The following is a 180,049-nucleotide window of genomic DNA, read 5'->3' on the forward strand; positions in this document are numbered from 1 at the left end:
CCGCAATTCGCCGAACAGGTCGAGTTGCCAGCTGGCGTTGGTGCGGGCCGAATAGCTGCTCGACCAGTTGCCGCCGCCGCCGCCAATCGGATTGCCATTGGCGTCCAGACGGCCGCCGGCATCCTGGCTGCTGTAATTGCGCCCGCCCGTCGCGGAACCGCTCAATTGCGGCAGCAGACTGGCATTGGACTGGATCAGGCTTTCGCGCGCTTGCCGCAGCCGCGCCTGCGCTTGCACGACGTCCAGATTATTGGCCACCGCCTGGTCGATGAGCGCGCTCAACGTCGGGTCGTTGAGGCGCGTCCACCACTGGCCAAGCTCCGCTTCACTGAGCGCCGCGCCATCGCCCGCGCTATAGGCGGCCGGCACGCCCAGCGCGCCCGTCTGCGGCGCGCGATAATCCGGGCCGGCGGCGCAGGCGGACAGCGTCAGCGCCGTCCCGCTGATCCATGCTAGGCGATATCGCACCTTTTCCTTGCACTCCGTCGTCGTTAAAGGGGCCGCTTCATGCCGATCCTTTGAGGGATCGGCGACCATATATGTCCTGACTGCCGCAGGGGTGTGTATGGCTCAACGACATTTATGTCTCAAAGTGTAACGGCAGTGAGAAACGGCGCTTTTGCGAGCGCTTCGGGCTTCGAGGTGAATGATGCGGGCATTTCTATTTCCGGGACAGGGCAGCCAGTCGGTCGGCATGGGCAAGGCGTTGGCGGATGCCAGCGGCGCGGCGAAGGAGCTGTTTCAGGAGGTGGACGAGGCCCTGTCGCAGCATCTGTTCCGTATCATGGTGGAGGGACCGGACAGCGATTTGACCCTCACGGAAAATGCCCAGCCCGCGATCATGGCCAACGCCATCGCCACGCTGCGTGTCATGCAGAAGGAAGGCGGCTTTTCTCTGGCCGACAAGGGCGATTATGTCGCCGGGCACAGCCTGGGCGAATATAGCGCGCTGTGCGCGGCCGAGGCGTTCGATATCGGCACCACGGCGCGCTTGCTGAAATTGCGGGGCCAGGCGATGCAGGCCGCCGTGCCGGTGGGAGAGGGCGCGATGGCCGCGCTGCTGGGCGCGGATATCGACAAGGCGCAGGCGCTGGCGGACGCGGCCGCGCAGGGCGAGGTGTGCACCGTCGCGAATGACAATGATCCCACGCAGGTGGTGATTTCCGGCCATCGCGGCGCGATCGAGCGTGCGGTGGCGATGGTGAAGGACCATGGCATCAAGCGCGGCGTGCTGCTGCCTGTGTCGGCGCCTTTCCACTGCCCGTTGATGCAGCCGGCCGCCGAGGCAATGGAGACGGCGCTGGGCAAGGCAGCGATCAACGCGCCGCTGCTGCCGGTCTACGCCAATGTGCTGGCCGCGCCGATCGCCGACGGCGAAGAGATCAAGGCCCGCCTGGTCGAGCAGGTGACGGGCCGCGTGCGCTGGCGTGAATCCGTAGCGGCAATGTGGGACGCGGGCGTCACGGACTTCGTGGAGGTCGGCGGCAAGGTGCTCGGCCCGATGGTCAAGCGCATCGCCCCCGACGCGACCGTGCGCAGCATCGTGACGATGGACGACATCGAAGGCGCGCTGGCGGCGTTCTGATTCCTGTTCGCGCGGAGGCGCGAAGACGTTCTCTGCGCTTTTGCACGAACAAAATATAATGGAGTAGATGGATATGTTCGACCTGACAGGCATGACCGCGCTGGTGACTGGCGCATCAGGTGGGATCGGTTCTTCGATCGCCAAGGCGTTGGCGGCACAGGGCGCGACGCTGGCGCTGTCCGGCAGCAATGAGGACAAGCTCAAAGCCTTCGCCGCGGAATTGGGCGGCGACCACAAGACGGTCGTGTGCAACCTCTCCGACCCCGCATCCGTCGACGCGCTCGTGCCCCAGGCGGTCGAGGCGCTGGGCGGCAAGATCGACATTCTGGTCAACAATGCCGGCATCACGCGCGACAATCTGATCCTGCGGATGAAGGACGAGGAATGGAGCCAGGTGATCCAGGTCAATCTGGAGGCCGCCTTCCGCCTGTGCCGCGCGGCCGCCAAGCCGATGATGAAGGCGCGCTTTGGCCGCATCATTTCCATCACGTCGGTCGTGGGCGTCACCGGCAATCCGGGGCAGGCCAATTATTGCGCGTCCAAGGCGGGCATCATCGGCATGTCCAAGTCGCTGGGCCAGGAACTGGCGAGCCGTGGCGTGACCGTCAATTGCGTCGCGCCCGGCTTCATCCGGTCAGCCATGACCGATGCGCTTAATGACACGCAAAAGAGCGCGATCCTGGCCAAGATTCCGGCGGGCGACCTGGGCGGTGGGGATGACATCGGCGCGGCCGTCGTCTACCTCGCCAGCAGGGAAGCGGGCTATGTCACGGGGCAGACGCTGCACGTGAATGGCGGCATGGCGATGATCTGACCAAGGCGGGGGAGGGGCATCTTATTGGATGCCCCTTCTGCCGATCATTGGAAAAGGATCATGCCTCTATCCCCTCCAGCGCGGTAAAGCGCTGCGACCATAAAGCGCCATAGACCGCCATCCACTGCACCACAGGGGCAAGGCCCTTGGCGCGCGCGGCATAGAAGGTTTCCCGACCCGCCCGGCGGACGGTCACGAGTTCGGCGCGCTTGAGCTTGGCCATGTGGCGCGACACCATGGGTTGCGATACGCCCGATATGGCGGTCAGCGCGTGGACGCTCTGTTCGCCCTCGCGCACCAGATGTTCCAGCAACGCGCGGCGGGTGCCATCGGACAGGGCCTTGAACTGCGCGTCGATGGTAGCGCTGCGATCGTCCTGCAATATCTTCGTCATGGAAATGCCATAACCATAGGGTTATGAATGATGCAAGCTCGGTCGCGATCAGGCGCCCTTTGGCGGCGTTAACCAAAAAAAGTCGCGTCCATTCTGTGGGTGAGTCTTTTGAGTCACACCGCCCGATATGGAGTCTGGCGGGCCGCGAACGACTCAATATCTTGTGGGTCCCCGCTTCGTTCTCCCCATCATTAACCAATATGCCAAGTCCGTGGCTTAAGCTGCGGATCTTGACGCCGGACTCCGCAGGACTCATCGCATGGTCCTCAAGGAACATATGGGGGCAAGCAGCATGGGTGTCATGGAACGGGTCGCGGCGCCGCGACGAAAAAAGGCGGTTGCGCCGGTTGCGATCGAGGCGGCGCCGGTCCCGGTCGACACCTTGCTGCGTGGCGACTGCATCGCGCAGATGGCGTCGCTGCCCGACAAGTGCATCGACATGATCTTTGCCGACCCGCCTTATAATCTTCAACTGGGCGGCGACCTGTTCCGGCCGGAAGGCAGCCGGGTCGATGCGGTCGATAATGACTGGGACAAGTTCGACACGCTGGGGTCCTATGACCGCTTCACCAAGGCGTGGCTGCGCGAGGCGCGTCGCATCCTGAAGCCCAATGGCACCATCTGGGTGATCGGCAGCTACCACAATATCTTTCGCGTGGGCTCCGCGCTTCAGGATGAAGGCTTCTGGATCCTCAACGACATCATCTGGCGCAAGGCCAACCCCATGCCCAATTTCAAGGGCACCCGCTTTACGAACGCGCATGAAACGCTGATCTGGGCGAGCCAGGGCGAGGATGCGAAATATACGTTCAACTACAAGGCTATGAAGACGCTGAACGACGAATTGCAGATGCGGTCTGACTGGGTGCTGCCGATCTGCGGCGGGCAGGAGCGGTTGAAGCGCAACGGGACGAAGGCGCATCCGACGCAAAAACCCGAATCGCTGCTCTACCGCGTGCTGCTGTCCTGCACCAAGCCGGGCGACGTGGTGCTCGATCCCTTTTTTGGCACCGGCACCACCGGCGCGGTCGCCAAGCGCCTTGGCCGGCGCTGGATCGGCATTGAGCGCGAAGAGGATTATATCGAAGTAGCACTGGAGCGCATCGCCGATGCGCTGCCGCTTGATGAATCGGCGCTCACCATCATGCAAAGCGCGCGTAGCCAGCCCAAGGTCGCGTTCGGCACGCTGGTGGAAACCGGCTATCTGAAGCCCGGCGCGATCCTCACCGACGCCAAGCGCCGCTGGCAGGCGCAGGTGCGGGCCGACGGTTCGCTGGCGGTCGGGACCGACAGCGGCTCCATCCACAAGATGGGCGCCACGCTTCAAGGAGCGCCGAGCTGCAATGGCTGGACCTTCTGGCATTATGAGGCGGAGGGCGGCTTGAAGCCCATCGACGCGCTGCGCCAGACCTATTTGCTCGCCAACGAGCCGTAATCGGCGCGGAGACCATATGGTTGCCATGCATCCCATCCCCGCCGACGCGCGCCTCATCCTCAAGCCCATATGGTTCGTGCCGACGCCGATCGGACTGGCCGATGGTGCGGCCGTCCGCATGGGTAATGGGCTGATCTGGTTTCAGGGCTATGAGCTGAGCGCGTTCAGCGGCGCGCAGCGGATCGCGCGGAAGACCATCCCCGTCGCGGATTTCGATACAGCGGTGGCGTCGCTGCCTGAACCCTTGGCGGTGCGGGCGCGGTGCCTCGCCGCGAACATCTCCGCGCCGCGTCCGCCGCTTGCCCTGGGCGATCGCACGATCCGGTTCGATGCGCCGCAGGTGATGGCGATCCTCAACATCACGCCGGACAGTTTTTCCGATGGCGGCGCGCATATGGACGATCCGCAGGCGGCGGCCGACGCTGGCTTTGGCATGGCGGCGGCGGGGGCGGCGCTGATCGACGTGGGCGGGGAATCCACCCGGCCAAAGGCCGCGAAGGTCTGGGAAGGCGACGAGATCAAGCGGGTCGTACCGGTCATCGAAAGGCTGGCCGCGTCGGGCGTTCCGGTGTCGATCGACACGCGCAAGGCGGCGGTGATGGAAACCGCGCTCGCCGCCGGGGCCGGCATCGTCAACGATGTGAGCGCGCTGGCGCATGATCCGCGCAGCCTGGAGGTGGTCGCACGCGCGGGTTGCCCGGTCATATTGATGCATGCGCCATCGGCCGGCGATGACCCGCATCATAATCCCGCCGGCTATGGCGATGTGGTCGCCGATGTGTTCTATCATCTGGAGGCGCGCATCAAGGCGTGCCTCGATGCTGGGATCGCGCGCGAGCGCATCATGGTCGATCCGGGGCTGGGCTTCGGCAAGACCCTGTCGGACAATCTGGCGCTGGTGAACGGCCTTGCGACATTCCAGGGGCTGGGCGTGCCGCTGCTGTTCGCGGGCAGCCGCAAGCGGCTGATCGGCGCGCTGTCCAACGAGGCGCCCGCCGCCGATCGCCTTGGCGGATCGGTCGCGCTGGCGTTCCGCGCCGCGCAACTGGGCGCGCAGATGGTGCGGGTCCATGATGTGAAGGAAAGCGTCCAGGCGCTGCATCTGTGGCGCGGCCTGGCCGACGCGGGCCTGAGCGCTATTTAGCAGCGGGTATTATTTTACCCGTCAGCAAAGCCGCGCATTTGCTTGACTTGGGCGCGCAGACTCGTCATTAGCGCCCCACTTCCGGATGTCGGCTTCGATGTCCGGTTTCATTTTTTTGTTTGGAGATTGGCACCATGAAGGCGCTGATGAAGACCACCAAGCCGGCGACCCCGGCAACGGTCGAAAAGAAGTGGATCCTGATCGACGCGGAAGGTCTCGTCGTCGGCCGCCTCGCTTCGACCGTGGCGAATATCCTGCGCGGCAAGCACAAGCCGTCCTTTACCCCGCATGTCGATTGCGGTGACAATGTCATCATCATCAATGCGGGCAAGGTGAAATTCACCGGCCGCAAGATGACCGACAAGGTCTATTACAAGCACACCGGCTATGCCGGCGGCATCAAGGAAACCACGCCCGCCAAGATCCTGGAAGGCCGTTTCCCCGAGCGCGTGCTGGAAAAGGCCGTCGAGCGCATGATCCCCCGTGGCCCGCTGGGCCGCCAGCAGATGCGCAACCTGCGCATCTTCGCCGGCGCCGAGCACAACCACGAAGCCCAGAACCCCGAAGTGCTCGATTTCGCATCGCGCAACCGCAAGAACAAGGTGGGTGCATAATGTCCGATAACCGTCAGTCCCTGTCCGACCTCGCGTCGCTGGCCGCCAACGCGCCTGCCACGGCCGCGCCGGCCGCTGCTGAAGGCGAAGCGCCTGCCGCTGCGCCGGCCGCGCCCTCGGCTCCGCTGCGCCAGCAGGAAATCGACGCTCAGGGCCGCGCCTATGCGACCGGCCGCCGCAAGGATGCCGTCGCCCGCGTGTGGGTGAAGCCGGGCACCGGCAAGATCACGGTCAACGGCCGCGATCAGGAAATCTACTTCGCCCGTCCGACCCTGCGCCTGGTGATCAACCAGCCCTTCGGCGTGACCGATCGTGTTGGCCAGTATGACGTCGTCTGCACCGTCAAGGGCGGCGGCCTGTCGGGCCAGGCCGGCGCGGTCAAGCATGGCATCGCCCAGGCGCTCAGCAAATATGAACCGGCGCTGCGCAGCGCGGTCAAGGCCGAAGGCTTCCTGACCCGCGATAGCCGCGTCGTCGAGCGTAAGAAGTACGGCCGCGCCAAGGCACGCCGCAGCTTCCAGTTCTCGAAGCGCTAAGCGTCCAGAACAAATGGATTGGGGAAGGGGCTGGTTTTCCAGCCCCTTTTTCTGTGCCTGCGCCGCTTTCGCTTGAGTGGCCGATTGCGATGCCATAGCGATGGTGCAACGGGGTTGGGCAAGACGGGATAACGGGGGATATGAGATATTTCGGGTGGCTGGCGGCGTCTGCGGCCATGGGGATCGCTGCGCCTGCATGGGCGGGGGAAACGCCGCTATATCAACCCGCGCCGGCATGGATCACGCCGGCCGTCATGCCCAAGATAGCGGTTGGCGCCGATGCCCCCACGACGCTGATCCTGGACAATCAGTACAGGATCGAAAAGGGCCAGCTGTGGAGCTATGCCGATATCGCAACCCGCGCAGGCTCCGCAGAGGAACTCACCCGCCTGTCGTCGCTCACCCTGCCATGGGCGCCCGACAAGGGCGACCTCATCATCCATCAATTGTCCATCCTGCGCGGCGACGAGGTGATCGACGCCTTGGCGGGCGACAGGAAATTCACCGTGCTGCGCCGTGAAGAACGGCTGGAGGCGTTACAGATCAGCGGCATCCTGACCGCCACCATGGCGGTCGAGGGGGTTCGCGTCGGCGACATCGTTCGCCTGCGCTATTCTGTGGTGTCGAAGGACGATGCTTTGGCCGGCCATGTCCAGAATGTTACCGGCCTGCCAGCCGCACCGTTTCGGCTGGGCTATGGCCGCGTGCGGGCCTTATGGGCCGATGGCAGCGCCCCGCACTGGAAATTGCTGGCCAAGGATGTCGAGGCCGAACCGGTCAAGAAAGGGGGTGTGACGGAACTGACCTTCGCGCTGCCGCTCTCCAAGCAGCCGGAGATGCCGGCCGACGCGCCGAGCCGCTTTACCCATCCGCCCCTGTTTGAAATGTCGAGCTTTGGCAGTTGGGCCGATGTGTCGAAGACCATGGCGCCGCTCTATGCGACCGGCGGCCTGATCGCCGACGGATCACCGCTGGCGGTTGAACTGACCAGGCTGAAGGGCATGGCTGGCTCGGCCATGGACAAGGCCGCCGCGGCGTTGCAACTGGTTCAGGACAATGTCCGCTATCTGATGGTGGGCATGAACGGCGGCAATTACGTGCCGCAAAAGCCGGCCGACACCTGGGCGCTGCGCTATGGCGATTGCAAGGCCAAGACATTGCTGTTGCTGGCGATGTTGCGCGGGCTGGATATCGAGGCGGAACCGGTGCTCGCCAGTTCGGCGATGGGCGATTTCGTGCCCGAACGCCTGCCGAGCGTTGCCGCTTTCGATCATGTCTTGGTTCGTGCGGTAATAGACGGGAAGAGCTATTGGCTCGACGGGACGGGCCTGGGCACACGGCTGGAGGATATTGGCGACACCCCCCAATTTGGCTGGGTGCTGCCCGTGCGGGGTACAGGCGCCGATCTGATGGCGATCGCCACCCATGCCAATGCCCGTCCCGCCATCGACATAGAGGTCAACGCGGACGAAAGCGGGCATGAACGCCTGCCGAGCGTGTTCGATGCCAAGGCCGTGTTGCGGGGGCAGATCGCGACGATGATCAACGCCGGCCTGGGGCAGATGGACGCCAAGCGCCGCGATGAACTTATCCGCGGCTTTTTCAACGAACAGATCGGCACCGCCCAATATGCAGACGTGGGTATCGCCACCGATCCGGCTTCAGCGACGGTCAGCTTCACCGCGCGCGGCGTCACCACGTCGCCGTGGGAACTGACCGACCGCCGCTATCGCCGAAGCACAAGCAAGTTGATCGACGCGATCAGCTTCGCACCGGACCGCGCGCGACCGGCGTGGCTGGACATTCCGGCGGCAACCAGCGCGCCGATCGGCGTCCGCTATCATCTTCGCCTGCGCCTGCCCCATGGCGGGAAGGACTACAGGATCGAGGGCGAGCAAGATCTGAGCAGAAGCGTCGCGGGCTATGACCTGCGCCGGACCGTACGACTGGACGGCGGTGTGCTGGAGGTCGATGAACGCACCGACGCGACCGGCGTCGAGATCGCGGCGGATCGCCTGCCCGACGAGCGCGACGCTCTGGCGACGGTGCAAGCCGGCTCGCCGCGGGTGATTGGCACGGAAAAGCCGACCTATCTGTGGGATTACGACGCGGCGACCATCGCGTCCTGGCCACAGTCGAAAGCGGTCGAGGCGATTTTCGCCAAAGCGATCGCCGCCGATGCGGAAAATTCTGACGGCTATTCCAGTCGCGGTAATTTTCGCTGGGGCATTGGCGATTACAAAAATGGCCTGGCCGATCTCGACAAGGCCATCGCCATCGAACCGAGCGTCGCCCTCTATCTGCAAAGGGCCTATCGCCGGTTTCAGACCGGTGATGTCGCGGGCGCTCTGGCAGACGGGCGCTTGGCCCGCCAGCTTGACCCCGCTTCCGGTGGTGCGGTCGCTACTGTCGCGAGCTATCTTGCCGAAAGCGGGAAGCTGGATGACGCCCTGGCGATCGTCGACGCCAAGATCGCCATTGGCGGGGAGCAGCGCGACGGCTATCGCAATTACAAGGCCAATCTGCTCGGCACCTATGGCGATGCGACCAAGGCCTTGGAGATCATCAACGCGCAACTCGCTGAAAAGCCGGGTACGACCAGCCTCTACAACGACCTGTGCTGGATCAAGGGCACCCGCAACATCGATCTTGAAAGCGCGAAGCAGGATTGCACCCAGGCGGTGGAGCTGAGTTCGGGCAGCATGGCGGCGATCGACAGCCGGGCCATGCTCTGGTTCCGCATGGGGCGGTTCGAAGACGCTCTGAGCGATCTGGACGTGGTCGTCGCGCAGGAGCCGGAAAAGGCGCCCAGCCGCTTCATGCGCGGGATCGTGCTCAAACGGCTCGGCCGGAACAGTGATGGCGACGCCGAACTGGTCATCGCGCGGCGCATCGACCCGCACATCCCTGCGACTTATGCACGTTTCGGAATCACGCCCTGATTAAATCGTAACGGCTCCGTTCCAGTGGAAACTTTGCAGCCCTGCCAACAGTTGAAAGACTGTTATTGCAATGAAGTTCTTTTGAAGGAGAAGTCACATGGGCGAACTGACCGACAAGGCGAAGGCCGTGGCTAACAAGGCTGCCGGCGCGACGAAGGAAGCGATCGGCAAGGCTACCGACAACGAACGACTGGAAGCCGAGGGCAAGGTGCAGAAGACCAAGGGTACGGCGCAGGATGTGTCCGGATCGGTCAAGGGCGCGCTGGGCGACAAGGTCTGATCCACCGGCCTGAATGAACAAAGGCCCTGCTTCGAAAGAGGCGGGGTTTTTTGTGGTCTAGCTCTTCGACTTAACAAGATAATCTTTGACATCGCGCCGCAATTCACCTGCGCACAGGTAGAGCGCGATGACATTGGGGATCGCCATCAGGAAGAAACTGCTGTCGACGATACCGACGACACGGCCAAGGTCGATCGCGGCGGCGGGCGGCAGGGCGACGATGTAGAGGATCTTGTACGTCCATTGCGCTTTCGGCCCGTTGCCGAACAGATAGCCCCACGCCTGCAAGCCGTAAAAGCCCCAGGCGACGAGCGTGGAATAGGCGAAGAGGAACACCACCACCGCCAGCAGCCACGGAAACCAGGGTGACACCTGCGCGAAGGCGGCGGACGTGATGGCGATGCCTTCCAGTCCGCCATTCCAGGTGCCCGCAACCACCAGAGCCAGGCCGCCCAGCGCACATACGATCATTGTCCCCAGCAGCGGTTCCAGCAACGCGACCAGTCCTTCGGATACGGGGTGCTGGGTCCGGGCCAGGCTGTGCGCCATGACCGCGGAGCCCACGCCAGCCTCGCTGGCAAAGACGGCGCGCCGCATGCCCGCCACGAATGCACCCACCGCGCCGCCGGTCGCTGCGTCACCTGACCATGCGCCGTTCCAGATCAGCGCCAGCGCTGCGGGAATATCGGCCACATGCAGGATCAATATGGCAAAGACGCCGCCCAGATAGACGGCGACCTTGAGCGGGGTCAGACGCTTGGACACTTCGCCCAGCCAGGCCGCGCCGCCCAGCGTCACCAGGGCGACCGCGCCGGCGATGAAAACGCCATAGGCCCAGCCATTGGTCATCCCGGTGACGACCTGAACCTGCGCGAAGCTTTGATTGACCTGCACCATCGGGATCGCGCCGAACAGCGCGAAAAAGGCGTAAGCGCCGCCTAGCGCCAGCCCAAGCCGGGGCCATCCGCGCGCCGCGCCGACGGCCTTGAGCACATACATCGGCCCGCCATGCACATGGCCGCGATCGTCAAAGACGCGATATTTGAGGCCCAGCGTCACTTCGGCCATCTTCACCGTCATGGCGAACCACCCGATGATGAACATCCACAGGATCGCTCCGGGGCCGCCCATGGTCAGCGCGACCGCCACGCCGGCAATATTGCCCAGGCCGATCGTGCCCGACAGGGCAGTGGAAAGCGCGCCCCATTGGCTGACATCGCCTTTCGCCTCGTCCTCATGCGGCTGGGTCCGCAGGATATGGATGGCGCGGCCAACCTGCGTGACGTTGGGAAAGCCGAGCCACAGGGTGAAGAACAGCATCGGCAGGGCCAGATAGAGCACGATTAGTTCGATCTGCGTGCCCAGCAAAGGCAGCTTGAAAAAGACGGCGCCCGACAAACCGTCGACGAAGGCATTGAAATCTTCCATCGCGTCCGGATGCCGCCGGGCGGGTGGATTGTCGATCAAAGATTGCTATGGGCGGGTAAGGATGGACTCCTCACACGGAGACTCTTGCGGCCCCAAGCGACGAGGGACAAGTGAGCAGGCAATATTTCGGCACCGACGGCATACGCGGACGCACCAACCAATGGCCGATGACCCCGGATCTGGCGATGAAGGTCGGCATGGCAGCCGGCACTCATTTCCAGCGCGGCAGCCATCGCCACCGCGTGGTGATCGGCAAGGATACGCGCCTGTCGGGCTATATGGTGGAAAATGCGCTGGTTGCGGGTTTCACGGCGGTCGGCATGGATGTGGTGCAGTTCGGCCCGATCCCCACGCCCGCCGTCGCCCTGCTCGCCCATTCGATGCGCGCGGACCTGGGCGTGATGATCTCGGCCAGCCACAATCCCTTTTACGACAATGGCATCAAGCTGTTCGGGCCGGACGGCTACAAGCTGTCGGACGAAGATGAACTGAAGATCGAGGCGCTGCTGGACCAGACAATCGAGCTGGCAGCTTCGAAGGATATCGGTCGCGCCCGCCGCGTGGAGGATGCGCGGGGCCGCTATATCCATGCGGTCAAGTCCAGCTTCCCCGCCGACCTGCGGCTTGACGGGCTCAAGATCGTGGTCGATTGCGCCAATGGCGCCGCCTATCAGGTCGCGCCGTCGGCCTTGTGGGAATTGGGCGCGACTGTTGTCGCGATCGGTGTCTCACCCAATGGCACCAACATCAACGACAGCTGCGGTTCGACGTCGCCCATGCTGTTGCAGGAAACCGTGGTGTCATCGGGCGCGGACATCGGCATCGCGCTGGACGGCGACGCCGACCGGTTGATCGTCGTGGATGAAAAAGGCCGGCTGGTCGATGGCGATCAGATCATGGCATTGATCGCCGCCAATTTTGCTGCTGCGGGCACATTGCGCGGCGGCGGGCTGGTCGCGACGGTCATGTCGAACCTGGGCCTGGAGCGGTTCTTGGCGGACAAGGGTATCACGCTGGAGCGCACCAAGGTCGGCGACCGCTATGTGCTGGAACGGATGCGCGAGGGCGGCTTTAACGTCGGGGGCGAACAGTCGGGGCACATGATCCTGTCCGACTATGCGACCACGGGCGACGGGACGGTCGCGGCGCTTCAGGTGCTGGCGGCGCTGGTCCGATCGGGCAAGCCCGCAAGCGAGACGCTCCACAAATTCGATCCCGTGCCGCAACTGTTGAAAAATGTCCGCTTTGCCGGTGGCAAGCCGCTGGAGCATGAAGAGGTGCAGCGCGTCATCGCCCAGGCGGAAACCGAACTGGCCGGCGTGGGGCGTCTTGTCATCCGCCCGTCGGGAACCGAACCCGTCATCCGGGTGATGGCGGAGGGGGACAGCGAGGATCAGGTGCGCGATGTCGTCGACCGCGTCTGCGCCGCGGTCGAGAGGGCGGCGGCGTGACTGTTCCAGTTTCTGCCGCCGTTCGGTTCGAGCTTGTCGAGAACGAAGCGCAGGATTCTAGACAAGCTCGAACCGAACGGAAAGTAGTGTGCCATGCTTGAGATGCGGCCTGACTGCGAGCGATGCGGCGTGGATTTGCCGGCTGACGCGCCGGGCGCCTTCATCTGTTCGTTCGAATGCACATATTGCGCGTCCTGTGCCGAGGCGCTGGATGACCGATGCCCCAATTGCGGCGGCGAATTGATGGATCGCCCGACACGCACCGGCAAGGCGCTGGCCGATCATCCCGCCGCGCAGGAGCGGCGCCACAGGCCATGAAGCCCGCCCGCATCCTCATCATCGCCGGGTCGGACAGTGGCGGCGGCGCCGGCATTCAGGCCGACCTCAAGACCGTGACGCTGCTGGGCGGCTTTGGCATGACGGCCATCACCGCGATCACCGCGCAGAACACGCTGGGCGTGCAGGCCGTGCATCCAGTGCCGACCGACATGGTGTTGGCGCAGATGGAAAGCTGCATCAGCGACATTGGCGTCGATGCGGTGAAGATCGGCATGATCGGATCGGCCGAGACGGCCGCTGCGGTCGCGGATCGGCTGGCGCAATTGAGGGACGTTCCGATCATATTCGATCCAGTGATGGTGGCGACCAGCGGCTCGTTGCTGGCGGATGATGCAACCATTTCCGCGTTCGAGAAGCTGATGGCGATAGCTGCGCTCATCACGCCGAATATTCCGGAACTCGCGGCTCTGGGTGGAGAGGATATCGCCGCACGCTATGGCACCCACGTTCTTGCCAAAGGTGGTCACGGCGAAGGCCCTATGCTGACGGATCGACTGTTGGCGCCGGACAGGGTGCTCAAGGCCTGGAGCAACCGGAAGATCGAGACGGTACATACGCACGGTACCGGCTGCACGCTGGCCAGCGCGGTCGCGACGGGGCTGGGGCAGGGGATGAACTTGGTCGAAGCGGTCGAGCGCGCCCGCAAATATGTGCGTGAGGCTTTGGCGCTCGCACCCGGTTATGGCAGCGGCCACGGCCCGATGGGCGCACCGCTCGGGTTTCATGCCCATGCCTGATTTCTCGCATGAGCTGCGCCATCATCCCGGCTTGGTCGCGGGGGTGGACGAAGCGGGCAGGGGGCCATTGGCTGGCCCCGTCGTCGCCGCCGCCGTGATCCTCCGCGCGGAGGATTGCCCGGAAGGGTTGAACGATTCCAAGCAATTGACCGCCAAAAGGCGTGCCGAACTGGAAACGCAGGTGAAGGCGCGGGCGCTGTGCTGGGGCATCGGTGTGGCGAGCGTGGCCGAGATAGACGACCTCAACATTTTGTGGGCCACGATGCTTGCGATGACGCGCGCGGTCGAGGCGCTGAGCGCGGATTGCGCCCATGTGTTGGTCGATGGCAATCGCTGCCCCCAATGGCGCTGGGCATCGACGGCGGTGGTGGAGGGGGACGCCAAATGCCTGTCGATCGCTGCGGCCTCCATTCTCGCGAAGGAGGAGCGGGACCGCATGATGATCGCGGCGGCCGCCGACCACCCGCATTATGGGTGGGAGAGCAACAAGGGCTATGGAAGTGCGCATCATCTTGCCGCGTTGCGTGAACATGGCCCGACGCCGCTGCATCGCCGCAGCTTTTCGCCAGTGGCGCAATTGCTTCTGCTTTAGATTTCTGTGTCTTGCCGGGACGGATGAAATTGCCGGCCCCGGCGGGGTGGCATTGGGGCGGCATATGGTTAATAAAAGCTTATGCGCGCGCATCGGCTGCTCCCCCTTCTGTTTCTGTTGCTTACCGGCGTGCCTGCCACTGCGCCCGCGCAGGATCTGGCCCAGAATCTGGCCCAGAATCTGGCCCAGAATCTGGCGCTGTCACCGGGCGGCTATCGCTGGCTGGAGGACGGCGGAGACGGACCGCTCTACATGGTCATCAGCATCGAAAAGCAGCGCGTCCATGTCTATCGCGGGGATCGGCTGATCGGCGCTGCCAGCGTGTCGACGGGCATGAAGGGGCATCGAACGCCGACCGGAGACTATCCCATCCTGCAAAAGCGGCAATGGCATCGTTCCAACCTGTACAGTAACGCGCCCATGCCCTTCATGCAGCGGCTGACCTGGGACGGCATCGCGCTGCACGCCGGACATAATCCGGGCTATCCCGCAAGCCATGGCTGCATCCGCCTGCCCTATGCTTTCGCTCGTCAGCTGTTCGCCCTGACGCGGATTGGAACGCCGGTGGAGGTGACGCAGGCACGGTTGAACCCCGCGCTCCAGCTTGATCCGCTCGTCGTCGCCGATCCGGGCAGCACGGTGGTGAGCTTTGATACCGACATTGCGGTCGGCGCGCGGGCCTTTGCGCCGGCTTCCGTGACCGTGCCGCAACTGGAGGTCGATCCCGCCATATTCCTGCCGCGCCTGCGGAACTGACGCCGTTATTTGCCTTGGCGGGACTTTGTCCGCACAAGCGGGCGAACCCGAAGAGGAAGAAGTGCTGATGCAGGCCAGTCGCATGTCCACCCGATCTCTGGCCGTGGCGATCCTGTCGACCATTGTCGAATGGTATGATTTCACCCTGTATCTCTACATCGCCACGCTTCTGTCCCGCATTTTCTATGGCGGCGGGGCGAGCGGGCTGGGGGAGGCGCTGGCTGGCTTTGCCCTTGCCTATGCGATGCGGCCGCTGGGCGCGATCGTTTTCGGCCATGTCGGGGATCGCTATGGCCGGCGACTGACGATGCTACTGTCCATGAGCATGATGACTGTAGCAATGCTGGCGACGGCGCTGCTGCCCACTTATGCGCAGATCGGTCCGGCGGCGGGATGGATGCTGCTGGCGTTGCGCTGCCTCATGGCCTTCTCGGTCGGGGGCGAATATACCGGCGTCGTCGCCTATCTGCTGGAAGGGGCGCGAGCCGAGCGGCGCGGTTTTGTGACCTCTCTCGCATCGGCCGCCAGCGAGATCGGGGCGCTGCTGGCAGCGGGCATTGCGGCAGCGACGGTCGCGCTGCTGGACGACGCCGCGCTGATGGCGTGGGGCTGGCGCATTCCCTTCTTTGCCGGAGCGGCGATGGCCGGGGTGATCGTGCTCGCGCGCTCAACGATCGAGGAATCGCCCGACTTTCTGCGCCAGCAGCGCGAACGGAAAGTGCCCGGCAATCCCCTACGGGATAGCCTGACCCATCAGCGCCTGGCCATCATGCGCGGCTTTGCCATATCGGCGCTTGGGTCGATCACTTATTATGTCGGGATCACCTATGTGCCGAGCTTCCTGACCGGAACGGGCGTGATGCAGGAGGGGGCGGCGCTTTGGCTTTCGACGGCAGCGGCCCTGGTGGTGATCCTTGTGACGCCCTTTGTCGGGGCTTTGGCCGACCGGGTCGGGCGGCGGCCAGTGCTGTTGGCCCTAGGGATTGGAGGTGCTGTGCTGCCCATCCCGATGTTTTTCCTGATGGCGCAGGCGGGCGGCGGCGCGCTACTGGGAGCCGTGCTGCTCGCCGCGCTGGGCGGCGGGGTGAGCGCCGTCGGCGCGGTGACGACGGCCGAGCAATTTCCCGGCGAAGGGCGCCTGACCGGACTGGCGCTGGGTGCGACGAGCGCAACGGCGATCTTCGGAGGACTGGCGCCGTGGCTCGCGCACCTGCTGATCGAACGGACGGGCTGGATGCTGGCGCCGGGCGCGATGATCGCGCTCGTCGCGCTATGCGTACTGCCAGTGCTCATTCGGCTTCCTGAAACGGCGCCGGCGCGTTTGCAATGATTCGAGAAGTCCTGGCAAAACACGCGTCGGCCATCTTGCGCATCCGGCATCTTCGCCGCCTGAATGGTCCGTCGGGGTGGCCAGCCGGTTTACGCACCGTCTTGCGCTACCCCTTGGCTCAGGCGCATATTTTTTCCGCGGGGCGTCGAGGGTTTGCGCGCGCGAACGCGTAAGCAAGGCATGGATGGAGACAGGATGATGGCCGATCTGGATCATTGGCTGAACGCGATACGGTCGGAGCCCTCGGACGGGCGCCTTGCGCGGATGGACGCGGCGGTCATGCAGGGGCTTGTGCGTCATCGCGATCGCACGACCGCGCGGCGCAGCTTGATGCTGGCCGGGCTGCTGGCGATCGGGGTCGGATGGGCAGGCAGTCTGGTCCCCGGCGCGCCTGCGCAGGCGACTTCGCCTCCCATAGGCATGTCGGATTACGCGCCTTCAAGTCTGCTCGGCCAATGACGCCGGGCCGCTATGCTCTCGTGGCGGTGGTGGCTTTTGCCGCAGCCCTGGCGGCTGTGCTGTTGGCGCGCACCTGGCTTGCCCCGCAGCCCCGCGTCGAAAGCCAGGTGCATGCGCTGCTACACGAAAAGCTGGATCTCGATCCGGCGCAGCAGGCTCGCATCCAACAGCTTGAGGACAGCTTTGCCACGCGGCGCGAGGCGCTGGAGGCGGAAATGCGCGCCGACAATCAGCGGATGGCGCGGGCGATCCAAACCGAACATGGCTATGGACCGCAGGTCGCGGCCGCCGTTGACCGGACGCATCATGTGATGGGGCAGCTGCAGAAGGAGACGCTCCAGCATATTTTCGCGATGCGAGATGTCCTGCGGCCCGATCAGGCGGCGCAGTTCGATGCCGCCATCGTCAAGGCGCTGACACAGCCCGCCCGGTGACGCTGGCCGACGCCGATGACCGGGTGCTTGCGGCGCGTGCACAGGCGGGGGAGCAGGCGGCCTACGCGATGCTGATGCAGCGGCATCGCGATGCCATGTGGCGTCTTGCCAGGGGGCATGTGGGCGATGCGGACCAAGCGCTCGACATCACGCAGGATGCGTTCATCGCCGCCTTTGCCGCGATCGGCCGGTATGACGCATCCCGCCCGTTTCGGGCGTGGATGGCGCGCATCACGATCAACAAATGCCGGGACTGGGCAAGGCGCCGGGCCGTTCGGCGCTTCTTCACGCTGGCCAAGCCGCTCGACGAAGCGACGCATGTTGCAGACCTGTCGGCGTCGCCCGAAGAGGCGCTGGCGTCCGCCGACGCCGTTGCCCGCATCAATGCCGCCATCGCGGCGCTGCCGGCCAATCTCAAGGAAGTGCTGTTGCTCCGCACGATCGAGGTCATGAGCCAGGCGGATACCGCGCATCTGCTGGGGATCAGTGAAAAGGCGGTCGAAACACGGCTGTATCGCGCGCGGTCGAAATTGAGTGAAATGTTGAGGGATGGCAGCGGCGAGCGCGTATAGGGCGGCATGACCAGCCTTGCCCTAGACCGACGCACCCTCATCCGCAGTGCGGCCGCGCTTCCGCTGGCCCGCGCCTTTCCAGCCTGGGCGCAGAGCGGCACTGCCGGCCTTCGTCCCACTCCCGGCATCCTGTCGGGGGACAGGATCGAGCTGGCCGTAAGCGAAAGTCATTTCACGACCGGGGGACGTTCCGCCCACGCCGTCACCATCAACGGCACCTTGCCAGCGCCGCTCATCCGGTTGAAGGAAGGACAGAATGTCCAGTTGGTCGTGCACAACCTGCTGAAGGAGGACACGTCGATCCACTGGCACGGGTTGATCGTGCCGTTCCACATGGACGGCGTGCCGGGCATCAGCTTTCCCGGCATCCGCCCCGGCGAGACGTTCACTTATGAATTTCCGATCCGCCAGTCCGGCACCTACTGGTATCACAGCCATTCGGGGATGCAGGAGGCGATGGGCCATTATGGCCCGATCGTGATCGACCCGGCCGGCGCGGACCCGGTGCGGGCGGATCGCGAGCATGTGATCGTCCTGTCCGACTGGTCCCCGGTTCACCCGCACAAGCTGATGCAGCGGCTTAAGCAGATGGGCGGCTATTATAATATGCAGAAGCAGACGCTGGCCGGGCTGCTAAAGGGCCGGGACCAGAGCCTCAAGGACCGGATGGACTGGGGCAGGATGCGGATGGACCCCACCGACATTTCGGACGTCACCGGATCGACCTACAGCTATCTGGTGAATGGCCATGGCACAGCGGAAAACTGGATCGGCTTGTTCGCTCCGGGCGAGCGGGTGCGGCTGCGCATCGTCAACGCATCGGCCATGACCAATTTCAACCTGCGGCTGCCCGGCCTCGCCATGACGGTGGTCCAGTGTGACGGCCAGCATGTCCAGCCGGTCGAGACCGACGAGTTCCAGATCGCGATCGCCGAGACATATGACGTGATCGTCGAGCCAGCCGAAGCGAAGCCCTATGGCCTGATCGCCGAGGCGATCGATCGGTCCGGGCTGGTGCGCGCGACGCTGGCACCGCAGGTCGGGATGATCGCGCCGGTCCCGCCCCTGCGCCAGCGGCCGTTGCTGACCATGAAGGACATGGGCATGGACATGAGCGGCATGGATATGGGGCACAATGGCGTGATCGACCTCAGCCAACCCGCCAATGACGGCATGGCGGGCCATTCGATGAAGATGCTCGATCCATCGGTTGCGCCCCAAGTTCCGATGGGACCGGGCGTGGCTACCCTGTCGCCCATGCCTGCCGACCGGACCGCCGACCGCCCCACGGGCCTGGAGGATGTCGATCACCGCGTCCTCACCTATGCCGATCTGAAAGCGCTGAAGCCGAACGGCGACACGCGCGCGCCGACCCGATCGCTGGACATCCACCTTACCGCCAACATGGAACGCTATATGTGGTCGTTCGACGGGGTGAAGCTGTCCGACGGGGCGGAACCGATCGCCTTTCGCCATATGGAGCGGGTGCGCGTGACGCTCATCAACGATACGATGATGCCGCACCCCATTCACATCCACGGCCATTTCTTCCAGCTCGTGACGGGGGAGGATGCGGCAGCCAATCCGCGCAAGCACACCGTCAACGTCCTGCCGGGAGGCAAGGTGAGCTTCGACCTCACCGCCGATGCGATCGGCGACTGGGCGTTCCATTGCCATATGCTGATGCACATGCACGCAGGCATGATGCGGGTCGTGACCGTCCGTCACGATGGCGGTGCGGCATGATCCGGATGCCTGTATGGGCGCTGATCGGCGCGGCGCTGGCGCTGCCTGCGCAGGCGCAAATGATGGACCATGGAGTGCATTCCATGCCCGCGAAGGACGCCGCGACCGCCCCGGCGATGGATAGCGTGGCCCCGCCGGCGCCAACGGATCACGCCGCCGACGCGGTCTACGATCCTGTGGTCATGGCCCGTATCCGCGCTGAGATGATTCGGGAAAATGGCGGCATGACCTATTCCCAGTTGATGATCGACCGGCTGGAGTATCGCGCGCTGAGCGGCGGCGACGGCTATCATTGGGAGGGCGAAGGCTGGATCGGGGGCGACGTCAACCGCCTGGCGATCAAGTCGGAGGGCGAGGGGGAGACCGGCGGTCGGCTGGAAAGCGCCGAATTGCAGCTCCTCTACAGCCGCGCGATCGACCCGTGGTGGAACATCGTTGGTGGCATGCGCCAGGATTTTCGCCCCCGGCCCGAGCGGACTTACGCGACCATCGGGATCGAGGGGCTGGCCCCATATTGGTTCGAGGTGGAGGGGCAATTGTTCATGTCGACCAGGGGTGACGCCCATGCCCGGCTGGAGGCAAGCTATGACCAGCGCATCACCCAGCGGCTGATCCTGCAACCGGCGATGGAAGTGAATGTCGCAGCGCAGGACGTTCCCGAACTGGGGATCGGCTCGGGGCTTTCCGACATCGAACTGGGCCTGCGATTGCGCTATGAATTCGCGCGCGAGTTCGCCCCCTATGTCGGCGTGAACTGGGACCGTAAGCTGGGGGATACGGCCCGCTATGCTCGACGGGTGGGGGATGATCCGGCTGCGGCAAGTCTGATCATGGGGCTGCGGTTCTGGTTCTAGGGCAGCGCGCGGCATAAGTGCGGACTGGCAGCCCGCCGTCCGCCACCGCCAACACCCGATCGCGCAAATCCATTGAGTAACCTGCCTTGGTCGCCAACTTCTCGCCGCCTGCGGCGTGATGGCCCAGCTATGAATCATATGATCAGCGAAAAAGGGAATTCCTCATGATTCCACCCATCGTGAAACCGATCCAAACCGTCAAAAGAGTATAAAGTGGAAAAGCGCGAGAGTTCATCTCAGCCTCAAAGGGTAAACCCTTGAAATCTGGTGACCCCTACGGGAATCGAACCCGTGTTTCAGCCGTGAGAGGGCCGCGTCCTAACCGCTAGACGAAGGGGCCTTGGGGCCGCTTGGGCGGCCGGCAGGGGGAGCGCTTTACCAGTCCTGGGCGATGCGTCAAGAGAAAGCCGTGTCGCGGCGATCAGCGCTCCATAAAAAACCACCCCATGCAAGCATGGGGTGGCCTAGGTTCAGGGAGGAGACGCCTCCAAAGGGGGAGGCGCCCATACGGCACACCCGAAAGGGGGGCAGGTGCGCCGCATGTTTGAGAGATAGGATAGTGACGGTCGCCTTTCAAGAGGGAAGCGCCGTCCCACCTACCAAAGTCGTATGCCCCGGTGATTTCCGTCCGGTTCTCAGTTCTCGGCGGACACCGGCGCGACGGGCGCGGGCGCGTTGATCGGGCCCTTGCCCAGATTGATCTGCGCTTCGAAAATTTCGCGCATCAGCTGGAGCGAAAAGAGATGCGCGTAGATCAGCGGCAGCATGCCGCTCTGATTGATCTTGCGCAGCTGATCACCGCGCAGGTCGCGCAGCTTTTCCTCATTCACCATGCGGAAACCGCGATAGACGAAGGGCTGGTCGGCGATCGGGGTCTGGATCGACACTTCGCCGTCCATCAGCAGGTCCATATCCTGCAATTCCTTGACGAACTGCCCGGTACGAGCCGCAGCCTGCTCGAAATCCTCGCAGAATTTCAGCACGCCTTGCGTCAGCTCGCTGGGCTTGCCATCCTCGAAAAGCGGCGTGCCCTCTTCGAAAGCACCCAGCGCGGGGCTGGTGGGGTCGAAGCAAAGCGACAGTTCCTCGCTGTCCGGGCGCAGCTTGGCGAGCATCCAGGGGTAACGGCGAACATAGGCAGGGACATAGGCAGGGCCGCGCAACTTGCCTTCGTCATCTAGGAAGATGTTGACGCCTTCATTCAGGCCCATCAGCAGCAACGGAACGGAATCCGCTCCGGCCGAAAAGATGATGGGGGCAAAACGCTGTGCCGTCACGAATTCGTCGATCGTCAGCGGCACCGCGTGCTGGCTGGTCAGGAACGGCGCGGAATCGACGCTGCGGCTCTTATAATCGGCATGGTCCATCGTGCTGAGCGGCAGCAGGTCATTGTAGAAGATCGGCAGGTTGTTCGCGGGCGCTGTGGCCATGATCAGGTCCATTCTCTCAAATTGCGGCGTTCGGCGCCGCGGTCGGAAATATTGGGGCAGGGCGATAATGGGCTTGCCGCCCCGGTGCAATCGCTTTGTCGGCGCTAAGCCGGGCCGGTCGCGTGGTCATCTTCTTCCGGCAGGGGAATGAGCTTGCCGGGATTGAACAGCCCCTGGGGGTCGAAGGCGGTCTTGATCGCGCGTAAGGCGGCAATCCGCGCCGGGCTGGAAAGCCGAGCCAGTTCTGCGCGCTTCATCTGGCCGATGCCATGTTCGGCCGAGATGGAGCCGCCCGCAGCCACGACCGCGTCATGAACGAAGGCGTTGATCGCCTGACCCTGCGCCGCGATCCAGGCCGGACCATCGCTGGTTCCCTTTGGCGCGCGCACGTGGAAATGCACATTGCCATCGCCCAGATGCCCGAAGGAAGAGGCTGTGGTGCCGGGGAAGGCAGCCTCGGCCGCCGCGGCCGCTTCAATCATGAAGGCCGGCATCTTCGCGACGGGCACGCTGATGTCATATTGCAGCGCCGGCCCCTGCGCGCGCTCGGATTCCGAAAGCGATTCGCGGATCCGCCAGAAGGCTTCGGCCTGGGTTTCGTTGGTGGCGATGGCTGCATCGATGACGATTCCCTGCTCCATGGCCTGCGCCAGGGCGCCTTCCAGCCTTTCGCCAGGGCCCGGATCGGAAAGATCGGCATGATCGATTTCGATCAGAACGTGCCAGGGCGTGCGTGTCTCGATCGGCGATCGGGTACCGGGGATATGCCCCAACACAAATCCCAGGCTGTCGTCGGCAATGACCTCGAACCCTTCGATGCTGTCGCCCAGTGTTGCTTCGGCCAGACGAAGCAAGCGCAGCGCCTGTTCGGGGCTGTCGACGCCCGCCCAGCCCACCGCGCGCGTGACGATGGCGGGCACGAGGCGCAGCGACGCGGCGGTGACGATGCCAAGGGTCCCCTCCGCACCGATCAGCAATTGCTTGATGTCATAGCCGCGATTGTCCTTCTTGAGCGCGTCCAGCCCATCGAAGATACTGCCGTCGGGCAGCACCGCCTCCAGCCCATCGACCAGCGCGCGCATCGTGCCATGACGCAGCACCTGCGTCCCGCCAGCATTGGTGGACACGAGCCCCCCGATCGTTGCGGAGCCTTTTGCGCCCAGGCTTAAGGGAAAACGTCGTCCTTCCGCCCGTGCCGCATCATGCAGGACACTCAATATCACCCCGGCTTCGCAGACCGCGACATTGTCCTGCGCGGACAGGCTGCGGATGCGGTTCATCCGCCGGAGGGACAGGATGAGGGCGGAGCCGTCGGCCGGTGGGGTTGCGCCGCCCACCATCGATGTGTTGCCCCCTTGTGGCACCAGCGGCACGCCCAGTTCGGCCGCCAGCTTCACTGTCTCAGCGACAAGGTGCGTGGAATCGGGGGAAAGGATCGCGGCGGCGGCGCCATGATACCGGCCGCGCCAGTCGCTGACCCACGGCGCGATGTCGTCCATATTGGTCGTGACGCCCTTGGGGCCGAGCAGCGCGGTGAAGCGATCTATGATGTCTTGTCCAATCATGGGATAGGCTATGCCCCGGAATTCATCGACTGTTCAACCATCGTGCGTTAGCGTCCCCATCCCATAAAGGGGTCCGACTTGCTTCATTCCGTGCTGCTGCTACTCGCTGCGCCCGCCGCAGAGCCCGTGCAATGGGCGCAGATGACAATCGAGCGCCGCGTCATTATCCGGGTGCCGATGGCGCGCAAAGGCAAGGCGCCGCCCCGTGCTGATCCGCACGCGCGTGACGATTGGGACGAAAAAAAGGGTCCGCGCTGCATCGCCCTTCGTTCCATCCGCAGCGCAAGCATCATCGTGCGTGAGGGCGTGGACCTGCTGCTGGCGGATCAGCATCGTTACCGCGCTCGTTTGGAGCGAGGATGCGATTCGGCGGGCTTTTATTCTGGTTTTTACGTCGAGCCGCATGACGACGGGTCCATCTGTTCAGGGCGGGATGAATTGCAGGCGCGTAACGGCATGACCTGCCAGATAGATAATTTTCGACGGCTGGTACCCGCTGACGGTGACGATTAACGCATCATCTGGCCTCAATCTCTCTGTATTTCTTGACATGGGCGCGATATTTCCGCAATGGGCGGCCGATTTCCGTGCTGCGGACGCGTAGCGCGCATTTTCCTCCTGTCCCGGACCTTTGAATGACTTTTGCCGATCTCGGCCTTTCCGATGAATTATTGAGGGCCGTTACCGAATCCGGTTACGACACGCCTACACCCATTCAGGCGCAGGCGATTCCGTCGGTGTTGATGATGAAGGACATTATCGGCATCGCTCAGACTGGTACGGGCAAGACCGCCAGTTTCGTGCTGCCGATGATCGACATCTTGGCGCATGGCCGCGCCCGCGCACTGATGCCGCGCAGCCTGATATTGGAGCCGACCCGCGAGCTTGCCGCGCAGGTGGCCGAGAATTTCGAGAAATACGGAAAATATCACACGCTTTCGATGGCGTTGCTGATCGGTGGCGTGCAGATGGGCGATCAGGTCAAGGCGCTGGAAAAGGGCGTCGATGTACTGATCGCCACACCGGGCCGGCTGATGGATTTGTTCGAGCGGGGCAAGATCCTGCTCAACGGCTGCAACATGCTGGTGATCGACGAAGCGGACCGGATGCTCGACATGGGGTTCATTCCCGACATCGAGCATATCTGCACCAAATTGCCGGCGCAGCGGCAAACGCTGCTCTTCTCCGCGACCATGCCGCCGGTGATCAAGAAACTGGCCGACCGCTTCCTCAGCAATCCCAAGTCGATCGAGGTCGCCCGCCCGGCGACCGCGTCGACCAATATCGCGCAGCATTTGGTCAAGGTGGATGCGCGCAAGAAGCGCGAAGCGCTGCGGGCGTTGCTGGACGGACAGCAGGTGCAGAGCGCCGTCATCTTCTGCAACCGCAAGACGACCGTGCGCGAACTCAACAAGAGCCTGCAACGCGACGGATACAAGTCTGGCGAAATCCATGGCGACATCGATCAGGCGTCGCGTATCGCCGAGTTGGAGCGGTTCCGCGATGGCACGGTCAATATTCTGGTCGCATCGGACGTCGCAGCACGGGGCCTTGACATCAAGGGCGTGAGCCATGTGTTCAATTTCGATGCGCCCTGGCATCCGGACGATTATGTCCACCGCATCGGTCGCACCGGCCGCGCGGGCGCCAAGGGGGTGGCCTATACGTTCGTCACCAAGGACGACGCCGAAGCGATCGACAATATTCAAAAGCTGATCGGCACGAAGATCGACTATGCCGACTTTGCCGGCGAGACGAAGGACGCGGAACCCAAGGCTGAGGCCAAGCCGGCCCCAACCAGGGCGCGTCGGGCCGAACGTCTGGACGAACAGCGGAAGGATCAACGCCGCGAAGAGCGCAAAGTGCCCGCGAGCGGCCCGCGCCAGTCCAAGATGCCCGAAGATGGCCCGGACGAGGGTTGGAACGGCCCGGTTCCCGAATTCCTTTCGGTCGGGTTTGACCATTGATCGTTGCGTAAAGCCGGCCGAACAGTAGTATTTCCGTCATATTCGGTGCGGACTTGTAATAATATGGCGCTATGGATTCGCTCCCAAGGACAGAGTTTCCGGGGACCGTATCATGAACGCCATCACGCGCTTGCCCTTCCTTGGCGATCTGGAACAGGGGGCCGACGATCCATTCCACATCCCTGAACGGGAAGGGGAACGCCGCCGTTATCGCACCATCTGGATTTCCGATATCCACTTGGGCACGCGAGGCTGTAATGCGACGATGCTGATCGACTTCCTCGACAGCGTCGACAGCGAAACCATCTACCTGGTCGGCGATATCATCGACGGCTGGCGCCTCAAGAAGCGCTTTTATTGGCCGCAGGCGCATAATGACGTGGTCTGGCGCATTATGAAGCGCGCCAAGCGCGGTACGCGCGTCGTCTATATTCCCGGCAATCACGATGAAATGTTCCGTCAGTTTACGGGGATGAATTTCGGCGGCGTGGAAATCCGGCGCAAGGCGATCCACGTCACCGCTGATGGCCGCAAGCTGCTGGTGCTGCACGGCGATGAATTCGACACAATAATGCTGGCGCATCGCTGGCTCGCCTTCGTCGGGGACGCGGCCTATACCTTGATGATGCGGCTGAATGTCGTGGTGAACGCAGTGCGGCAGCGCATGGGGCTTCCCTACTGGTCGCTCAGCAAGATGGCCAAGCACAAGGTCAAGAATGCCGTCGAATTCATTTCCAAGTTCGAGGACGTCGTCGCGCACGAAGCAGCGACCCGCGGGGTGGATGGTGTGGTGTGCGGACATATCCACAACGCCGAAATGCGCGAGATTGCTGGCGTGGAATATTATAACGACGGCGATTGGGTCGAAGGCTGCACCGCGCTTGTCGAGCATTTTGACGGTCGAATGGAAGTGTTGCACTGGGCGGACGAGATTGCCGCCCGAACCGCCAAGGAGGTGGGGCGCCATTCCTCCCGGCTTGCCGCTTGACGGAGGAGCCGGTGCGGATCGCGATCGTCACGGATGCCTGGTCACCGCAAGTCAACGGCGTCGTGCGGACGCTTCAGACGATTGAGGGCGAACTGACGCGGATGGGGCATCCGGTCAAGGTGATCTCGCCTGACCTCTACGGCTCGATCCCGTGCCCGACCTATCCGGAGATTCGTCTGGCTCTGGTGCGCTCGGGCGTCGTCGGCCAGGATATCGCTGCGTTCCGCCCCGATGCGGTACATCTGGCGACCGAAGGCCCGTTGTGCGTGGCTGCGCGCCGTTGGTGCCTGCGCAGCGGCGTGCCCTTCACGACTGCCTATCATACGCATTTTCCCGATTATGTGTCGCAGCGCACGGGGCTGCCGGCAGCCTGGTTCTGGCGTTACATTCGCTGGTTTCACGGCCCCGCGCAGGCGGTCCTGGTATCGACGCGATCGGTCCGCGAGCAATTGCGTGCTCATGGCATCGCCAATGTGCGGCCATGGGGCAGGGGCGTCGACCTGACCGCCTTCACGCCGGACGCTGCGCCACTGGCGCAATTCGCTGATTTGCCACGGCCGATCATGCTCTATGTCGGTCGGGTCGCGGTGGAAAAGAATCTCGAGGCTTTCCTCGCCGCCGACCATCCGGGCACCAAGGTCGTGGTCGGCGACGGTCCCGCGCGCGCCGCCTTGGAACGAGCCTGGCCTCAAGCGCGCTTTCTGGGGTCCCTGTTCGGCGCGGATCTGGCGAGTGCTTATGGCGGCGCGGACGTGTTCGTCTTCCCCAGCCGTACCGACACATTCGGCCTGGTAATGATAGAAGCGCTGGCTTGCGGAACGCCCGTGGCGGCTTTTCCCGTGACAGGGCCTGTCGACATCGTAACGCCGGAAACCGGCGCCCTGTCAGACGATCTGAGCGAGGCCATCGCTGGTGCCTTGCAGCGGGATCGGGCGGCGTGTGCGGCCTATGGGCGCAGTTTCAGCTGGGATCGCAGTGCCCGCGAGTTTCTCTCAGGGCTCCACGCGATCGACCCGGACGTCATCGAAAGCGCCGCCTGACGCATCGCATGCCGGATTATCTTGCCGGAACCGGCGGGATGGACTATCCCTGCTCTGTCGTGGCCGCCCTGCTTGGGCGGCCCTTATCGTTTTTACGTGCCGGAGAAGTCCCGTGTCCCAGCCTCTCATGCCCCATGCGACCGCCAGCTGGCTGGTCGACAATACCGCGCTGAGCTTTGACCAGATCGCGGAATTTTGCGGGCTGCATATCCTTGAAGTGCAGGCGATCGCCGATGACACCGCCAGCATCAAATATACCGGGCGCGATCCCGTCCGCGCGCACGAAATCACCATGGACGAAATCCATAAGGGTGAAGCGAACCCGGACTATAAGCTCAAGATGCTGAAAGGGCCCGAACCCGTGCGCCGGACCAAGGGGCCGCGCTATACGCCGGTCAGCAAGCGGCAGGACAAGCCCGACGGCATCGCATGGATTTTGCGCAACCATCCCGAAATTTCGGATGGCGCGATCGGCAAGCTGATCGGCACGACCCGCACCACCATTGCCGCCATCCGCGACCGGACCCATTGGAACATCAGCAACATTACGCCGAAGGATCCAGTGACGCTGGGTCTGTGTTCGCAGCGCGAACTGGATGCGCTGGTGGTGCGGGCGGCGAAGAAGGCTGGTATCGAGGCGCCGACCGATTCGCGCCTGGACGGCGACCGCGAGGCGCTGATCGAGGAACTGCGGCGCGAGCGAGAAGATGCCGTGCGTCGTGCCGAAGATGCCCTCAAGAGCGAGTCCGGCTTCATTTCCAGCGCCGCGACGATCATCGATCCTTTCAGCAGCAACAAGGGCGAGGTCTGATGCCGTAGCGTCAGCGGCTCTCATGGGGCTGGCGCTGGAAATCAGACGTTTCTCAAGGGCTGCTTCCGCACGGGACGCAGCCCTTTTTCATTGGTTGACGCTTGCGTAAAGCGCGGGCGCGCCATACACTCCAGGGCATGGAGAGCATCGAAAAGATCCTGAAGGACAAGTATCGCCATCCCGCGCAGTGGGATCAGACCTTTCCGCCGATGTCGATGGGGCAGATGGTGACGGACAGCGCGCTGGCGCATCCCACCGCCCATATGGTCGATTTCATGGGGCGCAAATTCAGCTATGGCGAAATGTACGACCAGATCCGCCGCGTGGCCTGTGGGCTACAGGCCATGGGCGTGCAGAAGGGCGATCGGGTCGGCCTTTATCTGCCCAACACCCCCCATTATGTCGCGGCCTATTATGGCGCGCTGATGGCGGGCGCCATCGTCGTCAATTTCTCCCCCCTCTATACCGCCGCCGAACTGGAGCATCAGGTCGAAGACAGCGGCACGAAAATCCTCTTTACCCTGTCTGCCAAGGCGTTGCTGCCAACCGCGATGGAGGTGCTGGAACATAGCACGCTCGAAACGCTGATCGTGGGATCGGTGGCCGAGATGCTGCCGCCGGTCAAATCCTTGCTGTTTCGCTGGTTCAAGGCCAGCGAAAGCGTGGCGATCCCCGATGATCCGCGGATCATCCGCTATGACCGGTTCATGACCAACAAGGGCGATTGCGCGGTCGCCCAGATCGATCCCGTCAACGACGTCGCCCTGCTGCAATATACCGGCGGTACGACCGGCACGCCCAAGGGCGCGATGCTGACGCACCAGAATCTGACAGCCAATGCGCGTCAGGCACAGGCGATCGACCCGCACCAGCATGAACCCGATCGCATCATCGCGGTCCTGCCGTTTTTCCATGTGTTTGCTAACACCTGCACGCTCAACCGCACGGTGGTGAATGGCGGCGAAATGGTGATGTTGCCCCGCTTTGACGCGGCGCAGGTGCTGGCCGCCGTTCAGCGCGTTAAGGCAACGTCCCTGCCGGGCGTGCCGACGATGTTTCAGGCGCTGCTGGATCATCCCGCGATCCGCAATATCGATTTCTCGTCACTGCGCGCCTGTATTTCGGGCGGTGCGCCGCTGCCTCTGGAGCTCAAGCAGAAATTCGAGGCCGCGACTGGCGCGCATCTGATCGAAGGCTATGGGCTGACCGAAACCAGCCCGATCGTCTGCACCAACCCTTATGAGGGGCTCAACAAGAGCGGTACGGTGGGGCAGCCTGTTCCCGCAACCCGCGTGAAGCTGGTGGATCGCGAAGATCCCACGCGGCCGCCACCCGAAGGCGAGCCGGGCGAACTTCTGTTCGCGGGGCCGCAGATCATGAAGGGCTATTGGAACCGTCCGGACGCTGACGCGAAGGTCTTTGTCGGGGAATATATCCGCACGGGCGATGTCGGCATCATTGACGAAGATGGCTATGTGAAGATCGTCGACCGGTTGAAGGACATGATCGCTGTCGGCGGGTTCAAGGTGTTCCCCAGCCAGGTCGAATCCGTGCTCTACCATCATCCTGCGGTGAAGGAGGCGCTGGTGATCGGCGTTCCTGACCATTATCGCGGCGAGCAGCCCAAGGCGTTCGTGACCCTGAACGATGGGCATGAGATTGACGGTCCTGCGCTCAAGGATTGGGTGAACCCACAACTGGGCAAGCATGAGCGTGTCTGCGATGTTGAGGTCCGCTTGAACCTTCCCAAGACCCTGGTCGGCAAGCTGTCGCGCAAGGAACTGGTGGCCGAGGAGCGGGCAAAGGCGCAGGCCGCCGCGCTGGAGGCTGGAACCACGGCCTGATCCTTCCTATCTGATTGCCTCATAGAGATTTGAGGAATGACGAAATGGCGGAAGAAGTCGCAACGCTGGCCGGCGGATGCTTTTGGTGCACCGAAGCGGTGTACCAGAATTTGAAAGGCGTGAAGACGGTCGAAAGCGGCTATATCGGCGGCACGATGCCCAATCCGACTTATGAGCAGGTTTGTTCGGGCAACACGGGTCATGCCGAAGCCATCCGCATCACCTTCGATCCCGACGTCATTTCCTATGGCGATTTGCTCGACATCTTTTTCGCCACCCATGATCCCACGACGCTCAACCGTCAGGGCAATGACATCGGCACGCAATATCGGTCGGCGATCTTTCCGCATTCCGCCGAACAGGAGCAGGAAGCACGCGCCGGTATCGAGCGGGCGCAGGCAGATCAGTCCGCACCGGTCGTGACGGCCATAGAGCCGCAGGCGCCTTGGTATCCCGCCGAAGACTATCATCAGAAATATTGGGATAGGGTCGGGGACCAGAATCCTTATTGCATGGCGGTCATCCCGCCCAAGCTGGCCAAGTTGCGCAAAGGATTTGGGGAGCGTCTGGACGGCTGATCGTTCGCTTATTTGCTGTGTGTATATTCTGTCGTGACGACGGCGCCGCCCTTCCGGTGGCGTCTGTCGGGCATATCCTCTATGGACGACAGGCGCGCATCAGCAACTGGCGGGGACGGAACGATGAACAAGGCAATGATATTGGCGGGGCCATTGCTGCTACTGGGACTGACCGGATGCGTCCGCACGGTGGCCAGCGTCGTTACCGCGCCAGTCAGGGCGGGCTCGCAGGTTGCCGACTGGGCAACCACTAGCCAGGATGAGGCGGACCGCAATTATGGCCGCAAGATGCGCGAGAAGGAAGCGCGCGAAGGCCGGGAGGCGAAAAAGGCCGAAAAGGCGCGTCGCAAACAATGTCGCAAGGCGGGCTATGAACGCTGCGACTGACGCGGCGCGCTGATCGCAGGTCGATTATGCCGCCGCGCGTTTCAGCCGATCATTGATCGCCACGCCAATGCCTTCCGGGGGGATCGGTGCCACGGCGATCCGTGCAGCGGTGCTCGCGTCGGCGATATGTAATGCCGCAAACAAGTTCGCGCCCGCTTCGCGCAGATTGGCTTCGGGGCTGAGGTTGATGTGGCACGGCATCAGGCCAAATCCGATCAGATATTCGTCCGCCTCCGCCCGAAGGGCTTCCAGGCGGACGGCCTTGGCGGGCGCATAATGGCTTTCCAACTGGCCAGGCGCTTCGATTGCAGCATCCGCCAGTCCGACGACGACGGGAAGTCCGGTGGCCTTGCCCAGCATCGCGGCCGTGACGGGGCCGGGTCGCAATAATCGTATCCGGTCCGTTTCCGGGGCGGCGATGGTCGATTCCAGCCCCTCGCTGGTCGGCCCTTCGTCCAGCACCATGCGCACCTTGCCATTCAGGCTGGCCAGCACATGCTCGGCGCGCGTCGGGCTGATCGATCCGCTGCGATTGGCCGAAGGTGCGGCCAGGGGGCGGCCGCTTTCGCGGATCAGCGCACGCATCGCGGGATGGGCCGGCAGGCGCAACGCGACGGTCGGCAATCCGGCCGTCACCAGATGCGACAGCCCGCTATCTGCCCGTACCGGCAGCACCATGGTCAGCGGCCCAGGCCAGAATTGCGCGGCCAGCGTTTCCGCCGTGGTCGACAAATGAGCCAGTGAGCGCGCCATGTCCATATGCGCGACATGCACGATCAGCGGATTGAAACTCGGCCGGCCTTTGGCGCTGTAGATTGCGGCCACGGCGTTATTGTCGGTCGCGTCAGCCGCCAAGCCATATACTGTCTCGGTCGGCACCGCGACCGGCTCGCCCGCGCGGATCAACAGCGCCGCTTCCCTGAGCGATTCAGCGCCATAGCGGCAGGATCGTGTGGAATAGACTGGATTTGCGATGGTCACGGCCCCCACGCTATAGACCCCTGAATGACCGAGTAAAAGGCCATTGCGTCAGCACAATGACATGGGGCACCACATCGCTTTCCCTTCACTATGGAAATGATCTAAGGCCGCCCGATGAACGACGCTCTTTTAACCCGCATTGCTGAAGCACTGGAGCGACTGGCGCCGCCGACGGCCTCTTGCGCCGATCTGGCCGCCGCGCCGGCCTATATCTGGGATGGGCATGCCGTCCATCCGGTTCAGGATTTCGCACCTGTCGATTATGATCTGCTGACAGGGATCGATGCGCAGAAGGAAGCGCTCCTGGCCAACAGCGCTCGCCTGGCGGACGGCTATGCCGCGCATGACGTGCTGCTGTGGGGCGCGCGCGGCACGGGCAAGTCTGCGGCAGTGGCCGCCGTCGTCGGGAAGTTGCAGCAGGGCGGTCGGGATATCGCGCTGATACAATGCGCCATTGACCAGCTGGCCAGCCTGCCGTCGCTGTTCGCAATGCTGCGGGGCAGCGACCGTCCCTTCGTGCTGTTCCTTGATGACCTGGGTTTTGACGAGCAGGGCGCTGGCGACGCCCGCGCCCTGCGGTCGCTGCTGCAGGGCGGCACAGCGGCGCGTCCGGCCAATGTGCGACTTTACGTTACGTCTAATCGCCGTCACATCGTGCCGCGCCACCTGACCGAGCAGGATGATCCGATCAATCCGCGCGATGTGATCGATGACAAGATGGCGCTGTCGGATCGCTTCGGCCTCAGTCTCGGCTTTCACGCAATCGATCAGGACGCTTATGTCGCGATCGTCAACGGCTATGCGCAAACGCTAGGGCTGACCGTCGACCGGCTGGAGGCCATTCAATGGGCGACCCAGCGCGGCAGTCGGTCGGGCCGCGTCGCCTGGCAATATGTGGTCGAACTGGCGGGGCGGAACGGACTGGCGATCTGATCGCCAGCCCGATTACTCACTTGGCCTTCGCAACGCGCCAGACGATCCCGCCGACATCATCGCTGACCAATAGGGCGCCCTGCGCATCCGCCGTCACATCGACAGGGCGGCCATGGGCGTCGCCATCCTCGTCCAGGAACCCGGTCAGCACATCGACCGGCTTCGTCCTGCCGGCCTCCCCGTCATTGAAGCCGACGAACACCACCTTGTAGCCAGCGGCCGGCTTGCGGTTCCAGCTGCCATGCAGGCCGACGAACGCGCCGTCGGTAAAGGGCGCGCCGAGTTTCACCTTGTCGGCAAAAGCCAGACCGAGCGGCGCGACATGGTTGCCCAGCGCATAATCGGGGCGCTTGGTATATTCGCGAATTTCCGGGCGCTGCGGCTGGACACGGCGATCCTCATACCCGCCCCAATAATTCCAGGGCCAGCCGTAGAAGGCGCCAAATTCGATCCGCGTCAGATAATCGGGGACAAGGTCCGCGCCCAGCATGTCGCGCTCATTGACAACGCCCCATAGCGCCCCGCTCTTGGGTTCGAAGGCAAGGCCGACAGGATTGCGCAGACCGGACGCGAAGACGCGCTTATACCCGTTCCTGGGGTTCACTTCGAACACCACCGCGCGGTTGCGCTCGCGCTCCAGCCCATTTTCGCCGATATTGCTGTTCGACCCGACGCCGATGTACAGCAGCCCGTCGGGCGATGCGACCATGCTCTTGGTCCAATGCTGGTTGGGCGATTGGGCGGGCAGGTCGATGATCTTGCGCCCGGCGGCGCTGATCTTCGTGTCGCCTTCCTTGTACGGGAAGGCCATCAGCGCATCAGTATTGGCAACGTAAAGCGTGTCGCCGATCAAGGCCATTCCGTAGGGCGAGTTCAGGCCCGTCAGAAATGCCGTCTTGGTATCGGCCCTGCCGTCCTTGTCGGTGTCGCGCAGCAGGGTAATACGGTTGGCCGAAGGAACGCCAGCACCCGCCTTGTCCATCAGGTAGTTCATGACCCGCTGGACGATGCCGTCCTTGGGGCGCGGCGGGCTGTTGGTTTCGGCGACCAAGATGTCGCCATTGGGCAGCCGCAGCAGGGATCGCGGATGCGCCAGGCCCTCGGCAAACCGGTCGACCGCCAATCCCTTGGCGGCAACGGGTTTCTCGCCGGCCTTCCACGGCTTGACCTCGGCAATATTCACCGTCGGGATCATCTCGCTGCGAGGGCTGGTGAAAACCGGTTCCCGGCCCGTATCGGCGCCTGCCGGCAATCGGGCTGTGTCGCCCTGGGCCAGATAGAGAAATCCACCGCCGACGAGCGCGAGGGCGACGAGGGGGAGGGCAATGAGATGCTTGTTCATGCGCCACATCTATGCGCCGATCGGGTGTCGGGCAAGGTTATTGCCCCGTTGTAACGCCGCTTATTTGCCGCGTTCGCCCAGATAGATCAGCAAGGCGATAATGATACCTAGCGCCAAACCGCTTAACAACCCGATCGTCGGCTGACCCAACAGGCCGCCGCCGATCGTACCGGCGAGAATCAGCAGCGCGATGATCGCGCCGGAACCGGTCGGATTGGAACGACGATCCTTCATGGCGCTGTCCTTGCCATGCTAATCTGATTGAAGCCAGCGCCTTTGCGACCCTGTCCAAAATGGGTCGAACGATCCCGAAGCGGGATATTCGTCCCGAAACGGGATATGCCTAAACGCGTCTTCATCATAATCTCCCAGCGTTTTCGTTGATCCGCCTGGATGGCATGTTTCTTGGGTCGGCCGATGGATATCAAAAGGGGGAGCGGGGGCGCACCATGCAATTGCCATATCTGTCCGGCCGCAAAAGCGTTGACGACGCGGCCGATCTGATCAGCCGATTTGGCGCCAATGCCGGCTATGAAGCGGCCGCCCGTGCCGGTCGAAGCCTGGACCAGGGCAACCATATCCATTTCTGTCACTGGCGGCAGATAGAACGGCTCATCCTGTTGCTGGCAATTGATCAGCCGGCCGGTACCGTCCACTGACGATGGCTTAAAGGCGCAGCCCAGCGGTCTCGGGCAATCCGGCAAGGATATTGAGATTCTGCACGGCCGCGCCGGCCGCGCCCTTGCCCAGATTGTCAAGCGCGGCCACCAGCCGGGCCTGGCCGGTGTCCGGGTTGCCGCACAGGAACAATGCCAGTCGATCGGTCGCGCCCACATATTCCAGCGGCACGCCGGACATGGCCGCGCTGTCCTCCAGCGCGGCGACGGTGACGATCGACGACTGCGCATAGGCTGACGCCAGCGCGTCGTGAATGTCGGCCAGCGATGGCGTGCCCGGCATGGCGCGCAGTTGCAATGGCACTTCCACGATCATGCCGCGATAGGCATTGGCCACCGCAGGCGCGAAGAGCGGCGGGTGCGTCAATCCGGAATAGCGGGTCATTTCCGGCACATGCTTGTGCCCGAGGCTGAGGCCATAGGGGCGGAAGGCGCTGGGCTGCGCGGCGGCGCCCTCATAGTCCGCAATCATCGCCTTGCCGCCGCCCGAATAGCCCGATGCGCCGGACACTGTGACCGGCCAGTCAGCTGGAATGAGCCCGGCGAGCACCAGCGGGCGCACCAGCGCAAGGAAACCCGTGGGCCAGCAACCCGGGTTGGCGACGCGGCGGCTTGCGGCCAGGCGGTTCCGATGTCCCGGCTCCAGTTCCGGAAATCCATAGGTCCATCCGTCGGCCACGCGATGTGCGGTCGATGCGTCGATCACGCGCGTATGATCATTGTCGATCAGCGCCACCGCCTCGCGCGCGGCGTCGTCGGGCAGGCACAGGATCACGATGTCCGCAGCATTCAGCGCGTCGCGCCGGGCGGCCGCATTCCTGCGATCCTCCAGATCGAGCGTGATGAGCGAGAGTTCCTGCCGGCCCGCGAGCCTTTCGGCGATTTCGATCCCGGTCGTCCCATGCCCGCCGTCGATGAAGACATTCGTGGTCATAAACTTACCCTGCGCCGCGCGATGATCGGACTGGGATGGTCCGCCGCCAGCCGGGCGACGACGTCGACCAAAGGTTCCTTCACCACGGCCATCCAGTGCGCGTTCGCATGCAATAGGGTGGCGCCGTCCGTCATGATGCCGACATGGCCGGGAAAGAAGATGAGGTCCCCACGTTTCAGCCCTGCGTCGCTTTCGATGGGCGTGCCGATCCCTTCGCTTTGCAGGTCGGTATCGCGCGGCACGCTGAGTCCTGCTCGGCCGAGCGCCACTTGGACCAGGCCGGAGCAGTCGATGCCGCGATGCCCGCGTCCGCCCCAGACATAGGGCTTGCCCAGGTGCCGTTCGGCCAACGAAACCCAATCGGCGGTCGACTCGGTTAAAGGCGCGGCATGGCGCAGATGCACAAACCCATCCCCGCAGGCGATGAAGTCACCACAATGCTCGCCCGTAAACCTGGCCCCAAGCGGCCAATAGTCCGCGATCGGCGATTTGATGTCGGGCGCACTGAACAGGGGCGCGGTCAATGCCGTTACCCGATGGGTGGGCTGTTCCTCAACATCCAGCGCGTCGCGCCGGATATAGCCGACATAGCCGTCATGCCCGCAAAAACCCCATGCCCAGTCCGTGGTTACGTCCAGCGCGTGGAAGACTTCGCCACGCAGCAGTTCGCTGATCGCTTCGGCCGTCGGCGATGCCGCCGCCAATATGGGGGTGCCGGGCGCAACGCATGTCAGTGCAACCGCCCGCGCATAATGAGCGGAAAAGAGCGTTCCTGCTAGCGAAAGATCGGCCAGGTCGCCACGCGCTGCATGAACACGCCGGTCCAGCGCGGCCGAACGGCCTTGCAGTTTGAACCGGGTTCTTTCAGGCGGAGCGTTCCGCAGCGGGGTTGTCCATCCGTTCATCGCGCGCGGTTCCTGCGATGAAAAGGTGAAAGGCGTCAAGAAATTCCGCGCCTTTGGGCGTTCGGGTGATGAAAATATTGCGACGGTCTGCAACATCGCGCTCACGCCGCAGATAGCCGAGCGCCGATAATTTGTTGAGCGCGCGCGTGATCACCGGCTTTGAGACATGCAGCGTTTCGGCAAGGCCCCGCACGGTATGCGGCCCCGAGCTGATATACACCGTCATCATCAGGGCCATTTGGCGATTGGTAAGGTCGGGTTTGCCCGAGCGTACATAATCGACCAGCGTCGACATCCACTGACGCAGCAACGGGATGCCCGGGCGGTTGGTCTCGGCGGAGGACTGACTGGCTGAAAGGGCGTTCATGCCCGCTTAACGCGCGATGGCCAATCCGGTTGCGTAACGGATAGGCCTTTGTAAATGCGTCATCGTTCTGGGCGATAGCGATCCTGAAGCAATCTGAATATGGCGCGCATACCCAACGCTTCGCCACCCTTAGGGCGGCCGGGTTTGGCGGACGGACGCCAGGCGAATGTATCGAGATGCAGCCAGGGTGTGTTGTCCGGAACGAAGCGCTTCAGAAACAAAGCTGCGGTGATCGCGCCGGCAAAGCCGCCATCACCGGCATTGTTGATGTCGGCCACGTCGGATTTGAGCATATCGGCATAGGGATCCCACAGCGGCAACCGCCACAGCGGGTCGTCGACGTCGGTGCCATGGGCGATCGCTTGCCCCGCAAGATCATCGTTGTTGCAGAATAAGGCGGGCAGATCGGGGCCGACCGCGACACGCGCAGCGCCCGTCAGCGTGGCGAAATCGATCACCAGGTCCGGCCTGTCTTCGCCGGCGCGAGTTAGTGCGTCCCCCAGCACAAGGCGGCCTTCGGCATCGGTATTGCCGATTTCGACGGTCAGCCCCTTGCGGCTGCGTAGGATGTCGCCCGGGCGAAAGGCGTTCGCGCCAATGGCGTTTTCGGCTGCGGCGATCAGAAGATGCAGCCGAACAGGCAGACGGTTCGCCATGATCAATTGTGCAAGCGCAAGCGCGTGGGCCGCCCCGCCCATGTCCTTCTTCATCAGGCGCATGCCCGATGATGGCTTGATGTCGAGGCCGCCGCTGTCGAAACAGATGCCCTTGCCCACCAGGGCGAGGCGGGGGTCGGACGGCTCACCCCATTCCAATTCTATCAACCGCGGCGCAAAGCTGCGGTCGGCGGCCTTGCCCACGGCATGGATCATGGGAAAGCCCTGCTCCAGTGCGTCCCCGCGGGTGGTGGTGACGCGGGCGCCGAATGGTTGCGCGACGCGTTCCACCGCCTGCTCCAGATCAGGCGGCCCCATGTCGGCAGCCGGAACATTGACCATGTCCCGCACCAGCGCGGTTGCACGGGCCAGATGCAGGGTCGGTTCAATACGGGCGACGTCCTGGGTCAGAAGGACTTTGGGACCCGTTGAATTGTCGTCCTGCCGATAGCGGTCGAACCGATATTGCGCCATCAGCCAGCCAAGCGCCGCGTCACCCGCCCGACCATCGGCGAGCCGATACTGCCCCTCCGGCAAGGCCTCCGCCAATTTGGCGAGGCACCAGGGGCCCATTTTTCCCCGATCCGGCACGACCGTGACGACCGACCAGTCATGCTGATCCCCGCCCCACAACAGCGCATGATCGCCAATCTTGCCGCGAAACTTTTGCGCTGAGAGCATGTGCCGAGTCGAAGCGGATTGCCCGCTGTTCCACGCGTCGTAGCTGTCGGGATCCAGCAATTGGATCATGTGCGCGGGCTGTTGGTTATCTGTTTTGAGCAGGTCGGAAAAGTCGATCATGCCGCCGATGTAAGGGAAAGTTCAGGAGGAGGGGAAGAGGCAATTTCCCATCGCGCGCGTGGCACGGCCGACCCATTCCGTCTTTGCCTCCCTCGGCCAATCGGCCTAGAAGGAATGAAAGAAGAAACAAGGAGATGGACAATGACACACGGAGATGACCGCAGTTTGCAGGCGGCGCGCGCCAGGGCCTATGCGCTCGCTGAAACCGGCCGTTTTGACAATGGCAATGCGGTTCAGCAGGCGCTGATCGCCGAAGGCTGGTCGAATGCCGGTCGCGCGCTGGAAAGCGACTATGCACGCCAGGCAGTCGGCGAGCGCTGCCGGGCGGCCCAGGCGCAGGCGCACTGATGCGCGGCGGCGGGGTGATGGCGGTTGCGGTGTTCTTGGCAGCTTGCTCGCCAACAGCAGATGAAACCGCCGGCAATTCGGTTTCAAACGCAGGCGCCACGCAATTTGCCAATCATATGGCGGGTGTGAGCCGGCCGCCCTCATCCCCTGCCGCCCCCTTTTCGCAAAGCGACAAGACCGAATTTCTGGAATTCGCCTATGCCTATCCCGCTGAGGCAGCGGCGATTCCGGCGCTGGTCGACAAGTTTCGCAAAGCGATGGAGGCAGGCAAGGCCGACGCCCTCAAGATGGCGCGGGAAGATAGTGAATCGGCGAAAAAGGCGGGTTATCCGTTTCGGCCCCACAGTCTTGAAACAGAATGGACGGTCGCGGCCGATACGCCGCGATTCCTGTCGCTCCGCTCGCAGACCTATGTCTATACTGGTGGCGCCCATGGCATGACGGGATATGACACCGTTCTATGGGATAAAGAGCGCCAGCGGGAAACCAGCGTCAAGGCGCTGATGACGTCGCCCACTGCTTTTGCCGCCGCCATTCGCGATCGCTTTTGTGCCGAACTGGACAAGCAGCGCGCGGACAAACGGGGCGAACCGGTCGTTGCTGGCGACGATGATTTCACCAAATGCATCGATCCGCTGGATCAGGTTCTGGTGCCAGCCTCCAAGGACAGCAAGCTGATCGACAGCATGACCGTGATCATCGGTCCCTATAGCGCCGGTCCTTATGCCGAGGGGACGTATGAAGTGACGATTCCGGTGGATGCCGCGATGCGCAAGGCGATCAAGACCGAGTATCAGGACGCCTTTCTGACGCCCTGATCATCGGGTCCAAGGTTTCGGTGGAACCGTGGGTGTTTCAGGCGGGAACGCCGTAGAGATCATGGTCGTCGGCATCCTCCACCACGATATCGACAATGTCCCCGGCGCGATGTCCCTCGCCGACATCGCGTAGGAATACATTACCGTCGATTTCCGGCGCATCCGCCTGGCTGCGTGCCGTCGCGCCGATGCTGCCATCCTCGTCGGGTTCGCCGACTTCATCGATGATGACGGGCAGAATGCGGCCGACCTTAGCCTGCAATTTGGCGGCGCTGATGGCCGCTGTCCTTTCCATGATCCGCTGGTAGCGTTCTTCCTTGACCTCTTCGGTCACGGCATCGGGCAGAGCGTTGGCCGCCGCGCCCTCCACCGGTTCGAACCGGAACGCGCCGACACGGTCGAGTTGCGCTTCATCCAGCCAGTCGAGCAGATATTGGAAATCCGCCTCCGTCTCGCCGGGGAAACCGACCACGAACGAAGAGCGGATCGCGATGTCCGGGCAGATGGCGCGCCACTTGCGGATGCGATCAAGCACTTTGGCTTCGTTGGCCGGCCGCTTCATCGCCTTGAGCACATTGGGGGCGGCATGCTGGAAGGGGATGTCCAGATAGGGCGTCAGTAGGCCGTCCGCCATCAGGGGGATGACCTGATCGACATGCGGATAGGGGTAGACATAGTGGAGTCGCACCCATGGTGCGCGCCCCTCCGCCGTGCGCAACTGGCCCAGTTCTCGAGCAAGGTCGGTCATGTGCGCCCGGACATCGCGGCCCTTCCATTGCCGCACATCATGGCGGGTATCGACGCCATAGGCCGATGTGTCCTGGCTGATGACCAGCAATTCCTTCGTGCCCGCCGCCACCAGCTTTTCCGCTTCGCGCAGCACCGCATCGATACGGCGGCTTACCAGGTCGCCGCGAATTGAGGGAATGATGCAGAAGGAACAGCGGTGATTGCATCCTTCGCTGATCTTCAAATAGCTGTAGTGACGCGGTGTGAGCTTGAGGCCCCCTTCGGGCACCAGATCGACAAAGGCATTGGGGATGGGCGGAGAGGCGTCATGCACGGCATTGACGACCTGCTCATATTGATGCGCGCCCGTGACGGCCAGCACCTGCGGGAATTTCGCGCGGATGACCTCTGCTTCGTCACCCATGCAGCCGGTCACGATGACGCGGCCATTTTCCGCAATCGCTTCGCCGATGGCTTCGAGCGACTCTTCCTTGGCCGAGTCGAGAAAACCGCAAGTGTTGACGAGCACGACGTCCGCGCCCGCATAGTCAGCGGACATCTGATAGCCGTCGGATCGCAATTTGGTCAGGATACGCTCGGAATCGACCAGATTTTTGGGACAGCCGAGCGACACCATGCCGATCTTCGGCGCGTCTGGAATTTTGGTTGCCATGATCGGCGCGCACATAGGGATTTTTGGGGCCAATGTCACGGAAAACGACTCAGACCGGCGGCAGGGCGTTCCCATGTCCGTCGCCCTCGGCGATTTCAATGATGACATCGCCGGTCTGCAACCGCCGGGAATCCTCCTCCCAGAAACCGATGGGGCGCTTGCCCCGATAGACCCGCAGGCCAAGGCCGGTGCGAATGGCGGACAGCGGCTGGCCGATTTCCTCCGGCAGCACCGCCCGTTCGATCAATTTTACCCGGCCCCCGGACGCGGCCAGATCCGCCATATAATCGGCAATATGCTCGCCGGTTGTGCTGCCGGCCAGCAGCAGCCCGGCAAAGCTTACAGGGTTGATGACCGTCGTCGCGCCGGCCTGCCGCGCGGGCACTTCATTATCCTCGTTCCGCACGACGATGCTGATTGGCAGGCGAGGGGCCAGATGGCGGGCCGTCAGGGTGATCAGGATCGACGTATCATCGCGCCCCGCAGACACGATCATGCTGCGCGCCCGATGGATGGCGACATCCTTCAGCGTCTTGTCGCGGGTCGAATCGCCGCACAGCACGTTGCACCCATGGGCTTCGGCCAGTTCCAGCGCCTTTTCGCTGCCGTCGATGACGACGATTTCGCGGGGATCGGTGCCGCGCGCCAGCAGTTCATGCACCGCCTCCTGCCCGCTGGTGCCAAAGCCTGTGACGATAATGTGATTGTGCAGATCGGCCTGGATGCGTGCCATGCGCCACCTGTAAAAAATGTTGCGGAGAAAGAGATTATAGGCCGTGCCAAGGAAAATCAGCCAGACAAAGAGCCGGATTGGCGTAACAAACAGGGCTTCGAACAGGCGGGCTTCGGGTGTGATCGGGACAATGTCGCCATAGCCAACGGTCGTGACCGTGACCGTCGTGAAATACAGGACATCAATGAAGCTGATCTGATTGTCGAGATTATCCTTCAGCCCGTCTCGCCCGATCCAGTGGAGGAGCAGGACCAGCGAGATCAGCCCGAACAGCAACAGGACTCGCCAAGTCAGGTCCATCCACATCGGCATGGACGATCGGCGCCGCAGAAAGCCCGCCATGGCCGAGGGTGCGTTTGCCTTGTCGATCCTCATGCTGGGGGCAACTTGCCAAGGGGATCGACTGGCGCGCGGTCCTTGCGCAGTTCGAAATGCAATTTGGGCTTGCTGGCATAGCCGGTGTCGCCGGTCAGCCCAATCACCTGTCCCTTGGACACTTTCTGCCCGCGGACCACATCGACCCGGCTGGCATGGCCATAGGCGCTGACCCAGCCGCTACCGTGATTGATCAGGACGAGGCCGCCAAACACCGCGACCTTGTCGCCGGCATAGGCGACGACACCGTCGGCCGATGCGCGGATGGGCGTGCCAACAGGGGCAGCGATGTCGATACCATTATTCTTCGATCCGCTCTGGCCCGGCCCGAACCGGGAAAGGATGGTTCCGTGCAGGGGCCATGCAAAGCTGCCGGCAAAACCGGATGGCTGGGCAATCGGCGCATTGGATGGCAGCGGCCTGGGCTTGGTGGAAGCTGCCACCACTGGCGCATTGTCCCGCGCGGCCGGCTGGCCGCCGGTCAATACATCGTCAATGTCGATGCGGAACGCGGCTGCGCGCTGCTCGAGCGATCGGGCATCGCCCGTTGGAGCATCAGGCAGCAACAGACGTTGGCCGCGCCGCAGGACATAGGGCTCCTCCAGCCCGTTCGCTTCCACGATGCGGCGCCAGGGAACGGCGTAGGCGGCGGCGATCGCGATGCCTGTTTCGCCTTCAGCGACGAGGTGATAGCGGCCGCCGGGTATGCGGAGTGTCTGCCCGACCCGCAGGGCATAGGGCGGCGACAGCCCATTGGCCTTGGCGATGATTTCCGATCCAGCCCCGGTGCGATTGCCGACGCCACGCAACGTGTCCCCCGCGCGCACCACATAGTTGGAAGCGGGGACAGTCCGGGCATTGGCGACGACTTGCTGCGCGGTCCAGACCGGCTCTGGTTCAGCCAATCGCACCGTGGTCGCGTCGGCGCCAAGATCGGGCGGCGGCGTCGGCACAGCAATGGCCGCGGCATCCCGCTCGGCCCGCTGCGGGATGCAGCCTGTGAGCAACAGCGGGCCGATGGCGCAAAGGAGCGGACGGGAGGAAACAGGCATCTATGTCTGTGTATCGCATCAGAGCGCGCTTGCCAGCCCTCAAGCCGGGCAGATATTCACGCGGGAGGACAGGGAGTGCTGCTCTTACCGCGGCTCCAGCTTCGTGACCCCGCCCATATAGGGTGCCAGCGCGTCAGGGATGACGACGCTGCCGTCGGCTTGTTGACAATTTTCCAGTACCGCGACCAGTGTGCGCCCAACAGCAAGGCCCGAGCCGTTCAATGTATGCAGGAACACCGTCTGCTTGCCGCCGTCCGGCCGCATACGCGCGTTCATGCGCCGCGCCTGGAAGTCACCGCAATTGGAGACCGAACTGATTTCCCGATAAGTGTCCTGGCTGGGCAGCCAAACCTCAAGATCATAGGTCTTGCGTGCGCCAAACCCCATGTCCCCCGTGCACAGCAGCATCTTGCGATAGGGCAGGGCGAGCGCCTGGAGAATGCCCTCCGCGGCGGCGACCATGCGTTCATGTTCGGCCTCCGACTCTTCGGGCCGGCAAATCGTCACCAGTTCCACCTTTTCGAACTGGTGCTGGCGAATGAAACCGCGCGTATCCCGGCCGGCCGATCCGGCTTCGGACCGGAAGCAGGGCGTCAAAGCCGTCAGGCGCAGCGGCAGGCGCTCTTCCGGCACGATCTGGTCCGCAACCAGATTGGTGAGCGACACCTCGGCGGTGGGAATAAGCCACCGACCATCGGTGGTCTTGAACAGGTCTTCGGCAAATTTGGGCAACTGGCCCGTTCCGAACAGCGCCGCATCCTTGACGAGCAGCGGGACGATCGTTTCCTCATAGCCATTCGCCACCGTCTGCTGATCCAGCATGAACTGGGCGAGCGCGCGATGAAGCCGCGCCATCTGTCCGCGAAGCGCCGTGAAGCGCGCGCCCGACAAGGCGGCGCCTCCTTCGAAATCAAGGCCGAGTGCGGGACCAAAATCGGCATGATCCTGCGGCGGAAAGGCAAAGGCGCGCGGCGTTCCCCAACGGGCCACCTCGACATTATCGACCTCGTCTGTGCCATCGGGCACATCCTGCGCCGGCACATTGGGGATGGCGGAGAGTAGCGCCGTCAATTGCTCGCCAGCCGCCCGCTCCTCACCCTCCAGCGCAGGCATGCGATCCTTCAACTCTGCTACTTCGGCCTTTAGCGCATCGGCCGTTGCACTGTCCTTTGCGGCCATGGCTTGCCCGATCGCTTTGCTCGCTTCGTTGCGACGCGCCTGCGCCTGCTGCCATTCCGTCTTGAGCGCGCGGCTTTTCTCGTCGAGCGTGATGATGTCGGCGGACATGGGGGACAGGCCCCTACGGCCAAGCGCGGCGTCGAAAGCGGCGGGGTTTTCGCGGATGAAGCGGATGTCGTGCATGGCGCAAGCCTATGCCGCTGCCCAGCCCGTGGCGCAACCCCACGGCCCGTCATCCGTTAGCTTAGCGTCAGCCAAAAACAAAGGAGACAGGCGATGCAGATCGAACATGATACGATGGTGCTGGTGGCCGATGGTCGCAAGATGTTGTTCTTCCGGAACAAGGGCGATGCGGCCTATCCCAATCTGGAGGCGGAGACCGTCAAGGAGCAGGACAATCCCGCCGACCGCGATCAGGCAACCGATGCGCCGGGTCGATCGCACAATTCGGTCGGCAGCCATCGCAGCGCCATGGACGAAGTGAACTTCCATGATCTGGAGGAGGCGCGCTTCGCGGCCGATGCCGCCGATATGCTGAAGCGTCGCGCTCTTGCGCAGGAATTTGAGAAGCTGATCATCGTCGCCCCGCCAACGGCATTGGGCGAAATGCGCAAGCATTTGCATAAGGAGGTGCAGGACCGGATCGTCGGCGAAATTGCCAAGGATCTGACGAATCACCCCGTGCCGGAAATCGAAAAGGTCATCTCGGCAAGCTGAAGCCGCAAAAAAAGGGGTGGCCCCCCGGAGCCACCCCTTACATGCCCCTGAGGGAAACGGATCAGGCTGCCACCTGCGCCTTGCGTTCGGCGAAACGTCGGCGCGCCACCAGCGCCACGGCTGCTGCGCCGAAGAGCAGAACCATAGGCGGTGCGGGTACGTCCGTGCCGCCCGTGCTTGTGCTCGATCCGCCCGTCGAACTGCTCGTTGAAGAACTTGTCGATGACGAACTGCTGGTCGATGATGAAGTCGATGAACTGCCGGTGCTGCCGAAGCTGGACGAACTGCTCGACGACGAACCGGATGAGCCCGACGAGGACGACGAACTGCTGCCAGACGATCCTCCGGTCGAACCAGGGTGATCGGGCTTGTCGGGTTTACCCGGCTTGCCGCCGCTTGAACTGCTGGACGAAGAGCTTGAGGACGAAGATGACGAGGACGAACTGGAACTGGACGAGGAAGAACTGCTGGTGGCGCCCGATGACGTCGATGTGCTGATCCCCCCCGTTGAGCTGCTGGTCGAGGAAATGACGACGGACCCGCCGCCGCTGCCGCCACCGCCGAAGAATCCGCCAATAAAGCCGCCGCCGCCAAAACCGCCGCCGCCACCCATGACGATCGGCACGGCTCCACCGCCGCCCGACATCATCGGCATCTCAGCCGGCGGCAAGGGGGCGGGCAGGGGCACAGGCGCCGGCTGGCTGGTGACCGTCACCGTCTGCGGCGCGCAGGCCACGGCCGTCTTGACGACCTTCCTCTTCACGGTCCGAACGGCATAGCGCTTCTTGGGCGCGGCCTTCGTGCTCTTGCTGCTATGGACCACAGCAGGACGTGCGCTTTCAGCGACATGCACCGCGCCGCCGCCAATGATCGCGCCTCCGCAAGTGCAAGCGCATAATTTAGCCAAGGCCATCCGAACCGACATAGGAATCCACTCTTGTCTTGTCGCCCACCGATCCGGGTCGGAACGGGTCAGGCTGCCTTTTCATAAAAGCGCAGAAGAAAAGGTTAACCGCAAGGTCGTTAACTCTGAATCCTGTCGACAAGTCCACTGAATTCAGGGGGCAGCGTCAGCAATCATGGTTAACGTCCCACTATGATACGGCCACTGGCCCGCATATGAAGGGTGCCGCCGTCGGCATCAGCCTTCCGCCGGATGATGAGTCGCTCCCTTTCATCCCTGCGGGCGCATAGGGTTTTGAAGGAAAAGCCGTTTGGGCCAGTCGAATGTGCGCTTGTGTCGTCCCGCGCCGATGGCTATGAGGCGCCCTCAATGAAAAGTCATGGGTGCCCCGGAACTTCAAGCGCCGGGCCAACGAGTCGGAGAGCCAGATGGCGTCGGTGCTGAATTCCGATAAAGACGGCGTAAAGCCGCCCAAATCGTCCGTAACCCTCCCTGCAGAGTATCGCCCCTCGGCCGACGAGGAATTCATGAATCCGCTGCAACAGGAATATTTCCGTCAGCGGCTGTGGGACTGGAAGAAGCAGATTCTCGCCGAAGCGGAGGGGACGCTGGCCGTTCTTCAGAATGAGCCTCTACGCGAACCCGATCTCAACGACCGCGCGTCGAGCGAGACCGACTGGTCGATCGAGTTGCGCACGCGCGACCGCCAGCGCAAGCTCATCTCGAAAATCGATGCGGCCCTGCGGCGGATCGACGATGGCGAATATGGATATTGCGAAGTCACGGGCGAGCCCATTTCGCTTGGTCGCCTGGAAGCGCGTCCCATCGCCACCATGACGGTCGAGGCGCAGGAACGCCACGAACGGCAGGAAAAAATCTCACGCGACGATTAACGGTTTTTCCACTGCCTGTGCCTAGTGATCGTTACCGGAACACATTAGATTTTGCGGGTACGGAATGAACGAAGAACAGGGCATTTCTGATCGGGGACCGGCGCGATCGTCGCCGCGCGACAGCCTGTTCCTGATGGCAAGTTTCTTTGCCCCGGACGGTCGATCCTTGGGTCGTGCCCGCATTCGGAACCTGTCGGCGACTGGCTTGATGGCGGATTGCGAGATGCCGCTCGCGGCTGGGCAGAAGGTCGTACTGGATCTCCGCGGTGTGGGTCGCATCACCGGCAATATCGCCTGGTCGCGCGACAATAAGGTTGGCTTGGCATTTGACGATGTCATCGATCCGCAGCTGGCAAGAAAGCCGGTGTCGTCAGGGCCTGCGCAACAATTACCGGATTATCTGAGAAGCCAGCCAGCCGGTCGCCTGCGCTGATAGCGTAACCCTTGCGCCGAGGCATGACATCATAAAAAGCGGATTGCTACAGGACGGGCGGGACCGACTGTCTGCCGGTCCGCACCCTGTATGGACTAGTCTGCGCTTAATGCTGCGCAGCCATCTCTTCCTTCAGCCGCAATTTCTGCTTTTTAAGCGAGGCAACGAGGGTGGTGTCCGGCATGGGACGACTCGATTCCGCCTTGATCCGGGCGTCGAGTCCTGCGTGCTTGGCTGAAAGAGCTGAGATGTGGCTGTTTTCCATGACATTCTCCTTACGAGGGCGATGGATTTCCGATTAAATCACGAAACCTTCTGATTGTCTCGCGGCGTTTGCGCCTTTGCGATGGGCCGCCCGTAAATTTGCGGTGGCCCGCACCGGGATCGCACGCTACCACGGGTCGCACGATGCACTGGGGATGCGAGCAACGACGGTGAGCCGGGAAGATATCATGCGCCGTCTGGAGTTGCTTCGCGTCGAACATCGCGATCTCGATAGCGCGATCGCGGCTCTGGTCGATGCGGGCAGCAGCGATCAGATGCAGATCGCCCGGCTGAAGAAGCGTAAATTGCGCTTGAAGGACGAGATTTGCGCGCTGGAAGATGAACTGGTGCCTGACATTATCGCCTGAGCCTAAGGCTGTCGCCCCAGCCTGACGTTACCAGATCGGCCCCTAATGGGACAGGGAAGGCGCGGTGCTCTCGCCTTGGCCCGCTGACAAAGGCGTCAATCTGTGTCACTTAGCCGTGATGCGGAACGTTGCGACTTTGGATCCTGGCCTCCATCGCCGATTGGTTGACGGCCTTTATCTCGAAGCCATGATGATGGCGGATGAGGCGCGCGCCTATTTCGATGGGGACCCTCTTGGACGAGGTGAAACGGTCGACCCGCTGCGGCGTGTGTCCTTCGCATGCGAATCGCTGAAGGTGACGACGCGGCTGATGCATGTCATTGCCTGGCTCTTGAGCCAGCGCGCCTGGCAACGCGGAGAAATCAGCGATGCAGACCTCGTCGATGAAAAATATCGGCTTGGCCGCGCCAGTTTGACCGACCCGACACTGACGGAAGGCTTCCCCTTCGAAGCGCGCGCCCTGATCGAGGGCAGTCAGGACCTGTACGATCGGGTGGCGCGACTGGAGGATCGGCTTGGTCATATGAACGACGATCCGAAAGCCCAGGACGCTGGTCCCGCCCGCGCCCTGCTGGATCGCTTGAACACCGCTTTCTGACGCTTGGACGGATCGCAGCTGTTTGAGATGATGTTCGGCGCTGGTGTTTTCCGTCATTCTTGGTCTAGACCGGCGCCATGACCCATGGTTTGCGGATCCGACGCCGCGCTTCTGGCCGACCGCATTCCCGGCTCGCATTTGCGCCGTTGCTGCTGCTCGCTCCCTATCCGGCGCTAGCACAGGATACCGCCGCGCCTACGCTGCCTGATACCGACGCTCCGTTGGACGCTATGCCTGATATCGGTCTGGACTGGCCCGACATGGATCAACCTGACAGCGTCGCGCCCTTGGCCCCTGATCCGGCCGATCAGGCTGGCGCGCCGATCGAAGCGTTCGACGTCACGACGACCGAACCGGCCGAAGTCGCCGCGACGTTCGCCGACGCGGGCGAAGAGCGGCGCTATACGGTGGCATTAACGGGACTCGATGGCGTTGCCGACACGACATTTCGTCAGCGTTTCGATGAGCTGTCGGTGCTGCATCAGGGCGAGGACAAGGCCGCGAACCTTGCCCAGATCAACCGCCGTATCGCAGAGGATAGAGACCTGCTTGACCGGCTTTTGCGTGCAAAAGGCTATTATGCGGCGCGCGTACGGGGCAATGTCGCGGCCCCTGTGCCGGGCAGCGACCGGCTGCTGGTGAGCTTCACGATTACGCCTGGCACGCGCTATCTTCTGTCATCCGTGGACGTGACGGGTCTTGCCGAAACGGGCGAGCGAGAGGCGACGCTGCGCGCGGCCTTTCCGCCCAAGGTTGGCGATCCGGTGGATGCCGACGCGATCATCGCGGGTCAGGCCCAGTTGGAAACGGCATTGTCGGAAAATGGCTTTCCCTTCGCCAGGGTCGACGAGCCTGAAGTGCGAATCGACCATGAAGAGCGCAAGGGCGACCTGGACATCATTATCGCGCCGGGGGGATATCGGCGCTTTGGGGCCATCCGCATGGACGATGACCGTCTGTTCGATGCCCATCATGTGCAGGAAATCGCACGTTTCGATCCCGACGACACCTATATGGCGTCGGATGTCGAGGATCTCCGCCGGGCGATCGTGGCAACCGGTCTGGCGTCGTCCGTGTCGCTGACGCCGCGCGATGCGGGCGATGGCGAGCATGTCGACCTGGATGTCGATGTGCGCCCTGCGCCGCTGCGGACGATCGCCGGCGAACTGGGTTATGGCACCGGCGAAGGCTATCGCGCGGAAGTCAGCTGGCAACACCGCAATCTTTTTCCGCCCGAAGGTGCCGTTACCGTGCGCGGAGTGGTCGGCACGCAGGAGCAGACCGCGTCCTTCACCTATCGCCGCAACAATTTTCACCGGCGTGACAATGTGCTGACCGGGCTGGTGTCCGTCAGCAATATTCGCCGCGATGCCTATGACGCCCGCACCATCACCCTGGCCGGTGCGCTCGAGCGGCAGACCAACATCCTGTTTCAGAAAAACTGGGTCTGGCGCATTGGCGCGGAGCTGATCGCGTCGGATGAAGCGGACGCCTTTTCCGGGGGGGCGCGGCGCACCTTCCTGATTGGCGCCGTTCCGCTCAGCCTGACCTATGACGGAAGCGATGATCTGCTCAATCCGACCAAAGGCTTTCGCCTCGGCGGGCGGATCAGCCCGGAATTGTCATTCCAGAACAAGACATTCGGATACACCAAAGTGCAACTGGACGGCAGTGCCTACCAACCGGTGGGCGAGCGCGTCGTCGTGGCGGCGCGCGCGCGCTTTGGCACCATCCTTGGCTCCACGGTCGATCAGATCGCGCCGTCCCGCCGCTTCTATGCCGGTGGCGGCGCGTCGGTGCGCGGCTATGGCTATCAGGCGATCGGCCCGCGCTATGGCGAGGATGACGATCCCGTCGGCGGCAAGAGCCTGGCTGAATTTTCTCTGGAGGGTCGCATCCGCTTTGGCAATTTTGGCGTCGTGCCTTTTGTGGACGCGGGCAATATCTCCACCAGTTTCCTGCCCCGGTTCCGGGACTTGCGGGTCGGTGCGGGCTTGGGCGTGCGCTATTACAGCAATTTCGGGCCGATCCGCGTGGATGTCGGCACGCCAATCAACCCGCAATCTGATGACCCCAAGATTGCGGTCTATGTCTCGCTGGGGCAGGCCTTCTGATGGCCGAGGAAAGTCTGTCGCCACCTGTCATTCCGCCGCCTGCCGCGACCACGCCGCGCCGCGCCTGGGATGGGAGATGGCAACGGTGGGTGGCGGGCCTGCTCGCCGCGCTGTTCCTGATCATGGCCGGCGCACTGACGTGGCTTGATACCGATGGCGGGCACCGTTTCCTCGCCAGCCGGATCGCCGCGATACAAACCTCTTCGGGGCTGCGCATCCAGGTCGGCGCCATCGAAGGCAGCATCTATCGCAAGGCGGTGTTGCGCGACCTGACCTTGTCGGATCCGGCTGGACCCTTCTTCAAGGCACCCAGGGTGGAACTGGACTGGTGGCCCTTCGCCTGGCTGTCCAATCGTCTGGACATTGACCGTCTGTCCATTCCGCAAGCGTCCCTCAGCAAGCTGCCCAAGCTCAACCCCACGCAGCGGCGCGGCCCGATCCTTCCGGGGTTCGACATCCGCCTGATGCAATTTTCGGTTGGCCGCCTGTCAATCGCGCCGGCCATAACCGGGCGGGCGCAGATTGCGACGATGGCGGGGGACGCCGACATTCGCGGCGGACGCGCGATCATCGACCTGTCCGCCCGTACGCTTGATGGCAGCGATGTCCTGACCATCGCGCTGGACAGTCGACCAGACGATGATCGCTTCAAGCTCGACGTGACGGTCAACGCCCCGAACAAAGGACTTTTGGCGACGATGGCCGGATTGCGACAGGATGCCAATCTGCGCATCACCGGCAAGGGCAGCTGGAGCCAGTGGGATGGCCAACTGGACGCGACGCTGGACGGCGCACCCGCCGCCGATCTTGTTCTGGCGGCGCGCAGTGGCGCTTATTCGGCTCGCGGTTCGATCGAGGGTCGGGCGATCGCTGGCGGCGGCCTCGTCCGGCGCATGGCCGACCCGCGCCTGTCCGTGCGCGCCGATGGGCGGTTCGAGAACCGTATCATCGATGGCAAGTTGATGCTGCGCTCGGCGGCATTTGACCTTACAGCGGATGGCGCGATCGACCTGCGCAACAACGCGCTCGACAACATGCTTTTGCAAGTGACGCTGGCCCGTCCTCAGGCTTTGCTGCGCACCATGGGCGGGCGCGATATCCGGGCCAAGGTGCGGCTTGATGGGCCGCTCGACCGGTTGGGCTTCGATTATTTGCTGACAGCGCGCCAGCTCACATTCGACAAGACGGTGATCGCCGATGTCCGGGCGGAAGGCAGCGGACGGGGCGTGGGCGACGGTCCCTTGCTGATCCCGGTCAAATTGCGGGCAAAAAGGCTCGATGGTCATGGCGACCTTGTCGGTAATATCGTCCGTAATTTTGCGCTGGATGGCGTTCTCCAATTCAGGGGCCAGCAGCTCGTCAGCAATCCCATGGAGGTCAGGTCGGACAAACTTCAGGGCAAGCTGGTGATGCGGCTCGACCTGAAAAGCGGCCGCTATGATTTTGGCCTGGACGGCCAGATTCGCAGTCTGTTCATTCGGGGTCTGGGTATCGTTGACCTGACGTCCAAGCTCCGCGCGACGCCGCGTCCCGATGGCGGGTTCGGCCTTAGCGGCAATGCCATGGCGCAGATGCGGCGGCTGGATAATGCTTTCCTCAACGGGTTGGGAGGCGGACTGCCCATCGCGCGCAGCGCCCTGGCATTGCGGCCAGACGGACAATTGGCGTTCAACGGCCTGACCATCCAATCGCCCTTGCTCTCGCTCAGGGCGAACGGCATCAGGCGGCGCGACGGCAGTTTTCATTTCGAAGGCAGCGGCGACCATGACCGCTACGGCCCGTTGCAACTCGTCCTCGATGGCCGCATAGAACGGCCGACGATCGACCTGATATTGCAGCGGCCCCTCGATGCCCTGGGCCTGCGCGACGTCAAGGCGCATCTGGTTCCCGACAGCGAAGGCTACAGCTATACCGCGCAGGGTGGGTCGATATTGGGGCCGTTCGACGGGCGCGGTGTGATCCTCCTGCCGCAGGGCGGGCAAGCGGTGGTCCGCGTGGCGCAGCTGTCGGTTTCCGGCGTCAATGCCAGCGGCGACATCCGCCCCTTGCCCGGCGGCCTGGAGGGGCAGTTGAGCGTCACTGGGCCAGTCACCGGATATGTCGGCTTCAGGCCCGTCAACGCGATCCAGCAAGTGCAGGTCAAGCTGACCGCCAGTGGCGCAAGCTTTGCCGGGCCGACCGTGATCGAGGTCCGGCGGGGATCGCTGGACGCCACCGTCCTGCTTGATCCGGACGGCACCAATGTTACGGCCACGGCGCAGGCACGGGGCTTGCGGCTAGGCGGCATTCTAGTGGGGCGCATGGCGCTTACCGCCAATCTGGTGGATGGCCGGGGCAAGGTCAGCGGCAGCCTGTCCGGCCAGCGGGGACGCTTGTTCGACCTGCAAGGCGAAGCGCAGGTCGAACCCGACAGCATTCGTTTGTCCGCCAAGGGGACGATCGACAAACGTCCCATTCGGCTGACCCGCGCGGCGCTTGTGACGCGAACGGCCGAAGGCTGGCGGTTGTCGCCCGCAACGATCAGCTATGCCGGCGGTTCGTTGCAACTGGCGGGCGAACTGGGCGGGGAATCCACGCATGTAGAAGCGCGGATGCAGACCCTTCCCCTGTCGCTGCTGGACATCGCCTACGATAATCTGGGACTGGGCGGCATGGCGACGGGATCGCTCAGCTACGCGCAGCCGCAGGGCGGTCCGCCCACCGGCAAGGCGGAGTTGCGCATTCGCGGCCTGTCGCGATCGGGCCTGTCGCTTAGCTCGCGACCTGTCGATGTCGGTGTCAATGTTGCATTGACGCCCGATCGCCTGGCGACCCGGATGCTGTTTGTCGCCGACGGACGTACGATTGGTCGCGGGCAGGCCTTGCTGACGCCGTTGGGCAGGGAGGGCGGCCTTGTTTCACGCCTCAACGCGGCGCCGCTCTTTGCACAGTTGCGCTATGCAGGGACAGCCGACACGCTCTGGCGGCTGACGGGCGTGGAAATCGTGGATATTGGCGGGCCGGTCAGCGTGTCGGCGGATATGCGCGGCACGCTTGCCAATCCGCAGATCAGCGGACAGCTGGCGACTGACAACGCAACGATCAACAGCGCCGTGACTGGTATGCGTCTGCGCAACGTCAAAGCGCAGGGGCACTTTTCGGGTGCGCAACTGGTCATCAACAATTTTGCCGCCAGCGCGCAGAATGGCGGGTCCGTCACGGGCAGCGGGCGCTTTACCTTCAACGGTATCGCCGGCGTGGGCATGGATTTGGCGCTTCAGGCGGACAATGCCGCATTGCTGGAGCGGGATGACATCGCTGCCACGGTGACGGGGCCCCTGACGCTCAAATCCAACGGCGCGGGCGGCACGATCGGCGGCGACCTGATCCTGAACCGCAGCCGCTTCACCATGGGCCGCGCCGCGGCGGTGGCGCAAATCCCCGAACTGCGCGTGGTGGAAATCAACCGGCGCGGGGACGAGATCGAGCGGCCACGCACCAGCGTGCCCTGGGCCCTGGCGGTGCATGCCCGCGCGCGCAATCGGCTGATGGTGACGGGCCTGGGGCTCGACAGTGAATGGCGCGCGGACCTCGATATCGGCGGGACCGTGACCAACCCGACCATTGCCGGGCGGGCGGAACTGGTGCGCGGCGGCTATGAATTTGCCGGCCGCCGGTTCGACCTGCGCGAAGGCCGGATCCAGTTCGACGGCAAGACTCCCGTCAATCCCACGCTGGATATCGACGCCGAGGCGGATGTCAGCGACCTCAGCGCGACAATCCATGTCGGAGGAACCGGCTTGAAGCCCGACATCAGTTTCAACAGTGTGCCGGCATTGCCGCAGGATGAACTGCTTTCCCGAATCCTGTTCGGCACGTCGATCACCAACCTGTCCGCGCCCGAAGCATTGCAACTGGCGTCGGCCGTCGGATCCCTGCAGGGCGAAGGAGGGCTTGATCCCATCAACGCCGTGCGCAAGGCGGCAGGGCTGGACCGGTTGCGGATCATCGCAGCTGATCCGACGCAGGGGCAAGGCACGTCCATCGCCGCAGGCAAATATCTGACGCGCAAAACCTATGTCGAACTGATCACCGATGGTCAGGGCTATTCCGCCACCCGCATCGAATATCAGGTGACGCGCTGGCTGTCCCTGCTTGGCGCCATCTCCACGCTTGGCCGGCAGAGCGCCAACGTCCGTGTTTCCAGGGATTATTGATCGTGACCAACAGCCGTATCGATGCTGGCACCGCCATCAGCGTCACTGACCTGTTCACCATCGGCATTGGGCCGTCGAGTTCGCATACGGTGGGGCCGATGCGCGCGGCGTTGCAGTTCATGGATTGCCTGCCCACCGCGCCGCAGCGCGTCCGGTGCGAATTGTTCGGATCGCTGGCGCTTACTGGACGGGGGCATGCGACGGATACGGCCGTGCTTCTGGGCTTGTCGGGCCATAGCCCGGAAAGCGTCGATCCAGACGCGATACCCGACATTTTGGCTGCCATTCGCCGGGACGGCCGGATTCAGTCCGGCAGCGCGAAGGGCCAATGGCTGGATTTCGATGCCGAACGCGACCTCCTCTTCCACATGGGAGAGTTTCTGGAAGCGCACAGCAATGGTATGCGCTTTTCTGCCTGGTTTGCTGGCGATGACGCGCCGTTCGTGCGCGAATATTATTCGATCGGGGGCGGGGCCGTGTTGCCGGGCACCGTGCCGGTCAGCGATGATGTGGCGTTGGGCCATAATGTCGTGCAGCCCTATCCCTTCTCATCCGGCGTCGAGTTGCTGGAGCAGGGGGAGAGGCACGGTTTTTCCATCGCGACACTGGTCCTGCGCAATGAAGGCGCATGGCGATCGCAGGCTGAGACGGAAGCGTTTCTGGACCGGGTCGTCGACGCCATGTCGCAGTCCATCGAGCGCGGCCTTGCGCAGGAAGGGCTGCTGCCGGGCGGCCTTAAAGTGCGGCGCCGGGCGCGCGCCATTCACCAACGGCTACGGCTTCAGCAGGACGCGCTAGGTCCGGCGCAGATTTTCGAATGGGTCAGCCTGTTCGCTTTGGCGGTGAACGAGGAAAATGCTGCGGGCGGCCGCGTCGTCACCGCACCGACCAATGGCGCAGCTGGCGTCATCCCGGCGGTGCTGCATTATTATCGCCGCTTCGTTCCCGGTGCGGATCGGGAAGGGGAGCGCCGCTTTCTCCTGACCGCAGCTGCGATCGGATTTCTTTACAAGAAGCGCGCGTCCATATCCGCAGCGGAAATGGGCTGCCAAGGGGAAGTTGGGGTTGCCTGTTCCATGGCGGCCGCCGGGTTGGCCGCGGTATTGGGCGGCACCAACAGCCAGATCGAAAATGCTGCCGAAATCGGCATGGAGCATAATCTGGGCCTGACCTGCGATCCCATTGGCGGCCTTGTCCAGATTCCCTGTATCGAACGCAATACGATGGGTGCGGTCAAGGCGATCAATGCGGCCTACCTCGCCTTGCAAGGCGATGGCCGGCATATCGTGAGCCTGGACGCGGTGATCGAAACCATGCGCCAGACCGGCGAGGATATGGCGAGCCGCTATAAGGAAACGTCGCTGGGCGGGTTGGCGGTCAATGTCGTGGAATGCTGAACGAATTGACAGCCTGTCGCCTGTAGCGCTCATCTTAGCGCCCAATCGAGCCAGTTTCGTGTCAATAATGCAACAGAATCAGCTGTTTATCTGCCGTTCATGAAACTCTTGCCAGCCGCGATACTTGTGCGTCTCGTCCCCATCAGGGGAGAAGAATGACGAATGGAGTATCTGTTATGCGCAAGTTGATGGTCGCAACTCTTCTGGCAGGCGTTGGTGTCGCCACCCCCGCATTGGCGCAGGATGTAGGATCAACGTTCACCGGACCGCGCGTTGAGGCGATCCTGGGTTATGACCATGTCGGCGCCGGTAGCGACGTGGACAACAATAATGGCCGCGACGATCAGTCGATCGACGGTCTGCTCTACGGCATTGGTGCAGGCTATGACGTCAATCTGGGCAGCGCGGTCGTCGGTGTCGAAGGCGAATGGACGGATTCGACTGCCAAGAGTGATCGGTATGACCTGACCGACCAGTTCGGGTTCGGACGCGTCAGCCAGGGCCGCGACCTCTATATCGGCGCGCGTGCCGGTATTCTGGCTAACCCCGCCACGTTGGTTTACGTGAAGGGCGGCTACACCAATAGCAAACTGAACATCCTCGCCGGCAACACCGATGAGACGACCGATCGGTCGTTCAAGCTTGATGGCTGGCGCATCGGCGCAGGCGTCGAGCGCGCCATCAACACCAACACGTTCGCGAAGCTGGAATATCGTTATTCCAACTATACCGATGCTAACATCGATTACATGGATGGGGCGACCAGCGCCGACTTTGATGTCGATACGGATCGGCATCAGGTGGTCGCAAGCGTCGGCTGGCGGTTCTGACCATAAAGGAGGAAGGCTGGCCTTGCGGCCAGCCTTCCTCCCGGCATTGGCAAACATGATTCGCGGACGCGGTCTTCCGTCGGGTAGCCTTGCGCCCCTACGGTTCAGCGGTCCAGTTGCTGCACCGCAACCAGAAGCCGGTTGTAAATCGTAAGCACTTGTTCTTCGATAGGTTTGGACGGATCAGGCTTTTTCACGCCGGATCGAATTGCCCATGCTTGCGTCAATTGAGCGGCCACTTGAGCCGCGATTTCCTTGCTCATAGCCATGACAATCTCCGGCTTCGTTACGGATGCGGCACAGCATGGCGGATGTCCGGCCAGAGTCAATCGCATTCGAACCAAATTGCTGCATTGCGGCATGTTAGGCCGGGCATGGCAGCCATCCCGTGTCAGGTGAAGGCCAGGCTCAATCCAGATCTGCAATTTTCCACCAGCCCCCTATCTGTCGTCATGCGAAGATGGTATTTACAGCCTTGTGAGTAACGCGATTCCCCATAGCTATCCCGTAGGCATCGACCCGGACGACATTGATTTCATGGGCCATGTCAATAATGCCAGCTACCTTAAATGGGTGCAGAACGCCGTGCTCGACCATTGGCGCGCGCTGGCCCCGGCGGAGGCCGTGACGGAGCATCTGTGGGTCGCGCTCAAGCACGAAATCACCTATCGCAAGCCGACTTTTCTGGATGACGAGGTGATTGCGACCGTCCTGCTGGAAAAGGTTCAGGGCGCGCGCGCCTTTTACGAAACCGTTATTCGCCGTGGCGAAGAGGTTTTGGCTGAAGTCAGATCGAGCTGGTGCTGTGTCGATGCATCGACATTGCGACCGGTGCGGTTGGCGCGCGATGTCATCCAGCATTTCTTCGCAGCTGATGATGAAGGTGAAGACCAGCGCTGAACCATGGGAGAGGCGAACCTGTTTGTGGTTGGGCCTTGCCATTCGATCGGCAAACCGTCATATGCGCGATCGGGAGTCGGGCGGACGAGGCCGTCGCGAACCTGGTCAGGTCCTGACGGAAGCAGCCACAGTGATTCCGCCGCGGGTCGTCCCGGCTCCCACCCTCCAGCATCCGGCTTCGACAATCCCTGCCTGAACGGGTAGGACCCTATCATGTCCGATTCACCCCAGCCCTATCGCGTTCTGGCGCGCAAATATCGACCGCGCAGCTTCAGCGAATTGATTGGCCAGGACGCCATGGTCCAGACGCTGGGCAATGCGATCCGGCGCGGGCGGCTGGCCCATGCCTTCCTGATGACCGGCGTGCGCGGCGTGGGCAAGACGTCGACCGCGCGCCTGATCGCCAAGGCGCTTAATTGCGTCGGGCCCGATGGCCAGGGCGGTCCCACGATCGATCCATGCGGTCAATGTGAACCGTGCAAGGCGATCGCGGAGGGCCGCCACATCGATGTGGTGGAAATGGACGCCGCCAGCCATACCGGCGTCGATGATGTGCGCGAAATCATCGAGGCAGTGCGCTATGCGGCCGTTTCGGCCCGTTATAAAATCTACATCATCGACGAAGTGCACATGCTGTCGAAAAACGCCTTCAACGCCCTGTTGAAAACGTTGGAAGAGCCGCCGGCGCATGTGAAATTCCTGTTCGCGACGACGGAAGTCAACAAGGTTCCCGTCACCGTCCTGTCCCGGTGCCAGCGCTTCGACCTGCGGCGCATTCCTGCCGAATTGTTGGCGACCCATTTCACCCATGTCGTTGAAGCCGAAAGGGTCGCCGCCGAGCCGGAGGCCTTGGCGCTGATCGCCCAGGCCGCGGAAGGATCGGCTCGCGACGGGTTGTCCATTCTCGACCAGGCCATCGCGCATGCAGAAATGGACGACGGACCGTCCCTGGTGACGGCGGCGCAGGTGCGCGAGATGCTTGGGCTGTCCGATCGCGGGTCGGTGCGCCGGTTGCTGGCGCTGTTGCTCGAAGGGGAAACGGCCAGCCTCATTGCCGCCGTGCGGGAACAATATGCGCTGGGCGTCGAGCCGCTGGCGCTGATGCGTGGACTGATGGAACTGGTGCATGCCGTCACGCTGATGAAGGCCGGGCGTGACATTGCCAGTCCCGGTCAATCCACGGAGGAGCGAGAGATGCTGGCCGACTGGGCCGCGCAACTCGGCTTCGCGCCGCTGCATCGCCTCTGGCAGCTGTTGCTCAAGGGGCATGATGAAGTCGCCAATGCGGTCCTGCCGATCGAAAGCTGCGAGATGGCGCTGTTGCGTGTCATGCATGCGGCAACCATGCCCGACCCCGCCGAGGTCGCGCGCCTGTTGCGCGAAGGTGGCGCGTCGTCATCAGCCAGTACGGAGGGCTCCAGCGCTGGCGCCGCGTCTTCAGCGCCGGCGTCTGCGCGTTTGCCCGCGACCTACGCGGACCTGATCGAGGCTTTTTGGCAGGGTGGTAAGGGGCAACTGGCGCAGGAACTGCACGATTGCGTGGGCGTGATCCGTTATGCACCGCCGCAATTCGACTATCGCCCAACGCCACAATTGCCAGCGGACTTTCTTGCTCGCCTGCTTCCCGCATTGCGGGAGGTGACGGGGACGGCGTGGCAGGTTGCGGCGGGCGAGGGGCCGGCTGAACCAACCCTGCTGGAACAGGAACAACGACAGGCGGCGGATTCGCGCGCCCGGATTTTGGAAACCCCGGTGGTCAAGGCGGCGATGGCCGCTTTCCCCGATGCCGAGCTGGACGACAGGCTCGAACGATGGAGTGCAGAAGCATGAAGGACCTGAATGAAATTCTGGGCATGGCGAGCCGCGTCCAGGAAGAATTGCAGCGCGCCCAGGACAATCTGGACAAGTTGGAAGTCGAGGGCGCGGCAGGTGGCGGGCTGGTCAAGGTGCGCGCCTCGGCAAAAGGGCGCATATTGGGTGTCTCGATCGACGACAGCCTGCTGGCGCCGTCGGAAAAGCAGATGCTCGAAGACCTGATCACGGCTGCGTTCAACGACGCGCGTAGTAAGGCCGATGAGGTCAGCAATACTGAAATGGGCAAGATGACTGCCGGTCTGCCGCTGCCCCCGGGGTTCAAGCTGCCCTTCTGACCGGGGGACCTGGCCGGAATGATCACTTCTGGTTCATGACGGCCCTGTTATCACAGGGCCGATTGATTGACGTGCCGGGCATCCCCATAAAGGCGATGGACCGTTTGGATGGGTCGCGTTTCGGCCCCGGAGATTGAATGACTACGCATTATCCCCTGCTGCCGCTGCGTGACATCGTCGTGTTTCCGCAAATGATCGTTCCGCTCTTCGTCGGGCGCGACAAGAGCGTCGCTGCGCTCGAGGCTGCGATGGAAGGCGACAAGGAGATTTTCCTCGTGTCGCAGCTGGACCCGGCGGAGGATGAGCCGGGCCGCGAGTCGCTTTATGATACGGGCGTCGTCGCAGTCGTATTGCAGCTGTTGAAACTGCCCGATGGCACCGTTCGTGTTCTGGTGGAGGGCAAACACCGCGCGCAACTGTCGGCCATGGAAACCAAGGATAATTATCTGGTTGCGGAAATCGCGCCGGTCGAGGAGCTGGCTGCCGAAGGCCCCGAAGCTGCCGCGCTGATGCGGTCCGTGGCCGAGCAGTTCGAGAACTACGCCAAGCTTAACAAGAAGCTGCCGGCCGAAACGCCCGTTCAACTGCGCGAGATTGAGGATGCGGGCCGGCTGGCCGATGCCGTCGCCGCCAACATCAATGTCAAAGTGTCGGATAAGCAGTCGCTGCTGGTCGAGGCAGATCCGGTCAAGCGCCTTGAAATGGTCTTCGCCTTCATGGAGGGCGAACTTGGCGTGCTGCAGGTCGAAAAGAAAATTCGTGGTCGCGTGAAGCGGCAGATGGAAAAGACCCAGCGCGAATATTATCTGAACGAGCAGTTGAAGGCGATCCAGCGCGAGTTGGGCAATGGCGAGGGCGAGGAGGGCGACGAGCTCGCCGAACTCACCGAGAAGATCGCCAAGACCAAACTGAGCAAGGAAGCTCGGTCCAAGGCGACGGCGGAACTCAAGAAGCTCAAGGCGATGCAGCCCATGTCCGCCGAGGCGACCGTGGTCCGCAACTATCTAGACGTTCTGCTGGGCTTGCCCTGGGGCAAGAAGGGCAAGGTCAAGACCGACCTTAAAAAGGCGCAGGATATCCTGGACGAGGATCATTTCGCGCTCGAAAAGGTCAAGGACCGGATCATCGAATATCTCGCCGTCCAGGCGCGCACAAACAAGCTTAAGGGACCTATCTTGTGCCTTGTCGGGCCGCCCGGTGTCGGCAAGACATCGCTTGGCCGCTCGATCGCCAAGGCGACCGGCCGTGAATTCGTACGCCAGTCGCTGGGCGGGGTGCGCGACGAAGCCGAGATACGCGGCCATCGGCGCACCTATATCGGGTCGCTGCCCGGTAAGATCGTGTCGAACCTCAAAAAGGCGGGCACGATGAACCCGCTGTTCCTGCTCGATGAAATCGACAAGCTGGGCCAGGACTTCCGCGGCGACCCGGCGTCCGCTTTGCTCGAGGTGCTTGATCCGGAACAGAACAGCAAATTCCAGGACCATTATCTGGAAATCGACGTTGATCTGTCGGACGTGATGTTCGTCACGACCGCCAACTCGTTGAATCTGCCCCAGCCGTTGCTCGATCGCATGGAGATCATCCGGCTCGAAGGCTATACCGAGGACGAGAAGGTCGAGATTGCGGAGCGGCACCTGCTGCCCAAGCAGATTGACGCGCATGGATTGAAGGACGGCGAAGTCGTCGTCACCGAACCGGCGGTACGCGATCTGATCCGCTTTTATACCCGTGAGGCGGGGGTTCGCACGCTGGAGCGCGAAATGGCGCGTCTGGCGCGCAAGGCGCTGCGCAAGATATTGGAAGGCGAATATGACAAGATCGTCATCACGCCCGACAATCTGGCCGATTTTGCTGGCGTGCGGAAATTCCGCCACGGCGTAGGCGAAGAAGAAAACCAGATTGGAGCTGTGACGGGGCTTGCCTGGACAGAGGTTGGCGGCGAACTGCTCACGATCGAGGCCGTCACCGTGCCTGGAAAGGGACAGATCAAAACCACCGGCAAGCTGGGCGAAGTCATGAACGAATCGGTCCAGGCGGCCTTTTCCTATGTGAAGGCACGCTCACCGGGCTATGGCATCAAGCCGAGCGTGTTCAATCGCAAGGACATCCACATCCACCTGCCCGAAGGCGCCGTGCCCAAGGATGGACCTTCGGCGGGTATCGGCATGGTCACGACGATCGTGTCGACGCTGACCGGCATCCCGGTTCAGAAGGATGTCGCGATGACGGGCGAAGTGACGTTGCGCGGCCGGGTATTGCCGATCGGGGGCCTCAAGGAAAAGCTGCTCGCTGCGTTGCGCGGCGGGATAAAGACGGTGCTGATCCCCCAGGAAAATGAGAAGGACCTAGCGGAAATTCCCGCCAATATCCGGGAAGGACTGGAGATCATTCCCGTCTCTCATGTCGATGAGGTTCTGGCGCGGGCACTGGTTTCCATGCCCGATGCGATCACCTGGACAGAAGAGGACGACCTGGCTGCCCAGCCGTCGAATCTGGCGGGGCGTGATAGCGATCCCAGCCTGAGGCACTGAAAAGTCACTAAAGTGAAACAATGGGCAGAACTCCTAGATTTTACTCCATATTGCGGAACAGGATGCAATTTTGGAGCAAAGCCGGGGTCTTCGTCGCTTTCCCTTTGACAGAGGCTGGAATCCGCGCCTTATTGCCCCGCCTACGCCGCGATTCCTAACTAACCAACAGCACAAGGGGGTTCCCAAGGCATGAACAAGCAGGATCTGATCAGCACGGTTGCTGAAAGCAGCGGCCTCAGCAAGAATGACGCGACCAAGGCTGTCGAAGGCGTATTCGACGCCATCACTGGCGCGTTGAAGAAGGGCGATGAAGTCCGTCTCGTCGGTTTCGGCACCTTTTCGGTTTCGCAGCGCAAGGCGTCGACCGGTCGCAATCCGCGCACTGGCGAAACCATGACCATCAAGGCCTCGGCCCAGCCGAAATTCAAGGCCGGCAAGGGCCTGAAGGATTCGGTCAACTAAGGGCAAGGGCGTCCGTTTTGGCGGACGCCCGCTCTGGCTGACTTTGCCGGCGTCGCGGTCGGAAAGCCATTAGGAGAGAGAGGCGGATTGGCAGGGCATACCTGTCCTTCGCCCAGAGCCGAAAGCGCAAGGGGTAAAGGCGGAAACGCCTTTACCCCTTTTCCTTGTCGTGTGTCTCGACGCGGGCTGATGCGGACGTTAGGGATGCCGTCATGACGGTATGGACTAGGATGGTGTGGACCGCTCCTGCCCTGGCATTGGCAGCGTGCGGTGGAGGCAATTTCCGACCGGTCAGCGACCATCCGGTGCGGATCGGCCCGCCCTATAAGGTGCGAGGCGTCACTTATGTCCCCGCTGCCGATCCGCAGTATGACATGCTGGGCTATGCAAGCTGGTATGGGTCGGAATCGGGCAATCGCACTGCCAATGGCGAACGCTTCCACGCCAAGTGGATCACGGGCGCGCATGTCACCCTGCCGCTGCCCAGCTATGTTGAAGTCACGTCCCTCGATACCGGGCGCACCATTGTGGTGCGGGTCAACGATCGCGGGCCGTTCGCCGGTCGCGGCCGGATCATCGACCTGTCACGCGGCGCGGCCGATGAACTGGGTATTCGTGCCCGAGGACACGCGGCTGTGCGCGTGCGACTGGTGAACCCGTCCGAAAAGGACCGCGCGAAATTGCGCAAGGGAAAGCCGGCGCGTGAGCGGCCCCGTGTATCTGAAACCACGCTCGCAAATTTGCGGGCGCAGCTGGCAGCGGGAATGGGCCAATGAATTCTTCTGGCGGTGATTTGTCGGCTTGACGGGCAGGGGCGGGCCGCATATGTGCCCTGTCTCTCGGGGCCGCTGGCCCCTGTGGCGATCGTAGCTCAGTTGGTTAGAGCGCCGGTTTGTGGTACCGGAGGTCGCGGGTTCGGATCCCGTCGATCGCCCCATTTGGCTTCATTTCTACAGCCTTTGGGCTTCGCTTTCGCGCTGTTCCCGCCTATAGGGCGGCGATGACTGATGCGCGCGACACGGGCCTGACCCTTGATCCCAAATATGACCGCGATGGACTGATCACCGCCGTCGTGACGGATGCAAGGAGCGGCGAGGTGCTGATGGTCGCGCACATGAATGGGCAGGCTTTGGCGCTGACCGTGGAGACGCGCCTCGCCCATTTCTGGTCGCGCAGCCGGCAGTCGCTCTGGAAGAAGGGCGAGACATCCGGTCACATGCTGGAGGTATGCGATATCCGCATCGATTGCGATCAGGACGCTGTCTGGGTGAAGGCAATTCCAGCCGGGCCGACATGCCACACAGGCGCACGCTCCTGTTTTTTCCGTCGCGTCGGGTCCGAAGGCCTAAGCCCGGTCGATGCGGCGGATTAGCCTGACGCTCTTTCTCCTGTTGCTCGGTTGCCAGCGCAGTCCTGCCAATCAGGATGCTCCGCCCGTCGTGTCGGGCGGAGCGGCATCCCGGCTGGAACAGGCGGCGATAGCCAGCGGGACGATTGCCGACCCCGCCAAGATATCGCCTGTCGGCCTCTTCCAGCGCAATCACGAGGCTGGCCGAGACGCATTGTGCGTCATACCTGCACGCAATGGCGAGCTGCATTTTGGCCTGGAAGCGATTTTCGGTGAGGAACCTGCCTGTCGAGGGCAGGGAACGGCGCGGCGGGCTGGCGACAAGCTGATCCTCAGTTTCAAGGGTGGCGATCGCTGTATCATCGTCGCGCAATATGATGGCGACCAGGTGGCGCTCCCCGGCGTCGTCGATCTGGCTTGTGCTGATTTGTGCGAAGGGCGCGGTTCGCTGGAAGGGGTGAGCTTTCCGCGCATCGCCAGCGATGCGGCAAGCGCGCTCCGCGCGCGCGCGCGGTCGGGCGATCCGCTCTGTACCGCCTAGTGGCCGATATAGCGTCCAGGGCGATGATTGACGAACAGCACGGCGTTGATCGCTCCGGCGGATAATATGGACAGGGCGAACCGGTCGGCGCTCAGGATCGGCAGGGATGCGAGCAGGATCAGCACATCGCACCCCATTTGCGTGCGGCCGGCGTTCCAGCCGCGCGACTTTTGCAGGATCAGCGCCACCACTCCGATACCGCCGACGCCGGCGCCGTGCCGGGCGATCGCCAATATGCCAAAACCGATGATTGATCCGCCGAACAGGGCTGCAAAGACCGGGCTGATCTTCGCCACCTGCAACGCGTCGGGCATCGTCAGGCCCAGCGCCATGATGGCGATGTTGGCAAACAACGTCTTGAGCCCGAACGCAAGCCCCATCGCTCTGCCGCCAAACAGGAAGAAAGGAATATTGACCAGGATGAACAATGTCGCGGGCGACCAGGGGATCAGATAGGAAATGAGCAATGCGACGCCTGCCATGCCCCCCGTCACCAGACCTGCTTGCTTCAGCAGCATGAGCCCCATGGCGATGAAAGCGCAGCCAATCGCTATGGCATAGCCATCTTCCGCAAGATTATGGGGACGGGCCGGCGGGTGAAGAGCAGGCAGGGCGGGCGGCATGCAAGGGGTCCATTCATTGGAAAAAGCCCTCGTCATCCTCTCCCGCGATAGGATCCATGCTCTGGCCACCCAAGGGCGGCCGGAGCACGATCATTCCGCTGCTTATTGTGCGCGCCGCTGTGCCACGAAGCCGCCAGAGTGCGCAAGATGCCGCAGCTATTTGCAGCGGCATGCACGCCGACTGCGGCGAACGCTTTTGTGCGGCGCTACCGTTTCGGTCACATAGGTGGTCGTCGTCGTGGTTGTCGTTGCCGGCTGGACCGTGACGGTCGTCACGATGGGAGCAGGATAATAATAGCCGCCCGACACATAGCCACCCGCCATCGGTGCGCCACCCCAATGCGGCGCGCCTTCATAAGGCGGCGGCGGATAATCGACACCTGCGCCCCGTACATCGCCTTCGAATCGGCCATCATAGGTTCCTGAAACCGTCCGTCCGTCGTCAGTTGTCCAGGTACCGGTCCAGCGGCCTTCATATTCGTTGGAACTGGTCACGGCATCATCGGCATAGCCATAGCCGTCGTCATAGCTGACGCCGGGCCGAGGCGAGGGCGCATCCCGCCGATCGTCTTCGGCCTTGTCGATCGCCATACCAGCCACCGCCCCGACGCCAGCGCCGATCACCGTGCCGGCCGTGCGATTGCCGCGTCCCGCGATGCGGTTGCCCGCGACGCCGCCCACGACCGCGCCGATCGCTGCGCCGCCCACGCCATTATCGCGACGATCATCGGCATAGTCGCCATAACCGCCCTCGTAACGGTCCCAGTCGATATCTGACCGATAGTCATGGACCCGCCCGTACCGGTCGGTCATGACCGCATCATCATAATAACGCGACCAACCATAGCCGGGCGCGGGGGCAGGCAGCCCATAGGCGGGGTAATTGGCGATATAATAGTTGGGGCTGACCCAGTAGCGCGGCAGGATGTAGCCGCGCACGGGGCGCCGATAGCCGTTCCAGCCGCCCGGTGCGCCCCATCCAGCGTACCACCGGCCTTGCTGGCGCGGACCCCAGCGGTGCATGTTACTATGCGCAACGCCGGGACGGACGCCATGCGCCCCGCCACGACCGTTCGCCGATGCAGGCGCCGCTACCCCGGTCATCGCCAGGGCCGTGCCGATCAGGGCAAGGTTCAACATCCGCATGGATCAGTCTCCCGATGGTCTTGAGCGGGCACGAGGCGCGCCGCAGAAATGCTAACGCGCTGTTTAGCATGATGATCCGCCGCAATCCACGGATCATGGCGTTATACGCTGTCCTGAAACGGGGCAGATGTAGAGGGTCAGGCGATGCGCGCGGCAATCATCGTCGCCAATCCTTCAAGTCCTGCGGCGTCCTCGGCGTCGAAGCGGGCAGCGCGCGGGCTATCGAGATCAATCACCCCCACGAGCGCGCCATCATGGATGACCGGCACGACGACCTCCGACGCGCTGGCCGCATCGCAGGCGATATGTCCGGGAAAGGCGTGAACATCCTCGACCAGCTGGGTTTCGCGCGTGGCAGCCGCCGCGCCGCATACCCCGCGACCAACCGGGATGCGGATGCAGGCCGGCTTGCCCTGAAAAGGACCAAGCACCAGCTCATCCCCGATCAGCCGATAGAAGCCCGCCCAGTTGAGGTCGGGCAGGAACTGCCATAAGAGCGCGGATATATTGGCCATATTGGCCATAGCGTCCGGCTCGTCGCGCGTGAGCGCGTCTGCGGCGGAGACGAGATCGGCGTAGAGCGCGGCTTTGTCAGCCTGGGCGGTTGGGGCAAAATCGAACATGCGGCTTCTATAGGGACGCCTGGCTGCCGGTTCCAGAGGGGAGGGCCCGTCTGGCGCAGCCGGTCAAATCAAGATATGCCCTTATTCGCGCGATATGGCGCGCGTCCGGCCTGCTATCGTCGGCCAATATGCCCGCAGCGCGGTAATCTGTCCGATCGATAATGCCGATCCGATATTTCCGACAAAGGGTATCCACGCGCTGTTTGTCCAGCTTGGACAGATCCATGAATATGGGGCGGTGCACCATGTTGGGGGGGACGCGAACAATGTCCTGCGCAAAGACGCCGCCCCGCGGGTCCAGCAACAGGATGTCCACAGGCAGAGCAGCAGCATGGGCATGGAGGCGCGCGTAGGGGGTGACGAAGCGTGCGACCATCACGCCTTGCGCCGCGACTGTAGCCATCGACACCATGACCGCCAACCAGATCGGGCGCAGGCTGGCTGGCGACGGATAAAGTTTGTTCCAACCCAATCCGGCGAGCAGGCAAAAGGGGCCGATATAGCCATGCAGATAGCGATAGCCCCAGCCCAGTCCCTGATGCACGGTCAGCAGCATCCCAATGGCGCACCCGCCAGTCAGTCCGATAAATAGCAGCGCCCGTCGGTCTTGTGCGTCCTGACGGAGGCTTCGCCACGCACCTTTCATTCCGATGAGCGCGAGCGGGACGAGCAGCGCATTATTCCAGGCGAAAAACCGCGTGAGATAGAGGAGCGGCTGAAGGCTGGCCAATCGTGGGGACAAGGAGACGCCTTTGGCGGCGCCAGCGGTGATGGAAAGGTCTAGCCGATCGACCAGCAGCAGGGGGTATAGCTTCATCCAGACAATCAGGAAAATGGCGTAGCTCACCGCATAGAGGGCAGAAAGCGCCCACCGTCTGCGCCAAAGCAGTGTCGCCAATATGGGGCCAGCGAACAGGACGTGAAACTGCACCTTATGGAGGGACAGGGCAAAGAACCCAACCAAAAGCGCAGCGCCATGCGTGCAGGTCCTGTCACGAATGAACAGCGCGAGCCAGACCATGTTCAGCGCAAAATGCGCGGTCATTGCGTACGCGGTCATCGCCGTGAACAACAACTGGCAGGACGAGAAAGCGAGCAGCATGACGGCAGTGCGAATGTCAGGCCGATCGGGAAAAAGAATGCGCGACACGTCCCACAGCATCAGCAGCCCAAGCCCCAACAATAGCGGCTGGGTGAGGGCGGGGTCCGCAAATTGTGATACCAGCGCCTCAATCGCTGCTGAACCGGGTAGATATAGGGAAATCCAGTATCGGTCGCCGCCCATGGGGTTGAGGAAGTCGGGTGACATGGCGTCAGCATAAGCGCGCCATTCCGGCGGGATCGGCATGGCAAGCTGACCATGGGCCAGGGCTGCTGCGCTCATGCGCGCCAAGGCTTCGTCACGTGACAGGGAATAGCCGGACATCAGCCAGTGATGGCCCGCCCAGGCGATGGCCATGACGGCGACGATGGCGACGCCGATTTGCCAGTTCCTTATCTCGGGCGGCGATCCGGGATTGCCAGCCTGCCCCTTCAGTAAGGATAGGAAGCCGATCAGAAACGCCGCGACCGGAGCATCCTGAGTCAGGAAGACATACTGCTCAAACCGCAGACCATTGGCGAAGATCATCGTCGCCATGCCGGCAAGGAGCCAGACCGACGCACCGATGGCGAACCACCGTAGCATTGCTTGCGCAGCATATTGCTCGCCCGATTGGTGGCCTTTCACGATGCCGGCCCGCACGGTCATTGCGATCCCCCTTTCGCAGATGATGGCCTAATATGGTTAACAGCGCGTCAGTCCATTTGTATCTTACCGCGCCCTTGCTTGACGGAACTACGCGCTTTCTTTGCGTCGACGCGGCGGGCCTTGGCGGCCTTGCCGGGTTTGGTGGCGATGCGGCGGGCGTCGCGTTGATGGGCTTTGGCGATCAGGTCGGCGAGCCGGTCGCGGGCGTCCTGCCGGTTGGCTTCCTGGGTGCGGAAGCGGTTGGCCTGGATCAGGATTTCGTTGGCAGCGGTGAGGCGCGATCCAGCCAGTTCCTTGATTTTGCGATAGGCATGGGGGGGAAGGCCAAGGCGGAAGAGGTTGACGCGCAGTTGCACCGCCGTCGCGACCTTGTTCACATTCTGGCCGCCCGGTCCCCCGCCGGTGACGAAGCGCTCCTCCAGCGCCTCTTCGGGCACGTCAAAGTCCGGCATCGTCCAGATGTTCCGGGCCAAAGCCAGCGGCGGCAAAGGTTTGCGGCAGTGGCGCGGTCGCCTCGGCAGCAGGCTTGTCGCCGCGCGGGACGCTGAGGAATCGGCTGTGGAGCAGCATAGGCCCTTCGCCATTGCCATAGACCGGATCGCCCATGATGCCAAAGCCAAGCCCGTGCTGGGCATGAACGCGGATTTGGTGGGTGCGGCCGGTTTCCGGGGTGAAGGCAACCAGCGCGCGTCCGTCGCGCTCGGCAAGCTTGCGCCAATGGGTGACGGCGGCCTTGCCCGCCTTGGCCGCGATCATGCGCCAGCCCTGCGTCGGCGTGCTGACCTTCTTCAGCGAAAGGGCGATCGTCCCTTCGGTCTCCGCCGGGACGCCATCGAGCACGGCGATATAGCGTTTCGTCACGGTGCCTGCTTCGAACGCGGCGGCGAAGCGCTTGTGCGCCTTGGGATTGCGGGCGAGCAGCAGGCAGCCGCTGGTATCCCGGTCCAGCCGGTGGACGGCCAGCGGCCAGCGCTGGAAACCGAAGGTCAGGGACGCCAGATGATTTTCCAGACTCATCGACCCGTCGCGCGGCGCATCGACCGGCAGGCCGGCGGGCTTGTCGAGGATCAGCGCCTCGCCATCAAGGAACAGGACATGGTCGGTCAACAGGGGCAAGGGGTATCATCCTAACGGGAACAGGGGGCGATTGACGCGCGCGCGCCATCCTATAGGGCGGGGCGGCGATGGAAAACAGGGGGCATGACGCGGCGACAGCGCAATTTCGGCTGGACTGGGTCGATGTGGCGCGCGGCATCGGCATCATTGCGGTGGTGGCGGGGCATATATGGACGCGCGGCCCGGTGCGCGATGCGCTCTACAGCTTCCACATGCCGCTTTTCTTCCTGCTGTCGGGCCTGTTGTCGCGGCCACGCCCCATCGGTGCCTTCACCCGGCGGCAGATCGTCAGCCAGATGCGGCCCTATGCCGCCTTCCTGATAGTGCTGCTCTTCGCCGACCAGATCATTGAGCCGATGAAGGGCAATGTGCCCATCTATCGCGACTGGCCGCGGGATATGGGTCCCATATTGCTGGGCGGAACATGGCTGGGCGGGCCGTTCATCATCTTCTGGTTCGTGCCCTGCCTGATGACGGCGCGGATCGCATTCAACGTCGCCTTCAACCGCTGGCCCGATCCGCTCGACCGACGATGGGGGTTGTTGCTCGTGCCGCTGGCGCTGCTGGCCTATGGGCTGGGCTGGCTGTTCGATGTGTCTCCGTTGGGCCTGCTGACCGTGCCAATGGCCATATTGTTGCTCTGGGCCGGCGCGGCATGGCCGCATGTCCGCTGGCGCAATGGCCTGATCCTGCCCCTGGGGCTGCTGGCGACGGCGGGGCTGTCGGGCCTGTTCCCGACGCTCAACATGAAGGTCGCCGATTATGGTTGGCCGCTGCTGTCGATCGGCGCGGCGGTGGCGACATCCCTGCTGCTGTTCCGCCTGTCGGCGCGGATCGCGCGCCTTGCCTGGCCGCTGAGGCAGTTCGGCCGCGCCTCGCTGGTGATCATGTATCTGCATGGCGCGCTGATCCATTATTGCGGTCCTTCCCTGTCCAAGGCCTGGCTTTTCCTTCTCGCTCTCGTCCTGCCCCTTCTTGCCTGGCACCTGGTGCGGCTGACGCCGCTGCGGCGCGTTTTCCTCTAGCGCTTCAGTGAAGATGGCGCAGCTTGTCGGGGTTGCGCATGACATAGATGGTGCTGATCCGCCCATCCTCGATCGCGAGCGCGGTGGTCTGGATTTCGCCATCGGCCTCTCGCGTGACGAAGCCGGGCAGGCCGTTGATCCGGCAGGTGCGCAAAAGCGTCGACCCATATTTGCCGAACAGCACGCCCAGCGCCTTGTGCACCTGCATGACCTGCGCGAAGCCCAGCGCGGGGCGGATGGTCGCCGGGCGCTTGCCGCCGCCGTCGCTGTGCAGGCTGACGTCCTGCGCCAGCATTGCGCCGAGCGCTCCCATGTCGCCGCTGCGCGAAGCAGTAAAGAAGGCGTTGGCGATCTCCAGCCCGCGCGCCGCGTCCATGCGATAGCGGGGGCGGGCGGCGCGGACATGGCCTCGCGCCCGCGCGGCGAGTTGCCGGCAGGCGGCGGTATCCCGGCCAATCGTGGCGGCTACCTCCTCAAAGCCCAGGCCGAAAACGTCGTGCAGCAGGAAGGCGGCGCGCTCCAGTGGAGACAGTCGCTCGAGCGCCAGCATCAGCGGCAGGGTGATGTCATCGCGGTCCTCATCCCCGTCCTCCACCAGCGGTTCGGGGAGCCAGGGGCCGACATATGTTTCGCGCCGCACCCGCGCGGATTTGAGGTGATCGAGGCACAGGCGGGTGACGATGCGGCGGAGGAAGGCTTCGGGTTCGCGCACCGCGTCATGGTCCGCGCCCATCCAGCGCAGGAAGGCGTCCTGCACCACATCCTCGGCGTCCGCCACGGAACCGAGCATGCGATAGGCGATGCGGGTGAGGCGGGGACGCAGCGGGGCGAAGCGCGCCGCAGCGTCCGTCTGCGTCCCCTGCGCCATCAGGCCGCCGCCTTGACCTGCGCCGCGTCGCGTGCCTTGGTCGCGGGGGTTTCGATCCACATGCCAAAGCCGACCGCGAGCCGGTTCCAGCCGTTGATGACGTTGATCGCCAGCGTCAATTGCACCTGTTCCTCCTCGCTGAACTCCCATTTTAGCGCTTCATGGGCGGCCTGCACCTCGGGTGCTTCGGACAGGCGCGTCATCGCTTCCGTCCAGCCCAGCGCGGCGCGTTCCCGATCGGTATAGCAAGGGGCGTCGCGCCAGGCGGAGAGGAGAAAGAGCCGCTGTTCGCTTTCCCCCTGCGCGCGGGCGTCGGCGCTATGCATGTTGAGGCAGTTGGCGCACTGGTTGATCTGCGACGCGCGGATCTTGACCAGTTCGACAAGCGCGGGTTCCAGTGCTTCGGCAACGGCGGTGCTGGCGGCGTACCAGGCCTTCATTTGCTGGGGCGCGGCGGTGAAGGGATCGAGCTTGGCAGTCATGATGCAGTCCTTTCGCTTGGGGTGTGCAATCATGACGAGACGGCGGCGAGGGATGTGACATGCCGCTGTGTTTTTTGCACCCGATGGGCCATGTGGACAGCAAGGCGAAGTTCACACGGTTTCGCCTGTTTTGGGCCGGAAGCGACCACGAAGCGACACCGAAGCGACCGCGAAGCGACCACAAGGCGACACCTGAGCGACGGGGGGCTTTGCCCGCCCCGGGCCGCGCAGGCAGGCATGTGCGGGTGGTGAAGCGCGGCGTCATCAACCAGTGTAGATCAGACGAAATCCTATTTTGGAAGAGATATGTGAGCGGGCAAAGCTGGCCCGCTTTGCGCACCAAAAAGGGGCTGGCGCATGTCCGGTGCGCCAGCCCCTGTGGTTTTTCCTTCGCGAGATCCGAAGGCCATGCGGTCGCGACAAACGTTGCCGCGCGGTCAGCCGTGCAGTTTGATCGCGGTTTCGGCTATCCGGCGGCCCTGATAGCGCGCCCCATCCAGTTCTTCTTCGCTGGGCTGGCGGCTGCCGTCGCTGTCGGCCAGAGTGGTCGCGCCATAGGGCGATCCGCCGCGCACCTTGTCCACGCCCATCTGGCCCTGGAAACCATAGTCGAGGCCGACGATGGTCATGCCGAAATGCATGAGGTTGGTGATGATCGAGAAGAGTGTGACTTCCTGTCCGCCATGCTGGCTGGCCGTCGAAGTGAACGCGCCGCCGACTTTGCCATTGAGCGCGCCGCGCGCCCACAGGCCGCCGGCCTGGTCGAGGAAGGCCGCCATCTGGCTCGACATGCGGCCAAAGCGCGTGCCGGTGCCCACGATGATTGCGTCATAGTCAGCCAGTTCGTTGACCGTGGCGACCGGCGCGTCCTGATCCAGTTTGAAATGGGCGTTCTTCGCGACGTCGAGCGGCGCGGTTTCGGGCACGCGCTTGATATCGACCTGCGCGCCGGCGGATGCTGCGCCTTCGGCCACGGCCTTCGCCATGGTTTCGATATGGCCGTAGGATGAATAATAAAGGACCAGAACCTTTGCCATCGTCATGTCTCCTTAGCTGAAATGGTTTGCGTGAAGGGTGGCCGCCTGCGCGGGAGGGAGGAAGGCGCAGGCGGCCCGGCCCGTTCATGAGGGGGAGGGGAAAGAACGGGCCAAAGGGTTTCTAGATGCTGTCGACCAGCACGATTTCGGCATCTTCCAGTGCGGTGATGGTGATCGGACCGCCACTGGTGATTGCCGCGCCGTCGCGCGCCTCGAAAGGTTCGCCATCTATTTCGATCCGCCCGGTGGCGGGCACGAGATAGAGGTGACGACCGGGCGCGCTGTCATAGGTGATGCTGGTCCCCGCCTTGATCGTGCCGCCCAGCAGGCGGGCGTCGGCGCGGATGCGCAATGCTTCTGTGTCAGCATCATCGCCGCTCGCCAGCACGACCAGCTTGCCGGCGCGATCGCCCTTGGGGAAGGGCTTGGCGCCCCAGCTGGGCTGGCCGCCGCGGCTGCGCGGCATGATCCAGATCTGGAACAGGGTAGTGGTTTCATCCTCCAGATTATATTCGGCGTGACGGATGCCGGTGCCGGCCGACATCACCTGAACATCGCCGGCCGCCGTGCGGCCCTTGTTGCCCAGGCTGTCCTGGTGCGTGATCGCGCCGGTGCGGACATAGGTGATGATTTCCATGTCGTTGTGCGGATGAGGCGGAAAGCCGGAGCGCGGTCCGATCTCGTCATCATTCCAGACGCGGATCGCACCCCAGTGCATCCGTTCGTCGTCATAATAATCGGCGAAGGAAAAATGATGGCGCGCGTTGAGCCAGCCATGGTCGGCATGGCCCAGCGACGCGAAGGGGCGGCGTTCGATACGGCTCGCAGTGGTCGTGGTCATGGCAGATGCCTTTCATTTCAAAAGCCGGGGCTTCCGGCTTGCTTTCCGCCAATATAGCCATCAGGATCGTTTCCTGAACGAACAGCTTTGAAACGGATTGTTTCCAATGCGCCTTCCCGATTTTGAAGCCTGGGCGATGTTCGCCGCCGTGGTCGAGCATCGCAGCTTCACCGACGCGGCCAAGGCGCTGAGCGTGTCCAAGGCGACGGTGTCCAAGGCTGTGACGCGGCTGGAGGAGCATCTCGACACCAGCCTGTTCAACCGCACCAGCCGCCGCCTGGCGTTGACCGAAAGCGGCAAGCGGCTGGCCGATCATGCCCAGCGCATCCTGGCGGAGGGGCGGGCGGCCGAAGAGGCGGCGCGGGACGAGACGGCGGAATTGTCGGGCGTTGTGCGGCTGGGCGCGCCGATGACGTTCGGCCTGCTGCGCATCGCGCCTTTGGTGGCGCAGTTCACGAAAATGCATCCCCTGGTCGATATAGACCTACATCTGTCGGACGCGAAGATCGACATCGTGGAAATGGGGTTGGATGCGACGATCCGCATTGCCGACATGCCCGACAGTTCGTTGCGGGCGCGGCGGCTGGCGGACGTCAACCTGCATGTGATCGCGTCGCCCGCCTATCTTGATGCGCGGGGGCGACCGGCGCATCCAAGCGACCTGGGCGTGCATGATTGCATCTGCTATTCCAATGTGACGCCGTCTGACGTCTGGCGATTTTCGGGGCCGGGCCAGCAGGTCGTCGCCGTGCAGGTGCGCGGGCGGCTGACGATCAACAGCGGGGAGGCGATGTTGCCGGCGCTGCGCGACGGGATCGGCATTGCGCGGTTGCCCGACTTCATCGTGGGCGAGGCGCTGGCGAAGGGCGAATTGGAGGAGATATTAATCGACTGGCGTTCGCCGCCGGTCGGGCTGCATCTGGTGACGCCGCCTTCAAGGCTTCGTCCGGCCAGGGTGGATGCGCTCATCGACTTCATTGCCAGCCACCATGGCTGTTAAGGATCACCGTCAACCTTCGTAAATTTTTTCTGCTGCAAATGGCATCTCTTAGCCTCGCGGCGGCCCGATGCTGTCGTTTCGCATGTGAATCTACCTTGACTTTGCGTGGGTGGAGCGGCGCTCAACCCTTTGTAAATAGATTCGTTTCCATGCGACTCGCCGGATTCCGCCGGTTAGTCAAAAATTAACCTTTGTCCTTCAGAAGTTTTTTGGTTAATGATTTAAAGCGGAAGCCGTTCTGGTGGGGTGAACGGGACTGCGACGCAAAGGGGCATTCATATGCGCGTGCTGCTGATTGAGGACGAACCGACCACCGCCAAGGCGATCGAGCTGATGCTCACGACCGAAGGCTTCAACGTCTATACCACGGATCTGGGCGAAGAGGGTTTGGACCTCGGCAAGCTCTATGATTACGACATCATCTGCCTGGACCTGAACCTGCCGGACATGCATGGCTATGACGTGCTGAAGAAATTGCGCGCGGCCAAGGTGCAGACCCCGGTTCTGATCCTGTCGGGCATCAGCGAGATGGACAGCAAAGTGCGGTCGTTCGGCTTTGGCGCGGACGATTATGTGACCAAGCCCTTCCACCGCGAGGAACTGATCGCGCGTATTCATGCGGTCGTGCGCCGGTCCAAGGGGCACAGCCAGTCGGTCATCCGCACCGGCAAGCTGTCGGTTAATCTGGACGCCAAGACGGTGGAAGTGGACGGCAATCGCGTCCACCTGACCGGCAAGGAATATGCGATGCTGGAGCTGCTGTCGCTGCGCAAGGGCACGACGCTGACCAAGGAAATGTTCCTCAATCACCTCTATGGCGGGATGGACGAGCCGGAACTCAAGATCATCGACGTCTTCATCTGCAAGCTGCGCAAGAAGCTGGCGCTGGCCTGCGGCGGCGACAATTATATCGAGACCGTCTGGGGTCGCGGCTATGTGCTGCGCGATCCGGACGAGGTCGAGGAAACGCAGGCCAAGGTCGCCTGACGTTCAAACATTAAATACGGGTTGGAAAGGCCGGGCTCCAGCAGGAGGCCGGCCTTTTCCGTGTCTGGGGCGCGGGGGCCAGCAATCTTAACGGCTTGGTCACCTTATGCCGTGTAGCGCGGCGGTGAAGGAGTTTCCGTTTGATGGGTCAGGCAACGCATAGTCCCGAAGCAGCATGGGATGCCATTTGCCGGTCCCAAGCGGTGATCGAGTTCGACCCGTCCGGCATCGTGCTATGGGCCAATGACCGATTCCTGGCGACCATGGGCTATGCGCTAGCGGAGATACAGGGCCAGCATCATCGCATCTTCTGCGAGCCCGGCCATGGCGATACGCCGGCCTATGCCGCGTTCTGGCGCAAGCTGGGGCGGGGAGAATATGACGCGGGCGAATATCGGCGCGTGGGCAAGGGGGGCCGCCTCGTCTGGTTGCAGGCGACCTATAATCCGGTATTCCACGCTGACGGATCGATCGACCGCATCCTCAAGATCGCAACCGACAATTCGGCGGCGCACCAGTTGCGGACGGAATTGCGCAATACCGTCGATGGCCTGTCCGATATCGTCAACAGCATCGGACTGATCGCGAACCAGACCAACATGCTGGCGCTCAACGCCAGCATCGAGGCGGCGCGGGCGGGCGAGGCGGGCAAGGGCTTTGCCGTCGTTGCAGCTGAGGTCAAGAAACTGGCCGGCGACACGCGCAGCGCTACCGATCGGGCGCGGGCGATGGTTACGGCCGCGCGATAGAAGCGTCAGAAGGCCAGCGAGAGCTTGCCATAATAAAAGCCGCCGCTGATGCCATAAGGGGCATAGCTGTTGTACAGCGCAAAGCCCGACGCGCCCTGGTTCACGGCGCTGAGCTTTGTCGGATAGATGTTGAAGAGGTTGTTGGCGCCGGCCGCGAGGCGGACGCCAGCGGCCAGCTGTTGGCTATATTCCAGGTCGAATAATATCTTGGGCGCGATATGCTCATCGGGATAGAAGGTCGCGCCGTCCACGGTAACGGTCCGCGCGGCGACCTGTGTCACATCGCCATAGCGGGTCGCGCGCAGGTTGAGCGTCGCGTTTCCCTGCGTCCAGTTCAGGTTGGCGATGATCTTGCTGCGCGGCGTGCCCCTGGTGACATCGCCCTGACGCGCGCGGTCGATCAGATTTACCCCCAAGTCGGCCAGCACCTGCGGCACGTCCAGACGGGTGAAGATCGTCCTGTTGATATTGCCAGACAGGGTCACGAGCGCGCTGCCCAGTGCGCCCAGGTCCGCGCGCCAGTTGGCGACGACATCGATTCCGCGCGTGCGTGTGCTGGCTGCGTTCGAAAAGTAGAATCCGCTCTGCACCGGATTGAGCCCCCGGGTGAGCAACAACTCGCCAAGGACATTGTAGCCGCTGGCGCGCGTCGCATCGGGAAGGCCCGACAGGATGCCGCCCAGCAGGATACGATCCCGAATGCGGATCTGATAGGCGTCGATCGTCATGCTGAGCCGGGGCAGGGGCGCAAGCACCAGTCCGGCGGAGATGTTGGTCGATCGCTCGGGCCGCAGCGGTTGCGCGCCCCAGGCGATGGCGACCGGATCATCGACCTGAAGCGCACGGACCGGGGCGAGGCGGGTGGTGGTTTCCCCGGGGAACAGCACGCCGATCGTACTGGACGAGGCGTAATAGCGTTGCTGGAGCGTTGGCGCGCGGAAGCCTGTGCTGACAGTGCCGCGCAGGGCGATGCCGCGCAGGGGTTCGATCCGGGTCGAGATTTTCCATGTGTTGGTGGTGCCGAAGTCGGAATAATCCTCATGCCGGGCGGCCAGCGCGACCTCCACACCCTGCGCGACCTTCTGTTCCAGGTTGAGATAGGCCGACCAGTTGTGGCGGCGATACCGGCCCGCGCTGTCGGGGGTGAAGCCGGTGACGCCCTGCGCGCCCGGCGTGCGCGTCGCGCCGGCGAAGGGCGCGCCGGGGGGCGAACGATAGCCGCCATCGGCATGGGAAGCAGGGTCGCCAGCCGCGATGCGATAGCGATTTTCGCGATATTCCGCGCCGATCGCGAGCAGCAGCGGTTCGGCAAGGCCCAGCGGCACGTCGCGTTGCACGTCGATATTGCTGGTCCATTCGGTGGCTGTCACGGCCCCAAGGAAGAAGCGGGTCGGGCTGGTCGGCCCGAATGAAACGTTGAGCGACTGTTCGGAATAGCGTCCTTCATTGCGGGCATAGCTGGTGCTGAGGTCATAGCGGAAGCCGGCGGGGCCATCACCGCGCAGGCCGCCGGTCACCTGGCTGTCGCGATCCTGGATGGAAAGATGGGGGATATAGCCTTCAGGATAGATGTCCGGGATGGTGAGGATGGAGTTGGGTGGACGGTAGGTCAGATAGGCGTCGGCACGGCGGCGCGACCAGGTGCCGTGGCTGTACAGTTCCGATGCGCCCAGCGGCATGACGGCATGATAGGCCAGATTGACGCCGGACACCTGTGGCTGGCCCGGCTTGTTGCGCATCCGGTCGGCGGTGGCTTCACGGGGGTCGCCGGGGAAATAGAGGCTGGAGGTAATCGGGCCGCCCCGGACGGTGCGGCCCTGAAGAACCCCGTCGGCGGCGAGGTGGATCGTGCCGCGCCCGATCGCAAAGCCCTTGTCGACCTGAAAGCGGCCCTGTTCGCCGCCGCCGTTCCAAGTTCCGCCGCCCACGATCGACGCGCCGCCCCGCCTGTCGTCCTTGAGCAGGATATTGACGACGCCGGCGATTGCGTCCGATCCATAATGCGCCGACGCGCCGTCGCGCAGCACCTCGATCCGTTCGATCATGTTGGACGGGATGAGGTCGAGGTCGGGGGGCGACTGGCCATTTTGCGTCGTGCCGTTGATGAACAGGGTCGCGCTGTTGTGCCGCCGCTTGCCGTTGACCAGCACGAGCAACTGGTCACCGGCAAGCCCGCGCAGCGACAATGTCTTGATCGCGAAACTCGCGCCCGCGCCGCTGTTGGATACGGATATGGCGGGGACCAGCGCGCCGAGCAGGTCGCGGACCGACTGCCGGCCATTCGCCTCCATGGCGTGCGCCGAAAGGATGTCGATGGGCACCATGCTGTCGGCGACGGTTCGGGTGACAAGGCGTGTGCCGGTGACGATGATCGGTGTGACGTCCGTGACCGGACCGGACGCTGGCGCAGAAGCGGCCTGGGCGAGCTGAAAGGATAGCGGGCTTTGCCGCGCGGTGGCGCGAGACGGCGCGGCAAGCGCGACCACCCCTGCGCTGGTCTGGGTCATGCGCAACTGCGTGCCGGCGAGCAGTTTTTGCAGCGCCTGCCCCGTCGTCATCCATCCTTCGACCCGGCGGCTGCGGATGGCCGATACTTCCTCATAAGGGAAGAGGATGCGCACGCCGGTTTGCGAGGATAGTTGACGCAGCGCGCCGCTGAGCGGCTGGACATGAATGTCGAAGCGGTGCCGCTGATCCAATATCCTGTCCGGCGGCGGATTGGCCCGTGTCGGCAGCGTCGAACAGCATAGCAGCATAAGCCCGGCCAGGGCTTGAACGAGGCGCATGGCCAATCCCCCTTGTCGCCCGCCCCGTCGCGCGGTCATCAAGGAGAAACGGACTGCGCCGACCGACCCGCCATGGCGGCGGAGCAGACCGCCGTGCGATATTTACAGGCGGGGCAGGGTGACGCCCTGTTGTCCCATATATTTGCCCGCGCGGTCGGCATAGCTGACTTCGCATGGTTCGTTGCCCTGGAGGAACAGGAACTGGCACGCGCCTTCATTGGCGTAGATTTTCGCCGGCAGCGGCGTCGTATTGGAAAATTCCAGCGTCACATGCCCTTCCCAGCCGGGTTCCAGCGGGGTCACGTTCACAATGATGCCGCACCGCGCATAAGTGGATTTGCCAAGGCAGATCACCAGCACGTCGCGCGGCACGCGGAAATATTCGACCGTGCGGGCGAGCGCGAAGCTGTTGGGCGGGATGATGCAGCAATCGGTCTTGCGATCGACGAAATTCTTGGGGTCGAAATCCTTGGGATCGACGATCGTGCTGTCGACATTGGTGAAAATCTTGAATTCGTCGGCCACACGCGCGTCATAGCCGTAGGAGGACAGGCCGTAGCTGATGCTGCCCTCGCGCTTCTGGCTTTCGACGAACGGTTCGATCATGCCGGTCGAAAGCGCCCGTTCGCGTATCCATTTGTCGGAAAGAATGGCCATGTCTGTCAGCTCTTTTTGGCAGGGGCGATGCCCAGGTCCATGGGACCAAAGGCATGGGGAAGGAGATCGGGCAGGGTGAGCGCGAGCACGCGGTCGCCACTGGGCGTCGCGCAATGGATGACGAGCGGGCGGCCGGCCATTTGTTCGGCTTCGTTCATCACCTGCCGGCAGCGGCCGCAGGGGGTGACCAGCGCTTCCTGTTCACTGTCCATCGCGCCGCCCACCACCGCGATGGCGGCGACATCGGCAAAGCGTCCCTGCGCGTTGACGGTAGCGAGCGCGACCGTTTCGGCGCAGAGCGACAGGCCGTAGCTCGCATTTTCGAAATTGCAGCCGGTGACGATGCTGCCATCGGTCAGGCGCACTGCCGCCCCGACGGCAAAGCGGCTATAGGGCGCATGGGCATGGGCCATCGCTCCGCGTGCGGCGGCGATCAAAGCCTGCGTTTCGGAATCATCACCCATTATCGCGCCACCACATTCCATCGCACCGGACCATCGACGCCGTCGATATGCCGCAAGTCGGTGGCTGTCCACATCACCCAAGGCCGGCTGGCATAATCGGGCGGGAAGAAATTGCCGTCCAGCCACAAGGTGCGATTGATGCCCGACCCGATATCATAGGCGTCGTCGAAATCTTCGGTCACGTTGAGGAGCGCCGGCTTGCCCGCCTGCCCCTCCACCAGGTTGATGAGCGTGTTGAGGTTGGAGAGCAGCAGGTCGCGACCCGGCCGCTCGGCGCATCCCGGCGCGAAGGCAAGGCGGATGACCGGGGGCAGGGCGGCATTGTCGCGCGGCACTGTTGTCATGAAGCCGGTCGCCTGGTCGATCGGGCTGCGGCAGGCGCTATATTCGATCATCGCGCCATAGCGCATGCCCGCCGCGCGCGCGCCGCGCCAGTTTGTGGCGAAGGCCGGATCACGCCCGTCCTGTGCCCGCACCGCGCGGATATAGGCGAAGTCCGCCCCTTGCGCGGCGAGTGTGCCCCAATCGACCGGGCCATCGGTCGACCCGATCGTCACGCCCTGCACCGGATATTCGTCCCGACCCGGCGCCCAGGCGCGGGCATAGAGCCACAATGCCAGCGCCAGCATCGCGATCAGCGCCAGTCCCGCCCCGATGCGGACCAGCATGCCCCCGAACGTCAAACCCCTGATCCCACTACCCCTTGATATGCAGCACGCAAATCAGCGTAAACAGCCGCCGCGCTGTGTCGAAATCGACCTTGATCTTGCCCTCCAGCCGCTCGATCAGCATGTCGGCGGCATCATTGTGGATGGCGCGGCGCGCCATGTCGACTGTTTCGATCTGCTGGGGCGATGCGTTGCTGATCGCCTGATAATAGCTGTCGCAAATGGCGAAATAATCGCGGATCGGGCGGCGAAACCGACCGAGGCTCAGGATGATGGCCTCAAGCGGGCTGTCGTCCTGCCGGTTGATTTCGATGACCAGCCGCCCCTCCTCGACCCGCAGCACGACCTTGTAAGGGCCGGCATAGCCGTCAGGATGGGCACGCTGGGGCGCGAAATGATTATCCTCCAGCAGGTCGAAGATCGCGATGCGCCGTTCCTGCTCCACATCGGCATTGCGCCACAGGATCGTGCGCTCGTCGAGCTTGATGTCTATGATGCGCGGATCGGCCATATGCGAGCGCATAGTCAGTGCGGCGGCGCGCGCTCAAATGCAAGCGGGACTTATCCACAACTGCGTCCCCATGGCCCCTTGCGCCCGTCGCGCGGTGAGAGGAAAGAGGGGCTATGGTCGAACTGCTGAAAATCAATCCCGCCGACAATGGCGGCGCCGAACTGCCGCGCAATGTGGAGGCTGAGGCTGCCTTGCTGGGCGCCATCATGATCGACAATCGCATAGCCGAGGATGTGCAGCTCAAGCTCAAGGCCGAACATTTTTTCGAGCCGCTGCACGGGCGCATTTATGACGCGATCATGCGCCTGCTGGACAAGGACATGGTCGCCAATCCGGTAACGCTCAAACCCATGCTGGAACAGGATCCGGCATTGAAGGAGCTGGGCGGCGCGGCCTATCTGGCGCAACTGACCGGCAATGGCGCGGCGCTGATCGGCGCGCGCGACTTCGCCAGCCAGATTTACGACCTGGCGCTGTTGCGGGAATTGGTGAGCGTCGGGCGCGAACTGGTTGAAAACGCGCTGGATACCAGCGAGGACGTCAACCCGCGCGAGCAGATCGAAGCGGCCGAGGTCGCTTTGTACAAGGTGTCGGAAGGCGAGGGCGAGACCGGATCGGTCAAGAGCTTCCTGATGGCGTCGACCATGGCGGTTCAGGTGGCAGAGCGCGCGCTCAACAGCGGCGGGCATGTGTCTGGGATCACGACCGGGATCAACAGCCTCAACGCCAAGATCGGTGGTCTGCACAATTCCGACCTCATGATCCTGGCCGGGCGACCGGGCATGGGCAAGACGTCGCTGGCAACCAACATCGCCTATAATGCCGCGTCGCGATGGGTGCGCGACAATGCCGACGGCATTCCGCCCGAAAAGAATATGGGGGCCAAGACTGCGTTTTTCAGCCTGGAAATGTCGGCCGATCAGCTGGCGACCCGCGTTCTGGCCGAACAGTCGGGCATTTCGGGCGAAGCGCTGCGCATGGGCAAGATCAGCCGCGCGGATTTCCAGAATCTGTCGCGCGCGGCGCGCGAGTTGCAGGAATTGCCGTTATTCATCGACGATACGCCGGGCCTGACCATCGCAGCGCTGCGCACGCGCGCGCGGCGGTTGAAGCGGCGGCACGACATCGGGTTTATCGTGGTCGATTATCTTCAGCTGCTACAGGGCACGGGCCGGGGCGACGGCAACCGCGTCAACGAGATTTCGGAAATCTCGCGCGGATTGAAGACGTTGGCGAAGGAATTGCATGTGCCGGTGCTGGCGCTTTCCCAGCTCAGCCGCGCGGTCGAACAGCGCGAGGACAAGCGCCCGCAGCTGTCCGACCTGCGCGAATCCGGATCGATCGAGCAGGATGCGGACATGGTGTGGTTCGTGTTCCGCGAGGATTATTACGAGGCCGCCAAGGAACCCAAGCCCGACGACGAGGCCGCCTATGCCGCGTGGAAGGAAAATATGGAGCGCATCTACGGCCTGGCCGAGGTGATCGTCGCCAAGCAGCGCCATGGCTCGACCGGCCGCATCCGCATGAAGTTCGACGCGAAGATCACGCGCTTCTCCGACATTGCCGATGATGGCTATCAGGACATGAGCTACGAGTGAAGCCGGATTGCCCTAAATCCGTTCGTTTCGAGCGAAGTCGAGAAACCTAAAGCAGGCGTTTGGCCGCTTCTCGACTTCGCTCGAAGCGAACGGAAAGAGCTTAGGCCCCCTTCGCCGCCTTGGCCCGCGCCGCGACGCGCTGTTCCAGCATCGACAAAGGCATCGCGCCTTCCTCAAGAATGGCGTGGAACTGCTTGATATCGAAGGCATCGCCCAGTTCGGCCTGGGCGGCCGCACGCGCCTTGGTCCACACGCCATGGCCGACCTTGTAACTGGTCGCCTGGCCCGGCTGGGTGCAATAACGTTCGACTTCGCGCTGGCAGCGGGGGCGGGCAAAGCCGGTCTTTTCCACCATATAGTCCGTCGCCTTTTCCCGGCTCCACCGTTTGGCGTGGATGCCGGTGTCGACCACCAGCCGCGCCGCGCGGAACAGGAAGGACTGAAGATAGCCGGCGCGATCGAGCGGCGTAGCATAGCCGCCTAGTTCATCGGCCAGCTGTTCGGCATAGAGCGCCCACCCTTCGGTATAGGCGCTCATGAAGGCGGTCTTGCGCAGCATCGGAATGTCGCCGGCGGTCTGCGCGGTGGAAATCTGAAGATGATGCCCCGGCACCCCTTCATGATAGGTCAGCGCGGGCAGGCCATATTTGGGCCAATCGCCCAGATCCTTGAGGTTGATGAAATAGATGGCCGGGCGCGACCCGTCGAGCGCCGCGCGGTTATAATAGCCGTTGGAGGCGCCATCCTGAATTTCCACCGGCACCGCGCGGATTTCCAGCTTCGTGTCGGGAATGGTCGTGAAGGCCTGCGGCAGTTTCGCCTTCATCGCGTCGAGGTCGCGGTTGAGCTGTGCCAGCAGGGCGGCGCGCCCATCCGTGCTGTCGGCATAAAGCTGTGACGGTTCGACGTTGAGCTTCGCCAGCCGCTCGCCCACGGTGCCGCTGCTATAGCCGGCGTCTTTCAGAATGCCGTCCAGTTGCGCGCTGATATCGGCGACCTGCTCCAGACCCATGGCGTGAATCTGGTCTGCGCTAAGATCGGTTGTCGTGGCCTGCTTGAGCGCGGCGGCATAGATTTCATCGCCGCGCGGCGTGCGCCAGACGCCATCGCCCGCCGCGGTCTTGCCCTTGAGCGCCTCGATCGCGGCGATCTGCTCATCGAGCGCGGGATAGATCGCTTTTTCCACGACTCCGGTGGCCTGCGCCTGCCAGTCGCCGCTGATGCCCTTGGCGGACGCGCGCTTGACCAGCGACTGCACCATCGAGCTTTGCGCAGCAGGCTGGCCGCGCAGTTTCTTCAACTGGCCGAGCGTCAGGTCCAGCGACCATGCCGGAGCAAGATAGCCGCGCGCGGCTTCGTCCCGCTGAAGCGCGGTGTCGGTCCGCAGGTTGCGCGCGAAGGCGTCCAGCCGGGCGACATAGGCATCGCAATCGGCGCTGTCGTTGATGGTGTGCGCGGTGTTGAGGAAATCGGGCACCCGGAAATAGCTGCCGCCCTGCTGGAAGATGCGATAGGGCCGCTGCACGCTGTTGAGGCCGAACGTGCCCGGCGCGACTGTCTGCTGCCCCAGCGAATAGAGGATGACGTCGAGGTTCAGGCGCTGCGCGTCGGACAGGTTCGCGCCTTGGAAACCCTCCAGTCCCCTGATCGCCGCCTGCGTCGCCGCCAGGTCCTTCATCATGCCCGACTTGCTGTTGTCGTCGAGCTGGCTCTTCGCGCCGGCGCGGGCGCCCTTGTCGAGGCCCAGGCTGGTGACGAACATGGGCGAGCGGTCGAGCGCGCGCTCGAAAATCGCGGCAAAGGCGGCGGAGAGGCGGGCGTCGTCGCCATTGCCGGACATGCCGGCCGCCTGCGCAAAGACGCGGGGCGTGGCGGCGGCCAGGGCGGAGGCTCCGGCGGTGGAGAGAAACAGGCGGCGGTCCATGACGTGGCGACTCCCTAATGTCGATAGGGCTGTGTTATCGCCATGCCACGGCCCGCCGTCCAGTCCGTTATATTTCAATGGGATCAGGCCGCACCCTGAACCTTATCCTGCGTTTTCGTGTCGAAATCGCTGGCGTCATGGCGTTCGTGCAGTTGCTCCTCCAGCGGGCCGTTCGCCTTATTCACCATGCGGCCGCGCTTGACGGCGGGGCGGGCGTCAATCTGCTTGGCCCAGCGCACCACATTCTTGTAGCTTGCGACGTCCAGAAACTCCCCGGCGTCATAGGCGCGGCCCAGCACCAGTCCGCCATACCAGGGCCAGATGGCGATATCGGCAATGCTGTAATCGTCGCCCGCCATATAGTCATTGTCCGCCAGATGCCGGTCAAGCACGTCCAACTGGCGCTTCACCTCCATCGTGTAGCGATTGATCGGATATTCGTATTTTTCCGGCGCATAGGCGTAAAAATGGCCAAAGCCGCCGCCCAGCAGCGGACCGGCGCCCATCTGCCAGAACAGCCAGCTGAGCGCGGCAGTGCGCGCGGCGGGGTCTGTCGGCAGGAACTTGCCGAACTTTTCAGCGAGATAGAGCAGGATCGCGCCGGATTCGAACACCCTCTGCGGCGGAGAGACACTATGGTCCATGAGCGCCGGGATCTTGCTGTTGGGATTGACGGCGACGAAGCCGCTGGAAAACTGGTCGCCATCGCCGATCTTGATAAGCCAGGCGTCATAGTCCGCCGCGCTGACGCCGGCCTCCAGCAACTCCTCCAGCATGATCGCGGCCTTCTGGCCATTGGGCGTTGCGAGCGAATAGAGTTGCAGCTTGTGCTTACCTACCGGCAGGTCCTTGTCATGAGTGGGACCGGCGATCGGGCGGTTGATACTAGCAAATTGACCGCCGCTGGCCTTGTCCCAGGTCCAGACCTTGGGCAGGGTATAGGGGGTATCGCTCATCGAAAATTCCTTCTGACGCCGAAAGATGGGCGACAGGTAAGAAGCGGCGGGGGAGGCGGCAAGGCGTCCATCCGCCGCCATGGTCGCCCTGGCGCAGGACGGTCGATAAATTTTGTTCCGCGCGCCATAAAAAAGCTGTGCAATGCCCCTTGACGCTCGGCCCGCGCAGGCCATATTCGCGTCGCTAGCACTCGACATCGAAGAGTGCTAACACAGGAAAGTTCATCGGGAGAAGGACCGGCGCGACGGATCAGCGGGCCTCTGGGCTTCGCCACCGCCGCTATCCCCTCCCATCGCCAAGGGAAAGGCACTTAACATGGCATTTCGTCCGTTGCACGACCGTGTTCTCGTTCGCCGCGTAGAAGCGGAAGAGAAGACTGCTGGTGGCATCATCATCCCCGACACCGCCAAGGAAAAGCCGCAGGAAGGCGAAATCGTGTCCGTCGGCACCGGTTCCAAGGCCGAAGACGGCAAGGTCACGCCGCTGGACGTCAAGACCGGCGACCGCATCCTGTTCGGCAAATGGTCAGGCACCGAAGTCAAGGTCGATGGCGAAGACCTGCTCATCATGAAGGAAAGCGACATTCTGGGCGTCATCGCCTGATCGCATCCCGCTTTTCCTAATATTCCCACTCATTCGAAAGGTAGAAGATCATGGCAGCGAAGGACGTAAAGTTTTCGCGTGACGCGCGTGAGCGCATCCTGCGTGGCGTCGACATCCTGGCCGACGCGGTCAAGGTGACTCTGGGCCCCAAGGGCCGCAACGTCGTCATCGACAAGAGCTTCGGCGCGCCCCGCATCACCAAGGACGGTGTTTCGGTCGCCAAGGAAATCGAACTGAAGGACAAGTTCGAGAATATGGGCGCCCAGATGGTCCGCGAAGTCGCTTCGAAGACCAACGACATCGCCGGTGACGGCACAACCACCGCTACGGTTCTGGCCCAGGCCATCGTACGCGAAGGCATGAAGTCGGTTGCCGCCGGCATGAACCCGATGGACCTCAAGCGCGGCATCGACCTCGCCGTCGGCAAGGTTGTGGAGGACATCAGCGCCCGTTCCAAGCCCGTTTCGGGTTCGTCGGAAGTGGCGCAGGTCGGCATCATCTCGGCCAATGGCGACGTCGAAGTCGGCCAGAAGATCGCCGAAGCGATGGAAAAGGTCGGCAAGGAAGGCGTCATCACCGTCGAGGAAGCCAAGGGCCTGGAATTCGAGCTGGACGTCGTCGAAGGCATGCAGTTCGACCGCGGCTACCTGTCGCCCTACTTCATCACCAACCCGGAAAAGATGCAGGTCGAACTGGCTGACCCCTACATTCTGATCCACGAAAAGAAGCTCAGCAACCTTCAGTCGATCCTGCCGATCCTGGAATCGGTCGTCCAGTCGGGTCGTCCGCTCCTCATCATCGCGGAAGACATTGAAGGCGAAGCGCTGGCGACCCTGGTCGTCAACAAGCTGCGCGGTGGCCTGAAGGTCGCGGCGGTCAAGGCGCCGGGCTTCGGCGATCGCCGCAAGGCCATGCTGGAAGACATCGCCGTTCTCACCAAGGGCGAAGTCGTCAGCGAAGACCTGGGCATCAAGCTCGAAAACGTCACGCTGGGCATGCTGGGCACCGCCAAGCGCGTCACCATCGACAAGGACAACACCACCATCGTCGATGGTGCTGGCGATGCCGACTCGATCAAGGGCCGCACCGAGCAGATCCGCTCGCAGATCGAGAACACCACCTCGGACTATGATCGCGAGAAGCTGCAGGAGCGTCTTGCCAAGCTGGCCGGCGGCGTGGCCGTCATCAAGGTTGGCGGCGCGACCGAAGTGGAAGTCAAGGAGCGCAAGGACCGCGTCGACGACGCGCTGCACGCCACCCGTGCGGCCGTTGAAGAAGGCATCGTCCCCGGTGGCGGCACCGCGCTGCTCTACGCGACCAAGGCGATTGAAGGCCTGACCGGTGTCAATGATGACCAGACCCGCGGCATCGACATCGTTCGCAAGTCGCTGACCGCCCTGGTTCGCCAGATCGCGGCAAACGCCGGCCATGACGGCGCGGTCGTTTCGGGCAAGCTGCTCGACCAGACCGACACGTCGTTCGGCTTCAACGCGTCGACCGACACCTATGAAAATCTGGTCGCCGCCGGCGTCATCGACCCGACCAAGGTCGTGCGCACCGCGCTCCAGAACGCTGCCTCGGTCGCTGGTCTGCTGATCACCACCGAAGCCACCATCGCCGAGCTGCCGGAAGACAAGTCCGCTGCTCCCGCGATGCCGGGCGGCATGGGCGGCATGGGCGGCATGGACTTCTAAGTCCGTCGATCCACGAAAATTGGGAAGAGGCCGGCGGAGCGATCCGCCGGCCTTTTTTCATGGCGCGTCAGCCTTTGGCGAGCACTATCATCGGCAACTGCGCACGCACCGCAAAACCCAAGGTGCGATAGAGCGCGATCGTCCGGTCGTGGCTGGCATAGGCGTGAAGGAACGGCGTTTCGCCGCATGCCTGCATCCGCTGCATGATCCGGCGCATCAACTGGCCCGCCAGGCCGCGACCGCGATGGTCGGGATGGGTGCACACGCCGCTGATTTCGGCAAAGCCGGGCATCCGCATCCGCTCGCCCGCCATCGCGACCAGGCGGCCCCCTTCACGCACGCCGATGAATCGGCCCAGGCGATGCGTCCGGGCGCGAAAGGGACCGGGTCGGGTAAGCAGCGCCAGCGCCAGCATGTCGGGCGCGTCCGCTTCGTCCAGTTCCTGCCAGTCCGGTTCCTCTTCGCCGACCTCCACGGGCCGTTCCGCGATCATCTGCGCCAGCATGGCGGTGCGAACAACCTGCGTGCCGGCCGGCGGCGGGGCCAGCGCGTCGCGGCCCAGCAGCCACGTCTCCCCTTCTTGCGGCATCAGGGTAGCCAGCGCATCCATATCCTGCGCCGACGCCGTGGCGGTGGCGGCGAAGGGACCATGGTCGGGGTCCAGCCTTACTGCCTGCGCGTCGCCCTGCGCCAGCGCGGCCCATCCGCCATGGAGGCTGTTCCAGATCGGCGTGTCCAGGGGGTGAATGGCATTGCTCCTGTCTGTCGGGTGTCGGGGTGAATTCGCCCAGTGGCGGTTGACCGTCAACAGGATCGACCATGCCTGACATAGGTTAGTCGCTTTTGTCGGAACGCGGAGCCTGTCTTCGGGATTGGATTGGCAACACATAGGAAAGGTCTGAACGTGGCGACCCAACTCAAGGACGAGGAATCCCAATTTCTCCAGGATTCGTTCCAGCAGCAGCTGAGCCGTTGGAACCGACGACGGCTTTCTCCCGCCTTTCCCGATGACTGGTCGGCAGACCGGTTCAATGAAGATCAGCGGATGGCGCGGCTCGAACACGCCTTTATCGAGGAATTGCGCGCGGAAGTGCGCATTGAAGCAGCCCAAGCGCCGACTGATGTTGAGGGGTTCATCGCCTGGTTCGAAGCGCTCAAGGCGACGGGGCCGGGCCAGGAAGATCGCCTCTTTCCCTGGCTGGCAGATGAAGCGCGGATGGATCATCTCCGCTGGTTCCTGTCGCAGGAAGCAGCCGGCGAGGCGGGCTTTGACGATCTGGTGGCCATGACGCAGGTCAAGATCCCGGACCGCGCAAAGATGGAATTGGCGCGCAACTACTGGGATGAAATGGGCCGGGGCAACATCAAGGGCATGCACGGTCCGATGCTGGGGCAACTCGTTGATTTGCTCGACCTCGACACCTGCATCGAGCACACCGTCTGGGAAAGCCTGGCGCTGGCCAATGCGATGACGGCGATGGCGACGCAGCGTTGCTATACATGGCACAGCGTCGGCGCGCTGGGTGTCATCGAATTGACGGCGCCCGGCCGGTCCGCGCATACGGCGCGCGCATTGCAACGTCTGGGCCTGTCGAACAGCCAGCGTCGCTATTTCGACCTGCACGCCGTGCTGGACATCAAGCATAGCGCCGACTGGAACGAGGAAGCGATCAAGCCGCTGGTGGCGGCAGATCCGCGCCGCGCCACCGCCATGGCCGAAGGGGCGCTCATACGCCTGCGATGCGGTGCGCGGTGTTTTGATCGTTACCGCGCGCATTTCGGGCTGGAGTGACCGCCATGGCCGATACGCGCCGCATATTGCTGGTGGAGGATGACCCTCGTGTCGCCGCGATGATCGCGGACATGCTGGAGGAGGCCGATTATGCCGTGGATGGGCCCTATGGCACGCTGGCCGATGGCATGGCGGCCCTTGCCAAGCATTTTCCTGCTGGCGCTGTCCTGGACCTAACATTGCAGGATAGCGATGCGGGCCTGTTGGCCGATGATCTCGACAATTATGGCATTCCCTATATTTTCTGCTCGGGGGCGGCACATCATGCGGTGATCGGCGCGCACCCGGATGCTCCCGTCATCGCCAAGCCGACCGATATGCGGCACCTGGTTACGACGCTCGACCGGTTGGTGCATTAGAAGCGCCGGTCGCTGCCGTCGCGTCCAAACCGTTACCGCTTGCGGGTCAGTTTCCGCATCGCCGCGTCGATACCGCCCAGCGTCAACGGAAACATCCGACCCTGAAACAGGTCGCGGATGATCTGCGTCGACTGGCTGTAGGTCCAATGCGCTTGCGCTGCGGGGTTAAGCCAGACGGTCGCGGGATAGGTGTGCGTCACCCGCTGCAGCCAGACGGCGCCCGCTTCATCGTTCATATGCTCCACAGAGCCGCCCGGGTGGCTGATCTCATAGGGGCTCATCGCCGCATCGCCGACGAAGATCACCTTATAGTCATGGCCATATTTGTGGAGGATGTCCCAGGTGGGTGTCCGCTCCGAAAAGCGGCGGCGATTATCCTTCCATACGCCTTCGTACAGGCAATTGTGGAAATAGAAGAATTCCATATTCTTGAACTCGCCGGTCGCGGCGGAAAACAGCTCCTCGCACAGCGTGACGAAAGGGTCCATCGACCCGCCTACGTCGAGGAACAGCAGCAGCTTGACCGCATTGTGCCGCTCGGGCCGCATGCGGATGTCTAGCCAGCCTTGGCGCGCGGTGCCGCGGATGGTCGCGTCGAGGTCCAGTTCCTCAGCCGCGCCCTCGCGCGCGAAGCGGCGCAGGCGGCGCAGCGCGACCTTGATGTTGCGCGTGCCCAATTCCTTTTGATTATCGAGATTGGCGAATTCGCGCTTCTCCCACACCTTGATCGCGCGCTTGTGCCGGCTTTCCCCGCCAATCCGGACGCCTTCGGGATTATAGCCGCCATGACCGAAGGGGGACGTACCGCCCGTGCCGATCCATTTGTTGCCGCCCTGATGCCGGTCCTTCTGTTCTTCCAGCCGTTCCTTGAGCGTCTTCATGATCTCGTCCCAGTCGCCCAGAGACTTGATCTTTTCCATCTCCTCGGGGCTGAGGAATTTCTCGGCGACCAGGCGCAGCCACTCTTCAGGGATGTCCGCATCGACCCCTTCCTCACTGACTATACCCTTGAATATCCGCGCGAAGACCTGATCGAAGCGATCGAGCAGCGCCTCATCCTTCACATAAGTGGCGCGGGCCAGATAATAGAAATCCTCCGGCCGGCGGGCAATGACGTCCCGATCCAGGGCTTCGAGCAGCAGCAGATGTTCCTTGATGCTGGCAGGAATGCCGGCGGCGCGCAGCGCGTCGAGAAAGTTGAGCAACATGATCCATTTGTCCGCCAGCGTGGACGGCGATGCAAGCATAACGCGCACCGACGCGGGCAGAATATTAAGTGTTGCAGTGCATGGTTAATCCGGCACTATCCATGTTGCGGGGCAGAATAGCGGGGAAATATTGAAAGACAGGGGCTTACTGGCCGACTTGGGGGAGAGGTCGGGCGATATCGCATTGCAGTGCAGTGAAACTGCCGGCTTCTTGGGGGACGTGGACCGTCGCATCCAGAAGGACGCGGCGCATCTCGACGACCTTCAGGTCAATATGAGGCGATTGTCGGCCAGCCAGGGGGAAAGCATGGCAGCGGCGCGCGAGTTGAGCCACACCGCTCACCGCGCCGAGCAGATCATTGCGGACGGTCATGATGTTATCGGTCTGTCGCTTGGCGAAGTCGTGGCGCTGGTCGATCATGTCACTGGGCTGGAAGGGCATCTTCGCCAGTTCCTGGCGGTCATCGAAGCAGTGGGCGACGTATCGGGGCAATTGGGCGCGATTGCCCGGCAGACGCGGCTGCTGGGCGTCAACGCCGCGATCGAGGCCGCGCGCGGGGGTGCGGCGACACAGGGGTTTGCGGTGGTCGCCACTGAAATTCGCCGGCTTGCCGAGCAGGCGGGCGATTCCTCGGCTTCCGTCGCGATCAAGCTGGGGCAGCTGGATCAGGATGCGCGCGCGCTGATCCAAGGGGTGGAAGATAATATTGCGCGCGGACGGGGCGCCGGGATGCATATCGATCAGCTCCGCCTGCGCCTGGCGGAGATCGCATCGCTGGTGACGCAATTTGGTGAGCGATCGGGCGCCATCGTCCATTGCACGGACATCGCAAGTCAGGAAGTCGACGTGCTGACACAGGGCCTGGCTGATTTCGGCCGGTCAGCACGGGAAAGCACCGCGCGGGTCGGCGTCGCGCGCGCGCAACTGGATGGGCTGGAAAGGATGGCCAACGCCATGCTCAATACGGCCGCGCATGGGGGGCAGGTGACGCGTAACAGCCCCTATATCGCACTCGCCGAGCAGGGGGCCGAGGAGATTCGGGGGAGCATTACCCATGCCCTGGACAGCGGCGCGCTGAGCATGGAAGCGCTGTTCGATACCGGATATCAGCGGATCGAGGGATCCGATCCCCCGCAATATCTGACCGGATTCACCGCTTTTGCCGACTTGGCGCTGCGTCCGCTGCTCGACCGCCACAGTGCGCAGGACGATGCGGTGGTGGGCTGTTGCCTGATCGACATGAACGGCTATCTGCCGACGCATATCAGCGCGCGCAGCCAGCCGCAGCGGCCCGGCGAACGGCTGTGGAACATGGAGCATGCGCGCAATCGACAGATATTCATGGATGCGCAAACCCGCCGTGCGCTTGATGGCGCGAGCGACTTTTTCGTCTTCACCTATCGGCAGGACCTGGGGGAGGGACGCTATCGGGCGTTGCGCAGCGTATTCGTGCCGCTGGTCTTCGGCGGCCGGCGCTGGGGACTGTATGAAGTGGGCTATCTGATCTGATTGTCTTCGCCACGGATGCCATGGATCAATGAGACCAGCACGAAGCTGATGATCATGAGCAGATACCAGCTGCCGAGCTTGGCAAAGCCGACCATTTGCCAGCCCGCCCGCTGATCGGGGTAGGTCCAGGCATTGGCGAAAGTGCCGATATTTTCGGCGAGCCAGATAAACAGGGCGACGAGGAAAAAGCCGAGCAGCAGGGGCATGGACCGGGGTGCCCGCCAAGGCGTGAAGACGATCCGGCTCCGCCCGAACAGGGCGATTGCCACCGCAAAGAGGATTAGGCGGATGTCGGGCGCCCAATGATGCGCGAAGAAGTTGATGTAGATCGCGCCAGCCAGAACCACCGTGGTCCAGACCGGCGGATAGCGGGTGAAGCGGAAATCGAAGATGCGCCAGACGCGCGCGATATAGCTGCCCACGGCAGCATACATGAAGCCGGAAAAGAGCGGTACTGCGCCGATATGGAGCAGGCTGGCTTCGGGATAGATCCACGATCCCGCCTGCGTCTTGAACAATTCCATGACAGTGCCGGTCAGGTGGAAGGCGAAGATGACCTTGGCCTCTGCCCAGCTTTCCAGGCGGAATGCCAACATGGCCGCCTGGATCGCGAGCGCGGCCAGGGTCAGGAAATCATAGCGGTGGAGGGGAGCGCCGACGGGGTACAGGAAATGCGTGGCCAATAGCAGCGCCAGCATCAGCCCGCCGAACAGGCAGGCCCAGCCCTGCTTGAAACCGAAGAGCAAAAATTCGAACGCCCATGCCCGCGGGCCGGGTGCAAGCCGGATTGCCTCCAGCCGGGCGCGGATGCGCGCGAAGCGGGTCGCGCCAGAGATGGGCTTCATGCGAGGGTCTTAAAGGATGGAATGCGGTGGAGGAAAGCGAATGTCAGCGCCGACCTGCGCGGCCCGGCTGCATCGTCGCCTCACCGGTCGCGGCATAGGCGACGATCGCCTGCGCCTGTGCGGTCTGCGGATCCTTCCCGTCCAGGATGGCGGCGATCTGACGCGGGCTGGGCACCTTGTCATAGGTGCCGTAAAGGTCGGTCTGGCCCACCATATGGATGGACAATTGATAGCCCTTGCCCGGCGTGGCGGGATCAAAGGCGAGCAGGGTGCCGCTGTCATCGACCGGCACGATGATCGCGCCATCGCGGCGCCCGGTCTGCTGAAGAATGTCATAGCGGCCATCAGCGGTCTCGACCGCGCCCCGCAGGCAAAGCCTGTCCTTGCCATCGCGAGGAATACGCACGCTGTGCGGCAGGGCAGGCGCCCCGTCCTGCGCAGGCGTCAGCCTGGCTTCGCCGGCGTCCGATGCCGGGCAGGCGGCGAAGTGCGCCGGAGCGGTCATATGCAGCGATGCCTTATCCTCGACCTGCAAGCTGGCCAGCATCGCGTCCAGGCCATCCAGCACATTCTTGCGACGGTCGGTCGGGCCGGTGACGCGGATCTTGACGATCCAGCGCCCGGCATGGACGAAGCCTGCCGCGGTCGTCAGCGCGCCATCGGCGGCATCGTCATAAACCGCGCGAATGGCGCGCTGGGGAAGGCCATCGACCGGCGCGCTTTGATAGGCGGTCCGGCGGGTCTTGTCGCCAAAGCGCTCCATGATCGCCTTGTCGGTCATATAGGCGGCGAGCGACGCGTCGGCGTAGGTCGGCATATAGACATAGAAGGTGGCCTGGACGGCGCCGTCCTGCGACAGATATTGGGCATAGTTATCGACCGCGCGCCCCCCGTTCGATGCTTCCCCGCTTTTGGTGAGAGAGAGGCCGCCGACTGTCTGGGGCAGGCTGATCCCCGCCGCATTGGCGCGCAAGGCCGTCGCGGTCGGGGTCCATGCTTCCATGTCCTGCGCCGTCTGCGCAAGCGTGGGCGTTGCCAGACCAAGGGCGATGGGCAGAAGCAACAAGGCGCGTGCGGGCATGGGCATCCCTCTCCAGAACCAGACCGTCTTGGCGCGGCCTTGAACTATGGAAGGGAGGCTACAGGCTTGCCCGGCGCGCGCAAGCCCCAATCGCGGCTATTGCGGGTTCTGCGCGGGATGATGTGGGATGTCGGGATCAAGGCGGGCCCAATCGGGCGCGGTGCTGGTCCAGATTTCCATCTGCGGGGCCAGCAGCGATGGATTGTCGAGCGCGCCGGCCCGGACGATCACGACCGCAGGGCGCGCCTCCGCCCGGCTGAGCAGGGGCGTTCCGCACTGGGGGCAAAAACCGCGCTGCATCGCATTGCCGCTGTCGGCGACGCTGTCATGCCAGCGTATGTCGCCATTGACCTGCACAGCGTCGCTGGGGAAAGCCAGGTTCACTGTGCCGGCGCCAGCGCTCAGATATTGGCATAGCCGACACCAGCAATGACGCGCGCCGGTCGGTTCGGCGTCGATCGTGATGCGCACCTGACCGCACAGGCATCCGGCATGATGTGCCATGGCTCAGCGTCCCTGACGGCGCGCCATGAAGGCAAGGCGCTCGAACATCATGATATCCTGCTCATTCTTGAGCAGCGCCCCGTGCAGCGGCGGGATCGCTTTGGTCGAATCGCTGTTTTGCAGCACGTCGAGCGGCATGTCCTCGGCCAGCAGCAGTTTCAGCCAATCCAGCAGTTCGCTGGTGCTGGGCTTTTTCTTTAGCCCCGGCACGTCGCGAATCTCGTAGAATATTTCCATCGCCCGGCTGACCAGAATTTTCTGGATGCCGGGGAAATGCACCTCGACGATCTTCTCCATCGTCTCCCGGTCGGGGAATTTGATATAGTGGAAGAAACAGCGGCGCAGAAAAGCGTCGGGCAATTCCTTTTCATTGTTCGAGGTGATGACCACGACGGGGCGCTCCGCCGCCGCGATCGTCTCGCCCGTTTCGTAGACATGGAAGGCCATGCGATCGAGTTCCTGCAACAGATCGTTGGGAAATTCGATATCGGCCTTGTCGATCTCGTCGATCAGCAGCACCGGCAGGCGCGGGGATGTGAACGCCTCCCACAGCTTGCCCTTGCGAATATAGTTGGAAATGTCGTGGACGCGCGGATCGCCCAGTTGCCCGTCGCGCAAACGGGCGACGGCGTCATATTCGTACAGTCCCTGGTGCGCCTTGGTCGTCGACTTGACGTTCCATTCGATCAGCGGCGCATCCAGAGCCTGCGCAATCTCCTGTGCGAGCACGGTCTTGCCGGTGCCCGGCTCTCCCTTCACCAGCAGCGGGCGGCGTAGCAGCACCGCGGCGTTGACCGCGACCTTCAGGTCGTCGGTGGCGACATAATCCTGGGTGCCTTCAAAGCGCATGAAATCCGTCCGCTCCCGTTGCTGCGTGCAACCGGACTAGGGAAAGCGGCGCGGGCGCGCAATCGGGAAAGCGGCTATCGGCCGGCGCGGCCGCGCAGATTGGCGCGGGCGGCAAGCAGGTCCCACAGGCCGCGATGCTGGGTGAGCAATTGTCGCGCGCCAAACTGGATCGCGCGGTCGATGATGTCGTCGCCGCCGATCGCGCGCGCGACGTCCAGCGTCGTCAGGCGATCGGGCAGGGCGCAGGGGTGCGGCTCGATGCCCGCGCGGATGGCCGCCATGTCGAGCATCTGCCGCATGCCGCGCCAATCGAGCACCAGGGCGATCGCCGCCCCCATGGCGCAGCCGCGCCGGTCGGATTGGGCCAGCGTGTCGAGCGCGTGCCGCTGCTGACTGACCGCCGCTTCGCAATCGGCCTGACCGGCCGTGCTGGGAGCGGGGCCGGCGGCGACCGTAACCTGGGTCAGATAGGTGCGTTCGGCGGCGAAGGCGTCGGCCGCCTCGATCAACCACTGACGTGCGGCATTTTCCGCCGAACGGGTGGCGGCATGGTCGATGACGCCGGGATGGCGGCCGTGCAGCAGGCACATATAGGATGCCGCATCGGCCAAGTCGGGCAGCGACAGCAATCCTTCGCTGGCAAGGCCCGTGCGTGCGCGGATGACATAGGCGTGGGCAGCCGTTCCGTCCGCCGCGACCAGCGCATCGAGCACGCGCGCAATGTCGCCAGACTGCAGTCGCGGTGCCGCTTCGCTCATGTCCCAATCCCTGTCAGGCCCCGGCCTGTGCGGGGGTCATCACCGGCATACGCATCCGGAGTAAACGCCCGGTTTACAGAATCAGAAAGGGCGACCGTGAAAGCCGCCCTTTTCCGTCGAATATGGTTAAGATTGCTTTACTGATCGAGAAAGCTGCGCATTTTGCGTGACCGGCTCGGATGCTTGAGCTTGCGCAGCGCCTTCGCCTCGATCTGGCGGATGCGCTCGCGGGTCACGCTGAACTGCTGGCCCACTTCCTCCAGCGTATGATCGGTGTTCATGCCGATGCCAAAGCGCATGCGCAGCACGCGTTCTTCACGCGGGGTGAGGCTGGCGAGGACGCGGGTGACGGTTTCCTTCAGGTTCGCCTGAATTGCGGCATCCACCGGGATGATCGCATTCTTGTCCTCGATGAAATCGCCCAGATGCGAATCCTCCTCGTCGCCGATCGGCGTTTCGAGGGAGATGGGCTCCTTCGCGATCTTCATCACCTTGCGCACCTTTTCGAGCGGCATCGACAGGCGCTCGGCCATTTCCTCGGGCGTCGGCTCGCGGCCCTGCTCGTGCAGGAACTGGCGGCTGGTGCGGACCAGCTTGTTGATCGTCTCGATCATGTGGACCGGGATACGGATGGTGCGCGCCTGATCGGCGATCGAGCGGGTGATCGCCTGACGGATCCACCAGGTGGCATAGGTGCTGAACTTGTAACCGCGACGATATTCGAATTTATCGACCGCTTTCATCAGGCCGATATTGCCTTCCTGAATGAGGTCGAGAAATTGCAGGCCGCGGTTCGTATATTTCTTCGCAATGGAGATGACGAGGCGCAGATTGGCCTCGACCATTTCCTTCTTGGCGATGCGCGCTTCCCGCTCGCCCTTTTGCACCATGTTGACGATGCGGCGGAATTCGCCCAGCGACATGCCGGTCGCCTGTGCGATTTCGGCGATCTCGTTGCGGATGCGGTCGACCGAACGGCCCTCCGCGGCGGCAAAGGCCGTCCACTTCTTGTCAAGTCCGCTCACCTTGTCGAGCCAGCCATCGTCCAGCTCATGATTGACGTAGCGATCGAGGAAATCCTTGCGGCTGACCTTATGCCGTTCGGCCAGACGCAGCATCTGCCCGCCCAGCGCGGTCAGGCGCCGGTTATAGGCGTAGAGCTGATCGACCAGATATTCGATCTTCTGCTGATGGAACTGGACGCTTTCGACCTCGGCTGTCAGGCTTTCGCGCAGCGCCTGATAATCGTCCTCGGCCTTCTGGCTCAATGCGTCGCCGTTCGCCATCGCCTGCATGCGCGCTTCCTGCGCCTGCGAGAAATTGCGGAAGATGTCCGTGATGGTCGCGAACTTCTCCAACGCCATCGGTTTGAGCGTCTCTTCCATCTGGGCGAGGGAGAGGGTGTTGTCCTCTTCCTCTTCTTCCTCGTTGCGGCGGGCGCGGCGCTCTGTCAGGCCGTCCTCATCCTCGTCCCCGTCGGCGGATTCCTCCTCGGGCTCTTCCTCTTCCTTGAAGCTCGGACCGGCGGTCTTTTCGCTGATCTCGCCATCCTCATCCTCGGCGCCTTCTTCCAGGCTTTCGGGCGCGGGATCTTTCGACAGCATGGCGTCGAGATCCAGAATCTCGCGCAGCTGCATTTCGCCGTTGTTGAGCGCCGTCGACCATTCGATGATCGCGTTGAAGGTGGTCGGGCTCTCACACAGCCCGAAGATCATCGTATCGCGACCGGCCTCGATCCGCTTGGCGATGGCGATCTCGCCCTCACGGCTGAGCAGTTCCACCGCGCCCATTTCGCGCAGGTACATGCGCACCGGATCGTCGGTCCGGTCGACGGTTTCCTTCTTCTTCTCGGTAACGAGCTTGGGGCCGTCATCGTCGCTCGATTCGTCCTCGGCGTCCTCGGCATCTTCACGCTCGCGCTGCTCGTCGCCGTCCTCGCTGGCTTCCTCATTCTCAACGATATTGACGCCCATCTCATTGAGCGCGGCCATGATATCCTCGATCTGCTCGGACGACATCTGGTCCTGCGGCAGGGCATCGTTCAATTCGTCATAGGTGATGTAGCCGCGCTTCTTGGCGCGCGCGATCAGCTTCTTGACGGACGCTTCATTCAGGTCGAGCAGCGGCGCATCGCCGCCATCTTCGCCCTCTGCCACACCGGTCTTGCTGTTCGCCTTGGTCGCCATGTAATCGCCTTGCTTCGCTGCCCTTCGTCAAAAGGGCGAACCTTGTTCAAATACTATCTTCGGACTGCGCCAGTTCCGCGAGACGACGATCATGATCGGCTTTCAGTGCGCGGATGCGCTGCTGTTCAGCGAAATTGGCCTCGCTGAAATCGCTTTCGAATCGTCTCGTAGCCTCCACCAGCGCCGCTTCCAGCTCCGGCCCTTGCGCAATCACCCGAACGGCCTCCTCCAGATCGCGCGCAACGCGATCGGGGTCGGTGGTCATCCTGCTTGGGGTGAGTGTGAATGTGTCGGCCCGGAGCATCCCCTTGGCCATATTATACACAACACCTTGCCCCAATATGGTAAGGAGGCCCTCTGTTTCAACTGTTTCTTTGTGGAAGGAGCAACGAATCATCGCACCCATCAACTGACCCAGCATCGGGTCGGCGATGTGGAGGCCGGAAAGCATCTCGCGATGCGGCGCGATCTGCTCGGGATGGCGCAGCAGTGCGGCCAGAACGGCGCGCAGCAGCCGTTGTTCCATGCCGCCCGCGCCGATCGCGCGTGCCTCCTGCCCCGCCGGCGGGATGGGCGGTTTCCAGTTGCCGCGCCGGTCACGCTGCCAGCGTTGCGCACCGCCGCCGCCCGGAGCCCGCGGCTGGAACGGCGCCGCCTCGCGCCGGGCGAAGAACAGCGCGCCATACCTCTCGCGAAATGCATGGGCATAATGGGCGCGCACATCGGGATCGGCAATCGCGTCCGATATCGCGCGCAATCGCTGTTTGAGCGCGGCCTTCTGCTCGGGCGTATCGAGCGGCGCGGCCGATAGCTCATGCGCCCAAAGCCGTTCGATCAACGGTTGCGCATCGTCCAAAACGGCCTGCATTGCCGCCGGCCCGTTCGCGCGGATCAGGTCATCGGGGTCCTGCCCTTTGGGGAGCGTTGCAAAGCACAGGCTGTGACCGGGGCGCAGCAGGGGCAGGGCGCGCATTGCGGCGCGGATCGCCGCCTTCTGGCCCGCACCGTCGCCGTCGAAACAGAGGACCGGCACCTCCACCATCTTCCACAGCCGTTCGATCTGATGTTCGGTGAGCGCCGTGCCGAGCGGTGCCACCGCATCGGCAAAGCCCGCCTGCGCCAGCGCGATCACGTCCATATAGCCTTCGACCACGATGACGCGGCCGGTCTGGCGGCTGGCGGGTGACGCCTTGTCGATATTGTAGAGGGTGCGCCCCTTGTCGAACAGGGGCGTGTCGGGCGAGTTCAGATATTTGGGTTCGCCATCGCCCAGGATGCGGCCGCCAAAAGCGATCACCCGTCCACGAATGTCGCGGATGGGGAGCATCAGCCGGCCCCGGAACCGGTCATAGCTGTCGCGTTCACCCTCGGGGTCGATCAGCAGGCCGGCCTCGACCAGCATCGGCTCGCCAAAGTCCCGAAGCGCGGTCTTCAGCCTGCCGCGCGCGTCGGGCGCATAGCCAAAGCCGAAAGCGCGGCGCGTGGCGTCGCTAATGCCGCGTCGTCCCAAATAAGCGCGCGCTTCCCCGCCATCCAGACCGCCCAGTTGATCCTCGAAGAAGCTCTGCGCCGCCGCCATTGCCTCATGCAGGCCCTTGGCCTGTTCGGCGCGCTTGGCCGCGCGCGGATCGGCGGCGGGCACTTCCATCCCGGCGGTGGCGGCCAGTTCCTTCACCGCTTCCATGAAGGGCAGGCCGCGCTGGTCGGTCATCCACCGGATCGCATCGCCATGCGCGCCGCAGCCGAAGCAATGATAAAAGCCCTTTTCATCGTTGATCGTGAAACTGGGCGTCTTTTCATTATGGAACGGGCAGCAGGCCTTATATTCGCGCCCGGCCTTTTGCACCTTGATCGACTTGCCGATCAGCGTCGACAGCGACGTGCGCGCGCGCAGTTCGTCCAGCCACTGCGGAGTGAGGGTCATGCGGGTGGCTCGGTATCTGGCATACCCAATCCGTTCGTTTCGAGCGAAGTCGAGAAACGGCTAGCGCACTCTTCTCGCCTCTCCACTTCGCTTGAACCGACCGGAACGATTGCTGTGTCGCGCTCTTTGGGCGGTTTCGCGAGATATGAGACCAGTGACCAGTTATTCGCTATCATCGCTTCCTTCTTGGCGCGCGACCATCCGCCTATGACGCGTTCGGCCTCGAGCGCCTCGATCCGACTAGTCAAATCCTCGCTCCAGACCAGCGTGACAGGGAGGCGCGCACGAGTGAAACGGCTACCCTGACCGCATTGATGTTGACCTATGCGATGCTCCAGATTGTCGGTGTGTCCGGTGTAATAGCGACCATCCGCGCATTTGAGCATATAGGTCCAGAAAGCCATTATCCGATTATGCCCGAACCCCTAAGCGTGTCGAGCGCCGTGTAAGACGTTTCTCGACTTCGCTCGAAACGGACGGGGGTGGTAGGGCGATCCGGCTCCTTCCCGCAAGCGGGAGGGGGATTTGTCCGCGACGTTCAAGCGAGCGCCGCCTTCACCAGGCCGCTCGCCTTGCTCATGTCGATGACGCTGCCATGACGTTCCTTCAGCACCGCCATGACCTTACCCATATCCTTGACGCTGGTTGCCCCGACCTCAGCCTTGATGGCTTCGATCGCGGCCCTGGTGTCGTCCTCGCTCATCTGCGCGGGCAGGAAGCCTTCGATCACCGCCAGTTCGGCCTCTTCCTTGGCGGCAAGTTCGTCGCGGCCGCCGCTCTTGAACATCTCGATCGATTCGCGGCGCTGCTTCACCATCTTTTGCAGCACGTCCACGACCACGGCGTCGTCATCGGGCACGCTGGTCGCGGTGCGCAATTCGATGTCGCGGTCCTTCAGCTTCGCCAGGATCAGGCGGACGGCGGCCAGCTTTTCCTTGTCGCCAGCCTTCATCGCTTCAACCTGGGCACTCTTAACCTGCTCGCGAATCATGGGCGATAGAATCCTGTCTCTTTCGGAAAGGACCAGATATAGCGGCAAAAGAGATTTTTAACAGACGTTGACCTTGGGGGGACGCCCGCCTACCTGACCGGCCGTTTAACCCGCACCAGACGGGCCTCCGCAAAAGCATAAAGGAAACGCATAGCCATGGCAGACGCCAAGACCCTCATTGTGCCCAAGGGAGCGACAGGGGTCGTGGTTTTTGCGGACGGCTCCGCTGTCTTTGGTCGCGGTTTCGGCGCGGTCGGCGAGGCGGTGGGCGAACTCTGCTTCAACACCTCGATCACCGGCTATCAGGAGATCATGACCGATCCCAGCTATGCCGGGCAGATCATCAATTTCACCTTCCCCCATATCGGCAATGTCGGCACCAATGATGAGGATGTCGAGGCCGACAATCCCTATGCGCTGGGCTGCATCGTGCGGCAGGACGTGACCGAGCCAAGCAATTTCCGCAATGTCGCGCCGTTCGACGAATGGATGGCGGCGCATGGCCGCGTCGGCCTGTCGGGCGTCGATACCCGCGCGCTCACCCGCATGATCCGGGAAAAGGGCGCGCCCAATGTCGTCATCGCCCATGATCCCGACGGCGGGTTCGACATTGCCGCGCTGGCCGCGAGGGCCGCAAGCTGGCCGGGGCTGGAGGGCATGGACCTCGCCATCGAAGTCACGGGCAAAGAAAGCCGCCTGTGGAAGGACGGCGTGTGGAAGCTGGGCTTTGGCTATGGCCTGAATGAGGCGGGGGAGGAGCGCCCCCATGTCGTCGCGATCGACTATGGCGCGAAGAACAACATCTTCCGCAACCTGGTGAAGGCCGGCGCGCGTGTCACCGTGCTGCCCGCCACTGCCACCTATGAGCAGGTGATCGAGCAGAAGCCCGACGGCGTGTTTCTCTCCAACGGCCCGGGCGATCCCGCCGCGACTGGCGAATATGCCGTGCCGGTGATCGCGGCGCTGATGGAGGCGGACATGCCGATCTTCGGCATCTGCCTTGGCCACCAGTTGCTTGGCCTCGCGGTCGGCGCGAAGACGATCAAGATGCATCAGGGGCACCGCGGCGCGAACCACCCGGTCAAGCGGCTGTCGGACGGGCTGGTCGAAATCACCAGCATGAACCACGGCTTTGCGGTCGACGCCGACACGCTGCCCGCCAATGTGCGCGCCACCCATGTCTCGCTGTTCGACGGCAGCAATTGTGGCATCGAACTGACGAACAAAAATGCCTTTTCGGTGCAATATCACCCCGAAGCCTCGCCCGGCCCGCAGGACAGCTTCTATCTGTTCAAGCGGTTCGTGGAGGGTCTCAAAGGGCCTGTCGCGGCGTGAGTCAGAACCTCCCCCCCGTCGATGAATCGCGCCTCGCCGCCGAGTGGGAGGCGGACAAGGACGTCCTCGCCAATCTCGCCGCCAATGGCGATGTGGCGCGCATCGCGCGGCCAGTGGACGTCAGCTTCCGGGGCAGCGAACAGGATTTCGAGCGGGTGCTGACCATCGCCAGCCAGTTCGGTTTCGTCGAACTGGACCGGGAAGAAGATGAGGAGGGCGACCTGTTCCTGTTCCTCGAATGCGTGCAGCCGGTCGACGAACAATCGATCCGCGCGCTGACGAAGAAATGCCTCCAGATCGAAATCCTCTGCGGCGTCGAATATGACGGCTGGGGCTGCGAGGCACAGGCGGGGGGCGTGCATTGATAGTGGGCGATGACCTTGATCAAGCTGGAGCTATAAGCTGTGCGCAGCAGGGAGACCTTGATGGTCTTTGCGGAGTTTACGCGCTCGTAAATTTCGCAGCTATGCGAAAAAACCTTGATGGTGTTGAGCGCGAAAGTCTGAACAGGAAGGCATTTCGCGTAGTTCTTCAAAGCCTCGAAATTCAGGGGGCGCTTACAGCTGATTTGGTTCGGAATGGATATCGCCAAGGGCAATTAAGAAAAGCTGCAGAAGATCTGAATGAGGCTTTGCGCCTTAATGTCGATGTTAGGACCATAGTCTCTTTTGCTGCTGATACAGGTTCTACCTCAATTTTTGAGTTAATGTCACATCTCTCAGATGATGAGGCTGCACTGATACGTTTACGCGAGCCAAACCACTGGGTAGTCGGCTTTCATGGAACTGTGGCGCAATTTTGGGTTGCAGATTCAGCAGTAGGCGGGGGCTTTCGTCCCATACGCACTGCTGAAGTTGAGCGCCGTCAAATCGAATTGAAGCGAGGCCTAGTTTTCCGTAATGCCTAAAAGAACCGACATCTCCTCCATCCTCATCATCGGCGCTGGCCCCATCATCATCGGCCAGGCGTGCGAGTTCGATTATTCGGGCACGCAGGCGGTGAAGGCGCTCAAGGAAGAGGGCTATCGCATCATCCTGGTGAATTCCAACCCGGCCACGATCATGACCGACCCGGAATTTGCCGACGCGACCTATGTCGAGCCGATCACGCCCGAAATCGTGGCGAAGATCATCGAGAAGGAACGGCCCGACGCGGTGCTGCCGACGATGGGCGGGCAGACCGCGCTCAACACCGCGCTGGCGCTGTTCAACGACGGCACGCTGGAGAAGTTCGGCGTCCAGATGATCGGCGCGGACGCGGAAGCCATCGACAAGGCGGAGGACCGGATCAAGTTCCGCGACGCGATGGACAAGATCGGCCTTGAATCCGCCCGCTCGCGCATCGCACACACGATGGAAGAAGCGCTCGACGCGCTGGAGTTCACCGGCCTGCCTGCGATCATCCGGCCCAGCTTCACCATGGGCGGCACCGGCGGCGGCATTGCCTATAATCGCGACGAGTTCGTGAGCATCGTGCGCGGCGGCCTCGACGCCTCGCCGACCACCGAAGTCCTGATCGAGGAGTCCCTCCTCGGCTGGAAGGAATATGAGATGGAGGTCGTGCGGGATCGCAACGACAATTGCATCATCATCTGCTCGATCGAGAATGTCGATCCGATGGGGGTCCATACCGGCGACAGCATCACCGTGGCGCCCGCGCTGACGCTGACCGACAAGGAATATCAGATCATGCGCAACGCATCCATTGCGGTGCTGCGCGAAATCGGCGTCGAAACAGGCGGTTCCAACGTGCAGTTCGCGGTCAATCCCAAGGACGGCCGCCTGATCGTGATCGAGATGAACCCGCGCGTGTCGCGCTCCTCGGCGCTGGCGTCGAAGGCGACCGGCTTCCCGATCGCCAAGGTCGCGGCGAAGCTGGCGGTCGGCTATACGCTCGACGAGATCGAGAATGACATCACCGGGGCGACCCCGGCCTCGTTCGAACCGACCATCGATTATGTCGTGACCAAGATCCCGCGTTTCGCGTTCGAAAAGTTCAAGGGGTCCGAACCCTTGCTCGGCACCGCGATGAAGTCGGTAGGCGAAGTCATGGCGATCGGCCGCAACATCCATGAATCGATGCAAAAGGCGCTGCGCGGTCTGGAAACCGGCCTGTCGGGCTTCAATACTGTCGACCATCTGGAAGGCGCGTCGCGCGACGACATCGTCGCCGCGCTGGCCAAGCCCACACCCGACCGGCTGCTGATCGCGGCGCAGGCGCTGCGCGAAGGCCTGACCGTCGCCGAAATTCACAGCATCGCCAAGTTCGATCCCTGGTTTCTGGAACGCCTCAAGGAAATCGTCGAGGCCGAGAGCGAAGTGCTGGAAAACGGCCTGCCACAGGATGCCGAGGGCATGCGGCGTTTGAAGTCCATGGGCTTTTCCGACAAGCGGCTCGCCTTTCTCGCGCTCAAATCCGCCAATCTACGCGGCATGGAACGCGGCATCGCGCGCAGCAGCGGCCTGATCCACGATGCGGTCAAGGCCATGACCGGCGGCGTGACTGAAGAAGAGGTGCGCAAGCTGCGCCACAAGCTGGGCGTGCGCCCCGTCTTCAAGCGCATCGACACCTGCGCCGCCGAATTCGAGGCGAAGACGCCCTATATGTACTCCACCTATGAAGCGCCTTTGTTCGGCGAGGCGGAGAATGAGGCGCAGCCCAGCGATCGGCAGAAGGTCGTGATCCTGGGCGGCGGCCCCAACCGGATCGGGCAGGGGATCGAGTTCGACTATTGCTGCGTCCATGCCTGCTTCGCGCTGGCCGAGGCGGGCTATGAAACAATCATGGTCAACTGCAACCCGGAAACGGTGTCGACCGACTATGACACATCGGATCGCCTCTATTTCGAGCCGCTGACCGCCGAGGATGTGCTGGAGATATTGAGCGTCGAAATGTCGGCGGGCACGCTGGCGGGCGTCATTGTGCAGTTTGGCGGGCAAACCCCACTCAAACTGGCGCAGGCGTTGGAGGACGCAGGCGTGCCGATCCTTGGCACCAGCCCCGATGCCATCGACCTGGCCGAAGACCGGGAACGCTTCGCCGCGCTGATCGACAAGCTCAAATTGAAGCAGCCCGCCAACGGCATCGCCCGCAGCCGGGAGGAGGCGATCGCCGTCGCCAACCGCATCGGCTACCCGGTGCTGATGCGCCCATCCTATGTGCTGGGCGGTCGCGCGATGGAGATTGTCGACGGGCAGGCGCAGCTGGAGGAATATATCGCCACCGCGGTGCAGGTGTCGGGCGACTCGCCGGTCCTCATAGACCAGTATCTGCGCGACGCGGTCGAGGTCGATGTCGACGCACTGTGCGATGGTGATGACGTCGTAGTGGCGGGCGTGCTCCAGCATATCGAGGAAGCGGGCGTGCATTCGGGCGACAGCGCCTGTTCGCTGCCGCCCTACAGCCTGTCGGCCGACATCATCGCGGAAATCGAGCGGCAGGCCGATGTGCTGGCCCGCGCACTGTCCGTGCGGGGCCTCATGAACATCCAGTTCGCGGTCAAGGACGGCGTCGTCTACCTGATCGAGGTCAACCCGCGCGCCAGCCGCACCGTGCCCTTCGTCGCCAAGGCGATCGGCACGCCCATCGCCAAGATCGCCAGCCGCGTCATGGCGGGCGAGAAGCTCAAGGACTTGCCGACGATCGACCGCAACGCGATTGACCATATCGCGGTCAAGGAGGCCGTATTCCCCTTCGCCCGCTTCCCCGGCGTCGATCCGGTGCTCTCACCGGAAATGAAAAGCACCGGCGAAGTCATGGGAATTGATAAGGATTTCGCCACAGCCTTCGCCAAGGCGCAGTTGGGGGCGGGCACATTGCTGCCCACCGGTGGCACCGTGTTCGTGTCGGTCAAGGACAGCGACAAGCCGGTGATCCTGCCCGCTGTACAGAAGATGGCGGCCATGGGCTTCACCATCATCGCCACCGGCGGCACCGCCAGCTATCTGGAAGGGCAGGGCATCGCCGTCGAACGGGTGAACAAGGTGGCCGAAGGGCGGCCGCATATCGTCGACCGGATTACCGATGGCGACGTGCAGCTGATCTTCAACACGACCGAAGGCTGGCAGTCGTTGAAGGACAGCAAGGCTATCCGCACATCGGCGCTGCGCGCCAAGATCGCCAGCTTTACCACGGCGGCCGCCAGCGTCGCCGCGGCGGACGCGATCGAAGCCTTGCGCAGTCGCGCCCTTGAAGTGCGCTCGCTCCAATCCTATTATCCCGGGTCGCACGCCTGATCCCCTGCACAGGAATGACGATGCGGGGCGGCCCTATGCCAGGGCCGCCAAAGGGAAGTTTTGACGAAGGATTTACAGGAATGGCGACCGTCGAGAAGATGCCGATGCTGCAAATGGGCTATGACAAGCTCAACGCGCAGCTCCGCGAATTGAAGGCCGAACGGCCGCTGATCGTGGACGCCATCGAGGAAGCCCGTGCCCATGGCGACCTCTCGGAAAATGCGGAATATCATGCCGCCAAGGAGCGTCAGGGCCAGGTCGAAGCGACGATCAACGATCTGGAAGACAAGCTGTCGCGTGCGCAGGTCATCGATCCCAAGACCCTGTCGGGCAACAAGATCATTTTCGGCGCGACCGTCACCTTGATGGACGAAGACGACAAGCCGGTGAAATATCAGATCGTCGGCCAGGCCGAAGCCGATGCCAAGGCCGGCATGATCAGCTATTCCAGCCCGCTTGGCCGCGCATTGATCGGCCGTGAAGTCGGCGATGAGGTGGAGGTGTCTGTCCCATCGGGTGACAAATTCTACCTGGTCGACAAGATCGAGTTCCTCTGACCCCGTGCGCCTGCCGTCGGGCCGCGCCACCAATGGACTGGCGGCGATCAGCGTCGCCGTCTTCCTGGCGCTGATCGCCGCCAATCGGGTCGAGGACGCCGCGATCCTTGGCGGCTTCATCCCCGCGCGGTTCGGCGACCCGGGCCTGCTCGCGGGCATGGCCGCCGTGCCTGCCTGGCTGACGCCGCTCAGCTGCACCCTGGTCCATGCCGGGTGGCTGCATATCGGCTTCAATATGCTGATGCTGGTTTTCTGCGGCCGGCAGGTGGAGCATGTGCTGGGGTGGAGCGGGACGCTCATGCTGTATGGCGTCGGTGCCTATGCGGCCTGTCTGGCGCAATATCTGGTCGATCCGGCTTCCACCAATCCAATGGTCGGCGCCAGCGGCGCCATTTCCGCGATCATCGCCACATATTCGCTGCTCTATAGCCAGCAGCAGGTGCGCAAGGTTGGTCCGCTGTCGGCAAATCTGGTGCGCGTCTTATGGCTGGCCGCCGGATGGATCGCGATCCAGTTGATGATCGGCGTTGCTACGTCGGGGGGCGCCGGCGGGCTGGGCCAGATCGCGATCGCGGCGCATATCGGCGGATTTCTGGGTGGGCTTGCTCTCACTCGTCCATTGTTGCGCTGGCGTTTTCGCAAGAAACCGCGCGCCGTTCACTGAACAAGAAAAACCCGTTCGACCTTGGCGATCGAACGGGCGAAAATTCTTTGAGCTGCCGGCTCAGGCGGTAGGAAGTTCGGGTTCCAGCAAGCGGTGCAGATGCACGATGACATAGCGCATTTCAGCATCGTCAACCGTCCGCTGCGCAGCGCCCCGCCATGCCTTTTCGGCCGACGCATAATCAGGATAGACACCAACCAGATCCACCTGGTTCAGATCCTGAAATTCCAACGTCTGCGGATCCTTGACGCGACCGCCCATCACCAGATGCATTTTGCTCATGGCGTTATCTATTCTCCCTTGGATGATCGCGGAGCCTTAGCATCGTCTCCGCGATCCGCCAAGAAGAGGGACGGGATGCCCTGTTGCGTTCAGCGCAATCGCGATTAGCTTTTGGGCAACCGGGCCTTAACCGCGTCGCTGATCGCATCGACCTTGGCAACCACCAGCGCGGTGACGTCATCGGCCAGCCTGGACGCCTTGGCGCTGAGGTCGGCAGCGGCGAGATTTTCGCGCGCTGACGATGCGGCGTCGCTCGCCGCGCTGTACGCGTCGTCAGCGCGATGACGCAAGCTGTCCGCGCCCTGCGCCGCAAAGGCCTTGGCTTTCGTCAGAACGCCGCCGGCCTTGTGCGTTACGATATCTGCTTCGTCGGACGCGGCGGAACGGGCAGCGGCTGCCGCTTCGACCGCGCGAGCGCCCAATGTTGTGGCCAGTCCGGGAAGCGCCTTCATCGCGCGGCGGCTTTTCGGGAACATCCATGCGACCAGTGCGCCAGCGGCAACCGCGCCTGCAACCGCCATGACGGGATGATCCTGAACAATCTGATTGGCGCGCGTCGCGACGCGCTGCGTCCTGTCACGGGCGTCGGCATAGGCGTCGCCAGCCTTTTCCCGGCTGCTGTTGATCAACTCGCCCGCGCTGTCGCGCGCCTTTCCGCTGGTTTCGCGGATGCGGTCAGACGCATTGGTCGCCGCGTCATTAGCGGCCTCGCGGGCGCGGGAAATCTGTGCGCGAATATCGGCCATCACTCAATCTCCGAATTGTCTATGTCTGTCGTGGAAGCGAACGTATAAGCGGCGCAAAAGTGCCGTGATCGGGCGACGGGCCATGAATAGGCCGAGCGCACCGACGGCCGCGGTGACCGCTATGGGGCGCTGCTGGACCTTCGCACCGACATAGGCGACGCCGTCCAGCGCGGTGGCCGCGACCTTGTCCTTCGCATCCTGCTTCAGTCGCGCGGGAGAAATACGGGCTTTAGCGGCCTGCGCGCTGTCCACAAGGCGCGCACGTTGCGCATCGGCATTGGCGACGGCCGCGCGATAGGCGATCTCGGCCGGCGTCATGGCGCAATCGCCTTCTTCATCCGGCTGATACAGCCCTTCGCGAGCAGCAGCAAAACTATGGCGACGATGATCCCGGCCGCAAATACGGCCAGAGCCGCCCCGAGCGGACCAATCATCGGCTCAAACACGTGGATCAAACCGACAAGAAGCGCTACTAGGCTGGCGAAAATCATCAGGAAGGCAGCGATGCCGAATATCGCTGCATTTCGAACGCCGGCCATGATGAGGCCGAGGCGCAGCTTCTGCTTTTCCGCCTCGGCAGCGGCATAGGCGCGCGCGTCTTCATAGACTCGCTTGAACGCCTCCCCTACCGATTCCTGCCGCGCAGCCTCTTCGGGCCCCTCGGTATGCGGCGTGACCGCCGTTTCCGCTGGCTCTTCAATCAATATACCCTCCGCTGCGCGGGAATGAGCAGGCCCGCCATGCGCGGGCCCAATGCCTTAGGCCTTGTCGTCGGAACCCTTGGCCAAACGCATCAGGACGTAACCGACGACGGCGGCGGCGCCGATCGCCACGGCCGGGCTCTTGCGCACGAAATCGCGCGCTTCGTCCATCAACTGATCGACGTCCTTGCCTTCCAGCGCGGTCCCGGCGCCAGCAACCTGTTCGGCGGCCTGGCGCGCATAGTCGCCATATTGCGGGCCAAGTTTGGCGTCCACGGTGCCGGCGGTGTCGGAAATCAGCTTGGCCAGGCTTTGCATCGCGGTGCCCGTCTTGTCCTTGGCGACGATCGCCGCCGACTTGGCGGTCTTGCCCGCCTGGTCTTTCAACGGATCGACATGGGCTTTCCAATCCACCGAATTGATCTTTTCCTTGGCGGTCTTGGCGGCCTTTTCGGCCTGCGCCTTGATGGGGGCGATCTGCGCGCTCCATTTGCTCTCCGCGCCGTTGCTGCCTTCGTCAGCGGTTGCCCGCGTCGCTGCCGGCTTCATCGGCGCCGCCTCGACCGGTTCGGGAGTGATGACGGTCTTGGCGGCCTTGGCCTTTGCGGGCTTGTCGGCAGCGGGCTTGCGGCCGCGCTTGGCGGGCGGCGTTTCGGGGGTGTCGACCATCGTCCTGTTTCTCCCTTTCGATACAGTGTGTCGGCAGGTGTTCGAGCCCCTAATGCTTCGCGGGCGACTACAGTTCCGTTGCCGTTACATTTTGACCATCGGCATTTTTTGCGCCGGTGCAAGCCCCGCATTGCCATTGGCGCGGTCGCTGGCTAAGCGGAGCGCGAAATCGGCGACCGGCCGCGATGCAGGCCCTTCATTTCAGGAGCGATCATGACCGCCATTCTCGACATTCACGCCCGCCAGATTCTCGACAGCCGCGGCAATCCCACCGTCGAAGTCGACGTCATGCTCGAAGATGGCAGCTTTGGCCGCGCGGCCGTGCCGTCAGGGGCATCGACCGGCGCCTATGAAGCAGTGGAAAAGCGCGATGGCGACAAGACGAAATATCTGGGCAAGGGCGTGCTCCAGGCGGTTGCGGCGGTCAATGACGAGATTGCCGAGCAACTGATCGGACTGGATGCAGAGGATCAGGGCGAAGTCGACGCCGCGATGATCGATCTCGACGGCACCGACAATAAATCGCGTCTGGGTGCCAATGCAATTCTGGGCGTCAGCCTGGCGGTCGCGAAAGCCGCTGCCGATGCACGCGGCCTGCCGCTCTATCGCTATGTCGGCGGCGTCAGCGCGCATGTCCTGCCGGTTCCGATGATGAACATCATCAATGGCGGCGAACATGCCGATAACCCCATCGATTTTCAGGAATTCATGATCATGCCGGTCGGTGCCGACAGCATCGCCGACGCCGTGCGCATCGGATCGGAAATCTTCCATACGCTTAAGAAGGGCCTGCACGACAAGGGGCTTGCAACTTCGGTCGGCGACGAAGGCGGCTTCGCACCCAATATCGCCTCGACCCGCGATGCGCTCGATTTCATCATGCTGTCGGTGGAAAAGGCCGGGTACAAGCCGGGCGACGACGTTGTGCTGGCTCTGGACTGTGCCGCGACCGAATTTTTCAAGAACGGCAAATATGAGATTTCGGGCGAAGGCCTGTCACTTTCGCCGGTGGAAATGGCCGATTATCTCGCTGCCTTGTGCGCCGACTACCCGATCCGGTCGATCGAGGACGGCATGGGCGAGGATGATTTCGAAGGCTGGAAGGCGCTGACCGACAAGATTGGCGCTAAGGTTCAGCTGGTCGGCGACGACCTGTTCGTGACCAACCCCGCGCGCCTTGCCATGGGCATCGGCAAGGGGCTGGCCAATTCGCTGCTGGTCAAGGTCAACCAGATCGGCACGCTGACCGAAACGCTTGCCGCCGTCGATCTCGCCCACCGGTCGCGCTACAGCGCGGTCATGTCGCATCGCTCTGGGGAAACCGAGGATGCGACCATCGCGGATCTGGCCGTCGCAACCAATTGCGGGCAGATCAAGACCGGCTCGCTCGCCCGGTCCGACCGGCTTGCCAAATATAACCAGCTTATCCGCATCGAGGAGGAACTGGGGGATATGGCGGTCTATGCGGGGCGTTCGATCTTCCGCTGAACCGGGGCTTTCATGCCTGAAATGATCGGCTGGCCGCAAGTTGGATATTTTTCGCTTGCGGCCGGGCTTTCGCTGTGATTCCACTAGGCCATGGCGCATATCGCGAAACTCAGACTGTTGCTGGTGTCGGCCTTTGGGCCTGCGATCGCCTTGCTGCTGCTTTTGACCTTTGCCGGCTATGTGGTGCTGGGGTCGAATGGCGTGCTCGCCTGGGGTGACTATAGTCGCCAGCTGCATGGCGCGAAGCTGGAGCTTAAGAAGACGCAGCAGGCGCGCGCGGAATTGCGCAACCGGGTGGACGCGCTCAATCCGCGCCGGGTCGATCCCGATCTCGCTGACGAGCTGGTTCGCCGCCAGCTGGGCGTCATTCATCATGATGAAGTGATCGTGCCGCTCAACTGATACAGCGATTCCATGCGGAGCCGGTACCCGGCGCAACGAATTTGCGTGCCAAGCCGGCAATCCGTAATTTTGCTGCCACGATGTGCGGAAGCGACGCGACCGGCGTTGGATCGGGCCATAAATTCACCGTGTCAGCTATGGATTTTGCCCGGATTCCGTAGTGTGTGCAGTTGCAAACTATGCAACCCTGTCGCTATATCGGGCTTCCTTCCATCCTACCCACGCAAAAGGATAACAGCCTTGGCGAAATCAACGACGCCGCGTGCTTCGAGTGCAAAGGCACAGGCGGCTGCACCCGCCGGAGCGGACCATAATCGGCCGCGCCCCGAAACGCCCTCGGATTACGAAGCCAGCAAGGACGAATTGCTGGACTTCTACAAGCAGATGGTTCTGATCCGCCGTTTCGAGGAAAAGGCCGGCCAGCTTTACGGCCTGGGTCTGATCGGCGGTTTCTGTCACCTCTATATCGGCCAGGAAGCGGTCGCGGTCGGCATCCAGTCGGCGCTCAAGCCCGGCAAGGACAGTGTCATCACCGGCTATCGCGACCATGGGCACATGCTCGCCTATGGCATCGATCCCAAGATCATCATGGCCGAACTCACCGGCCGCGAAGCCGGCATTTCGCGCGGCAAGGGCGGTTCGATGCACATGTTCAGCGTCGAGCATAAATTCTACGGCGGCCACGGCATCGTCGGCGCGCAGGTGTCGCTGGGCGCGGGCCTGGGCTTCGCGCACAAATATAATGACGATGGCGGCGTGTGCGTCGCCTATTTCGGCGATGGCGCGGCCAACCAGGGCCAGGTCTACGAAGCCTTCAACATGGCTGAACTGTGGAAGCTGCCGATCATCTTCGTCATTGAAAACAACCAGTACGCCATGGGCACCAGCGTCAATCGCGCCTCGTCAGAGGATCAGCTCTATCGTCGCGGCGAAAGCTTCCGTATTCCCGGCATTCAGGTCAACGGCATGGACGTGCTCGCTGTGCGCGGCGCGACTGAGGAAGCGCTCAAATGGGTGCAGGGCGGCAACGGTCCCATTCTGCTGGAAATGAAGACCTACCGCTATCGTGGCCATTCCATGTCCGACCCGGCCAAATATCGCTCGCGTGAGGAAGTGCAGTCCATGCGCGACACCAGCGATCCGATCGAGGGCGTAAAGAAATATCTGATCGAGGCTGGCGTTGGCGAGGACGAGATCAAGAGCATCGACCAGAACATCCGCAAGACCGTGAGCGAGGCGGCAGATTTCGCCGAAACCTCGCCCGAACCGGGCATGGCTGAACTCTATACCGACGTGCTGGTGGAGCAATATTAATGGGTATCGCAATCAAGATGCCGGCGCTCTCGCCGACGATGGAAGAGGGCACGCTGGCCAAGTGGCTGGTGAAGGAAGGCGATGAAGTCAAGTCCGGCGACATTCTCGCCGAGATCGAAACCGACAAGGCGACGATGGAATTCGAAGCCGTCGATGAAGGCAAGATCGGCAAGATCATGGTGGCCGAGGGATCGGAAGGCGTGAAGGTCGGCACCGTCATCGCCGAAATGGCGGGCGAGGGCGGTGAGGATGCCGCGCCGGCACCCAAGGCCGAGGAAAGCGCGCCGCCGGCCAAGGCCGAGGCGTCACCCGACGCGCCCAAAAAGCCCGAAAGCGGCACCGCCAATCTGGCCGCCGAGGTCAAGCCTGCCGTGCAGGATCCGGCAATTCCCGAAGGCACTGAATTCGTCAAGACGACGGTGCGCGAAGCGTTGCGCGATGCCATGGCCGAAGAGATGCGCAAGGATGAGCGCGTCTTCGTGATGGGTGAGGAAGTCGCCGAATATCAGGGCGCCTACAAGGTCACGCAGGGCCTGCTCGACGAATTTGGCGGAAAGCGGGTCATCGACACGCCGATCACCGAATATGGCTTTGCCGGCGTCGGCACCGGCGCCGCCATGGGTGGTCTGCGTCCGATCATCGAATTCATGACGTTCAATTTCGCCATGCAGGCGATCGACCACATCATCAATTCGGCGGCCAAGACCAACTATATGTCCGGCGGCCAGATGCGCTGCCCGATCGTGTTCCGCGGTCCCAACGGCGCGGCCAGCCGCGTCGGCGCGCAGCACAGCCAGAATTACGGCCCCTGGTATGCGTCCGTCCCCGGCCTCATCGTCATCGCGCCCTATGACGCAGCCGACGCCAAGGGGCTGCTCAAGGCTGCGATCCGCTCGGAAGACCCGGTCGTGTTCCTGGAGAACGAACTGGTCTATGGCCGCAGCTTCGACGTCCCCAAGCTCGATGATTATGTCCTGCCGATCGGCAAGGCGCGGATCATGAAGCCGGGCAAGGATGTGACGCTGGTCAGCTATTCGATCGGCGTCGGCGTAGCGCTTGAAGCGGCCGAAACGCTGGCGGGCGAGGGAATTGACGCCGAAGTCATTGACCTGCGCACGCTGCGTCCGCTCGATACCGCCACCGTGCTGGAAAGCCTCAAGAAGACCAACCGCATCGTGGTGGTCGAAGAAGGCTGGCCGACCTGCTCTATCGCCTCGGAAATCGCGGCGGTCGTGATGGAAAAGGGCTTTGACGACCTCGACGCCCCGGTGCTGCGCGTCACCAATGAGGATGTGCCGCTGCCTTATGCCGCCAACCTGGAAAAGGCCGCGCTGATCGACGCGGCCCGCGTGGTCGAAGCGGCCAAGAAGGTCTGCTACAAGTAAGACGGGAAGGGCGGCCCCGCCGGGGTCGCCCTTTTTCGATCCGTCACAACCCGGTGACGGATGCGCACTTATTCTTGGGTGGAAAGCGCGAATCCGCCGCCGGCGTCTGGAACTGGGTCGATCGCGCGCGGAACATGGCGTGGCGCGAAAAATCGACCGGCAGGGAGAACATCCGGAACGGCGCGCTGCTGAACACCGGCTGATACCGATAGGTGACCTGCACGTGAAACAGCAGCTCATTTAGCGCCAATGTCCGGTTCCCCGGTAATGTGGCGAGGCTGGTCGACTGGATGCAGCCGACCTCCGGGCTCACGACATATTTGCCGTCGAACCTCTGCCACAGGATGCGGCTTTCGACCACATTGTCCGCATTCGTGTCGGTGCCCTTGACCGCGGTGATCACGATGCGGCCATGATTGCGCAGGTCGAACGGTTGCGCCGTCAGATCGAGGGCCGAAAACAGATCATAAATCTGCGCTTCGCTGGTGCCGATCGCGCCCGCGCCACTTTGCGCCACAAGGTCGGCCGCCATGGTCGTCAGCCTTTGGGTCCGGTTATTCGCCATGACGTAATTCGCCATTTCGATGCCCGACAGCACAAATCCCAGGAACAGGGGCAGGGCCAGGCCGAACTCGACAAGGGCCAGGCCGCTGCGGTCCCGCGCCAGCCTTTGGACAAAGTGAGGCACCCGCATCAGGAGGTCCTTCGCACAACGGATTCGTTGCGGACAACAGTTGATCCGGTCAGCATGATGCTGTCGCCCAGCAGCCATTGCGCGCCCAGAAACCCGAACAGGATGCGCTTGGGAAAGCGCACGGTGTAACTGACGACATCGCCAGGGCCGCCCAGCGTTCCGGTTTTGGGCGTCGCCGCATCCCATTTGCCGTTGGCGTTGCGATCAACATAGGATTCGCCCAGGTCGTAATGGCCGTTTGCGTTCGCGTCCTCATAGGTTTCGGGATGCGCGCTGCTGAAATTTCCATAGACGATCGTTTGCACGCTGACATGCGCGCCGTCGGCCAGGGGGAAATTGCCCATGGCCTGTTCGATGCTTTCTTCCATGAGGGTCGTGCGCTGCGCTTCGGCTGTTTCGAGCGAAGCGGTCGAGATGCGCGCGGCTTCGGTCATTGCGCCTTCCAGCACGACGCGCGCCAACAACATGTGTCCCAGTTCGATTGCGCCGCACATGAGCGTCAGCAACGCGGGGAGGATGATGGCGAATTCGACCGTGGAGACACCCGTCCGGTCTTTGGCAAGGGGGGCGAAATGTCTCATTGGATCAGGTGGAGGTCGACGAGTTCCGCCGCCACGTCCTGGAATGCGCGCCGCAACTCGTCCGTGCTGCTGGTGCGGTATACACGGCCGGGCGCGCAGTTGTTGAATGCCGTATCGATGGCGGAACTGTTGGCGACCAGCGCGATGATGTAGATTTCAGGCGGGTTTGCTTCCCGCTGGATATTGGCGCACGTCTTTTCGAAGCGGCGCAGCATCTGCGTTTCCGAATTTGACTGGTTTGCCGCGATGCGGGAGTCGCTCCACCGACCGTACCAGGTGAAGGTGCGGTCCAGATAGCCGTTTTGGGATTCGCCGATTTCGTTCACGCCATCGGTCATGAATACCAGCGCGCGGCGCGGACGTTCGGTGGTCGGGTTGGCGCGTGTGAACACATCGTCCCGCACCAACAGGCGATAGCCCCATAGCAGCCCCGCATGGTGGATCGTGCCATTGGCCGGATAGATCGCGCCATGCTGATTTGCGATATGGCTGAGATATTCGCTCTTCATCCGTCCATATCGCGGCGGCATGGCCTCTTCGGGACATTGCCAGTTGGGCGAGGGCATCGGCGTCGTATTCTTGCTGCCGGAATCCACCGAACCGCCCAGGGGATTGACCGTCGCGCTCGCCGGGTCCTTCCACACCGCGCCGTCGTAATATTTGGGTATCCGCTTCCAATCGATATACCAGTCATTGCCGGCGCGATTTGCCGCTGACGGAGTATAATAGCTGCCATCCAGGCGCCGGACCACATCGTCGGCCTTGTTGGCATCGCCATTGTTCAAGCCGACATAATAATCATAGAAATATTGCCGATAGAGTTCGGTGCGCGCCAGATAGTCCGCGCCCATTTCACCGAAAGCCGACTTGTCGATCCGGTAGAGATTATTCCCTGGTTCAGTGTTGTAGATACCATAATAGGTGCTGCTAGGGTTGTCGGCGCCCGAGTTGCTTTTCGCGTTTGGCACATACATGGGCGGCACGAAAAAAGGCTCTACGGGCGGATGGCTGCCTTCGCCGGGCAGCGAACGCACCAGATCCCAGGCACCGGTTTCCGACGTCAGGCGATTCTTGTCCACGTCCTTCACCGTCGTATCGGCCATGACGCAGCCTTTCCACGCCAGATAATTGCCGCTGGCATGGCTGGGGACAGACAGGCCGTAGGCGCTCGCACCGGCAAAGCTGTTAAAGCCTTCGACCTTCTTGACCGCGTTGCCGGGCAGCAAATGGCCGACATTGACGGTCACGTCATAGCCGATGAAGCCCATGGCGAGATCGCGCCGGCTCGATGCACCCTGGTGAAGGATGTCGACGAAGTCATTCGCCGCCTCCTTGAGCGCGACCATCCGCGTCCGGCCGCCCGACAGGTTGGCTTTCATCGAGCCGGTGTCGTCGAGGACGACCATCACCTCCAGGGGGCGCGGCTGCAATTCGGCCTTGGCGACGGCCTGCATGGTGCGCGGCTGAAACCCGAATATCCGCATGAATGTCATGGGCACGATCGCGCGGGCGGTGATGGTGGTCACGTTGATTCCGCCGACGGTCTTAAAATCTGGCGTCAGTTGCAAATTGCTGACGCCCATATAGTCCGACGCGAAATTACCGTAGAAATAGGCGCTCGCCTGCTTGTCGCGCGCTGCTGGCGAGCCATCGGTCACGGCAAAGGCGCGCGCGCCGGCCAGAGCGGCCGCATCCACCCCGGCCTGAAGCTGGGATTTCACCAGGTATAGCCGTCCCGCGTCTATACCCGCGCCCAGAGCGGCAATTACGGGAATGAGCCCTGCGGCCATCAGTGCCAGCGTGGAGCCGCGACGGTCCCCAGCGAGCGGCGCGAGCCTTTCATTGACCTTGCGCCAGCCATTGCGCAGCCCAGTTGTAATCTTCTGACGCGGCAGGTTCATAATCATCCAATCCGGAGTAATATCCTGCGATATGGACGTAATTTCCTAATTTTTGATGTGCGGCCGCTGCAATGAATTGTACGGGAGCGGTGACTCACATGCGCACCAGACGCAATGGCCTGTTCTCGTACGCGCGTAGGGGGCTCGCGCGCTGGCGCGAAGATCAGGACGATGGAGCGAAGCGCCGATATTGGCGGAAGCGAAAAATGCCGGGCGGCAGGCCGCCCAGTCGCGCGTCAGGTGCAGCGGGCGGTGTTCGCCGCCGCCAGATTGCCCGCATTCTTGATCGCCTGATCGGTGCGTTCGCGCACGTTGAAAGCGCTGGAGTATCGGATCACCTTGGGTCCGAAGATGGCGTTGCTGACGATCGGCTGATAGCGGTAGGCGACCTCGACGAACATGACCGCAGTGCCGCTCATCGCCTTCACCTTGGTCGCGGCCGTCGTGCCCGGCCCCATGCCGTCCTTCATGCTGGCGTTGGTCTGGCCATTCCCGGCAACGCCATAGCTGGACGTGAAGGCGCCATTGCCCCAGCAGCGCTGCCAGCGAATATATTGCCCCTCGTTCGGCCCGGTGAGCCCGTTAGGTTCCAGGTCCGACAGGAAGATACGGCCATTCGCCTGAAGCCTGAGCGACTGCGTGGATTGATTGGCGCCGATCATGATTTCATTCACATCGGCTTCGTCGATGGATGTGCGCACGCGTGAGGCATTGTCGGCCACCAGCATCGCGATCTGGCTGATCCGCAGATGGGCCAGGGCCAGATTGGCCGCTTCAAGCCCGCACATGCACAGGATCAGCAGCACCGGCAACGAGAAGGCGAATTCGATCAGCGCCAGGCCGCGATCGTCGCGACGCAACCGGCGCAGGGTCAAGAGCAGGGGCAGGCGCATCCTCGTCATGAGCAGCGGATCGTGGGCGTGGTCTGGTTGGCCCAGGGCTGGTTACGGACCATGGTCGACACCGTCACCGACTGGGTGGCGCTCCATCCCAGCAGCCTGGCCATCGGGAACAGGCGCGGCTGCGACAAGGTCACTTCATAATAGACGATGTCGTCGGCGTTCCCCAGTCCGGTGCTGCCGCCCGATGTGTCGAATACGCCATTGCCATTGGCGTCCTCATAGCAGTCACCGCTATTATAGACGCCCAGCGGCGCTGTATCGGACGTGATCTTCTCCGGTTTGCCGACGCGCGAGAAATTATAATAGCTTTTCTTGACGATATGGGGTGGGCTGGCGTTCCTGGCGGTGATGGCCGACATCTGCTGGGTGATATAGGCATCGAATTGCGCGCCATTGAGCGTGCCGACGGACGCGGCGCGCGCGGCCTTTTCAAGGACGCCGCGGGCGACCGCGTGCCAATAGGCTTGATAGCCCAAGTCGCCGATCGCCATGATCGTGAGCATGAGCGGCGGCGCGACAAAGCCGAATTCCAGCAGCGTGACGCCACGCGCATCGCGGCGCAGGCGCATCAGCTTCGATGCGATCCGCCCGATCATTGCGACACCCGCAGACCGCCGATATTCTTGGCGATGTCCTTGAACTTCTGGCTCAGCGACGTGGCGTCATAGGCCATGGTCCAGTGGTTCGAACTGGTGGCGCAATTTTGCAGGGGGGTCTGGATATTTCCTTCGGACTGGTTGCGGAACCCGATGACCCAGATGGTGATGCCCTTGGCCTTGATAGCATTGCACAGCATCTGAAGACGCGTGTTATGGATAGCGGTCAGGTCGGTATCGCTGGTGTTTCCCGGCGCCACCCGCGCATCGAGTTGCTGATATCCATAGGCGCCATAGACCTGCTGATAGGCGCTCATGTCGCCGTCGGTCATGAACACGATATGGCGCGAGATGTTGAAGCCGTTGGGCGCGCTGTTGTTGTCGCTGGCAAAAATGCCTTTGGGCGACAGGAAGCGCGCGCCCCACAACATGCCGATGTCATGATAAGTGCCGCCGACCGCGATCAGGTTGTCGATATAGCTGTTGAAGCTGCTCGACTGGCCCGTGGGCGTGCTTGTCCGATTGGTGTAGCTGGTCAGTCTGCGCGACTGGCTTGGGCAGGCGTTCCACCCGCCATCCTTGCGCGACTGCGTGTTGAGCCAGGTGCCCGACGAACCGCCACTGCGGGTGAATTCGACATCGGGCCAGTGCGGACGCCATTTGGTGCCCTTTTGCGTCGGATCGGGCAGAGCATCGATGTTGAGATCCTGCGCGTTTGACGGCGTGCTGCTTGTCGATGTGCTGGCGGTGATATTGCTGTCGGTATCCCGTTCCTCGATGCAACCCGCCCATGTCGATGTGGGCGCCACGACATTGCCGCTGGAATCGGTCGGCACGCTGGCGTCATAGGTGGGGTTGGCGACGGCGTTGCCGGTAATGAAGGATGATACCGTCAGCGGGAATTTGCCATATTCCCAACTCTTCTGCGGCGTCTGTGTGCTGCTGTCCGTCTTGGTCTCGACATAACTGCTATATTGCCGACGGGTGATGACGCACTGGCTGGGCTTTGCGGCGACATAGACCAGATTCCAGCCCTGCCACTGCCAGCCTCCAGCGACAGCCGGGGTATAGGTCGCATTATAGGCATAGCCATTGGTCGTGCGCGTCGTGACCGTGGTGGTGGTGCGAACACCCGTGATGGGGTCGGTTGTGGTTCCCGAAGTGGTGTTTACTACTGGTGTTACGCTCGCAGGGGCCACGCATTGCCCTGAAGATTGTCCGGGCGTGCTGCTGTAATTTGTCCAAGCGGAGACAGATCCTGACTGGTAGGTCCAGGCACCGGGGGGACCGTCAACCGGCGCGCCGTAGCTCGTCAGCAGCCGCCGCGTCTGATAATCCCATGTCTCGCCGCTGATACCGCCGACCAGATAGTTGGTCGGCAGCTGATAGCCGACATTGACCGTCGAACTATAGGGCATGAACCCATAACGGATGCGCCCCGTGCTGTTCGATCCCGCGCCCAGCGTGTCGTAGAAATCCTTGACCGCCTGCTTGAGCGCGGCAAGCCGCGTCGTCGAGCCGCCCTTGCCGTCGGAAATGGCATAGGCCATCGACCCGGTGGTATCGAGCACCAGCATCACGTCGGTGTTACCGATGTCGAACCGCGCCTCGCACGTCACCGATAAAGGCAATGTTTCATAGCGGAAAATCTTCATCACCGTGGTCGGCATCGTGGTGGATGCCGTCACCTGCACGGTGGTCGTTTCGCCCGGCTTGCTGCGGATGACGGGCGTGAAAGTCGCGGCCTGAAACGTCCCTTGCGGAAAATTGAAGTCGAAGAATTTCTTGGCTTCGTCCTTGTTGGCCTGGGTCATCGACGATGTCGTCATCGCCCGGCGTCCGGCGAGGGCGGCGGCGTCGCAGGCCTGCTGCATGCGCGCGCGCGCCATATAGGCGCGGCCCATGTCCAGCCCGCCGCCGATCAGCGCCGCCAGCGGGATGATGGCCGCGGCCACCATCGCCATGACATTGCCCTTCTGGTTGCGCGCCAGACGGCTCATAAAGCCTTGGGGATGTGTGTTCATCTTGCCCATCAGTCCGCAATCACCCATGTGACGCCCGACATTCCCTGCATTTGGGCTGGGCGATTTGCGCGCTCCTGCGTGCGCACGCGGGACTTGTTTAGGAGGACAATGCTTAAAATATCGCAAACCGGCCTCGAAAAGCCCCGCTGTGCAGGCCGGTCATGAGTGTCGATTCACTGCTTACGCCGCTGCCGCTACTGCTGTCGGCCCATGCCGGTGCGGACGCGGCGCGCCAACGGGCAATCTGGGCCTTCGACGCCCAATTGGCCAAGGTCGCGCGCACGACGCGTGAGCGGGCGATTGGTCAGATGCGCCTGGCATGGTGGAATGACGTCATCGACGACCCGGCCGGCATCAAAGGGCAGGGGGAGCCGGTCGTGGACGCGCTTCGTGCGACCGGCGGCATGGCCGCGCCGGGCCTTGTTGCGATGATAGACGGCTGGGAAGTGCTGGTGGTGGAGCCGGAGATCGACGCGCAGGGGCTGCGTGATTATGCGGCCGGGCGCGGCGGCGGGCTGTTTCGCGCGCTTGCCGGGCAAGGCGACACGCCCGACTGGCTGGTCGCGGCCGGACAGGTCTGGGCGTTGTGGGACCTTGCCGGCCATGTTGAGGAGGCGGCGCTCGCCGACGCAGCGCTCCGCCTCGCGAGCGAATTGTCGCCGCTGGCCGACGGCGCGCGCTGGCCGACCGCCTGGCGACCGCAGCGCATCGCCTTCACCCTGGCGCGACAGGATGTGATGAAGGGACGCGGCGCGCCGCGTGGAATGCCGCGTGGCCTGGCGTTCAGGCTGTTGCGGATCGCGCTTGTCGGGCGCTGACGCATCGGGTTAGGCTGCGGACGCGCGCGGATGGAGGAGGGCGACGATGGGGCGAATGCTGGCGGGCGGCATGGCGGCATTGCTGCTGATGGCGGGCGGCCTTTTCTGGTGGTCGAGCCGCGCGAGCCAGGCTCCCTTGCCGCAACTGGCCACCGCGCCGCCGCCGCCCGTGATCGAACCGCTGCCCAAAGGGGACCCCAATACCAGAGGAAAACCGCCGCCGATGCCGGCCGAAGCCAGCCCGCAGACCCGTGAGCAGAAGCGCTTCGCCCGCTATGACAGGGACCGCGATGGCGTCATCACCCGGCTGGAAATGATGGGCAGCCGGACCAAGGCGTTCAAGGCGCTGGACAAGGATGGCGACAACCTGCTGTCCTTTGAGGAATGGGCGGTCGCGACGTCCGATCGCTTCGCCAGCGCTGACGCGAACAAGGATGGCAAGCTTACCCCCGCCGAATTCGCCATTACCGCGCCCAAGCGGACGCCGAAGCCCAAGTGCACATGCTAGGCTCTCCGTTCAGTTCGTGCATATTAAGAACCGATGCGCGAGAGTTCTCGACAAGCTCGAACTGAACGGTGTTTATATGTTTAAGCCAATTCCAGTTCGCCCATCCATGCGCCCAGCGACGAGCGCGCGCGCGCGGTATAGGCTTCCTTGCGCTGTTTCTTCTTCACGTCATCCAGCGGCGGAAACAGGCCGAAATTGACGTTCATCGGTTGATAGTCGGCGGTCGCGACATTGCCCGTCACATGGCCAAGCAGCGCGCCCAGCGCCGTGTCGGCCGGCGGCGGCGTCATCTCCCGGCCCAGCAGTTCGGCCGCGGCGAACCGTCCGGCAAGCAGGCCGATGGCCGCGCTTTCGACATAGCCTTCGCATCCCGTCATCTGTCCGGCAAAGCGGATATGCGGCGCGCTTTTAAGGCGCAGCGTCGCGTCCAGCAACTTGGGGCTCTGGATGAAGGTGTTGCGATGCAGACCGCCGAGCCGGGCAAACTCCGCCTTTTCCAGGCCAGGAATGGTGCGGAACAGCTCGACCTGCGCGCCATGTTTCAGCTTGGTCTGAAAGCCCACCATGTTCCAGAGCGTGCCCGATGCATTGTCCTGCCGCAACTGCACCACCGCATAAGGCCAGCGGCCCGTGCGCGGATTGTCGAGGCCCATCGGCTTCATCGGCCCGTGGCGCAGCGTTTCCGGCCCGCGCGACGCCATCACCTCGATCGGCATGCATCCTTCGAAATAGGGGGTGTTGGCCTCCCATTCCTTGAACTCGGTCTTCTCGCCGTCAAGCAGCCCCTGGACGAAGGCCTGATACTGGTCCTTGTCCATCGGGCAATTGATATAATCCTTGCCCTCGCCGCCGCCGGGACCAATCTTGTCCCAGCGATTGGCCATCCAGCATTGGTCCATGTCGATGCTGTCGCGGTGAATAACCGGCGCGATCGCGTCGAAAAAGGCCAGATGCTCCATCCCCGCCGCCTGGCCGATGCTTGTCGCCAGCACCGGCGCGGTCAGCGGCCCGGTGGCGACGATCGTCATGCCTTCGTCCGGCAGCGCGTCGATCCGTTCGCGCACGATTTCGATATTGGGATGCTCGGCCAGCGCGCGCGTGACAGCCTGCGAAAATACATGGCGATCGACCGCGAGCGCCGATCCGGCCGGCACCTTGGCTGGCTCCGCGCTTGCCATGATGAGCGACCCCAGCCGCCGCATCTCCTGATGCAGCAGGCCGACCGCATTCTTGTCGGCATCGTCGGACCGAAAACTGTTGGAACAGACCAGTTCCGCCAGCCCGTCCGTCTGGTGCGCCGGGGTCATGTCCCCCGCGCCGCGCATTTCCGACAGCCGCACGCGAACGCCCGCCTGCGCCAACTGCCAGGCCGCCTCCGACCCGGCCAGCCCGCCGCCAATGATATGCACCTGATGATCGGACATGGTTCGCCTGACTTCGATTATAGCTGCTAAAAAGGGGAGGAGGGGCGCCAGTGGGGCATAAACCCGCCCTGTGCAAGCGCTATAGCCCGTCCCCGCGCCTCAGGCCAAGGGTTCAGGCGCTATGGGCTCAGGCGGCGGTGCGGCTATGGGACAGCCAGGCGCAAATCCCGCTGGTGGCGATCAGGGCGAAGCTCACTGTGCCGGATGAGGTAAACAGGCCTATTGCCCAAACGAAAGCTGCCCCGGTCAGCAGGCCCGCCGCCGCCCAGGCCGGCCGGGCGGACAGGATGTCGAAGCGATCGGCCAAATGATGCATGAGGAAGGTGCCGGCAGCGATCGGCAAGCAGGCCACGAAGGGGCCGAAGATCAAGGCGAAGAGGAAGACTACCGGAATGCCCAGCAATGCCGCCGGCTCCAGGTCGATCGCGTCTGGCAACTCCATATACGCCATGGCCGCCAGGCTGAGCGCGACGCACAAGGGGCCGGCGGTCAGAATGGCCCGGCTGGCGCCACGGAAAGCGGTCTTGGGCGGTTCATACATGGCGACCTCCTACATCGAAAGGGAGGGGCCGCACCGCCGCCCCTCCATGGCGTGTCAGGCTGCCTGCGGATGGCCGTTGGTCAGCCAGCCATTCACCTTGCGCCCGAAATGCGCGATCGCGCCCATGTTGAAAAAGTGCATGCCGCCCAGCACGATAACGGCCAGGCCCACCTTGCCGCTCAGGAAACGGATCGCGTCTGCATAGGTGACGGGTTCCTTACCCAGGCTCAGCGTCAGGGTGATGAAGCCGATATTGACGAGGTAGAAGCCGACGACCAGCAGGTGATTGGTCGACCGCGCCAGCTGCGCATTATGGCCAAAACACTGGACCAGAAACACTTCGCCATTTTTGGACAGGGTGCGCGCGACCCAGATGGTGATCCCGATGGTGATTCCCAGATAGAGGGCATAGGCAGTCTCGACCATGATGCGTCTCCTTTCAAATATTCCGTAATTTCGGTAAATTCAGAAATCCATGGGCGTGAAAACGGATACCACGTCGGCGTTAGCCGCTATTCGCATCCTTCTTTCCGCCGGGCAGGAAGCGGACGACTTTGCCGCCCAGCTTCATCAGCGCGACCAATGTGGGCTTGGGCAGCACGCGCATCTGCTCATACCAATTGCCCAGGGTGGATAGAAACTCGTGCATGCGGGTGATGCGTTCGCGCACATGGGGCGGGCAGGTGGCGTCCTTGGCCAGGCGTTGGGCCAGTTCATTAAGCAGCGCGATGGTCGGGTCGATCTCGCGCCGCTTGCGCTCGGCCGCGATGCGGGTGAGCATTTCCCACAGGTCCAGTTCCGCCACGAAATGGTCGCGCCGGTCGCCCTCGACATGGACGCGCCGAACGATGGCGTAGGACTGCAATTCCTTGAGTGCCGTCGATACGTTGGAGCGGGCGAGCCCGAGCTGGTCGACAATTTCGTCCGCGGGCAGGGGTCGGTCCGACAGGTAGAGGAGGGCATGCACCTGGCTCACCGACCGGTTGACGCCCCACTGCGTCCCCATCTCGCCCCAATGGAGCAGGAACGCCTTGGCATCGGGATGGTCAAGCAGTGGCATGATGTTTCTTTCTGTAAAAACAGAAATAACGGAAGGAATGGGCGCCCGCAAGCGGAAATCGCGTGCATTTGTCGCTTTCGGTGTCGGCGTCAGGCAAAAGGCACGCGCCCGTGACAAATCGGTTCGCATCGGCAACAAAGGGCGGCCTGCCGCGTTCGCCTATGAGATTTGCCTTCTGCCCTTGGAGATTTGCTCATGAAAATCCTGCCTGTCATGCTCGTCCTGCCGCTGGGCGCCGCCCTGTCCGCCTGCGCCACCACCGGCACGGACACTGCCATGCCGGCCGAAGCGCCGATGGCCAGTACCAAGCTCATGGCCGGCGACGGCAGCGCGCGCGGCACCGCGACTGTGACCGAAGCGGCCGACGGGCTGCATGTCCTGGTCAAGGCGCAGGGGCTGACGCCGGGCATGCATGCCGTCCATATCCACACGACCGGCATGTGCACCCCGCCCGACTTCACCAGCGCCGGTGGCCATTGGAACCCGACCAACCGCCAGCATGGCGCGGACAACCCGGCCGGCAAGCATATGGGTGACATGCCCAATATGATGGCCGGGTCGGACGGCATGGGCGAACTGGAATATGTCGTGCCCGGCGGCCTGATTTCGACCGGCTCCATGCCGTTGCTGGATAGCGATGGCGCGGCGGTGGTCATTCACGCGAAAGCCGATGACAATATGAGCGATCCGGCTGGCAATGCCGGCGGCCGCGTGGCCTGCGGCGTGCTGAAGGCCGGCTGAGCGGCCTTCACATCCTCAGATGGCGGGGCACATATCCCCGCCATCGCCATGATAATCCGCCACCGCTTGGTAGCGCGCGCCATTATGTCCCAGGCGGCTTTCGAACAGGGTGAAGCCATCGATACGGAAGGCGGGGGTCGACAGTCCGGCATGAACGGCCAGGAAGCCATCGACCATTGTGCCTCTCCGCCCGAACCGGGCCAATGTTATATGCGGCAGATAGGCGCGTCCCTCCGGCCCAAGCCCCGCGCGGACGCAGGCGCGATCGACCTTGCGATGGAGTTGCGCCAGCGGTTCGCGTGGCTGCACGCCAGCCCATAACGTATCGACAACGCCCCTGCGGTCGAAACTGCCCACCCCCTCGATCCGCACATCGAAGGGCGTGAAACGGATAGCGCCGAGCAGATCGGCCAGGTCATTGGCCCGATGCCGGTCCACCTCTCCTATGAAGCGCAAAGTCAGGTGCAATTGCTCGTCATCCTGCCACCGCGCGCCCTCCACGCCGCCGGCCAACGACAATAAGCGGGCCCGTATCGCTGCGGGCGGACGGATGGCGATAAACAGACGATGCATCGGCGGACTATAGCCCTGCGCGCCCAATGTGCCATATCCGTTCCGGTTTGGCTTGAAGTCGCCGCCATTAGCGCCGATAATGAAGGGACCGGCGACGAACGCCGGCAAAGGAGATGAATTTCATGGCCAACTGGTCCGACCCCCGATCCGGCGTTGCGGGTTTTGGCAACGCCACTGCCGCACGCGGCGAGGCGTTCGACGCCGGGCTGCGCCGCTATATGCTCTCGGTCTATAATTATATGGCGAGCGGCGTGTTGCTGACCGGCATCGTCGCTCTGCTGTTCGCGTCGAGCGGTCTTGCCTATCAGGTACTCGCCGGGCCGGGCATCCTCAAATATATCATCATGTTTGCCCCGCTGGCCTTCGTGATGGTGCTGAGCTTCGGCATCAACCGGCTCTCGACGGCGACGGCCCAGGCGCTTTACTGGGTCTATGCCGCCGTGATGGGCCTGTCGCTCTCGTCAATCTTCCTGGTCTATACCGGAACGTCGATCGCACAGACCTTCTTCGCGACCGCTGCCGCATTTGCGGGCCTCAGCCTGTGGGGCTATACGACCAAGAAGGACTTGTCGGGTTTCGGCACGTTCCTGATCATGGGCGTTGTCGGCCTTCTGGTCGCTAGCCTCATCAACCTGTTCCTGCGCTCCAGCGCGATGGATCTGGTGATCAGCTTCCTGGGCGTGCTGCTGTTCGCGGGCCTCACTGCCTATGACACGCAGAAGATCAAGAGCATCTACGCGCATGTCGCCGGCACCGACATGATGGGCAAGTCGGTCATCATGGGGGCGCTGAACCTCTATCTTGACTTCATCAACATGTTCCTGTTCCTGCTGCGCTTCATGGGCGGCAGCCGCGACTGATCGCACATTTCAATCAAACAGGAAGGCCCGGCGGGACGATCCCGCCGGGCCTTTTTCGTTGTGGGACGACAGGGGGTATCACCCTTCCTTCTGCATCTCCGCGATCAGGGCGTTGTCGATTTCCTTCTGCCGCTGATAGGCGGGGCGTTCCCGCAACCGGCTGGCATAGGCTTCGAATGCAGGGCGGGACGGGATCGACTCGAAGGCGAGGCCCCAGTCCACTTGCGCCCCCACATAGACGTCGGCAGCGGTGAATTGCTCGCCGCAAATCCATGCATCACCCGACACCGCCATTTCCAATGCGTCGATCGCGCCGTCGAAGCTGCCATATCCTGCCATCTTCTCTCGTCCTTCCGGCACGACGAAGCCCAGGGCCTTGTTCGTGACAGCGGCCTCGACCGGCCCGGCGGCAAAGAAGAGCCAGCGATAATAGGCGTCGCGCGCGTCCAGCGGCGGCGCAAGGCCGGCGTCGGGGAAGGCGTCAGCCAGATAGGCGCAAATGGCCGCACATTCCGTGACGACCCGCCCGCCATGCACAATCGCGGGAACCTTGCCCATCGGATTGATCGCGCGATAATCGGCGGCCTTCATGCTGCCGTCGTCGTAACCGAGGAGGATGGTGTTATAGGCTTCGCCAACCTCCTCCAGCATCCAGCGGGCGATCTGCCCACGCGACATGGGATTGGTGTAGAGCGTAAGGTCCAGGGCCATTGCGATGCTCCCGTGATTCATGAGGGCGGCAGAATGGCGCAACCGGATGGTCGGCGCCATCTGTTTGCGCCAGCATCATCGCCGCATCGGGCGGCAGGAGCGAAGGAGGGGCTTAAACGGGCGCAAAAAAAGCCCCGGATCGCTCCGGGGCCTTTCTGGTAAGATCTTGGTTCGATCAGGCCGTCGCCAACCGCGCCAGCTTGTCCAGCCGCCCGCCGGCGATCCGCATCATCGCCTTTTGCAGCTTTTCGAACGCCCGCACCTCGATCTGGCGGACGCGTTCCCGACTGACCCCATAGACCTGGCTCAATTCCTCCAGCGTCTTGGGTTCTTCGGCCAGGCGGCGTTCGGCCAGGATATGCTTTTCGCGGTCGTTGAGGTCATCCATCGCCTCCACCAGCATGTCGTGACGCTGAACCTTTTCCTGCTCGTCGGCGACACGCTCGTCCTGCAACGGATCGGTGTCGGCCAGCCAATCCTGCCACTGCCCCTCGCCATCCTCACGCATTGGCACGTTGAGCGACGTATCGCCGCCCATCGCCATGCGACGATTCATGGAGATGACATCATCCTCGCTGACGCCAAGATCGGTAGCGATCTTCGTGACATCCTCGGGGCGCAGGTCGCCATCCTCGAACGCTTCGATATTGTTCTTCATCCGGCGCAGATTGAAGAACAGCTTCTTCTGCGCGGCGGTGGTGCCCATTTTCACCAGGCTCCAGGAGCGCAGGATGAATTCCTGGATCGACGCACGAATCCACCACATGGCGTAGGTCGCCAGGCGGAAGCCACGGTCTGCCTCGAACTTTTTCACACCCTGCATCAGGCCGATATTGCCTTCGCTGATCAGCTCGCTGACCGGCAGGCCATAGCCACGATAGCCCATGGCGATCTTGGCCACCAGCCGCAGGTGCGAGGTTACAAGCTGCGCAGCAGCCTCAGGATCCTGATGTTCCTGATAGCGCTTTGCGAGCATATATTCCTGCTCGGGCGTCAACAGCGGAAATTTGCGAATTTCCGATAGATAGCGGTTGAGGCTGGCTTCACCGCCCAGCGCCGGAACCGCGGGGACATTGCTCTTGGCCATGTCGTCACCTTTCCCTTTCATGCGCGGCGGGACCCAGAAGAGGCGTCACAGGCGCCGTCGCAAACTTGTCGAAACCTATACGTGAAGCGCGCTTAACAGTTCCTGCATATCGGCAGGAAGTGCACTTTCGAACATAAGCGGTTCGTCCGTTACCGGATGTATGAACCCCAACATTCTGGCGTGCAATGCCTGCCTTCTGAAACCCAGCGTTTCCAGTATTGATTTGAAACCTTTTCTTTCTCTACCGTAAACCGGGTCGCCAATCAAGGGGTGCCCGATATGCGCCATATGGACGCGGACCTGATGGGTGCGGCCGGTTTCGAGCCGGCATTCCACCAGCGCCGCGCCACGCAGCCTGTCCAGCGTGCGATAATGAGTCACGGCATGTTTGCCGCGTCCTTCCCGATGAACCGCCATCTTCTTTCGATCAGCGTCCGACCGGCCGATCCAGCTATCGACGGTGCCGGCCGTTGGAACGGGGATGCCATAGGTGATCGCCGCATAGGCCCGTTCGATGCTGTGATCCTTGAACTGGCGCGCCAGCCCTTCATGCGCCCTGTCCGTCTTGGCGACGACCAGCAGGCCCGACGTATCCTTGTCGATGCGATGGACGATCCCCGGCCGCGCGACGCCGCCAATGCCCGACAATTGCCCCGCGCAATGATGCAGCAGCGCATTGACCAATGTGCCGTCCAGATTGCCAGCGGCGGGATGGACGACCAGGCCCGCGGGTTTGTCGACCACCAGCAGGTCGGCGTCCTCATGCACGATGGTCAGCGGAATATTCTGCGCCACCGTGTCGAGTGGCACGGGCGGGGGTAGGGTGATGGTGAAGCGCTGGCCCTCAGCCACCTTCATCGACCCACTGATCTTGCCGACCGGCGCCGAATGCACCTGGCCATCGCCAATCAGCGTTTTCAGCCGCTCGCGCGACAGGTCGGGCAACAGGTCCGCCAGGGCGCGATCCAGCCGCAGTCCATGCTGCGCCGGGCCGATTGTCGCTTCGATGATGGAATCCCCCAGGACCATTGGCTAGGGAGATAGGCATGAAGGTCGAGATAGCAAGAGGCGTGCTGGCGCAAATCAGGGCCTTGTGCGCGGCCGATCACAACGAGGTGTGCGGAATGCTGCTAGGCGCTGCGGGCCGCATCGATGCGATCCGCCCGGCCGCCAATGTCGCGACCGATCCGTCCCGGCATTTTGAACTGGACCCGGCCGTGCTGATCGCCGCCCATCGCGCCGCGCGGGACGCAGGTCCGGCCGTCATCGGCCATTATCACTCACACCCATCCGGGGTGGCTGTCCCATCGGCGACCGATGCCGCGTGCGCTGCGCCCGATGGCACGCTCTGGCTGATCGTCGCGGGTGACGTGGCGCGGTTGTGGATCGCCGGGCCGGGCGAGGGGGGCGCGGTGCGATTTGCCGAGGCGAAGCTCGACATGAGGTGACGGAAAGGCGGTGAGTCGGGGTTGCATCGGGGGGCGGGGCGGCGCATTAGCCGAACATTCCCATCTTCCAGCATTGGCGATCCGCATCCGCATGACCAACCCGACCGACAGCATCGAATTTGCCAGCCTTCTCTGTTCGCGGTTGTGCCACGACCTGCTGAGCCCGGTCGGCGCGCTCAACAACGGGCTGGAACTGATGGCGGACGAAACCGATCCGGCGATGCGCGAGCGCTGCCTGGATCTGTTGGGGGACAGCGCGCGGACATCGGCGAACAAGCTGAAATTCTTCCGCCTGGCCTTTGGATCGGCCGGCGGCTTTGGCGAGGCGGTTCCGCCGCATGAGGCCAAGGTCGCGATCGAGGGCATGTTTGCCGGGGCTGGCCGGGTCAAGGTCGGCTGGATGGTCGATGAACAGATGCTCGGCAAGCTGGCGGCCAAGATCCTCCTCAACCTGGCGTTGATCGCGGGCGACGCGCTGGTGCGCGGTGGGCAGCTCGACATCGGCGCGGAAACGCGGCCCGGCGTCACCGAAATCGTCGTGCGTGCCGAAGGGCCAAAGCTGGTGCTTGACCCCGACCTGCGCGCCGCATTGGCCGGCACGCTGCCGATCGAAGGGCTTGCGTCCCGCACCGCCGCCGCCTGGATGGTGCGCCAGCTGGTGATGGAAGCTGGCGGCCAGATCGTGCTTTCGCCCGCCGGCGAGCCGACCCTGCTGTTCGGGGCGGTGATACCGGGCTAAGCTGCGTCCATTTCCGCCGCGATCGTCGCTATCAGCTCTGCGACCGGCATGGATCGCGCCAATGGCGCCCCCTGTCCCGCCCATTGCGCGCCAAAGCCGGTTTCGCCATGGGCCTTGGCCGCCTGGTGCAGCGCCTTGCCCGCATCATAGGCGATCGGATAGTCGGGCGGCGCGTTCGCCACCCCTTCGCCCCAATCGACAAAGGCGTTGCGCAAGCAGCGCGCCGGGCGACCGGAAACGGCGCTGGTCATGACCGTGTCATAGGCGGCCTTGCTAAAGAGCGCCGCACGATAGGCAGCGTCGGCCTGGCTTTCGGGACAGGCTATGAAGGCCGTGCCCATCTGCGCCGCTGCTGCGCCCAGGTCCAGCGCCGCTCGGACGCCGCGCCCGTCCATGATCCCCCCCGCCGCGATGACCGGAAGGCCGGACCGCGCGACCAGCAATCGGGTCAGCGCCAGCGTGCCCAATCGCCCATCAGGCAGCGTGGGGTCGAACATGCCGCGATGCCCGCCGGCCTCATAGCCTTGCGCCACGAGCAGGTCGATGCCGGCGCGTCTCGCCGCCTGTGCCTCGGCTACATTCGTGACGCTGGCGGCAAGGAGGCACCCGGCCGACTTCAGCCGGGCAATGCGTCGGTCGTCAGGCAGGCCGAAATGAAAGCTGACGACCGCCGGCCGGGCCTCGACCAGCATGGCCAGCATCGCGTCATCCTCCGCGAAGCTGCGATAGATTTCGCGAAGCGGCGAGGGCGGCTTGGCATCGAAGCGGGCGAATAACGGCGCCATGGCTGCGATCCATTGCGCCTCAACATCGGGGCGCGGCTTTGCCGGCTGGTGGGCGAACAGGTTGACGTTGAAGGGGCGATCGGTGCGCGCGGCGACAGCGGCGATCATCGCCCGAGCCTGGTCTGCGTCGACCGCGCCCACCGCAATCGAGCCCAATGCGCCGGCGTTGCTGACCGCGGCGGCCATTTCGGGCGAGGAGACGCCCGCCATCGGCGCTTGGATGACGGGGACGGCGAGGCCGAGCGGTGCGAGCGGGTTCATCGCGCCGATGTGAGACGGCCGCCCCGGTTGGACAACCACCCGATCGCAAAAAAGCCCGACCGCTCGCGCGGCCGGGCTTCTCTTCACAACGCCTGAAGGATCAGGCGCTGTAATACATATCGAATTCGACCGGCGAGGGCGCCATTTCCCAGCGATAGACTTCGGGCCATTTCAGTTCGATATAGGCTTCGATCTGATCCTTGGTGAAGACGTCGCCCTTGAGCAGGAATTCGTAATCGGCTTCCAGGCTGGTCAGCGCCTCGCGCAGCGATGCGCAGACGGTTGGCACTTGGCTCAGCTCTTCCGGCGGCAGGTCATAGAGATTCTTGTCCATCGCGGCGCCCGGATGGATTTTGTTCTCAATGCCGTCGAGGCCCGCCATCAGCAGCGCGGCGTAGCACAGATACGGGTTCGCCATCGCGTCGGGGAAGCGGAACTCCACCCGCTTCGCCTTGGCCCCCGCGCCATAGGGAATGCGGCAGGAGGCCGAACGGTTGCGCGCCGAATAGGCGAGCAGCACCGGCGCTTCAAAGCCCGGCACCAGCCGCTTGTAGCTGTTGGTGGTCGGGTTGGTGAAAGCATTGAGCGCCTTGGCATGCTTGATGACACCGCCGATGAAATAGAGGCAGGTTTCGCTGAGGCCCGCATAGCCGTCGCCCGCGAACAGCGGCTTGCCGCCTTCCCAGATCGACATATGCGTGTGCATGCCGCTGCCATTGTCCTGCGCGATCGGCTTGGGCATGAAGGTCGCGGTCTTGCCATAGGCCTGCGCCACCATCTGCACGACGTACTTGTAGATCTGCATGCGGTCGGCGGTCTGGACCAGCGTACCGAACGTCAGGCCCAGTTCGTGCTGCGCGGCGGCGACTTCATGGTGATGCTTGTCGCAGGGCAGGCCCATTTCCAGCATGGTGCTGACCATTTCGGCGCGGATGTCGGTGCACGGATCGACCGGCGCGACGGGGAAATAGCCGCCCTTGGCGCGCGGACGGTGGCCCAGATTGCCGCCCTCATATTCCTTGCCGGTGTTGGTCGGCAATTCGATGTCGTCGATCTTGAAATAGCTCTGCGAGTAATCATTTTCGAAACGCACATCGTCGAACATGAAGAATTCGGCTTCCGGCCCGACATAGACTGTGTCGCCGAACCCGGCGGATTTGACGAAGGCTTCGGCGCGCTTGGCGGTCGAACGAGGATCGCGGCTGTACAACTCACCGGTGTCCGGCTCGACAATGTCGCAGAAGATGATCAGCATGGGCGTCGCGCTGAACGGGTCGACATAGACAGCGTCCAGGTCGGGCTTGAGGATCATGTCCGATTCGTTGATCGCCTTCCAACCCTCGATCGACGAACCGTCGAACATCAGGCCGTCGGTCAGTTCATCCTCGCCAAGCACGCTCGACACCATGGTCAGGTGCTGCCACTTGCCCTTGGGATCGGTGAAGCGGACATCGACCCATTCGATCTCCTGTTCCTCGATCATCTTCAGGATGTCTTTTGGCGTGTTGGCCATATGCGCTTGCCCTTCTTTCAGAAAAACCCCCCCGAAGGGGTTTGTTGATGCCTGGCCGGCCGGCCCGCGCCGGGACCGGCCGCAATATTAGATCGCGTCGCTGTCGCGCTCGCCGGTACGGATGCGCACCGCGCCTTCGATGTTGGAAATGAAGATCTTGCCGTCGCCGATCCGCCCGGTCTGGGCCGCAGCGGAAATCGCCTCCACCACACGATCGGCCACGGAGTCGTCGACGACTACCTCCAGCTTCACCTTGGGCAGGAAATCGACCACATATTCCGCGCCGCGATACAGTTCGGTATGCCCCTTTTGCCGACCAAATCCCTTGGCTTCGGTAACGGTGATGCCCGACACGCCCACCTCGTGCAGCGCTTCCTTCACCTCGTCCAGCTTGAACGGCTTGATGATCGCCTCGATCTTCTTCATCGCAAATAGTCCCAACCCGTGACGCGCTCCGACATGCAGGGCGGTGCCTCCATGCCTCTTCTCAAGCGACGATCCCATGCCCCCGCAAGGCTGGTGTCCGTCCCTCATGGCTATCAATTACCGTGCCAACTGGCGAATCGCTAGGACTGCTTTCGGCGATGCAGCAATCTTTGTCCATATTGCCCGCATTCCGGGCAATATCCTGTCGCCCTGCCCAAATAATGGGCAGCGGTCCATCAGCTATAGGGCGGACAGTTTAGGCCGGCCGGGCTTTGCGTGAAAATCTCGCACCCGGTATCGGTGATGCCGATACTATGTTCGAATTGCGCGGAAAGGCTGCGGTCGCGCGTCACCGCGGTCCAGCCATCATCCAGCATGCGCACATTGGGCTTGCCGATGTTGATCATCGGTTCGATGGTGAAGAACATGCCGGGGCGCAGTTCCGGGCCGGTGCCGGGGCGGCCGATATGCACCACCTCCGGGCTGTCGTGGAACACCCGGCCCAGGCCATGGCCGCAGAAATCACGCACCACGCCATAGCGGTGCTTTTCGGCAAAGCGCTGGATCGCATGGCCGATGTCGCCCAGATGATTGCCGGGCTTCGCCTGCTCGATCCCCAGGATCAGGCATTCATAGGTGATCTCGACCAGCCGGCGCGCCTTGATTGGTGCGTCGCCGGCAATATACATGCGGCTGGTATCGCCATGCCAGCCATCGACCTGCGGCGTGACGTCGATGTTGAGGATGTCGCCGTCCTTGATCTTTGTATCGCCCGGAATGCCGTGGCAGATGACATTGTTCAGGCTGATGCAGCAGCTATGCGTATAGCCACGATAGCCCAGCGTCGCCGGCACGCCGCCGCCTTCCAGCGTCATGCGACGGACGATATCATCCAGTTCGCCGGTGGTGACGCCGGGCACGACATGGGGCACCAGCGCATCGAGTATCTCGGCTGCCAGCCGCCCGGCCTTGCGCATGCCGGCAAAGCCGGATTCGTCATGCAGCTTGATCGCGGTCGATCGGGTCACAGGCGCATCGGCCGTCATCGTCATATAGTCGGTCATGGGAGGATTATAGGCGCTCGAACGCCATAATGCGAGGGGCGTCTAGGCAGGGCGCGCGGGCACGGCTATGACCGCGCCATGCCTGATCCCAACCGCACCTGGACCGCCGCCCTGATCGTCATCGGCGATGAAATTTTGTCGGGGCGTACGCAGGACAGGAATGTGGCGCAGATCGCCACATGGCTCAATGTTCAGGGCATCAGGCTGGCCGAGGTGCGCGTCGTCGCCGACGATCAGCCCGCCATTGTCGAAGCGGTCAACATCCTGCGCGCGCGCAATGACTATCTGTTCACCACCGGGGGCATCGGCCCCACGCATGACGACATCACTGTCGATGCCATCGCGGCGGCGTTGGGCGTCGGTGTCGTCATTCATCCCAAGGCGCGCGCGGTGCTCGAACTTTATTATGAAACGCGCGGTGGCCTCACCGACGCGCGGCTGCGCATGGCGCGCGTGCCCGATGGGGCGAGCCTGATCGAAAACCGCATGTCGGGCGCGCCGGGCATCCGCCACGGCAATATCTTCATCATGGCCGGCGTGCCATCGATCACCGCCGGCATGCTCGAAGCGCTGACGGGCACGCTGGAGGGAGGCAGCCCGCTGCTGGCGACGACGATCGGCTGCTGGGTCGCCGAAAGCGAAGTCGCCGACCTGCTGGGCAAGACCGAACGGGCGCATGAGGGGTGCCAGATCGGCAGCTATCCCTTTTTCCGCGAAGGCCGGACCGGCGCGAATTTCGTGGTGCGCTCGACCGATCAGGCGCGACTGGACGCTTGCGTATCCGCCCTGAGCGACGCGCTGGAGCAGGGCGGCTGGCCGGTGCACCCCGGCGGCATATAGGGGCGGGTCAGCGCGCGCGCGGTTTGCCAAGCGCGGACAGGACACCGCGCAATGTCCGCACTTCCAGATGATTCCAGCCCGGCTTGGTCAGCAGGTTGCGCAGCGTCCGCTTGGTCGCGGGCGCGCGATCGGGCGGGAAGAAATAGCCGGCATGTTCCAGCAGCGTCTCGAACTGGCCAATCATCCCTTCCAGCTCGTCCTGCGCCGCGGGTTCGCCCAGGTCCGTGACGGTGGGCTGCGTCAGTGCGGCCTGCTTCGACCATTCATAGGCGCACAGGATCACCGCCTGCGCCAGGTTCAACGATCCGAATTCCGGGTTGATCGGCACGGTCAGAATCTTGCGCGCGAGCGCGACATCGTCGGTTTCCAGGCCCGATCGTTCGGGACCGAACACATAGGCGCTGCGACCCGTCGCACCATGGATTTCGCGCGCCGCTTCGTCCGGCGTGACCACGGGCTTGGTGACGCCGCGCTTGCGCACGGTGGTCGCATAGACATGGGCGCAATCCGCGACCGCATCGGCCAGCGTCTCATAGACCTGCGCGCCGTCCAGCACGACGTCCGCGCCCGCCGCCGCCGGCCCGGCATCAGGATTGGGCCAGCCATCGCGCGGGCTCACCAGCCGCATTTCGGTCAACCCGAAATTCAGCATGGCCCGCGCCGCCTTGCCGATATTCTCACCTAATTGCGGGCGGACGAGGACGATTATGGGAGTTGGCGTGGGCATGTTGTTCTCCACAGGCTCGAACCGAACGGAGGAAATGGGGTGCGCAGCTATCCCATCCGTTCGGTTCGAGCCAGGGTCGAGCGAAGCCGAGACCCGTGGTCGAGAACGGGCCGCCTCGGACACAGCGTTCCAGTCTCCCCGGATCAATGCTTCCTTTTTCTTTGGCGACCAATCTTTTACCTGACGCTCTCGTTCCAGAGCGTCGATCCGATCCGTGAAATTCTCGCTGAAGACAAGCGTTACCGGACGCCGGTCATGTGTATATCCGGGCAGTTCCCCGGCCTGATGCTGAGCGATGCGCCGCTCCAGATCATCGGTGTGGCCTGTGTAATAACTGCCGTCGGCACAGCGAAGGATATAGACCCAGAAACTCATGATGCGGCTTGGATGGTCTTTGTGATTTGAGAGGAAGTGCTATAAAAGTTCTCGACGGGCTCGAACCGAACGGAGGGAATGGGGAAAGGGACCAAAAGCTCACTCACGCCCCACCTCCTTCACCGTCCCTGCAAACTCCTCGAAATCCTTGGCGTCGGTGAAGTCCTTGTAGACGCTGGCGAAGCGGATATAGGCGACGCTGTCGAGGCGTTTCAGCCCTTCCATCACCATTTCGCCGATCGCGCGCGCGGGGACTTCGCCGTCGCCGCTGGTTTCAAGCTGGCGCTGGATGCCGGAAATGAGCTTCTCCAGCCGGCTGGGGTCGATCGGCCGCTTGCGGCAGGCGATGCCGACCGACCGGGCCAGCTTGTCCCGGTCGAACGCTTCCTTGCGGCCCTCGCTCTTCACCACCCAGATGTCACGCAACTGGATGCGCTCGAAGGTGGTGAAGCGTGCGCCGCACGCCTCGCACTGGCGGCGACGGCGGATGGCGGCGCCATCCTCCGTCGGCCGGCTGTCCTTCACCTGGCTGTCTTCATGGGCACAGAAGGGGCAGCGCAAGCGGGCTTATCCTTCGTAGATGGGGAAGCGCGCGCACAGCGCCGCAACGCGCTCGCGGACATTGGCCTCGACGCTCGCGTCGCCTTCTTCGCCATGATCGCGCAGCCCCTCCAGCACGTCGGCGATCATGTCGCCAATCGCCTCGAACTCCGCCACGCCGAAACCGCGCGTCGTGCCGGCGGGTGAACCCACGCGGATGCCGCTGGTCTTGGTCGGCGGCAGCGGGTCGCCCGGCACGCCATTCTTGTTGCAGGTGATGAAGCTGCGCTCCAGCGCCTCGTCCGCGTCCTTGCCCGAAATGCCGTAGGGGCGCAGGTCGATGAGCGCCAGATGCGTGTCGGTGCCGCCGGAAATAACCGCCAGCCCGCGCTGCTCCAGCTTCGTCGCCAGCGCCCGGGCGTTGGTGACGATCTGCTGCGCATAGGTCTTGAATTCGGGGCGCAGCGCTTCGCCGAACGCCACCGCCTTGGCGGCGATGACATGCATCAGCGGGCCGCCCTGAAGGCCGGGGAAGATGGCCGAATTGATCTTCTTGGCGATCGCCTCGTCATCGGTCAGGATCATGCCGCCACGCGGGCCGCGCAGCGTCTTGTGCGTAGTCGTCGTCACGACATGGGCATGGCCGAAGGGCGACGGGTGCGCGCCGCCGGCGACCAGGCCTGCGAAATGCGCCATATCGACCATGAACAGCGCGCCGACCTTGTCCGCGATGGCGCGGAAGCGGGCGAAGTCGATCTGGCGCGGATAGGCGCTGCCGCCCGCGATGATCAGCTTTGGCTGGCATTCGATCGCCTGCCGCTCGACATCGTCATAGTCGATGAGGTGGGTGTCCTCGCGCACGCCATATTGCACGGCGTTGAACCATTTGCCCGACATGCTGGGTTTGGACCCGTGGGTCAGGTGGCCGCCCGCGTCCAGGCTAAGGCCCATGATCGTCTCGCCTGGCTTCACCAGCGCCAGCATGACGCCGCCATTGGCCTGCGCGCCCGAATGCGGCTGGACGTTGACGAAGTTGCAGCCAAACAGCTCTTTCGCGCGGTCGATGGCGAGCTGTTCCACCACGTCGGATGGGGCACAGCCCTGATAATAGCGCTTGCCCGGATAGCCTTCGGCATATTTGTTGGTGAAGACCGATCCCTGCGCTTCCAGCACCGCTTTCGACACGATGTTTTCGGACGCGATCAGCTCAATCTGGGTCTGCTCGCGCTTCAATTCCTGTTGCACGCCGCCGAACACGGCGGGATCGGCGTCCGCCAGGCTGCGGGTAAAATAGCCTTCCGAACGAATGTCCGACAGGGCGGGGGGGGAGAGGGTGTCGGTGCTCATCGCAGGATCCTTTCAGAGCGCAGGCTGGGAGAGTTTGTCCACGCGGCCGGCATGACGTCCGCCGCCAAATTCGGTGGTCAGGAATGCGGTTACGCAGGCCTTGGCCATGTCCACGCCGGTCAGGCGCGCGCCCATGGCCAGGACGTTGGCGTCATTATGCTCACGTGAAAGGGCGGCCGACAGCGGCTCGCCGACCAGCGCGCACCGGCAGGCAGGGTTGCGATTGACCGCGATCGAGATGCCGATGCCCGATCCGCACAGCGCGATGCCGCGATCGGCCGCGCCCGATGCGACCGCTGTCGCGAGCTTGTAACCATAATCGGGATAATCCACCCGGTCGGCGGTCGCCGGCCCCAGGTCCTCGACCAGATGACCTTCCGCGCGCAGCCACTGCGCCAGTTCCGCCTTCAATTCGACGGCGGCATGATCGGAAGCAATGGCGATTTTCATGGGCTGCAACGGTCCTTCACCTGCGGGTGATTCGGGTCTGCGCGCCTCATAGGAGGACAAGGCGGCAATTGCCACAGTCCAGCTTGCCGCTTATGGCATCGCCCCATGGCCGGCACCCTTCTTTCCATCCTGATGCTTGCGGGCGTGTTGCTGACGGGCGGCGGCATTTACGCCATCGCGCGCAGGGGCGATCGCAAACGCGGCGCGCTGATGATCATCGCAGGCCTTGTCATGTTCGCCAATGTCGCGATCACGGCGCTGCCGGGTCCGGACGCGCGTCTGCTGGAAACGCGCTGAGGCTCAGCGTCCCGTCATCGCCCGTGCATTGGCCAGGAAGGTGCGGCCGATCCTTATCTCGCCTCCGTCCGCCAGCGCCGCGAACCACACGCCGCTGCCGTCATGGCGCAGCCGCGCGATATGGTCGCGCCGCACGATATGCGACCGGTGCAGGCGGACGAACTGCTGCGGGTCCAGCCTTTCCTCCAGCGAACTGATCGTCTGGTGCAGCAAATAGCTGTGCTGCCCGACATGCAGGCGCATATAATCGCGCTCCGCCTCGATCCGGTCGATCTGGTCGGTGGCGAGGCGGATCAGTTCGGACCGGTGAGGCACCCAGAATTCCTCCGCCCATTCCGGTTGCGGCTCGGCAGCGGCCTCGCCTTCGGGCAAGCGGTTGCGCAGCGCCGCCTCCACCCGGTCGATGGCGCGCGACAAACGGTCATGCGCAACGGGTTTCAGCATATAATCGACCGCCGCCAGATCGAACGCCTCGACCGCGAAACCTTCGAACGCGGTCACGAAAATGACCGCGGGGCGCATGCCCATACGTCCGACCGCGCGTGCGACGCCGATGCCGTCCAACAACGGCATGGCGATGTCCAGCATGACGAGGTCGGGCTTCAACACCTCGATCAAGCGCAGCGCCGCCTCGCCATCGCTGGCGGTGCCGACCAGGGCGATGCGCGGTTCGCGCGCGCACAGCATCTGCAACCGCTCGATCGCCAGCGGTTCGTCATCGACGATCATCGTGCGGATGGACATGATGCGTTCAGCACCCCTTGCGAAGGATGGGAAGGGTCAGCAGCACGGCAAAGCCGCCCGCCTCGCGCGGACCATAGACGATCCGCCCGCTATCGCCAAAGCGGGCGGTCAGCCGGTCGCGCACATTGGCGAGGCCGATGCCGTTGCCGCCGTCCGCGTCGCCGGGAGGATTGGGGCCATCGTCGGTGACGTTGATGTGCATCAGGTCGCCATCCTCGCGTGCGGTGATCCGGATCTCCACGGGCCGGGATGTGCGCGACACGCCATATTTGATGGCATTTTCGACCACCGGTTGCAGGATCAGGCCCGGAACGCAGGCAGTCAGCAGCGCCGGCGGAATGTCGATCACCGTCTTCAGACGGTCGGGGAAACGCACCCCCTCAATATCCAGATAGAGTTTCTGGAGATGCACTTCCTCCGCCAGCGGCACATCGTCGAGCGGATCGCCGGTCAGGCTGGTGCGATAGAAATTGCTGAGCGACATGATCATCTGCTCGGCCTCGTCGCGCCGGTCCTTCATCACCAGCGAGGAGAGCGAATTAAGCGTGTTGAACAGGAAATGCGGGTTCACCTGATAACGTAGCGAGCGCAATTCGGCCTGCTGCGCCGCACGCTCAAGCCGGGCGGCGCGGCGCTCGACGCGGCGTGCTTCGCTGGCGTAGGAAAGGGCAAGGTAAAGCCCCGCCCATGCGGACAGGAAGAAGAAGCGGCTGATCGCATCCTCGACGATGCTGATCAGCGCATAATTTTCCTCGACCGCCTTTTTCTGCATCTCGGCATCGGCGAACATCGTGGGGTCATAGACGTTGAACATATAATAGTTGGTCGCGGCCATCGCGAGCGCGAAGGGCGCAGCAAGCGAAAAGGCGGCGACGATCCGCAGCGCCAGGGGCCGCGCATCGAAGCGGCGCAGCACCAGATAGAGCACCCAGGTGATGATGATGCCGATGATCGCCACCACCATGCGGCGGGCGGCCATCTCCATCTGCGATTCAAAGCCTACCACCGCAGCGCGCAGGCTGACCAGCATGGTGTAGAACAGCCAGAAGCCCAGAATGGAATAGAGCGCGATCGCGGGGGAAACGCCGCGGTCGCCGTCTTCGGGAAACAAAGTCATGGTTCCTGTCTATCGCTCTCGGCACAAATTGTCGCCCCATGCCCTGGTAGCTGGTCGAACCGCGATGCATGTTGGTCGAACGATCAACAGCGGAACCGCGCTTCCCACCCATCGTTGACTCCGTGAAAGCGCGCTATTGGCGCGCGGAAGGAGAGTGACATGAGCGACAAGACCGACATTCGCCCCAACAGCCGCGAGGAAGCCCGCGACGATCGCGAAACCGATCATCAGGACCATATCATCACCGCGGACGAAAAGCTGGACGAGGGGCTTAAGGATTCGATGGATGCATCTGATCCGCCCTCGACCGCGCGCTCAGGCGACAAGGGCGATCCGGTGCCCTCGTCCGGCTACCGCGAAGAGGATTGATGGCGGTGGCGAATATTGATGCTATCATGCGACGACAAGAGAAATAACGAGAGGAGTGACCCGTTCGATGCCGACATCCTGCACGCCCGCCGTGGAGCGGATTGCCCGGGTTCTGGCTGGCCGCCATTTGAGCCTAAATGGCGAAGGGCAGGATGCCCACGCGTCGAGCGCGGTCGACGCGGCATGGCCCGATCATGTGGAGGATGCCTATGCCATCCTCCACACCTTGCGAGAGCCCGATACGCAAATGGCGAATGCCGGAGATGTGGCGATCTGGCGCAGCATGATCAGCGCGGCTTTGGCGGGCCGGGTCGACGCTTAAGGCATTTGCTAAGATTTATAAGGCATTGACGCGCGAAGCTGGAGTTCGCCGTAATGCCCTATTGTCATTATGCCTTAACGTTTCGTCCTGACCTGCGCCTGATGGACGTGGCATGGCATCGCCATTTTACCGTGAACGATGTCGCGGCTTACGCGCGCGCCTGCTGGACCGAATTTGACCGTCACGGATTCTATCCGGGCTATCTATTACGGATGGATATGAGCCGAAGCGCCATTCAACCGCAAAATGCTCTGGCCATGTTCCGAACCCAATTTGCCGGCTTCCCCCAGGCGCGACGCATCGCCATCGTCACGGCCAGCGCGCTTGCGCGCCTGCAGGTGCAACGAGAAATGACGCAGTCCTATCTCCAAATTTTCGACCGGGCGGACACGGCTTTTGCCTGGCTGACACAGGATGTCGCCGCAGTCGCCTGATCCCTAATGGCGCAACCGTCATCCATTTGTCGCAAACGCCGATTTTCATGTTGCGCTGCACAACCAAATCTGATCCCTTGTGAACGGCGGCAGAATAGGCGCTTAAGCCTTCGGTAACCATGGAGGGCGCATAGTCTGTCGTACGACTTCAAGTCGGAGGGCAAGACTATGGGCACGAGTGCAAGACCAGCAGATGGCGCCGTCACCTTGGCGGAATTGCGCGAATTCGCGAGTTTCCCGTCTGCAACGCAACGCTATATTCGTCGATCGCTTGACATCGGTCTTCGTCGCCGCGACGCGATGAAATTATGGTCGCGCGACTTGGTCGAGGAAGCCTCGATCCGGGCGCAAGCCCGCATCTACGGGCGTCTCGACGAAATCAAGATGCGCGTGCCTGACGACAGCGGCCTGGAACAGGCTGAACCCTTCATGGCCCCATTGGTCACGATTTCCGCCTTCGATCTCGGACAGGATCGTATCGGCAGCTTTTCGGCCTATCGCTTCCTGTATGAACGGCTGCTCGGCGCGGGATCGCGGCCCTGGCTTCCCGGCGCCTTCTGCGCGGCGGCCAGCCTGCCGCACCTTCACCCCGAAAAGCGCCGTACACTGCTTCAGTCGATCAGCGAAGCCGCTGCGACCGCTGCGGGCTGGTCCAACCGCGAGCCGACCTTTTATCCCGAGTGGGTGGAAAAGGTGGACATGAGCAAGGCCAACTGATCGTTGGCGCCCGGCGCTTCGGGGGGAGCGCGGGGCAGCAAAAAGGGCGCGGCGGCCACATGGCCATCGCGCCCTTTTGCGTATCGGGCTTCGCCCGGCGGATCAGCGGATCGGCGAATCCGGCGACAGGCGCATGTCCAGATAATTGTCGACCGACTTCATCAGCTGGTCGAGCTCATGCTCGAAAAAGTGATTGGCGCCGCGAATCTCGTCATGATGGATGGTGATGCCCTTTTGCGTGCGCAGCTTGTCGACCAGCTTCTGCACGGCGCTCGCCGTCACCACCTCGTCCGACGTGCCCTGCACGATGATGCCGCTGGACGGGCAGGGGGCCAGGAACGAGAAATCATACATGTTGGCGGGCGGCGCGACCGAGATGAAGCCCCGAATTTCCGGGCGGCGCATCAGCAACTGCATGCCAATCCACGCGCCGAACGAAAAGCCGGCGATCCATGTCGTCTGCGCTTCGGGATGGAAGCTCTGCACCCAGTCGAGCGCGGCGGCCGCGTCGGACAATTCGCCTACGCCATTGTCGAACGTCCCCTGGCTGCGACCAACACCACGGAAGTTGAAGCGCAGCACGGCAAAGCCGCGCTTCACGAATGTCTTGTAGAGCGCCTGGGTGATCCGGTCGTTCATCGTGCCGCCGCCCTGCGGATGGGGATGCAGGATCATCGCGACCGGCGCGCGCGGGCGCGGCGGGGGGCTGAAACGGCCTTCGAGACGGCCTTCGGGTCCGGGGAAAATGACGTCGGGCATGGCACCTGTTATCGTTCTGGGCAGCCTGCTCCTTTGACAAGGGTCAGGACAGCGGGGAAAAGGGTCGGCGCAAACGCCAGGCCAAGCTGGCGCGGCGCGGCAAACCGCCTATATAGAAGCCGCCGCCATTTCCGCAATCAATGAGTAACGCCGCTTGGCCGCCGACCGCCTTTATCTCGATCACGCCGCCACCACCCCGATGCTGCCGCAGGCGCGCGGCGCCATGGTCGCTGCGCTGGACGCCTGGGCGAACCCGTCCAGTCCCCATGCCGATGGCCGCGCCGCGCGCGCCGCGCTGGAGGATGCGCGCGCCCGCATCGCCGTCGCATTGGGGTGGGACGGTCCTGTCATCTTCACGTCGGGCGCGAGCGAGGCCATCGCCATCGCGCTCACCCGCGCCAAGGCGGCCCGGATACTGACCTCGCCGGTAGAACATGACGCCGTGCTGCGCGTGACGGCGGGCGCGGATCGCCTGCCGGTGGACGCTGATGGCCGGGTCTGCGCCCGGATCGAAGGAGGAGGGACCATCCTCGCCATCCAGCATGTCAACAATGAAACGGGCGTGATCCAGCCGCTCGACCGGATCGAGCGGGGCGAGGCGATTCTCTTCGCAGACTGCGCCCAGAGCGCCGGCAAGCTGTCGCTGCCCGACGCCGACATGATCGCGGTGAGCGCGCATAAATTCGGGGGGGCCCCCGGCGTCGGTGCGCTGCTGATCCGCGACCTCGCCCTGATCGACGCAACAGGCGGCCAGGAACAGGGCTATCGCGCAGGCACGGAAAATCTCCCCGCCATTCTCGCCATGGCCGCGGCCCTCGACGCGCAAAGCAACTGGCTGCCCCGCGCCGCCGCCCTGCGCGCACGCCTCGACGCCGGGATAGAAGCTGCGGGCGGCACGATCGTCGCGCGCGATGCGCCCCGCATCCCCACCATCGCCAGCTACCGCATGCCGGGCCTGTCGGCGCGCGCGCAGCTCATCCAGTTCGACATGCAGGGCATTTCGGTGTCCGCCGGCAGCGCCTGTTCGTCCGGCTCGTTGAAGACCAGCCATGTCCTTGGCGCGATGGGCTGGGACGAGGCAGAGGCCGGCGAAGTCGTCCGCGTCAGCTTCGGCCCGCAGACCAGCGAGGGCGACGTCGACCGGTTCCTTGCCGTCTGGACCGCCATGGCGCAGCGGGCGCGGTCATGATCTATCTCGATTATCAGGCGACGACGCCGCTCGCGCCCGAGGCGTTCGACGCCATGGTCCCGCTGCTGCGCGACCAGTTCGCCAATCCGCACAGCGCCCATCGCCCCGGCCGCGCCGCCGCCGCGCAGGTCGAAGTGGCGCGGGATGAGATTGCCCGCCTGCTGCCCCCCGGCGGCCGCCTGATCTTCACCTCCGGCGCGACCGAGGCGCTCAACATCGCGATCCAGGGTGCGCCGCCCGGCGGCATCGTCACCATCGCGACCGAACATGCCGCCGTGCTCGATACGGCAGAGGCGATGCGGCGGCAGGGGCGGGACGTGACGATCCTGCCGGTCGATAACGACGGCTTTGTGGACATGGACGCGGCCCGCGCCGCCATCCGCCCCGGCGTGGCGCTGGTCGCCGCGATGCTGGTCAACAATGAAATCGGCGTGATCCAGCCGACAGCGGCGCTTGCCAGACTGGCGCGCGACGCCGGCGCACTGTTCCTGTGCGACGCGGTGCAGGGCTATGGCCGCGTGCCCATCCCCGATGGCTGCGACATGATCGCGATCAGCGCGCACAAGATCCACGGGCCAAAGGGGGTGGGCGGGCTCTGGCTGCGCGATGGCGTCCGGCCCGCACCGCTCCTCCATGGCGGCGGGCAGGAAGCGGGGCTGCGCTCCGGCACGCTTTCCCCGGCGCTGTGCGCGGGCTTTGGCGTCGCTGCCCGCCTGATGCGCGAGCGGGCGGACGCCGACCGCACCCATGTCGAAAGCCTCGCATCGCTCGCCCGCTTGGCTCTTCCCGACTGGTCGCTCAACGGCAGCGCGACGCACCGCTACCCCGGCAATCTCAACCTGCGGCGTGACGGAATCGACGGCGCGCGTTTGTTGTCTTATTGCCGCAATGTTGCTTTTTCGCTCGGCAGCGCTTGCGCAAGCGGGTCCGGGCGGCCTAGCCATGTGCTGCGCGCGCTGGGGCTGACCGACGCTCAGGCGCGCGGATCGGTGCGGATCGGCTTTGGCCGCTACACGACGCCGGATGAGGTGGAGAGGGCTGCAAGGGCGTTGAATGAGGCGGCAGCCGCACAAGCGGCGCCGTGACAAGGGAGCGCATATCATGACCAGGGTCACCTTCATCAGCGCTGACGGGGAGCGGCGGCAGGAGGTCGACGGGCCGGCCGGCTCCATATTGCTGGAGGTCGCACAGGCCGCCGGCCAGCCGCTGGAGGGCACCTGCGAAGGCCAGATGGCCTGCTCCACCTGCCATGTCATCGTCGACGCCGGCGATTTCGCCCGGCTCCCCCGCGCCAGCGAGGATGAGGAGGACATGCTCGATCTTGCCGCCGCCGCCACGCGCACCAGCCGCCTGTCCTGCCAGATCGTCCTCGATCCCGCTATGGACAGCCTCACCGTCCGCATTCCGGGCGAATTCAACAATATGCAGGGAATGTAAGGTCGCCCCATGAAGATCGTCACCGCTCTCGGGCTTCTGGCGCTGCTCGCCACGCCCGCCTCCGCCGCCGACCGGCAGAAGACCCCGGCGCAGGAGCCCGCGCCGACCGGCAATCTCGACAATCTCATGCCCGCCGCGCCGCGCTATCTGGTGCCGCAATCGGCGTTGGAGCAGGTCCGCAATCCCAAGGAGATTGAGGAGGAGACGGGCGGACGCCTGGGCGTCGCGCTGGTCGACCGGCAGGGCGCGCTGCTCCTGGGCTTCAACCGGGACGAGCGGTTCGCCATGTGCTCGACCTTCAAGGCGCCGCTGGCCGCCGCCGTGCTGACCGGCGCGGATGGCGGCAAGTTCGGGCTGGAAGGGACCATCCCCTTCGGCAAGGAGGATGTGCTCGATTACGCGCCGGTGGTGAAGAAGAACCTCAAGCGCGGCCGCATGTCGATGGAGGAACTGGCGCGCGCGGCGGTGGAGGTCAGCGACAATAGCGCAGCCAATCTGCTGCTGCCGATGCTGGGCGGGCCGGAAGGGCTGACCGCCTTCATGCGCGTCCATGGCGATGATGTCACCCGGCTCGACCGCAATGAACCCGCGCTCAATGAAAATGCGGAAGGCGACCCGCGCGACACGACCACGCCCGCCGCCATGGCGGGCCTGATGGCGCGCCTCTTCTTTCGCGACCTGAAGGCGGAGAGCGCCGACCGCCTGCGCGCCTGGTTCAACGCCAGCAGCACCGGCGACAAGCGCATCAAGGCCGGCCTGCCCGAAGGCTGGACCTCGGGCAGCAAGACCGGCAGCTGCGGCACCGCCTATAATGACGTGGCGCTGGTCAAGTCCCCCACCGGCGAGGAATATATCCTTGCCATCTATCTCGACCGCCCGACCATCGATACGAAGAAAGCCGAAGCGGCGATAGCCGAAACCGCCCGCGCCGCGCTGAACTTCGTGGGCCAAGCGCGCAAGAGCGGCCTCGAATAATAGGGCAGGGCGGGCGGCAGGACGTGCGCCGATCTCAGTGCTGGACGGACGGCTCATGATCACCCGATCGCTAACCTGCCCCGCATCCTCCCCTGGCAGGGGAGGTGGCTGGCCAAAGGCCAGACGGAGGGGTGTGGGGTAGGCAGAGGGCGCTATTTTGCTGGCGTCGCACCTAATCTGAGGCGAAAATTTGGCAACGAAGCATTTCGGACCTTTGGGAGCTGTGCTTGACCGGTGGAAAGTATGGCCGGTAGGAGACGGTCGGGTCTCTGCCGGTGGCTAGGAGATACCTGACATTACGCGGGTCTCGGCAAATATCTGCTTCCTTGCCGTGGGCATAGCATCACGGTCGCCATCGATCATTTTGGCATCACCTGAGCAAACTCGTTGGCACAGCGTGTGGCATTCGTTAGGCCGTTGCCAGTGAAATACTGCGCGAGGTCACAAATGGATTCCGTTACTCAAGCTCTGATGAAGGACTTTGCCGATAGCAATGATCTAACCGAGCTTGCGAGTGACAAGCAGTTTGAGCACTTTGCAGCATACAGTGTCGTTTCGTCGCGCTTCACGGAAGAATTCGACACAAATGATTTGGTTGTCGGAGATGGCGGCGATCTGAACGTAGACTCCTTCGCCGTCAAGGTGAACGGCCGCCTCGCCAGCGACGCAGAATATATCGACGATGTTTTGGCGCTAAACGGCTATCTCGACGCCGAATTCATTATCATCCAAGCGAAATCATCGTCCAGCTTTGATGGAGCGGCCCTGATTGCGCTTGGTGACAACCTTGTGAACGAGGTCTTTGCGCCGACGCAAAAGCTTCCCGTAAATGACGATGTTAAACGGCTCATAGAAATCAAAGAGCGCATTTTGCAAAATTCTTCCAAGCTAAAAGATAATCCCGTGTGTCGAGTTTATTATGCCTGTACCGGAAATTGGGCAGAGGACTCATATCTAGTTGAAATTATCAAGCGCAAACGTCAAGACTTATTGAATACAAATCTGTTTTCGGACGTTGCTTTTGAGCCTTTAGGCGCGCGCCAAGTGCAGGCTCTCTATCGCGCTACCAAGACGAGTATTGCGCGGGAGGTCAAGTTCGAGAAGTTAATCACCCTTCCTACCATTGAAGGCGTCAGTGCATCATACCTTGGAGTTCTACCAGTAGGAGAATTCATAAAGCTGCTAGCCGATGATAGCGGCAATATAATTAAATCCGTCTTTGTAGATAACGTTCGGGATTTTCAAGGCGAAAACCCTGTGAACGTTGACATAGCGAAAACGATCACAGACGGCCTTTTCGATCAATTTGTTTTGCGCAATAATGGAATTACTATAGTCGCTCGAAATATTAAGGTTACTTCTAGTCAATATATTTTAGAAGATTATCAGATTGTGAACGGGTGCCAGACCAGTCACGTAATATTTGCTCATCAAAACGAAATTACCGGCGACCTTTTCGTACCTGTTAAAATAATTCATACTGTCAGTGAGGACGTAGCCCAAAGCATCATAAAGTCCACTAACAAGCAGACAAACGTTGAAGAAAACGACCTTCTTGCACTTACACAGTTTCAGCGTGATTTAGAGGATTACTATGGAGGTGTGCACGGTGACATAAAACTCTATTACGAGCGTCGTGCGAAGCAATATGCTAGTAGCGGCGCGATTGAAAAGGGGCGTATCGTTACAATCGGCAACCAGCTAAAATGCTATGCGTCGATGTTTCTTGACCAGCCTAACCAAGCCAGTCGCTATCAGGGAACGCTACTCAAGACTGTGAAAGATCGTGTATTTCAGCCCGCCCATAAGCCGGAACCCTATTTCCTTTCAGCTCTAGCTGGCTATCGGTTTGAAATCGCGTTGCGTAAACTTATCAATGAGGAACGCGATATTCGGCCATTCAAATACTTTCTGCTTTTCGCTTTCCGATCGCGATTTGAAGCAGAAGAGTATCCCGGTGCGGGAAACAAGAAGGTTGGCATGTATTGCAAACAGCTAGAAGCTCATTTGGCCGATGCTGCAAAGGCTAAAGAGGCGTTTGATGAATCGGTGCTGATCGTACGTGAAGCTCTTGGCAAGCTTGGTCTGCCAGTGGCGCGAGATAGCGCTAAGTCTCGCCCTTTGGTTGAAGAGGTGAAGCGCACGGCGATCGCGCGTCGCTTGGCTGACGGCGCGACTACAGTTGCGTAGGATGTCCCGGCGGGGTCAGCTTTGGGGGCACCCGCCGCGCCGTCTAAATGTCCGCAATGCTGACGTGTACGAAGTTCAATTCCTCGCTCGTCAATATCCCGCGCCATCGCGGTCGCCTCGGCATAAGAGCGCCGGCTTACCGCATCCCACACCCCCTACCAATGTAGGATTATTCCTGATCTACCCTTGCGGATGACGCATTTGCCCGCCCGCGCCAACGCTGTTCGGACGCCCCACAGGCCGCCCGTTCGCCCGGCGCAGGGTGTCGCTTCGTGGTCGCCTTATGGTCGCTTCGCGGTCGCGTCAGGGTCGCTTCGGGCCGAAAAAGGCCGACGACACTGTGAACTTCGCCCTGCTGTCACAGTCACCCGGCGACTCGGCAGTGCGCCGCTGGGCGCTGTGGGGTCAGGCCTTGCCGAACACCCGCTCGAAAATCGTATCGACCTGGCGGAAATGATAATCGAGGTTGAATTTCTCCTCGATCTGATCGGGCGACAGGGCGGCGGTGACGTCGGCGTCGGCCTTGAGCAACTCCATCAGCGACAATTGCCCGTCCGATTCCCACACCTTCATCGCGTTGCGCTGGACGTAGCGATAGCTGTCCTCGCGGCTGACCCCCGCCTGCGTCAGCGCCAGCAGCACGCGCTGCGAGTGGACCAGACCGCCCATCTTGTCGAGATTCTTCATCATCCGCTCAGGGTACACCAGCAGCTTGTCGATCACCCCGGTCAGGCGGCCGAGCGCGAAGTCCAGCGTGATGGTCGCGTCCGGGCCGATATAGCGTTCGACCGACGAATGGCTGATGTCCCGCTCATGCCACAGCGCGACATTCTCCATCGCGGGCAGGGCATAGGCGCGCACCATGCGGGCAAGGCCGGTCAGATTTTCGGTCAGCACCGGGTTGCGCTTGTGCGGCATCGCGCTCGACCCCTTCTGGCCGGGCGAGAAATATTCCTCCGCCTCCAGCACTTCGGTGCGTTGCAGGTGGCGCACCTCGACCGCCAGCCGCTCGATCGACGATGCGATGACGCCCAGCGTCGCGAAGAACATCGCATGGCGGTCACGCGGGATGACCTGCGTCGATACCGGCTCGATGGCAAGGCCCAGCTGCTCGGCCACATGCTCCTCGACGCGCGGGTCGATATTGGCGAAGGTGCCGACCGCGCCGGAAATGGCGCAGGTGGCGACTTCGGCCCGCGCCGCGATCAGCCGCGTGCGGCAGCGGCTGAATTCGGCATAGGCTTCCGCCATTTTCAGGCCAAACGTCACCGGCTCGGCATGGATGCCATGGCTGCGGCCGATCGTCGGGGTCAGCTTATGTTCGAACGCGCGGCGCTTGATGACGTCCAGCAGCCGGTCGAGATCCTCGATCAAGATATCGGCGGCGCGGGTCAGCTGCACCGCCAGGCAGGTGTCGAGCACGTCCGAACTGGTCATGCCCTGGTGCATGAAGCGGGCTTCGTCGCCGACCTGCTCGGCGACCCAGGTCAGGAAGGCGATGACGTCATGCTTGGTCACGGCCTCGATCGCGTCGATCGCGTCCACGTCGATCGCGGGGTTGGTCGCCCACCAGTCCCACAGCGCCTTGGCGGCCGACGGCGGCACCACGCCCAGCTCGCCCAGCTTCTCGGTCGCATGCGCCTCGATCTCGAACCAGATTTTGAAGCGGGCTTCCGGCTCCCAGAGGGCGGTCATCTGCGGGCGGGAATAGCGGGGGATCATGGGCGAATCCTGTCTGGCTGGAAACGGAAAGGAAATGTGCCGCGCCACCTAGCAGCGTCGCCCGCCGCGGGCAAATCGGCGCGCATATGCCCATGGTCTTGCGCCGGCGCCGAACATTGCGTGTGATGAAACAGATGAATCGAAAGATTTTGCTGGTCGAATGGCGGAATATGAATAGAAATTCAGGAACATCTCGGCCTGTTGAGCTATTATTTGTTCACTATTGGACGGACCGCCGCGTCGCTGCTGGTCCGGGAATATTGAATAACAGGAGATCAGCATGATCCGGACGATTTTGTTCACAACCGCTCTGGCGATCGCGACACCGGCATTGGCGCAGCAGGCGATGACGCCGGGCGCCGCATCGCAGCCAGCCGCGCCGGCAGCCCCCTCCGCGGCGATGCCCGCCCAGCCTGCAACTCAGCCGGCACCCGCAACCTCCGTAGCGTCGATCGTCGATAGCGAATTTCCGGCCTATGACGCCAACAGCGACGGCCAGCTCGACCAGTCGGAATTTTCCCGCTGGATGGTGACGCTCAAAAGCCAGGAGATGAAGGCCACCGGGCAGCAACTGCCCGCTGATCAGGTCACGGCCTGGGCAAACGGCGCCTTCACCTCGGCCGACGCGGACAAAAGCATGATGGTCAGCAAGTCTGAACTGATCACCTATCTCAGCGCAGGTGTCTGACACAGAGGATTCCCGCCAGTCACGAAGGGCGGAATGATACCCAAACGGGTCGCACCAGGGGGCGGCATGGAACGAAGGCCATGCCGCCCTTCGCTGTCCTATCCGGTTCACGGCTGACCGCGCATAAAGCCGCGTCGCAACGCCCGCCAACGACCCGATGCCCACCAACCGCGTCCCGCTTTTCCTGTCGCCGACCCATGATGCGCCAAGCCGTTCGGTCCGTAACGAAAGTTCAGCGGCCCGCGATTATCGCCCTTACAAAATCCCAACACATGCAACAGCCCTTGACAAACTCCCCGAAATTGTGGTGGTAGCGCTATCAACAATGATGCGGGTTTTGTGGAGAGGTGCTAATGTCGGGGGCTGTTTCCTTGCTCGATTTTCTGCCGAGTGACTGGCGTAAGGGCATGTTTCTTGGCCGCGTGCAGACCGCAGAAGGTCCAAGCCCGATCCTTGTGCGCGACGGCATTGCCTATGACATGAGCAGCGTCGCCCCGACAGTCGCGCAGCTAGCTGATATGCTGCCACTGCCCTCCAACTCAGGTCGGCGCATCGGGTCGCTCGACAGCTTGGCCATGCCCCTTCTCAGTCCGGTCGACCTGCAATGCGTCAAGGCGTGCGGCGTCACCTTCGCGGTATCGGCGCTGGAGCGCGTGATCGAGGAACGGGCGCGCGGGGATGCCGCCGCCGCCAGCGAAATCCGCGCACGGCTGGAAGACAGGGTGGGGGGCTCGATCCGCAATGTCGTGCCCGGCACTGCGGAGGCCGCCGCGCTCAAGGGCGCGTTAATTGAAGACGGACTTTGGTCGCAATATTTGGAAGTCGCAATCGGCCCCGACGCCGAGGTGTTCACCAAAGCCCCGATTTTGTCGTCGGTGGGTCCCGGCGCCCCAATCGGCATCCGGTCGGATTCCACTTGGAACAATCCTGAACCGGAAATCGTGTTGCTGGTGAACGCTGCCGGCGCGGCCATTGGCGCCACCTTGGGCAACGACGTCAACCTGCGTGATTTTGAGGGGCGATCGGCATTGTTGCTGGGCAAGGCGAAGGATAATAACGCCTCCTGTGCGCTTGGACCGCTTATCCGACTGTTCGATGAGGATTTCACGATCGACGATGTCCGCAACGCGGAAGTCGAACTTACCATTGACGGGCCCGAAGGGTATCGGCTGGAAGGCGCCAGCAGCATGAACCAGATCAGCCGTGATCCGCTGGAGCTGGTCCGGCAGACCTTGTCCGAACATCAATATCCTGATGGCTTCGCGTTGTTTCTGGGCACGCTGTTCGCGCCGGTTCAGGACAGGGACGAACCCGGCCGGGGATTTACGCACAAAGTCGGCGATCGTGTTGCCATTTCTACACCGCGCTTGGGCAAGCTGGTGAACGAGGTTGTGACGTCGAAGGACGCTGCGGCCTGGGACTTTGGCGTCATTGCCCTGATGACCAATCTTGCCGCCCGCGGCTTACTGAACACGCAACAGAAAGACCCTGCATGAGCCGCGCCATCTACCCCAGCCTGAAGGGCAAAAGGGTTTTCATTTCCGGCGGCGGCAGCGGTATCGGTGAAGGACTGGTCGAAGCCTTTGCCGGACAGGGTGCTCATGTCGCCTTCTGCGACATCGCGGCGACCGAAAGCGAGGCGCTTGTGGCGCGCCTGACGGGGAGCGATTTCGTGCCTCAATTCTATGAGGTCGATCTGCGCGACATTGAGAAAGTTCAGGCGATGATGGCTGCCGTCGAACAGCAACTCGGCGGTATCGACATCCTCGTCAACAACGCCGCCAATGACGATCGTCATGGCATCGAGGACGTGACCCCTGCTTATTGGGACGATCGCATGGCGGTGAACCTGCGGCATCTGTTCTTCGCTGCGCAGGCGGCTGCGCCCGCGATGAAGCGCGCTGGCGGCGGCGTCATCCTCAACTTCGGCTCGATCAGCTGGCACCTGGCGCTCCCCGAACTCACGCTTTATCAGACCGCGAAAGCCGCCATCGAGGGACTGACCCGCAGTCTGGCGCGCGATCTTGGTCGCGATAACATTCGGGTCAACACTATCATTCCCGGCAACGTAAAGACCCCGCGCCAGGAGAAGTGGTATACGCCGGAAGGAGAGGCGGAAATCGTCGCAGCACAGTGCCTGGATGGTCGCATCCTGCCTGCCGATGTCGCTGCCCTGGCAATGTTCCTCGCGTCGGACGACGCACGCTACTGCACAGGCCATGACTATTTCATCGACGCCGGGTGGCGCTGACATGACGACCGCTGCGCCCCGCAGCATTTTGTCGATCGGCGCAACATTGGGCGAAGGGCCGGTCTGGGTCGCGCGCGACCGTGCGCTCTGGTTCGTGGATATCAAGGCGCATCGCATTCATTGCTATGACCCGGCCCGGGAGGTCGCGCGCAGCTGGACGACGCCCGGCCAGATCGGCTGGATCCTGCCAACGGCTGACAGCCTGTTCGCTGTCGGGCTGCAATCGGGCGTGCACCGGTTCAATCCCGCGGATGCCAGTTTCGCCGCCCTCCACGCGCCCGAGGGCCATATGCCGGGGAACCGACAGAATGACGCCTGTGTCGCACCCGATGGTGCCCTCTGGTTCGGGACCATGGATGATGCCGAAGCGCAGTCGAGCGGCTATTTCTACCGCTTTTTCGCCGATGCGTGCAAACAGGTGAACCTGCCGGCGGTCTCCATCACCAATGGCCCTGCCTTTTCTCCGGATGGCCGTATTGTCTATCATACCGACACGCTGGGCAAACGCATATGGCGCGCCGATGTCGCGGCGGATGGAAATGTCGGGGAGCCCGTTTTGTTTGCACAGATAGAGGAAGGGGCCGGCTATCCTGACGGCCCAACCGTGGACGCCGAAGGCTGCCTTTGGACTGGCTTGTTCGGCGGCTGGGCGGTGCGCCGCTACGATCCGGCCGGAAAGCTGATGCGCGAAGTCCGCTTCCCGGTCGCGAATGTGACGAAGATCGCCTTTGGCGGTGAGGAACTTCGCACCGCCTATGCGACCACGGCGCGCAAGGGGCTGGACGTGACAGCGTTGACAAATCAGCCTCTGGCGGGTGATCTCTTTGTCTTCGATCCCGGTGTTGCCGGGCTGCCGGGTCAGATAGCAACGATATAGAAGAGCGGGAAGGACAGGATGATGAGTGAGGGGAGTGCGGCGAAGGTCAATATGGCCTTCATTGTCGCCATCGTCGCGGTCGCGACGATCGGTGGGTTCATGTTCGGCTACGACAGCGGCGTCATCAACGGTACGCAAAAAGGGCTGGAAAGTGCCTTTGATCTGGGCAGCCTGGGCATTGGCGTCAATGTGGGTGCGATCCTCGTCGGCTCGTCGATTGGTGCGTTTGGCGCGGGACGCATGGCTGACATCATTGGCCGACGCGGCGTCATGATGCTTTCCGCGATCCTGTTCCTGGCGAGCGCGCTGCTCGCCGGTGCGGCCGGATCTTCGGCGGTCTTCATCATTGCCCGGATCGTCGGCGGCCTGGGTGTCGGTGCCGCCAGCGTCATTTCGCCGGTCTATATTTCCGAAGTCACGCCAGCCGCCATTCGCGGGCGCTTGTCCTCGATCCAACAGGTCATGATCATTTCCGGCCTGACCGGGGCGTTCGTCGCGAATTTCGTGCTGGCACGCTATGCCGGCGGATCGACGGCCGAACTTTGGATGGACTTTCCCGCCTGGCGCTGGATGTTCTGGTTGCAGGCTATTCCTGCCGCCATCTACTTTCTCGCTCTGCTCATCATTCCAGAAAGCCCCCGCTACCTTGTCGCGCGTGGACTGGATGATCGCGCGCATGCCGTGCTCACCCGCCTGTTCGGCGAAGCGGAAGCGACCCGCAAGGTGGCCGAGATTCGCGCCAGTCTGGCCGCGGACCATCACCGGCCAACGCTTAGCGACCTGATCGACAAGACCAGCGGCAAGGTGCGTCCGATCGTGTGGACCGGCATTGGCCTTGCCGTCTTCCAGCAATTGGTCGGCATCAATGTCGTTTTCTATTATGGCGCAACCCTGTGGGAAGCGGTCGGCTTTTCGGAGGATTATGCGCTCCAGACCAACATCTTGTCTGGTGTGCTTTCGATTGGCGCCTGCCTCGCCACCATCGCCATGGTCGACCGGATTGGCCGCAAGCCGCTGCTGCTGATCGGATCGGCGGGCATGGCCGTGACGTTGGCGACGGTCGCCTATGCCTTTTCGACGGCGATCACTGGCGCGGATGGCGCGGTGTCGCTGCCCGGCAATAATGGTGTCCTCGCGCTGGTCGCCGCCAATCTATACGTGATCTTCTTCAATATGAGTTGGGGGCCGATCATGTGGGTCATGCTGGGTGAAATGTTCCCCAACCAGATTCGCGGATCGGGTCTGGCGGTGGCGGGTTTCGCGCAGTGGATCGCCAATGCATTGGTGTCGGTCAGTTTTCCCTCGCTGGTGGTGTGGCCGGGGCTTGCCGTCGCTTATGTCGGCTATGCCTTCTTCGCGCTGATTTCCTTCTTCTTTGTGCGGGCGATGGTCAACGAAACCAAAGGCCGTGAGCTAGAGGATATGGTCGGCTGAACACGCAGATCATCACATTGCGGGCGGGGGCGCTGGAGGCAGTGCTGTCGCCCGCGATCGGCGGGTCGCTTACCGGCCTGGCGCTGGATGGCGTCGACCTGTTGCGAAAGGCTCCGGAAGGAACGACGGATCCACTGGCGATGGCGTGCTTTCCGCTCGTGCCCTACGCCAACCGGATTGCCGACGGTCGCTTCACCGTCGATGGCGAAGACTATTGGCTGCCCCGCAACTTCGGCGATCATCCGCATAGCATTCATGGCGTTGGCTGGCAGACGAACTGGACGGCGAAGACGACAGCTGCGGACCATGTTCTGATGGTGCATGACCATGGCGGCGATGCCGGATGGCCTTGGCGCTATCGGGCGCAACAGGAGGTGCGGCTGACCCCGGCGCAATTGTCGCTTTCGCTGTCGCTGTTCAACGAGAGCGACCGCCCGATGCCCGCCGGTCTCGGTTTCCATCCCTATTTTGCGGCCGACAAAGAGACGATGCTGCATTTTGCCGCAGACACAGTCTGGCTTTCGTCCCCGGACATGCTGCCGCAGGATGAGGCGCCGGCGGATATGTTGGGCGATTGGTCGAGCGCGGCGCGGGTGTCGGGCGACAGTCTGATCGACAATGTCTATGGGGGCTGGGATGGCACCGCGACCGTGCAGCGCGGCGATGGCATCGGGATGAGGATCAGCGCCGTCGGCGCGCAGTGGCTTCATGTCTATCGGCCACCGGGTGCCGCGTTCTTCTGCCTGGAGCCCGTCAGCCACATGCCCGACGCGATCAATCGCGGCGGCATGACAATGCTGGACCCCGGCGATACGGCGAGCCTGCATATGATCATCGCAATCGACAAGAGCGATCAGGCGCTTCCGAAATCCGGCGGGATCGCCTAAGCTACCCCAAATGGGCAGTGAGGGTAAACGCCAATGCAATTTCTGCGGACCGCTTTCTGGGTCGTCATAGCTGTGGCGCTCGCCTTCTTTTGCATGGCGAACTATGTTCCGGTCACGGTGCGGCTGTGGGGCGATCTGGTCATGGAAACCAAGCTGCCGGTGCTGCTGATCGGAGCGTTCCTGCTGGGCGCCTTGCCCTTCTGGATAATGGCCCGGGCGACGCGCTGGCGGCTGAAACGTCGGCTCAGCAATACCGAGCGGGCCCTCGCCGCCATGGCGACGGCGCCGGCTCCTAAGGGCATGACGCCAGCCTCCGACCCGGTACCGGCAGCGCCCGATCCCGGCGCGCCGCCGCCGACATTGTCGCAGGACGATCCATTGCCCTCCACCTCCAGTTCGACAGGCCCTGCATGACCAGTCCCGTTTACGTCGCCATCGATACGCCCGATCTTGCAAAGGCACAGCATCTGGCCGGTCAAGTGCGGCATCATGTGGGCGGGCTGAAGCTTGGGCTCGAATTTTTCTGCGCCAATGGGCATCATGGCGTGCATGAGATGACCAAGTTTGGCCTGCCGATCTTCCTCGATCTCAAACTGCACGACATTCCCAACACGGTCGCCAAGGCGGTGCAGGCGCTGCACATGCTGGAGCCGGCGATTCTGACCGTCCACGCCGCCGGCGGCCGCGCCATGCTGGAGGACGCAAAGGCTGCGGCAGGCGTCAATACCAAGGTGGTGGCCGTCACCGTGCTGACCAGCCTGGACGATGGCGACCTGAGCGATATCGGCGTGGCTGCAAACGCGCCTGATCAGGTCCGGCGCCTGGCTGACCTGGCGCAGGACGCAGGGTTGGATGGTATCGTCTGTTCCGGCGAGGAGGTGGCAATGGCGAAGAAGGCCTGGGCCGACGGATTTTTTGTCGTGCCAGGCGTTCGTCCTGCAGGTGGCGCAATGGGTGATCAGAAGCGCGCCGTCACGCCGCGCCAGGCGCTCGATAATGGGGCGTCGATCCTGGTGGTTGGCCGTCCGATCAGTCTGGCGGACGATCCTGACCTGGCGGCGCGCGCGATCGAAGCGACGCTTTGAACCGGCGCTCCTCCGACTTGCAACATTTTTAAATGGCGACGCGTAAACTCTCCGCCAACTCAGGGCGCCGGACGTTGTCTTGGGCGCGATCGAGGCGCGGCGTCGGATTGGCGACGAACAAGATCGTGATCAAGCACCAGATGCGCTGCCGCCTCGATCGATTGGCTGCGGCGGGTCTTAAGCTGCCGAACCAGCACTTCAACCGCAGCCCGCGCCATGGCGCTGATCGGCTGGCGGATCGTGGTTAGTTCCGGCCAGATGGTGGTGGCGAGCGAGGTATCGTCGAAGCCGCAGACCGTTAGATCGCCGGGCACGTCAAGACCCGAACGATGCGCTATTGCGACCGTCGCAGCAGCCATGTCGTCATTGCTGGCGAAGATGGCGGTCGGCGGCTCTGCCAGCGACAGGATATGTTCCGCGGCGTCCAGGCCCGACCGATAGGTGAAATAGCCTTGCGCGATGAGTTCGTCCTCCACCGGCAGGCCGGCCTCGCCAAGCGCCTGGACGTAGCCTTCGAACCGGCGCGTGCTGGCGCTCTGGTTGGGGTTGCCCTTGATGAAACCAATGCGCGCATGCCCTAACGCAATAAGATGGCGGGTCATTTCATAGGCGGCCTGCCGGTCGTCGATGCTGACCGCGGCAAGATCGGACGGCGGGCGGCCGGTTGCGACCGCCACCGCCGGGATTCCGGCTCGGCCCAGCGCCTGGACCATGTCATCATGGTCGCACAGCGGCGGTGGCAGGATCACGCCATCGATGCGCCCGCGCTCCAGATGCGCCACGACGTCAGCGATCGCGGTTTCCTCGTCCCATTTTTCCACCACCAGGTCGATGCCGCTGCGGCTGGCCTGATCCAGGCTGCCGACCAGAAATTCGCTAAGATAGGAGGAGGAGGGGTTGGAATAGAGAAGCCCGACACGAATTTCATCGCCGCCAGCCAGCATTCGCGCCGCTGCACTGGGCGCATAATTCATGGCGGCAATTGCGGCTTCAACCTTGGCGCGCGTTTCCGGCCGAACAACCTGTTCGCCATTGATCACGCGCGACACCGTCATCGGCGAAACACCGGCATGTCGCGCGACGTCGTTGATCGTAGGAGCATTGCGCTGGCGGCGGGAAGAGCGGGTGTCGGTCAACGGCGGCGGCTTTCGTGAAATATTATATTGAGCCTTGGTAACGACAACCGCTCCCTTTGTAGAATCGAAAAATCAATGATGGCCCGGCGCGTACGGGAAACTCTGTGCCTTGTACCAGTCCAGGTCATGCGCCGGGGCCATGGCATCTGCCGGCAGCGGGAGGTGATTGATCGATTGAAAATAGGCGATGCTGGCGTCGCGCCACCATTGCGCCTCCCGATGCTGGATCGCCAGGAAGGCTTCGGTCTGGGCAAAGCGTTCCGCATCGACCAGCGGGCGAAGGCCCTCCCAAGTCCGCTGCATGCCGGCCACGTAGGCGACGCCGTGATCATAACGATGCACAAGGCCGTTCCAGAGTGTCTCGCCGGACTTGAGGCGATAGTCCCACGGCAGATGATGGAACCAGAGCAATTCGCTTTCCGGCGTCGTGGCTGGGTTCGCGAGACGCCGTGCTATGACCGGCGCATATTGGGCGATTGCATTACTGCCGCTTTTGGTCCGGTCAAAGCCGATCCCGTCCGCGTCCGCCTTGTGATAATAGACGGGGTTCCATTCCGGGCGGGCCAGATCCGAAACCCAGGGCGCCGGGCCATAATGATGCCCGGTGGCCATGACATGGGCGAGGCCCAGCGGCGTCATGTAATCGACCGCCGCCTCACGCGAACCCATCATCATGGCGACGACCGGATCGACAAGACGCGGGTCGGGCGAAAATGTCATGGCGGTCCATTCGCGCGCTATGGCGTTGGCAGACAAGCCCGGATCCCAAGCAAGGCGGCCAAAGGCATACCAGTCCGCCTGGTTGAAGATCGAGCCGCTCCAGTCACGGTCGACCCCGATATTGGCGACGCCGGCGATGCCAGTCAGCTTGTGCCCGTCCAGCGATCCGTCGATGACTTTCGCGACCGTAGAGCCCTTGCCCTTGGCATAGGTGTCCGCGTCGAGCGCTTCTTCAAATAGCGGGCCAAGATAGGTGAGGTGGGTAGACTGGCCGAGATATTCCTTGGTGATCTGGAATTCCATCATCAGCGGCGTCTTGGGCATTGCGCCGAACAGGGGATGGAAAGGCTCGCGCGGCTGAAAGTCGATCGCGCCATTTTTGACCTGCACGAGCACATTGTCGGCAAATTGCCCGTCGAGCGGCTTGAAATCATCATAGGCCTGCTTGGCCCGGTCATCCGGATTATCGTGCGCATAGACGAAGGCGCGCCACATCACGATGCCGCCATGGGGTTTCACGGCGGCAGCCAGCATATTGGCCCCGTCGGCATGGGTACGATCATAGTCTTGAGGGCCAGGCTGGCCTTCGCTGTTAGCTTTGACCAGGAAGCCGCCGAAATCGGGGATAGCCCGATATATCTCGCTGGCCTTGGCTTTCCACCATGCGGCGACCTGGGCGTCCAGCGGATCGGCCGTCTTCAGACCGTCGAGTTCCATCGGCGCGGTCCATTTGACCGACAGATACACCTTGATGCCGTAAGGCCGGAATATGTCTGCCAGGGCCGCCGCCTTGGCGATATAGGGCGCGCTCAGGCTCTCTGCCTTCGCGTTCACGTTGTTGAGCACGGTGCCGTTGATGCCGATGGAGGCGTTGGCGCGCGCATAGTCGGTGTAGCGCGGACCCTTATAGTCCGGCAGACGCCACCAGTCCCATATCGACATGCCGGCATAACCGCGCTCCACCGTACCATCGAGATTGTCCCAGTGGTTCAGAAGGCGCAGGCCGATGCGCGGCGCGCTGCGAATGTCGAGCCGGTCAAGCGGGGCGTTCGTCTGGGCAAGGCGCAGCCAGTGGAAGGCGCCGTGCAACAAGCCGATGTCGCTGTTTGCGGCAATCAGCGTCACCGGTTGACCGCCCCGGTCGATGGACCGGATGGCATAGCCCTCCGCGCCAAGCCCCTTCAGGGATAATGGGATGCCGGGCGCTGAGCGAGGCGTCGCCAGCCAGAGCGCTCCGGCGGTCGGCGTGGTCGCGAGCGTGGGCGCGCTTCCGGTCATATGCGCAACGGCACGCTGCAATTCCCGTGTGGCGACTTCCATGGTTGAGCCATTTTCCACAGGCACGATGGTGCGGGCGTGGGCGCTGATGTCCGCAGCGCGGGCCTGCTCCGCCGGGGCATAACGCAGCCACAGATCATAGCCGTCTTCCGCCCGAACGGGCAGAGCCAGCATCGCCATGACCATGGCCATCATATAGCAGAACAGGCGCGCCATCACTTTTCCCTCTCCTCTTATCCACTGGCGTGTCGGCGACAGGAACTGCATTGACAAGCCGGGTTTCTGCCGCGATGGTAGCGTTATCAGCTGATGGGCTGCAAGCGAAAACCGTGTCGAGCGGCAAAAAGGGGAGAGGGGCCAGGTGATCGGTAGCTGCAAGATTTTGGGGGCTGCATCCTTGCTGGCGATCGGGATGGCGTCGACGTTCGCGCCGATGGAATCCGTGCGCGCGGCACAGGATCAGCGGCCGCTCTACAAGGATGCGTCCGCACCGGTCGAAGCGCGGATCGACGACTTGATCGGGCGCATGTCGCTGGACGAGAAGATCGCCCAAATCACCACTGTGTGGGAAAGCAAGACCCAGATTTTCGACGATCATTTGGAGCTCGATCCTGCAAGGCTCGCGGCGCGCTATCCCAATGGTTTGGGTCATTTCACGCGGCCGTCCGACGCCAAAGGCGCGGTCAGTCCACGCGTTGCCCGGGGTCGCGACCCCCGCCAGACCGTTGCGCTGGTCAACGCTTTGCAAAAATGGGCGATGACGCAGACCCGCCTGGGCATTCCGATCCTGTTCCATGAAGAAGGTTTGCATGGTTACGCTGCGGTGGGCGCTACCAGCTTCCCGCAATCGATCGCGCTCGCGTCGTCCTGGGACCCGCATCTGGTGCAGCAGGTGAACAGCGTGATCGCGCGCGAAATCCGCGTTCGGGGCGTGCCGATGGTGCTGTCGCCCGTGATCGACATCGCGCGCGACCCACGCTGGGGGCGGATCGAGGAAACCTATGGCGAGGACCCCTATCTGGTCGGCGAAATGGGAGTCGCGGCGGTGGAGGGGTTACAGGGCGAGGGTCGGTCGCATGACTTGCGCCCCGGCAAGGTATTCGCGACCCTCAAGCATCTCACCGGCCATGGCCAACCGGAGAGCGGCACCAATGTTGGGCCTGCCCCGATTTCGGAACGCGAACTGCGCGAAAATTTCTTTCCACCGTTCGAGCAAGTGGTGAAGCGCACCGGCATCAACGCGGTGATGGCCAGCTATAATGAGATTGATGGCGTGCCAAGCCACATGAACCGCTGGCTGCTGGACGATGTGCTGCGCGGGGAATGGGGCTTTCGTGGCGCGGTTGTGTCCGATTATTCGGGTGTCGATCAGTTGATGAACATCCACCATGTCGCGGGCAGTCTGGATGAGGCCGCTCGGCGGGCTCTGGATGCGGGGGTGGACGCGGACCTGCCTGAAGGATTGTCCTATGCCACGTTCGGCGATCAGGTCCGCGCGGGCAAGGTCAGCGAGGCGCAAATCGACAAGGCCGTGCGGCGCATGCTGGAATTGAAGTTCCGCGCTGGCCTGTTCGAGCATCCCTATGCAGATGCGGCGCAGGCAGTAGCGCTTACCAATGACGCGGAGGCGCGCGCGCTAGCCCGCACCGCGGCGCAGCGGTCGATCACATTGCTGAAGAATGACGGCATGCTGCCTTTGAAGGTGGAAGGGTCGATCGCGGTCATCGGGCCGAGCGCGGCGGTGGCGCGGCTGGGCGGCTATTACGGGCAGCCGCCGCATGTCGTTTCCATTCTGGACGGCATCAAGGCCAGGGTTGGCGATCGCGCACGCATCGTCTTTGCGCAGGGCGTAAAGATCACGGAAGATGACGACTGGTGGGCGGACAAGGTTGACAAGGCCGACCCGGCGGAGAATCGCCGCTTGATCGCGCAGGCGGTGGAGGCTGCCCGGAATGTCGATCGCATCGTGCTGACGCTGGGCGATACCGAGCAATCGAGCCGGGAGGGCTGGGCCGCCAATCATCTGGGCGACCGGCCCAGTCTGGATCTGGTCGGGGAGCAGCAGGAACTGTTCGACGCCCTTAAGACGCTGGGCAAGCCAATCACTGTCGTGCTCATCAACGGTAGGCCCGCTTCCACGGTCAAGGTCAGCGAAGAAGCCAATGCCCTGCTGGAGGGCTGGTATTTGGGCGAGCAGGGCGGCCATGCGGTCGCCGACATATTGTTTGGCGATGTCAATCCGGGCGGCAAGTTGCCGGTCACAGTGCCGCGTTCGGTCGGGCAATTGCCGGCCTTCTACAATGTGAAGCCAAGCGCGGGCCGCGGCTATCTGTTCGACACGAATGCGCCGCTTTATCCCTTTGGCTTTGGCCTTAGCTATACGAACTTCACCTTGTCCCCGCCGCGTCTCGCGCAGTCCAGCATCGGGCCGGGCGGCACCACCAGCGTGACCGTCGATGTCCGCAACGATGGCGCGCGCGAAGGCGACGAGGTTGTCCAGCTCTACATCCATGACAAGGTAAGTTCCGTCACGCGACCCATCAAGGAATTGAAGGGATTTGAGCGTGTGTCCCTCAAACCCGGAGAGGTGCGCACGGTGCGCTTCACCATCACGCCCGAGAGCCTTCAGATGTGGAACGACAAGATGCACCGAGTGGTCGAACCGGGCGAGTTCGAGATCATGACCGGAAACAGTTCGGTCGCCTTGCAGTCCACCACCCTGACGGTGACGCCATGAGCGCCGGTTTCGCACGCCGGCAGGCACTGGGGCTGATGGCGTCCACATCCCTGCTTGCGGCCGTCCCCGCAGCTGCGGCCAAAAAGAGGGGGCCGCTCTATAAGGATGCGGGTGCGCCGGTAGACCTGCGCGTAAGCGATCTTTTGAGCCGGATGACGCTGGAGGAAAAGGTCGGCCAGATCATCGCGCTTTGGGCCACGAAGGCTGAAGTGATGGACGATCTGACCTTCTCCCCGACCAAGGCAAGTGAAGCCTATCCCGCCAGTTTCGGCCAGATCACGCGACCGTCTGACCGACGGGGCGCGCCGAACGGATCGACGCAGGCTGGGGGTGTCGGCGCGCGCTGGCGCACGCCCCGGGACACGGTCGACTTCATCGAAGCCGTGCAGAGATGGGCGATCGAGAAAACCCGCCTGGGCATTCCGGTGCTGTTTCATGAAGAATCGCTGCATGGCTATATGGCGACCGACGCCACCATGTTCCCCATGGCCATCGGCATGGCGGGCAGCTTCGACCGGGACCTGATGCGCGAGGTTCAGGCCGTGATTGCGCGTGAAGTCCGGGCGCGCGGCGTCCATCTGGCACTGTCGCCGGTGGTGGACATTGCCCGCGATCCGCGCTGGGGGCGGATCGCGGAGACGTTTGGCGAGGATCCTTATCTGTGCGGCGAAATGGGCGTGGCGGCGGTGCTGGGCCTGCAAGGCGAAAGCAAGCAGATCGGCCCTGACAAGGTGATGGCAACGCTCAAGCATATGACGGGCCATGGCCAGCCGCAAAGTGGCGAGAATATCGCGCCGGCGCCGATCAGCCAGCGCGAGTTGCGGGAAAATTTCTTCCCGCCTTTCCGCGCGGTGGTGAAGCGCACCGGCATTGCCGCGGTGATGCCCAGCTATAACGAGATAGACGGTGTGCCCTCGCACCAGAACAGGTGGTTGCTGGGCGACATATTGCGCGGCGAGTGGCATTTCGACGGGGCGGTGGTGAGCGACTATGGCGCCGTGCCGGAACTCGACACCATTCATCATGTTCAGCCAGATCTGGAAGCAGCGGCGCGGGCTGCGTTGCGCGCAGGCGTCGATTGTGAATTGCCCGACGGCATCGGTTTTCGCACCTTGGTCGAGCAGGTTCGCAGCGGGAAAGTGCCGCTTGAGGCTGTCGATCTTGCCGCACGGCGCATGTTGACGCTCAAGGTCCGCGCAGGCCTGTTTGAAAATCCCTGGCCGCGACGGGACTGGGACACATTGACCGGCAACGCAGAAGCGCGCGCGCTGGCGCTAAAGGCTGCACATCGGTCCATTGCCCTCCTGAAGAATGACGGGACATTGCCGCTGACCGCCGGAGCGCATCGGCGCGTTGCCGTCATCGGGCCGAATGCGGCCATTGCACGTCTGGGCGGCTATTCTTCCATCCCGCGGCAAACGGTGTCTCTGCTGGATGGCGTCAGAGCCAAGCTCGCCGGAAAGGCAGAGGTAGTGCATGCGCAAGGCGTGTTCATCACGCAAAGCGAAGACCGATCCGTGGACGAGGTGCTGCTGGCAGACCCGATGAAAAACCGTGCGCTGATCGCCGAGGCCGTCGAGGTCGCGACGGGTGCAGATATCATCATCCTGGCGATCGGCGACACCGAACAGACAAGCCGTGAAGGGTTTGCGAAAAACCATCTGGGTGATCGCACGAGCCTGGACCTGGTGGGCGAGCAGAATGACTTGTTCGCCGCAATGAAGGCTACCGGCAAACCCGTGATCGTCTGCGCGATCAACGGCCGCCCGCCAAGCTACCCGGCAGTCGTGGATGGCTGCAATGCCTTGCTGGAATGCTGGTATCCGGGGCAGAAGGGCGGCACCGCCATGGCAGATATTCTGTTCGGGGACGTCAATCCCGGAGCGAAGCTGCCCGTCACGGTGGCGCGCGATGCGGGACAGGTGCCCATTTTCTACAACCGCAAGCCAAGCGCGCGGCGGGGCTATGTGTTCGAGGATATATCGCCGCTTTTCCCATTCGGATTTGGCCTTAGCTACACCCGCTTTGATATTGGGACGCCAAGGCTTTCCTCCGAGAGGATCGGCACGGGGGGGAGTGTCGCGGTTGAGGTCGATGTGCGCAATGTCGGCGATCGACAGGGCGACGAGATCGTTCAGATCTATGTCCGCGACCAGACGGCGAGCGTCACCCGCCCGATCAAGGAATTGAAGGGCTTTGAGCGCGTTACCCTGGCTCCCGGCGAAACCAGGACGGTGCGTATCCTCCTTGGCCCAGACGCCTTTTCGCTCTGGAATCTCGATATGGAGGAAGTGGTCGAACCGGGCCTTTTCGACATCATGGTCGGGCCGGACAGCGAAACCCTCCAATCCGTCACGCTCGAAATCATCTGAACAGGACTGCCCTCATGCCCAAGATCATCGATGCCAAGGTCATCATCACATGTCCTGGCCGCAATTTCGTCACGCTCAAGATCATGACCGATGAGGGCGTCTATGGCCTTGGCGACGCAACGCTGAACGGTCGCGAACTGGCGGTCGCCAGCTATCTGACGGATCATGTCATTCCCTGCCTGATCGGCCGCGATGCGCATCGGATCGAGGATCTGTGGCAATATCTCTACAAGGGCGCCTATTGGCGGCGGGGCCCTGTCACCATGACCGCGATCGCGGCGGTCGATATGGCGCTATGGGACATCAAGGGCAAGATTGCCGGGCTGCCGGTTTATCAATTGCTGGGCGGGGCGAGCCGCGAGGGCGTGATGGTCTATGGCCATGCCAACGGCACCACGATCGAGGACACCGTCAAGGTCGCCTTGGATTATCAGGCACAAGGCTATAAGGCGATCCGCCTGCAATGCGGCGTGCCGGGCATGGCCAGCACTTATGGCGTCAGCAAGGACAAATATTTCTACGAGCCAGCCGACGCGGACCTGCCGACCGAGAATATCTGGAACACGTCAAAATATCTGCGGATCGTGCCCGAATTGTTCAAGGCGGCGCGCGAGGCTCTGGGATGGGACGTGCACCTGCTGCACGACATCCATCACCGCCTGACACCGATCGAGGCGGGACGGCTGGGCAAGGACCTGGAACCCTATCGCCCCTTCTGGCTGGAGGATGCGACGCCTGCCGAAAATCAGGAAGCGTTCCGTCTGATCCGCCAGCATACCACGGCGCCGCTTGCGGTAGGCGAGATCTTCAATTCGATCTGGGACGCCAAGGACCTGATCCAGAATCAGCTGATCGACTATATTCGCGCGACGGTAGTCCATGCCGGCGGCATCACGCACTTGCGGCGCATTGCGGCGCTGGCCGATTTGTATCAGATCCGCACCGGCTGTCATGGCGCGACCGACCTGTCGCCGGTGTGCATGGCCGCCGCCCTGCATTTCGACCTCAGCGTGCCCAATTTCGGCATCCAGGAATATATGCGCCATACGCCGGAAACGGACGCGGTCTTCCCCCATGCCTACACGTTCGCAGACGGCATGATGCATCCGGGCGACCAGCCGGGCCTGGGCGTCGATATCGACGAGGATCTGGCGGCAGGATACGAATATAAGCGCGCGTTTCTGCCGGTGAACCGGCTGGAGGACGGGACCATGTTCAATTGGTGATCCACCAAGGCTGGTTGGGGGCGGGCCGCCTGCACGCCGCCAGCACCCTTCGCTCTTACGATTATCGCGCCGCCTGAGGAGAGTGAAATGGCCACCATGCCCAAGCCATCAGGGAAAGTCCGCTGGATCGTTTGCGCGCTGCTCTTCGCGGCGGTCGTCCTGAGCTATATCGACCGGCTGGTTCTGCCGACGCTGAAGCCCGATCTACAGGCCCGTTACGGCTGGAGTGAGAGCGGGTATGCCGATCTCGCCATCTGGTTTCAGGCGGGCTACGGCATCGCCTATGTGGCGTTCGGGCGCCTCATCGACCGCATAGGCGCGCGCGCTGGTTATGCGCTTGCGGTCTCGCTCTGGACCATCGGACATGTCGCGCACATCTTCTTTACCTCAACGGCGGGTATGTTGCTGGCACGCATTCCGCTGGCAATCGGCGAAGCGGGCACCTTTCCCGCCGCTATTGCCGCGACCAACGAGTGGTTCCCGAAGAAGGAGCGGGCGCTGGCCATCGGCATCTTCAACGCGGGGTCCAATGTCGGCGCGATCCTGACACCGCTTGTGGTGCCGGTCATCGCGGTGACGCTGGGTTGGCGGTGGGCCTTCATTCTGACAGGATTACTCACGGTTATCTGGCTGGCGGCATGGCTCGGCTTTTATCGCCGACCGCGCGAGAAGAAGGGGCTAACGGCAGAGGAACTGGCCTGGATCGAAACCGACCCTGTCGAGGAACAGCGGCCGGTCAAATGGGTGACCCTGTTCCGGCACCGGCAAACCTGGGCCTATATGGCGGGGCGTTTTCTGATCGACCCGGTCTGGTGGACCTTTCTTTTCTGGCTGCCTGACTTCTTCAACAAGCAATATGGCGTCAAGATGCTGGACTTCGGTCCACCTTTGATCGCCGTCTACCTGCTGGCGGATGTCGGATCGGTGGCGGGCGGTTGGGCGTCCTCGCGGTTCATGGGTCGGGGCTGGAGCGTCAATCGCTCGCGCAAGGCGGCAATGTTCCTCGCCGCGCTTTGCGCCGTACCGATCGCCTTTGCCGCACAGGCTCCCAGCATGTGGGTCGCGGTGGGATTGATCGGCCTCGCCTGCGCAGGGCATCAAGGGTTTTCGGCCAATCTCTATGCCCTGCCGGGGGACGTTTTCCCTCGCTGGATGGCCGGGTCCGTGGTCGGTCTAGGCGGGCTGGCCGGTGCGATCGGCGGCATGCTGATGGCGAAATTTGCGGGCATCATCCTGGAAACGGTTGGCAGCTACGGCCCAATCTTCATGGTCGCATCCTGCGCCTATCTGGTCGCCCTTTTGACCATCCATATCATAATCCCGCGTTATCAGGTCGTTGTCACCGATGTCACGCCTGGCCAAGGAGCTTCAGCTTGACCAAAATTTTGCGTCTGCATCCCGACCGCCTGTTTCCGTCCGATTCGGCGACGCGGGACATCGCAAGGCGGCTTTATGGGTCGGTCAAGGACCTGCCGATCATCAGCCCGCACGGCCACACGGACCCACGATGGTTTGCCTATGACCGGCCCTTCGCCAATCCGGCCGAATTGCTGATCATACCGGACCATTATGTGTTTCGCATGCTGTACAGCCAGGGCGTCCCGCTGGAGGATCTGGGCATAGCCACCATGGATGGCAGCCCCACAGCAAACGATCCGCGGGCGATCTGGCGACGCTTTGCCGAACGTTATCACCTGTTTCGCGGAACGCCGTCGCGGCTGTGGCTCGACTGGGTTTTCGCTGAGGCCTTTGGCATAGATGTTCGTCTGGAGGCGGCGACGGCCGATCATTATTATGACGTGATAGATGCCGCCCTTGCGACCGATGCCTTCCGGCCGCGCGCGCTGTTCGAGCGCTATAATATCGAGGTGATTGCAACGACCGAGGGGCCGCTTGACCCGCTCGATCATCATCGCGCGATCCGGGAGTCCGGCTGGAGCGGCAAGGTCGTGACCGCCTACCGTCCCGATCCGGTGCTCGATCCCGACGATCCCAGGTTCATCGATAATGTGAAGCGCTTTTGCGCGATGGCGGGAGAGGATGTCGGCTATGCAGGCTATCTGCGCGCGCATGAAAAAAGACGCGCCGATTTCCGCGCGGCGGGTGCGACGTCGACCGACCACGGCCATCCGAGCGCCTTCACTGTTAACCTGCCCCAGCAGGAGGCCGAAGCTTTGTTCGCCAAAGTGGTCAGTGGGCCAGTGAGCGCCCGGGATGCCGAACTGTTCCGGGGACATATGCTGGTTGAGATGGCGCGCATGTCGACCGAAGACGGCATGGTGATGCAATTGCATCCCGGCGTGCATCGGAACCATAATGACGCAGTGCGCGCGCGGTTCGGCAAGGACAAGGGCGCGGACATTCCGACTGCCGGCGAGTTCGTGACCTCCCTGAAGCCTTTGCTGGACCTTTATGGCAATGATCCGCGCCTCACCCTCATTCTCTTCACATTGGACGAGGACGTCTACTCGCGCGAACTGGCGCCGCTGGCGGGTCATTATCCCGCCTTGCGTCTGGGGCCGCCCTGGTGGTTCCACGACAGCCCAGAAGGCATGCGCCGCTTTCGCGAACGGATGACCGAAACCGCCGGATTCTACAATAGCGTCGGGTTCAATGACGACACGCGCGCTTTTCTGTCGATCCCGGCGAGGCATGACGTTGCGCGGCGGATGGATTGCGGTTGGCTGGCTCAACTGGTCGCCGAACATCGTCTGGAAGAGGATGAGGCATTCGAGCTTGCGCGCGCGCTGGCCTATGATCTGCCGAAGCAGGCGTATAAGCTGTGACGCGACTGTCTCGGCATCATCTGCAATCCCTGCCACATGATGTCCGGCGTCCTTCCTATGACCGCGCGGCGGTGCGGGCGGGCGTCGTCCATCTGGGCATCGGCGCATTTCATCGAGCGCATCAGGCGGCCATTTTCGAAGAGGCGCTCAATGCCGGTGATTTGCGCTGGGGCATCATCGCGGCATCTCTGCGTTCGCCCGCCGTGCGGGACCAGATGGCCCCGCAGGACGGCCTCTACACCATGCTGGTGCGCGACGGTTCGGCGGATCGGGCGCAGGTGATCGGCGCAGTCCGCCAGGTAATCGTCGCGCCAGAGGACCCCGAAGCGTTGCTGGCGGCGCTGACAGCGCCGGATACGCATATCGTCACGCTGACCGTGACGGAGAAGGGCTACAAGCTCGATCCAGCCACAGGAGGCTTGGTTGAGGGGGATGCCCAGGTCGCGGCTGATTTAGTGTCCTTGAAGGCACCGCAGACCGCGCCGGGCTATTTGGTTGCGGCCCTGGCGCGGCGCAAGAAGGAAGGGCTCACGCCCTTTACCGCGATTAGTTGCGACAATTTGCCGCATAATGGGCAGCGGCTGCGCGGTGCGGTCCTGGACCTGGCGCGGAGGCATGACCCTGCGCTGGCGGACTGGATCGCAGCGGAAGGCGCGTTCCCCGAAACGATGGTGGACAGGATCGTGCCAGCGACGACGGCGGATGATGTTGCTGCACTTGGCAGGCGTCTGGGCGTGGAAGACCAGGCAATGGTCAAGACCGAACCCTTTTCGCAATGGGTGATACAAGACTGGTTTTGCGGTCCGCGCCCGGCATTCGGGGCCGGCGTGCAGGTGACAGCCGCGGTCGCGCCCTGGGAAGAGGCGAAGCTGCGCCTTTTGAACGGGGCGCATAGCGGCATTGCTTATCTAGGCGGGCTTGCTGGTATCGATCATGTTCACGAAGTGTTGACGTTGCCTGAGGCGCGCACCTTCGTCGAGGCATTGTGGGATGAGGCGGAAGCAACCCTGACGCCGCCGCCCGAACTGGATGTCGCGGCCTATCGTCGCGACCTGATGGCGCGCTTTGACAATCCGACGTTGCGACATCGAACGCGACAGATCGCCATGGACGGCAGCCAGAAGTTGCCGCAGCGGCTGCTGGCGCCGATCGCGGCCAGGTTGGAAGAGGGACAGGGTGTCGACGCCCTGTCGCTGGCGGTCGCCGCCTGGATTCGCTGGCAGGCGGGTGTCGACGATCAAGGCGCAGGGCATGTCGTGGATGATCCGCTGGCCCGTCCCATCGCTGAGGCGCTGTCCGGCGCAAGCGATAGTCGCGGGCGGGTCGACGCCATCCTTGCGCTGGGCGCGATCGTACCGCCGAAGCTGGCTGAGCATGCTGCGTGGAGAGAGACGTTGATGAAGTGGTTGAGCGTCCTGGAAACCCATGGCGCGCGCGCTGCTCTGGCAAAATTGCGGAGTGAGAAAGATGCGGCTCCGGTCGTCGTTTCATGATGGTTTTGAAAGGTTGAAGATGAACCGTTGGTCCGCCCTTCTCCTGCCGCTCGCACTGTCGGCGACTCCGATCGCGCACGCCAGGGACTGTTCGGCTGACTGGGTTTCCGCCTGGGCATCCTCGCAATTCCGCCCAACCGGCGACGCGGAATTGCCGTCGGGCACATTGCGGGACCAGACCTTGCGTCAGATCGTACGGCCATCGATGGATGGGAACCGGATCCGGGTGCGGTTTTCCAATGTTGCCGGGACCAGGCCCTTGCAGATCGCCGGTGCCAGCATCGCCCGTGCGCAATCTTCGGGATCGCCGACTATCGATGCCGCAACATCGATGCCACTGCGGTTTGACGGGCGGGCTGCGGTGATCATCCCGGCCGGTGCGGACTATTTGTCTGATCCAGTCGATATGCCTGCCAAGGCGCTGGAGACGATCGCGATCTCGCTCCACTATGATGGTGAGCCGGAACAGACATCGCATCCCGGTTCGCGCGCCACATCCTGGCATATGCCAGGCGATCATTTGAGCGATGCGACAATGGCGGGCGCGGCGCATTTCGATCACTGGTTCAATCTTGCGGCGCTGGAGGTCGAGCCCTGCGCGCCGTCCCGGCTGATCGTGGCGCTTGGCGACTCGATCACCGATGGCAAGGGATCGACGACGAACGGTAATGACCGCTGGACGGATGTGCTGGCGAAGCGGCTCCAGGCGGATCCGCAGCGGCCCGGCATCGCCATCGTCAATCAGGGGATTGGCGGCAACCGACTGCTCAATGACGGGCTCGGCCCCAACGCGCTGGCGCGGCTGGACCGTGACGTGCTGGCGCAACCGGGGGTTACGCATCTGATCGTACTGGAAGGAATCAATGACCTGGGAACGCTGACGCTTGAGGCTCCGGTCAGTCAGGCGGAGCATGACGCGCATGTCGCACGGATCATCGGCGCCTATCGCCAGATCATCGCGCGCGCCCGCGCCAAGGGCATCAAGGTGATCGGCGGAACGATCATGCCGTTCGTCGGCAATGGTTATTACCACGCAAACCGCGACAACGAAGCCGACAGGCAGGCGGTCAATGCATGGATCAGGACGCCCGGGCATTTCGATGCAGTGGTCGATTTCGACCGGGTGATGCGGGATCCGGTGAAGCCGGAGCGATTGCTACCGGCCTATGACGATGGCGATGCGCTGCATCCATCGCCCGCCGGTTATCGAGCCATGGGGGACGCGATACCGCTCAACCTGTTCGACTGATCGCGCTGTGGAGCAGTCTGGAGCATTCTTCTGGGGAATCTGTCAGCTGACACAAAGAAAGGTCAAGCAGTAGCGACCCATCGCCCCCGCTATGACAAGCGCGCCACCTGCGGCACCCGGTTCACGCGCAAGGGTGTGCCTCTGTTCCAGATCGGTGGTTGGCTTGACCACTCCGATGCGCGGACGACGGAGCGTTACAGCCATCACCATCCCGATTTTCGAGGGGAGGCACTTGATGCTTTCAACCGCCGAAATTGATAATAGCATGCATATTACCGCACACCCGTGGCTGTGTTGGCTTCGTTCGGGTCGGCTAAGTGATTGAAATAATGGTGCACCCAAGTGGATTCGAACCACTGGCCTTTGCCTTCGGAGCACTAACTACAACGCTACGCCAGGCTTTTCAATCCCACGCCAGAGCACGATAACTCATTGTTTTACATTGATTTATTGACAGAACAGGCATTCCGGGCTACGCAAAAACATTCCACAGCTTCCGATCTGCTGGTGAGTTTTTGGTGAGTTTTCTGAGCCCGCTCTAGCGAGGTAAACATGGCAAAACTGACAAAGACCGTCGTCGACAAGGCCGAGCCGCGAAACCGGCAATATACGATCTGGTGCAGCGATCTGAAGGGCTTTGGCGTGTTCGTGATGCCTTCTGGCACACGAACCTATTTCGTTGATTACCGTAATGCGAACAATGTCCGGCGCCGGATGAAGCTCGGCCGCCACGGCCCCGTTACCGCCGACCAGGCTCGGACACTGGCGATCCAGGCGCTCGCCGATGTCTCCAAGGGCAGCGACCCGCTCGAAGACCGCAACAGTGTCCGCAAGGCAATCTCGGTGAAGGAGCTTTGCGAACTGTATATCGCCGAGCTGGAAGCGGGCCGAATTCTCGGCAAGGGCGGCCGGCCCAAGAAGGCCAGCACCAAGGTCACCGATCTCGGCCGGATCAACCGTCACATCATCCCGTTGCTCGGCAGGAAACGCGTCACCCACGTCACCAAGGCGGATGTGACGGCGATGATGAAGGACATCATGGCCGGCAAGACGCGCACCAACGAGAAGACAAAAAAGCTGCGTGGAAAATCGATCGTCCGCGGCGGTCTCGGGGCCGCGAGCCGCACGGTCGGGCTGTTGGGCGGCATCTTCTCCTATGCGCGCGACGAACTGGGCATCATCGAAATCAATCCCGCGCACGGAGTTCGCAAGCCCAAGGATGCCGTGCGGAAGCGTCGGCTGAACGAGGAGGAGTATCGGACTCTCGGCCGCATCCTTGCGAAGGCAGCCGAGGACCAGCGTTATGCGCGCACCGTCGACATCATTCGGCTGCTCGCCATGTCGGGCTGTCGTCGCGGTGAAATCATCGAAGTGCGAAAGGCCGAAATCGACACGATCGAAAGCGCCTTTCGGTTCGAGGACACGAAGGAAGGCCAGTCCGTCCGTCCGATGGGCCTGCCCATCGCCGAGTATTTCGACGAACGGGACATGGACGGCGACAGCCCCTATGTGTTCCCCGGCGAAAGAAACCCGGACGGGCCGTTTGGCAGCTTCCCCAGGCATTGGGAGAAGATCTTCGCCGAGACCGAACTGGCCGACCTCACCGCCCATGTGCTGCGTCACAGCTTCGCCAGCATCGCCAACGATCTTGGGTTCACCGAGATCACGATCGCGGCGCTGCTCGGCCATGCGTCGGGTTCGATCACGAGCCGCTATGTGCATACACTCGATGCGGCGCTCGTCATGGCCGCCGATACGGTATCGGGATACATTCAGGCGCTTTTGGATGGCAAGTTGCTGTCGCGCAGCCACTATGCGCTTGATCGCGGTTCCCGAAAGGCGGCGTTGGCGCGATTTTTATCGCCTCAATCTGACCCGACCAATCACCCCGAAGGAACGGAGCGCCTGGCAGCCTAATCCTGTTTCCCGCTCATCCGGTAGAATTCGGCAACCTCAGGGATGTCGGCTAGCGACGTCAGGAAGGCGCGATCGACCGAGATCACGGCCTCCATTAGTTTCGCATCGGCCAGTTGAGCGGGATCAGTGCGTTGCCCGAACCACGCGTCCAGCGCTCGCGCGTGGCCGCCACATAGCGCGGGTCGTCCTCGAAATAGGCATGTTCGATAAGCAGCACTTGGAGACCGTTCAGGCGCGCCACCTCTTTGAAGAGGAAATCGATGTGACGGCGCATCGCTTTGATGTCCTCATCCTCCTCGCCGCCGGAGATGGTCTTCTCATCCTCATCGACCGACTGCGCCGGGAAATAGGGGCGGCTGATCTGGTCGAGCACGAGAATGCCTGGCACCGGGGCATCCGTTTCGCCGAAATAGCGCTGCAGGCCGAAGGCGAGCGCGATGTGGATGGCGAGATAATTCTGGTCAGACCCCACATCCGGCATCCGTAGCATCGGCCCCCTGCCTCCGGCCTCAATCACGCGAACCTCCGGCTCCTTTGAGGAAAAATAGAGTTCCGATCCGACACAGGGCGCTACCGTCGGCAGATAGGACAGCGCCTCCGAGGCATATTGCGAGATTTTCCCCTCTGCACGCTTTAGGCGGATCTCCTTGCTCTCCCGATCGACCTGCGCCTCCAACTGCGCGATCTCATTTCGTAGTACGGCCAGATCGACGCCCGACTTCCGCGGCTCGTCCGCGTTCATCTGCAGGAAGAAGGAGATTTTGCCCTGTAAATGGGCCCGCGCCTGCGCGACAGTCGCAAGGCGCTGTGTCTCATCGGTTTGGCGTAGCCAGCTTGTTATCTTTTCGTCCGTCTCCCGCAAGCTTCGGTTGAAGCTGTTGATCTCGGTTGTCAGGGCCTCGTCATGTTCGACTAACTGTGGGCGTACCCTGTCAAACGGCGTTCAAAAGGGACCCCCGATCGGCGTCGAAGAGGGACCCCCTTTTCAGATAATATGATGCTGGTTT

The 180,049-nt window shown here is 62.9% G+C and carries 184 protein-coding genes, 2 tRNA genes and 1 other RNA gene (1 of these 187 cut by a window edge); 106 read left to right on the forward strand and 81 right to left on the reverse strand.

Going from position 1 to position 180,049, the window contains the following annotated elements:
* On the reverse strand, nt 1–468 hold the 5' portion of the coding sequence (locus LL253_RS03765) for an efflux transporter outer membrane subunit (protein ID WP_228226260.1). It extends 984 nt beyond the left edge of the window; only the first 468 of its 1,452 coding nucleotides appear in the window; its start codon is at nt 466–468; its stop codon lies off the left edge, out of view.
* A gap of 181 nt (nt 469–649) precedes the next feature.
* Between LL253_RS03765 and fabD the strand changes: the two genes are divergently transcribed.
* On the forward strand, nt 650–1,585 hold the full coding sequence (gene fabD / locus LL253_RS03770) for an ACP S-malonyltransferase (RefSeq protein ID WP_228226374.1): 936 nt from the start codon (nt 650–652) through the stop codon (nt 1,583–1,585).
* A gap of 73 nt (nt 1,586–1,658) precedes the next feature.
* Nucleotides 1,659–2,399 carry a 3-oxoacyl-[acyl-carrier-protein] reductase gene (gene fabG / locus LL253_RS03775; protein ID WP_228220407.1) on the forward strand — a complete coding sequence of 247 codons (741 nt, stop codon included), beginning with the start codon at nt 1,659–1,661 and terminating at the stop codon, nt 2,397–2,399.
* 58 nt (nt 2,400–2,457) lie between these two features.
* Here fabG and LL253_RS03780 read toward each other — a convergent pair whose 3' ends face one another.
* Nucleotides 2,458–2,793 carry an ArsR/SmtB family transcription factor gene (locus tag LL253_RS03780; RefSeq protein ID WP_009821310.1) on the reverse strand — a complete coding sequence of 112 codons (336 nt, stop codon included), beginning with the start codon at nt 2,791–2,793 and terminating at the stop codon, nt 2,458–2,460.
* A 292-nt stretch (nt 2,794–3,085) separates the two neighbouring features.
* Here LL253_RS03780 and LL253_RS03785 point away from each other — a divergent pair, with 292 nt between their 5' ends.
* The 6 genes from LL253_RS03785 to LL253_RS03810 all read left to right on the forward strand — a co-directional run bounded on the left by LL253_RS03785 (nt 3,086) and on the right by LL253_RS03810 (nt 9,744).
* Nucleotides 3,086–4,228 carry a site-specific DNA-methyltransferase gene (locus LL253_RS03785; protein ID WP_323133404.1) on the forward strand — a complete coding sequence of 381 codons (1,143 nt, stop codon included), beginning with the start codon at nt 3,086–3,088 and terminating at the stop codon, nt 4,226–4,228.
* Between the two features lie 16 nt (nt 4,229–4,244).
* Entirely contained in the window at nt 4,245–5,372 is a 1,128-nt protein-coding gene (gene folP / locus LL253_RS03790) for a dihydropteroate synthase (protein WP_228226261.1), read from the forward strand.
* Between the two features lie 134 nt (nt 5,373–5,506).
* Nucleotides 5,507–5,986, forward strand: coding sequence for a 50S ribosomal protein L13 (gene rplM, locus LL253_RS03795; RefSeq protein WP_009821313.1), 480 nt, complete (start codon nt 5,507–5,509; stop codon nt 5,984–5,986).
* Nucleotides 5,986–6,522 (forward strand): 30S ribosomal protein S9, encoded by a 537-nt coding sequence (gene rpsI / locus LL253_RS03800; RefSeq protein WP_009821314.1) that lies wholly within the window; start codon nt 5,986–5,988, stop codon nt 6,520–6,522. Before rplM ends, rpsI begins: the two co-directional genes overlap by 1 nt.
* A gap of 176 nt (nt 6,523–6,698) precedes the next feature.
* Nucleotides 6,699–9,464 (forward strand): DUF3857 domain-containing protein, encoded by a 2,766-nt coding sequence (locus tag LL253_RS03805; RefSeq protein WP_228226262.1) that lies wholly within the window; start codon nt 6,699–6,701, stop codon nt 9,462–9,464.
* 97 nt (nt 9,465–9,561) lie between these two features.
* Nucleotides 9,562–9,744 carry a CsbD family protein gene (locus tag LL253_RS03810; protein WP_009821316.1) on the forward strand — a complete coding sequence of 61 codons (183 nt, stop codon included), beginning with the start codon at nt 9,562–9,564 and terminating at the stop codon, nt 9,742–9,744.
* Between the two features lie 57 nt (nt 9,745–9,801).
* Here the strand turns inward: LL253_RS03810 and LL253_RS03815 are convergent, their stop codons facing one another.
* Entirely contained in the window at nt 9,802–11,172 is a 1,371-nt protein-coding gene (locus LL253_RS03815) for an alanine/glycine:cation symporter family protein (RefSeq protein WP_228226263.1), read from the reverse strand.
* A 110-nt stretch (nt 11,173–11,282) separates the two neighbouring features.
* On the opposite strand from LL253_RS03815, the gene glmM reads away from it, so the two are divergent.
* From glmM to LL253_RS03870, 11 genes are all read left to right on the forward strand, one after another.
* Complete coding sequence (gene glmM / locus LL253_RS03820) at nt 11,283–12,623, forward strand: phosphoglucosamine mutase (protein WP_228226264.1); 1,341 nt, start codon at nt 11,283–11,285, stop codon at nt 12,621–12,623.
* Nucleotides 12,624–12,716: 93 nt separating this feature from the next.
* Nucleotides 12,717–12,941, forward strand: a complete 225-nt coding sequence (locus LL253_RS03825; RefSeq protein WP_228226265.1) for a DUF1272 domain-containing protein — start codon at nt 12,717–12,719, stop codon at nt 12,939–12,941.
* Complete coding sequence (gene thiD, locus LL253_RS03830) at nt 12,938–13,699, forward strand: bifunctional hydroxymethylpyrimidine kinase/phosphomethylpyrimidine kinase (protein ID WP_228226266.1); 762 nt, start codon at nt 12,938–12,940, stop codon at nt 13,697–13,699. The genes LL253_RS03825 and thiD overlap by 4 nt, the downstream gene beginning before the upstream one ends.
* Entirely contained in the window at nt 13,692–14,291 is a 600-nt protein-coding gene (locus tag LL253_RS03835) for a ribonuclease HII (protein ID WP_228220399.1), read from the forward strand. Before thiD ends, LL253_RS03835 begins: the two co-directional genes overlap by 8 nt.
* A gap of 81 nt (nt 14,292–14,372) precedes the next feature.
* A complete protein-coding gene (locus LL253_RS03840) occupies nt 14,373–15,047 on the forward strand; it encodes a L,D-transpeptidase family protein (protein ID WP_228226267.1) in 675 nt (224 codons plus the stop codon).
* Between the two features lie 82 nt (nt 15,048–15,129).
* Nucleotides 15,130–16,377, forward strand: a complete 1,248-nt coding sequence (locus LL253_RS03845) for an MFS transporter (protein ID WP_228226376.1) — start codon at nt 15,130–15,132, stop codon at nt 16,375–16,377.
* 195 nt (nt 16,378–16,572) lie between these two features.
* A complete protein-coding gene (locus LL253_RS03850; protein WP_228226268.1) occupies nt 16,573–16,836 on the forward strand; it encodes a hypothetical protein in 264 nt (87 codons plus the stop codon).
* Nucleotides 16,833–17,270 (forward strand): periplasmic heavy metal sensor, encoded by a 438-nt coding sequence (locus LL253_RS03855; RefSeq protein WP_228226269.1) that lies wholly within the window; start codon nt 16,833–16,835, stop codon nt 17,268–17,270. Before LL253_RS03850 ends, LL253_RS03855 begins: the two co-directional genes overlap by 4 nt.
* Complete coding sequence (locus tag LL253_RS03860) at nt 17,267–17,842, forward strand: RNA polymerase sigma factor (RefSeq protein WP_228226270.1); 576 nt, start codon at nt 17,267–17,269, stop codon at nt 17,840–17,842. The genes LL253_RS03855 and LL253_RS03860 overlap by 4 nt, the downstream gene beginning before the upstream one ends.
* Nucleotides 17,843–17,848: 6 nt before the next feature.
* Nucleotides 17,849–19,588, forward strand: coding sequence for a copper resistance system multicopper oxidase (locus LL253_RS03865; protein ID WP_228226271.1), 1,740 nt, complete (start codon nt 17,849–17,851; stop codon nt 19,586–19,588).
* On the forward strand, nt 19,585–20,442 hold the full coding sequence (locus LL253_RS03870; RefSeq protein WP_407696076.1) for a copper resistance protein B: 858 nt from the start codon (nt 19,585–19,587) through the stop codon (nt 20,440–20,442). Before LL253_RS03865 ends, LL253_RS03870 begins: the two co-directional genes overlap by 4 nt.
* Before the next feature lie 265 nt (nt 20,443–20,707).
* Here LL253_RS03870 and LL253_RS03875 read toward each other — a convergent pair.
* From LL253_RS03875 to LL253_RS03885, 3 genes are all read right to left on the reverse strand, one after another.
* A tRNA-Glu gene (locus tag LL253_RS03875) sits at nt 20,708–20,782 on the reverse strand.
* A gap of 295 nt (nt 20,783–21,077) precedes the next feature.
* Nucleotides 21,078–21,872 (reverse strand): SapC family protein, encoded by a 795-nt coding sequence (locus tag LL253_RS03880; RefSeq protein ID WP_228226272.1) that lies wholly within the window; start codon nt 21,870–21,872, stop codon nt 21,078–21,080.
* A gap of 104 nt (nt 21,873–21,976) precedes the next feature.
* Nucleotides 21,977–23,437: an FAD-binding oxidoreductase gene (locus LL253_RS03885; protein WP_228226273.1), complete on the reverse strand. Its 1,461-nt coding sequence runs from the start codon at nt 23,435–23,437 to the stop codon at nt 21,977–21,979.
* Nucleotides 23,438–23,515: 78 nt separating this feature from the next.
* Between LL253_RS03885 and LL253_RS03890 the strand changes: the two genes are divergently transcribed.
* From LL253_RS03890 to LL253_RS03925, 8 genes are all read left to right on the forward strand, one after another.
* Entirely contained in the window at nt 23,516–23,950 is a 435-nt protein-coding gene (locus tag LL253_RS03890; protein WP_009821331.1) for a hypothetical protein, read from the forward strand.
* A gap of 122 nt (nt 23,951–24,072) precedes the next feature.
* Nucleotides 24,073–25,404 carry a DEAD/DEAH box helicase gene (locus LL253_RS03895; protein WP_228226274.1) on the forward strand — a complete coding sequence of 444 codons (1,332 nt, stop codon included), beginning with the start codon at nt 24,073–24,075 and terminating at the stop codon, nt 25,402–25,404.
* Between the two features lie 112 nt (nt 25,405–25,516).
* On the forward strand, nt 25,517–26,392 hold the full coding sequence (locus tag LL253_RS03900; protein WP_009821333.1) for a UDP-2,3-diacylglucosamine diphosphatase: 876 nt from the start codon (nt 25,517–25,519) through the stop codon (nt 26,390–26,392).
* An 11-nt stretch (nt 26,393–26,403) separates the two neighbouring features.
* Entirely contained in the window at nt 26,404–27,432 is a 1,029-nt protein-coding gene (locus LL253_RS03905; RefSeq protein ID WP_037542614.1) for a glycosyltransferase family 4 protein, read from the forward strand.
* Between the two features lie 127 nt (nt 27,433–27,559).
* Nucleotides 27,560–28,243: a DUF1013 domain-containing protein gene (locus tag LL253_RS03910; protein WP_228220556.1), complete on the forward strand. Its 684-nt coding sequence runs from the start codon at nt 27,560–27,562 to the stop codon at nt 28,241–28,243.
* Between the two features lie 137 nt (nt 28,244–28,380).
* Nucleotides 28,381–30,087 carry a long-chain-fatty-acid--CoA ligase gene (locus LL253_RS03915; protein WP_228226275.1) on the forward strand — a complete coding sequence of 569 codons (1,707 nt, stop codon included), beginning with the start codon at nt 28,381–28,383 and terminating at the stop codon, nt 30,085–30,087.
* Nucleotides 30,088–30,131: 44 nt separating this feature from the next.
* Nucleotides 30,132–30,665, forward strand: coding sequence for a peptide-methionine (S)-S-oxide reductase MsrA (msrA, locus tag LL253_RS03920; RefSeq protein WP_228226276.1), 534 nt, complete (start codon nt 30,132–30,134; stop codon nt 30,663–30,665).
* 123 nt (nt 30,666–30,788) lie between these two features.
* Nucleotides 30,789–31,052, forward strand: coding sequence for a hypothetical protein (locus LL253_RS03925; RefSeq protein ID WP_009821338.1), 264 nt, complete (start codon nt 30,789–30,791; stop codon nt 31,050–31,052).
* 24 nt (nt 31,053–31,076) lie between these two features.
* Here LL253_RS03925 and LL253_RS03930 read toward each other — a convergent pair whose 3' ends face one another.
* Complete coding sequence (locus LL253_RS03930; protein ID WP_228226277.1) at nt 31,077–32,033, reverse strand: L-threonylcarbamoyladenylate synthase; 957 nt, start codon at nt 32,031–32,033, stop codon at nt 31,077–31,079.
* 114 nt (nt 32,034–32,147) lie between these two features.
* On the opposite strand from LL253_RS03930, the gene LL253_RS03935 reads away from it, so the two are divergent.
* On the forward strand, nt 32,148–32,966 hold the full coding sequence (locus LL253_RS03935) for an ATP-binding protein (RefSeq protein WP_228226278.1): 819 nt from the start codon (nt 32,148–32,150) through the stop codon (nt 32,964–32,966).
* A gap of 16 nt (nt 32,967–32,982) precedes the next feature.
* On the opposite strand, the gene LL253_RS03940 is transcribed toward LL253_RS03935, so the two are convergent.
* Complete coding sequence (locus LL253_RS03940) at nt 32,983–34,308, reverse strand: PQQ-dependent sugar dehydrogenase (protein WP_228220368.1); 1,326 nt, start codon at nt 34,306–34,308, stop codon at nt 32,983–32,985.
* Nucleotides 34,309–34,368: 60 nt separating this feature from the next.
* Nucleotides 34,369–34,542 (reverse strand): hypothetical protein, encoded by a 174-nt coding sequence (locus tag LL253_RS03945; protein ID WP_009821342.1) that lies wholly within the window; start codon nt 34,540–34,542, stop codon nt 34,369–34,371.
* Nucleotides 34,543–34,757: 215 nt separating this feature from the next.
* Here LL253_RS03945 and LL253_RS03950 point away from each other — a divergent pair, with 215 nt between their 5' ends.
* Nucleotides 34,758–34,967, forward strand: coding sequence for a hypothetical protein (locus LL253_RS03950; protein ID WP_228220367.1), 210 nt, complete (start codon nt 34,758–34,760; stop codon nt 34,965–34,967).
* 7 nt (nt 34,968–34,974) lie between these two features.
* On the opposite strand, the gene argC is transcribed toward LL253_RS03950, so the two are convergent.
* The 4 genes from argC to LL253_RS03970 are packed head-to-tail and all read right to left on the reverse strand — an operon-like array spanning nt 34,975 to nt 38,648.
* Entirely contained in the window at nt 34,975–35,919 is a 945-nt protein-coding gene (argC, locus tag LL253_RS03955) for an N-acetyl-gamma-glutamyl-phosphate reductase (protein WP_228226279.1), read from the reverse strand.
* A complete protein-coding gene (locus LL253_RS03960; protein WP_228226280.1) occupies nt 35,916–36,824 on the reverse strand; it encodes a C40 family peptidase in 909 nt (302 codons plus the stop codon). The genes argC and LL253_RS03960 overlap by 4 nt, the downstream gene beginning before the upstream one ends.
* Nucleotides 36,784–37,191: a MarR family transcriptional regulator gene (locus LL253_RS03965; RefSeq protein ID WP_009821346.1), complete on the reverse strand. Its 408-nt coding sequence runs from the start codon at nt 37,189–37,191 to the stop codon at nt 36,784–36,786. The genes LL253_RS03960 and LL253_RS03965 overlap by 41 nt, the downstream gene beginning before the upstream one ends.
* A gap of 59 nt (nt 37,192–37,250) precedes the next feature.
* A complete protein-coding gene (locus LL253_RS03970) occupies nt 37,251–38,648 on the reverse strand; it encodes a leucyl aminopeptidase family protein (protein ID WP_228226281.1) in 1,398 nt (465 codons plus the stop codon).
* Between the two features lie 141 nt (nt 38,649–38,789).
* On the opposite strand from LL253_RS03970, the gene LL253_RS03975 reads away from it, so the two are divergent.
* Nucleotides 38,790–38,996 (forward strand): hypothetical protein, encoded by a 207-nt coding sequence (locus LL253_RS03975; RefSeq protein ID WP_009821348.1) that lies wholly within the window; start codon nt 38,790–38,792, stop codon nt 38,994–38,996.
* Nucleotides 38,996–39,814: a DUF3298 and DUF4163 domain-containing protein gene (locus LL253_RS03980; RefSeq protein ID WP_323133398.1), complete on the forward strand. Its 819-nt coding sequence runs from the start codon at nt 38,996–38,998 to the stop codon at nt 39,812–39,814. Before LL253_RS03975 ends, LL253_RS03980 begins: the two co-directional genes overlap by 1 nt.
* Before the next feature lie 37 nt (nt 39,815–39,851).
* On the opposite strand, the gene rimO is transcribed toward LL253_RS03980, so the two are convergent.
* The 4 genes from rimO to serS form a co-directional block, all read right to left on the reverse strand.
* Nucleotides 39,852–41,231: a 30S ribosomal protein S12 methylthiotransferase RimO gene (gene rimO / locus LL253_RS03985; RefSeq protein WP_009821350.1), complete on the reverse strand. Its 1,380-nt coding sequence runs from the start codon at nt 41,229–41,231 to the stop codon at nt 39,852–39,854.
* Nucleotides 41,232–41,265: 34 nt separating this feature from the next.
* Nucleotides 41,266–42,324 (reverse strand): potassium channel family protein, encoded by a 1,059-nt coding sequence (locus LL253_RS03990; RefSeq protein WP_228226283.1) that lies wholly within the window; start codon nt 42,322–42,324, stop codon nt 41,266–41,268.
* Entirely contained in the window at nt 42,321–43,376 is a 1,056-nt protein-coding gene (locus tag LL253_RS03995) for a M23 family metallopeptidase (protein ID WP_228226284.1), read from the reverse strand. The genes LL253_RS03990 and LL253_RS03995 overlap by 4 nt, the downstream gene beginning before the upstream one ends.
* 84 nt (nt 43,377–43,460) lie before the next feature.
* Nucleotides 43,461–44,738, reverse strand: a complete 1,278-nt coding sequence (serS, locus tag LL253_RS04000; RefSeq protein ID WP_228226285.1) for a serine--tRNA ligase — start codon at nt 44,736–44,738, stop codon at nt 43,461–43,463.
* Nucleotides 44,739–44,831: 93 nt separating this feature from the next.
* Here serS and LL253_RS04005 point away from each other — a divergent pair, with 93 nt between their 5' ends.
* From LL253_RS04005 to LL253_RS04025, 5 genes are all read left to right on the forward strand, one after another.
* Nucleotides 44,832–45,272: a host attachment family protein gene (locus LL253_RS04005; protein WP_009821354.1), complete on the forward strand. Its 441-nt coding sequence runs from the start codon at nt 44,832–44,834 to the stop codon at nt 45,270–45,272.
* Between the two features lie 41 nt (nt 45,273–45,313).
* Nucleotides 45,314–45,634 (forward strand): hypothetical protein, encoded by a 321-nt coding sequence (locus tag LL253_RS04010; RefSeq protein ID WP_228226286.1) that lies wholly within the window; start codon nt 45,314–45,316, stop codon nt 45,632–45,634.
* A 6-nt stretch (nt 45,635–45,640) separates the two neighbouring features.
* Nucleotides 45,641–46,051 (forward strand): hypothetical protein, encoded by a 411-nt coding sequence (locus LL253_RS04015; RefSeq protein WP_228220357.1) that lies wholly within the window; start codon nt 45,641–45,643, stop codon nt 46,049–46,051.
* Between the two features lie 553 nt (nt 46,052–46,604).
* Nucleotides 46,605–47,069, forward strand: coding sequence for an RNA polymerase-binding protein DksA (gene dksA, locus LL253_RS04020; RefSeq protein WP_009821358.1), 465 nt, complete (start codon nt 46,605–46,607; stop codon nt 47,067–47,069).
* A gap of 64 nt (nt 47,070–47,133) precedes the next feature.
* A complete protein-coding gene (locus tag LL253_RS04025; protein WP_228220356.1) occupies nt 47,134–47,502 on the forward strand; it encodes a PilZ domain-containing protein in 369 nt (122 codons plus the stop codon).
* 106 nt (nt 47,503–47,608) lie between these two features.
* Here the strand turns inward: LL253_RS04025 and LL253_RS04030 are convergent, their stop codons facing one another.
* Nucleotides 47,609–47,767 (reverse strand): YdcH family protein, encoded by a 159-nt coding sequence (locus tag LL253_RS04030; protein ID WP_009821360.1) that lies wholly within the window; start codon nt 47,765–47,767, stop codon nt 47,609–47,611.
* 187 nt (nt 47,768–47,954) lie between these two features.
* On the opposite strand from LL253_RS04030, the gene LL253_RS04035 reads away from it, so the two are divergent.
* From LL253_RS04035 to LL253_RS04060, 6 genes are all read left to right on the forward strand, one after another.
* The gene (locus LL253_RS04035; RefSeq protein ID WP_037542624.1) at nt 47,955–48,134 is read left to right on the forward strand and encodes a YdcH family protein; all 180 of its coding nucleotides are present in this window, start codon (nt 47,955–47,957) and stop codon (nt 48,132–48,134) included.
* A 118-nt stretch (nt 48,135–48,252) separates the two neighbouring features.
* Nucleotides 48,253–48,732, forward strand: coding sequence for a DUF1465 family protein (locus tag LL253_RS04040; RefSeq protein ID WP_228226287.1), 480 nt, complete (start codon nt 48,253–48,255; stop codon nt 48,730–48,732).
* Between the two features lie 77 nt (nt 48,733–48,809).
* Nucleotides 48,810–50,846 carry an autotransporter assembly complex protein TamA gene (locus tag LL253_RS04045; protein ID WP_228226288.1) on the forward strand — a complete coding sequence of 679 codons (2,037 nt, stop codon included), beginning with the start codon at nt 48,810–48,812 and terminating at the stop codon, nt 50,844–50,846.
* Complete coding sequence (locus LL253_RS04050) at nt 50,846–55,042, forward strand: translocation/assembly module TamB domain-containing protein (protein ID WP_228226289.1); 4,197 nt, start codon at nt 50,846–50,848, stop codon at nt 55,040–55,042. Before LL253_RS04045 ends, LL253_RS04050 begins: the two co-directional genes overlap by 1 nt.
* Before the next feature lie 2 nt (nt 55,043–55,044).
* The gene (locus LL253_RS04055) at nt 55,045–56,439 is read left to right on the forward strand and encodes an L-serine ammonia-lyase (RefSeq protein WP_228226290.1); all 1,395 of its coding nucleotides are present in this window, start codon (nt 55,045–55,047) and stop codon (nt 56,437–56,439) included.
* A gap of 176 nt (nt 56,440–56,615) precedes the next feature.
* Nucleotides 56,616–57,269, forward strand: coding sequence for an outer membrane protein (locus LL253_RS04060; RefSeq protein ID WP_228226291.1), 654 nt, complete (start codon nt 56,616–56,618; stop codon nt 57,267–57,269).
* Nucleotides 57,270–57,373: 104 nt separating this feature from the next.
* Here the strand turns inward: LL253_RS04060 and LL253_RS04065 are convergent, their stop codons facing one another.
* Nucleotides 57,374–57,532: a hypothetical protein gene (locus tag LL253_RS04065; protein ID WP_228226292.1), complete on the reverse strand. Its 159-nt coding sequence runs from the start codon at nt 57,530–57,532 to the stop codon at nt 57,374–57,376.
* Nucleotides 57,533–57,746: 214 nt separating this feature from the next.
* Between LL253_RS04065 and LL253_RS04070 the strand changes: the two genes are divergently transcribed.
* The 10 genes from LL253_RS04070 to LL253_RS04115 all read left to right on the forward strand — a co-directional run bounded on the left by LL253_RS04070 (nt 57,747) and on the right by LL253_RS04115 (nt 65,204).
* Complete coding sequence (locus LL253_RS04070) at nt 57,747–58,169, forward strand: acyl-CoA thioesterase (protein WP_009821367.1); 423 nt, start codon at nt 57,747–57,749, stop codon at nt 58,167–58,169.
* Between the two features lie 68 nt (nt 58,170–58,237).
* Nucleotides 58,238–58,335, forward strand: an RNA gene (gene ffs / locus LL253_RS04075) — signal recognition particle sRNA small type.
* 47 nt (nt 58,336–58,382) lie between these two features.
* Nucleotides 58,383–59,999 (forward strand): DNA polymerase III subunit gamma/tau, encoded by a 1,617-nt coding sequence (locus LL253_RS04080; protein WP_228226293.1) that lies wholly within the window; start codon nt 58,383–58,385, stop codon nt 59,997–59,999.
* Entirely contained in the window at nt 59,996–60,319 is a 324-nt protein-coding gene (locus LL253_RS04085; protein ID WP_009821369.1) for a YbaB/EbfC family nucleoid-associated protein, read from the forward strand. The genes LL253_RS04080 and LL253_RS04085 overlap by 4 nt, the downstream gene beginning before the upstream one ends.
* 137 nt (nt 60,320–60,456) lie before the next feature.
* Nucleotides 60,457–62,853, forward strand: a complete 2,397-nt coding sequence (gene lon / locus LL253_RS04090) for an endopeptidase La (RefSeq protein ID WP_228226294.1) — start codon at nt 60,457–60,459, stop codon at nt 62,851–62,853.
* A gap of 189 nt (nt 62,854–63,042) precedes the next feature.
* Complete coding sequence (locus LL253_RS04095; protein ID WP_009821372.1) at nt 63,043–63,315, forward strand: HU family DNA-binding protein; 273 nt, start codon at nt 63,043–63,045, stop codon at nt 63,313–63,315.
* A 212-nt stretch (nt 63,316–63,527) separates the two neighbouring features.
* Nucleotides 63,528–64,091, forward strand: coding sequence for a septal ring lytic transglycosylase RlpA family protein (locus tag LL253_RS04100; RefSeq protein WP_228220349.1), 564 nt, complete (start codon nt 63,528–63,530; stop codon nt 64,089–64,091).
* Nucleotides 64,092–64,175: 84 nt separating this feature from the next.
* Nucleotides 64,176–64,252: transfer RNA gene (locus tag LL253_RS04105), tRNA-His, on the forward strand.
* Between the two features lie 63 nt (nt 64,253–64,315).
* Entirely contained in the window at nt 64,316–64,687 is a 372-nt protein-coding gene (gene hisI, locus LL253_RS04110; RefSeq protein ID WP_009821374.1) for a phosphoribosyl-AMP cyclohydrolase, read from the forward strand.
* Nucleotides 64,674–65,204, forward strand: a complete 531-nt coding sequence (locus LL253_RS04115) for a hypothetical protein (protein ID WP_228226295.1) — start codon at nt 64,674–64,676, stop codon at nt 65,202–65,204. Before hisI ends, LL253_RS04115 begins: the two co-directional genes overlap by 14 nt.
* Here LL253_RS04115 and LL253_RS04120 read toward each other — a convergent pair.
* The 6 genes from LL253_RS04120 to LL253_RS04145 form a co-directional block, all read right to left on the reverse strand.
* Nucleotides 65,201–65,827 carry a YitT family protein gene (locus LL253_RS04120; protein WP_228226296.1) on the reverse strand — a complete coding sequence of 209 codons (627 nt, stop codon included), beginning with the start codon at nt 65,825–65,827 and terminating at the stop codon, nt 65,201–65,203. The two genes, LL253_RS04115 and LL253_RS04120, sit on opposite strands and share 4 nt — an antisense overlap.
* Nucleotides 65,828–65,983: 156 nt before the next feature.
* On the reverse strand, nt 65,984–66,973 hold the full coding sequence (locus LL253_RS04125) for an RcnB family protein (RefSeq protein ID WP_228226297.1): 990 nt from the start codon (nt 66,971–66,973) through the stop codon (nt 65,984–65,986).
* 137 nt (nt 66,974–67,110) lie between these two features.
* Complete coding sequence (locus tag LL253_RS04130; protein ID WP_228226298.1) at nt 67,111–67,596, reverse strand: GAF domain-containing protein; 486 nt, start codon at nt 67,594–67,596, stop codon at nt 67,111–67,113.
* A 7-nt stretch (nt 67,597–67,603) separates the two neighbouring features.
* Nucleotides 67,604–69,346, reverse strand: coding sequence for an MFS transporter (locus LL253_RS04135; RefSeq protein ID WP_228226299.1), 1,743 nt, complete (start codon nt 69,344–69,346; stop codon nt 67,604–67,606).
* Between the two features lie 47 nt (nt 69,347–69,393).
* A complete protein-coding gene (arfB, locus tag LL253_RS04140; protein ID WP_009821380.1) occupies nt 69,394–69,798 on the reverse strand; it encodes an alternative ribosome rescue aminoacyl-tRNA hydrolase ArfB in 405 nt (134 codons plus the stop codon).
* Nucleotides 69,785–70,462 (reverse strand): RluA family pseudouridine synthase, encoded by a 678-nt coding sequence (locus LL253_RS04145; RefSeq protein WP_009821381.1) that lies wholly within the window; start codon nt 70,460–70,462, stop codon nt 69,785–69,787. The genes arfB and LL253_RS04145 overlap by 14 nt, the downstream gene beginning before the upstream one ends.
* 68 nt (nt 70,463–70,530) lie before the next feature.
* Between LL253_RS04145 and LL253_RS04150 the strand changes: the two genes are divergently transcribed.
* Nucleotides 70,531–71,487 (forward strand): acyltransferase family protein, encoded by a 957-nt coding sequence (locus tag LL253_RS04150; RefSeq protein ID WP_228226300.1) that lies wholly within the window; start codon nt 70,531–70,533, stop codon nt 71,485–71,487.
* Nucleotides 71,488–71,491: 4 nt separating this feature from the next.
* On the opposite strand, the gene LL253_RS04155 is transcribed toward LL253_RS04150, so the two are convergent.
* The 4 genes from LL253_RS04155 to LL253_RS04170 form a co-directional block, all read right to left on the reverse strand.
* Nucleotides 71,492–72,355 carry a sigma-70 family RNA polymerase sigma factor gene (locus LL253_RS04155; protein ID WP_228226301.1) on the reverse strand — a complete coding sequence of 288 codons (864 nt, stop codon included), beginning with the start codon at nt 72,353–72,355 and terminating at the stop codon, nt 71,492–71,494.
* The gene (locus LL253_RS04160; protein WP_228226302.1) at nt 72,355–72,837 is read right to left on the reverse strand and encodes a carboxymuconolactone decarboxylase family protein; all 483 of its coding nucleotides are present in this window, start codon (nt 72,835–72,837) and stop codon (nt 72,355–72,357) included. Before LL253_RS04160 ends, LL253_RS04155 begins: the two co-directional genes overlap by 1 nt.
* Before the next feature lie 437 nt (nt 72,838–73,274).
* Nucleotides 73,275–73,874, reverse strand: coding sequence for an NAD(P)H:quinone oxidoreductase (gene wrbA, locus LL253_RS04165; protein WP_228226303.1), 600 nt, complete (start codon nt 73,872–73,874; stop codon nt 73,275–73,277).
* 121 nt (nt 73,875–73,995) lie between these two features.
* The gene (locus LL253_RS04170; protein ID WP_009821387.1) at nt 73,996–74,715 is read right to left on the reverse strand and encodes a pirin family protein; all 720 of its coding nucleotides are present in this window, start codon (nt 74,713–74,715) and stop codon (nt 73,996–73,998) included.
* Nucleotides 74,716–74,821: 106 nt separating this feature from the next.
* Here LL253_RS04170 and LL253_RS04175 point away from each other — a divergent pair, with 106 nt between their 5' ends.
* The 3 genes from LL253_RS04175 to LL253_RS19905 all read left to right on the forward strand — a co-directional run bounded on the left by LL253_RS04175 (nt 74,822) and on the right by LL253_RS19905 (nt 77,451).
* A complete protein-coding gene (locus LL253_RS04175; RefSeq protein WP_228226304.1) occupies nt 74,822–75,715 on the forward strand; it encodes a LysR family transcriptional regulator in 894 nt (297 codons plus the stop codon).
* Between the two features lie 279 nt (nt 75,716–75,994).
* Entirely contained in the window at nt 75,995–76,702 is a 708-nt protein-coding gene (gene ctrA / locus LL253_RS04180; protein ID WP_009821390.1) for a response regulator transcription factor CtrA, read from the forward strand.
* Between the two features lie 143 nt (nt 76,703–76,845).
* On the forward strand, nt 76,846–77,451 hold the full coding sequence (locus LL253_RS19905) for a methyl-accepting chemotaxis protein (RefSeq protein ID WP_323133402.1): 606 nt from the start codon (nt 76,846–76,848) through the stop codon (nt 77,449–77,451).
* A gap of 5 nt (nt 77,452–77,456) precedes the next feature.
* On the opposite strand, the gene LL253_RS04190 is transcribed toward LL253_RS19905, so the two are convergent.
* The 5 genes from LL253_RS04190 to LL253_RS04210 form a co-directional block, all read right to left on the reverse strand.
* Nucleotides 77,457–80,237: a TonB-dependent receptor plug domain-containing protein gene (locus LL253_RS04190; RefSeq protein WP_228226305.1), complete on the reverse strand. Its 2,781-nt coding sequence runs from the start codon at nt 80,235–80,237 to the stop codon at nt 77,457–77,459.
* Nucleotides 80,238–80,339: 102 nt separating this feature from the next.
* Complete coding sequence (dcd, locus tag LL253_RS04195) at nt 80,340–80,894, reverse strand: dCTP deaminase (protein ID WP_009821393.1); 555 nt, start codon at nt 80,892–80,894, stop codon at nt 80,340–80,342.
* Between the two features lie 5 nt (nt 80,895–80,899).
* The gene (locus tag LL253_RS04200; RefSeq protein WP_228220333.1) at nt 80,900–81,358 is read right to left on the reverse strand and encodes a cytidine deaminase; all 459 of its coding nucleotides are present in this window, start codon (nt 81,356–81,358) and stop codon (nt 80,900–80,902) included.
* Complete coding sequence (locus tag LL253_RS04205) at nt 81,358–82,026, reverse strand: GH25 family lysozyme (protein WP_228226306.1); 669 nt, start codon at nt 82,024–82,026, stop codon at nt 81,358–81,360. Before LL253_RS04205 ends, LL253_RS04200 begins: the two co-directional genes overlap by 1 nt.
* Before the next feature lie 28 nt (nt 82,027–82,054).
* Entirely contained in the window at nt 82,055–82,537 is a 483-nt protein-coding gene (locus LL253_RS04210; RefSeq protein WP_009821396.1) for a UPF0262 family protein, read from the reverse strand.
* 113 nt (nt 82,538–82,650) lie between these two features.
* On the opposite strand from LL253_RS04210, the gene LL253_RS04215 reads away from it, so the two are divergent.
* The gene (locus LL253_RS04215; RefSeq protein ID WP_021228315.1) at nt 82,651–84,135 is read left to right on the forward strand and encodes a replicative DNA helicase; all 1,485 of its coding nucleotides are present in this window, start codon (nt 82,651–82,653) and stop codon (nt 84,133–84,135) included.
* A gap of 100 nt (nt 84,136–84,235) precedes the next feature.
* Here LL253_RS04215 and LL253_RS04220 read toward each other — a convergent pair whose 3' ends face one another.
* A complete protein-coding gene (locus LL253_RS04220) occupies nt 84,236–86,059 on the reverse strand; it encodes a DUF885 domain-containing protein (protein ID WP_228226307.1) in 1,824 nt (607 codons plus the stop codon).
* A gap of 83 nt (nt 86,060–86,142) precedes the next feature.
* Entirely contained in the window at nt 86,143–87,015 is an 873-nt protein-coding gene (gene yghU / locus LL253_RS04225) for a glutathione-dependent disulfide-bond oxidoreductase (RefSeq protein ID WP_228226308.1), read from the reverse strand.
* A gap of 316 nt (nt 87,016–87,331) precedes the next feature.
* Here yghU and groES point away from each other — a divergent pair, with 316 nt between their 5' ends.
* Nucleotides 87,332–87,619, forward strand: a complete 288-nt coding sequence (gene groES, locus LL253_RS04230; RefSeq protein ID WP_009821400.1) for a co-chaperone GroES — start codon at nt 87,332–87,334, stop codon at nt 87,617–87,619.
* 50 nt (nt 87,620–87,669) lie between these two features.
* Nucleotides 87,670–89,313, forward strand: a complete 1,644-nt coding sequence (gene groL / locus LL253_RS04235; RefSeq protein WP_228220329.1) for a chaperonin GroEL — start codon at nt 87,670–87,672, stop codon at nt 89,311–89,313.
* A 67-nt stretch (nt 89,314–89,380) separates the two neighbouring features.
* On the opposite strand, the gene LL253_RS04240 is transcribed toward groL, so the two are convergent.
* Complete coding sequence (locus LL253_RS04240) at nt 89,381–90,061, reverse strand: GNAT family N-acetyltransferase (RefSeq protein WP_228226378.1); 681 nt, start codon at nt 90,059–90,061, stop codon at nt 89,381–89,383.
* Between the two features lie 156 nt (nt 90,062–90,217).
* On the opposite strand from LL253_RS04240, the gene LL253_RS04245 reads away from it, so the two are divergent.
* Both LL253_RS04245 and LL253_RS04250 read left to right on the forward strand, forming a co-directional pair.
* Complete coding sequence (locus tag LL253_RS04245; RefSeq protein ID WP_228226309.1) at nt 90,218–91,105, forward strand: iron-containing redox enzyme family protein; 888 nt, start codon at nt 90,218–90,220, stop codon at nt 91,103–91,105.
* A 5-nt stretch (nt 91,106–91,110) separates the two neighbouring features.
* On the forward strand, nt 91,111–91,464 hold the full coding sequence (locus LL253_RS04250; RefSeq protein WP_228226310.1) for a response regulator: 354 nt from the start codon (nt 91,111–91,113) through the stop codon (nt 91,462–91,464).
* A gap of 32 nt (nt 91,465–91,496) precedes the next feature.
* Here LL253_RS04250 and LL253_RS04255 read toward each other — a convergent pair whose 3' ends face one another.
* Nucleotides 91,497–92,672, reverse strand: coding sequence for a vWA domain-containing protein (locus LL253_RS04255; RefSeq protein ID WP_228226379.1), 1,176 nt, complete (start codon nt 92,670–92,672; stop codon nt 91,497–91,499).
* Nucleotides 92,673–92,892: 220 nt separating this feature from the next.
* Here LL253_RS04255 and LL253_RS04260 point away from each other — a divergent pair, with 220 nt between their 5' ends.
* Nucleotides 92,893–94,182 carry a methyl-accepting chemotaxis protein gene (locus LL253_RS04260; protein WP_407696077.1) on the forward strand — a complete coding sequence of 430 codons (1,290 nt, stop codon included), beginning with the start codon at nt 92,893–92,895 and terminating at the stop codon, nt 94,180–94,182.
* Here the strand turns inward: LL253_RS04260 and LL253_RS04265 are convergent.
* From LL253_RS04265 to LL253_RS04305, 9 genes are all read right to left on the reverse strand, one after another.
* Nucleotides 94,170–95,027 (reverse strand): DUF817 domain-containing protein, encoded by an 858-nt coding sequence (locus LL253_RS04265; RefSeq protein WP_228226312.1) that lies wholly within the window; start codon nt 95,025–95,027, stop codon nt 94,170–94,172. The genes LL253_RS04260 and LL253_RS04265 overlap by 13 nt on opposite strands.
* A gap of 43 nt (nt 95,028–95,070) precedes the next feature.
* On the reverse strand, nt 95,071–96,108 hold the full coding sequence (locus tag LL253_RS04270; protein ID WP_228226380.1) for a hypothetical protein: 1,038 nt from the start codon (nt 96,106–96,108) through the stop codon (nt 95,071–95,073).
* A 96-nt stretch (nt 96,109–96,204) separates the two neighbouring features.
* Nucleotides 96,205–96,612, reverse strand: a complete 408-nt coding sequence (locus tag LL253_RS04275; RefSeq protein WP_228226313.1) for a GFA family protein — start codon at nt 96,610–96,612, stop codon at nt 96,205–96,207.
* Between the two features lie 3 nt (nt 96,613–96,615).
* On the reverse strand, nt 96,616–97,461 hold the full coding sequence (locus LL253_RS04280) for an AAA family ATPase (RefSeq protein WP_009821411.1): 846 nt from the start codon (nt 97,459–97,461) through the stop codon (nt 96,616–96,618).
* A gap of 74 nt (nt 97,462–97,535) precedes the next feature.
* Complete coding sequence (locus LL253_RS04285) at nt 97,536–98,219, reverse strand: DUF6975 family protein (protein WP_009821412.1); 684 nt, start codon at nt 98,217–98,219, stop codon at nt 97,536–97,538.
* A 137-nt stretch (nt 98,220–98,356) separates the two neighbouring features.
* The gene (gene rpoD / locus LL253_RS04290) at nt 98,357–100,405 is read right to left on the reverse strand and encodes an RNA polymerase sigma factor RpoD (protein WP_009821413.1); all 2,049 of its coding nucleotides are present in this window, start codon (nt 100,403–100,405) and stop codon (nt 98,357–98,359) included.
* Between the two features lie 46 nt (nt 100,406–100,451).
* Nucleotides 100,452–102,329, reverse strand: coding sequence for a DNA primase (gene dnaG / locus LL253_RS04295; protein ID WP_228226314.1), 1,878 nt, complete (start codon nt 102,327–102,329; stop codon nt 100,452–100,454).
* The gene (locus tag LL253_RS04300) at nt 102,326–102,733 is read right to left on the reverse strand and encodes a GIY-YIG nuclease family protein (RefSeq protein ID WP_228226315.1); all 408 of its coding nucleotides are present in this window, start codon (nt 102,731–102,733) and stop codon (nt 102,326–102,328) included. The genes dnaG and LL253_RS04300 overlap by 4 nt, the downstream gene beginning before the upstream one ends.
* A gap of 134 nt (nt 102,734–102,867) precedes the next feature.
* Nucleotides 102,868–103,320, reverse strand: a complete 453-nt coding sequence (locus LL253_RS04305) for a GatB/YqeY domain-containing protein (RefSeq protein ID WP_228226316.1) — start codon at nt 103,318–103,320, stop codon at nt 102,868–102,870.
* A 156-nt stretch (nt 103,321–103,476) separates the two neighbouring features.
* On the opposite strand from LL253_RS04305, the gene carA reads away from it, so the two are divergent.
* From carA to LL253_RS04335, 6 genes are all read left to right on the forward strand, one after another.
* A complete protein-coding gene (gene carA / locus LL253_RS04310; protein ID WP_228226317.1) occupies nt 103,477–104,655 on the forward strand; it encodes a glutamine-hydrolyzing carbamoyl-phosphate synthase small subunit in 1,179 nt (392 codons plus the stop codon).
* Nucleotides 104,652–105,020: a ribonuclease E inhibitor RraB gene (locus LL253_RS04315; RefSeq protein ID WP_228226318.1), complete on the forward strand. Its 369-nt coding sequence runs from the start codon at nt 104,652–104,654 to the stop codon at nt 105,018–105,020. Before carA ends, LL253_RS04315 begins: the two co-directional genes overlap by 4 nt.
* A 101-nt stretch (nt 105,021–105,121) precedes the next feature.
* Nucleotides 105,122–105,562: a hypothetical protein gene (locus tag LL253_RS04320; RefSeq protein WP_228226319.1), complete on the forward strand. Its 441-nt coding sequence runs from the start codon at nt 105,122–105,124 to the stop codon at nt 105,560–105,562.
* Nucleotides 105,555–108,890: a carbamoyl-phosphate synthase large subunit gene (gene carB, locus LL253_RS04325; RefSeq protein WP_228226320.1), complete on the forward strand. Its 3,336-nt coding sequence runs from the start codon at nt 105,555–105,557 to the stop codon at nt 108,888–108,890. The genes LL253_RS04320 and carB overlap by 8 nt, the downstream gene beginning before the upstream one ends.
* Before the next feature lie 80 nt (nt 108,891–108,970).
* Nucleotides 108,971–109,447 carry a transcription elongation factor GreA gene (greA, locus tag LL253_RS04330; RefSeq protein ID WP_009821420.1) on the forward strand — a complete coding sequence of 159 codons (477 nt, stop codon included), beginning with the start codon at nt 108,971–108,973 and terminating at the stop codon, nt 109,445–109,447.
* A gap of 4 nt (nt 109,448–109,451) precedes the next feature.
* Nucleotides 109,452–110,111, forward strand: a complete 660-nt coding sequence (locus LL253_RS04335) for a rhomboid family intramembrane serine protease (RefSeq protein ID WP_228226321.1) — start codon at nt 109,452–109,454, stop codon at nt 110,109–110,111.
* Between the two features lie 60 nt (nt 110,112–110,171).
* Here LL253_RS04335 and LL253_RS04340 read toward each other — a convergent pair whose 3' ends face one another.
* The 5 genes from LL253_RS04340 to LL253_RS04360 all read right to left on the reverse strand — a co-directional run bounded on the left by LL253_RS04340 (nt 110,172) and on the right by LL253_RS04360 (nt 112,509).
* A complete protein-coding gene (locus tag LL253_RS04340; RefSeq protein ID WP_009821422.1) occupies nt 110,172–110,393 on the reverse strand; it encodes a DUF4170 domain-containing protein in 222 nt (73 codons plus the stop codon).
* A gap of 104 nt (nt 110,394–110,497) precedes the next feature.
* Complete coding sequence (locus LL253_RS04345; protein ID WP_228226322.1) at nt 110,498–111,139, reverse strand: hypothetical protein; 642 nt, start codon at nt 111,137–111,139, stop codon at nt 110,498–110,500.
* A gap of 3 nt (nt 111,140–111,142) precedes the next feature.
* Nucleotides 111,143–111,457, reverse strand: a complete 315-nt coding sequence (locus tag LL253_RS04350; protein WP_228226323.1) for a hypothetical protein — start codon at nt 111,455–111,457, stop codon at nt 111,143–111,145.
* Nucleotides 111,454–111,843 (reverse strand): hypothetical protein, encoded by a 390-nt coding sequence (locus tag LL253_RS04355; protein ID WP_009821425.1) that lies wholly within the window; start codon nt 111,841–111,843, stop codon nt 111,454–111,456. Before LL253_RS04355 ends, LL253_RS04350 begins: the two co-directional genes overlap by 4 nt.
* Before the next feature lie 54 nt (nt 111,844–111,897).
* On the reverse strand, nt 111,898–112,509 hold the full coding sequence (locus LL253_RS04360) for a hypothetical protein (protein WP_228226324.1): 612 nt from the start codon (nt 112,507–112,509) through the stop codon (nt 111,898–111,900).
* Between the two features lie 213 nt (nt 112,510–112,722).
* On the opposite strand from LL253_RS04360, the gene eno reads away from it, so the two are divergent.
* The 4 genes from eno (at nt 112,723) to LL253_RS04380 (ending at nt 117,098) form a co-directional block, all read left to right on the forward strand.
* Nucleotides 112,723–113,997, forward strand: a complete 1,275-nt coding sequence (gene eno / locus LL253_RS04365; protein WP_228226325.1) for a phosphopyruvate hydratase — start codon at nt 112,723–112,725, stop codon at nt 113,995–113,997.
* Between the two features lie 90 nt (nt 113,998–114,087).
* Nucleotides 114,088–114,399, forward strand: a complete 312-nt coding sequence (locus LL253_RS04370; protein ID WP_009821429.1) for an FtsB family cell division protein — start codon at nt 114,088–114,090, stop codon at nt 114,397–114,399.
* A 240-nt stretch (nt 114,400–114,639) separates the two neighbouring features.
* Nucleotides 114,640–115,713, forward strand: a complete 1,074-nt coding sequence (gene pdhA / locus LL253_RS04375) for a pyruvate dehydrogenase (acetyl-transferring) E1 component subunit alpha (protein WP_228226326.1) — start codon at nt 114,640–114,642, stop codon at nt 115,711–115,713.
* A complete protein-coding gene (locus LL253_RS04380; protein ID WP_228226327.1) occupies nt 115,713–117,098 on the forward strand; it encodes a pyruvate dehydrogenase complex E1 component subunit beta in 1,386 nt (461 codons plus the stop codon). The genes pdhA and LL253_RS04380 overlap by 1 nt, the downstream gene beginning before the upstream one ends.
* Nucleotides 117,099–117,141: 43 nt before the next feature.
* On the opposite strand, the gene LL253_RS04385 is transcribed toward LL253_RS04380, so the two are convergent.
* The 6 genes from LL253_RS04385 to LL253_RS04410 all read right to left on the reverse strand — a co-directional run bounded on the left by LL253_RS04385 (nt 117,142) and on the right by LL253_RS04410 (nt 123,796).
* A complete protein-coding gene (locus tag LL253_RS04385) occupies nt 117,142–117,792 on the reverse strand; it encodes a TadE/TadG family type IV pilus assembly protein (RefSeq protein ID WP_228226328.1) in 651 nt (216 codons plus the stop codon).
* Nucleotides 117,792–118,373: a TadE/TadG family type IV pilus assembly protein gene (locus LL253_RS04390; RefSeq protein WP_009821433.1), complete on the reverse strand. Its 582-nt coding sequence runs from the start codon at nt 118,371–118,373 to the stop codon at nt 117,792–117,794. Before LL253_RS04390 ends, LL253_RS04385 begins: the two co-directional genes overlap by 1 nt.
* Nucleotides 118,370–120,280 (reverse strand): TadE/TadG family type IV pilus assembly protein, encoded by a 1,911-nt coding sequence (locus LL253_RS04395; protein ID WP_228220309.1) that lies wholly within the window; start codon nt 120,278–120,280, stop codon nt 118,370–118,372. The genes LL253_RS04390 and LL253_RS04395 overlap by 4 nt, the downstream gene beginning before the upstream one ends.
* Before the next feature lie 230 nt (nt 120,281–120,510).
* The gene (locus LL253_RS04400) at nt 120,511–121,176 is read right to left on the reverse strand and encodes a hypothetical protein (RefSeq protein WP_037542166.1); all 666 of its coding nucleotides are present in this window, start codon (nt 121,174–121,176) and stop codon (nt 120,511–120,513) included.
* Nucleotides 121,173–121,772, reverse strand: coding sequence for a TadE/TadG family type IV pilus assembly protein (locus tag LL253_RS04405; protein ID WP_009821436.1), 600 nt, complete (start codon nt 121,770–121,772; stop codon nt 121,173–121,175). Before LL253_RS04405 ends, LL253_RS04400 begins: the two co-directional genes overlap by 4 nt.
* Nucleotides 121,769–123,796 carry a TadE/TadG family type IV pilus assembly protein gene (locus tag LL253_RS04410; protein ID WP_228226329.1) on the reverse strand — a complete coding sequence of 676 codons (2,028 nt, stop codon included), beginning with the start codon at nt 123,794–123,796 and terminating at the stop codon, nt 121,769–121,771. The genes LL253_RS04405 and LL253_RS04410 overlap by 4 nt, the downstream gene beginning before the upstream one ends.
* 161 nt (nt 123,797–123,957) lie before the next feature.
* On the opposite strand from LL253_RS04410, the gene LL253_RS04415 reads away from it, so the two are divergent.
* Together LL253_RS04415 and LL253_RS04420 are read left to right on the forward strand one after the other, a co-directional pair.
* Nucleotides 123,958–124,614, forward strand: a complete 657-nt coding sequence (locus LL253_RS04415; protein ID WP_228226330.1) for a hypothetical protein — start codon at nt 123,958–123,960, stop codon at nt 124,612–124,614.
* A 46-nt stretch (nt 124,615–124,660) separates the two neighbouring features.
* Nucleotides 124,661–125,122 (forward strand): EF-hand domain-containing protein, encoded by a 462-nt coding sequence (locus LL253_RS04420; protein ID WP_228226331.1) that lies wholly within the window; start codon nt 124,661–124,663, stop codon nt 125,120–125,122.
* A gap of 80 nt (nt 125,123–125,202) precedes the next feature.
* On the opposite strand, the gene trmFO is transcribed toward LL253_RS04420, so the two are convergent.
* The 4 genes from trmFO to LL253_RS04440 all read right to left on the reverse strand — a co-directional run bounded on the left by trmFO (nt 125,203) and on the right by LL253_RS04440 (nt 128,147).
* Nucleotides 125,203–126,546 (reverse strand): methylenetetrahydrofolate--tRNA-(uracil(54)-C(5))-methyltransferase (FADH(2)-oxidizing) TrmFO, encoded by a 1,344-nt coding sequence (trmFO, locus tag LL253_RS04425; RefSeq protein WP_228226332.1) that lies wholly within the window; start codon nt 126,544–126,546, stop codon nt 125,203–125,205.
* 127 nt (nt 126,547–126,673) lie between these two features.
* Complete coding sequence (locus LL253_RS04430; RefSeq protein ID WP_228226333.1) at nt 126,674–127,087, reverse strand: hypothetical protein; 414 nt, start codon at nt 127,085–127,087, stop codon at nt 126,674–126,676.
* Between the two features lie 54 nt (nt 127,088–127,141).
* Nucleotides 127,142–127,513, reverse strand: coding sequence for a hypothetical protein (locus LL253_RS04435; protein WP_009821442.1), 372 nt, complete (start codon nt 127,511–127,513; stop codon nt 127,142–127,144).
* A gap of 79 nt (nt 127,514–127,592) precedes the next feature.
* On the reverse strand, nt 127,593–128,147 hold the full coding sequence (locus tag LL253_RS04440; RefSeq protein ID WP_228226334.1) for a GbsR/MarR family transcriptional regulator: 555 nt from the start codon (nt 128,145–128,147) through the stop codon (nt 127,593–127,595).
* On the opposite strand from LL253_RS04440, the gene LL253_RS04445 reads away from it, so the two are divergent.
* Both LL253_RS04445 and LL253_RS04450 read left to right on the forward strand, forming a co-directional pair.
* Nucleotides 128,146–128,346 carry a hypothetical protein gene (locus LL253_RS04445; protein ID WP_228226335.1) on the forward strand — a complete coding sequence of 67 codons (201 nt, stop codon included), beginning with the start codon at nt 128,146–128,148 and terminating at the stop codon, nt 128,344–128,346. The two genes, LL253_RS04440 and LL253_RS04445, sit on opposite strands and share 2 nt — an antisense overlap.
* Nucleotides 128,343–128,888 (forward strand): superoxide dismutase family protein, encoded by a 546-nt coding sequence (locus tag LL253_RS04450; RefSeq protein ID WP_228226336.1) that lies wholly within the window; start codon nt 128,343–128,345, stop codon nt 128,886–128,888. The genes LL253_RS04445 and LL253_RS04450 overlap by 4 nt, the downstream gene beginning before the upstream one ends.
* A gap of 15 nt (nt 128,889–128,903) precedes the next feature.
* Here LL253_RS04450 and thpR read toward each other — a convergent pair whose 3' ends face one another.
* Nucleotides 128,904–129,461 carry an RNA 2',3'-cyclic phosphodiesterase gene (gene thpR / locus LL253_RS04455; RefSeq protein ID WP_228226381.1) on the reverse strand — a complete coding sequence of 186 codons (558 nt, stop codon included), beginning with the start codon at nt 129,459–129,461 and terminating at the stop codon, nt 128,904–128,906.
* A gap of 122 nt (nt 129,462–129,583) precedes the next feature.
* On the opposite strand from thpR, the gene LL253_RS04460 reads away from it, so the two are divergent.
* The gene (locus LL253_RS04460; protein WP_037542641.1) at nt 129,584–130,321 is read left to right on the forward strand and encodes a Bax inhibitor-1/YccA family protein; all 738 of its coding nucleotides are present in this window, start codon (nt 129,584–129,586) and stop codon (nt 130,319–130,321) included.
* 78 nt (nt 130,322–130,399) lie between these two features.
* Here LL253_RS04460 and LL253_RS04465 read toward each other — a convergent pair whose 3' ends face one another.
* From LL253_RS04465 to LL253_RS04475, 3 genes are all read right to left on the reverse strand, one after another.
* The gene (locus LL253_RS04465) at nt 130,400–131,032 is read right to left on the reverse strand and encodes a glutathione S-transferase family protein (protein ID WP_228226337.1); all 633 of its coding nucleotides are present in this window, start codon (nt 131,030–131,032) and stop codon (nt 130,400–130,402) included.
* 175 nt (nt 131,033–131,207) lie between these two features.
* Nucleotides 131,208–132,119 carry an RNA polymerase sigma factor RpoH gene (gene rpoH / locus LL253_RS04470; protein WP_037542168.1) on the reverse strand — a complete coding sequence of 304 codons (912 nt, stop codon included), beginning with the start codon at nt 132,117–132,119 and terminating at the stop codon, nt 131,208–131,210.
* 75 nt (nt 132,120–132,194) lie between these two features.
* Nucleotides 132,195–133,148, reverse strand: a complete 954-nt coding sequence (locus LL253_RS04475) for an RluA family pseudouridine synthase (protein WP_228226338.1) — start codon at nt 133,146–133,148, stop codon at nt 132,195–132,197.
* A gap of 17 nt (nt 133,149–133,165) precedes the next feature.
* Here LL253_RS04475 and LL253_RS04480 point away from each other — a divergent pair, with 17 nt between their 5' ends.
* The gene (locus LL253_RS04480; RefSeq protein ID WP_228226339.1) at nt 133,166–133,567 is read left to right on the forward strand and encodes a M67 family metallopeptidase; all 402 of its coding nucleotides are present in this window, start codon (nt 133,166–133,168) and stop codon (nt 133,565–133,567) included.
* Nucleotides 133,568–133,658: 91 nt separating this feature from the next.
* Nucleotides 133,659–134,306: a histidine phosphotransferase family protein gene (locus tag LL253_RS04485; protein WP_031299033.1), complete on the forward strand. Its 648-nt coding sequence runs from the start codon at nt 133,659–133,661 to the stop codon at nt 134,304–134,306.
* Here the strand turns inward: LL253_RS04485 and LL253_RS04490 are convergent.
* The 4 genes from LL253_RS04490 to map all read right to left on the reverse strand — a co-directional run bounded on the left by LL253_RS04490 (nt 134,303) and on the right by map (nt 138,355).
* On the reverse strand, nt 134,303–135,352 hold the full coding sequence (locus LL253_RS04490; protein WP_228226340.1) for an NAD(P)H-dependent flavin oxidoreductase: 1,050 nt from the start codon (nt 135,350–135,352) through the stop codon (nt 134,303–134,305). The genes LL253_RS04485 and LL253_RS04490 overlap by 4 nt on opposite strands.
* A gap of 100 nt (nt 135,353–135,452) precedes the next feature.
* The gene (gene glnA, locus LL253_RS04495; protein WP_228220296.1) at nt 135,453–136,865 is read right to left on the reverse strand and encodes a type I glutamate--ammonia ligase; all 1,413 of its coding nucleotides are present in this window, start codon (nt 136,863–136,865) and stop codon (nt 135,453–135,455) included.
* Nucleotides 136,866–136,952: 87 nt separating this feature from the next.
* On the reverse strand, nt 136,953–137,291 hold the full coding sequence (locus LL253_RS04500; protein ID WP_009821456.1) for a P-II family nitrogen regulator: 339 nt from the start codon (nt 137,289–137,291) through the stop codon (nt 136,953–136,955).
* Nucleotides 137,292–137,527: 236 nt separating this feature from the next.
* Complete coding sequence (gene map, locus LL253_RS04505) at nt 137,528–138,355, reverse strand: type I methionyl aminopeptidase (protein WP_228226341.1); 828 nt, start codon at nt 138,353–138,355, stop codon at nt 137,528–137,530.
* Between the two features lie 78 nt (nt 138,356–138,433).
* On the opposite strand from map, the gene LL253_RS04510 reads away from it, so the two are divergent.
* A complete protein-coding gene (locus LL253_RS04510) occupies nt 138,434–139,195 on the forward strand; it encodes a competence/damage-inducible protein A (protein ID WP_228220294.1) in 762 nt (253 codons plus the stop codon).
* 7 nt (nt 139,196–139,202) lie between these two features.
* On the opposite strand, the gene LL253_RS04515 is transcribed toward LL253_RS04510, so the two are convergent.
* From LL253_RS04515 to rpiB, 4 genes are all read right to left on the reverse strand, one after another.
* Nucleotides 139,203–140,297, reverse strand: a complete 1,095-nt coding sequence (locus LL253_RS04515; protein ID WP_228226342.1) for a TrmJ/YjtD family RNA methyltransferase — start codon at nt 140,295–140,297, stop codon at nt 139,203–139,205.
* A gap of 99 nt (nt 140,298–140,396) precedes the next feature.
* Nucleotides 140,397–140,858 carry a transcriptional regulator NrdR gene (nrdR, locus tag LL253_RS04520; RefSeq protein WP_228220292.1) on the reverse strand — a complete coding sequence of 154 codons (462 nt, stop codon included), beginning with the start codon at nt 140,856–140,858 and terminating at the stop codon, nt 140,397–140,399.
* Between the two features lie 6 nt (nt 140,859–140,864).
* The gene (gene glyA, locus LL253_RS04525; protein WP_228226343.1) at nt 140,865–142,184 is read right to left on the reverse strand and encodes a serine hydroxymethyltransferase; all 1,320 of its coding nucleotides are present in this window, start codon (nt 142,182–142,184) and stop codon (nt 140,865–140,867) included.
* Between the two features lie 12 nt (nt 142,185–142,196).
* Nucleotides 142,197–142,634, reverse strand: coding sequence for a ribose 5-phosphate isomerase B (gene rpiB, locus LL253_RS04530; protein ID WP_228226344.1), 438 nt, complete (start codon nt 142,632–142,634; stop codon nt 142,197–142,199).
* Nucleotides 142,635–142,739: 105 nt separating this feature from the next.
* Between rpiB and LL253_RS04535 the strand changes: the two genes are divergently transcribed.
* The gene (locus tag LL253_RS04535; RefSeq protein WP_228220289.1) at nt 142,740–142,931 is read left to right on the forward strand and encodes a hypothetical protein; all 192 of its coding nucleotides are present in this window, start codon (nt 142,740–142,742) and stop codon (nt 142,929–142,931) included.
* Nucleotides 142,932–142,934: 3 nt separating this feature from the next.
* On the opposite strand, the gene LL253_RS04540 is transcribed toward LL253_RS04535, so the two are convergent.
* Nucleotides 142,935–143,675, reverse strand: coding sequence for a LytR/AlgR family response regulator transcription factor (locus LL253_RS04540; protein ID WP_228226345.1), 741 nt, complete (start codon nt 143,673–143,675; stop codon nt 142,935–142,937).
* Nucleotides 143,676–143,682: 7 nt separating this feature from the next.
* A complete protein-coding gene (locus LL253_RS04545) occupies nt 143,683–144,792 on the reverse strand; it encodes a sensor histidine kinase (RefSeq protein WP_228226346.1) in 1,110 nt (369 codons plus the stop codon).
* Between the two features lie 159 nt (nt 144,793–144,951).
* Between LL253_RS04545 and LL253_RS04550 the strand changes: the two genes are divergently transcribed.
* The 4 genes from LL253_RS04550 (at nt 144,952) to LL253_RS04565 (ending at nt 146,634) form a co-directional block, all read left to right on the forward strand.
* On the forward strand, nt 144,952–145,161 hold the full coding sequence (locus LL253_RS04550) for a hypothetical protein (RefSeq protein ID WP_228220287.1): 210 nt from the start codon (nt 144,952–144,954) through the stop codon (nt 145,159–145,161).
* A 67-nt stretch (nt 145,162–145,228) separates the two neighbouring features.
* A complete protein-coding gene (locus LL253_RS04555; RefSeq protein WP_228226347.1) occupies nt 145,229–145,483 on the forward strand; it encodes a hypothetical protein in 255 nt (84 codons plus the stop codon).
* Nucleotides 145,484–145,584: 101 nt separating this feature from the next.
* The gene (locus LL253_RS04560; RefSeq protein ID WP_228226348.1) at nt 145,585–145,917 is read left to right on the forward strand and encodes a SpoIIAA family protein; all 333 of its coding nucleotides are present in this window, start codon (nt 145,585–145,587) and stop codon (nt 145,915–145,917) included.
* 168 nt (nt 145,918–146,085) lie between these two features.
* On the forward strand, nt 146,086–146,634 hold the full coding sequence (locus LL253_RS04565; protein ID WP_037542171.1) for a hypothetical protein: 549 nt from the start codon (nt 146,086–146,088) through the stop codon (nt 146,632–146,634).
* A gap of 102 nt (nt 146,635–146,736) precedes the next feature.
* Here the strand turns inward: LL253_RS04565 and LL253_RS04570 are convergent, their stop codons facing one another.
* Complete coding sequence (locus LL253_RS04570) at nt 146,737–147,393, reverse strand: alpha/beta hydrolase (RefSeq protein ID WP_009821471.1); 657 nt, start codon at nt 147,391–147,393, stop codon at nt 146,737–146,739.
* Between the two features lie 154 nt (nt 147,394–147,547).
* On the opposite strand from LL253_RS04570, the gene LL253_RS04575 reads away from it, so the two are divergent.
* The 5 genes from LL253_RS04575 to LL253_RS04595 all read left to right on the forward strand — a co-directional run bounded on the left by LL253_RS04575 (nt 147,548) and on the right by LL253_RS04595 (nt 153,184).
* Entirely contained in the window at nt 147,548–148,582 is a 1,035-nt protein-coding gene (locus tag LL253_RS04575; RefSeq protein ID WP_228226349.1) for a cysteine desulfurase family protein, read from the forward strand.
* The gene (locus tag LL253_RS04580; RefSeq protein ID WP_228226350.1) at nt 148,579–149,667 is read left to right on the forward strand and encodes a cysteine desulfurase family protein; all 1,089 of its coding nucleotides are present in this window, start codon (nt 148,579–148,581) and stop codon (nt 149,665–149,667) included. The genes LL253_RS04575 and LL253_RS04580 overlap by 4 nt, the downstream gene beginning before the upstream one ends.
* A 16-nt stretch (nt 149,668–149,683) precedes the next feature.
* Nucleotides 149,684–150,019 (forward strand): 2Fe-2S iron-sulfur cluster-binding protein, encoded by a 336-nt coding sequence (locus LL253_RS04585; RefSeq protein ID WP_228226351.1) that lies wholly within the window; start codon nt 149,684–149,686, stop codon nt 150,017–150,019.
* A 9-nt stretch (nt 150,020–150,028) separates the two neighbouring features.
* Entirely contained in the window at nt 150,029–150,994 is a 966-nt protein-coding gene (blaSGM, locus tag LL253_RS04590; RefSeq protein WP_228226352.1) for an SGM family class A beta-lactamase, read from the forward strand.
* A 447-nt stretch (nt 150,995–151,441) separates the two neighbouring features.
* The gene (locus tag LL253_RS04595) at nt 151,442–153,184 is read left to right on the forward strand and encodes an AIPR family protein (RefSeq protein WP_228226353.1); all 1,743 of its coding nucleotides are present in this window, start codon (nt 151,442–151,444) and stop codon (nt 153,182–153,184) included.
* A gap of 405 nt (nt 153,185–153,589) precedes the next feature.
* Here the strand turns inward: LL253_RS04595 and purB are convergent, their stop codons facing one another.
* Nucleotides 153,590–154,906 (reverse strand): adenylosuccinate lyase, encoded by a 1,317-nt coding sequence (gene purB, locus LL253_RS04600; RefSeq protein WP_009821480.1) that lies wholly within the window; start codon nt 154,904–154,906, stop codon nt 153,590–153,592.
* 280 nt (nt 154,907–155,186) lie between these two features.
* Here purB and LL253_RS04605 point away from each other — a divergent pair, with 280 nt between their 5' ends.
* The 8 genes from LL253_RS04605 to pyrF all read left to right on the forward strand — a co-directional run bounded on the left by LL253_RS04605 (nt 155,187) and on the right by pyrF (nt 162,128).
* A complete protein-coding gene (locus tag LL253_RS04605) occupies nt 155,187–155,594 on the forward strand; it encodes an EF-hand domain-containing protein (protein WP_228226354.1) in 408 nt (135 codons plus the stop codon).
* A gap of 353 nt (nt 155,595–155,947) precedes the next feature.
* Nucleotides 155,948–157,090, forward strand: coding sequence for a fumarylacetoacetate hydrolase family protein (locus tag LL253_RS04610; RefSeq protein WP_228226355.1), 1,143 nt, complete (start codon nt 155,948–155,950; stop codon nt 157,088–157,090).
* The gene (locus tag LL253_RS04615; RefSeq protein WP_009821483.1) at nt 157,087–157,845 is read left to right on the forward strand and encodes an SDR family NAD(P)-dependent oxidoreductase; all 759 of its coding nucleotides are present in this window, start codon (nt 157,087–157,089) and stop codon (nt 157,843–157,845) included. Before LL253_RS04610 ends, LL253_RS04615 begins: the two co-directional genes overlap by 4 nt.
* 1 nt (nt 157,846) lies before the next feature.
* Entirely contained in the window at nt 157,847–158,722 is an 876-nt protein-coding gene (locus tag LL253_RS04620; protein ID WP_009821484.1) for an SMP-30/gluconolactonase/LRE family protein, read from the forward strand.
* 21 nt (nt 158,723–158,743) lie between these two features.
* Complete coding sequence (locus LL253_RS04625; protein WP_037542652.1) at nt 158,744–160,156, forward strand: sugar porter family MFS transporter; 1,413 nt, start codon at nt 158,744–158,746, stop codon at nt 160,154–160,156.
* A gap of 17 nt (nt 160,157–160,173) precedes the next feature.
* On the forward strand, nt 160,174–161,043 hold the full coding sequence (locus LL253_RS04630; protein ID WP_228226356.1) for an aldose 1-epimerase: 870 nt from the start codon (nt 160,174–160,176) through the stop codon (nt 161,041–161,043).
* A gap of 33 nt (nt 161,044–161,076) precedes the next feature.
* On the forward strand, nt 161,077–161,457 hold the full coding sequence (locus LL253_RS04635) for a lipopolysaccharide assembly protein LapA domain-containing protein (RefSeq protein WP_228226357.1): 381 nt from the start codon (nt 161,077–161,079) through the stop codon (nt 161,455–161,457).
* Nucleotides 161,454–162,128 (forward strand): orotidine-5'-phosphate decarboxylase, encoded by a 675-nt coding sequence (pyrF, locus tag LL253_RS04640; RefSeq protein ID WP_228226358.1) that lies wholly within the window; start codon nt 161,454–161,456, stop codon nt 162,126–162,128. Before LL253_RS04635 ends, pyrF begins: the two co-directional genes overlap by 4 nt.
* A 59-nt stretch (nt 162,129–162,187) precedes the next feature.
* Here pyrF and LL253_RS04645 read toward each other — a convergent pair whose 3' ends face one another.
* Together LL253_RS04645 and LL253_RS04650 are read right to left on the reverse strand one after the other, a co-directional pair.
* Nucleotides 162,188–163,264 (reverse strand): LacI family DNA-binding transcriptional regulator, encoded by a 1,077-nt coding sequence (locus LL253_RS04645; RefSeq protein WP_228226359.1) that lies wholly within the window; start codon nt 163,262–163,264, stop codon nt 162,188–162,190.
* Nucleotides 163,265–163,336: 72 nt separating this feature from the next.
* Nucleotides 163,337–165,478, reverse strand: a complete 2,142-nt coding sequence (locus tag LL253_RS04650; protein WP_266100863.1) for an alpha-glucuronidase family glycosyl hydrolase — start codon at nt 165,476–165,478, stop codon at nt 163,337–163,339.
* 196 nt (nt 165,479–165,674) lie between these two features.
* On the opposite strand from LL253_RS04650, the gene LL253_RS04655 reads away from it, so the two are divergent.
* The 8 genes from LL253_RS04655 (at nt 165,675) to LL253_RS04690 (ending at nt 179,042) form a co-directional block, all read left to right on the forward strand.
* Nucleotides 165,675–167,999 carry a glycoside hydrolase family 3 N-terminal domain-containing protein gene (locus tag LL253_RS04655; protein WP_228226382.1) on the forward strand — a complete coding sequence of 775 codons (2,325 nt, stop codon included), beginning with the start codon at nt 165,675–165,677 and terminating at the stop codon, nt 167,997–167,999.
* Nucleotides 167,996–170,371 (forward strand): glycoside hydrolase family 3 N-terminal domain-containing protein, encoded by a 2,376-nt coding sequence (locus tag LL253_RS04660; RefSeq protein ID WP_228226361.1) that lies wholly within the window; start codon nt 167,996–167,998, stop codon nt 170,369–170,371. The genes LL253_RS04655 and LL253_RS04660 overlap by 4 nt, the downstream gene beginning before the upstream one ends.
* 14 nt (nt 170,372–170,385) lie before the next feature.
* Nucleotides 170,386–171,597: a D-mannonate dehydratase ManD gene (manD, locus tag LL253_RS04665; RefSeq protein WP_228226362.1), complete on the forward strand. Its 1,212-nt coding sequence runs from the start codon at nt 170,386–170,388 to the stop codon at nt 171,595–171,597.
* An 87-nt stretch (nt 171,598–171,684) separates the two neighbouring features.
* Nucleotides 171,685–172,974, forward strand: a complete 1,290-nt coding sequence (locus LL253_RS04670) for an MFS transporter (RefSeq protein ID WP_228226363.1) — start codon at nt 171,685–171,687, stop codon at nt 172,972–172,974.
* Nucleotides 172,971–174,383: a glucuronate isomerase gene (gene uxaC / locus LL253_RS04675; RefSeq protein ID WP_228226364.1), complete on the forward strand. Its 1,413-nt coding sequence runs from the start codon at nt 172,971–172,973 to the stop codon at nt 174,381–174,383. The genes LL253_RS04670 and uxaC overlap by 4 nt, the downstream gene beginning before the upstream one ends.
* On the forward strand, nt 174,380–175,876 hold the full coding sequence (locus LL253_RS04680; protein ID WP_228226365.1) for a mannitol dehydrogenase family protein: 1,497 nt from the start codon (nt 174,380–174,382) through the stop codon (nt 175,874–175,876). The genes uxaC and LL253_RS04680 overlap by 4 nt, the downstream gene beginning before the upstream one ends.
* Nucleotides 175,877–175,895: 19 nt before the next feature.
* Nucleotides 175,896–177,125 (forward strand): SGNH/GDSL hydrolase family protein, encoded by a 1,230-nt coding sequence (locus LL253_RS04685; RefSeq protein WP_228226366.1) that lies wholly within the window; start codon nt 175,896–175,898, stop codon nt 177,123–177,125.
* Between the two features lie 552 nt (nt 177,126–177,677).
* On the forward strand, nt 177,678–179,042 hold the full coding sequence (locus LL253_RS04690) for a tyrosine-type recombinase/integrase (RefSeq protein WP_228226367.1): 1,365 nt from the start codon (nt 177,678–177,680) through the stop codon (nt 179,040–179,042).
* Between the two features lie 94 nt (nt 179,043–179,136).
* Here LL253_RS04690 and LL253_RS04695 read toward each other — a convergent pair whose 3' ends face one another.
* Nucleotides 179,137–179,784 carry a DUF3732 domain-containing protein gene (locus tag LL253_RS04695; RefSeq protein ID WP_228226368.1) on the reverse strand — a complete coding sequence of 216 codons (648 nt, stop codon included), beginning with the start codon at nt 179,782–179,784 and terminating at the stop codon, nt 179,137–179,139.
* Between the last annotated feature and the right edge of the window lie 265 nt (nt 179,785–180,049).

The organism is Sphingobium soli (assembly GCF_020782245.1).
Classification (GTDB): Bacteria; Pseudomonadota; Alphaproteobacteria; order Sphingomonadales; family Sphingomonadaceae; genus Sphingobium; species Sphingobium soli.

Excerpts from the sequence above, each read along its gene's own strand:
- fabD (WP_228226374.1), top strand. The coding sequence starts at position 650 with ATGCGGGCATTTCTATTTCCGGGACAGGGCAGCCAGTCGGTCGGCATG.
- fabG (WP_228220407.1), top strand. The coding sequence starts at position 1,659 with ATGTTCGACCTGACAGGCATGACCGCGCTGGTGACTGGCGCATCAGGT.
- LL253_RS03780 (WP_009821310.1), bottom strand. The coding sequence starts at position 2,793 with ATGACGAAGATATTGCAGGACGATCGCAGCGCTACCATCGACGCGCAG.
- LL253_RS03785 (WP_323133404.1), top strand. The coding sequence starts at position 3,086 with ATGGGTGTCATGGAACGGGTCGCGGCGCCGCGACGAAAAAAGGCGGTT.
- folP (WP_228226261.1), top strand. The coding sequence starts at position 4,245 with ATGGTTGCCATGCATCCCATCCCCGCCGACGCGCGCCTCATCCTCAAG.
- rplM (WP_009821313.1), top strand. The coding sequence starts at position 5,507 with ATGAAGGCGCTGATGAAGACCACCAAGCCGGCGACCCCGGCAACGGTC.
- rpsI (WP_009821314.1), top strand. The coding sequence starts at position 5,986 with ATGTCCGATAACCGTCAGTCCCTGTCCGACCTCGCGTCGCTGGCCGCC.
- LL253_RS03805 (WP_228226262.1), top strand. The coding sequence starts at position 6,699 with ATGGGGATCGCTGCGCCTGCATGGGCGGGGGAAACGCCGCTATATCAA.
- LL253_RS03810 (WP_009821316.1), top strand. The coding sequence starts at position 9,562 with ATGGGCGAACTGACCGACAAGGCGAAGGCCGTGGCTAACAAGGCTGCC.
- LL253_RS03815 (WP_228226263.1), bottom strand. The coding sequence starts at position 11,172 with ATGGAAGATTTCAATGCCTTCGTCGACGGTTTGTCGGGCGCCGTCTTT.
- LL253_RS03825 (WP_228226265.1), top strand. The coding sequence starts at position 12,717 with ATGCTTGAGATGCGGCCTGACTGCGAGCGATGCGGCGTGGATTTGCCG.
- thiD (WP_228226266.1), top strand. The coding sequence starts at position 12,938 with ATGAAGCCCGCCCGCATCCTCATCATCGCCGGGTCGGACAGTGGCGGC.
- LL253_RS03835 (WP_228220399.1), top strand. The coding sequence starts at position 13,692 with ATGCCTGATTTCTCGCATGAGCTGCGCCATCATCCCGGCTTGGTCGCG.
- LL253_RS03840 (WP_228226267.1), top strand. The coding sequence starts at position 14,373 with ATGCGCGCGCATCGGCTGCTCCCCCTTCTGTTTCTGTTGCTTACCGGC.
- LL253_RS03845 (WP_228226376.1), top strand. The coding sequence starts at position 15,130 with ATGTCCACCCGATCTCTGGCCGTGGCGATCCTGTCGACCATTGTCGAA.
- LL253_RS03850 (WP_228226268.1), top strand. The coding sequence starts at position 16,573 with ATGATGGCCGATCTGGATCATTGGCTGAACGCGATACGGTCGGAGCCC.
- LL253_RS03855 (WP_228226269.1), top strand. The coding sequence starts at position 16,833 with ATGACGCCGGGCCGCTATGCTCTCGTGGCGGTGGTGGCTTTTGCCGCA.
- LL253_RS03865 (WP_228226271.1), top strand. The coding sequence starts at position 17,849 with ATGACCAGCCTTGCCCTAGACCGACGCACCCTCATCCGCAGTGCGGCC.
- LL253_RS03870 (WP_407696076.1), top strand. The coding sequence starts at position 19,585 with ATGATCCGGATGCCTGTATGGGCGCTGATCGGCGCGGCGCTGGCGCTG.
- LL253_RS03880 (WP_228226272.1), bottom strand. The coding sequence starts at position 21,872 with ATGGCCACAGCGCCCGCGAACAACCTGCCGATCTTCTACAATGACCTG.
- LL253_RS03885 (WP_228226273.1), bottom strand. The coding sequence starts at position 23,437 with ATGATTGGACAAGACATCATAGATCGCTTCACCGCGCTGCTCGGCCCC.
- LL253_RS03895 (WP_228226274.1), top strand. The coding sequence starts at position 24,073 with ATGACTTTTGCCGATCTCGGCCTTTCCGATGAATTATTGAGGGCCGTT.
- LL253_RS03900 (WP_009821333.1), top strand. The coding sequence starts at position 25,517 with ATGAACGCCATCACGCGCTTGCCCTTCCTTGGCGATCTGGAACAGGGG.
- LL253_RS03910 (WP_228220556.1), top strand. The coding sequence starts at position 27,560 with ATGCCCCATGCGACCGCCAGCTGGCTGGTCGACAATACCGCGCTGAGC.
- LL253_RS03915 (WP_228226275.1), top strand. The coding sequence starts at position 28,381 with ATGGAGAGCATCGAAAAGATCCTGAAGGACAAGTATCGCCATCCCGCG.
- msrA (WP_228226276.1), top strand. The coding sequence starts at position 30,132 with ATGGCGGAAGAAGTCGCAACGCTGGCCGGCGGATGCTTTTGGTGCACC.
- LL253_RS03925 (WP_009821338.1), top strand. The coding sequence starts at position 30,789 with ATGAACAAGGCAATGATATTGGCGGGGCCATTGCTGCTACTGGGACTG.
- LL253_RS03935 (WP_228226278.1), top strand. The coding sequence starts at position 32,148 with ATGAACGACGCTCTTTTAACCCGCATTGCTGAAGCACTGGAGCGACTG.
- LL253_RS03940 (WP_228220368.1), bottom strand. The coding sequence starts at position 34,308 with ATGAACAAGCATCTCATTGCCCTCCCCCTCGTCGCCCTCGCGCTCGTC.
- LL253_RS03945 (WP_009821342.1), bottom strand. The coding sequence starts at position 34,542 with ATGAAGGATCGTCGTTCCAATCCGACCGGTTCCGGCGCGATCATCGCG.
- LL253_RS03950 (WP_228220367.1), top strand. The coding sequence starts at position 34,758 with ATGCAATTGCCATATCTGTCCGGCCGCAAAAGCGTTGACGACGCGGCC.
- argC (WP_228226279.1), bottom strand. The coding sequence starts at position 35,919 with ATGACCACGAATGTCTTCATCGACGGCGGGCATGGGACGACCGGGATC.
- LL253_RS03960 (WP_228226280.1), bottom strand. The coding sequence starts at position 36,824 with ATGAACGGATGGACAACCCCGCTGCGGAACGCTCCGCCTGAAAGAACC.
- LL253_RS03965 (WP_009821346.1), bottom strand. The coding sequence starts at position 37,191 with ATGAACGCCCTTTCAGCCAGTCAGTCCTCCGCCGAGACCAACCGCCCG.
- LL253_RS03970 (WP_228226281.1), bottom strand. The coding sequence starts at position 38,648 with ATGATCGACTTTTCCGACCTGCTCAAAACAGATAACCAACAGCCCGCG.
- LL253_RS03975 (WP_009821348.1), top strand. The coding sequence starts at position 38,790 with ATGACACACGGAGATGACCGCAGTTTGCAGGCGGCGCGCGCCAGGGCC.
- LL253_RS03980 (WP_323133398.1), top strand. The coding sequence starts at position 38,996 with ATGCGCGGCGGCGGGGTGATGGCGGTTGCGGTGTTCTTGGCAGCTTGC.
- rimO (WP_009821350.1), bottom strand. The coding sequence starts at position 41,231 with ATGTGCGCGCCGATCATGGCAACCAAAATTCCAGACGCGCCGAAGATC.
- LL253_RS03990 (WP_228226283.1), bottom strand. The coding sequence starts at position 42,324 with ATGAGGATCGACAAGGCAAACGCACCCTCGGCCATGGCGGGCTTTCTG.
- LL253_RS03995 (WP_228226284.1), bottom strand. The coding sequence starts at position 43,376 with ATGCCTGTTTCCTCCCGTCCGCTCCTTTGCGCCATCGGCCCGCTGTTG.
- serS (WP_228226285.1), bottom strand. The coding sequence starts at position 44,738 with ATGCACGACATCCGCTTCATCCGCGAAAACCCCGCCGCTTTCGACGCC.
- LL253_RS04005 (WP_009821354.1), top strand. The coding sequence starts at position 44,832 with ATGCAGATCGAACATGATACGATGGTGCTGGTGGCCGATGGTCGCAAG.
- LL253_RS04010 (WP_228226286.1), top strand. The coding sequence starts at position 45,314 with ATGCCCCTGAGGGAAACGGATCAGGCTGCCACCTGCGCCTTGCGTTCG.
- dksA (WP_009821358.1), top strand. The coding sequence starts at position 46,605 with ATGGCGTCGGTGCTGAATTCCGATAAAGACGGCGTAAAGCCGCCCAAA.
- LL253_RS04025 (WP_228220356.1), top strand. The coding sequence starts at position 47,134 with ATGAACGAAGAACAGGGCATTTCTGATCGGGGACCGGCGCGATCGTCG.
- LL253_RS04030 (WP_009821360.1), bottom strand. The coding sequence starts at position 47,767 with ATGGAAAACAGCCACATCTCAGCTCTTTCAGCCAAGCACGCAGGACTC.
- LL253_RS04035 (WP_037542624.1), top strand. The coding sequence starts at position 47,955 with ATGCGCCGTCTGGAGTTGCTTCGCGTCGAACATCGCGATCTCGATAGC.
- LL253_RS04040 (WP_228226287.1), top strand. The coding sequence starts at position 48,253 with ATGCGGAACGTTGCGACTTTGGATCCTGGCCTCCATCGCCGATTGGTT.
- LL253_RS04045 (WP_228226288.1), top strand. The coding sequence starts at position 48,810 with ATGACCCATGGTTTGCGGATCCGACGCCGCGCTTCTGGCCGACCGCAT.
- LL253_RS04050 (WP_228226289.1), top strand. The coding sequence starts at position 50,846 with ATGGCCGAGGAAAGTCTGTCGCCACCTGTCATTCCGCCGCCTGCCGCG.
- LL253_RS04060 (WP_228226291.1), top strand. The coding sequence starts at position 56,616 with ATGCGCAAGTTGATGGTCGCAACTCTTCTGGCAGGCGTTGGTGTCGCC.
- LL253_RS04065 (WP_228226292.1), bottom strand. The coding sequence starts at position 57,532 with ATGAGCAAGGAAATCGCGGCTCAAGTGGCCGCTCAATTGACGCAAGCA.
- LL253_RS04080 (WP_228226293.1), top strand. The coding sequence starts at position 58,383 with ATGTCCGATTCACCCCAGCCCTATCGCGTTCTGGCGCGCAAATATCGA.
- LL253_RS04085 (WP_009821369.1), top strand. The coding sequence starts at position 59,996 with ATGAAGGACCTGAATGAAATTCTGGGCATGGCGAGCCGCGTCCAGGAA.
- lon (WP_228226294.1), top strand. The coding sequence starts at position 60,457 with ATGACTACGCATTATCCCCTGCTGCCGCTGCGTGACATCGTCGTGTTT.
- LL253_RS04095 (WP_009821372.1), top strand. The coding sequence starts at position 63,043 with ATGAACAAGCAGGATCTGATCAGCACGGTTGCTGAAAGCAGCGGCCTC.
- LL253_RS04100 (WP_228220349.1), top strand. The coding sequence starts at position 63,528 with ATGACGGTATGGACTAGGATGGTGTGGACCGCTCCTGCCCTGGCATTG.
- hisI (WP_009821374.1), top strand. The coding sequence starts at position 64,316 with ATGACTGATGCGCGCGACACGGGCCTGACCCTTGATCCCAAATATGAC.
- LL253_RS04115 (WP_228226295.1), top strand. The coding sequence starts at position 64,674 with ATGCGGCGGATTAGCCTGACGCTCTTTCTCCTGTTGCTCGGTTGCCAG.
- LL253_RS04120 (WP_228226296.1), bottom strand. The coding sequence starts at position 65,827 with ATGCCGCCCGCCCTGCCTGCTCTTCACCCGCCGGCCCGTCCCCATAAT.
- LL253_RS04125 (WP_228226297.1), bottom strand. The coding sequence starts at position 66,973 with ATGCGGATGTTGAACCTTGCCCTGATCGGCACGGCCCTGGCGATGACC.
- LL253_RS04130 (WP_228226298.1), bottom strand. The coding sequence starts at position 67,596 with ATGTTCGATTTTGCCCCAACCGCCCAGGCTGACAAAGCCGCGCTCTAC.
- LL253_RS04135 (WP_228226299.1), bottom strand. The coding sequence starts at position 69,346 with ATGACCGTGCGGGCCGGCATCGTGAAAGGCCACCAATCGGGCGAGCAA.
- arfB (WP_009821380.1), bottom strand. The coding sequence starts at position 69,798 with ATGCCGGACTTTGACGTGCCCGAAGAGGCGCTGGAGGAGCGCTTCGTC.
- LL253_RS04150 (WP_228226300.1), top strand. The coding sequence starts at position 70,531 with ATGGAAAACAGGGGGCATGACGCGGCGACAGCGCAATTTCGGCTGGAC.
- LL253_RS04155 (WP_228226301.1), bottom strand. The coding sequence starts at position 72,355 with ATGGCGCAGGGGACGCAGACGGACGCTGCGGCGCGCTTCGCCCCGCTG.
- LL253_RS04160 (WP_228226302.1), bottom strand. The coding sequence starts at position 72,837 with ATGACTGCCAAGCTCGATCCCTTCACCGCCGCGCCCCAGCAAATGAAG.
- wrbA (WP_228226303.1), bottom strand. The coding sequence starts at position 73,874 with ATGGCAAAGGTTCTGGTCCTTTATTATTCATCCTACGGCCATATCGAA.
- LL253_RS04170 (WP_009821387.1), bottom strand. The coding sequence starts at position 74,715 with ATGACCACGACCACTGCGAGCCGTATCGAACGCCGCCCCTTCGCGTCG.
- LL253_RS04175 (WP_228226304.1), top strand. The coding sequence starts at position 74,822 with ATGCGCCTTCCCGATTTTGAAGCCTGGGCGATGTTCGCCGCCGTGGTC.
- ctrA (WP_009821390.1), top strand. The coding sequence starts at position 75,995 with ATGCGCGTGCTGCTGATTGAGGACGAACCGACCACCGCCAAGGCGATC.
- LL253_RS19905 (WP_323133402.1), top strand. The coding sequence starts at position 76,846 with ATGGGTCAGGCAACGCATAGTCCCGAAGCAGCATGGGATGCCATTTGC.
- LL253_RS04190 (WP_228226305.1), bottom strand. The coding sequence starts at position 80,237 with ATGCGCCTCGTTCAAGCCCTGGCCGGGCTTATGCTGCTATGCTGTTCG.
- dcd (WP_009821393.1), bottom strand. The coding sequence starts at position 80,894 with ATGGCCATTCTTTCCGACAAATGGATACGCGAACGGGCGCTTTCGACC.
- LL253_RS04200 (WP_228220333.1), bottom strand. The coding sequence starts at position 81,358 with ATGGGTGATGATTCCGAAACGCAGGCTTTGATCGCCGCCGCACGCGGA.
- LL253_RS04205 (WP_228226306.1), bottom strand. The coding sequence starts at position 82,026 with ATGCTGGTCCGCATCGGGGCGGGACTGGCGCTGATCGCGATGCTGGCG.
- LL253_RS04210 (WP_009821396.1), bottom strand. The coding sequence starts at position 82,537 with ATGGCCGATCCGCGCATCATAGACATCAAGCTCGACGAGCGCACGATC.
- LL253_RS04215 (WP_021228315.1), top strand. The coding sequence starts at position 82,651 with ATGGTCGAACTGCTGAAAATCAATCCCGCCGACAATGGCGGCGCCGAA.
- LL253_RS04220 (WP_228226307.1), bottom strand. The coding sequence starts at position 86,059 with ATGGACCGCCGCCTGTTTCTCTCCACCGCCGGAGCCTCCGCCCTGGCC.
- yghU (WP_228226308.1), bottom strand. The coding sequence starts at position 87,015 with ATGAGCGATACCCCCTATACCCTGCCCAAGGTCTGGACCTGGGACAAG.
- groES (WP_009821400.1), top strand. The coding sequence starts at position 87,332 with ATGGCATTTCGTCCGTTGCACGACCGTGTTCTCGTTCGCCGCGTAGAA.
- groL (WP_228220329.1), top strand. The coding sequence starts at position 87,670 with ATGGCAGCGAAGGACGTAAAGTTTTCGCGTGACGCGCGTGAGCGCATC.
- LL253_RS04250 (WP_228226310.1), top strand. The coding sequence starts at position 91,111 with ATGGCCGATACGCGCCGCATATTGCTGGTGGAGGATGACCCTCGTGTC.
- LL253_RS04255 (WP_228226379.1), bottom strand. The coding sequence starts at position 92,672 with ATGTTGCTCAACTTTCTCGACGCGCTGCGCGCCGCCGGCATTCCTGCC.
- LL253_RS04265 (WP_228226312.1), bottom strand. The coding sequence starts at position 95,027 with ATGAAGCCCATCTCTGGCGCGACCCGCTTCGCGCGCATCCGCGCCCGG.
- LL253_RS04270 (WP_228226380.1), bottom strand. The coding sequence starts at position 96,108 with ATGCCCGCACGCGCCTTGTTGCTTCTGCCCATCGCCCTTGGTCTGGCA.
- LL253_RS04275 (WP_228226313.1), bottom strand. The coding sequence starts at position 96,612 with ATGGCACATCATGCCGGATGCCTGTGCGGTCAGGTGCGCATCACGATC.
- LL253_RS04280 (WP_009821411.1), bottom strand. The coding sequence starts at position 97,461 with ATGCGCTTTGAAGGCACCCAGGATTATGTCGCCACCGACGACCTGAAG.
- LL253_RS04285 (WP_009821412.1), bottom strand. The coding sequence starts at position 98,219 with ATGAGCGAAGCGGCACCGCGACTGCAGTCTGGCGACATTGCGCGCGTG.
- rpoD (WP_009821413.1), bottom strand. The coding sequence starts at position 100,405 with ATGGCGACCAAGGCGAACAGCAAGACCGGTGTGGCAGAGGGCGAAGAT.
- dnaG (WP_228226314.1), bottom strand. The coding sequence starts at position 102,329 with ATGACCCTCACTCCGCAGTGGCTGGACGAACTGCGCGCGCGCACGTCG.
- LL253_RS04300 (WP_228226315.1), bottom strand. The coding sequence starts at position 102,733 with ATGGCTTTCTGGACCTATATGCTCAAATGCGCGGATGGTCGCTATTAC.
- LL253_RS04305 (WP_228226316.1), bottom strand. The coding sequence starts at position 103,320 with ATGATTCGCGAGCAGGTTAAGAGTGCCCAGGTTGAAGCGATGAAGGCT.
- carA (WP_228226317.1), top strand. The coding sequence starts at position 103,477 with ATGGCAGACGCCAAGACCCTCATTGTGCCCAAGGGAGCGACAGGGGTC.
- LL253_RS04320 (WP_228226319.1), top strand. The coding sequence starts at position 105,122 with ATGCGAAAAAACCTTGATGGTGTTGAGCGCGAAAGTCTGAACAGGAAG.
- carB (WP_228226320.1), top strand. The coding sequence starts at position 105,555 with ATGCCTAAAAGAACCGACATCTCCTCCATCCTCATCATCGGCGCTGGC.
- greA (WP_009821420.1), top strand. The coding sequence starts at position 108,971 with ATGGCGACCGTCGAGAAGATGCCGATGCTGCAAATGGGCTATGACAAG.
- LL253_RS04340 (WP_009821422.1), bottom strand. The coding sequence starts at position 110,393 with ATGAGCAAAATGCATCTGGTGATGGGCGGTCGCGTCAAGGATCCGCAG.
- LL253_RS04345 (WP_228226322.1), bottom strand. The coding sequence starts at position 111,139 with ATGGCCGATATTCGCGCACAGATTTCCCGCGCCCGCGAGGCCGCTAAT.
- LL253_RS04350 (WP_228226323.1), bottom strand. The coding sequence starts at position 111,457 with ATGACGCCGGCCGAGATCGCCTATCGCGCGGCCGTCGCCAATGCCGAT.
- LL253_RS04360 (WP_228226324.1), bottom strand. The coding sequence starts at position 112,509 with ATGGTCGACACCCCCGAAACGCCGCCCGCCAAGCGCGGCCGCAAGCCC.
- eno (WP_228226325.1), top strand. The coding sequence starts at position 112,723 with ATGACCGCCATTCTCGACATTCACGCCCGCCAGATTCTCGACAGCCGC.
- LL253_RS04370 (WP_009821429.1), top strand. The coding sequence starts at position 114,088 with ATGGCGCATATCGCGAAACTCAGACTGTTGCTGGTGTCGGCCTTTGGG.
- LL253_RS04380 (WP_228226327.1), top strand. The coding sequence starts at position 115,713 with ATGGGTATCGCAATCAAGATGCCGGCGCTCTCGCCGACGATGGAAGAG.
- LL253_RS04385 (WP_228226328.1), bottom strand. The coding sequence starts at position 117,792 with ATGCGGGTGCCTCACTTTGTCCAAAGGCTGGCGCGGGACCGCAGCGGC.
- LL253_RS04390 (WP_009821433.1), bottom strand. The coding sequence starts at position 118,373 with ATGAGACATTTCGCCCCCCTTGCCAAAGACCGGACGGGTGTCTCCACG.
- LL253_RS04395 (WP_228220309.1), bottom strand. The coding sequence starts at position 120,280 with ATGATTATGAACCTGCCGCGTCAGAAGATTACAACTGGGCTGCGCAAT.
- LL253_RS04400 (WP_037542166.1), bottom strand. The coding sequence starts at position 121,176 with ATGACGAGGATGCGCCTGCCCCTGCTCTTGACCCTGCGCCGGTTGCGT.
- LL253_RS04405 (WP_009821436.1), bottom strand. The coding sequence starts at position 121,772 with ATGATCGGGCGGATCGCATCGAAGCTGATGCGCCTGCGCCGCGATGCG.
- LL253_RS04410 (WP_228226329.1), bottom strand. The coding sequence starts at position 123,796 with ATGAACACACATCCCCAAGGCTTTATGAGCCGTCTGGCGCGCAACCAG.
- LL253_RS04415 (WP_228226330.1), top strand. The coding sequence starts at position 123,958 with ATGAGTGTCGATTCACTGCTTACGCCGCTGCCGCTACTGCTGTCGGCC.
- LL253_RS04420 (WP_228226331.1), top strand. The coding sequence starts at position 124,661 with ATGGGGCGAATGCTGGCGGGCGGCATGGCGGCATTGCTGCTGATGGCG.
- trmFO (WP_228226332.1), bottom strand. The coding sequence starts at position 126,546 with ATGTCCGATCATCAGGTGCATATCATTGGCGGCGGGCTGGCCGGGTCG.
- LL253_RS04430 (WP_228226333.1), bottom strand. The coding sequence starts at position 127,087 with ATGTATGAACCGCCCAAGACCGCTTTCCGTGGCGCCAGCCGGGCCATT.
- LL253_RS04435 (WP_009821442.1), bottom strand. The coding sequence starts at position 127,513 with ATGGTCGAGACTGCCTATGCCCTCTATCTGGGAATCACCATCGGGATC.
- LL253_RS04445 (WP_228226335.1), top strand. The coding sequence starts at position 128,146 with ATGATGTTTCTTTCTGTAAAAACAGAAATAACGGAAGGAATGGGCGCC.
- LL253_RS04440 (WP_228226334.1), bottom strand. The coding sequence starts at position 128,147 with ATGCCACTGCTTGACCATCCCGATGCCAAGGCGTTCCTGCTCCATTGG.
- LL253_RS04450 (WP_228226336.1), top strand. The coding sequence starts at position 128,343 with ATGAAAATCCTGCCTGTCATGCTCGTCCTGCCGCTGGGCGCCGCCCTG.
- thpR (WP_228226381.1), bottom strand. The coding sequence starts at position 129,461 with ATGCATCGTCTGTTTATCGCCATCCGTCCGCCCGCAGCGATACGGGCC.
- LL253_RS04460 (WP_037542641.1), top strand. The coding sequence starts at position 129,584 with ATGGCCAACTGGTCCGACCCCCGATCCGGCGTTGCGGGTTTTGGCAAC.
- LL253_RS04465 (WP_228226337.1), bottom strand. The coding sequence starts at position 131,032 with ATGGCCCTGGACCTTACGCTCTACACCAATCCCATGTCGCGTGGGCAG.
- rpoH (WP_037542168.1), bottom strand. The coding sequence starts at position 132,119 with ATGGCCAAGAGCAATGTCCCCGCGGTTCCGGCGCTGGGCGGTGAAGCC.
- LL253_RS04475 (WP_228226338.1), bottom strand. The coding sequence starts at position 133,148 with ATGGTCCTGGGGGATTCCATCATCGAAGCGACAATCGGCCCGGCGCAG.
- LL253_RS04480 (WP_228226339.1), top strand. The coding sequence starts at position 133,166 with ATGAAGGTCGAGATAGCAAGAGGCGTGCTGGCGCAAATCAGGGCCTTG.
- LL253_RS04485 (WP_031299033.1), top strand. The coding sequence starts at position 133,659 with ATGACCAACCCGACCGACAGCATCGAATTTGCCAGCCTTCTCTGTTCG.
- LL253_RS04490 (WP_228226340.1), bottom strand. The coding sequence starts at position 135,352 with ATGAACCCGCTCGCACCGCTCGGCCTCGCCGTCCCCGTCATCCAAGCG.
- glnA (WP_228220296.1), bottom strand. The coding sequence starts at position 136,865 with ATGGCCAACACGCCAAAAGACATCCTGAAGATGATCGAGGAACAGGAG.
- LL253_RS04500 (WP_009821456.1), bottom strand. The coding sequence starts at position 137,291 with ATGAAGAAGATCGAGGCGATCATCAAGCCGTTCAAGCTGGACGAGGTG.
- map (WP_228226341.1), bottom strand. The coding sequence starts at position 138,355 with ATGACCGACTATATGACGATGACGGCCGATGCGCCTGTGACCCGATCG.
- LL253_RS04510 (WP_228220294.1), top strand. The coding sequence starts at position 138,434 with ATGCCTGATCCCAACCGCACCTGGACCGCCGCCCTGATCGTCATCGGC.
- LL253_RS04515 (WP_228226342.1), bottom strand. The coding sequence starts at position 140,297 with ATGAGTTTCTGGGTCTATATCCTTCGCTGTGCCGACGGCAGTTATTAC.
- glyA (WP_228226343.1), bottom strand. The coding sequence starts at position 142,184 with ATGAGCACCGACACCCTCTCCCCCCCCGCCCTGTCGGACATTCGTTCG.
- rpiB (WP_228226344.1), bottom strand. The coding sequence starts at position 142,634 with ATGAAAATCGCCATTGCTTCCGATCATGCCGCCGTCGAATTGAAGGCG.
- LL253_RS04535 (WP_228220289.1), top strand. The coding sequence starts at position 142,740 with ATGGCCGGCACCCTTCTTTCCATCCTGATGCTTGCGGGCGTGTTGCTG.
- LL253_RS04540 (WP_228226345.1), bottom strand. The coding sequence starts at position 143,675 with ATGTCCATCCGCACGATGATCGTCGATGACGAACCGCTGGCGATCGAG.
- LL253_RS04545 (WP_228226346.1), bottom strand. The coding sequence starts at position 144,792 with ATGACTTTGTTTCCCGAAGACGGCGACCGCGGCGTTTCCCCCGCGATC.
- LL253_RS04550 (WP_228220287.1), top strand. The coding sequence starts at position 144,952 with ATGAGCGACAAGACCGACATTCGCCCCAACAGCCGCGAGGAAGCCCGC.
- LL253_RS04555 (WP_228226347.1), top strand. The coding sequence starts at position 145,229 with ATGCCGACATCCTGCACGCCCGCCGTGGAGCGGATTGCCCGGGTTCTG.
- LL253_RS04560 (WP_228226348.1), top strand. The coding sequence starts at position 145,585 with ATGGACGTGGCATGGCATCGCCATTTTACCGTGAACGATGTCGCGGCT.
- LL253_RS04565 (WP_037542171.1), top strand. The coding sequence starts at position 146,086 with ATGGGCACGAGTGCAAGACCAGCAGATGGCGCCGTCACCTTGGCGGAA.
- LL253_RS04570 (WP_009821471.1), bottom strand. The coding sequence starts at position 147,393 with ATGCCCGACGTCATTTTCCCCGGACCCGAAGGCCGTCTCGAAGGCCGT.
- LL253_RS04580 (WP_228226350.1), top strand. The coding sequence starts at position 148,579 with ATGATCTATCTCGATTATCAGGCGACGACGCCGCTCGCGCCCGAGGCG.
- LL253_RS04585 (WP_228226351.1), top strand. The coding sequence starts at position 149,684 with ATGACCAGGGTCACCTTCATCAGCGCTGACGGGGAGCGGCGGCAGGAG.
- blaSGM (WP_228226352.1), top strand. The coding sequence starts at position 150,029 with ATGAAGATCGTCACCGCTCTCGGGCTTCTGGCGCTGCTCGCCACGCCC.
- LL253_RS04595 (WP_228226353.1), top strand. The coding sequence starts at position 151,442 with ATGGATTCCGTTACTCAAGCTCTGATGAAGGACTTTGCCGATAGCAAT.
- purB (WP_009821480.1), bottom strand. The coding sequence starts at position 154,906 with ATGATCCCCCGCTATTCCCGCCCGCAGATGACCGCCCTCTGGGAGCCG.
- LL253_RS04605 (WP_228226354.1), top strand. The coding sequence starts at position 155,187 with ATGATCCGGACGATTTTGTTCACAACCGCTCTGGCGATCGCGACACCG.
- LL253_RS04610 (WP_228226355.1), top strand. The coding sequence starts at position 155,948 with ATGTCGGGGGCTGTTTCCTTGCTCGATTTTCTGCCGAGTGACTGGCGT.
- LL253_RS04615 (WP_009821483.1), top strand. The coding sequence starts at position 157,087 with ATGAGCCGCGCCATCTACCCCAGCCTGAAGGGCAAAAGGGTTTTCATT.
- LL253_RS04620 (WP_009821484.1), top strand. The coding sequence starts at position 157,847 with ATGACGACCGCTGCGCCCCGCAGCATTTTGTCGATCGGCGCAACATTG.
- LL253_RS04625 (WP_037542652.1), top strand. The coding sequence starts at position 158,744 with ATGAGTGAGGGGAGTGCGGCGAAGGTCAATATGGCCTTCATTGTCGCC.
- LL253_RS04635 (WP_228226357.1), top strand. The coding sequence starts at position 161,077 with ATGCAATTTCTGCGGACCGCTTTCTGGGTCGTCATAGCTGTGGCGCTC.
- pyrF (WP_228226358.1), top strand. The coding sequence starts at position 161,454 with ATGACCAGTCCCGTTTACGTCGCCATCGATACGCCCGATCTTGCAAAG.
- LL253_RS04650 (WP_266100863.1), bottom strand. The coding sequence starts at position 165,478 with ATGGCGCGCCTGTTCTGCTATATGATGGCCATGGTCATGGCGATGCTG.
- LL253_RS04655 (WP_228226382.1), top strand. The coding sequence starts at position 165,675 with ATGGCGTCGACGTTCGCGCCGATGGAATCCGTGCGCGCGGCACAGGAT.
- LL253_RS04660 (WP_228226361.1), top strand. The coding sequence starts at position 167,996 with ATGAGCGCCGGTTTCGCACGCCGGCAGGCACTGGGGCTGATGGCGTCC.
- manD (WP_228226362.1), top strand. The coding sequence starts at position 170,386 with ATGCCCAAGATCATCGATGCCAAGGTCATCATCACATGTCCTGGCCGC.
- LL253_RS04670 (WP_228226363.1), top strand. The coding sequence starts at position 171,685 with ATGGCCACCATGCCCAAGCCATCAGGGAAAGTCCGCTGGATCGTTTGC.
- LL253_RS04685 (WP_228226366.1), top strand. The coding sequence starts at position 175,896 with ATGAACCGTTGGTCCGCCCTTCTCCTGCCGCTCGCACTGTCGGCGACT.
- LL253_RS04690 (WP_228226367.1), top strand. The coding sequence starts at position 177,678 with ATGGCAAAACTGACAAAGACCGTCGTCGACAAGGCCGAGCCGCGAAAC.
- LL253_RS04695 (WP_228226368.1), bottom strand. The coding sequence starts at position 179,784 with ATGAACGCGGACGAGCCGCGGAAGTCGGGCGTCGATCTGGCCGTACTA.